Here is a 229,084-nt window from a genome sequence, read left to right on the forward strand (position 1 = left end):
TCGCGGAAGTCGAGCGCGCCGCCGCGGTGTGCGAGCCAGCGCATGATGACCTTGTTCGGCCCCAGCACCTGCTGGCGGTAGATGCCCAGGTTCTGGCGCTTCTTGTTCGGCCCTTTGGTGATCACGAGGCCCCAGGTAATCAGGGGCGCGACGTCGCCCGGCCAGCAATGCTGGATCGGCAGGCGGGCCAGGTCGACGTCGGCGCCTTCCCAGACGATTTCCTGGCACGGCGCGCCCTTTACTTCCTTGGGCGCCATGTCCCACACGGCCTTGACGAGCGAACCCAGGTCCATGATGTCCCGAAAACCCTTGGGCGGCTCGGGCTCCTTCAGGCGCGCCAGCACGTGGCCAATCTTGCGCAGCTCGCCGACGTCGTCCGCGCCCATGCCCAGCGCTACCCGCTGCGGCGTGCCGAACAGGTTGGCCAGCACGGGGATCGGATAGCGCTTGCCGGCGGCATCGACCGGGTTCTCGAACAGCAGCGCCGGCCCGCCGGCACGCAACGTCCGGTCGCACACCTCCGTCATTTCAAGATTCGGTGAAATAGGCGCGGATACGCGCTTGAAGTCACCGTTTTCTTGCAACTTAGCAATAAAATCCCGCAGATCAGAATAGTTCATTGAATTTTTAATTCTTTTTTACATCTTTTGAGGTGTGCTAACAATCGCCGGCAAGTGGTTGATTTGCCAAAGAATTGATGAGCTCCTGTACGTTCTTTAGATCTAAAAGTAATAGAACGCGTGAGTGCTAGTATTGACTTGATATAAACGAGCTTCTACAATCCGCCGTATCAAGTGAGGCAGGCCCGTCCAAGACGTGATTCTAGCCGGTCTCATTCTTTCACGGGGTCGGGGCCCCAGCGACATTTTAGGAGTGTTTTCACTGGGCGTCTGCCCAACCAACCCCGAGACAGTTGTTAGCTACTGGGCGCCTCCACTGCAGCGCGGCCCAGCTGAAGCAAGCAATGACGGCGTTCCTCGACCGCTACAGGCGGCGACGGACGGTTTTCTGATGCACGGCATGAGTTCGTTCGAACGCTGCGCTTCCAGCGCTGCGACGGGATGACTTTTTCCGCGACAAAGGAGAGACGATGATCCATCGCTTCATCGGCACGAGCGCAAGGCTCGTCCAACAGATGGCCAGCCGGCCAGTCACGTGGTCTTCCGTGATCAAAGCGGCACGTGGTGTTTTGACCACCGCACAACATACCTTGACCGTTTTCGGTCTTTCCGCAGTAGCAATGATTGCCCTGCTGTACAGCCGCCCCGATTTCGCAAAACGGGTGTCGGATTTCCTGAGCCCGCAACACGCCATGCCGGCGCAGGTTGCCACCGCCAATCCCGCGGTCCAGCTCGTCGCGGCGCGCGGCGCGGACGCCGTCGAGATCGCGAACGACGACAAGGCGGCGAACCGCCCCACCCGTCAGCAGAAGTACGTGACGGACTGGCTGTCGCGCCGCTACCGGGTGGCCGGCGACGCCGCCAACATGCTCGTCACGACCGCGTACAGCACGGCGCACGAGATCAAGCTGGATCCCCTGCTGATCCTGGCCGTGATGGCCATCGAATCGGGCCTGAATCCGTTCGCGGAAAGCCCGATGGGCGCGCAGGGCCTGATGCAGGTGATGTCCAAGGTCCACAGCGACAAGTTCGAGGAAGTCGGCGGCTCGCAGGCTGCCCTGAATCCGGTTGCCAACATTCGTGTCGGCGCCCTGATCCTGAAGGATTACGTGAAGCGCACGGGCTCCGTCGAAGGCGCCCTCAAGAGCTACGTCGGCGCCGCGGCAGCCGACGACGACTCCGGCTACGGCTCCAAGGTCCTGACCGAATACAAGCGCCTGAAACAGGTCGCGAGCGGCAAGAACGTACCGATCTACTTCCCGCCGGCACCGGCTGCGGCCCCGAGCACGACCCTGGCCCAGAAAGCGGCCAGCGCGCCGGCCAAGCCGGACACCGCGGCGCCCGATACGGCCCACGGCAGCACCCAGACCGGCGAGACCGTCGCCGGACTCTGAGCCACACCCTTACACTCCTTTCCTGGTCGAAAGCCACCGTCGGCGCCAGCTGCGGTGGCTTTCATTTATGGATTACCAGTCAATCGAGTCGACATGGACGGTGCCCGTCCACGCGGCCCCCGTCGTCAGGTTCAGCCCAAGGCGCTGCAGCGGCGTGACCGACGTCGCCGGCACCGTGATCGTGAACGTATTCCACGTGCCCGGCGTGAACGTCGTCGACGGATTCGAGAACCAGCCCCAGTTGTAGTCCATCAGATAGGGCTCGACCTTCGTGATCCGGCTGCCGGACGGGATGAAGACGTGGAAGGTGATCGTCGCGCCGGGCGGCACGATCACACCGCTCTGCTCCAGCGACGCCGACCCCGCCGCCGTGCCCGCGACGTTCACGGCGAGCGACCGCTGGCCCGCGTAGTGCCGGGCGGTCGACGTCGCGATGCCGCTGATCAGCGCACCGCTGGGGGTCCACAACTGGGTGTCGGTCTCGAAATGGAACTTCGTCGGGTCGGGGTTGGTGCCGGGCGTACGTGCGCTCGCTTCGGTCGAGAACCCGGATGCGCCTGCGCCGTTCACCGCCACCACGCGGTAATAATACGTCGTGCCGGGATTCAGGCCCGTGTCCGTGAACGTCGTGCCGGTGAGGCCGGTGACGGAAGGCGTCGCCGGTTCGCTGCCGGAGTTCGCCGTGCGATAGAGCTGGTAACTGGTGGCGCCGCGCACGGCATTCCACTGCACGGTCACCTGGTCGGCGGCGGCCGTGGCGACCACACCCGCGACCGCGTACGGTGCGCCGTTCGGCGGCGGCGGAACGGCGCCGTCGGTCAGCGCGGTGACCAGGGCCGGATCGGTGATGGCGCCCGTGTCATACACGAACGGGGCGTTCGGCGTGCTCCAGTAGAACGGGCTCAGACCGTGGGCGCGGGCGGATTCGCCTACATACTTGTTCCAGTAGAGATGGGACGCATTGTTCCAGACCTGTTCGTCGCCCGTCAGGCCCGGGGTGGCGGCCGCATGGAACTCGCCTATCATCACGGGCACGCCCTTGCTGGCGAACTGGTCCTTCAACTGCTGCATACCGGCGTCGATATTGCCTTCCTCGCCCCATGTGGCGTTGCGCGTCGGATCGCCTGCATAGTGGTAGGACTGGCCCCAGAACCAGATGGCTTTGCCCCACGACTGGTCGCCATGGATGATCGTGAACAGCGACGGCGTGTAGTTGTGGTATTCGACCATCAGCCGGCCGGGAGTCGAATCGGACGGCAAGTTGGTGAACCACGACGGGTCGCCCTGGCCCTGCAGCACGAGCCAGCGGCTGGTGTTCTTGCCGCCGGCGCCGCGCACCGCATCGACGAAGGTCTGGTAGTACTTCGCCACCGTCGCCATGTGCGCGGGCTTGTACACGTTCGGCTCGTTGGCGGCCGCGAACAGCAGGTGGTTGTCGTACCCCGCGAACGCGGTCGCGATCTGCGTCCACAGGTTGCGCATCTGCGCGTCGACGGCCGGATCGACCGTGTCGCCGATATGGTTCTCGAACCACCCGCCGTCCCAGTGATCATTGATGACCACATACATGCCGGCCGCGATGCTGTAGTCGACGGCCTGCTTGACCTTGGCCATGTAGGCGGGATCGATCTTGCCGGTGGCATCGGAATTCGTCACCCACGCGCACGGGATGCGCACGGCGTTGAAGCCGGCGTTGGCGGCGGCGGTGTACACGGCCTGGCTCGGGAATGCATAACCCCACATGGCTTCCAGCGAATTCCCGAGGTTGAAGCCGCGGGTAGGCATCGGCAGCGCCGTCGTGATCGGCGGCGGGGTCGTCGCCTGCACGTACACCGCGCCCGTGTAGAGCACCGTATCGCTGGACTTGTCCCGGACCGAGACCGTCTTCATGCCGTCCGCGACACCCGGCGTGCAGCGGAAGCGGACTTCGGTGGGCGTGATCGACAGCTTCGCCGGATGGGCGCAATCGGTGACGTCGAGCGCCAGCGCGGCGGGCAGGTTGGTGCCCAGGATCTGGAAATAAGCCGTCTGCCCCACGTGCAGCGTCGACAGCGTCGCGAAGCTTGGGTCGGTCGAGTTGACGGTGCCGACGGTGCCGGTCGCGCGCTTGCCGGCCTGGTCCTGGGACACGTGCGCGCCGCCGCCGGCGCTGACGGCCATGCTGGTGTCCCTGCCACTGCCGCCGCAGCCTGCCAGCAGGATGGCACCCGCCATCGCTGCAAGAACGAAATGTGTTTTCATGGTCTCCACTTCAATGTTGTTGGGTGAGTGACCATCATTGGCAGCCGCGGCCACGAACTCAATTTCGTTTTCCCGTAAGATCCCACGTAAAACCAGTGGATGTAAAAAAACCGCCCCGGTCTCCCGGGGCGGCTTTCTCACTACTATATATAGTGGGTAACGGATCAGCGTCGCGAATCCGCCGCCACCTCGTCCGGACGCAGCTCGCCGGCCAGGCGGTCGAGCACGCCGTTCACGTACTTGTGGCCATCGATACCGCCGAACGACTTGGCCAGTTCCACGGCTTCGTTGATCACGACGCGGTACGGGATCTCGATCTGGTTCTTCAGCTCGTACGCGCCGAGCAGCAGCACGGCGTGCTCGATCGGCGACACTTCCGCGATCGGGCGGTCGACGGTGGGTGCGATCACCTCGCGCAGCTCGACCGACTGGGCGATCGCGCCGTTCAGCAGTTCCGTGAAGTACTCGCCGTCGGCCTTGTCGAAGCCGTGCGCGGTGCGGATGTTGGTGACGACCGTGGAGGCCGGTTCATTGTTCAGCAGCCATTGATACAGCCCCTGCAGTGCGAACTCGCGCGCGCGGTGGCGCGGCGTGCGGTTCTTGATGGGATTGGCGTGCGATGTCTTGTCAGTCATGGTTGTACTCGATTTACTCTTCTTCGGCCTGCAGTTCTTCGAGGCCCAGCAGCAGGTTGGCCATCTCGACCGCGACGCGTGCCGCGTCGGTGCCCTTCTCGGCCATGCGGGCTTCCGCCTGCTCGTCGTTTTCCGTCGTCAGCACGGCGTTGGCGATCGGCATGCCGTAATCCAGGCCGATGCGGGTGATGCCGGCGCCCGACTCGTTCGACACGAGCTCGAAATGGTAGGTTTCACCGCGGATGACGGCGCCCAGCGCGATCAGCGAGTCGAATTGCTGCGTCTCGGCCATCTTTTGCAGGGCCAGCGGGATTTCCAGCGCGCCCGGGACGGTCACGTGCAGGATGTCCTCGTCGGCCACGCCCAGGTGCTTCAGTTCTGCCAGGCATGCCGACAGCAGGCCATGGCCGACATCGGCATTGAAACGTGCCTGCACGATACCGATGCGCAGGCCTTCACCTGCCAGATTGCTTTCAAAAGTTCCTACCGTCATGGCTATGCCTCTTGTTCTTTCGTTGATTAATAGTTCAATGGTACCGCGTTATGCAGACGCATTACGAGCTCACCTCGCATCCGGGCTTGGCCAGGTAGCCGGTGACTTCAAGGTCGAAACCGGCCATCGACGGCATCTTGCGCGGGTTGGCCAGCAGCTTCATCTTGCGCACGCCGAGCTGGCGCAGGATCTGCGCGCCGATACCGTAGGTGCGCAGGTCCAGGTTGGCCGCGCGGCCGACCGGGCGCGTCGGCTTGTCCTGGAACTGGGCGAACAGTTCGTCGGCCGTCTCGGCGCAGTCGAGCAGGACGATGACGCCCGCCTCCGCCCGCTGCACGGCCTGCATCGCGGCCGCGAGATTCCACGAGTGCGACGTCGAGGCGCTGTCCAGCAGGTCGAGGATCGACACCGGCTGGTGCACGCGCACGAGCGTCTCGCGGTCTTCCTGCGGGTTGCCGTGGACGAGCGCCAGGTGCGCCGAGCCGCTCGGCTTGTCGCGGAAGGCGACCAGCTTGAACTCGCCGTGCACGGTGGCCAGCGAACGCTCCGCCACGCGCTCGACGAGGGTCTCGTTCTGGCTGCGGTAATGGATCAGGTCGGCGATGGTGCCGATCTTGAGGTTGTGCTCCTGCGCGAATTCCAGCAGGTCCGGCAGGCGCGCCATCGTACCGTCTTCCTTGATGATCTCGCAGATCACGGACGCCGGGGTCAGGCCCGCCATTTCCGTGAGGTCGCAGCCCGCTTCCGTATGGCCGGCGCGCATCAGCACGCCGCCCTTGACGGCACGCAGCGGGAAGATGTGGCCCGGCTGGACGAGGTCTTCCGGCTTCGCGTCCTTCGCCACCGCCACCTGGATGGTGCGGGCGCGGTCGGCCGCCGAGATGCCCGTCGTGACGCCTTCCGCCGCCTCGATCGAGACGGTGAAGTTGGTCCCGAAGGACGTGCCGTTACGGGTCGTCATCATCGGCAGTTCGAGGCGGTCGCAGATCTCCTCGGACAGGGTCAGGCAGACGAGGCCGCGCGCGTGGCGGATCATGAAGTTGATCGCCTCGGGCGTGACGTGTTCGGCGGCGAGCACCAGGTCGCCTTCGTTCTCGCGGTCTTCCTCGTCGACCAAAATGACCATGCGCCCGGCGCGCAGTTCGTCAACGATTTCCTGGGTGGTGGAGATGGGCATGTGGATTCCTCGAGAGTACGGACCGGCTGGTGCGGAAATCCGCTATTTTAAAGGATTTGCCAGTCCTCGACCGTATCCCCGTCGGGGGGCCGCGCACTCTAGAGTCCCGCTACCACTGCTGCGGCATTGTTTCGTTGCATAATGACAACGACCCGCTTTGTTCGGCCTGCATTACATCATGCTCATTTACAAGTGTGGCCCAAGTCGGGCAAGGTAGAATGATTTTTTTCCGTGCCGAGGACGTCGTCGCATGCTCATCCGTATCGCCCGCATCACTTTTCTCGTCGCCGCCCTGCTCGTGCAGGGCGTGGCGCGGGGCGCGTCCCTCAAGCTCGACGATCCGCTGCCGGTCGGGGCCCAGGTCAAGGTCGGCAAGCTCGACAATGGCCTGACCTACTACATCCAGCGCAACCGCATGCCCGAGCACAAGCTGGAACTGCGCCTCGTCGTCAAGGCCGGCTCGATCCTCGAGGACGAGGACCAGCAGGGCCTGGCCCACTTCACCGAGCACATGGCCTTCAACGGCTCGCGCCATTTCAAGAAGCACGAGCTCGTCTCTTACCTGCAGTCGATCGGCGTGAAGTTCGGCGCCGACCTGAACGCCTACACGTCGTTCGACGAAACCGTCTACATCCTGCCCGTGCCGTCCGACCGCAAGGACGAACTCGACAAGGCCTTCCTCGTGCTGGAAGACTGGGCCCACGGCCTCACGCTGACGGACGCCGACATCGACAAGGAACGCGACATCGTCCTCGAGGAAGCCCGCCTCGGCAAGGGCGCCGGCGACCGCATGCAGAAAGTGCTGATGCCGAAGATCTACAACGGCTCGCGCTATGCCGACCGCCTGCCGATCGGCCAGGAAGACGTCATCCGCACCTTCAAGCCGGACACGCTGCGCCGCTTCTACAAGGACTGGTACCGCCCGGACCTGATGGCGGTCGTCGCCGTGGGCGACATCGATCCCGCCCAGGCCGAGAAATTGATCCGCCGTCATTTCGCCGGCCTGAAGAACCCCGTCCACGCGCGTCCGCGCGACTACGCGAAGATCCCGGCACGCACGGACAACGAGGCGCTCGTCGTCACCGACAAGGAAGCGGGCCCGGCATCGATCCTGATCCGCTACCCGCTGCAGCCGTTCCACGAGCGCGCCACCCTGCGCGGCTACCGCGAGCAACTGGTCGAAGCGCTGTTCGCGGGCATGCTGAACCAGCGCTTGCAGGAATTGTCGGCGCTGCCCTCCCCGCCGTTCATCGGCGCCAGCAGCGCCCTGTCGCGCCTGACGCCGCGCTACCGGTCGTACAACGCGATGGCCGCGCTCGGCATGAACGGCGCCACCGTCGCCATCGACGCGCTCGTGCAGGAAAACGAGCGCGCGCGCCGCTTCGGCTTCACGACGGCCGAACTCGAGCGCATGAAGAAGACGATGATGCGCACTTACGAGCGCGCCTGGAACGAGCGGGACAAGACGGATTCCGCCGTCCACGCGGCCGAATTGATGCGCAACTTCCTCGAAGGCGAATCGATTCCCGGCATCGATGCGGAGTACCGCTACGTGAAGGAACTGGCGCCCGGGATCACGCTCGCGGAGATCAATGCCTATGCCGCCAGGACCATCCCGGCCGACTCCGGCAAGCTCGTGATCTACACGGGCTCGACCAAGACGGAAGGCGACGCCCCGATTCCCACCGGCGAGCAATTGCTGGCGGCCGTCACCAACGCCGAGAAGCGCGACGTGAAGGCGCACGACGAAAAGGCCGTCGCCGCGCACCTGATGGACCGGCCGCCCGCGCCCGGCAAGATCGTCGACGAAAGCCGGGATGGGAGCCTTGGTCTCACCCGGTTGACCCTGTCGAACGGCGTCAAGGTGATCCTCAAGCCGACGACGTTCCGCAACGACCAGGTCCTGATGAGCGCCGCGCGCTTCGGCGGCCAGAGCCTGTTCGACGACAAGGACATGTTCAACGCCCGCTACGCCGACACGATCGTCGCCGCGATGGGCCTGAAGGATTTCTCGCCGCTCGACATGCGCAAGATCCTGGCCGGCAAGGCCGCCTCCGTGAGCGCGGGCCTGGGCAACAACACGGATGTCGTCGCGGGCACGGCGGGCGCCACCGACGTCGAGACGATGCTGCAGATGGTGTGGCTGAAATTCGCCGGCGTGCGCCGCGACGAAGACCTGTACAAATCGTTCATCGGCAAGCAGATGGAGTTGGCGCGCAACCGCCTGTCGCAGCCGGGCGCCCTGTTCGGCGACACCGTGCTGGCCACGCTGTACGACAATAACCCGCGTGCGCCGCGCGCCCTGCGCCCCGAGGACATCAACAAGATCGACCTCGACCGCGCAATCGCCATCTACCGCCAGCGCTTTTCCAGCGCCAAGGACCTGACGTTCATCTTCGTGGGCAGTTTCGACGTCGCCGCCATCAAGCCGCTGATCGCGACTTACCTCGGCAGCCTGCCCACGCCGGACATCCCGACCGCCTACCGCGACCTCGGCATCCGTCCCGTGACGGGCGTCGTCAAGCGCGAGATCAAGAGCGGCTCGGAAGACCGCAGCAACGTGTCGCTGACGTTCACTGGTCCCAGCGAGGTCACGGAACTGGAAGAACTGCGCCTGTCCGCGCTGGCGGAAGTGATGAACATCCGCATCATCGATATCCTGCGCGAAAAGTTGGGCCTCATCTACGGCGGCGGCATGGAAGCGTCGATGACGCGCATCCCGTACAGCCACTACACGATCGGCGTCCAGTTGCCGACGGGCCCGGACAACGTCGACAAGGTGCTGGCGGCGACGTTCGCGGAGATCGACCGCATGCGCAAGGAAGGCCCCACGCAGGAAGACCTGGACAAGGTCAAGACGAACTGGCAGCAGACCTACCGCAAATCGCTGCAGGAAAACGCGTACTGGCTGGCCGCCCTGCAGACCTCGCTGACGGAAGGTACCGATCCGGGCACCATCCTCACGTTCGACAAGGACATCCAGAACCTCACCGTGGACGACGTCAAGCGGGCCGCGCAGCGCTACCTGAACACGGAGAATTATGTGCAGGTGGTGCTGAATCCCGAGGCCAAGGCCACCGCGGCCCAGGCGCGGAACGACACCGAGAAGAAACCCGGCGAATCCTGATTACTTCAAGTACTTGTTGAACCACGCGATCTCGCGCGCCCGCAGGTCGCGCTGGTTCTCCGGCCTGCGGAACGCGTGTCCCTCGCCGTCATACACGAGCAACGTGGTCGGCACGCCCATCGCTTTCAGGCCGTGCCAGAATTCGAACGATTGCGCCGGCGGGCACTCGACGTCGCGCTCGCCCACGTAGATGAAGGTCGGCGTGCGCGCCGCCTTGATCGATGCGATCGGCGACGCGGCGCGGTAGACGGCGGGATCGTCGTACATCGTCGCGCCGAAGTACGGCACCATCCACTGGTCGATGCCGTTCTGGCCATAGTAGCTGATCCAGTTGGCGATGCCGGCGCCGGCCACGGCGGCCTTGAAGCGCGGGCTGTGCGTGACGCCCCACATCGTCATGAAGCCGCCGTAGGAATGCCCCATCAGCCCGAGGCGGTTGCCGTCGATGGGCGCGCGGGCGATGACCGCGTCGACGCCGGCCAGGATGTCGCGCCAGTCGCCGCCGCCGAAGTCGCGCCGGTTCGCGCGCGTAAACGCCGCGCCCTGGCCATAGCTGCCGCGCGGGTTCGGCATGAAGACGAAATACCCTTCCTTCACGAGGTCGCGCACGAGCGGGTTGCCGTTGTCGCCGGCCGCCACGTAGCGCGGCGACGCGGCCGCCGCCGGGCCGCCATGCACCTGCACGATCATCGGGTAGGTACGGCCCGCCTCGACGCTGCGCGGGCCCAACAGCCAGCCCTGCACGTCGAACCCGTCGTTGGTCCAGCCGATACTGCGCGCGGAGACCTGCGGCAGGAACCCATCGTTGTCGCGGGTGATGGGCACCAGTTCCGGCAGGCGTCCGGCGACGATGCGCGGCGCGTGCTCGAAGTCTTCCGTCACCGACGCGGCCACGCGGCCGTCCGCGCTGAACACGACCCGCCCGTCGCGTCCCGCCGAGAGGCCCACGGGGGCCTGCCACAGCATGCGCGCGCTACGCGCCGCGGGATCGATCGCGGCGATGCCGGCTTCGCTGCCGCCCAGCACGGACGCGAGCAACTCCTTGCCGCGCCACGTGATGCCGTTGAACGTGCCCTTGTAGTCCGGCGTGACGTCGACCGGTTCGCCGCCTTCCAGCGGCACGGTGTACACGTCGCCGCCGACGGAACCGAAGTCGCTCATCAGGCCACCGATGAAGGCGACCGTGCGCCCGTCCGGCGACACGTGCGGCATGTTCATCTGCATGTGCGGCGCGGCGATGACGCGCAGGCGGCCGCTCGCCGCGTCGACGTGGCCAAGCGTCGCGATCCACCAGTTGTTGTCGCCGTTCCCCTGCGCGCTCGTGACGACGAAGCCCTTGCCGTCCGGCGTCCAGTCGTATTCGTAGACGAACGTGTCGCCTGGCGACACGAGACGGTAGTCGCCACCCGCCGCCGGCACGATGGCGATGCGCTGCTCGTCCTCTTCCTGCGCGAGGCCGATCTCGCCGACCTGGCGCGCACCCGCCTCGACGGCGCCCGTCAGCTTTTTCGCGCCGACCGTCGCGAGGAAGGCGACCTGGCGGCCGTCCGGCGACCAGCGCACCGTGCCGGCGACGCCCCTGATCGTGGCCAGCGGCGTCATGCGCCCATCGCGCACGAGCACGACGCCGGCGGTACCTGCCCTCGGGTCGGCGACGATGGCGGCCAGTGTCTTCTGGTCCGGTGACCACGCGAGGGACTCCAGGCGGCATTGCGCGCAATCGGCCTTCTGCCACGTCGATGCGATGCGGCCGGTGGCCGTGTCGCGCACGACGATCCGCGGCCCCGTTCTCGCTTCCCCCTCCACCGCCTCCACCGCCGCGATGCGCTCGCCGCTTGCCGTCATCGCGAGCGTGCGGTAGGTGCGCATGCCGGCCGGATCGGCATGTGCCAACGCGGCCGCCGCCAGCAGCACGGTCAATGCCGCGCCGCGCGCGACGGTCTTGCCATCGAGGGAAAGGTGCCGGGTCATGTCTCGTCCTTGTTATCGTTGTGATGCCAACGTAAAGACGGACAGGCCGGCTACGCTGGCACGGAGGCCAGCAGGGAGTCTACGCCATCCGCTCAGGCCTTGGCGGCGCTGAGCATGCGTTCCACGTAGCGTGCGATGAGGTCGATCTCGAGATTGACCTTCTTGCCGGCACGCAGGTGCTTCAGCGTCGTGACGGCGATCGTGTGCGGAATCAGGTTGATCGAGAAGCGGCAGCACTGGCTGCCGGCCCCGTCGATGTCCTCGACGCTGTTGACCGTCAGCGACACGCCGTTCACGACGACGGAACCTTTATAGGCCAGGTACTTGCCCAGGTCGCGGGGCGCGTCGACGACGAGCTTCCACGACTCGCCCACCTGCTCGAAGCTGTGCACGTCGCCGAGGCCGTCGACGTGGCCCGAGACGAGGTGGCCGCCCAGGCGCTCGGCCAGGGTCAGCGCCTTTTCCAGGTTCACTTCGCCCGGCTGGTCGAGGCCCACGGTGCGATTGAGGCTCTCGCGCGAGACGTCGACGGCGAAGGCGCTGTCCGTCTTTTCGACGACGGTCATGCAGGCGCCGTTGATGGCGATCGAGTCGCCCAGCGCGACGTCGGCCAGCGGCAGGCCGCCCGCGTCGATGTCCAGGCGCACGCCGGCATCCGCGCCGTCCGCCAGCGGGGTAACCGATTTGATGCTGCCGACGGCAGCGACGATTCCGGTGAACATGATCTCTTCCTTTGTTTTGACAATATCGGTGCGGTATTACGCGTGGCGGCTCGGATCCTCGTCCCGCTTGAAACGCGCCAGGATGCGCAGGTCCGGCCCGACCTGGGCCACGGCGTGGAAATGCAGCGGCAGCTTGTCGGACAGGTGCGCAAGCGGCGGCAGCGCGAACATCCCCTGCCCCGGGCCGACGAGGCTGGGCGCCAGGTAGACGAGCAACTCGTCCACGCAGCCCTCGCGCACGAGCGACGCGTTCAGCTTGGAACCGGCCTCGACGTGCAGCTCGTTGATCTCGCGCCGTCCCAGCTCGCGCATCAGCGCCGGCAGGTCGACCTTGCCGGACGCATTCGGCAACATGAGGATCTCGTGTCCCAGCGCCTGCAGCGCCGCTTCCTTGTCCGCGTTCGGCACGGCGGCCACGATCCAGCACGGCTCGCCCTGCAGGATGCACGCGTCGAGGTCGATGTCGAGGCGGCTGTCGACGATCACGCGGCGCGGCTGCAGCGGCGTGTCGATGCCGCGCACCGTCAGCTGCGGGTTGTCGACCTTGATCGTGCCGATGCCGGTCAGGATCGCGCTCGCGCGCGCCCGCCACGCGTGGCCGTCCGCGCGCGCCTGGGGGCTCGTGATCCACTGGCTCTCGCCATTGTCCAGCGCCGTGACGCCATCCAGGCTGGCCGCCGTCTTCAGGCGCACCCACGGCCGCCCGTGGCGCATGCGCGTGAAGAAGCCGATGTTCAATTCATGGGCCGGTTCGGCCAGCAGGCCCGCGCTGACCTCGATCCCGGCCGCTTCCAGCTGCGCCAGGCCGCGCCCGGCGACGAGCGGATTCGGATCGACCATCGCCGCGACGACGCGGCCGAGCCCCGCCTGGATCAGCGCGTTCGAGCACGGCGGCGTGCGGCCGTAATGGCTGCACGGCTCCAGCGTGACGTAGGCGGTGGCGCCGCGCACGTCGTAGCCGCGCGCCTGGGCATCGCGCAGCGCCTGGATCTCGGCATGGGCCTGGCCGGCGGCCTGCGTGTGGCCGGCGCCGATGACGGTGCCGTCGCGCACGATCACGCAGCCGATGCGCGGGTTGGGCGCGGTGATGTACATGCCCTTCGCCGCCCATTCCAGGGCCAGCGCCATGCCGTCGGTATCGCTCTGTATCTGCACTCTCGTTTCCGGTCTCGCTACGTTGTGTTGCCAGGTTCGCACCGGCGGCGTCCCGCCGCCCGAAGGTTCACGCTGGCGGCGTCCCGCCGCCAAAGTTCATGGCGCCGGCGCGCCGTCGCAACCCGCATCGCGCGCCGGATCGCACACGCGCGCCCGGCCCAGCATGTTGATTTTAATACGGCGGATGTGCCCGCCATGAAACAGCGACACCGTTCCCCAGCGCGCCGCCGCGCTGTTACCGTCGGCGCAACTGCGTCCCGCGCCATTGTAGGCGATATAGTACGGCCGTGCGACATTCGTGAAAGCGAAGTCGATGGCAATGCCCGGCGCCAGCGGCCCGTGCTCCGCGATCAGCTCGCCCTCCCCCGGTTGGCCGCCGCCGTCGCGGTCTCGGTCAGGGTCACCGAGCACTTGCCAGCCCAGCCGCCAGTCGGCCCCGAGCGGATCGCGCGGCACTACCTTGACGCGCCGCCCGCGCGCGAGCGCCTGCGCCCGCGCGAGGTCGATCGCCCCGAACAGGTCGCCGGTGGCCGCCTTCAGCTGCTGCGTCCGCACGAGATCGCGCAGGTCGGGCACGGCGATGGCCAGCACGATCGCGGACGCGGCGAGGACGATGCACAGTTCGGGCAGCGTCACCCCGTCCGCCCGCCAGGCGCGCCTGGGAATGGATGTCATGGCCAACATCGCACCTCCGGGTGTTCCGCGCCCTGGTGCCCGGTACTGTCGAGCGTCAGCGCGCCGCAATCGGGATCGCGGAAGCGCATGTCGACGCGGACCGTGCCGGGACGGGCGCGGATCTCGACGCAGTCCCCGATCTCGCGGCCGGGACAGGCATGCGCGTCGAGCTCGTAGGCGCTGGCGGCCGCGCTCGAGCCCGACCACCACGCGAAGCCGTCCGCGCCGGGCTCGGTCGCCGAGAACTCGACATACGTTTGATGCTGGAGCCGGTAGCGCTCCTGGCGCTGCATGGCGTCGATCAGCGCCACCTGGCCCTCGACGCGCCTGACGCGCACGGTGTAGCCGGCGTAGGACGGGTACGCGAGCGCGCCGAGGATGCAGACGATGGTCAGGACGATCATCAGTTCGACGAGCGTGAATCCCGCGTCATGGCCGGGTACGGGCGTGCAGCTCGTCCCAGTTCGCGATCTCGCGCCAGCCGATCCGGCCGGCCGGAAGCCGGCGCTCCGGCGGCCGGGACGGCTGCCCATCGCCGTTGCCGCCGCCGCGTGCGTCCTCGTTGCCATTGTCATGTCCTTCATCATCGTCGTTTCCATGTCCGTGATCGCCACCGGTACCACCCGCCGGCGGCGGCACCCGGACCAGTGACTGCAATACGACCCGCGTCGACGTCCGGGTCCCGAAGCCGATGGCCGTGACGCGATAAAAGCTGCCCAGTTGCGCCGTCGCCCCCGCCGGCGCGATCCTTTCGATGACGTAGGCCGGCAGCCGCGCGGTCAAGCCCCCACGGCCGGTCGCCAGCACGGCGCCCGTGAACCGGCCATAGGGCACGAGCGCCGGGTTGCCGGCGTTCGCGAGGTCGAGCGCCTGCCACGCCGGCGGCGAACGCTCGCGGCACAGCCCAAGGTCGTCCGCGCCGCGGCCGCAGTCCTCCGCGAACGCGTGGCCGCCCGCGGGACCGAAGTGCGCGGTGCGCTCCGCCGGCACGCCGGCCGCGCCGGCAATGTCGTGCTCGGCGTCGCGCAGGGCCGCCTCGGCCGCCGCCTGCGCCACGTCGCGGTCGCGCTCGTTGCGCGCGGACGCCAGCAGGACGAATGCCCCGCGCGCGACGGCCACGCCGATCACCAGCGTCGCCAGCATCATGGCCAGCGCGCAGGCGAGGGCCAGTCCGCGTTCGCGTGCGGGCGCTCTCATGATGGCGGCGCCGGCACCGCGGCCGTGAACGTGAACAGCCGCCGCTCGCGCCGGCGCAGGTCCGGCGTCATGCGGGCCTCGTCGAGCGAGCTGCCGGGATCGTCAACGCCCGCCGCGGTCGCATACCCGGTGCCCAGCAGGTCGTAGCGCGCGCCGCCGGGTGTACGCGTGGGACGGTTGCCGTGCAGCAGCAGGCCGATGCGTAGGCCGACGACGCGTTTCCAGTGCGTCCGCCGGTTGAACTCGGCCGGAGGCAGGCCGGCGAAGCCGGCATCGAGCGCGTCGATCCCCGTCGCGTTCACATAGCGGTTGGGGGTGCCGTCCGGCGGGTCGTCCGTATCGACGCCGTACAGCACCTGGAAGCCGTCCACGCCGCTCGCCACCGCGTCCGCGCTCCAGTGCGCGGCGCCGCGGTATTTGCAGTGCAGCTCGGCCTCGCCTTCACCGTTGCGCGCCACGTAGAAGATGCTCCAGCCCTCCTCGCCCGCCGCGACCGGGAAGCCGGCGCAATCGACGGCGCTGGCGTCGCCGGGAAAGCGGACGGCCAGCACGTCGCTGCCGTTGACGGCGGCCGGCAGCGGATCGTCGATGCCGGCCGTGGCGCGGGACAAGGTGCGCGCATCCAGTCCCGCGAGGCGTGCCGGGGCATGGTCCGCCGCAGGGTCGGCCAGCATGTCGGGGTCGACGGCGCCGGCCTGGCGTATGGCGCGGCCGATGAGGTCGATGGCGAAGCGTCCGCCGTCCTCCACGCCGCCCGACTCGGCCTGGGCCGCGTACGCGCCGTTCGCGAGCACGAGCAGGCGTCCGGCCATCAGCACGATGCCGAGGCCGATCGTCAGCGCCACCATCAGTTCGACCAGCGTCAGGCCACGCTGATGGCGCAATGCGTTCATGGCGCCGCTCCCGCCAGCGGCATCATCAGCTTCGGCGCACCGGTCTCGCGATCGCCTTGCGCGCGCCAGCCGAGCTTGACGACAACGGGCGCGCCGTCCTCCTCCTCGCAGGTCCAGGGCAACACACCGGCCGCATCGGGCGAGCCCGCATCACGGCATACGCGCAGGCGTCCACCAGGGAAACCGGCAGCCACGGCCTCGGCCACTTCGAACACGTCGAAACGCGCCAGCTCGTCCGCGTCGCAGTCCGCGTCCGCATAGCACGGCGCCGGTGCGGTCGGCGCGCCGCCGCTGGCGTCGTAATCGAGATGGAGATACGGGTTGTCGGACTGCGCCAGCGCACGGGGATTGACGCGCATGCGCTCGGCCAGCGAGCGCGCCAGGCGGGTGCCGTCGGACAGGCGGGCCGCGTCGCGCGCCGAGCGCACCGCCAGCGTCTGCAGCGCGGCCGCGCCGGCGATGCCGAGCGCGACGACGAACAGGGCGACAAGCACTTCGACCAGCGTAAAGCCCGCGCGCACGCTCAGTGGCGAACCCGACAGCGACCGCATCGACGACCTCCAGCGTTGCGTTGAACAGAGCTGAGAAGGTAACAGTCGAGCTCCGGCAAGCCGTGTGACGACTCAACCGTGAGGAGGGAACTAAAAACCGGGAAAAGTGACGCGCTTATTTACTCGATTACTTACGCGGCTGGCCCACTTCCGCGATGGCTTCCTGGAACTCGGCCAGGTCTTCGAAGTTCTTGTAGACGGAGGCGAAGCGGATGTAGGCGATCTTGTCGAGACGCTTGAGTTCCTGCATCACGAGTTCGCCGACATGGCCCGTGTCGACCTCGCGCCGGCCGCTGGTGAGGAGTTTCTCTTCGATGGAGGCGACGGCGCGGTCGATGGCTTCGGCCGCCACCGGGCGCTTGCGCAGTGCGAGCATCAGGCTGCCGCGCAGCTTGGAGGATTCGTATTCGGTACGGCTGCCGTTCTTCTTGACGATGAACGGCATCGAGAGCTCGATCCGTTCGTACGTGGTGAACCGCTTGTCGCACGCGACGCAGCGGCGCCGGCGGCGGATGGCGTCGCCTTCCTCGGATACGCGGGTATCGAGGACCTGGGTGTCTTCATGCTGACAGAACGGACATTTCATGGGGCTTGTAGAGGGCGCCGCAAGGGCGCCCTCCCTATCGCATTACGCTTCGTAGACCGGGTACTTGTCGGTCAGTTGCTTGACTTCCGCCTTGACGCGCTCGATGGTCGCGGCGTCGTGCGGGTTGTCCAGCACGTCGGCGATCAGGTGGCCGACCTTGACGGCGTCTTCTTCCTTGAAGCCGCGGGTCGTGAAGGCCGGGCTGCCCAGGCGGATGCCCGACGTCACGAACGGCTTCTGCGGGTCGTTCGGGATGCCGTTCTTGTTGCAGGTCATGTGCGCCTGGCCCAGGATCGCTTCCGCTTCCTTGCCGGTCAGGCCTTTCGAACGCAGGTCGACGAGCATCACGTGGGATTCGGTACGGCCCGAGACGATGCGCAGGCCGCGGGAGATCAGCGTCTCGGCCAGTGCCTTGGCGTTCTTGACGACCTGCTGCTGGTAGGCCTTGAATTCCGGCGACAGCGCTTCCTTGAAGGCGACCGCCTTACCGGCGATCACGTGCATCAGCGGACCGCCCTGGATGCCCGGAAAGATCGCGGAGTTGATGGCCTTTTCGTGCTCGGCCTTCATCAGGATGATGCCGCCGCGCGGGCCGCGCAGCGACTTGTGCGTCGTCGACGTGACGAAGTCGGCGTGCGGGACCGGGTTCGGGTATTCGCCCGCGGCGATCAGGCCGGCGTAGTGGGCCATGTCGACCATGAAGTACGCGCCGACTTCCTTCGCCACGCGGGCGAAGCGTTCGAAGTCGATGCGCAGGGCGAAGGCGGAGGCGCCGGCGATGATCAGCTTCGGCTTGTGCTCGCGCGCCAGGCGTTCCATCTGCTCGTAATCGATGTCTTCCTGCTCGGTCAGGCCGTAGGAGATGACGTTGAACCACTTGCCCGACATGTTCAGCGCCATGCCGTGGGTCAGGTGGCCGCCTTCGGCCAGCGACATGCCCATGATGGTGTCGCCCGGCTTCAGCATCGCGAAGAACACGCCCTGGTTCGCCTGCGAACCCGAGTTCGGCTGGACGTTCGCGGCTTCGGCGCCGAACAGTTCCTTCACGCGGTCGATCGCCAGCTGCTCGGCGACGTCGACGTATTCGCAACCGCCGTAGTAGCGCTTGCCCGGATAGCCTTCGGCGTACTTGTTGGTCAGTTGCGATCCCTGGGCCTGCATCACGGCCGGCGACGTGTAGTTCTCGGATGCGATCAGCTCGATGTGGTCCTGCTGGCGCTTGTTTTCCTTCTGGATGGCATCAAACAGTTCCGGGTCAACCTTGGCGAGCGTGTGATCTTTTGCAAACATGAAAAAACTCCAATCGATAAGAGAACCAGGCAACGGTCAGCGCTGAACAGGCGGGAGCCGAAACACATGCGGGGCAGCCGCGATACCAACGCGTACCAGTCGGTGGCTGCCCAGGCGAACGGCAAGTTTGAAATCTCACGTTCCCCGGTGGGTGCCCACCTTCGCCACGCGCCGGCAGGCCGATCGCTCCTGATCGGACGGCAGCGCACGGTTTTCGCCAGTCACGTGAGATGTAAATGGAACCTCGGATTGTACGGGATTGTGCGGCTGCCAGGCAAGGAAACCGATGCCGACCTGTCAACCCGGCTTCCGGCGCTGCCCCGCGTGGTCATTTCAGCTACAATCGCACGGTTACCACCTGCCAGGCAAAAACCAAAATGATCGTTTTCATCACCGGCGCATCCGCCGGATTCGGCGCCGCCATGGCGCGCACTTTCGGCAAGAACGGCCACCAGGTGGTGCTGGCGGCGCGTCGCAAGGACCGTCTGGAGGCGTTGGCAAGGGAGTTGGGCGAATCCGCCCTGCCGATCGCGATGGACGTCACCGACAAGAATTCGATCGAGGAAGCGCTGTCGATGCTGCCGCAATCCTGGCGCCAGATCGACGTCCTGATCAACAATGCCGGCCTGGCCCTGAACACGAAGCCGGCGTACGAGGTGCCGCTGGAAGACTGGGAGACGATGATCGCCACGAACATCAAGGGCCTCGTCACGATGACGCACGCCCTGCTGCCGGCGATGGTCGAGCGCGGCAGTGGCCTGGTCATCAACATCGGCTCCGTGGCCGGCCGCACCCCGTATCCGGGCGGGAACGTGTACGGCGCCACCAAGGCCTTCGTCGAGCAGTTCACGCTGAACCTGCGCGCCGACCTCGCCGGCACCGGCGTGCGCGCGACGAACATCGCGCCAGGCCTGTGCGGCGGCACCGAGTTCTCGAACGTGCGCCTGCGCGACGATGCGGCCGCGGCCAAGGTCTACGAAGGCACCCAGCCGCTGACGGCCGAAGACATCGCCGAGACCGCCTACTGGGTCGCCACCCTGCCGCCGCACGTCAACATCAACCAGATCGAGATGATGCCGACCTGCCAGGGCTACGGCCCGCTCAACATCAAGCGCAACCTGGGCTGAGGCGCCAAGCACAAAAATCGGTCGACCGGCGAACGAATTGTTTTCGCTTTGTAACAGCGGCGCCGGTCAAAATGAAAAAGTGCTACAGTTGCTGGCTTGGCATGAGCCTCTCACATTCTCACGCCGGCCACTCATACCCAGGTATACGTACCCTGGCGCACATATAACGGGTATAAATGGCGTAAAATGTTTCCCATTTTCATTTATGGCAGCTGAAATGCCTTCAGTTTTCACCTGGACAGTTCGCGTCTATTACGAGGATACGGACGCCGGCGGCATCGTGTACTACGCCAATTACCTGAAGTTCTTCGAACGTGCGCGCACCGAATGGCTGCGTTCGCTCGGCATCGATCAGCAAACCCTGCGCGACGAGGACGGCGCGCTGTTCGTCGTGCGCAATGCCAGCGTCGACTATGTCGCGTCCGCGCGCCTGGACGATGAAGTGAAACTGACCCTGAACGTGGAAAAGCTCGGCCGCGCGTCCGTCGAGTTCGCCCAGCAGGCCTGGCGCGGCGATACGCTGCTCGCCAGCGCCGACGTGAAAGTCGGCTGCATCGATGCTGTCACGATGCGTCCGCGTTCCCTCCCCGACCTTGCCGCTGCTAAAATGCGTGCCGCCTGATCATCCATTTGACCAAATATATATCCAATGAACGCAGTCCAAGACCTCTCATTCATTGAACTGATCCGCCATGCCCACGTGCTGGTGCAGTTGCTGATGGCCCTGCTGTTCGCGATTTCCCTGATGAGCTGGACATATATTTTCCGCAAGCTGTTCGCGATCCGCGCGGCACGCCGCCAGACGGAACAGTTCGAACGCAGCTTCTGGGCCGGCGGCAACCTGCACACCCTGCACCAGAGCGCCAGCAGCCAGCGCGACCAGAGCGGTCCGCTGGCCCGCATCTTCGAAGCGGGCATGGGCGAGTTCATCAAGGGCAAGCAGGCGTCGCGCGACGCGCTCGACATGGGTGCCGTGCTGGATGGCGCCCGCCGTGCGATGCGCGCCGCGTTCCACCGCGAACTGGACCAGATGGACACGCACCTGAACTTCCTGGCGTCGGTCGGTTCGGTCTCGCCGTACATCGGCCTGCTCGGTACCGTGTGGGGCATCATGAACGCGTTCCGCGGCCTCGCGAACGTGCAGCAGGCCACGCTGGCCACGGTTGCACCGGGCATCGCCGAAGCGCTGATCGCCACCGCCATCGGCCTGTTCGCCGCCATTCCTGCCGTGGTCGCTTACAACCGCTTCACCCACGACATCGACCGCCTCGCGATCCGCTTCGAAAGCTTCGTCGAGGAATTCTCGAACATCCTGCAGCGCCAGTCGCGCTGATCGCCGTCACGAGGAACCGACATGGCCTTCAACAGCAGCCTGCGGGGCAGCCGTCGCAAGCTCAAGTCCGAGATCAACGTCGTGCCGTACATCGACGTGATGCTGGTGCTGCTCATCATCTTCATGGCGGTACCGCCGACGCAGAACCCCAGCGAGATCAAGCTGCCCAGCGCCGAGCGCTCGACGCAGCCGCCGGACGACTACATCCAGATCGCGATCAAGGAGAACGCCCAGCTGCAGATCGGCATCACGGGCAAGAATCCGCAGCCGCTGGAAGACGTATCGAGCCGGTCGACGCTCGTCACGCGCCTGCGCGACCTGCACGCCGAGCATCCGGATTATCCGGTCTTGATAGCTGGCGACCGCGACAGCAAATACGATGACGTCATCCAGCTGATTTCGGAAGCCAAGAAGATGGGTATCAACCGCGTCGGCCTGGCCACGAAGTGAAGACGAACTGATGTCAGCAACGAAGCAGACCAACATCGGCAACGGCGCGCCTTACAGCGTGCCGCCTGAACCGAACCGCTGGCCGGCCATCGGCCTGGCGGTGGGCGTGCACGCCATGTTGCTGGCGTTCCTGTGGATCGGCGTGAGCTGGCAGAACAATGCGCCCGTCGCCGTCGAGGCGGAAATCTGGGACGTGACGACGCAGACCGCCGCGCCGCCGCCCGCGCCTGCCCCGGCGCCCGAGCCGGAACCCGAACCCGAGACCCCGCCGCCGCAACCCGCGCCGAAAGCCGTGGAGCCGCCGCCCGTCGTCGAAAAACCGCAGCCGAAGGCGCCGGACATTGCCCTCGAGCGCGAAAAGAAACGCAAGGAAGAATTGAAGCGCAAGCAGATCGAGGAAGAGCGCGAACGCAAGCTGGAGGAACAGAAGCGCGCGGAAGAAAAGAAAGCGAAGGCGCTCGCCGAGAAAAAGGAACGCGAACTCGAAGAGAAGAAAGCCAAGGCCGACGCTGAAAAGAAAGAAGCCGAGCAGAAGAAAAAAGACGAAGCGGAAAAGAAAAAGAAAGAGGAAGCCGAGAAGAAGAAAAAGGCAGCCGCCGAACAGAAGAAACTGGAAGCCGCCCGCGCCGAGGAAATGCGCCGCATCACGGGCGCGGCCGGCAATCCGACCAGCACCGGCACGGCCGAGAAATCGACGGCGCCGCGCATCGACAAGGGCTACTCCGCGGCCATCACGGCCAAGGTGAAGGGCAATACGTCGTATGCGGGCAGCCTCGACGAACCGGGTAATCCGACGGCGACGTTCCGCGTCGAGCAGTTACCGACCGGCGAGATCATTTCGGTCAGGAAGATCAAGAGCAGCGGTGTGCCTTCATTCGACGATGCCGTCGAAAAAGGCATCACCAAATCGTCCCCACTGCCAAAGAAGAAAGATGGTACGGTAGAGCGTTCCCTCGTGATCGAGTTCCATATGAAGGATCTGCAGTGATCGCGTTCCGACCTTAACCATTGCTGAGAGAAACATGAAGAAACTACATACCCTGCTGTTTTCGGCCACCCTCCTGATGGGCGTGGCTGCACATGCCCAGCTGAAAGTCGAAATCGCCGGCGTGGGCAGCAACCAGATCCCGGTCGCAGTCGCGGCATTCGCCGACGAATCGGTGGCACCCGAACAGGTGTCCGCCATCATCCGCGCCGACCTCGAACGCAGCGGCGTGTTCAAGGTCATCGACGCGCGCCAGACCATTTCCGACACCGCCAACATCGACCTGGCCGCCTTCAAGGCCAGCGGTGCCGACGCGCTTGTCGTGGGCTCCGTGCAGCGTCTCGCGGACGGCCGCTTCCAGGTGCGTTATAAACTGCTCGACACCGTCAAGCAGTCGCAGCTGTCGCAACTGTCCGATGCCGTCACGGCGCGCAATACGCGCCTGGAAGGCCACCGCATCGCCGACGACGTCTACGAAAAACTGACCGGCGTGCGCGGCATCTTCTCGACCCGCATCACGTACGTGAAGCAGGACCCGGCCGCGCGCGACTACAAGCTCGTCGTGGCCGACGCGGACGGCGAAGGCGAGCAAGTCGCCGCGCACGGCCGCGAGCCGATCATCTCGCCGTCGTGGTCGCCGGACGGCACGAAGGTCGCGTACGTCTCGTTCGAACTGCGCAAGCCCGTGATCTACGTGCAGAACCTGGTGACGGGCCAGCGTACCGTCGTCGCCAACGAGAAAGGCAACAACTCCGCACCGGCCTGGTCGCCGGACGGCACGAAGCTGGCCCTCGCCCTGTCGAAGACCGGCAATACGCAAATCTGGATCGTGAACGCGGACGGCAGCGGCCTGCGCCGCGTATCGAACAGCAACGGCATCGACACCGAGCCGCAGTTCTCGCACGACGGCCAGTCGATTTACTTCACCAGCGACCGCAGCGGCGGTCCGCAAATCTACAAGATGAGCGTGAGCGGCGGGCAGGCAACCCGCGTCACGTTCAACGGCAACTACAATATCAGCCCTCGTGTATCCCCGGACGGCAAGACGCTGGCGTGGATTTCGCAACGCGATGGGGGTTTTTCCCTGTATGCGATGGACCTGGCTTCCGGTCAGGAACAACGCTTGGCCGATGGGGCCACCGAACCGAGTTTTTCGCCGAACGGCAAATACATCATGTATGCGACGAAGGGTGGCGGGCGTACCGCATTGGCCGTTGTGTCGGTCGACGGACGCGTCAAGCAGCGCCTGAGCACCCAAGCGGGAAACATTCGGGAGCCCAGCTGGGGCCCGTTTATGAAGTAAAAACTTTTGACCAGGAGAAAAACCATGCGTAATGTAAAAAGTGTAGCGTTCATCGTGGCTGCTGCCGCCCTGCTGTCGGCATGCTCGTCGACCAAGCTGCAGGAAGCCCCGAAAGTCGAAGAAAAGCCGGTCGCTCAGGCAACGCCGCCGGCCGAACCGGCACGTGAAATCAAGCCGGTCGAAACCGGCAGCGTCGATCCGCTGAACGACCCGAAAGGCGTTCTGGCGAACCGCAGCGTGTACTTCGACTTCGACAGCTACGTTGTCCGTGACGACGGCAAGCCGGTCGTCGAGAACCACTCGGCTTACCTGACCAAGAACAAGCAGCGCAAGGTCCTGATCCAGGGCAACACCGACGAGCGCGGCGGCACCGAATACAACCTGGCCCTGGGCCAGAAGCGCGCCGAAGCCGTGCGCAAGTCGATGGCTGCCCTGGGCGTGTCGGACAGCCAGATGGAAGCTGTTTCGCTGGGCAAGGAAAAGCCGAAGGCCACCGGCCACGACGAAGCTGCCTGGGCTGAAAACCGCCGCGCGGACATCGTCTACCAATAATCGGGACGCTGTCTTGCCTGCCTGAGAGCTGGCGCTCCCGGCAGATTTGACAGCGGGGCGGGATGCGGTGCAGACTGCATCCCGCCCCGTTTCCATTTGGATTCCCAAGTTTTCATAGGTCTAGAAAAGTCATGATGATCAAACCGTCCCAGTTCCGCCTCGCCGCCGTCGCCCTCGCCCTGACCGCCTGGCTGCCCCTGCAGGCGAACGCCGGCCTGCTCGACGACGATGAAGCCCGCAAGGCGATACTCGACCTGCGCGCCAAGGTCGATGCACTGGCACGCGACATCAACGCCCGCGTCGACACGAAGGCCGACAAATCGATCGGCGTCGACATGCTGAACCAGCACGAACAGACCATGCAGGAAATCTCGCGCCTGCGCGGACAGGTCGAAGTCCTCGCGAACGAGGTCGCCAACGCCCAGAAGAACCAGAAAGACCTGTACGCGGATCTCGACGCCCGCATCAAGAAACTCGAACCGCGCCAGGAAACGATCGACGGCCAGACCGCCGAAGTCCTGCCGAGCGAAAAGAGAACCTACGACGGCGCGATGGACCTGTTCAAATCGGGCGACTACAAGGCCGCCGCCGGCGCCCTGCAGGAATTCGTACGCCGCTTCCCCGACTCGGCCTATGCCGCCAACGCCCAGTACTGGCTCGGCAACGCCTATTACGCGCAGCGCGACTACAAGAACGCGATCGCCGCCCAGGAAGCCGTCGTCGCCAACTACGGCACGAGCGCGAAGGCCCCGGACGCCATGCTCAACATCGCCTCCAGCTATACGGAGCTGAAGGACAAGAAAAACGCCAAGAAGGCCCTGCAGCAGCTCGTGTCGAAGTTCCCGGACTCGGCGGCAGCGCAGGCAGCGAAGGACCGGCTGGCGGCGCTGAAGTAACCCGTTTGACACGACTGCAGTTACCCCATATAATCTTGCTTCTTTCGGGTCGTTAGCTCAGTTGGTAGAGCAGCGGACTTTTAATCCGTTGGTCGCTGGTTCGAGCCCAGCACGGCCTACCAGAATTCAGCAGTAGCAAAGCAAGGCGTTACGAGTGATCGTGACGCCTTTTTTGTTTTGCGCTCCGCTCATGCGGTCATCGCATGCAACGCCCCGATATCGTCCGGATCGCGTTTCAGTTTTTCGGCCGCCGCGCGGATCTTGCGGTAATAGATCCCGTTCCGCACGCCGCGATAATCCATGTACGCTTCCACGATCGGATCCGCCCGCTTCTCACGCCTGGCCCGGTCGATCAACGCCTGCAGATAGCGCGTACCCATCTGGATATTCGTCGCCTCGTCGATGAACGCCGGGCTCGCGTGAAATGCATCCGCTTCAGCATACAGCGCAGGCTCCGCGCAGCGCTGGGTGGCCGGCTTGCACAGGTTATCGAGCCGGAACAGTTCGCGGTTCGCCACCTTCAGCAACTGCATCAAACCGCGTGCGCTGCTGCCTGCGGGCTGGGCGCACGCGTCGAAGCGCGATTCCATGTAGATCTGGCAGACGATCAGTTCGTCCGGCAGGCAGGAGCGGTTGTTCTCGTGCACGAGCCGGCGGATCTCGCGCAAGCGGGCGAGGGGTTCGGTGCACACCATCTGGTCGGCCATGTCGTCACCTGTCTCGTTACGTCATGCGCTTCATGGTCTTACCCGTACCGCATGAGCAGTTTGCGCTCGCTCAGGCGGGGTGATCGATTGAACTCAAGTATCCTTTAGCCCTGCCCTCGATAATTGCCGTTTGGAATGCTCCCGTTCCGCCACCAAGGAATCCGACTGCCATGCCTCCCCTCGACCTTTCCGATACCCTCGTGGTCGGCATCTCCGCCACCGCCCTGTTCGACCTGGCAGAAGCCGACGCTATCTACAAAGCCAGATCCATCAAGAATCCCCAGGGTGCACTGGAGGAATACCGCGCCTACATGCTCGAGCGCGAGAACGAGCCGCTGCGCGACGGCACCGGCATGGCCCTCGTGCGCGCCCTGCTCGGCCTGAACCGCTATGCGCCGTCCGAATCGAAGCCGCTCGTCGAAGTCGTCGTCATGTCGCGCAACAGCCCGGAGACCGGTGTCCGCGTCTTCAACAACATTCGGTCGCGCGGCCTGCCGATTTCGCGCCATGCGTTCACCGGCGGCGAGTCCGTCGTCGATTACCTGGACGCCTTTGCCGTCGACCTGTTCCTGACGACGAATGTCGAAGACGCCCAGCGCGTGATCGATGCGCAGGCCTGCGCCGCCGCGATCCTGAAGCCGCCGCCGCACGCGGCCGAGGCGCCGCCGGAAGACCAGGTGCGCATCGCCTTCGACGGCGATGCCGTGCTGTTCGACGATTCCAGTGAACTGGTCTACAAGACCGAGGGCTTCGACCGCTTCCACACGATCGAGGACGAGAAGCAGAACGAACCGATGAAGGACGGTCCGTACGCGATCCTGCTGCGCCGGCTCGCGCGCCTGCAGGAACGGCTGCCGTTCGGCGCGGACGTGTCGCCGGTACGGATCGCGATCGTGACGGCGCGTAGCGCGCCGGCCGAGATGCGGGTCATCAATACCCTGCGCCACTGGGGCGTGTACGTGAACGAGATCTTCTTCCTCGGCGGCGTGCCGAAGTCGAAGGTCGTCAAGGCATTCCGCGCGCACCTGTTCTTCGACGACCAGGACCTGCACCTGGACCCGGCCGCGCGCCACGTTCCGTCCGGACGCGTGCCCTACCGCTCGGACTCGCCGCTGTTCACGCCGTTGCCGCTCGACCTGATCGCGGAACCGCCGGTACTGGTCGAAAAAGTGGAAGCCAGCTGACCGGGAGCCGCCGCTCCACGTACTTCAAACCGGGCGGCGGCCACCGCCCGGCCATCTTCTCCCACCAGCTTCACTTCATGCTCGCCCGGAAGCGGTGCCCACGTGGCACTCCGGTCGGCCGGGCCGGCATCCGCGCCATCGAGTTCCCAGCGCAGGCCCGCGCCGCCGTAGGCGCGCAGGCTCACGCGCTGCAGCGGTGCCGGGATGTCCGGATCGAGCGCGATGACACTGTCCGCGGCCGGATACACGATGCGCGGCACGCGCTTCGCCGGCGGCAGCATCTCGACCAGCGCGACTTCCGTGCCGCGCACGAACCATTCGCCGCGCTCGGGCTCCACGGCCGGCGCGAAGCGGACCGTCTGGCGCACGATGCCCGGCGGGGCGGCGGGCGGCCGGCTCGGGCGGTCACGGTGCAGGTAGTCCATCACGTCGCGCCACACGGGCGCCGCGCCCGACACGCCGGACACGTCCCACATCGAGCCGCCGTCGAAATTCCCGACCCACACGCCGACCGTGTAGCGGTCCGAAAAGCCCACGCACCAGTTGTCGCGCATGTCCTTGCTGGTGCCCGTCTTGACGGCGCTCCAGAATCCGGTGGCGAGTTCGTTGGAAAGGCCGAACGTCGTGCTGCGGGCCGCGCGGTCGGACAGGATGTCAGCCACGATGAAGCTGGCGCGCGCATCCAGCACGCGCCGTTTGCCGTCCTGCACGCCGCCGTTCGCGAGCGTGCGATAAGCGTGCGCGAGTTCCAGCAGGCTGACGTCGCCCGAGCCCAGCGCCAGCGACCAGCCGTAGAACTCCGGCGCCTCGGTCAGGCTCGTGATGCCCAGCAGCCGCAGGCGCTCGTGAAAGCGCTCCAGTCCCGTCAGCATCAGCGTGCGCACCGCGGGCACGTTCAGCGAGCCGGCAAGGCTCGTGCGCACCGACGCCGCATCGCGGTACTGGTGGTCGTAGTTCTGCGGCACATACAGGCCGCCGACGGTCGGGATGTCGACGGGCGTGTCGTCCAGCAGCGACGCCGCCGTCAACTGCCCCCGTTCCAGCGCCAGCTCGTATAAAAACGGTTTCAGCGTGGACCCGGCCTGGCGCAGCGCCGTCACGCCATCCACTTCGCCGACGCCGCCGTTCGCGACATACGCCAGCACGTCGCCGCTGGCGTTGTCGATCACGATCACGGCGCCGTCGCCGACGTTGCGTTCGGCCAGTTCGGCGAGGTGGCGGCGCAGCGCGGCGACGGCAAAGCGCTGCAAGCTTGCGTCGAGCGTGCTGCGCACGACGCTGCCCGAACTGGAGCCCACTGCGCCGCCGAGGCGGCGCACGAACTGCGGCGTCACACCCGTCGGCGCGGATACCGGCGCGGACGCGGTGCGCGCGAACGCCGCGTCGACTTCCCACTCGATGGCCGCGCAATCCGCGCGCGGTTCGAGCTCACCCGCGAGCTCGCGTGCGAGCGCGCAGGCGCGCCGGGCGACCGTCCGCGGCGGTGCCGTCGGTGCGCGCAACAGGCTCGCGAGGATCGCGGCCTCGCCCGCGTCCAGCCCGGACGGGGCCTTGCCGAACAGGTTGCGCGCGGCGGCGCCGATGCCCTGCAGTTCGCCGCGATAGCTGGCCAGGTTCAAATAGGCTTCGAGGATCTGGCGCTTGTTCCACCCGGCTTCCAGTTCGCGCGCGGCGAGCGCCTGGTCCCATTTGCGCGCCCACGTGCGGCCCTTCGACCGCGGGGCCAGCTTCGGATCGAGCAGACCCGCGAGCTGCATCGTGATCGTCGACGCGCCCCGCGTGCGCTGCTGGCCGCTGCTGAACAAATTGTCCCATGCAGCCTTGCCGATGGCCTGGAAGTCGATGCCGCCGTGCTCCATGAAGCGCTGGTCCTCGGCCTGCAGCACGGCGCGGCCGAGCGCGGGCGAGATGTCGTCCAGCGCCACCCAGCCGAGCCGCCGGCCCGCCATGTCCACACGCACCGTGGCGAGGGTCTCGCCGTGGCGGTCGAGCAGCGTCGTGTCGGACGAGCGCCAGGCTGCCTTCACTTCCTGCGGCGTCGGCACGGCGGCATGCACCGGCATCGCCAACAGCAGCAGAAGCCAGACCAGGGTCTTCATCACTGCACCGTCATCCCCGCGTTCGGCACTTCGCCGAACATCTCCGGCGCGTACATGGCTTCCACGCGCGTGGTGGGCAGCGCGAAGCGGCCCTCGTTGTTCAGCCGCACCGTGTACTCGACGGTGAAGCGGCCCTTCGGCACCCATTCGTAGTACGCGCGGTAGCCGGTGTGCAGGCGCTCCTCGAACGCCGGCCACGTCCAGCCGGTGCGGCGTTCGCCGGCCGTCGCGATCTGCGAATCGCGGCCCAGGCCCGAACCGAGCACGCTGGCGCCGGCCGGGATCGGATCGTCGACGACGACCCACGTCATGTCCGATTGCGCGTCAATGTCGAGGTGGACGCGGTAGACGTCGCCGCGCGACCACGTGCCCTTGACCTTCTGTTCAACCGGCGTGACGGTGCGCGCGATGCGGTAGCCGGACGACAGCGGCGCCTTCAGCGGCACGGCCGCCAGGCTCTGGACCGTCGCCCACGGCTTGCCGCTGCCCTGCTGGCGCATGGTCAAGGTGCCACGGCCCTGCGGCCAGGCCTGCAGCACGGTCGCCGGCACGGTGCCGGTCCAGCTGACGGGCTTCCCGTCTGCACCTGTGACGACGAGATTGGCGCTGCCCGTCACCGGCTCGCGCTCGTAGGTTTCGGAGAAGCGCTTGAGTGCGACGGTGCCCCAGGCGTTGGCCGTCGTCGTGTCCCAGTGGCCGTGCTGCTGGCGGCCGAGGGCGCCGCGCGCGAGGCGGCCGGCGTCGACCTTCCACGCCGGATCGTCCAGGGTCGCCAGCAGCAGGCGGTTGGCGTTGACGTCGACGGACGTCATGAGCCACCACCAGCCGTCCGCGCGCTCCGTCGAAAAGCCCATCGTCGTGCCCTGCAGGTTCAGGCGCGCGCGCAGGACCTGGCCGGCCTGCACGAGGCGCTGCTCGCGCTGCGGCAGTGCCGGCGTGCGTTTCAGGATCAAATACCAGTCGATGACGGCGGACGTGGGCCACAGATTCGGCCGCACCTCGATCGAGTCCAGCAGCGCCGGCTGAATCTGCGTGTCGCGCGACAGCGCTTCCAGCGCCGCCAGCTTGCGCACGGCCAGTTCACCCGTCGCGCGGCCGCTGCCGCGCACGATCTTCCCTTCGACGAACGCGGCGAGGCCCGCTTCCATGCGGCCGCGCAGCTCGTCCGGGATCGCATATCCGGCTTCGTGCGTCACGGACAGCACATAGGCCGTGAGCACGTCGCTGCCCTGGTCCATCGGCGCGAAATACTTGACGAGGCCATCGCCGTCCAGGTGCGACGGCAAGGTCGCGACGACCTTCTCCCACATCGCCTCGTCCTGCAGCGCCACTGCGCGCGACGTGCGCTGTTCGAAGCACGTGTACGGATACGCGGTCATGTAGTCGCGCACGCCCGGCAGGTCGCTGCCGAGGCGCGCCTGCAGGGTCGTGCGGATGCCGCCGCGTCCCGGCAGCGCGTCGGCCGGGCGCTCGACGGGCATCGTCTTCGTGCCGTCGATCTGCACGAGCGTCGCCTGCAGGGTGCGCACCGGCACGGCGACGTTCACCTGCTGCGTGGCGCGCATGCGGTCGCTCGCGCCCTCGCCTGCCGCCATGACGTCCCACTGCAGCTTCGTCGCGCCTGCCGGCACCGCGTAATCCCAGCCCGCTTCGCGCGATTCGCCCGGCGCGAGCACGACGTCCTGGCGCGGCAGCGCCTGCGCCTTGCCGCCGTCGGCCGCCACGCCGGCGTCCAGGCGGATGGCCAGCTGCCGTTCGGACGCGTTGCGCAGCGTGAACCCGGCGCGCAGGCGGTCGCCTTCGCGCACCTGCGGCGGCAGGCCGGAGACGAGCATCAGGTCCTGCGACGTGCGGATGTCCGTGCCGCCCGTGCCGAACCGGCCCGCGCCGCTGCTCGCCACGGCGACGACGCGGAACGACGTCAGCGAATCGTTCAGCGGCACGTCGACTTTCGCCTCGCCGTTCGCATCGAGGACGACCTTGCCCTTCCACAGCAGCAGCGTCTCGAACAGTTCGCGCCCGGCGCCGCGGCCGCCGCCCCCGCCGTGCGGGAACGCCTTGCGGCCGAAGTGGCGCTTGCCGACGACCTGCATCTGCGCCGTCGACGTCTCCACCTGCAGGCTGCGTTCGTGCATCATCGTCTCGAGCAGATTCCAGCTCGTGTTGGGCATCAGTTCCAGCAGGCCGGCATCGACGGCGGCCACGGTGACTTCCGTGCCGGCCGCCGGCCGCGTGCCGTCCGGGTCGCGCACACGGATGGTCACCTGCGCACGTTCGCGCACCTTGTACACCGGCTTGTCGGCCGCGACGTCGACCTTCAGTTCGTGCCCCTTCCAGCCCACGCGGATCGGCGCGATCCCGAGTTTATAGGCGGGCTTGCCCAAGTCGACGAGCGCCGTCGGCTGCACGCCCGCCACGCGCCCGCGCACGACGAGGGCCGACACGAACACGTTCGGCGCATAGCTCGCTTTCACGGGAATCGAGATCGTCTGGTCGCGGCCGGACAGGCGCCGCACGTACGTGTCGAGGATGCCCTCGCGCTCGACGGTCACGAGCACGGTCGCGCGGCGGAACGGGCTGCGCACCTGGAAGCGCGCCTGCTCGCCCGGCTCGTAGCGCTTCTGCGCCGGCAGCAGGTCGATGCGGTCGTGGTCCGCGTTCGCGAACCACTGTTCCTCATCGCCCGCCACGTAGACTTCGCGATGGGTGGCCGCCACGCGTTGCTGCGGATCGGTCGCTCGGGCGCGCAGGATCAGGTCACCGTCGACTGGCGCCTTCACGTCGCACACGAGCAGGCCGCGCGTGTCCGTCGTGCCGCTGCACGCCTCGCCGATGCGCTTGATCTCGGCGCTGTGCTCGTAGGCGTAAAAGCCGCCGACGAGACGGCGCCGGTGCGAATACGTCGCGCGCTTGAGCAGGTCGACCGTCACCGGCACGTTCGCCACCGGCTTGCCGGCGACGTCCAGCACGACGGTCTGGAATTTCAGCGCATCGCGGCGCAGCAGCCAGCCATCGGGCTTGATGCCGACGACGTACGCGGATGGCCACAGCGGCACGCGTGTGGAGACCGTCAAGGTCTCGCCGTTGGCGTCCTGGTACGACAATTCCGCCAGCAGGCTTTTCGGGCGCTCGATCGCCGGCAGCTTGTCGACGACGATGCGCGCGCCGCCCGCGCGGTCGAGCTGCAGGCTCTGCGTGCGCGCGACTTCCTGGCCGGGCGTGCCTTCCGATTCCGTCTCTTCCTCGCCCTCGCTACCTTGGTCGACGACGCCCTCACGCACATCGCCCGCACCCAGCGCGAACTCGTCGTAGTCGGCGAACTGCACGCCGGTATCCTGCACGACGCTGCGCAATTTCACCGGCGCGAGACCCGCCGGGCCGCCGGACAAATAGCTCACCTGCGCATCGAGCGTGACGGCCCGCGGCGCCACGGCGGGATGCTTCGGTCCCGCCAGTTGCGCCTTCATCGTCGGCACGCGGAATTGCTCGACACGGAAATCGCCCGCCACCTGGCCGCCGATCAGCACGTCGTACCCGCCGAGCTTCGCTTCTGCCGGGATCGCCCACTCGCCTTCGGCGCTGCCGTTCGCGTCCCAGCGCAGCGGGAATTCGACCTTTTCGCCGCTGCCCTGGTGGACAAGGAAGCCGCGCGCCGGCAGCGCGGTCTTGTCCGTGCCAAGTTCCTGCGCGCGCCAGTCGCGGAGCGCCGATGGCGCCGGATCCTTCGCGCGCACGAAGGCAAAACCCTGCTGCGTGCGGCGGCGCAGGTAGTGCTTCATGTGGACGGTTTCGCCGGCGCGCAAGAGTGTCCGGTCGAATACGGTGGCGACGATGCGGCTGTCCTCGTCGCGGCCGCCCGTGGGCAGGTTGAAACGCCATGCCTCGATGCCCTGCTGCCAGTCGGACAGGGTGAACGTGAAGTCGTCGCCGCGCGCGGCCGTCACGACGTAGTTGTCGCCTTCCTTGCAGCGCGCACGCGGGAGCGCCTGGCGGATGCGCGCGATGCCGGCGGCGTCGCTCGTGCCGGTCCACAGCAGCCGCGCGCCGCAGTCGCGCACTTCCACGCGGGCGCCCGCAACGGGCTGGCCCTTGTCGAGCGACGTCACCCACACGAGCGACGATTGCGCGCCGAGCTTGAAGTGCGCGGCGAGATTCGTGACCAGGGCCGCGCTGCGCACGTAGGCCCTGCGGCCTTTCGGATTCAGCGCGGCGCCCAGGCGCGGGCTTTCCAGTTCGACCGCGTAGAAGCCGGGCTGGCGCAGCGGGATGCCGATCACTTCGAACGCGCGCCGGCCGAGCGGTTTCGGGAGCGTGAAGCGCTGCAGCGCGTCCGGCCTGGCGCCCTTGAAGATCGACACCTTCAGCTGATCGCCTTCCGGCTGGCTGGGATTCAGCCCGCCATGCGGCCCCGCGACCTTGCGCAGCCACGTGAGCACGTCGGCCGTGCGGCTGGCGTCGAGGCGCATGGCGACGCCGTTCGTGTGCACGCGGCCGGCCAGGCGCGCCTCGACGTTGCGCACGGTGACGGGCAGCAGGCGGTCGCCGTTCGCCTCGATGATGCCGAACGGCGCGGCGAACTTGACGAGCGGCGGCTGCTCGCCCGTGCGCACGGCGAGCGGGAAGCGGCCCGCGTTGACGAGGGACCGGCCCGCATCGTCGCGCAGGTCGGCCGGCAGGTGCAGCGTGAATCTTGCCTGTTCCGGGAACGGCCCCGGCACGCTGGCCTGGTCCACGAACCCCGGCGTCTGCCCGCCTTCCTTGTCGATGCGCGCCGGCCAGCGCTTGCCGCCGGGCCCTTCCAGGTAGACCCTGGCCGCGTCGGCCGCGCGCACGGGCGCGCTGAATTCCACGCGCATCGGCTGGAACGGAATGCACTGGGACCGCGCGTTGACTTTCTCGCAGTTGAAGCGGGCCGTGAAATCGGCGCGCGTCTTGAACGAGAGCGTCTGGTCCTCGGCCGTCGCGATGCCGTTCGGCGCAGCCACGCCGGCGCCCCAGACGAGCGCCACGTCCGCATTCGACGGCAACGTGCGACGGCATTGCAGCACGACGATGCGGGCCAGGCGGCCGGCCTTGTCGTCGGCGCGCAGCTGCGCGTCCGGGTACGGTCCGATGTCTTCCTTGCCGCGGTCCTCGGCGACGATTTGCCGCACGAACCAGCGGGACGTAGCCAGCACCTGTGCGCGCTGCTCGCCCTGCACCAGGGTCACGCCGATCTTGTCGCTGGCGCCGTCCGCGCGGCACCACGCCTGTTTCAGGATGCTGTCGGCCGACGCGGGCGCGGACAGCGCGAGCACGAAGGCCTGTTTCTCGTCGATGCCGGACGCACCTTCGTGCGCCAGCGTCTCCAGCACGGCCGGGCCGCCCGAGGCAACCGTGAATGCCTGTGGCCCCGCCAGCGGCTGGCCGGCCAGGTCGCGCACGTTGGGTTTCAGCGTGAAACGGCAGCTCGTGGCACCCGGCAGGTCGCGTTCGAAGTCATAGCTCCACGTCTGCGCATCGACCCAGCGGCCGCTGCCCGGCACGGCGCACGCAACGTCGAACGGCGTCTCGGCGCGCAAATCGCCGAACGCGACCATCGGCTGCGAAAAACGTGCCACGGCCTGGCGCACGCGCCGCACCTGCCCTTCGGGAGAAAAACCGGAGACAGCGGTCTGCGCCCACGCGCCGGACCAGCAGCACAACAAGACGAAGCACAGCAGGCGGCGCAGGACGGCCATGGTTTCTCCCGGGAGATGGCGGACGGACGACGGCTGAGTGTTGCAAACTCGGCTTGCAGTGTCAACAACGTTTAACAATTGCAACGCATCGTGAGCGTCATGCAAACGTGCATGATTGGATATAGAATGCGGATCTTATATTTCCTGTACGCATATAAGACCATGAGTCTTCCCCTGATCCTGAACCTGGCCATCGCCCTGGCCGCGTGCGGCCTGCTGTACATCATGCAGCAACGCCACCTGTCTTTCACGAAACGCGTGTTCACGGGCCTCGGCCTGGGCATCGTCCTCGGCGCGGCGTTCCAGGCGTTCTACGGCAACGGTTCACCGGTTATTGCACAGACGAATGCGTACCTCGACATCGTCGGCACGGGCTATGTCAAGCTGCTGCAGATGATTATCATGCCGCTGATCATGGTCTCCATCATCCAGGCCATCCTCAAGCTGCGCGATGCGTCGTCGCTCGGCAAGATCAGTGCGCTGACGCTCGGCACGCTGATGGTCACGACGGCCATCGCCGCCTCGATCGGCATCCTGATGGCCAAGCTGTACGGCCTGTCCGCCGTCGGCCTGACGTCGAGCGCGGCCGAAGTCGCGCGCGGCCACTATCTAGAAGGCAAGCTGGCGACGGCGCAGGACGTGTCGCTGCCGACCATGATCCTGTCGTTCATTCCCGAGAATCCCTTCCTCGACATGACGGGCGCGCGCAAGACGTCGACGATTGCCGTCGTGCTGTTCTCGATCTTCATCGGTGTGTCCGCCACGGGCATTGCCGCCAAGAAGCCGGACGTATTCGAAAAGTTCAGCGAGTTCGTCCACATCGCCCACGTGATCGTGATGCGCATGGTGACGCTCGTGCTGCGCCTGACCCCGTTCGGCGTGTTCGCCCTGATCACGCAGGTGCTGGCGAGCTCCAGCGTGCAGGACATCCTGAAGCTGATCGGCTTCGTGGCGGCATCGTACAGCGCGCTGATCCTGATGTTCGGGGTGCACCTGCTGATCATCGCGGCCGTGGGCCTGAACCCGGGCCGCTACGTGAAGAAGATCTTCCCCGTGCTCGCCTTCGCTTTCACGTCGCGCACGTCGGCCGGTTCGATCCCGATGAGCGTGCAGACGCAGACCGCGCGCCTCGGCACGCCGGAAGGCATCGCCAACTTCGCCGCGTCGTTCGGCTCGATGATGGGCCAGAACGGCTGCGCCGGCATCTATCCGGCGATGCTCGCGGTCATGATCGCGCCCACCGTCGGCATCGATCCGTTCACGAGCAGCTTCCTGTTGCCCCTGGTCGGCATCGTCACCATCGGTTCCGTCGGCGTGGCCGGCGTGGGCGGCGGCGCCACGTTCGCCGCCCTCATCGTGCTGTCGGCGCTGAACCTGCCGGTCGCGCTGGCGGGCCTGCTGATTTCCATCGAGCCGCTGATCGACATGGGCCGTACCGCCCTCAACGTCAGCGGGTCCATCACGGCCGGCACGTTCGCCAGCCGCGTGCTCGGCCAGACCGACATGGCCGTGTTCGACAGCGACGCCGAGGTCAACCTCGACAGCGAGGAGCAAGTGGCGTAAAGGTGGTGCAAACCTTTCTCCTGTCCACGTAAGAGCCCGCCTACACGTCGTTTTGGCACACGTTTTCGTCCGGAATCGTGCGCGGAAATCCCGCCGAATCCGTCTATGATCGCGTCATGTCAAAATCACAAACGGTCGGATGATGGATCAAAAGTGGCCACAGGAAATCTGGCTCGTCAGGCACGGGCAAAGCGCCGGCAATGTCGCGCGCGATGCCGCCGAAGCGGCGGCGGGCCTGCTCATCGACATCGCCGGGCGCGACGTCGACGTGCCCCTGTCCGAGCTGGGCGTGCGCCAGTCGCAGGCCCTGTCGGGCTGGTTCGCCGCGCTGCCGCCCGGCAGCCAGCCGAACGTCGTGCTGCATTCGCCGTACGTGCGCGCCGCCGAGACCGCCAATATCCTGATGCAGCGCCTGAACCGCGACGAGTTGCTGGCCGTCCACGCCGACGAACGCCTGCGCGAAAAAGAGTTCGGCATCCTCGACCGCCTGACGGTGCGCGGTATTGCCGAGAAATATCCCGAGCTGCATGAGCAACGCCACCACGTCGGCAAGTTCTATTTCCGCCCGCCGGGTGGCGAGAGCTGGTGCGACGTCATCCTGCGCCTGCGCAGCGTCCTCGACACCATCACGCGCGAGTACCCGCGCGAGCGCGTGCTGATCGTCGCGCACCAGGTCATCGTCAATTGCTTCCGCTACCTGATCGAGCGGATGGACGAGGCCACGATCCTCGAGCAGGACCGCGCCGGCGACGTGCCGAACTGCTCCGTCACGTCGTACGCGTTCGATCCCACGCTGGGCAAGCGCGGCAAGCTGGCCGTCCGCCTGGTCAATTTCGTCGCCCCGCTCGAAGCCACCGGCACGCCGGTCACGGTCGCCAAAGACCAGCCCACCGCCGCCAAGGCCTGAGGTCCTTTCATGACGCTGCACACCCATGCCCGCCCGCGCGACGTCGATACGAGCCTGCTGCGCAGCTGGCCGCTGCCCGTGCCCTCGAACGACGCCGACAAGGAAGACCGCGGCCACGTGCTCGTCCTCGGCGGCTCGCGCGAGATGCCGGGCCCCGTGATCCTGGCCGCGACGGCAGCCCTGCGCGCCGGCGCCGGCAAGCTGACCATTGCCACCGGCCGCAGCGTGGCCCAGTTGGTAGCGCTCGCTATTCCGGAATCGCGCGTGCTGGGGCTGGCGGAAAACGATGCCGGCGGCTTTACGGTCGAAGCCGTGGCCGCGCTCGATCCGCTGGCGGACAAGATCAGCGCCATCCTCATCGGCCCCGGCATGCGGGACGAGGTCGCGACGGCCCGCCTCGTGCACGCGCTGCTGCCGCGTCTCGACGGCACCGACACGAACGTGTTGCTCGACGCCGAGGCGATGGGCGCGGTGTTGCATCCGCCCATGGGCAACCCACCCTTCCGCTTCAACGTGCCGGTCCTGTTGACGCCGCATGCGGGCGAGATGGCCCACCTGACGGGCATCGCGAAAGACGAGATCGGCGCGGCACCGGACCGCCATGCCATCGAAGCGGCCCAACACTGGAACGCCGTCGTCGCGCTGAAGGGCGCGCGCACCGTGATCGCGGCGCCGGGCGGCGAACGATGGCAGCACGAAGGCGGCAACGTCGGGCTCGCCACGTCCGGTTCGGGCGACGTGCTGGCCGGCATCATCGCGGGGCTCGCGGCGCGCGGCGCCACGCTCGCGCAGGCCGCCGCCTGGGGCGTCGCGCTGCACGCGCGCGCAGGCGAGCGCCTCGCCGAACGCTTCGGCAGACTGGGTTACCTGGCGCGGGAATTGTGCGACGTCATTCCCGCCCTGCTCGAACAGGCCGCCGGCGACAGCGCCGATGCGGCGTCACGACCTTCCGGCAGCTTCGCCGGGGGACAAAGGGTTGAACGATGACGGTTCGGCTCTTATCTAATCCGCATGTGTCGACGTTGCAGGCGGCACGGCGGAACAAGGGAAACTCTGGTTTCCCAAAGCAGAAGGCGTGCAATCCGACGAACCGGCCGGCACGCTGCCGGTCAAATGCTGACAGTCGGATTCGTACGCCACCGGGGCCGCGTATTGCGTCGGTTCCCTGATGGTTCACGCTTGGACCGCATGGTCCATCGGGAACCCTAAGCCCCGCCTCACTTCCAGTGCTCACCGGGAGACGGCGGTAAACGATAGACGTGAACGAGGAGTAAAACAAATGAAAGCTCTTAACAACGCATCGAAAATTCTGTTTGCTGCAGCCCTGATGGCCAGCCTGGCCGCTTGCAAGAAGAATGACACCACCAGCACGACCGGTACCGGCGACACGTCGGCCACCGCGCCGAGCAGCAGCTCCGGCACCAGCGGCACGACCGGCGCCACCGGCACGGGCACGACGGGTGACACCACCGGCACCGGGACCGGCGCGACCGGCACGATGGGCGGCGCAACCGGCGCGACCGGCACCACCGGCGACACCGGCACGGGCGCAACGGGCACCGGCACCACCGGTACGGGCGCAACCGGCACCACCGGTACCGGCGCAACGGGCACGACCGGCGGCACCGGCTCGTCGGGCACGTCGGGCACGTCGGGCACGACCGGCAGCGACACGTCGGGCACCGGCACCTCGGGCACCGGTACCTCAGGCCGCTGATCGCCGTGGCGCACCGGCCAAGGGTCGGGAACGGCCCTTGGCACCGGCATGCACTGGGCGCGGCGGATGCGGCCCTAGTGCATGCCGTGACACGATGAAAAAAAAAAGACCTGCGGGGCAGGTCTTCTTGGGCCTGCGCTTGCAGGCCCTTCTCATTGCATGCCGGCCGCAGCCGGCACCACACCGTTACGCCGTCGCCGGGCGGCCGCGGCCGGTAGCGAAGCGGCCGGCCTTCACGATCAGGCGGAAGACCAGGCGCACGAGCACCAGCGTGAGGATCGCTTCGACGAAGGTCATCACGAACGCCGGCAGCGCCGTGAAGCGGGCCGCGCGGCGGTGGAACTTGGCCACCATGCGGTCGCGGGCGATCTCGATGCTGTCGTAGAAGGTCGGGACGACCAGCAGGGTCAGCACGGTCGACGTGATCGTGCCGCCGATGATCGCGATGGCCAGCGGCTGGTAGAACTCGCCCGAGTCGCCCAGGGCCAGCGCCACCGGCAGCATGCCGGCGATCAGCGCGAACGTCGTCATCAGGATCGGACGCAGGCGGGCGCGGCCGGCGGCCATCAGCGCGTCTTCGCGGTCCATGCCTTCCGCCTCCCGGGTACGGGCGGCGTCCAGCAGCAGGATCGCGTTCTTCGCCACGAGACCCATCAACATGATGATGCCGATGAAGCTCATCAGGTTCAGCGTGCCGTTCGTGAGCAGCAGCGCGACGACGACGCCGATCAGCGACAGCGGCAGCGACAGCATCACGGCGAGCGGCGCCGTGAACGAGCCGAACTGCATCACCAGGATCAGGTACATGAGGCCGATACCCGAGACCAGCGCGATCGTCATCTGCGTGAACACTTCCTGCTGATCCTTGCTCTGGCCACCCAACGACAGGCCATAGCCCGGCGGGAAGTCCATCGATTTCGCCAGCTTGAGGGCGTCGTCCATGACTTCGCCATTCGAGCGGCCCTGGGCATTGGCCGACACGCGCACGACGCGCTTGCCGTCCTTGTGCTCGATCGCGGACGGGCCCTTGCCCATCGTGATCTTGGCGATCTGGTCCAGCGGCACCATCATGTTGCTGCCGGTGACGGCGATCGGCAGGCGCTCGATGTTCTCCAGGCCCACGCGGTCTTCCGGCGCGAGGCGCACGGCCACGTCGCGAGTCTCGCCCGTCGGGTCGACCCAGTCGCCGACCTCGATGCCGGCGAACGCGACGCGCAGCGCGGTGGCGGCGTCGCCGACCGAGATGCCCATCATGTTCGACAGGCCGCGGTCCAGCTCGATCTGCAGCTCGTCCTTCGGATCCTGCTGGGACAGCGTGACGTCCACGGCGCCCGGTACCTGGCGCAGCTTGTCCATGTACGCGTTGGTCAGATCCATCAGCTTGCGCGAATCCGAGCCGGTGAATTCGATCTGCACGGGCTTGCCGTTGCCGTTCAGGTCGTCCGTGACCGTGTACTCGGCACCGACGAGGCGCGCGATCTTGTCGCGCAACTCGACGGCGATCTCGGAGGCACTGCGCTTGCGTTCGCCGCGCTTGCCGATGTCGACGTAGATGCGGCCGCCGCCCGAGTTGATCGAGGCGTTCGTGTCCTTCGTCTCCGGCATCGTGCGCGCCAGCGTGGCCGCTTCTTCCATCTTCATGCGGGCATAGCCCACCGACGACGACGCCGGCGTACGCACTTCGATCAGCAGCTGGCCGCTGTCCTGCTTCGGCAGGAACGACGTGCCGCCGAACTTGCCCTGCAGGCCCAGCGCCGCGACGAGGCTGGCGACGGCGATGATGGCCATCCAGCGGCGGTGGTGCAGCGCCCAGGCGATCACATGGCCGTAGCGGTTGGCCTGGTGATCGAACCACGTGTTGAAGCGCGCGAGATATTTCTCGATACCCTTCTTGGGCGCATGGTGATGGCCCGGCGGGTCGCCCCAGTAGGCGGACAGCATCGGGTCGAGCGTGAACGAAATGAACAGCGACACGATCACGGAGCAGGCGACTGTGAGTGCGAACGGACGGAACCATTCGCCCGAGATGCCCGGCATGAAGGCGACGGGGATGAACACGGCCATGATCGAGAACGTCGTCGACGCGACGGCCATGCCGATCTCCGCGGTACCCTCGAGGGCGGCCGTGCGGCGGTCGGAACCGTTTTCCATGTGGCGGACGATGTTTTCCCGCACGACGATCGCATCGTCGATCAGCACGCCGATCGCGAGCGACAGGCCCAGCAGCGTCATGAAGTTCAGGGTGAAGCCGCACAGCCACACGGCGATGAACGCGGCCAGCACGGACGTCGGCAGCGACAGTGCGGTGATCAGCGTGGAACGCCACGAGTTCAGGAAAGCGTACACGACGAAGATCGTCAGCACGGCGCCGAACACGAGCGATTCGATGACGTTGTTCAGGCTGTCCTGCGCGTCTTCGCCGCCGTCGTACGAAATGTCCAGCTTGGTGCCGGCCGGCAATTCCTTGCGGATCTGCTCGATTTCGGCGCGCACCTTCTTGGCGATGCCGACGGTCGATCCTTCGCGCGACCGCACGATCTGGATACCGACGTTGGGCTTGCCGCTGCGCATCGACACGCTGTCGATGTCGGCGAAGCCGTCCTTGATCTCGGCCACCTGGTTCAGGCGCACGACGGTGTCGCCGTTGCGCTTGACGACCACCTGCGAGAAATCTTCCGGACGCTCGATGCGGCCGACGAGGCGGATGCCCTTCTCGTCCAGTTCGCTACGCACCTTGCCGACCGGCGCGTTCGTGTTCTGGCGCGACAGCGCATTCGTGACGTCGCTGACGGAGACATTGTATTCGCGCAGCTTTTCCGAATGGAGCAGCACGGACAGCTCACGGCGCAGCGAACCGTTCACCTGCACGTTGGCGACGCCGTCGATCGCACGGAAGCGGTCGGCCAGCTGGTCTTCGGCCAGGCGCGAGATCTCGGCATGGCTCTGCGTGCTCGACGACAGCGCCAGGTTCATGATCGGCTGGGCGGACGGGTCGACGCGGCGCAGCACCGGTTCGCGCATCTCGATCGGCAGCTTGTAGCGGACGGACGCGATGGCGTTGCGGACGTCGTCCGACGCCTCGATCAGGTTGCGCTTGAAGTCGAAACGCAGCACGATCGTCGCGCTGCCCTCGTTGGCGTACGCGTTCACCTCGGTCACGCCGGTGATGGCGAGCATCTGCTTCTCGAGGCGTTCGATGAGTTCGCGTTCGGACGTTTCCGGCGACGCGCCCGGATACGGGATCGTCACGACGATGATCGGAATCTCGACGTCCGGGTTCTGGTTCACGCGCAAGTGATTGAGCGCGAGCAGGCCCATGCACATCATGCCGATGATCAGCACGAGTGTCGCGATGGGCTTCTTGACACTGAAATTGGACAGGAACATGGTGGTTAATCCCGCTTATTTACCCTGGGGTGCGCTGTTGGTCGTACTGGCGGCGCTGGCCACGCGCGATGCGGCCGCCATCTCCACCTTCTGCCCGTCCTTCAGGGTCGAGCCCGGGTGGCGCAGCACGGTGTCGCCGGAGGCCAGGCCGTTCTTGATTTCGAAATTGCCGGTGCGCGGATCGCGCGAACCCACCGTCAGGTCGATCTTCGCCAGCTGGCCGCCCTTCACTTTCCAGGCATAGGTCTTGTCGCCGGCCTTGACCATCGCGGATTCCGGCAAGGTGATCGCATCGGACAGCACGGCGTCGATGCGGCCCTCGGCATACAGGCCGGCCACGCGCGGACGGGCCTCGTTCGTGAAGCCGACGAGCACCTCGACCTGGCGCGTGATGTCGTTCGCGGACGGGTCGATGCGCTTGACGACGCCGGTGAACTTTTGCTCGCCGTAACCGTTGACGCGGAAGAAGACCGGCTGGCCGACCTTGACGGCAGCGATCTTGTCGGCCGACACGCGGCCTTCGAAGCGCATGCTCGTCGGATCGATCACCTTCAGCAATTCCTTGCCGATGGCGGCCGTGTCGCCGGGGGAGACTTTACGGTCGGAGACGATGCCGTCGAACGGCGCGCGCACGACGGTGCGGGTCACCTGCTGCTGGGCAGCCACGAGGCGTGCCTTCGCGGCGGACAGCTCGCTCTGGGCACTGTTGCGGCGCACTTCGGCGTCGTCCAGCGCCTGGGCGGACGTCATGCCGGACGCGCGCAGCGTCTTCAGGCGCTCGAGGGCGCGGTTCGACTGGTCCAGGGCCTGGGAGGCGGCGCGCTGGGCTTCCTGGGCGGACATCAGGCTGTCGCGGATCGACGTCTCGTCCAGCTTGACGAGCACGTCGCCTTTCTTGACCGGGTCGCCGTTCTCTTTCAGTACCTGCAGCACGATGGCGGACACTTCCGCGCGCAGGTCGGCCTTGCGTTCCGGCTGGACCGAGCCCGTGATCACCGGGCCGTTCGCGAGCGCACTGCTCTGCACGGTCAGGACATCCTCGGGAGCGACGAGCAGCTGGACGGCCTTGCCATCCTTCTGCTTGGCATCCGCCTGCGCGTTAGCGGCGTCGGGCTTTGCAGGGTCCTTGTCATGTTTGCCGCACGCACTGAGTGCGGAAGCAATAGCAAGGAAGATTATAGTTTTGCGCAGCATTTCTTGGTTCCCCCGAGGATGGACTCGTTACCTGTAAAAATAAGAATATAAAAGGCCAGCGCGCAGTATCGAATAGGCGGTCTTGACCGTCAATTGACGTTTCGGCAAAGCGCGGTTTTGGTGGGATGAACTGCAGATAGGCGGGATGAAATGCGTTTGGCCGAGTATGAAATGCGCGACAAAACGGACAAGCGGCGGACAGGCGGCGGACAGGGCGGACGTCCGCCGCCTGGTGGCTGCTTACTGGACGAGCAGGCGATACACCAGGTTCCCCATCAGGATCCCGGTGACGATACCCCCGCCGATCTCGACGAGCGTATGCCCCATCCGCTCGCGCAAGGTCGTGTGGCCGGCTTGTCCCGCGGCCAGGCGGTTGATGGCGGCGGCCTGGCGGCCGACGTGCTGGCGCAGACTGTTGGCGTCGATCATCACGATGAAGCACAGGGTGACGGCCACGCCGAACGCCGGGTGGCCAATGCCCTCGCGCAGGGCGATCAGGGTTGCCATGCTGGTGACGGTGGCGCTGTGGTTGCTGGGAAAGCCGCCATTGCCGACCAGGTTGAACGCCCAGCGCCCCTGGCGCGCACTGTTGATGAGGAATTTGATCGGGCCGACCACGAGCCAGGTCAGCACCGGGGTGACCAGATAAGAGACATCCATGTGAAATCCATTCAAGGGGAAACGGGAGGCACGACGCCGGGCGGCATTATGGCAGATGCGATGTCACGTGAGCAATTCACGCTGTGGCGATCGATGCGCCCGCCAAAGCGGGAAACGGGTTAATATGCGCGGTGTGGTCATTCAGACAATGCGTATATAAGAACTGGAGAGGTACATGCAACATTTCAGGTTGTCGTTCGTCGTCACCGCCGTCCTGCTGGCGCTGGCCGGCTGGTGGGGCTTTTCCCACGGTGGCAGCGCCGGCCTCCTGCAAGCGCTGTGGATCGCGGCCGTGCTGGGCGTGCTCGAGATCTCGCTGTCGTTCGACAACGCGGTCGTCAACGCGTCCGTCCTGCGCAACTGGAACGCGTTCTGGCAAAAACTGTTCCTCACGGTCGGCATCGTCGTCGCCGTGTTCGGCATGCGCCTGCTGTTCCCCCTCCTCATCGTGTCGGTGGCGACGGGCCTGGGCCTGATCGACGTCTGGCACATGGCCGTCAACAACCCGGACGAGTACGCCCGCAACCTGACGTCGCGCCATGCCGAAGTGGCCGCGTTCGGCGGTGCATTCCTGTTGCTGGTCTTCCTCAACTTCCTGTTCGACGAGGAAAAGGAACTCCATTGGCTGGGCTGGATCGAAGAAAAGATCGGCAAGTACGGCTCGGAAGGCCTCGCCATCCTGCTCACCCTGCTCGCCGTGTTCGGCTGCATGAGCCTCGTGCCGCAGGAGCGCAAGCTGTCCACGCTCATCGCGGGCGTCGTCGGCGTGCTCGTGTACGTGGGCGTGAACTGGTTCTCCGGACTGCTGGAGGAAGAAGAATCCGACCCGGCCGTCGGCAAGCTGATTTCGCAGGGCAGTATCGGCGGCTTTTTATACCTGGAAGTGCTGGACGCGTCGTTCAGCTTCGACGGCGTGATCGGCGCATTTGCCATCACGAACGACGTCGTCGTGATCATGCTCGGCCTCGCCATCGGCGCCATGTTCGTGCGGTCGCTGACCGTGTTCCTCGTGCACAAGGGCACGCTGGAAGAATTCGTCTTCCTCGAGCACGGCGCGCACTACGCGATCGGCATCCTGGCCGTGATCATGTTCGCCAGCGTCGAGTACGAGATTCCCGAATGGTTCACCGGCCTGTCCGGCGTGGCCTTCATCCTGGTATCGCTGTGGTCGTCGATCCGCTACAAGAAGCGCGAGCAACTCGAGTCGGCGACCTGAAAACCCGTAGACATTAATAGAAAGGAAGCAAGATGGCGATCAGTTTGCAGAAAGGCGGCAACGTCAACCTGTCCAAGGAAGATCCGAACCTGAAAAAGGTCATCATCGGCCTCGGCTGGGATCCCCGCGCGACCGACGGCGCCACCTTCGACCTCGACGGCAGCGCCTTCCTGCTGCGCGGCGACGGCAAGGTGCGCGGCGATGCCGACTTCATCTTCTACAACAACCTGCAGTCCAGCGACGGCTCCGTCAAGCACACGGGCGACAACCGCACGGGCCAGGGCGAAGGCGACGACGAACGCCTCATGGTCGACCTCACGCGCGTGCCGCCCGAGGTGGAAAAGATCGCGTTCGCCGTCACCATCCATGAAGCGGACCAGCGCCGCCAGAGCTTCGGCCAGGTCGCCCGCGCCTTCATCCGCTGCCTGAACGCGGACGGCGAGCGCGAGATCGCCCGCTACGACCTGTCGGAAGACAGCTCGACGGAGACGGCGATGATCTTCGGCGAGCTGTACCGCTATGGCAGCGAGTGGAAATTCCGCGCCGTGGGCCAGGGCTATAACGGCGGCCTCGGGCCCCTCGCCCGTTCGTTCGGGGTGCAGGTCTAAGATTAGCCTAATTGACAATCCGGGCGCCCATGTCAGAATGGGCGCGCTTCGTCACGCCCTTGACCTTAATCTCGCACACGACCATGCCCAAGACCCTGCCGCGCCGCGCCATCGCCATCCTCGCCTCCGTCGTCATCGCCGCCGTGGCGCTGTTCGCCCTGTACACGTGGCTCGTGCTGAACTGGTCGTACTCGGAAGGCGAACGGGCTGGCTACCTGCAGAAACTGTCGCGCAAGGGCTGGCTGTGCAAGACCTGGGAAGGCGAGATCCTGCTGTCCAGCATGCCGGGCGCCATTCCCGAGCGCTTCAACTTCACCGTGCGCGACGAGAACGTCGTGCGCCAGCTGCAGGCGGCCATGGGGCAGCGCGTGCAGCTGACCTATTCGCAGCACGTCGGCGTTCCGAGCAGCTGCTTCGGCGAGACCGGGTACTTCGTCGACAAGGCCGTCGTCGGCGGGTCGAATCCGGTGGCCCCCAGCAATATGTGATGCGTTGTTGCGTCCATTTTGTTAAAGAAATGTTATACGCAAACATTTCTGTTGCGGGCCACAAGTCCCTGCCCTACACTCTCCTGAGAAAGCAATACGACAGGAGACAACATGCAACAAAACCCCATCCGTAAAATCGTCATCGTGGGGGGCGGCACGGCCGGCTGGATGGCCGCGGCACCGCTGGCCCAGCGCATGGGCCAGCGCTGCGAGATCGTGCTGGTGGAATCGCCGGACATCGGCACGATCGGGGTGGGCGAAGCGACCTTGCCGACGATCCGCTTCTATAACGCGGCCCTCCAGCTCGACCACGCCGACTTCATCAAGAAGACCCAGGCCAGCTTCAAGCTCGGCATCGAATTCAAGGACTGGGGCCACGTCGGCAACCGCTTCTTCCACGGCTTCGGCGACTTCGGCCCGCCCATCAACGGCATCCAGGCGCACCACTACTGGCTGCGCCTCGCGCGCACCTTCGATCACATGCCCGCGCTGGAAAACTGGTCGATGGCATCGGTCATGGCGCGCGAGAACAAGTTCACGATGCCGAACGACGCGCAGCCGGGCGCCACGGACGCCTATTCGTTCGGCTACCATTTCGACGCCGGCCTGTACGCCGCCTTCCTGCGCGATTACGCGATGGCGCGCGGCGCCAAGCGCGTCGAAGGCACGATCACCAGCGTCGACCAGCACCCGGAGACGGGCTTCGTCACGGCCGTGCGCCTGGCGGATGGCCGCACGCTCGACGGCGACCTGTTCATCGACTGCTCGGGCTTCCGCGGCCTGCTGATCGAAGGCGCGCTGAAGGCCGGCTACGACGACTGGAGCGAGCACCTGCCGTGCAACAGCGCCCTCGCCGTCCCGTGCGCGCGCGTCGAACCCCTGACGCCGTACACCCGTTCGACGGCCAAGGGCGCGGGCTGGCTGTGGCGCATCCCGCTGCAGCACCGCACCGGCAACGGCCACGTGTACAGCAACGCGTTCACGACCGACGAAACAGCACGCCAGGACCTGCTCGACGGCCTCGACGGGGCCGCGCTGGACGAGCCGCGCCAGCTGCGCTTCGTCACCGGCAAGCGCAAGAAATCGTGGGTCAAGAACGTCGTGGCGATGGGGCTGTCGGCCGGCTTCGTCGAACCGCTGGAATCGACCAGCATCAGCCTGATCGAAACGGCGATCGGCACCCTGATCGAACAGTTCCCGGACCGCGATTTCCGTCCCGAGCTGGCGGACGAATTCAACCGGATCATCGGCAGCCGCTACGAGTCGATCCGCGACTTCATCGTCATGCACTACAAGCTGACGAAGCGCGACGACACGGAATTCTGGCGCTATTGCGCGAACATGACGATCCCCGATTCGCTCGCGCACCAGATCGAACTGTTCCGCGAGACGGGCCGCGTCGCGATCCTCGACCGCGACAGTTTTCTCCTCCCCTCGTTCGTCGCGATGCTGGTCGGCCTCGGTGTCGAGCCGAAGCGCTACGATCCGTTCGTGGACGATGTCGACATGCGCCAGCTGCACGGGCACTTCGCGGGACTGCGTGACCTGATCGTGCAGACGGTGGCGAAGATGCCGGGGCACGGGGCGTATCTGGAGAAGAACGCGAAGGCCGGCTAGTACCGTCATTCCCGCGTACGCGGGAATCCATACTTAGGATCCGAAGACGCTCTACCAAATACGCTGCAGGGCCTTCGACTTACCGAATTCTGTAACTCAGCATGGGTTCCCGCTTTCGCGGGAACGACGCATTCGGGTTACTCGTGATCGCGGTCGGCCCGCTGCTTGGCCACCGCATCCGCGAGCCGCAGCGCCGCCTGCACTTTCGAGGGCTGCTGCGAGAACCGCCCCAGCACCTCGCGCGCGAGGTCTTCCGATTCGGCGCGCTGCTTGGCTTCGGCCTGGCGCGCCTCGATCTGCTCGCGCAGCGCGGCCAGTTCCGCCACCTGATCTTCCTGGCGCACGGATTCCAGCTCGACGAGGCGCTTCTTCGCCTCCGCCATTTCCTGCGTGGCGAGCGCCGTCTTGCGCTGCATTTCCGCCGCCAGCTGGGCGTTCGCGAGCAGCGCGCGCTGGGCGTCGCGCTTGTCGATCGCGGCCTGCGCCGCCGCCTGCTCGGCCGCCTCGCGCATCTTCGCCAGCTGCGCGCGCTCCTCTTCGGCGGCCGCGCGGGCTTCCGCCGCGGTCACCGCGGCGCGCTCGGACGCCATGCGTGCGGCGGCCGCTTCGTTGGCGCGCACGTCGGCGGCCGTCTGCTGCTGTTGCGACGACAGCTTTTGTTCCAGCAGCAGCAAGGCGTCGTGCGCGGCATCGGCGGCCGCGCGTTCGGCCGCCAGCAATTCTTCCGTCAACGCCTGCTGGCGGCGTTCGTGGGCGGCGCGGTCGGCCTGCGCCTGCGCCAGTTCGGCCGCGCGGGCGGCCTGCTCGCGCTGGGCGTCGGCGATCGCCTGCTCGTGGTCGGCCTGGCGCGCCGCCTGTTCCGTGATCGCGCGCTGGGCCTCGATTGCAGCCTGGCGCTCGGCGGCGGCGCGCTGCTCGTGCCCGGCCTGCGCGGCCAGCAGCGCCGCGTGTTCCTGTTCGGCAGCCACGCGGCGCGCGTCGAATTCGGCCTGCTGGGCCGCCAACGCTTCGCGCTGGGCCTGCAGCCGGGTGGCGTGCTCCCGTTCGGCCGCGGCGAAGCGCGCTTCCGTTTCGGCGCGCAGCGCGGCGATTTCGCGCTGCTGGGCTTCGAGCCGTTCGGCCAGTTGAATCGTTTGCTCCTGTTCCGCGGCGGCGCGGGCTTCGGCGGCGACGGCCAGCGCGCGTTCCGCCTCGATGCGTGCCTGCTGGCGCGCCAGCGCCTCCTGCTCCGCCTGCACGCGCGCCTGTTCGGCCTGTGCCAGCGCCTGCGCCTGCGCGGCGCGTTCCTCCGCCAGCCGCGCCGCTTCGCGCTCGTGTTCGACCCGCTCCGCCTCGGCCGCGCGTTCCGCCTCGGCTGCCGCGTTCTGCGCGGCGCGTGCGGCGGCGGCCGCTTCAGTCAAGGCTGCGCGCTCCTCGGCCAGCTGGCGCTCGCGCTGCTGGGTGTCCAGATCGCGCTGCGCCGCCTCCTGCGCGACGCGGTCGGCTTCCATCCGCAGGCGCGCCTGCTCGGTGGCTGCGCGCTCGGCGTCCAGGCGGGCCTGGCTTTGCTGGGACTCTTCCTCTTCCGCGGCGGCGCGGGCCATGGCCACGTCGCGCAGCTTGCGGTCCGCTTCGATGCGGGCTTCCGTCGCGGCCAGGATGCGGGCTTCGGCTTCGCGCCGCGCGGCGGCGGCATCGGCCGCCATCTGTTCCAGGCGTTCGCGGTGGATGGCCGCGTCGCGCAATTCCTTCTCCGTCTGCAGGCGCATGCGCAGCGATTGCGCGGCCGTCCGCTCCGATTCCACCTGGGCCAGCGCGATGGCTTCCCGTTCCTGTTCGATGTGCGCGAGGGCGCGGGCTTCCTCGATTGCGCGTGCCTCCGCGGACGCGCGCGCGAACGCGGACGCGAGCGCCACCTGGTCCGCGCGTTCGCGCTGCTGCGCCAGTTCCAGTGCCTCGGCTTCGGCCTGCGCCAGTTTCTCCGCGGTCTGGCGCGCGGCCCGCTCGGCCCGTTCGCGTTCGCGCGCGAGGATCGCCACACGGGCGTCGGCGCTGGCGCTGTGGTGCACTTCCTCGCGCGCCGCATGCACGGCCGCCACGCGTTCGGCCGCCTGCAGGCGCGCCTGTTCGGCGTGGATCGCGAGATCGTCGGCGTCACGCTGGGCGCGGGCGGCGATCTCGGTATCGATGCGCGCCTGTTCCGCCGCGCGCTTGCGGGCATCGTCCTCGGCGCGGGTGCGGGCTTCGGCCGCGATGCGGATCTGCGTGTCCGATTCGACGCGGGCGCGCAGTCCCGCCGTCTCCTGGCGGATCGCTTCCAGGCGCTCGGCGGCGGCCTTGGCGGCGGCACGCAGGGTTTCGATACGGTCGCGGTTCGCCTCGATCGCCTCTTCCGAAGCCTGCGCGTTCGCGAGGGCGGCAGCCGCCGCTTCGGCGTCGATCGCGGCGCGCTCCTCGGCCAGGCTGCGCGCACGCGCTTCCGCGTGGGCGCGGTTCTCCGCCGCCACCGCCGCCTTCGCTTCCGCCTCCACGCGCGCGATGCCTTCCTTGATCGCGCGCTGTTCCAGATGCTCGCGCTGTGGCTCGACCTGCGGCGCCACGTGGTCTTGCGCGGCGGGCATCAGGTCGATCGTGAAGTCGGCGTCGTCTTTCTGTGCGGATGGATCGGTGCGGTCGGCGTCGGTCATGGATGGCTCGTCAAGTGGCTTTTGCGGACCCGGGCGAGTCCGCACTTAATTATGCGACACGGTTCTGTTTCGTGTCACGCCGAGCTGAATCGTAAACCTCTGTCAATTCCAGCGTTAGACCGGGAACAACGGCGGTTCATCCATCAGCGCCACCTGCTCGCGCAATTCGAGGATGCGGTCTTGCCAGTACCGCTGGGTATTAAACCAGGGAAATGCCGCAGGGAACGCCGGATCGTCCCAGCGCATCGCCAGCCACGCCGAATAATGGATGAGCCGCAGCGTGCGCAGCGCCTCGACGAGGTACAGCTGGCGCGGATCGAATTCGCAGAAGTCTTCGTAGCCCGCCAGCACGTCGGCCAGCTGCCCCACCATCTCCTGGCGCTCGCCCGACAGCAGCATCCACAGGTCCTGCACGGCCGGGCCCATGCGGCTGTCGTCGAAGTCGACGAAGTGCGGACCGTCGCCCGTCCACAGCACGTTGCCCGCGTGGCAATCGCCGTGCAGGCGCAGCAGGGATAGTTGCCCGGCCCGGTCGTAGCAGCGCGCGACGCCGTCCAGGGCCTGGTCCAGCACGCTCGTATAAGCGGTCAGCAATTCGGGCGGGATGAAACCGTGGCCGATCAGCCAGGCGCGCGGCTCCCTGCCGAACGTGTCGAGGTCGAGCCGGGGCCGCTCCGCGAACGGCTTCACGGCGCCTACCGCGTGGATGCGGCCGATGAAGCGGCCGATCCATTCCAGCGTGGCCGGGTCGGACAGCTCCGGCGCGCGGCCGCCGCGGCTGGGGAAGACGGCGAAGCGGAAGCCGCCGTGCTCGTGCAGCGTGCGGCCGTCGAGGACGCAGGCCGGTACGACCGGGACTTCCTGGTCGGCCAGTTCCTGCACGAACGCGTGCTCTTCGAGGATGGCGGCATCGCTCCAGCGTCCGGGCCTGTAAAACTTCACGACGACGGGCTGGCCTTCTTCGCGGCCCACGCGGTACACACGGTTTTCGTAGCTGTTCAGCGCGAGCAGGCGGCCGTCGCCGCGCAGGCCCACACTGTCGACGGCATCGAGCACCATCGCCGGATCGAGACGCGAGAAGGGATGGCCGGAGGTGTTATCAGAGGGATTATCCATCCCGCCATTGTAAGGTTTTCGCCGGCCAGGAGGCGGAAGCGTTACACTGGCGCCTTCAACGCAAGGGAAACAGAAACAATGCAACTCGACCAGCCCCTCTCCGAAAAAGAATTCGACGACCTCGACAACTTCCTCCTGTCCGATCGCTGCTCCGACGACGCGATGACGATGGACACGCTGCACGGCTACCTGACCGCCATCGCGATCGGTCCGGAAACCATCATGCCGGCCGAATGGCTGCCGCGCGTGTGGGGCGAGGAAGGCGCCGTGCCCAAGTGGAAAAACCCGAAGGAAGAAGAACGCATCGTCAACCTGATCATGCGCTTCATGAACGAGGTGCTCGTCACCTTCGAGGTCGCGCCGAAGGAATTCGAGCCGCTGTACGTCGAGCACGACATCAACGGCGAGACGCTGATCGACGCCGAGGCGTGGTGCTGGGGTTTCTGGGAAGGCATGGAACTGCGTCCCGGCTCGTGGGAAGAAATCTGGGACTCGGAAGCGGGCCCGCTGATGCGCCCGATCTACCTGCTGGGCGCCGACGAGATCGACGAAAGCGAGCTGAAGGAAGTCGAGGACCCGAAGAAGGCACACAAGCTGGCGCTGGAGATCGAGGCCAACCTGCCGGGCATCCACCGCTTCTGGCTGCCGCGCCGCAAGGTCGCCGTCGAGACGGTGCGCCGCGACGAGCCCAAGGTCGGCCGCAACGACGACTGCCCGTGTGGCAGCGGCAAGAAATACAAAAAATGCTGCGGAGCCGATGACTAAGACCGGGGTCAGAGCCCGGTTTTAGGCAATTTCCCAAAATCGGGCTCTGACCCCGGTTTGTGCTGGCGCAATCAGGCCGCCTCCGCCAGGCGGCTTTCGAACAGCGCGGCCAGCAGGTCCGACTGGCTGACCACCCCCAGGAACACCGCCCGCTCGTCCACCACGGGAATGTGGTGCAACCCGCCGTTGCTCATCAGCGGCACGAGCGTGGCGATCGGTTCGTCCTTGCTGACGACCGCGACCTTCGTCGACATCAATTCCCCCACCGTCCCCGCCCGTTCCGGCCGCACGCCCAGCACGTGGGCGAACAGGCCGCGCAGGCGTTCGCCCACCGTCTGGTAATCGTCCAGGCCCGCATGGTGCAGGAAATCGCCCTGGCCGATGATGCCGGCCACGCGGTGCGACGCATCCAGCACCGGCAGCGCGTGCAGGTTGTGGTGGCGCAGCAGGCGCCACGCTTCGTCGAGCGGCATGGTCGGCGTGGCGGTCACGACGTCCTTCGACATGATCGCGCCGCAGTTCACCGTGCCGAAGCGGCGCGCGTAGGCGCGTTGCTCCGTCTGCAGCAGGATGTCTTCCAGGTCGTCGCGGCTGACGTCCAGCACCTGGCCGTAGCGGGCCAGCACGGCATCGAGGTCCTCGGCCGTAAAGCCCAGGCGCGCCATCGGGGCCGGATCGCGCGTCGCGTGCGCGGCCTGTTGCGCCGTGCGCAGCGCCGATTTCTGGTTGTGCGGATAGCGCCGGCCCGTCAGGTTGTTGAAGACGAGCGCCGCGAGCACGATCAGCGTGGAGTTCAGGCACACGGGCAGGAACGCGAACTCGAAGCCGGCCGCGTGGATGGCCGGGCCGCCGAGGACGGCCGTCAGCGCGACCGCGCCGCTGGGCGGGTGCAGGCAGCGCAGCAGGAACATCACGAAGATCGCGCAGGCACCCGCCAGCGGGGCCGCGAGGGCCGGGTTGGCGACGCTCTTGGCGCAAATGATGCCGATCAGCGCGGAAATCGTGTTCCCCCCGATCACCGACCACGGCTGGGCCAGCGGGCTGGCCGGCACGCAGAACAGCAGCACGGCCGATGCGCCCATCGGCGCGACGAGGGCCAGCGACCCGATGCCCGAGCCCCTGGTGAGCATGTCGCTGAGGATCGCCGTCACGAACAGTCCCACGAGGGCCCCTGCCACCGCGCGCATGCGTTCCCCGCGCGGCACTGTATTCGGTTGCGGTACGAACGAGCGCAACCATTCCAAACTGTGTTCCAGCATCATTCCTGTCGATTGTAAAAGAACGGCAACGCCGGGGCATCGCACGCTTTTGCTAAAAAAATGTATCACGTTATGATATATTATTTGGTTCCCGAAGCCAACGCCCCTTGCACAACAAGCCAGTGAAAGACGAATCTCCCCCGCTGTCCAAGACGGATTTCGCCGCATTGTCGGAATTCCGCTACCAGATGCGGCGCTACGAGCGCTTCTCCGAAAACGCCGTGCAGGCCGAGGGCATCACGCCGCTGCAATACCTGCTGCTCCTGCACATCAAGGGTTTTCCCGGACGCGAATGGGCCACCGTCGGCGATCTGGCCGAGCGCCTGCAGGCCAAGCAGCACGGCGTCGTCGCGCTCGTCACGCGCTGCGAGGCGGGCGAACTGGTCGTGCGCCGCACGAATGCCGAGGACCGGCGCCGTGTGGAAGTGCACCTGCTGCCCAAGGGCGAGGCGCTGTTGACGCGGCTGGCCGCCGTCCACCGCGCCGAGCTGCGCGCCCTGCAGGGCGTCTTTACTATTCCTAATCTTGCATAACAAAATGAAAACTGCCACGCACCCCTCCACGCCGCGGCGCGATTTTTCAGGCGACGCCAGCCTGATCCGCATCGCCGCCCTCGCCGCCGTCATCGGCGCGCTTAGCACGGTCGCCGCGCACGTCCTGCTGGCCATGATCCGCTTCTTCACGGACCTGTTCTTCTATGGGAAATTCTCGTTCGCCGAGCTGTCTCCCGCCGACAATACCCTGGGCCCGTGGGTCATCGGCATCCCCGTGATCGGCGGCCTGATCATCGGCCTGATCGCCCGCTACGGCACCGAGGCAATCCGCGGCCACGGCATTCCCGAAGCCATCGAGGCGATCCTGTTCAAGCGCAGCGCGATGTCGCCGAAGGTGGCCGTGCTGAAACCGGTGTCGTCGGGCATCGCGATCGGCAGCGGCGGCCCGTTCGGCGCGGAAGGGCCGATCATCATGACGGGCGGCGCGATCGGCTCGCTGATCGCCCAGCACTTCCACCTGACGGGCGGCGAGCGCAAATCGCTGCTCGTGGCCGGCGCCGTGGCCGGCATGACCGCCGTGTTCGGCACGCCGGTGGCCGCCGTGCTGATGGCCGTCGAGCTCCTGTTGTTCGAACTGCGTCCGCGCAGCCTGCTGCCGGTGGCGACCGCGTGCGCCGTGGCCGGCTTCCTGCGTCCGCTCGCGATCGGTTCCGGCGCGCTGTTCCCGGTCGCGACGGCTCCCGTCGCACCGATCGCCCTCCTCTCCTGCCTCGCGGCCGGCATCGCATGCGGCGCGCTCGCGTGGCTGATGTCGACGGCGCTGTACCGCGTCGAGGACGGCTTTCACCGCCTGCCGATCCACTGGATGTGGTGGCCGGCGCTGGGCGGTCTCGTCGTCGGCATCGGCGGCTACTTCGAGCCGCGCGCGCTGGGTGTCGGCTATGACGTCATCGGCGATCTGCTGCACAACCACATGGTGGCCAGTGCCATCGTCGGCCTGCTGGCGGTGAAACTGGTGATCTGGCTGATCGCGCTCGGTTCCGGCACGTCCGGCGGCGTGCTGGCCCCGCTGCTGATGCTCGGCGCGGGCCTCGGCGCCCTGCTGGGCCCGTACCTGCCGGGCGCCGAACCCGCGCTGTGGCCGCTCGTGTTCATGGCCGCCACGCTGGGCGGCATGATGCGCGCGCCCGTGATGGCCGTCGTGTTCGCGTTCGAGCTGACGCACGACGCCAACGCCCTGCTGCCGCTGCTGGCCGCCGCGGCCGGCGCCTACGGTTTCACGGTGCTGACGATGGGCCGCTCGATCCTGACGGAAAAGATCGCCCGCCGCGGCCACCACATCTACCGCGAATACGGTATCGACCCGCTCGAGCGCCACAGCGTGGCCGAGGTGATGAGCTCTGACGTCCACTACATCGATGCCGATGCCACGATCGGCGACGTCCTCGCCACGCAGTTCGGCCCGGGCCAGAAGCACCGCGGCTTTCCGGTCACGCGCGCCGGGCTCGTCGTTGGCATGGTCGAGCGCGACACCTTGAACGGCCACCCGCCGGCGCTGCGCGTCGGCGACCTGTTCGGCGCCAACCCGCCGCTCGTCGCCCTGCCCGGCGAAACGTGCCGCGCCGTGGCCACGCGCCTGGCCGTGCACGGCATCGAGCGCCTGCCGGTCGTCGCGCAGACGGGGCATGCGCAACTGCTGGGCGTCGTCAGCCGCAGCGACCTGATCAAGGCGAGTGCGACCTTGCACGACGAGGAACACGAGCGCCGCACGTTGCGCACCCTGCCGCTGGTGCGCCGTCCTTGAGATAAGGCAAGCAGGGTCCAGCGTGTTGCTGAACAATCATGTACGATAAGCAACGCGCGTTCGCGCGTTGTGTCACCTAGAGAGGATAAGAACATGATCAAAGCACTCAAGCACACCCTGCTCGCCGCCACCCTCGCCGCAGCCACCGTCGGCGCCCAGGCCGCCGCACCGATGGTCAAGACCCCGGCCCCCGGTTTCTTCCGCGTGATGCTGGGCGACGTCGAAATCACGCCGATCAGCGACGGCACCTTCGACTTGCCGATGGACCAGTTCATTCACCAGAAGCCGGAACTGACGCGCGCCGCCATCACGAAGAACTTCCTGAAGCTGCCCGTCGAGACCTCGGACAACGCCTTCCTGATCAACACCGGCAGCAAGCTGGTGCTGGTCGACACGGGCGCCGGCGCGCTGTTCGGCCCGACCGTCGGCAAGTTCGTCAACAACCTGAAGGCGGCAGGCTACCGCCCGGAGCAGATCGACGAAATCTACATCACCCACATGCACGGCGACCACGTCGGCGGCCTCGTCAACAATGGCCAGCGCGTGTTCCCGAACGCCGTCGTGCGCGCCGGCAAGGCCGATGCCGACTACTGGCTGAGCCAGGCGAACATGGACAAGGCCCCGGCCGACAAGAAGGATTTCTTCAAGGGTGCGATGGCGTCGATCAACCCGTACATCCAGGCCGGCAAGTTCAAGCCCATCGAGAAGGATGGCGAACTGGTCCCGGGCGTCTCCGCCCAGGCCGAGCATGGCCATACGCCCGGCCACACCGTGTACGCTGTCGAAAGCCGTGGCCAGAAGCTCGTGCTGATCGGCGACCTGATCCACCTGGCGTCCGTCCAGTTCGACAATCCGCAGGTGACGATCGCGTTCGACAGCGACGAGAAGGCGGCCGCAACGGCACGCAAGAAAGTGTTCGACGACGCGGCCAGGAACGGCTGGCTCGTGGGCGGCGCGCACCTGCAGTTCCCGGGTCTGGGTCATCTCCAGACGCAGGGCAAGGGATATCGCTGGGTGCCCGTCAACTACACCCAGATGCGCTGAACCGTCGTCCCTGCGAAGGCAGGGGCCCAAGTTTTACGTGCAGTGACCGCGCTCGCGAAGTGAGTCCCCGCCTGCGCGGGGACGATGTTGGTTAAGTTTCAATCCGCGCCAGCAGCGCGGCCAGCTCGTCCATGTCGACGGGCTTCACGAAGTGGTGATCAAAGCCCGCCTCGAACGCCGCGCGGCGGTCCTGTTCCTGGCCATATCCCGTGACGGCCACCAGCACGATGGCCCCCGTCTGTGCATCCGCGCGCAGGCGGCGGGCCAGTTCGTTGCCGTCCATGTCCGGTAAACCGATGTCCAGCAGCGCCACGTCCGGCCGCTGGTGCCGCGCCCGCTCCAGCGCGCGGTGCGAATCGTGTTCGACGTCGACCAGGTAGCCGCACGCTTCCAGCAGCATGCCCAGCGTGGCCGCCGCGTCGACGTTGTCGTCGACCACCAGCACGCGCAGCGGACGCCGCGTACCGTCCACTGTCCCGCCTGCGCCGGCACCGTCAGCGGCCGGCGCCAGGCGCGCCACCCCTTCCATCAGCGGCAGCGCCACCTCGAAGGTACTGCCCTGCCCCAGCCCCGGACTCGTGCAGGCGACGGTACCACCATGCAGCTCGACGAGGTTCTTGACGAGCGCCAGGCCGAGACCCAGCCCGCCCTGCGCGCGGTCGACCGAGCGCTCGCCCTGCGTGAACAGGTCGAACACGTGTCCCGTGAGCTCCGGTTCCATGCCGATGCCTTCGTCGTGCACCGTCAGCAGCAACCGGCCGCGCGCATCGTCGACCGTGGCCGCGACGTCGATGCGGCGGTCTTCCTGCGTGTACTTGGACGCGTTGTTCAGGAGGTTGGCGAGCACCTGCACGAGACGCGGCTTGTCGCCCAGCACCAGGGCATCCGGGTCGCCGATGCCGACGGCAAGGTGCTGGCGACGCGCCTCGAACATGGGGCGCACCTGCTCGATGGCCTCGTCGACGATGGCGCGGGCCGCCACGGGCGCGCGCGCGAGCGTGACGAGGCCGCGCGTGACGCGCGAGACGTCGAGCAGGTCGTCCACGAGACTCGTCATGTGGCGCACCTGGCGGCCGATGATGGCGCTGCTCTGGCGCACGCGGGCTTCGTCCAGGCGGCCGATGCGCAGCAGGTCGGCGGCCGCGCTGATCGGCGCCAGCGGATTGCGCAGTTCGTGCGCCAGCATTGCGAGGAATTCATCCTTGCGCCGGTCGGCGGCGCGCAGCTTGTCCTCGGCGGCCTTGCGCTCCGTGATGTCGCGGAAGAACGAGACGAGGCCGCCATCGGGCGTCGGATAGGCGCGTACTTCGCACCAGATCTCGACGCCGTCCGGCATGCGCTGGCGGTACTCGGCGGTACCGGCCACGCGGTCGCGCATCACGCGGCGGTACATGCGCCCCGCGTCGCTGTCGATCGCTTCCGGCCACACGTCCCAGTGGTTGCGGCCGATGAACCCGGCCGGATCCATGTGCGCGATGCGCAGCCCGGCGGGATTCATCTGCAGGACGGTCCAGTCGCGGTCGAGCAGCATGCAGCCTTCCGCGATCGTGTCGAGGATCGTGCGGCCGCGGTCGCGCTCCGCGCGCAGGGTGCCCTGCACGCGCGCCAGGTCGACGGCGGCCCGGATGCGCTCGGCCGTGCCGCGGGCCAGCGCCACCTCGGCGTCGGTCCACGGGTGCGGCCGGTCGAGGCCCAGCACCAGGAACGCCTGCAGCCGCCCGCTCTTGCGCAGCGGGACGGCGAGGCAGGCCTGGATGTCCAGCGCGAGATAGGTGCCCTGGCGCGCGGCCGCGCGCGGGTCGGTGCGCACGTCGGCCAGCCGCACGATCTCGCCGGCGCGGCCCGCGTGCGCGAGGCCGGGGCCGAAGGCGTCGATGGAAAACGCGTGCCCGGCCACGCTGGCGAGGCCGGGCCGGTGCCAGTCGCGCGCGACGGCCAGCGTATCGAGTGCCTCGTCGACTTCGCCGTACAGCACGCGCGCCATGCCCAGCTCCAGTCCCAGCAGCGTGCAGCCGGTGCGGATGGCTTCGTCGGCGGACGCCAGCGGGCGCAGCGCGTCGGCCACCGTCAGTTCGAACGCGGCGCGGCGCTCCGCCTGCACGCGGTTCGTCGTCTCGATGACGGTGCAATACAGGCCCGCCACGCGGCCGTGGCCGTCGTGCAGCGGCGAATACGAGAACGTGAACCATGTCTGCTCGCGGAATCCATGACGCTCCATTGTGAGCGGCAGGTCTTCGAAATACGCGGACTTGTTGGACAGCGCGCGATCGACGAGCGGCACGAGGTCGGGCCAGATCTCGGCCCAGACATGCTGGAACGGCGCGTCGAACGCGGCGGGGTGCTTGGCGCCGAGGATCGTGGCGTAGGCGTCGTTGTACAGGAAGCGCAGGTCCGCGCCCCAGGCGAGGAACATCGGGAACGCGGAGCTGACCGTCATCGACACGGCGGTCGCCAGTTCGGGCGGCCAGTCTTCCGGCGGCCCGAGCGGCGACGTGCTCCAGTCGTGCTCCTGCAGGAGACGCCGGACTTCGCTCTCTCCGCCGAGACCGGCAGTGGTACGCAGAATGTCAGCCATGGCCGATTCTCGCATACCTGGCGGCGGGGCCCATGCACGATTGCAACTTCGTGTCCGAGCCCACCCGAGGGATTTACAGTTTGATGAAATGCTCGCGGTAGTAGCGCAGCTCTTCGATCGACTCGATGATGTCGGCCAGTGCCGTGTGCTTCTGCGCCTTCTTGAAACCGGACGCCAGCTCCGGCTTCCAGCGGCGGCACAGTTCCTTCAAGGTGGACACGTCCAGGTTGCGGTAGTGGAAGAACGCTTCCAGCTTCGGCATGCCGCGCGCCATGAAGCGGCGGTCCTGGCAGATCGAGTTGCCGCACATCGGCGATTTATTGGCCGGCACCCACTGCCTCAGGAAGGCGATCAGCTGTTCCTCGGCCTGGGCTTCGTCGATGGTCGACGCCTTGACGCGGTCGATCAGGCCCGAGCGGCCGTGCGTGCCCTTGTTCCAGTTGTCCATCTTGTCCAGCGTCGCATCGCTCTGGTGGACGGCGATCACGGGGCCCTCGGCCAGCACGTTCAGGTTGGCGTCCGTGACGACGGCGGCCACTTCGATGATACGGTCGTTGTCCGGGTCCAGGCCGGTCATCTCCATGTCGATCCAGACGAGGTTGAATTCGTTCGGGCGCGGGGTGGATACTTCGGTGGGGTTGGCTTGTGACATAATTCTCTCTTCGCTTAAAAGCTTTTTAATCAGTCGGGGTCAGAGCATTAATTTGGCGAGGTCAGAGCACAATCGTGAAAACCGTGCTCTGACCCCGCAAGCCAAAATTCGTGCTCTGACCCCGAAAAACAGGATTTTCTCACAGGCATAGAATGCTTTCATCCGCGTTTTCGGTTTTGTTCGTCGTCTTTCTCCTGCTCACGCTCGGCCTGAGGTACTGGCTGGCGCGCCGCCACATCCGTCACGTGCTGGCGCACCGCGCGCAGGTGCCGGCCGAATTCGCCGCCAGGATTCCCCTGTCCGCCCACCAGAAGGCCGCCGACTACACGGTCGCCAAGACCCGCTTCGGGCTGTGGGCCGCGCTGTGGAACACGCTCGTGCTGACCGGTTTTACCCTGCTGGGCGGCCTGCAGGCGCTGTCGACGGCGCTTCTGCACGCGCTTGGCCCCGGTATGGTGCACCAGATTCTGCTGATCGTCGCGTTCGCCGTCGTCTCCGGTGCGCTCGACCTGCCGTTCTCGTACTACCGCCAGTTCGTTCTGGAAGAGCGCTTCGGCTTCAACAAAATGACGGTCGGGCTGTGGATCGCCGATGCCGTCAAGGGCGGCCTCGTCGGCGCCGTCATCGGCCTGCCGCTGCTGTGGGTCGTCCTCACCCTGATGGACAAGACGGGCGCCCTGTGGTGGCTGTACGCCTGGCTCGTGTGGAGCGGCTTCCAGCTGCTGATGATGGTGTTGTACCCGACCGTCATCGCGCCGATCTTCAACAAATTCACGCCGCTCACGGACGACAAGCTGAAGGAGCGCATCGAAGGCCTCATGACGCGCGTCGGCTTCGCGGCCAAGGGCCTGTTCGTGATGGACGGCAGCAAGCGCTCCGCGCACGGCAACGCTTATTTCTCCGGCTTCGGTTCGAATAAACGCATCGTGTTCTTCGACACCCTGCTGTCGCGCCTGGCCCCGGAAGAGATCGAGGCCGTGCTGGCGCACGAGCTGGGCCACTTCAAGCTGAAGCACATCATCAAGCGCATCGGCGTGCTGTTCGCACTGTCGCTCGCGTTCCTCGCCCTGCTCGGCTGGCTCAAGACGCAGGTGTGGTTCTACACGGGCCTGGGCGTGCTGCCGCTGCTGGGCCAGTCGAACGATGCGATGGCCCTGCTGCTGTTCTCCCTCGTGCTGCCCGTGTTCACGTTCCCGTTCTCGCCACTGACGTCGATCACGTCGCGCAAGCACGAATTCGAGGCGGACGCGTTCGCCGCGAGCCACAGCGATGCGCGCGACCTCGTGTCGGCCCTCGTCAAGATGTACGAGGACAATGCCTCCACGCTGACGCCGGACCCGATCCACTCCGCGTTCTACGATTCGCACCCGCCGGCCTCGGTGCGCATCCGTCACCTGCGCCTGGCGGGGGTCGCATGAGCCTGATCGACCGCCACTGCGTGCACGATGCGCCCGCGCTCGACGACGCGACGATCCAGTCCTTGTTGACCGAGGTGCCGGACTGGCGCATCGATGGTAACCGTCTTCAACGCGAATTCGTGTTCCGCGACTTCCACGAGACGATGGAATTCGTGAACGCCCTCGCCTTCATGATCCACCGCGAAGACCACCACCCGGACCTCACCGTCGGCTATCGCCGCTGCACGGCGTCGTGGACGACGCATTCGGCCGGCAACCGCCTGTCCGACAACGATTTCATCTGCGCAGCCAGGGCGGACGCGCTGTACACGGGACGGGCTGGCGCATGAGCAAGCATGAATTTACAGGGACGATCGTCGCCGCGCACGGCCGCCATTACCTCGCCGACGTCGACGGCGAATTCCTCCAGTGCGTCACGCGCGGGAAAAAGACCAACGTGGCGGTGGGCGACATCGTCCACCTGAAGCGCACGTCGAACGACCAGGCCGTGATCGAAAAGATCGCCGAGCGCACGACCTTGCTGTACCGCTCCGACCAGTACAAGAGCAAGCTGCTGGCGGCGAACATCACGCGCCTGTTCATCGTCATCGCGACGGAACCGGGCTTCGCCGACGACCTCGTGTCGCGCGCCCTCGTCGCCTGCGAGGCGGCCGGCGTGGACGCCCACCTCATCCTGAACAAGGTCGACCTCGAGCCCAACCTCGCCCGCGCGCGCGAACGCGCGAGCCTGTACACGCGCCTCGGCTACCCGCTGCACGAAGTGTCGGCGAAGACGCATCCCGACGACACGGTCGCGGCATTGACGCCGCTGCTGCAGGACCAGTCTTCCATCCTGATCGGCCAGTCCGGCATGGGCAAGTCGTCGATCGTGAACCTGCTCGTGCCGGACGCCGACATCGCCGTGCGCGAAATCTCGGAAGCGCTGGACACCGGCAAGCACACGACGACTTTTACGCGCCTGTACAAGTTGCCGGCCGGCGGCACCCTGATCGACTCCCCGGGCTTCCAGGAATTCGGCCTGTACCACCTGACGGAAGGCATGCTGGAACGGGCGTTCGTCGAGTTCAAGCCCTACCTGGGCGGCTGCAAGTACTACAACTGCCGCCACCTGGCGGAACCGCAGTGCGCGGTGCTGCAGGCGGTCGCGGACGGCAAGATCGCGAAGCTGCGCCACGAGCTGTACGCGCAGCTGCTGCACGAGTCCGCGCAGACGTTGTACTGACAACTTTTCCGCTTGGCTCCAAATGCAATTTCCCGGAAAGCAAGCAAAAACGCTTATAATCCAAGAGATTATCGTATCTCAGGCACAAAAATGGCTGGCACGACTCCCACCAACATCAAGCATTTCCTGCAGTTCTCCGACTTCACCCGCGACGAGTTCGAGTACCTGATCGAGCGCGCGACCGTCATCAAGCGCAAGTTCAAGAACTACGAGATCTACCACCCGCTCGTCGACCGCACGCTGGTCATGGTGTTCGAAAAGAATTCCACGCGCACGCGCCTGTCGTTCGAAGCGGGCATGCACCAACTGGGCGGCGCCGCGATCTACCTGAACACGCGCGACAGCCAGCTGGGCCGCGGCGAGCCCGTCGAGGACGCCGGCCAGGTCATGTCGCGCATGTGCGACATCATCATGGTCCGCACGTTTGGCCAGGACATCATCGAGCGCTTCGCGGCCAACTCGCGCGTGCCGGTCATCAACGGTCTCACGAACGAACACCATCCGTGCCAGGTGCTGGCCGACATCTTCACGTACTACGAGCACCGCGGCTCCATCGTCGGCAAGACGGTGGCGTGGATCGGCGACGCCAACAACATGCTGTATTCCTGGCTGCAGGCGGCGGAAGTGTTCGGCTTCCACCTGAACGTGTCCACGCCGAAGGGCTACGACATCGATCCGCAGCTGGTCTCCACGAAGAACTACACCTTCTTCGAGAACCCGTCCGACGCCTGCGCCGGCGCGCACCTCGTCAACACGGACGTGTGGACGAGCATGGGCTACGAAAAGGAAAACGCCGAGCGCCTGAAGGCATTCGACGGCTTCATCGTCGACGAAGCGAAGATGGCGCGCGCGAGCGGCGACGCGCTGTTCATGCACTGCCTGCCCGCGCACCGCGGCGAGGAAGTGTCGGCCGGCGTCATCGACGGTCCGCAATCCGTCGTCTGGGACGAGGCCGAGAACCGCCTGCACGTGCAGAAGGCGCTGATCGAATACCTGCTGCTGGGCCGCATCGAAGATAAATAATCGCACGACCACGACCATTGAGCCTGATCGTCGGCCCGCTGAGGGCCGGCTGACCATCATCCCCCTCCACATCTGACACCACTGGAATCTCCATGAGCGACATTAACAAAGTAGTCCTCGCCTACTCGGGCGGCCTCGATACCTCCGTCATCCTGAAATGGCTGCAGGATAACTACAAATGCGAAATCGTCACCTTCACCGCCGACCTGGGCCAGGGTGAAGAGCTGGAACCCGCGCGCGCCAAGGCGCTGAAGTTCGGCATCAAGCCGGAAAACATCTACATCGACGACGTGCGCGAAGAATTCGTGCGCGACTTCGTGTTCCCGATGTTCCGCGCCAACACCGTCTACGAAGGCGAATACCTGCTGGGCACGTCGATCGCGCGTCCGCTGATCGCCAAGCGCCTGATCGAAATCGCCAACGAAACCGGCGCCGACGCCGTGTCGCACGGCGCGACCGGCAAGGGCAACGACCAGGTGCGCTTCGAGCTGGGCGCGTACGCGCTGAAGCCGGACGTCAAGATCATCGCCCCGTGGCGCGAGTGGGACCTGCTGTCGCGTGAAAAGCTGCTGAAGTATGCGGAAGACGCCGGCATCGAGATCGACATGAAGCACAAGAACGGCGGCGCGCCGTACTCGATGGACGCCAACCTGCTGCACATCTCGTTCGAAGGCCGCCACCTGGAGAACCCGAGCGCGGAAGCCGAGGAATCGATGTGGCGCTGGACCGTGTCGCCGGAAGCGGCACCGGACCGGGCGGAATACCTGGACATCGAATTCCAGAACGGCGACATCGTGGCCCTGAACGGCAAGCAGCTGACCCCGGCCGCCGTGCTGACGGAACTGAACCGCCTGGGCGGCAAGCACGGCATCGGCCGCCTGGACCTGGTGGAAAACCGCTACGTCGGCATGAAGTCGCGCGGCTGCTACGAAACCCCGGGCGGCACGATCATGCTGAAGGCGCACCGCGCCATCGAATCGATCACGCTGGACCGCGAAGTGGCGCACCTGAAGGACGACCTGATGCCGCGCTATGCGTCGCTGATCTATAACGGCTACTGGTGGGCACCGGAACGCGTCGCGCTGCAGACGCTGATCGACCACACGCAAAAGAGCGTGAACGGCTGGGTGCGCGTCAAGCTGTACAAGGGCAACGTGATCGTCGTCGCGCGCGATTCGAAGACGGATTCGCTGTTCGACCAGACCATCGCCACGTTCGACGAAGACGGCGGCGCGTACAACCAGGCGGATGCGGGCGGTTTCATCAAGCTGAACGCGCTGCGCATGCGGATCGCGGCGAACGCGCGCAAGAAACGCGGCCAGTAATTTTTGAAGGTCGAGTAAAAGCCGCCGGTCTGCGAGGACCGGCGGCTTTTTCATGCACGTACCCTCAAGACCGTCGCCCCTGCGGAGGCAGGGGCCCAAGTTGCACGCGTTTCGGCAGCGCGTAAAAATTGGGTCCCCGCCTCCGCGGGGACGACGGCTGGGTAATAAAAAAAGCCGTCCTCCCGCTCACGCGAAAGGACGGCAAAGGGAGGCGCACCGCTTGATCCCCGCCCCACCCCGCATTGCCCCCACGGCTGCGGCGTACGGCGGAAGCGGCCAGCGCCGGCTCACAACTCAGAAATGGAAGTTGGCGCTCAAGCTCGCCCAGCGCGGCGCGCCCGGCGTGTAGCGGTAGCCGCTCTTGTTGATCGAGGCGACGTATTCCTTGTCGAACAGGTTGTAGACGTTCAGGCGCAGGTCCAGCCAGCGGTTGACCTGGTAGTCCGCGACGGCATCCGCCACCCAGTAGCTGTCCGCGTACGCCGGCGTGCCGACCGCGCCGTCCGTCCCGCGCAGCAGCTTGCCCTGGTAGCGCACGCCGCCGCCGAGCGTCAGGCCGTGCGGCAGTTTGTACGTCGTCCAGCTCGTGAAGGCCTGCTTCGGCGTGTACGACAGCGCGTTGGCGCCGCTCGCCGTGACGATCTTGCCCGCCTCGATGCTCGTGTCCATGTACGTGTAGCCCGCGTTGATCGACCAGGCGCGCGTGATCTCGCCCGTCACGGCCAGCTCGACGCCCTGCACGCGTTTCTTACCGGTCTGGTAGTACTTGAGGTCGACGGGATCCTGCTCGACCTCGTTCTTCACGTCCGTGCGGTACAGCGCCGCGTTCAGCCCGAGGCGGCGGTCGAACACTTCCCACTTGGCGCCCAGCTCCGTCGTCGTGCTGACCTGCGGGTCATAGATCGGGTTCGCCGCGCTGTTCGCATTGCCCGAGAGCGCCAGGTTCGAGCCCGGTGGGTTCTTCGAGCTGGCCCACAGCGCGTACACGCTGCTGTTCGCCGTCGGCTTGTACAGCGCGGACACCTTGCCGCTCACGAGGTTGTCCGACAGTTCGATATGCGTCGGCACGGGCGTGCCCACGGGGAGCGCCGGGGCCGACGTGGCCGTCGACAGCGCGATGGCGTCATACGTCGTATCGAAGTGGTCGAGACGGGCGGACGCGTTGAAGATCCATTGGTCGCCCAGCTTGATCGTATCGAGCAGATAGCCGGATTCCGTCGCGGATTCCCCCCGCGTGCGGGCGCCGCTCGGCTGCAGGTTCAGGCCCGCGATCGGCAGCGCCGGGTCGGGGTGGTACAGGTTCGCCGGCGCCAGCGTGCCGCCGCCCACGTAGCTGCGGTTCGACTGCTTCTCGCTCGACAGGTCCAGGCCCGCGACGAGCGTGTGGCGCAAGGTGCCCGTGTCGAAATCGGCCGTCAGCGTCGTCTGGTTGGCGAGCACCGTGTTTTCCTGGTCCTTGACCGTGCGGATCGTGCGCGCCAGCGACCACGTGGACGGGTCCGTGGCGCCCGGCGCGATGACGTTCGCCGCCGAACCCATGAAGGCGCTCAGCAGGTAGAACTGCTTCGTCTTGCCGTAGCGGCTCGTGTTCTTCAGGCGCATGCCATTGCGGAACTCGTGCTCGATGATGGCCGTCGCCATGTCGGCCGTCACCTTGTCGTAGTCGGACAGCGCGCCGTAGAAATTCTGCGGATCGACGGGCGCGGCGCCGGTGAGGAAAGGCCGCGTCGCGTCCGGGCTCCGGTAGCCCGGCAGGCCGATGGTCGGCACGCCGCCGTCCGGGCGGTTGTCCTGCTTCACGTGCAGGTAGTCGAGGTAGACGTGGGTCGGGCCGTGCAGCCCGAACGCGAGCGACGGCGCGATGGCCCAGCGCTTGTCGCGCACTTCGTCGCGTGCCGGATTGCCGGCGCGCTGGTCGAGGACGTTCAGGCGGAACGCGATGCCGGACTCGCGGTCGATGACGCGGTTGATGTCGGCGGTGCCGCGCACGCGGTCGGCGCTGCCCACCGTGAGGCTGGCGTCGCCGGCGTTCTTCAGCGTCGGCTGCTTCGTGTTCAGGTTGATGGAACCGGTGGGCGCGCCGCGGCCCGTGTCGGTGCCGGCCGGGCCTTTCAGCACGTCGATCTGCTCGATGTTGAAGACGTCGCGCGAGATCGAGCCGATATCGCGGATGCCGTCGACGAACAGGCTGCCGGACGTATCGAAGCCGCGCATGTAGACCGCGTCGCCCGTGTTCGTGCTGCCGTTCTCGCCGAGGAAGAACGTGCCCACGCCGGGCGTGTTGCGCAACGCCTCCGTCAGCGTGGTCGCGCCCTGCTGCTCGAACAGCTCCTTCTTGATGACGATGACGGTCTGCGGGGTGTCCACCAGCTTTTCCGTGTACTTGGCCGATTGTGCATGCTCGGCCTTGTAGTCGTTCTCGCGCGCCCCGTTGACGTGGACGCGGTGCGGGCGGCCGGCGCCGGCGTCCGCATCGGCGGCGGCGTCAAGATCGGGCGCCGCGTGGCCGGCGAGCGGCAGCACGAGCATGGCCAGCGCGGCGCCCGCGCGGCGCGGCGTGGAAGGAGACAGATGCTTACGGCTGGTGATCGAGGTTCTCATCGTGGTCGTTGAATGTTGTTTTTGAATGTTTGTCGGAACGCCACGAACTGTATCAAGTTTTAACGGATAAGTAAACGCGAATCATTCTCATTTGTGTTAACAATGCAGATTTCACTCTTTTCAGCGGGACGCCGGCGCGCTACCATCGCGTCTTCGTTTTCCGCCCACGAAGCGCGCATGAGCGACACCAGCGAGAACCCATGCCTGTCGTGCGGCGCCTGCTGCATGACCTACCGCGTGTCCTTCTACTGGGCCGACGCCGACGCGCGCGGCCTGCCGTCCGCGCTCACGGAACAGGTGAACGCGCATTTCTCGTGCATGGCCGGTACGAATGCGAAAGCGCCCCGGTGCGCCGCCCTGCGGGGCGAGCCCGACGGCAGGTACGCGTGCAGCGTGTACGAACAGCGGCCCGAGCCCTGCCGCGAAGTCCAGATCGGCGACGCCAAATGCCTGCAGGCACGCGCGCGCCACGCCCTGCCCGCCCTGGCCTGAACGGGCAATCCCCGGATTGGTGCACGCGGAGCCCCTTGCCTCCGGGCAGAAATGTTACATTCACCATGTCTTCACGCCATTTGGAGCGCGCATGTTTCACAACTTGAGCATCAGGAACAAACTGGTCGCCGGCTTCGGCGCGATCGTCGCGATCATCCTGAGCCTGCTCATCCTCGCCTATGACAATTTCGCACGGCTGTCCGATGCCAATCTGTGGAACCGCCACACCCTCGAGGTGCTGCGCGAACTCGACACCATCGCGACGTCGGTGCTGCAGATCCAGTCGTCCACGCGCGGCTACCTGTTGACGGGCAACGAGAACCTGGTGACGCCGATCCGCAACGAATACGCGACGGCGCGCGCGCACGTGAAGCGCGCGCAGGCGATCACCACCGACAACGCCCAGCAGCAGGACCGCCTGCGCCGCCTGGACACGCTGCTCGTCACGTGGATGGACCAGGTGGTCACCCCGCAGATCGAACGGCGCCGGACCGCCGGCGCGGCCGTGACGGCGCAGACCGAGGCCGGGGTACTGGCCGGCACGGGTTCCGTGGCCAGCGTGCGCGAGGTGCTGGACGACGTCGAAGCCGAGGAAAACCGCCTGCTGGTCCAGCGCCAGAAGGACACCGACGAACTGCGCCAGACCATGAAGACGCTGCTGACCGGGGGCGCCGTCATCTGCGTGGTGCTGGCGGTCCTCATTTCGACGCTGCTCGTGCGCGCCGTCTCGCGGCCGCTGCACAGCCTGATGAGTGCCGCCGGCCAGATCGCCGGCGGCGTGCACGGCGCCCGCGCCGAGGTGCTGTCGCGCGACGACCTGGGCCAGGTGGCACTGGAATTCAACCGCATGGCCCAGGCCATCGAAGACAGCCAGGCGAAGGAACTGGCGGCCACGAACGAACTGCGCGCCAAGGTCGACATGCTGCTGGACGTCGTCTCGCGCGCCGCCCGCGGCGACCTGACCGGCACCGTCACGATCGCCGGCAGCGACGCGATCGGCCGCCTGGGCGAAGGCCTGGGCACGATGCTGGGCAGCCTGCGCACCCTGGTCAGCAACGTGCAGCGCGCGGGCATCCAGGTGACCACGTCGGCCACGCAGATCGCCGCGTCCGCGCGCCAGCAGGAGGCGACCGGGATCGAGCAGGCGCAGACGAGCGTCGAGGTGCTGTCCACCACGCGCGAGATCTCGGCCAACACGTCGCAGCTGCTGCGCACGATGGAAGAAGCGGGCGAAGTCGCCGACTACACGACGGCCGCCACCGCGGAGGCGCAGGACAACCTGAAGCGCATGGACCAGTCGATGCAGCAGATGGTCGCGGCCACCGACGCCATCACCGCCAAGCTCGCGACCCTGTCGGAAAAGGCCAGCAACATCAACAGCGTGCTGACCACGATCACCAAGGTCGCGGACCAGACCAACATCCTGTCGCTGAACGCCGCGATCGAGGCCGAGAAGGCCGGCGAGGCGGGCCGCGGCTTCGCCGTCGTCGCCGCCGAGATCCGGCGCCTGGCCGACCAGACGTCCGTGTCCACGTGGGACATCGAGCAGATGCTGAAGGAGATGCAGTCCGCCGTGTCGGCCAGCGTCATGGGCATGGACAAGTTTACCGAGGACATCCGCCGCAGCGTGGGCGAGGCGCGCCATGTGGCCGAGCAGCTGTCCGGCATGACGGAGCAGGTGCGCAAGCTGGCGCCCCGCTTCGACCTCGTGCTGCAGGGGATGCAGTCGCAGGCCGTGGGCGCGTCGCAGATCACGGCGACGATGACGCAGCTGTCCGACGCCAGCCAGCAGACCGTCGACTCGCTGAAGGCGACGAGCGAGGCCGTGCACCAGTTGCAGTACGCCGCCACCGACCTGCAGCAGTCCGTCGCCACGTTCTCGGTCAATACTGCATGAAGGCGATGGTGTTCCACATCGGCCGCGAACGCTACGCCTTGCCGCTGGCGAGCGTGCTGCGCGTGCTGCCGGCGGCGCGCCTGAAGGCGCTGCCGGGCGCGCCGCATTTCGTGCCCGGCCTGCTGGACCTGCACGGCGCGGCGATCCCCGTGATCGACCTCTCGCGCCTGGCCGGCACGCCGCCGGACGCCGTGCGCTACGACACCCGCATCCTGCTCGTCGAGATCATTGCTGCCGGGCGCCGGCGCCGCCTGGGTTTGAAGGCCGAGCGCGTGATCGGCGTGGCGGCCCTCGACGGCGAACTGGCCGACGCGGGCGTCGCGAGCGCGCCGTGGCTCGGCCAGGTCGCGCCCGGCGCCGATGGCATGCTGCAGCTGCTCGCCCCGGACCGCCTGCTCGCGCCCGAGGTCGAGGCCCTGCTGTTCGGAGAGGGCCCGTGAATCTCACGCTGCGCCTGCGCGCCGCCACGGATCTCGACCTGGGCGTCGCCACGGTCGAACGGGCCGTGCGCGAGCGCATGCGCGCCGTGGGTGCCGGCATCGACTACGATCCGCAGCCGGGCACGCCCGAATTCGACGCGCTCGTCGATCTCGTCGTCGTGCCGGAGTCCTGGATCCTGCGCGACCCCGCCGTGTTCGAGACCGCGCTGCGCTTCGTGCAGACGCGCCTCCTGACGCGGCCCGGGCGGCAGGTCCGCGTGCTGTCGCTGCCCTGCGCCGGCGGCGAGGAACCGTATTCGCTCGCGATGCTGCTGGCGCACGCGGGCATCGAACCCGAACACTGCCGCATCGACGCGTTCGACCTGTCGCGCGCCGCGATCGCCCGCGCCCGCGCCGGCAGGTACACCCGCAACGCGTTCCGCGGCGACGACCAGGGCCTGCGCGCGCGCTTCTTCACGGAGGACGGCGACGAGCAGGTGATCGGCGCGGCACCGCGCGCCTACGTCGCCTTCGTCCAGGCGAACCTGTTCGACGTCGACCCGGCCGTCACGGGCACCTACGACCTCGTGTTCTGCCGCAACCTGCTGATCTACTTCGACCTGCCCACGCAGCAGCGGGCGGCCGCGCGCCTCGCCGCGCTGCTGGCCGACGACGGCCTGCTGCTGGCCGGTTATGCCGAGGCGCCCGCGCTGTGCCGCGCCGGCTTCGCGCCGCGCACGCCGCACGACACGTTCGCGTTGGGCAAGCATGGCCGGCGCGCGGCCGACGTCCTGCGCGCGCCGCCCGCCCCGCCGCGCGCCCGGCACCACGTCCGTCCGCGCCCCCGCCGCCACCGCCCCCGCGCGACCTGCTGGCCGAAGCGAAGGCCCACGCCGACGCCGGCCGGCTGGCGCACGCGGAAGACGCGTGCCGCGCGCTGCTCGCCGTGCGCGCGGACGATGCCGAAGCGTGGTTCCTGCTCGGGCTCACGGCCGAATGCACGGGCCGGCCGCAGGGTGCGCAAGACTGCTGGCGGCGCTGCGTCTACCTCGATCCCGACCACTACGAAGCCTTGTGCGGGCTGGCCCTGCTCGCCGAACAGCGTGGCGACCTCGCCCAGGGTACGAGCCTGCGCGAGCGCGCCGCGCGCGTGCATGCGCGGCGCGGGAGGCAGCACGCATGAAGCACCTGCCGGTCCGCGCGCGGGACGAGGAGGCCTGCTGGCGCCACATCGGCGTCGCGGGCGACCGCAGCTGCCCCGAGCTGGCAACCCATGTCCATTGCCGCAACTGCCCCGTGTACGCGGGCGCCGCCCAGCACAACCTGCAGCGTCCCGTCGACGCCGACTACCGCGATGCCTGGGCGCGCGAGCTGGCCCGCCCCGAACCGCCGCCGGCGCGCACGGACGCCGCCGCGCTGGCATTCCGCGTCGGCCGCGAGTGGCTGGCCGTGGCGATGGCCCTCGCCGTCGAAGTCGCCCCGCCGGCGCCCCCGCACCGCCTGCCGCACCGCAGCCGCGGCGCCCTGCTCGGCATCGTCAACGTCGGCGGCCGCCTGCTGCCGGCCGTGTCGCTCGCGCGCCTGCTGAACGTGGACACGGACGACGTCCCGCCGCCGCCGGGCCGCCACGCGTTCGCGCGCCTGCTCGTGCTGGCCCTCGGCCCGCACCGCTACGCGCTGCCGGTCGACGAAGTCCATGGCGTGGTGCGCCACGCGCAGGACGCCATGCGCCCGCCCGCCGCCAACGTCGGCCGCGCACCACCCGGCCTCGTCGCCGGCGTGATCGCCGCCGGCGCCATCGAAGCCGGCCTGCTCGACACGGCCCGCCTGCGCATCGAACTGGAGGCGCTGCTGCGATGAGCGCGGAGAATGAAGACCTGAGCGGCTACTCGATGCTGGACCTGTTCCGCATGGAGACGCGCGAGCAGATGCGCGTGCTGACGGAAGGCCTGCTGCTGCTCGAACAGGGCGCGGTCGACGCGGCCCGGCTGGAATCGATGATGCGCGCGGCGCATTCGGTCAAGGGCGCGGCCGCGATCGTCGGCCTGGAGCCGGCCGTGCGCCTCGCGCATGCGATGGAAGACGTGCTGGTCGCGGCGCAGGAAGGCCGGGCCCAGCTCGACGCGAGCGGCGTGGACGTGCTGCTGGGCGCCGTCGACGTGCTGCAGCAGCTGGCGGAAGCCGATGGCGCCAACGCCCCGCGCGGCAACCGTATCGCGGCCACGGTCGCGGCACTGGGCGCCCTGCACGGCCAGGGCAAGGCGGCACCCGCCGCCGCCCCGCCGCCGGCGCAGGTACCCACACCAGTGGCCCCGCCCTCCCCGCAAGCGGGCAGCGACGAGCTGCTCACGCTGGCCGGCCAGGCACGCCTGCACGCGGGCCAGCTGCGGCCGTGGATCGCCGGGCTGCAGCGCTACAAGCGCCACCAGCGCGCCGTCTACGAGGCGCTGGGCGACCTGCAGGACGCGATCCGCGCGACGGGCGACGCGCGCCTGGCCGAACTGGCGCAGCGCGTGGCCGACCGCGCCGCGCCGCTGCGCGACACCCTGCACCGCACGATCGAGGGCGCCGAGCATTACGAACGGCAGGCGCTGACCGTCTCCACGCGCCTCGCCGACGAGGTACTGGCGCTGCGCATGTGTCCTTTCGCGGAAGGCGTGCACGCGCTGCCGCGCATGGTGCGCGACCTCGCGCGGGGCCTCGGCAAGGACGTGCGCGTGGAAATCGCGGGCGCGGACACGCTCGTCGACCGCGCCGTGCTGGCGCGCATGGAAGGACCGCTGCACCAACTGCTGCGCAACGCCGTCGACCACGGCATGGAGCTGCCGGCCGAGCGCACGGCCGCCGGCAAGCCCGCCCACGGGACGATCCGCCTGGAAGCGCGCCACCGCGGCGGCATGCTGGCGCTGGCCGTCGCGGACGACGGCCGCGGCGTCGATCCGGAGCGCATCCGCGCGGCCGCCGTGCGCCGCCAGGTGGCCGCGCCCGCGTTCGCGGCCGCGCTGTCCCAGGCGGAGCTGATGGAATTCCTGTTCCTGCCCGGCTTTTCGCTGAAGGAGAGCGCGAATGAACTGTCCGGGCGCGGCGTGGGCCTGGACGTCGTGCGCGACGCCGTGCAAGGCCTGAACGGCACCGTGCGCGCGGAATCGGCGCCGGGCGCGGGCTTTACCACCGTGGTCACCCTGCCGCTCACGCAATCGATCGTGCGCGCCCTCGTCGTCGACGTCGCCGGCGAGGCTTACGCGCTGCCCATCGCGCGCGTCGAAGGCGTGCGCCGTGTGCCGGCCGGCGCCGTGCGTACCCTGCACGGCCGCCAGTACGTCGACGCGCCGGACGGCAGCGGACAGCTGGGCCTCGTCGCCGCCAGCCAGGTGCTGGAGCTGGGCGAAGCCGTGGCGGGAGTCGACCTCGTGCTGGTCGCGATCGGGACGGGGCGCGAGCGCTACGGCCTCGTCGTGGATGCCGTGCGCGGGGAACAGAGCCTGACCGTGCAGCCGCTCGAGCCGACGTTCGGCAAGCTGCGCGACATCGCGGCCGCCGCCCTGCTCGACGACGGCACGCCGGTGCTGATCCTCGACGTGCCCGACGTGCTGCACTCGATCGCGCGCCTGCTGGACGACGGCGCCGCGCTGCGCCTGGGATTCGCCGCGGAAGAGTCCCCGGCCGGCCGCGCCCGAAGGGTGCTCGTGGTGGACGATTCGCTCACGGTGCGCGAGATGCAGCGCAAGCTGCTGGCCGCGCGCGGCTACCACGTGGACGTGGCGCTGGATGGCCTGGACGGCTGGAACCAGTTGCGCGGGACCGACTACGACCTCGTGATCACGGACATCGACATGCCGCGCCTGGACGGCATCGGCCTCACGGAACGCATCCGGCGCGACCCGCGCCTGGCGCGCCTGCCGGTGATGATCGTGTCGTACAAGGACCGTCCGGAAGATCGCGCGCGCGGCCTGGAGGCCGGTGCCGATTATTATCTGGCCAAGGGCGCGTTCCACGACGCCACGTTGCTGGATGCCGTGCGCGACCTGGTCGGCGGCGCCCACGGAGACAGGACGCCATGAGGATAGGCATCGCCAACGACAGTGCCACCGCTTCCGAAGCACTGCGCCGCGCACTGGCGATCGGCGGCGAGCACCAGGTCGCGTGGGTGGCGCGCACGGGCGCCGACGCCGTGCGCCTGTGCCGCGACCTGCCGCCCGACCTCGTGCTGATGGACCTCGCCATGCCGGTGCTGGATGGCGTCGAGGCCACCCGCCGCATCATGCGCGAGGCGCCGTGCGCGATCCTCGTCGTCACGGCCGCGCCCCAGGACAACGTGGGCCAGGTGTTCCGCGCGCTGGGCGCCGGCGCCCTGGACGTGACGGCGACGCCCGTGCTGCTCGGCCGCCGGGGCGGCCCTGCTCGCGAAGATCCGCACCATGGCGAAGCTGATCGCGGGGGCGCCGGTGCCCATCGGCAGCGCGACCGCCCCGGCGCCGGCCGCGCCCTCCGGTTCACCGGTGGCGCGCCTGGTCGCCATCGGCGCCTCCACGGGCGGGCCGATCGCGCTGGCGCGGTTGCTGGCACGGTGGCGCCCGCCGGCGGACACGGCCGTCGTCGTCGTGCAGCACATCGATCCCGCCTTCGCCGGCCAGCTGGCGCGCTGGCTGGGCGAGCAGGCCGGCGTGCCCGTGCGCGCCATCGCGGGCGGCGAGCCGGTCGAAGGCGGCATCGCGCAGGTGGCGGCCAGCGACGACCACCTGCGCCTCACGCCCGAACGCCGCCTCGTCTACGATGCCCATCCGCGCGACGAGGTCTACCGGCCGTCGGTCGACGTGTTCTTCCACTCGGTGGCGCGGTACTGGAGCCGGAACGCCACCGGCGTCCTGCTCACCGGCATGGGTCGCGACGGCGCCGCGGGCCTGCTCGCCATGCGCCAGGCCGGCCAGGCGACGATCGCGCAGGACGAAGCCAGCTGCGCCGTGTATGGCATGCCGCGCGCGGCGGCCGAACTGGGCGCCGCGGAGAAAATTTTGCCGCTCAACAATATCCCTATCGCATTAGGGTAAAATGATGACCGACATTCATTTCAGTCCCGCCAACGATTCCCGATGTCCGCAGTCAGCCACTTCCAGGGCCGCGAACGAGACGACGCCGACTACAAGGTGCGCGTCCTGCTCGTCGACGACCAACTCATCATGATCGAAGCCGTCCGCCGCATGCTGGCGCGCCACGACGACATCGAATTCCAGTTCGTCACCGACGCGCGCGCGGCGCATGCGGCCGCGCTGCGGCACCGGCCGACCGTGATCTTGCAGGACCTCGTCATGCAGGGCGCCGACGGCTTCCAGCTGATCCGGGCGTACCAGGAAGACGAGGCGCTGCGCGACATTCCGGTGGTCGTGCTGTCCACGCGCGACGAAGCGAAGCTGAAGGCGCACGCGTTTGCCATCGGCGCGCACGACTACCTCGTCAAGCTGCCCGACCAGCTGGAACTGGTGGCCCGCATCCGCCACCATTCCGCCGGCTACATCAGCGGCCTGCAGCGCGACGCCGCCTACCGGTCCCTGAGCGCGAGCCAGGAGAACCTGGCACGCGTCAACGAGGAACTGCGCCGCCTGGCCGCGCTGGACGGCCTCACGGGCATCGCCAACCGCCGCCGTTTCGACGAAGCCGTCCACGTCGAATGGCAGCGCGGACGGCGCCAGCAATTGCCGCTGGCGCTGCTGCTGTGCGACGTCGATCATTTCAAGCTGTACAACGACCACCTGGGCCATCCGGCCGGCGACCTGTGCCTCAAGAAGGTGGCCGCCGTGCTGACCGGCCAGTTGAAGCGCCCGGCCGACCTGGCGGCGCGCTATGGCGGCGAGGAATTCGCGCTGCTGCTGCCGGACACCGACGTCGCCGGCGCGCTGCGCGTGGGCGAGGCATGCCGCGCGGGACTCCAACAGCTGGCGCTGCCGCATCCGGGGGCGCCGTGCGGGTATGTCACGATGTCGATGGGCGTGGCCTGCATCGTGCCGGGCGAGGACGACGGCCCGGACGACTTCATCGCGCGGGCCGATGCCGCGCTGTACGACGCCAAGCGCAGCGGCCGCAACCGGGTGTCCGCGGCCGGGTGAGCCTTACACCAGCACGGGTTCCGGCTCGAGCCGCACGCCGAAGCGCGCCTCGACGTCGGCCTGGATCGCGCGTGCCAGCGCCATGATCTCGTGCCCCGTCGCGTCGCCATTGTTGACCAGCACGAGCGCCTGCTTCGGATAGACGCCCGCGCGTCCCAGGTTTTTTCCCTTCCAGCCGCAACGGTCGATCAGCCAGCCCGCGGCCAGCTTTTCGCTGCCGTCCGGCTGGGCGTGGTGCACGAGGTCCGGCCACGTGGCCAGCAGGCGCACGCAGTGCTCGCGCGGCACGACCGGATTCTTGAAGAAGCTGCCCGCGTTGCCGATCTCGGCCGGATCGGGCAGCTTGCGGCGCCGGATCGCGATCACGGCATCCGCCACCGCGCGCGCGGTCGGCGCGGCGATGTCCCGCACCGCCTGCGCGAGTTCCGCATAACGCAGGTTCGGCGTCCACGCGCGCGGCAGTGCGAACGTCACGTCCAGCACGACGAGCGTGCTGCCTTCGGCGTGCTTGAACACGCTGTCGCGGTAGCCGAAGCGGCAGGCGGCCGCGTCCATGGTGCGGATCGAACCGTCCGCGAAGTCGAACACGGTCAGCGAGTGAAAACAGTCCTTGACCTCGGCACCGTACGCGCCGATGTTCTGGATCGGCGACGCGCCGACCGTGCCCGGGATCAGCGCCATGTTCTCCAGGCCGCCGAGGCCCTGCGCGATCGTCCATTCCACGAACGCATGCCAGTTCTCGCCCGCTTGCGCACGCACGAGGATGGCGTCGGCCGTCGCGCCGACGATCTCCCTGCCTTCCAGCCCCATGTGCAGCACGAGGGCATCGACCTCGTCGCGCGCGATCAGGAGGTTGCTGCCGCCGCCGAGCACGAGGCGCGGCAGCGCGGCCAGTTGCGCATCGGCGGCGATGGCCTGCAGCTGGGCCGGATCGGTCACGCGCAGGTAGCGCCGGGCGCGCGCGGGAATGCGGAACGTGTTGAAAGGGGCGAGGGAAACGTCGGTGGACAGGGGCAGGTCGGCTGGCATGGCTGGGGCGGGTAGTGTTTGGCGCATTATAGTGGTTACAATATCGCCATTCATTACTGTGCAAGGAAAAAACAAGATGCCATCGTTTGATGTGGTCTGCGAAGCAGACATGGTCGAAGTCAAGAACGCCGTCGAGCAATCCAACAAGGAAATCGGCACCCGCTTCGACTTCAAGGGCAGCTCGGCCAAGGTCGAGCAGAAGGAACGCGAGATCACCGTGTTCGGCGATTCCGACTTCCAGCTCGGCCAGGTGCGCGACGTGCTGTTGAACAAGATGACCAAGCGTAAGGTCGACGTGCGCTTCCTCGACGAAGGCAAGGTCGAGAAGATCGGCGGCGACAAGGTCAAGCAGGTCCTCAAGGTGCGCAACGGCATCGAGACGGAAGACGCGAAGAAGATCACCAAGCTCATCAAGGAAAGCAAGATGAAGTTGCAAGCCTCGATCCAGGGTGAAACCGTGCGCGTCACCGGCAAGGATCGCGATACGCTGCAGGAAGCGATCGCGCTGCTGCGCAAGGACGTGAAGGATCTGCCGCTGGAATTCAACAACTTCCGCGACTGAACGTTTCCTGCCCGCTCCGCACGACCGTGCGGCAAATGGAGCTCTCGACCCGTCCCCGCGTGGGGTAAAATGCGGGGCGTGCGAACACGCCGGTCGGCGGCGTTACCTATAACAACGAGTTGAATAGCAATGAAACGTGTTGATGATTTCCGCCTGCGTTTGGGCAACAAGGAATATGTGCCCATCATGATCGGCGGAATGGGCGTGGATATCTCTACGTCGGAGCTGGCCCTGGAAGCGGCCCGTCTGGGCGGTATCGGCCACATTTCCGATGCGATGGTGCCGGACGTGTCGGACCGCAAGTTCGACACCAGCTTCGTCAAGGAAAAGACCAAGCTGTACAAGTTCAACATCAACAACATGGACAAGTCCGTCGTCCAGTTCGACCTCGACCGCCTGGCCGAGGCGACGCGCCTGCACGTGGGCGCGACCATGGCGGCGAAGAAAGGCGATGGCCTGATCTTCGTGAACTGCATGGAAAAGCTGACGATGAACGCGCCGAAGGAAACCCTGCGCACCCGCCTGTCGGCGGCGCTGGACGCGGGCATCGACGGCATCACGATGTCGGCCGGCCTGCACCTGGGCTCGTTCGAACTCATCAAGGACCATCCGCGCTTCCGCGACGCCAAGCTGGGCATCATCGTCTCGTCCGTCCGCGCCCTGCAACTGTTCCTGCGCAAGGTGTCGCGCCTGAACCGGCTGCCCGACTACGTGATCGTGGAAGGCCCGCTGGCCGGCGGCCACCTGGGCTTCGGCATGGAAGACTGGAAAGACTACGACCTGCACACGATCATGGACGAGATCCATGCGTACCTGGCCGCCGAAAAACTCGATATCCCGCTGATCGCCGCCGGCGGCATCTTCACGGGCAGCGACGCCGTGTCGTTCCTCGAAAAGGGCGCGGGCGGCGTGCAGGTGGCGACCCGCTTCACTGTCACCCACGAATGCGGCCTGCCGGATTCCGTCAAGCAGGAATATTTCCGCGCCAGCGAAGAAGACATCATCGTCAACGGCGTCTCGCCGACGGGTTATCCGATGCGCATGCTGAAGCAGACGCCGGCGATCGGCTCGGGCATCCGTCCCGGCTGCGAATCGTATGGCTACCTGCTGGACGCGACGGGCAACTGCGCCTACATCAATTCGTACAACCGCGAGGTGCAGGCGAATCCGGGCCAGAAGAACATCCAGGTGTTCGACAAGACCTGTTTGTGCACCCACATGCGCAACTTCAATTGCTGGACCTGCGGCTCGACGACGTACCGCCTGAAGGACACGACGCACAAGCTGTCGGACGGCACCTACCAGATCCTGTCCGCCGAGCACGTGTTCAAGGATTACCTGTTCAGCGTGGACAACCAGGTCGCGCTGCCGCCGCGCCAGGAAGCGGCCGCCTGACCGCTACCATAATCGACGAAAGGCGTGCTGCGGCACGCCTTTTCTTTTGGCGGAACGGAAGTACGGCCAGGCGGTCCAACGGGTTCCATCGACACCGGGAGCCGGCATGCACGAATCCGAACCGCCCAGCCGGTGCGTCTTTCTCACCGACGAGACCGGCACCATCCAGGCCTGGAACGACGGCTCCGCCGCGGTGTTCGGTGTGGCGGCCGGGCAGGTTCTCGGCCGCCCTGTCACCACGTTGTTCACGCCGCCGGGACGCGATGCCTGGAGCGTCGGCTGGCGCGCCCTCACAGGCCATCCCGAAGGGGCCGAAGTCCACGTCGAGCTCATGTGCGCGCGGGGACGCGTATTCGAAGGCACGCTGACGCTGGCGCCGCTGGTCGACGGCGAAAGCCACTTGCGAGGGTGCGCCGTCGCCGTCGCCACGGGCCGCATGCGGGGCGGCACGGAAGCCGAACGGGTCGCACGCACGCCGCTGTCCGACATCGTGGATACCTTCCCCGGCACCTTTTACGTGCTCAACCGTGACGGCCGCTTCGTTCTCTGGAACCGCAACCTGGAAAAGGTCACGGAGATGACGCCGGACGAACTCGGTGCCACGCGCGCCCTCGACCTCATCGAACTGCCCCAGCGCGCGCCGCTGGCCAACGGCATCCGCGCCGCGTTCGACGACGGCGGCGAACTGAAGCTTGAGATCGACTTCGTGTCGCGCAGCGGCCGCGAGACGCCCGTGCTGCTGAACGGAACGAAGATCCGCTGCAACGGCGGCGAATACCTGTTTGGGACGGGCGTCGACCTGGCCGAACGACGCGCGCACGAACAGCAACTGCGCCTGCGCGAACGTGCCCTGCACGCGGCCAGCAACGGCATCCTGATCACCCGGCTGGACCACGGCCAGAGCTTCATCGAATACGTGAACCCGGCCTTCGAGCGCATCACAGGTTACGCGGCGGACGAAATCATCGGCACCGACCCGCGCTTCATGGCCGCACCCGGCATGGACCTGGCGGAGCGGGCCCAGCTGCGCGACGCGATCGCGGCGCGCACGGGCGCCAAGGTCGTGCTGCGCAACCTGCGCAAGAACGGCGAGCTGTTCTGGAACGACCTCTCCATCACGCCCGTGCAGGACGAGCACGGCGAAGTCACGCACTACATCGGCGTGCTCACCGACGTCACCGCGACCATGCTGCGCACGGCGCACCTGGAGCACGAGGTCAACCACGATCCGCTGACGGGCCTCGCCAACCGCAACCTGCTGTGGGATCGGCTGGAGCAGGCGCTGCATCTCGCGCAGCGCCACAAGTCGCTCGTGGCCACGGTGCTGATCGACCTCGACAACTTCAAGACCATCAACGATACGTTCGGCCACGAGGCGGGCGACGTCGTGCTGAAGGTCGTCGCGCGCCGCCTGCAGGCGTCCGTGCGCGACAGCGACACGGTGGCGCGCATGTCCGGCGACGAGTTCGTGCTGATCCTCGCCAACCAGCCGTCGCTGCGTTTTACCCTGCGCATGGTCGAACGGCTGCGCCAGAGCTTCGCGATCCCCGTTGCCTTCAACAACCGCGAGATCCCCGTCGGCGCCAGCGTGGGCGTGTCGCTGTACCCGCACGACGGCGGCACGGCGGCGGAGCTCGTGCGCGCGGCCGACCTCGCGATGTACCACGGCAAGGGCAGCGGCCGCAACGACGTCCATTTCTTCTCGGCCGACATGAAGTCGACCACGGAAGCGAAGCACCGCATCGAATTGGCGCTGCGCGACGCGCTCGACCACGACGAACTGTTCCTGCTGTACCAGCCCCGCGTGGCCGTCGCGACCCGGCGCGTCGCGGGCTTCGAGGCGCTGCTGCGCTGGCGCCACCCGGACCAGGGCGTGCTGTCCCCTGCCGGCTTCCTCGCCGAGGCCGAGGAAAGCGGCGTGATCGTGCCCATCGGCCAGCGCGTGCTCGACCAGGCCTGCGCCTTCGCGGCCCGGTTGCGTGCGGCCGGGTACGTGAACGTGCCCGTGACCGTCAACGTCTCGCACCGCGAATACAGCCAGCCGGGATTTCTCGCCGGCCTGTCCGACCGGCTGACGCGCCACCGCCTGCCGCCGCGCAGCCTGCAGCTCGACCTGCGCATCGATGCGCTGATCCGCAATCCGGCACTGGGCCAGGAACTGGCGGAACAACTGCATACGATGGGGGTCGACCTGTCCGTCGACGGGTTCGGGGCGGGCCTGTGCGACCTCGGCTATCTGCAGCAGCTGGCGGCCACCCAGGTCAAGCTGGCGCACACGACGGTCCAGACGCTGGACGGCGGCGGCCGGGCCGTGGCCAAGAGCCTGATCGACATCGGGCACAACCTGAACATGGAAGTGGTGGCCGAGGCCGTGGAAACACGGCCCCAGCTGGATTTCCTCACCTCGCATGGCTGCGACCACATCCAGGGCATCTGGATCAGCGAGCCCCTCGCGGCGGAGGCGGCGCAGCGCATGCTGGAGGAACAGCAGCCGGCGTGATCAGCCTTCGTTCGTGATCCGCCTGACCAGCGCGCCGAGCACGTCTTCCGCCATGTCGTTGGCCACCTGGCACGTCCCCGCATTCTCGTGCCCGCCACCACCGTACTCGAGCATCAACGCGCCGATATTCGTCTTCGACGTACGGTTGAGAATCGATTTGCCCGTCGCGAACACCGTATTCTGGTTCTTCAGGCCCCACAGCACGTGGATCGAGATATTCGTCTCGGGGAAGAGCGCATAGATGATGAACCGGTTGCCCGCATAGATCACGGGTTCCTCGCGCAGGTCGAGCACGACGAGGTTGCCGTGGACCTGCGCGCAGCGCCGGATCTGCTCCTTGCACAGCTCGCTGTGCTCGAAGTACAGCCGGGTACGCTCCTGCACGTCAGGCAGCTGCATGATCTGGGCGATCGTGTGGTTGCGGCAGTAATCGATCAGGTCCATCATCAGCTGGTAGTTCGAGATGCGGAAGTCGTGGAAGCGGCCCAGCCCCGTACGCGCATCCATCAGGAAATTCAGCAGGTTCCAGCCCTGCGGATCGAGCACTTCCTCGCGCGAGAAGCGCGCGGCGTCGGCCTTGTCGACGGCATCCATCATGTCGCGCCAGGCGGCCGGGAACGCGCGCGTGGCGCCGTAGTGGTCGTAGACGACTCTTGCGGCCGAGGGCGCCTTCGGGTCGATGACGTGATTGTCGCGCCGGCCCGTGTTGCGGATCGTTTCCGATAAGTGATGGTCGAATGCAAGGTGCGCGCCGGCAACGTACGGTAGATTCGTCGTGATATCGCGCGCACTGATCGCGATCTTGCCATCCTGCATGTCCTTCGGGTGGACGAACAGGATCTCGTCGATCAGGTCCAGGTGCTTGAGGAGGACGGCGCAGACGAGGCCGTCGAAATCGCTGCGGGTAACGAGGCGGTAACGCTTGGGAACGGCAGACATCGGCAAACCCCTTTCATGTCGAGAATGAAGCATGGGCTGGCGCAGCCAGGACGTCGTTCATCATACCGCGCAATATTGCTAATTAACAGTTTTTCCATACGTCATCACGGCGTCATCAACCTGTGCATTCCAGTGCCCGAAACGTGCAGGCTGTCGCAAAGGGATGGCCGGCGCTCATGCCAGCGGTTACACTCGCCGCACCTTCTGAAAAAGATAAGTTTCATGCAAACACGGCGTTCTACCCAGCAAACTTTCTCGAATACCCTGTCGGCACTGTACCAGGCCTTCGACGCGGTCGCGACGTGGGTGACGCAACTGTCGTGGTGGAAGTTCTTCCTGTTCGCCGCGCTCATGCTGGTCTCCGGCAAGATTCTGCAGGACGAATTGTTCTCCAGCAGCGAAGAAGAGATCACGCGCACGGAACACAGCGCACGCCGGCCCGAACCGACCGTCACGATCGACGACAGCGGCATCCACATCAATCCGGGCAAGAACAGCCGGCGCGGCACGATCACGATCAATCCGGAAATCGAGGCGGCCAAGGCGGAAGCGGCGGCCAAGGCCGCGGAAGCGGCACACGCGGCGGCCGAGGGCAAGACCGACGAGGCGCAGGCAAAGGCCGACGCCGCGGAACAGGCGGCCGACGAGGCGCAACACGCGGCCGACCCCGCCGCGCCCGCCGAGCCCGCGCCGCCGGCACCGCCGGCACCGCCCGCCCCGCCCAAGGCGCCGGTCACGAAGACCCTGCGCGGCGCCAACGGCGAAGAGGTCCACATCGACCTGCCGCCGCAAATCGGCGAAGAATTGTCCAACGCCATCGAAGCGGCCGTCGACGACGCGGCCGAAGCAAAGGCACGCAGCTATCACAAGCAGGCGTCGACGTGGTTCACGAGCTTCGTCTGGCTGCTGATCCTCGCCCTGTTCGGCACGAAGGCGCTGGTGGGCGGCAAGAAGCGCGCGGAGGCCGAGATGCAGTCGGCCACGGCCGCCGCCGAGCGCGAGTCGATGCAGCGCCAGCTGTCCGAAGCGAAGATGCAGGCCATGCAGGCCCAAGTGGAACCGCACTTCCTGTTCAATACGCTCGCTTCCGTCGAGCACCTAATCGAGACCAATCCGCCGCGCGCATCCGCCATGCAGCGGACACTCATCCAGTACCTGCGCGCCGTGCTGCCGCAGATGCGCGACAACAACCTCGTCACGAACCTGGGCCGCGAAGTCGACATGGTCAAGTCCTACCTCGACCTGCTCAAGATGCGTATGGAAGAACGCCTGACGGTCGAACTGAGCGTGCCGGACGGCCTGCGCAGCGCGGCGTTTCCCCCGATGATGCTGCAATCGATGGTCGAGAACGCGATCAAGCACGGCCTCGAATGCAAGCCCGAGGGCGGCCACCTGGCCGTCAGGGCGGAAGTGGTCGACAGCAAGCTGCGCGTGACGGTCGCGGACGACGGCGTCGGCTTCGGCGTCATGCCCAGCAAGGGCACCGGCCTGGGGCTGTCGAACATCCGCGAGCGTTTGAAATTGCTGCACGGCGAGGCGGGCCAGCTGCACATCGCGGCCAACAGCCCGACCGGGGTCATCGCCACCATCGAGGTCCCGTACCAGCTTGCACCGAAGTAAGCATTTCGGGTATTGCCTGTACCGACGATTCGTTGAATAATCGACACTCCTTCACTGCCTGCCCCCGACCATGCCTACCGCTATCATTGCCGACGACGAAAGACTGATGCGCGACCTGCTGCGCACCCGATTGTCCCAGGTGTGGCCGGATCTCGAGATCATCGGCGAAGCGAAGAACGGCGACGAGGCCGTGCAGCTCGTCGACGACCTGAAGCCCGACCTGACCTTCCTCGACATCCGCATGCCGGGCAAGACGGGCATGGAAGCGGCGCGCGACATCGGCGACGCCAGCCAGGTCGTGTTCGTCACCGCATACGACCAGTACGCCGTGGAAGCGTTCGAGCGGGGCGCCATCGACTACGTGCTGAAACCGCCCGAGCCCGAGCGCCTCAAGATCACCGTCGAACGCCTGAAGGAACGCCTGGCGACGCCCGCGCAGGCGGCCACCGCGTCCGTCAATGTCAGCGACACGGTGACCGCGATGCTGTCCCAGCTCGCCGAAAAGATCGCGGCGCCGAAGCCGAAATACCTGCAATGGATCCAGGCCAGCATCGGCCAGGACCTGCGCATGATCCCGGTCGAGGAAATCCTGTTTTTCCGTTCCGACGAAAAATATACCTGCGTTCAAACGGAGAAATTCGAGGCACTGATCCGCAAGCCGGTGCGCGACCTGGCCGAAGAACTCGATCCGTCGCTGTTCTGGCAGATCCACCGCGCCACGCTCGTGAACGTCAACGCCATCGAAGGCGTGACGCGCGACATCCGTGGCCGCCACTTGGTGCTGATCAAGGGCCGCTCGGAAAAACTGGAAGTCAGCCGCAGCTTCCTGCACCTCTTCAAGCAGATGTAAGTCAAGCCAGCAGTTTGCACGGCGGGTAAGGTAGATGCCAGATCCGCACAGCGGGTTGTTTTCTATCAAGCAAGTTGAATGAAACGCCCGCGCCGCCCCCGCGCTTCCGGCAGGACCGCAACCTGGCTTCTGGCCGGGTTCGCGGCCGGCTATTGGCTGGGCCGGCGCTTCCGACAGGAGCCCGACACCGTGCAGGCCAGCCGCCAGATCGTCAACCACGTCAGCGAAGCCATCATTTCCGCCGACCAGTCGAACACCATCGTCATGGCCAATCCGGCCGCGGCAGCCCTGTTCGGCACGAGCGTCGAGCAGATGGTAGGGAGTCCGCTGGGACGCTACATCGAGTCGCCGAACGCGGACGTCGACGAACCCGTGGACTATTTCCGCCCCGGCAGCGGCCGCGCGGGCCGCCGCGCCACCGACTACACGGTCATGGGCCTGCGCGGGGATGGCGAACGCTTCCCCATCGAGGGTTCCATTTCACGCACCAACGGCAACGCACCGTTCTACACGGTCGTCATGCGCGACGTGAGCGACCGCAGCCGCGTGCAGGAAAAACTCACGCGCTCGCACGACCAGCTGCGCCAGCTGTCCGCCGCGCTGCAGACCATCCGCGAGGAAGAGCGCACCCACATCGCGCGCGAACTGCACGACGACCTCGGCCAGCTGCTCGCATCGCTGCGCATGGACCTCACCCTGCTGCAACACGCCGACGGCACGCCCAGCGAAAGCCTGCGGCTGATGCGCGGCATGGAAGACAATCTGCTGACCGCGATCACGTCGCTGCGCCGCATCGCCACCAACCTGCGTCCGCGCGCGCTCGACGAAGGCGGCCTGTATTTCGCGCTGCAGGGCCTGCGCGACGATTTCATCGAACGCTACGCGATCCCCACCACGCTGCTGGCCGACGAGGCCGAGCTGCGCCTTGACGACACGGCCAGCACGGCCATCTTCCGCATCGTGCAGGAAGCGCTGACGAACATCGCCCGCCATGCGCAGGCCACCCGCGTCATGATGAATCTGTTCCGGCTGAACAGCGACCTGCTCATCACGATCCGCGACGATGGCCGCGGGATCCGTCCGGAAGACATGGAAAAGGCGGAATCCCTGGGCCTGATCGGCATGCGCGAACGGGTCTGGGCGATGAAGGGCGAGATCTCGATCGGCGCCGACGAGCCGCACGGCACCCGTATCGACATCGTGCTGCCGCTGCACGATCACCTCGTGTAATCCTGTTGTCACACATTGATGACAACAGAAGTGAAAGTAGGCGTGGTAATTTCGCAACATTTCACTGTGTCATCAAATCGACATATCGCTTCGATAAGATGCCTGCCAATCAAGCAATAGACCACATTGTTTGAATCGTCCGACATCTTATTGGAGAATCCTGAATGCAAGTCAAACGCCTGGCCGCAGCCGTGGTCGCCCTCACCCCCCTGTTCGCCGCCGCCCAGACCAACGTGACCCTGTACGGTGTCGTCGACGCCGCCATCGAGTCCGGCGACGCCGGCAATCCGGACGGCCGTCACACCAACGTCCAGTCGGGCAACCAGTCGGGCAGCCGCTTCGGCTTCCGCGGTTCGGAAGACCTGGGCAACGGCCTGAAGGCCATCTTCAACCTGGAAGCGGGCGTTGCCGTCGACACCGGCGCGCAGGATTCCTCCGGTCTGTTCCAGCGCCGCGCCGTCGTCGGCCTGGAAGGCGCCTTCGGTACCCTGACGCTGGGCCGCGAATACTCGCCGATCGCCGTCGTGGCCGGCGCCTCCGACGAATTCGGCCAGGGCTTCTACGGCACCAACCTGTCGGCCTTCGGTTCGGGCAAGGTAACCCGCCGCCTGGCCAACTCGGTCAACTACAAGAGCGCGTCGTTCAACGGCTTCGACCTGCTGGCCACGTATTCCGCCGGCGAAAAGACCACGGGTCCGTCGGGCGACCTGAAAGGCATCGGTGCCGAATACAAGATGGGCGGCCTGTACCTGGGCGCCGCCTACCACACGCTGAAGCGCGTTTCGTCGGGCAACGACAAGGAATACGGCGCGGGCGCCGCCTACACGTTCGCCGACGTCGGCGGCCTGGAGATCAAGGCCAACTACCTGTCGGCCGATCCGGACGGCGCGAACAACAAGTTCAAGCAGTACAACCTGGGTGCCGGCTACCCGTTCGGCCCGAGCAAGGTCTACGTGAACCTGCAGCAGAACAAGCTGGAAAACGGCGCCAAGGGCAATGCCTGGGCACTGGCCTACAGCTACTCAATGTCGAAGCGCACGAACCTGTACGCGTCGTACGCCAACATGAACAACAACGGCCTGGCCACCTTCGGCCTGAACTCGGGTTCGAACAACCTGACCCCAGCCGCGACGTCGCTGGGTGGCGATCCGTCGGTGTTCACCGTCGGCATGCGCCACTCGTTCTAAGTACGCCGTCATTCGCGTGGGCTCGGGGAGCCCACCCTACCGATGCGCGTAGGGTGGGCACCCCGTGCCCACGCGTCATTTCAGCCGGCAGGTCAACAGCCAGTAATACGTCAGGCGCTCGATGCGGATCTCGCGCACCTCGCCGCCCAGCCGCTTGCGCAGCGCGCTGTCGGCCGGATAATTCTTCGGCAACTCGAACCGCTCGCCGTCCGGCGCCGCGACGATTTCATACGTATTGCCTTGCGCATCCGTGCGCGCGATCGTCGTGCTGCTGCCCTCGACGTAGGCGTCGTCCAGCAGGATCAGGGAAACGTCGGAGCCGAGCCGCACGCGCAGCTGGGCCAGCAGCGCATCCTGCTCGTCGCGCTTCAGGTGCGACCACCAGAAACCGATGAACACGCGGGAAAACGTGCCCAGGTCCTCCGGCAGGTCCAGGCCATCCACCTTGCGGAACGCTACCTTGCCCTCCGGGAAGCGGCGGGTTGCAGCGCGGGCGATCATCTCGTCGAGGATATCGGTGGCCAGCACCTTGTCGGCGTTGGCGGCGATCACTTCCGTCCAGTAGCCGGTGCCGCAGGCCAGTTCCAGCACGGTCTGCCCGCGCACCAGTTGCGCGATGCGTTCGCGTACCTTCGATAAGTCATTGGCGCGTTCCGCCCGCGACAGCGCGGCGTCGGCCGCCTGCGTGCTGCTCGCGTAGTAACGCGCGACGGGGTCATTCTGTCGATTCATGGTATTAAAGCTCGTAATTTTCACTGGTGCCGCGCATGGCGGACTCGACCATCTTGCGGTTGAGCGTGGGGGCCAGCAGCTCGATGAACGTATAAATATAGCTGCGCAGATAGGCGCCCTGCTTGACGGCCACGCGCGACACATTCATGCCGAACAGGTGGCCCACGGGAATCGCGCGCAGGTTGCGGTCGCGTTCCTGGTCGAAGGCCATGCCGGCGATGATGCCGATACCCATGCCCAACTCCACGTACGTCTTGATGACGTCGGCGTCGATCGCTTCCAGCAGGACGTCCGGCTTGAGGTTGCGCAGTTCGAACGCATGGTCGATCTTGCTACGGCCCGCGAAGGCGGCGTCGTACGTGATCAGCGGGTAGCCCGCGATCTCTTCCAGCGAGATCGCCTTCGATTTCGTCAACGGGTGCTCGTGCGGCACGACGAGGACGTGTTCCCATTGATAACACGGCAAGGTGATCAGGCCGTCGACCGCGGCAATCGATTCGGTCGCGATGGCGAGGTCGGCCTGGTCGTTCTTGACCATGTCGGCGATCTGGCGCGGGTTGCCTTGCAATAAGGACAACCTGACTTTCGGGAAGCGCTGCATGAACGCCTGCACGACCTTGGGCAGCATGTAGCGCGCCTGCGTGTGCGTGGTGGCGATGGTGAAGCTGCCGCTGTCCTGGGCGGCGTATTCCTTGCCGATGCGCTTGAGGCTGTCGATCTCCTGCATGATCAGCTCGACCGATTGCAGGACGAGGCGGCCCGGTTCCGTCAGGCCGCGGATGCGCTTGCCGTGACGGGTGAAGATGTCGACCCCGAGCTCCTCTTCCAGCTCGATGATGGCTTTCGACACCCCGGGTTGCGACGTGAACAACGCCTTGGCGGCGTCGGTCAGGTTGTAGTTCTGGCGGACCGCTTCGCGCACGAAACGTAGTTGGTGTAGGTTCATTGCCCTTATCTTGTCAATCTGATGCCGCATTTTACAAGGATGCTTATACCGCAGGCTCATATAAGCAAATAAATTCTCCGTCGTTTGGAATATAGCTGGATTTTATTAATATTCGGGATAGTTTGGGTCAGGATTGGCCCGCCCCCTTAGGAATCTTGCCCATGTACCGTTACGACCAATACGACCATCTCATCGTACGTGAACGCATCGCCCAGTACCGCGACCAGGTACGGCGCCGTCTCGCCGACGAGCTGACCGAAGAAGAATTCCTGCCGCTGCGCTTGCAGAACGGCCTGTACATGCAGCGTCATGCCTACATGCTGCGCATCGCCGTGCCGTACGGCCTGCTGTCGACGGCGCAGATGCGCATGTTCGCCCACATCGCCCGCAAGTACGACCGCGGCTATGGCCACTTCACGACGCGCCAGAACATCCAGTTCAACTGGATCGAGCTGGAACAGACCCCGGACATCCTGACCGACCTGGCCTCGGTCGAAATGCACGCGATCCAGACGTCGGGCAATTGCATCCGTAACACGACGACGGACGAATTCGCCGGTGTCGCCGCCGACGAGATCGTCGATGCGCGCCCGTACGCGGAAATCATCCGCCAGTGGAGCACGTTCCACCCCGAGTTCATCGCCCTGCCCCGCAAGTTCAAGATCGCGATCAATGGCGCCGTGGAAGACCGCGCCGCGATCGCCGTCCACGACATCGGCCTCACCGCCGTGCGCAACGACGCCGGTGAAGTCGGCTTCAAGTTCATGGTTGGTGGCGGCCTGGGCCGTACGCCGATCCTCGGCAGCGTGATCAACGACTTCGTGCCCTGGCAGCACCTGCTGACGTACACGGAAGCAATCATGCGCGTGTACAACCAGTTCGGCCGCCGCGACAACAAGTACAAGGCCCGCATCAAGATTCTGGTAAAAGCCGTGGGCGCCGAGGAATTCGCGCGCATGGTCGAGGCGGAATTCGCCGACCTGAAGGATGGTCCGGAAACGCTGACCCGCGAGGAAGTCGAACGCGTGGCGCAATGGTTCAATCCGAAGCCCTACCTGACCCTGCCCAGCATCGATCCCCGTGCGGAGCATGCCGACAACAAGGCGTTCGCCAACTGGCTGCAGCGCAACGTCAAGCCGCACAAGGTGCCGGGCTATGCGTCCGTCGTGCTGTCGCTGAAGAAAACCGGCGTGCCGCCGGGCGACGCGACCGCCGAGCAGATGGATTTCGTGGCCGACCTGGCCGACAAGTACAGCTTCGGCGAACTGCGCGTGACGCACGAGCAGAACCTCGTGCTGGCCGACGTCGAGCAGGCCAAGCTGTTCGAGATCTGGCAGCAGGCGAAGGCCCGCGGCCTCGCGACGCCGAACATCGGCCTCTTGACCGACATGATCTCGTGCCCGGGCGGCGACTACTGCTCGCTGGCGAACGCGAAGTCGATCCCGATCGCGGCCGCCATCGCCGAGCGTTTCGACAACCTGGACTTCCAGCACGACATCGGCGACATCGAACTGAACATCTCGGGCTGCATCAACGCCTGCGGCCACCACCATGTGGGCCACATCGGCGTGCTGGGCGTGGACAAGGACGGTTCCGAGTGGTATCAGGTATCGATCGGTGGCGCACAGGGCAACGAGTCGGCCATCGGCAAGATCATCGGCCCGTCGTTCTCCGCACCGCAGATGCCGGAAGTCGTCGGCCGCCTGCTCGAGGTCTACGTGAAGAATCGCGTCGAGGGCGAACGCTTCGTCGACGTGGCGCAGCGCCTCGGTGTCGCGCCGTTCAAGGAACATGTGTATGCCACGCCGATCCCGGCCGGCGCATTGGTTGGGGAAGACGAATATGCCTAATTTCGAATTGCACTCGCACAAGCAGATCATCAAGCACCGCGAGGTGGTGGATGACGATTGGAGCGTCCTGAAACTCGTCGAAGACGGCACCCCGGAAACCGTTGAAGTCCCGGCCGGCAAGATCATCGTCCCGGTCAAGGTCTGGCTGGCGCAGCGCGAGCAGCTGCTGGGCCGTGCGGAGCGTCGGGAACTGGGCATCTGGTTCGCGTCGGACGAGCTGGCCACGACGGTCAAGGACGACCTCGACAAGTTCGCCGTCGTCGCCATCGACTTCCCGAAATTCAGCGACGGCCGCGGCTACTCGATCGCCTACAACCTGCGCAAGCGCCTGGGCTACCAGGGCGAGCTGCGCGCGATCGGCGACGTGCTGCGCGACCAGCTGTTCCAGATGTACCGCTGCGGCTTCAATGCCTATGCGACGCGCCAGGACCGCAACATCCATGACGCACTGAAAGGCCTGACGGTATTCTCGGAAACGTACCAGGCGGCGGTCGACAACCCGCTGCCGCTGTTCCGCCGCCACGAGCGCGGCGCGTTGCCCGAGCACAGCGACGTCGGCGCCGGCATCTGACGATCAAACAAGGAAACCCATGAGCGACCTGAACGCGCGGGTGAATGAAACCCGCGGCATCCTGGAGCGCATTGCGCGCGATTTTTCGCCTGCCGTGTTCGCTTCCAGCCTGGCGGCCGAGGACATGGTCCTCACCGACCTGATCTTGAAGGCCGGCCTGCCGATCACCATCTTCTCGCTGGAGACCGGCCGCCTGCACAAGGAAACCCTGGCCATGATCGACAAGGTCAAGGCCCACTACGGCTACGACATCGTCGTGATGCGTCCGAAGCAGGAACTGGTCGACGAGTACGTGAGCAAAAACGGCCTGAACGCGTTCTACGACAGCGTCGAGATGCGCAAGGGCTGCTGCTATGTGCGCAAGGTCGAGCCGCTGGGCCGCGCGCTCGCCGGCAACAAGGCATGGATCACGGGCCAGCGCCGCGCGCAGTCGACGACGCGCAGCGACCTGCCGGTGCAGGAAGACGATACGGCGCACGGCCTGGCCAAGTTCAATCCGCTGGCCGACTGGAGCGAAGAGGACGTGTGGGAATACATCCGCGCCAATAACGTGCCGTACAACGACCTGCACGACCGCGGCTACCCGTCGATCGGCTGCGAACCCTGCACCCGCGCGATCCAGCCGGGCGAGGACGTGCGCGCCGGCCGCTGGTGGTGGGAAAACGCCGACTCCAAGGAATGCGGATTGCACCTCGTGGACGGCAAGCTCATTCGAATCAAATCCGTAGCCCCGGCCTAATTGGCCAATCAAGACATCACAGGCTCAGCAAAATGACGACTTTTAGTGACACCCCGCTCGCCCTCAGCGACGTGAATGCGCGCCACCTGGACGCGCTCGAATCCGAAGCCATCCACATCCTGCGCGAAGTCGCGGCGGAATGCTCGAACCCTGCGCTGCTGTTCTCGGGCGGCAAGGACTCCGTCGTGCTGCTGCGCCTGGCCGAGAAGGCGTTCCGTCCGGGTAAATTCCCGTTCCCGCTCGTCCACATCGACACGGGCCACAACTTCGACGAAGTGATCGCCTTCCGCGACGCGCGCGTGGCCGAACTGGGCGAGCGCCTGATCGTCGGTTCCGTCGAGGACTCGATCAAGAAAGGTACCGTCCGCCTGCGCAACCCGCAGACGGATTCGCGCAACGCGGCCCAGGCCGTCACGCTGCTGGAAACGATCGCCGAATACGGCTTCGACGCCTGCATCGGCGGCGCCCGCCGCGACGAAGAAAAGGCGCGCGCGAAAGAGCGTATCTTCTCGTTCCGCGACGAATTCGGCCAGTGGGACCCGAAGGCCCAGCGTCCGGAACTGTGGGACCTGTATAACACCCGCGTCCACCCGGGCGAGAACATGCGCGTGTTCCCGATCTCGAACTGGACCGAGCTCGACGTCTGGCAATACATCGCCCGCGAAAAGCTGGCCCTGCCGCCGATCTATTTCGCGCACGAGCGCCAGGTGATCCCGCGTAACGGCCTGCTGGTGCCGCTGACGCCGCTGACGCCGGCCCGCGACGGCGAGGAAGTCGAGACCCGCGTCGTCCGTTTCCGCACCGTGGGCGACATCTCGTGCACGTGCCCGGTTGCATCGGATGCGTCGACCGTCGACGCCATCATCGCCGAAACGGCGATCACCCAGATCACCGAGCGCGGCGCGACCCGCATGGACGACCAGACGTCGGAAGCCTCGATGGAAAAGCGCAAGAAACAAGGATATTTCTGATGAACGCCCTGAACGACAACCTGAACCACGATAACGACCAGAGCGGCCAGGCCGGTCTGCTGCGCTTCATCACCGCCGGCTCCGTCGACGACGGCAAGAGCACGCTGATCGGCCGCCTGCTGTTCGACAGCAAGGGCATCTTCGCCGACCAGCTGGCCGCCGTGTCGCGCTCCAAGCACAAGCGCACCGTGGGCGACACGATCGACCTGTCGCTGCTGACGGACGGCCTGGAAGCCGAGCGCGAGCAAGGCATCACGATCGACGTCGCGTACCGTTATTTCGCCACGCCGAAGCGCAAGTTCATCATCGCCGACACGCCGGGCCACGAGCAGTACACCCGCAACATGGTGACGGGCGCGTCGACCGCGGACGCCGTCATCATCCTCGTCGACGTGTCCAAGGTGAAGCTCGGCGACGACGGCAGCGTCGAACTGCTCGTGCAGACGAAGCGCCACTCGACCATCGCCAAGCTGCTCCAGATCGAGCACGTGATCGTCGCCGTCAACAAGATGGACCTCGTGAACTACGACCGCACCGTGTACGACCGCATCGTCGCGGAATACACGAAGTTCGCGGACACGCTGGGCCTGAAGGACATCACGGCGATCCCGCTGTCGGCACTCGCGGGCGACAACGTCGTCGAGCGCGGCGACAACATGACCTGGTACGAAGGCCCGACCTTGATCGAACTGCTGGAAGGCCTGTCGGTCTACGACGAGACGCACGCCGCCCCGTTCCGCTTCCCGGTGCAGCTGGTCGCACGCCACAACGGCCACGAAGCGAACGACTTGCGCGGCTACATGGGGCGCATCGAGTCGGGCAAGGTTGCCGTGGGCGACAAGCTCGTCGTGCAGCCGTCCGGCCACAGCGCGACCGTGAAGGAAATCCTGACGTTCGACGGCCCGCTGCAGCAAGCGGTCGCCGGCCAGTCGGTCACCATCACGTTGAACGAGCACGTGGACATCTCGCGCGGCGACGTGCTGGCCCCGGCCGAGCAACCGGCCACCTTGCTGAAGCAGGTGAAAGCGGATGTGTGCTGGATGTCCGACGAGCCCCTGGACGTGCGCCGCAAGTACTGGATCAAGCATGGCACGCGCCAGACCATGGCCAAGGTGAAGGCGATCGATTCCGTCCTGGACGTCAACACGCAGACGCGTCGCGCCGTCGACAACCCGGCCGAAGGCCTGAAGCTGAACGACATCGCGCGGATCGAACTGACCGTGCAGCAGCCGCTGGCCGCCGACGCCTACGATGCGATCCGCGCAACGGGTGCCTTCATCCTCATCGATGAAGTTACCCATCAGACGGTCGCAGCGGGTATGATCCGTATTGACGCGTAACGAACGAAAGGGATCCATGGCGGCGTTGGGAAAAGTTTATCTGGTTGGAGCCGGTCCCGGCGCTGCTGATCTCATTACCGTTCGCGGGGCGCGCCTGCTCGGGGAGGCGGAGGTCGTGCTGTACGACGCCCTCGTCACTCCCGAGATGCTGGCCCTGTGCAGGCAGGCCGAGCTGATCCCGGTCGGCAAGCGCTCCGGCCAGCGCTCCACGGCGCAAACCGTCATCAATGAAAAACTCGTCGATGCCGCACAGCGCTACCAGCGCGTCGTGCGCCTGAAGGGCGGCGATCCGATGCTGTTCGGCCGCGCCGACGAAGAACTCCGCGCCCTCGAGGAAGCGGGCATCGAGGTCGAAGTCGTCCCCGGCATCACGACGGCCGTCGCCGCCGCCGCGGCCACGCTGCAGCCGCTGACCAAGCGCGGCGTCGCGCGCAGCGTCGCGTTCTTCACGTCCAGCACCGCGCCGGACGAACCCAATCACCCAGCCCTGCCCGAAACCGACACCCTCGTCCAGTACATGGGCGGCCGCGAAGCCGCGGCCACGGCGGAACGCCTGCTGGCCGAAGGCCGCCGGCCGGACCTGCCCGTCGTCGTCGTGGAAAACTGCAGCCGCGCGGACCAGCGCGTGCGCCGCCTGACACTGGCCGACCTGGCGCATGGGCTCGACGTGGCGCATGGGCCCGTGCTCGTCATGATCGGCGAGGCGATGGGGCAGCGGCCGCACCAGGCCATCTGAGACCTGCGTGTGGTGGGCGGCCTCCGCCCACCACACGTATGTGTCGCGGTAACGCTACCGCGCCCGCGCCTCCAGCTCGGCCTCGAGCCGCTGTGCGGCCGCATGCGTATCCACCGCGATGCGGTTCAGGCGCGCCAGCGCCGCCGCCAGCCGCGTCCCGCACTCTCCCCCGCATTCGCGCACATGCCAGACCGCGAGGTCGCAGCGCATGCGCGCCAGTTCCGCGCGCAGGCCGGCCAGCATGCGCCGTAATGCGCCATCCGCATCGGATGCCGGACCGCCTGGTGCTCCGGCGCCCGTCAGATGGTCCTGCATGCGGGCGATGCGCGCGTGCATGCGCTGCAGGCGGCCCGCGATGCGGTCGAGGCGGCGGGCGCAGCGCAGTTCCACCCATGCACGCGGCATGGGAGGCAACTGAGGCAGGACCGCGCGCAGGCGGGCGAACAGGGCGGTGAGCTTGGCGGACATCGAAGCAGTGTGGCGCTCCCCTCGCCGATCGCCATGATGCGCGACAAACTTACGTCGACTCAACCCCAGTGCAGGTAGTCGATGCCGTTCTGGATGCTGCCGATGACCTGCACCTGGTTTTCCGTGCTCTCGCTGAATCCGACGAGGACGTCGGCGCGCGACGTCGAATGCAGGGCATCCGTCCAGAACGCGTAGCCGGCGGCGTCCGGCGCGCGGTGCAGCACGTTCTGGTACAGGGCTTCCACGAATTGCGCGTCGCTCACGTGGGTGCCGTACAGCTTGCCGAACTCGGCGCTGCCGATGAAGCCGGAGGCGGCCTGCGCCAGCGACGTGCCCTTGTCCAGCGCATCGATCCAGAAGCCGAGGCCGGTCTTGTCCGGCGTGCGGCCCAGCGCGGCCTGGTACAGGCGGTACGCTTCGCCCGCATTGCCGTTCACGTCCAGCGCCACCATGCCGTCGCTGAACTGGAGGCGCTCGACGCCCGTCAGCGTCGCGTGGTTGCCGACGGCATCCTTCACGGACACGACACCGTTGTCCGCGACGACGGTCGCGCCGGCGCGCGCGGTCGTGTAGGCGAGCGTGTCGACGCCGGCGGTCCCCGTCACCTTGCTGTCGCCCGCCACGGCCTGCAGCACGTGGGCATTGCCGCTGAACGCGACGTTGGCCATCTTCAGCGCCCCCGAACCCGACAGGGTGCCGCCGGCCGGCGCCACGTAATCGATGCCGTTGCCGATGCTGGTGGCGACCTGGGCCTTGTTCTCGGCGCTCTCGCTGAAACCGGTGAGGACGTCCGCGCGCGACGTCGAATGCAGGGCGTCCGTCCAGAACGCATAGCCGGCGGCGTCGGGCGCGCGGTGCAGCACGTTCTGGTACAGGGCATCCACGAACTGCGCGTCGCTCACGTTGCTGCCGTACAGCTTGGCGAACTCGGCGCTGCCGATGAAACCGGAGGCGGCCTGCGCCAGCGGCGTGCCCTTGTCCAGCGCGTCGATCCAGAAGCCGAGGCCCGTCCTGTCCGGCGTGCGCGCAAACGCGGCCTGGTACAGGCGGTATGCCGCGCCCGCGCTGCCGTTCACGTCCAGCGCCACCACGCCGTCGTTGAACTGGATGCGCTCGACGCCCGCCAGCGTCGCGTGGTTGCCAACGGCGTCCGTCACGGACACCGCGCCGGCGGCGGCGACGATGGTCGCCCCGGCGCGCGCGGTCGTGTACACGAGCGTGTCGACGCCGGACGTCCCCGTCACCTTGCTCTCGCCCGCCACGGCCGCCAGCACGTGCGTACTGTTGGTCATGGCGACGCTGGCCACTTTCGACAGCGCCGCTGACGTACCGGCGGCCGGAGGACTCGCCACGGGCGCAGGTGCAGGTGCAGGTGCCGGTGCCGGCGCGGGCACATCCTGGACGCCGGCCGTGGGCACGCCCGCGGGTGCCGCGGCCTGGGCGACGCCCGGCAGCACGCGCATCTCGACACCGGCCGTGCCGGACGCACCCGTATCGATCCACGCGCCGGCAAAGCCGCCGCCGGCCAGCGCCGTCACGTCCGCGCTGGCCTGGTCGCCGCTGCGCAGCTGGCTGATGCCGAATTCCTGGCTGTCGATGGCGTTGCCGTCCCCGTCGAACCGGCGGCCGAAAATACCATTGCCGTCGCCGTCCGCGCCCTGCCACGCGACGAGGAAGGAACCGTCGGACAGGGCCGCGACGTCGGCATCGTCATGCCCGCCGCCCGATGCCACGTTGGCCTGCGTGACGGCGCCCACGGCATGGCCGGCGGCATCGAAGCGCTGGAAGAAGATGTCGCTGTTCGCGAAGCCCCACGGGTCGTTGACATAGCTGTCCCACGCGACGACGAAGCCGCCGCCCGCGAGCGCCGCCACGTGCGGCAGCGGCGCGGCCGTCGTCGTGCTGGCCGCGTAGCCGTCGCCGCTCGCGACGAACACGGACGCCGGTGCGCGGCTCAACGCGGCGTAGACGTTGCCGTCGTTGATCTCACCCCACGACACGACGTAGCCGCCATCCGCGAGCGCGGCCAGCGCCGGGCTGTAGGCCGAACCGAGGGCGTCGTAGACCTGCTGCGCGCCGGCGGGGGTGCCGTCCGCGGCGGCCTGCTGCACGTGCACGGTCGCGCCGCTGCGCCAACCGACGGCAAAGGAACCGTCGGCGAGCGTCGCCACGGCCGGCATGGCGGCATCGCCGGACGCCCCGGTGTCGAGCACGTGCCCGGCGCCCGCGCTGCCGCCGGCGTCGACGACGCGATACGCGATCTTGTTCGCGCCGCCGTCGTTCAGCGTGTACGCGACGACGAAGCGCCCGCCGGCCAGCGCGGCGACGGCCGGCTGGCCTTCGGCGCCGGCATCGCCATTCGGCGTGAGCGCGAACGCGGCGCCCAGCGGATTGCCCGCCGCGTCGCGCAGCTGCGCCCACAGGCCCGCGCCCTGGCCCTGCCAGACGGCGACGACGCCGCCGCCCGCCAGGGTGGCCAGCGCCGGGGCGGACGTCCACGCGTCCAGCGCGGCGCCGGCTTTCGATTCGTTGGCGAAGCCGGGCAGGCCGTCCGTCGCGCCGTCTTCCACCGCATACGTGAGGACCTGCGTGACGCCCGTGTTCGGGAGCGGGTTGCCGTTGGCGTCGACCTGGTAGCGGTCGTAGTAGTGCACGGTCACCGCGGCCGACAGGCCGCCGGCCGGCAACTGGCTCGCGTCGGCGACCACCAGCCGGGCAGCCGTGTCGACGGCGGAGTTGTAGCTGATGCCGAACAGGCCAGGTTGCGACTGGCTCTCGATCACCCAGCGGCCGCCCGTCAGGTCACCCGTGTCGATCCCGGCCACGACGTCGACGATGTCGCCCGCGTGCGCGGTCGTGAACACGATGCCGCCGCCGACGACGATGCCCACGGGCTGGCTGTCCGGGAACACGGTGTCCTCGGCCGTGACGACGCTGCCGTCCGCCAGCTTGTAGAGGACGCCGAACGTGTCCGGCGTCGTTCCGTCGCCGGCCAGGCGGTCCTGGAACCGCCACAGCGTGCCGGCCGTGGCCACGTACGCGCCCTGGCCGTCGACCGGCATCGTGTAGGCGAGCCACGTCCGGCCGTAGTCCTGGCTGTACTGCATGTCGCCGCGGGCGAATGCCTGGCCCAGGCTGCTGGCCGCGTCGAAGGCGACGGCGGTGACGGCGGAAGCCGGGGCGCCGGCATAGCTCCAGGCCGTGCTGGCCTGGCCCGGACGGACGTAGTGGGAGGTCGTGGGAGTGGTCATGGCGTCGGTATCGATGGCGGGTGGCTGGGAGCGTCGCTACCCCATTCGCATATGATTCCCTATGGAAAACTTAAATTCAATGAGGAAATTGCTTTTCGAGAGTAAAGACGCGCGTAAACCAACGGAACATGTCTACTGATGCAATCGAATTGCCAAGGACAGATTCAACGGTGACAACACAGATATCGAACCCGCCAGCTTGCCGAATCGGCCATGCCCGTGAGCAGTTATAATCTTTGGAGCAACAGTCTGGCATTCCCCCGCACCTGCTTCCCAGCGCCCTTTGCGGGCCGTCCTGTTCACGGCTTCACACGATTTACCGATACACCTGAAGGATCAACATGCGTTTTCTGAATCGCTGTACCGCATTCCTGCGGCACGAGCGCGCACCCGTGCTCATGTCGATGCTCGTCCCTGTCCTGTTCGGCCTGCTCTCCGTGTGGCTGGGCCAGGATGAAAACTGGGACCTGCGCAATTACCACTGGTACAACCCCTACGCCTTGTTCAACGACCGGCTGCACGTCGACATGGCGGCCGGGAATTGGCAAAGCTATTTCAATCCGGCGATCGACGTCCCCTATTACCTGCTGAACCAGTGGCTGCCGGGCCGGGCCGTCGGGTTCGTGATGGGGTTCGTCCATGGACTCAACTTCATCCTGCTGCTGACGCTCGCGCGCCTCATGCTGCCCCGGGACAAGGCCGACAACCGCCTGTGCATCCTGTTGGCCCTCGCGGGCATGTGCGGCCCCAGCTTCCTGTCGCAGGTCGGCAATACGATGGGCGACAACCTGAGCGCCCTGTTCATCCTGGCCTCGCTGTGCATCGTCATGCGCGGCTGGGACCGGTTGCAGGCCCTGTCGAACGGCGCCGTCGCCACGCTGCTGCTGGCGGGCCTCGTGATGGGACTGGGCGCCGGGCTGAAGCTCACCAACGCGTCGTATGCGCTCGCGCTGTGCGTCGCGCTGCTGGCGGTGCCCGCCACGTTCGGGCGCGGGATCGCGGCGGCGTTCACGTACGGGTGCGGCACGCTGGCCGGCGTCGCGATCGCGGCCGGGCCGTGGTGGTGGCGGATGTGGAAGACGTTCGGCAATCCGCTGTTCCCGCAATTTAACAGCATCTTCAAGAGCCCCCTGGCGCAGCAGGTCGCCGTCATGGACACCGACCACCTGCCGCACGGTGCGCTGGAAGCCCTGTTCTGGCCGTTCGTGTTCAGCCGCCAATTCGCCCGCGTCTCGGAACTGCCGTTCAAGCAGGCGATCGTGCCGCTGCTGTACGCACTGGCCCTCGCGTTCGTCGCGCGCTGGCTGTACGACACGGTGCGCGGCGGCGCGCCGGCCGAGCGCCTGGCGCCGCGTGCGCGCTTCCTGCTGCTGTTCGGGCTCGTCGGCTATCTCGTGTGGCTGAAGCTGTTCAGCATCTACCGCTACCTGGTGCCCATCGAATTGCTGGGACCGCTGATGGTGTGGGTGCTGGTCCCGCGCCTGACCGGGCCGCGCGTCGGCCCGTACCTGGCCGGCGCCATGCTGCTGTTCACGTCGCTCTACGTCTATCCGTTCATCACGTGGGGGCACGCCGGCTGGGCCGAAAAGAGTTTCAGCGCGCAGCTGCCGCCGATGGAACATCCGGAGTCGACGCTCGTCTTCACCGCGCACGGCGATCCGCCGATGGGTTGGGTCTCGACCTTCGTCCCGCGCGAGGTGCGCGTCATTTCGCTCGGCGCGGGCTTCCCCGAGTCGCCCGCCTACCTCGAACGGATCCAGTCCGTGATCGCGAGCCGCCCCGGTCCGCATTACGCGATGCTGGCCGCCGATCCCCGCGACCAGGTCGAGAAGGACGAGGCCGTGGTCAAGGCGGCCACGCAGAACCTGGCCCGCTATGGCTTGACGCTCGACGCCGCCGGTTGCAAGCGCTATCCGGCGGCGATCGGCACGACCCCGTCGCCGGTCCAGATGTGCCCGGTGACGGTCAACAAGTAAGACTCAGGCGGCGTCCGCCCCGGCACAGTAGGCGGCCATCGCCGCCAGCACGCCGGGGTCCTCGCCGACGGCGGGGACGGTGCGGAACGTCACCTGCGGATGGGTGGCGCGCAACTGCTCCAGCAGCAGCGGCAGGTCGCGCAGCAGGTGGCCGCCCTGCCCCAGGAACACGGGGACGATGGTGATGTCGCGCGCGCCGAGCGCCACCTGGGCGCCCACTTCGTCCGGCAGGCTCGGCGTCATCAGTTCGAGGAACGCCAGCGACACCGCGCAATCCGGGCGCTGCGCCGCGGTGAGGTCGCGCAGGCGCTGGAACGGCGCGGCCCAGGCGGCGGCACGGGCGCCGTGGGCGAACAATACGAGTGCTTTTTCCATCAGTGTCTCTCCACCCAGCGCAGGGCCCCGATCGCCAGCAGCAGGAACAGCAGGCTGGGCGCGGCGGCCGTCACGAAGGCCGGCCAGGTCGACAACATGCCCACGTGCGAAAACAACGAGTTAATCAACAGGAAGCTCACGCCGATCATGATGCCGATGAAGATCTTCAGGCTCACGCCGCCGCTGCGCGTGTGCAGGTAGCCGAACGGCAGCGCGAGCGCCATCAGCACGAAGATCGACAGCGGGTCGAACAGCTTCTTCCAGAATGCGATCTTGAAGCGCTCCGTCTCCTGGCGGTTCTCCGCCAGGTGGCGCGTGTACACGGCCAGCTCGTTCGCGGACATCCGCTCCGGATCGGAGCGCGACACCGACAGGATCTTGGGCGTGATCTCGGACACGAGGTCCAGGCTCGCGACCTTGCGCGTGGAGACGGACGCCGTGTCCTGGCCGTACGTGCTCTGGATGGTCTGGCCGGCAGGAATCGGCGTGCCCGGCGCGGGCAGTTCGCGGCTATTCGAAAACAGGGTCTCGGTGACGTCGATCAGGCGCCAGGTGCTGTTGCCGCTGAACGTGGCGCTGGCGGCCGTGATCAGGGAGCGCATGCGCATGCTGTTGTCGAACTCGTACAGGCGCAGGTCGATCAGTTTCCCGTCCGGGCGGATCTGGCGCGCGTTGAAGAAGCGCGATCCCGTCACGGGCCCCTTCACGCCGCCCGCATGGATCGTGTCCTTGGTCCACATGCCCGAGCGGAATTCGGCCGACACCGTCGCGCCCTTCGCGGACAGGCGCACGCGTTCCGCGATCGGCGCCGTGCGCGGCGTGATCAATTCGCCGAACAGGAACGTGACGACGACGAACAGCACGCCGATCTTCGCCAGCATGATGCCGGCCTGCTGCGTCGACATCGACGACGCCCGCATGATCGTGAATTCCGAACTCTGCGCGAACTGCGCCATCGTGTAGATGGTGCCGATCAGCGCGGCGACCGGCATCACCTCGTACACGTGGCCGGGCAGCAGGAGCAGCACGTACAGGATCGCGTGCTGCATCATGTAGCCGCCCTTGCCCACCGACGGCAGTTCCTGGGTCAGGTCCATGAAGGCGATGAGGCCCAGGAACGCCACGAGCACGAAGGCGACGGCCTGCGCGATGTTGACGAAGAAGTAGCGCTGCAGGATCTTCATTGCGCGCCCTCCTGCGTCACCGCACCGCCGCGCAGCAGGCGGCGCCGCTTGAAGGCGCCCAGCAGGGCGAGCGGATGCCACGGATGGTTGACGTTCAGGCGCCATGCGAACAGCCCGGCCACGACCACGAGCGCGAACAGGTGCAGCGGCCACCACGCCACGCCGAAGTTCATCTTGCCCTGCTTGACGCTGGCTTCGAACAGTTTCGACAGATTGCTGTACGTGAAAAAGATCAGCAGCGCGAGGATCAGGTTGGCGGAGCTGCCGGCGCGCGGATTGACGAAGCCGAGGGGGATCGCCAGCAGCATCAGCACGAGGCAGGAGATCGGTGCCGACACCCGGTACAGCAGTTCGGCGTTCGTGTAGCGGTTGTCCGGCAGCGCCAGCAGCGCCGGCGTGGACAAGGCGTCGGCCGGCGTCTCGGTGCCGATCACGGGCGCCTGGCTGGAGACGCGCATGCGGTAGCGCTCGAACTCCATCGACTGGAAATCGGCGCGTCCCGGCTGGCCCAGGTAGCGGCGGCCGTTCTTCAGCACGAGGTATTGCCCGCCCTTGCCGTCCGGCTCGATCACGCCTTCCTTGGCGACGACGATGGAATTGCCGTCGGCGTCGACGGAATTCACGAACACGTTCTGCACGACGGTCGCGCCGCTCGTGCTGCCTTCGACGAAGAACACGCGGTTCGTGGACGGCGATTCGCGGAACTGGCCGGGCGACACGCGCTTGAGGTCTTCGCGCTTTTCGAAACGCTCGACGAATTCCGCGCTCTTCATCTTGGCCCACGGCGTCGCGACGAACGACAGCGCGGCGACGATCGCCACCATGGGCAGGCCGAACACGAGCACCGGCGGCACCCACCGCATCAGCGACTGGCCGGACGCGAACCACACGACCATTTCCGAGTCGCGATAGCTGCGCGTCACGGTGGCGATGACCGCGATAAAGCTGGTAAGAATGATGATTGTTGGCAGATAATTCAGCACCGAAAAGCCGATCAGCGCCAGCACGTCGCCCGAGGCGACCTTGCCGCCGGCGGCCTTGCCGAGGATGGAGATCAGGGTCCAGGTGACGAAGATCGTAAACAGGACCGTGAAGGTGGCACCGGCCACGCTGGCCAATTCACGCTGTAGGGCGCGTTGGAAAATCATTCGATAGTTATAATTGCTGGTTGGAAGGAACCCCGGGAACCGTCACAAGCGGGCGCCATTTGGAAGGTTCCTCGGACAGCACGCGCGTCAAAAACTCGAAACGGAGAATCAAATGGACTTTAGCATAAAAGCATTCGACACAAAAAACACGCTGACCGCAGCCAAATCGGGCTGTGTGGCAGTCGCGGTGTTCGAAAACAAGAAACTGTCGGAGGCGGCGAAAGCCCTCGATCTGAACGGCGCGATCAGCGCCGCCGTCAAGTCGGGTGACATCTCCGGCAAGCCCGGCTCCACCCTGCTGCTGCGCGGCGTGGCCGGCGTGACCTCTGCCCGCGTGCTGCTGGTCGGCATGGGTGCCGACGAAGCCGTGAGCGAGAAAAGCTTTGCCGGTGCCGTGACCGCTGCCCTGAAAACCTTCGCTTCGCTGGGCGCGCAGGATGCCATTATCGCATTCCCGCTGGAGAATGTGAAAGCCCGCGACCTGAACTGGGCGCTGCGCAGCATCGTCATCGCCGCGAACGAAGCGGAATTCCGCACCGACGCGCAAAAGAGCAAGAAGGATCCGGCACCCACCGGCGTGCGCAAGCTCGCCATCGCCGTCCCGGCCGCGACGCCGCAGATCAAGGCCGTGCTGGCGCAGGCGCAGGCCGTCGCCAACGGCATGAACCTGACGAAGGAACTGGGCAACCTGTCGCCGAACGTGTGCACCCCGACCTATCTCGCGAACACGGCGAAGAAGCTGGCGGGCGACTACGGCTTCGACATCGAAGTCCTCGACCGCAAGCAGCTCGAAGCCCTCAAGATGGGCAGCTTCCTGTCCGTCACCCGCGGCAGCGAAGAGCCGCCGAAGTTCATCGTCCTGAAGCACAACGGCGGCAAGAAGAACGACGCGCCGGTGGTCCTCGTCGGCAAGGGCATCACGTTCGACACGGGCGGCATCTCGCTGAAGCCGGGCCCCAACATGGACGAGATGAAGTACGACATGTGCGGCGCCGGTTCGGTGCTGGGCACCTTCCGCGCCATCGGCGAGATGGGCCTGAAGCTGAACGTCGTCGGCATCGTGGCCGCGTGCGAGAACATGCCGTCGGGCCGCGCCACCAAGCCGGGCGACATCGTCACCGCGATGAACGGCACCACCATCGAGATCCTGAATACGGACGCCGAGGGCCGCCTGATCCTGTGCGACGCCCTGACCTACGCCGAGCGCTTCAAGCCGGCCGCCGTCGTCGACATCGCGACGCTGACCGGCGCCGTGATCGTCTCGCTGGGCCACCACACGTCGGGCGTGTTCACGCGCCACGACGACGCCCACGACGCGCTCGCCCAGGAACTGCTGGACGCCGGCAGGCAGGCGGGCGACCCGGCCTGGCGCCTGCCGATCGGCGAGCAGTACAACGAGCAGCTGAAGTCGAACTTCGCCGACCTGGCCAACATCGGCACGCCGGGCGGCGCATCGATCACGGCGGCCTGCTTCCTGGAGAACTTCACGCGCAACTACACGTGGGCGCACCTGGACATCGCCGGCACGGCATGGAAATCGGGCGCGGCCAAGGGTGCGACGGGCCGTCCGGTGCCGCTGCTCACCACGTTCCTGCTGAACCGCGTGTAAGCGTTTTTCCGCTCCATGCACAACGGACGCCCGCGGGCGTCCGTTTTTTATCCGGGCATCAGAACACGACGTTGCCGGGCGCCGACTCCCCCGCCGCCGCGCGCGGCACCGCGGGCCGCATCAGCACGGTCAGGGTGGACTGGTAGGCGACGCCGTTGCCGTCGTACGGATTGACGTAGCCGCCGGCCCCGGCGCTGACGATGATGTTGCCGATCAGCCGGTCGGTATCGAAGAACGAGGTGGCGTGCGCGTCGGCGACTTCGCGCGCGCTGCCGGCGCCGTCGCGCGCGCAGTCGATCGTCAGGGGACTCCTGCTGCGCTCGACCGTGACCCGTCCCGGCGCCACGACGAACCAGCGCCCCGCCGCGTTGGACAGCACGCAGCCCACGCCCGTCACCTCGCGGTGGCCGAGAATGGTGTGGACTTCCAGCTGCTGCGTCGGCGCCACGGCGGGCGCCGTCACGCAGCCGGCCGTGACGGTGCACAGCGCAAGCGCGCAGGCGGTACGGAAAAAAATCAGGGACATGTCTTCACCGGTCATGCATACAGAGCATACCCATCCGTTTACGGCGGCAATCGGGAAGACATGAGGCAAAGCGCATCCCGGGATTGCCGGGATGGCGGAGCTAAGCTGCGGCCGGCACCGGGTCGATGGGCGCGAAGCGCGGCATGCGCTTCCCGTCCACGTCGACCAGTCCGAAAAATGCATCCCGCGGGCGGACCCAGGTCTTGCCGTCCTGCCCGCGATACACGACCACGGCCGTGTGGTCTGCCTCGAGGACAGCCTCGCAGACCACGTCGTACACACCGCCCTTGTAGTGGCGGTAGCGCATCAGGCCTTTTCTTCGGCCGTGGCGCGACTCCTCTTCTTGAGGTTCTGGATGACCTTGACGATGCCTTCGATGCCGGCGTTGTCATCCAGTTCGCTGAACGCGTCCAGCACCTCGTTGAGGACGCGATTGCGCACGCTCGCCTCGTCGGCCTGCATCTTCTGCGGCTGGTTCTCGGACGGCGCGAATTTCTGCGGCGCTTCAGCCGCAGCCTTCTGTCCGTGTGCCAGCGCGGCCTGCCAGATCAGCCAGCGGCGTTGGGTTTCGTACACGAGGTACTCTTCCGGCTTGTCTTCACGACGCCGGACAATGTGGCCATCGCGTTGGGCCCATGCTTCAAATGCTTGGCGCATTGTTGTCCTTTACAAAGCTGTGTGCAAATCCTGCTCTCGGATCCGCGATCGTTACACACCTGCCTAAGCCGGCCGCTCGACCGACCACGGCAACCATCTGATCAATGCAACGAATTGCTATTGAATACTTGGTTCCAGAGCAATATGCCAATAGTACAACCAAAGTTGGCCTACTGCAATTTTTTTCTTTCGAGAAGGAGACAATACGTAAATGTCCCGTCTCTTGCTGTGATTGTTACATCTTGTCACAGTTCGGCGCAACTTTCCAGCGTCGTTACGATTTTTTACTCCACGGACAATAATTTTACGACATCTTTGTTGCAATCGAAACAAATAATGACGATCGTGTCATGGCGTCACAGGCCAACTTATGTTGCAAGAATGACTCAAAGACACGATACTGCCCAGATTGTGCCGGACGGTCCGGCCTCCGTACCAAGATAGCCCATGAAAATCGCAACCTGGAACGTGAACTCGCTGAAAGTGCGCCTGCCGCACCTGCTCCAGTGGCTCGCCGCCAACCCCGTCGACGTCCTCTGCATCCAGGAGACCAAGCTCACCGACGACAAATTCCCCGTCGCCGCGATCAACGAGGCCGGCTATGAAGTCGTGTTCAGCGGCCAGAAGACGTACAACGGCGTGGCGATCCTGTCGCGCCTCCCCATCGCCGACGTCGTGCGCAACAACCCGCATTACCAGGACGAGCAGCAGCGCCTGATCGCGGCCACCATCGGCGGCGTGCGTTTCATCTGCGCCTACGTGCCGAACGGCCAGGCCGTCGGCTCCGACAAATACGCCTACAAGATGGGCTGGCTGGCCGCGCTGCGCATCTGGGTCGGCGCAGAGCTCGAGATCCACGAACAGTTCGCGATCCTGGGCGACTACAACATCGCGCCCGAAGACCGCGACGTGCACGACCCGGCACTGTGGGCCGGCCAGATCCACTGCTCCGACCTCGAACGCGAGCAGCTGCGCGAACTGTGCGGCCTCGGTCTCGTCGACGCGTTCCGCCTGTTCGAACAGCCCGAAAAGCAGTACAGCTGGTGGGACTACCGCCAGATGGCGTTCCGCCGCAACCGCGGCCTGCGCATCGACCACATCCTGCTGTCGCAGGCGCTCGCGAAGCGCTGCGAAGCGTGCGTCATCGACCGCGAACCGCGCAAGTGGGAGCAGCCGTCCGATCACACGCCGGTGATCGCGACGCTCCTTTAATTCAGCAGGGCCGGCACGGCAGCGGCATCCACCGGCCGCGCGAACAGATAGCCCTGGGCATACTGGCACCCGTGCCGACGCAGCAGCGCCAGCTGCGCCTCGTTCTCGACGCCCTCGGCCACGACGGCCATGCCGAGGCTCCCCGCGAGCGCCATGATGGCCGCGACGATGGCCTGGTCCTCGCTGCTCGTCTCGAGGTCGCGCACGAAGGCACGATCGATCTTGATCTTGCGGACCGGGAAGCGCTTCAGGTACGCCAGGCTCGAATAGCCGGTGCCGAAGTCGTCGATCGACAGGCGGATGCCCATGCGGTAGATCTGGCCCAGCGTCTCCAGCGTCTGGCCGCCGTGCTGCATCAGCGCCGTCTCCGTGATCTCGAATTCCAGCAGGCCCGGCTCGATGCCGGTGTCGTCGACGATGGCGCGGATCGACTGGATCAGGCCTCGGTGCATGAACTGGCGCGCGGACAGGTTCACCGCGAGCGGCAGCGCCGGCAGCCCGGCCCGCTGCCAGGCCATCGCCTGTTCGCAGGCGCGCCGGAGCACCCATTCGCCGACCGGCACGATCAGGCCGTTCTCTTCCAGGATCGGGATGAAGTCGTCGGGCGCCACGAGGCCCTGCTCCGGATGGCGCCAGCGCAGCAGCACTTCCAGGCCGTGCACGCGGCCGTCCTGCACGCCCACGATCGGCTGGTAGAACAGCACGAACTCCTCGCGCAGCAGCGCGCCGCGCAGGCGCGTCTCCATCTCGAAATGGCGTGCGGCCGCCGCGTTCATCGGCTCCGCGTAATACTGGTAATTGTTGCGGCCCGCCGCCTTGGCGTAGTACATCGCGGCGTCGGCCTTGCGCATCAGGCCCGCCGCGTCATCGCCGTCGTCCGGGTACAGGCAGATGCCGATCGACGGCGAGATGTGCAGGCTGTGGCCTTCGAATTCGATGGGTGCCGCCAGCGCCGCGATGATCTTGTCGCCCACGAGGCCGCACTCCTCGGCCGCGCGCACATCCGGCACCAGCACGACGAATTCGTCGCCGCCCAGGCGCGCGACGGTGTCGCTGGCGCGCACGACGCGGCACAGGCGCTGCGCCACTTCCTTCAGCAGGTGGTCGCCCGCCAGGTGGCCGAGCGAGTCGTTGATGGTCTTGAAGCGGTCCAGGTCGATGAACAGCAGGGCCAGCTTCGTGCCGTCGCGCCGCGCCGCCAGCAGCGCGCGGTCCAGGCGGTCGGACAGCAGCGCGCGGTTCGGCAGGCCCGTGAGCGCGTCGTGATACGCCATGTGGTGCACGCGCGCCTCGGCCTGGCGCCGCTCGACGATCTCGGCCTGCAGCTCCGCCGTGCGTTCCTGCACGCGCACTTCGAGCTCGTCGCGCGCGCGGCGCAGCGCGTCCGCCGCCTCGCGCTGAGCGGTGACGTCGTCGATCAGCCAGACGCTGCGCCCGCCCCGGTCGGCCATGTCGAACGGGCGGCCCGACAGGCGCGCCCAGAAGCGCTTGCCGTCGCGCCGCACCAGTTCGTACTCGGCCATGTGCACGCGGCCCGCCTCGAAATCGCGCCGCGTCTGCTCGCGCGCGGCGATCCAGCCCGCGTCGTCGGGATACAGCTCGCGCACCGGCAGTCCCTCGATGCTGCCGCCCTGGTGGCCGAACAATTCTTCCATCTTGCGGTTGCAGTGCAAGGTCCGGCCCTTCTCGACGACGGCGATGCCCAGCACGGCGTTGTCGAGGATCGCCTGGTTTTCCAGCAGCGCGTTGCGCAGCGATTCCTCGGCCGCCTTCTGGCCGGTGCGGTCCTCGATCATCCAGATCATCGTGCCGGTGCCCAGTTCCTCGGGATTGACGGCGTAGCCGATCATGTTCACCCACATCCGCGTGCCGTCGCGGCGCACCATCGTCGTCTCGGTCTTGAACGAACCGCCCTGTCCCAGCACGCCATATGCGGTGCGGCCCATGGCGTCGAACGCGGCATCGTCGGTGTACAGCACGCGCGTCGAACGGCCCAGCACCTCGCCGGGGGCATAGCCGAACATCGAGCCGAAACAGTGGTTGTAGCGCGTGATGGTGCGGGCGCGCGTGAAGAAGATCCCGATCGTGGCATTGGTCATGATCGACTGGATCTCGGTGAGCGCCTGGCGCGCGTCCGTGACGTCTTCCACGATCCACACGGTGCCCGCCTCGCGCGCGCTCATGTCGACGGCCTTGGCGCGGATGCGGCACCAGATCGTGCTGCCGTCGCGCCGCCGCAGCGGCACCTCGCTCTTTTCGAACAGGCTGCCGGTCGTCAGCACGACGACGGCTTCGCCGATGAACGCGTCGTACTGGGCACGCGAGGCGAACACCTGCGCCGGGCTTTGGTTGATGAGTTCTTCCGGCGCATAGCCCAGCATCTCCGCCATGCGCGGATTGCACGACTTGACCAGGGCCGGCAAGGTGACGGCAATGCCGACGGGCGCATGCTCGACGACGGCCGCCTGTTCCAGCAGGCGCCCGCGCAGCGCGGCCTGGCCGTCGCCGAACGTGAGCACGTCGCCGAAGACGAAGGTGGCGCCCTCCGGGGACAGTGGCTTCGCGCGTACCTCGACGGGCCGTCCGGTGGTGCCATGTTCGATCAAACCGTCCCAGCGGCGTTCGCCGGACTGCGACAGGCGGATCTCGGCCGCCATCGCCGCCGCCGTACGCGGGCAGAACAGCGACACCAGCGGCCGCCCCACCACGTCGCCGCCGGCCAGTTCGACCAGCGCCGCGTTCGCGGCCCAGATGGTACCCTCACCGTCGCAGGCGCAGGCCGGCGCGGCAATCAATACCAATGCGTCGGCCACCAAGGCCGCTGTGCTCGTTCCCCGATCCATCCCTATGTCCAGTACGCCTGCCGACGCGGCGCCTTGTCGATTTTTAAATGGATGATAGCTGAAAATCAACGTAATTTAACGTTATGGAAAGATGAAATTCAGCGTGTGATGCGGCGCAGCAACGGTCTCAGAACGCGTCACCCGGCACGCGCACCCAACCTTCCATCAGCACGCGCGCGCTGCGGCTCATCACGGCCTTCGTGACGACCCAGTCGCCGTCCTCCTGGCGCGCCTCGGCGCCCACGCGCAAGGTGCCGGACGGATGGCCGAATCGCACCGCTTCGTGCGCCCTTCCGCCTGCGGCGAGGCTCACGAGCGTGCCCGGGATCGCGGCCGCCGTGCCGATGGCGACGGCCGCCGTGCCCATCATCGCATGGTGCAGCTTGCCCATCGACAGGGCGCGCACGAGCAGGTCGATGTCGCCCGCCCCGACCTGCTTCCCGCTCGACGCGACATAGGCCGCCGGCGGCGCGACGAAGGCGACCTTCGGCGTGTGCTGGCGGCGCGCGGCTTCCTCCACGTGCGCGATCAGGCCCATGCGCATGGCGCCGTAGGCACGGATCGTCTCGAACATGGCCAGCGCCTTCGGGTCGCCGTTGATCGCATCCTGCAGCTCCGTGCCCGTGTAGCCGATGTCGGCGGCGTTCACGAAGACGGTCGGGATGCCGGCGTTGATCAGCGTGGCCCGGAGTGTACCGACACCGGGCACCTCGAGGTCGTCGACGAGATTCCCGGTCGGGAACATCGCGCCGCCGCCCTCCCCTTCTTCGGCCGCCGGGTCCATGAATTCGAGTTGGACCTCGGCCGCCGGGAACGTGACGCCGTCGAGCTCGAAGTCGCCCGTCTCCTGCACCTGCCCGTCCGCGATGGGCACGTGGGCGACGATCGTCTTGCCGATGTTGGCCTGCCAGATGCGTACGACGACGGTCCCGTTGTCCGGGATGCGCGCGGGATCGATGAAGCCGTTGGCGATCGCGTACGGGCCGATCGCGGCCGACAGGTTGCCGCAGTTGCCGCTCCAGTCGACGAACGGCTTGTCGATCGCGACCTGGCCGAACAGGTAGTCCACGTCGTGGCCGGAACGGGTGCCCGGCGCGACGATCACGGTCTTGCTCGTGCTCGACGTGGCGCCGCCCATGCCGTCGATGTGCTTCGCGTACGGGTCGGGGCTGCCGACCACGCGCAGCAGGAATTTATCGCGCGCCTCGCCCGGGACTTGCGCCGCCTCCGGCAGGTCTTGCAGGCGGAAGAACACGCCTTTGCTGGTGCCGCCGCGCATGTAGACGGCGGGAACTTTGATTTGAGGTACGTGAGTCATATGTATTGTCCCTGACCCGTCGTCCCCGCGCAGGCGGGGACCCAAGTTCTGCATGCGCCGTCGAGACGCCTGCAAATTGGGCCCCTGCCTTCGCAGGGGCGACGGTTTTATGCTGCCACTTTGGAAGACGCGAGGAAGTCCTGCGCAAACCGCTGCAGCACCCCACCCGCCTCGTAGATCGACACTTCCTCGGCCGTATCGAGACGGCAGATCACCGGCACCTCGACCGCTTCGCCGCTGCGGCGATGGATGACCAGCGTGAGGGTCGCGCGCGGCGTGCGCTCGCCCACGACGTCGAACGTCTCCGTACCGTCGATCCCGAGGGTGAGGCGCGTGGTGCCCGGCTGGAATTCCAGCGGCAGCACGCCCATGCCGACGAGGTTCGTGCGGTGGATGCGTTCGAAGCCTTCGGCCACGATGGCTTCCACACCCGCCAGCCGCACGCCCTTGGCGGCCCAGTCGCGCGACGAGCCCTGGCCATAGTCGGCACCCGCGATCACGATCAGCGGCTGCTTGCGCTCCATGTACGTCTCGATCGCTTCCCACATGCGGGTTACGGTACCTTCCGGCTCGATGCGCGCGAGCGACCCGGCACGCGCGCTGCCGTCCGGGTTGCGCACCATCTCGTTCTTCAGCGTCGGGTTCGCGAACGTGGCGCGCTGCGCCGTCAGGTGGTCGCCGCGGTGCGTCGCGTACGAATTGAAGTCTTCTTCCGGCAGGCCCATCTTCGCGAGGTATTCGCCCGCGGCGCTGTCCGGCATGATCGCGTTCGACGGCGACAAATGGTCCGTCGTGATGTTGTCGCCCAGGACCGCCAGCGGACGCATGCCGGACAAGGTACGCGCGCCGGCGAGCGCGCCTTCCCAGTACGGCGGACGGCGGATGTAGGTGCTCATCGGGCGCCAGTCGTACAGCGGCGCCACGGCATCGTCGCCGCCTTCGCGGCGCGCGAACATGATGTCGTAGACCTTGCGGAACTGCTGCGGCTTCACCGATTGCTCGACGACGGCGTCGATCTCCGCATCGCTCGGCCAGATGTCCGCGAGGCGCACCGGATTGCCGTCGGCATCGACACCCAGCACGTCCTTCTCGATGTCGAAGCGGATCGTGCCCGCGATGGCGTACGCGACGACGAGCGCCGGCGACGCGAGGAACGCCTGCTTCGCATACGGGTGGATGCGGCCGTCGAAATTGCGGTTGCCCGACAGGACCGCGGTCGTGTACAGGTCGCGCTCGACGATCTCCCGCTGGATCGCCGGGTCCAGCGCACCGGACATGCCGTTGCAGGTGGTGCACGCGAAGGCGACCACGCCGAAGCCCAGTTTCTCCAGCTCCGGCAGCAGGCCCGCCTCTTCCAGGTACAGCGGCACGGCCTTGGAACCCGGCGCCAGCGACGTCTTCACCCACGGCTTGCGCGCGAGCCCGCGCGCGTTCGCGTTGCGCGCGATGAGACCCGCGGCCACCATGTTGCGCGGGTTGTTCGTGTTCGTGCAGCTCGTGATGGCGGCGATGATGACGGCGCCGTCCGGCATCTTGCCCGGCTCGTTCTCGACCGTGCCCGTGATGCCGTGCTGCGCCAGCTCCGACGTCGCCACGCGCTTGTGCGGGTTCGACGGACCGGCGATGTTGCGCACGACCGTCGACAAATCGAAATGGAGTGTCCGCTCGTACTGCGCATTCGCAAGCGTGTCCGCCCACAGGCCCGTTTCCTTCGCATACAGCTCGACCAGTTTCACGAGGTCGTCGTCGCGGCCGGTCAGCTTGAGGTACTTGATGGTCTGCTCGTCGATGGCGAACATCGCCGCCGTCGCGCCGTATTCCGGGGCCATGTTGGAGATCGTCGCACGGTCGCCCAGGGTGAGATTCGCGGCGCCCTCGCCATGGAACTCGAGGTAGGCCGAGACGACCTTCGACTTGCGCAGGAATTCCGTCAGCGCCAGCACGATGTCGGTCGCGGTGATTCCCGGTTGCGGCTTGCCGGTCAGCTCGACGCCGACGATATCCGGCAGGCGCATGTACGACGCGCGGCCCAGCATGACGCTCTCCGCTTCCAGGCCGCCGACGCCGATCGCGATGACGCCCAGCGCATCGACCATCGGCGTGTGCGAGTCCGTGCCGACGAGGGTGTCGGGGAATGCCACGCCATCCTTCACCTGCACGACGGGGCTCATGCGCTCCAGGTTGATCTGGTGGAGGATGCCGTTCCCCGGCGGGATCACGTCGACGTTCTCGAACGCCTTGCGGGTCCATTCGATGAAGTCGAAGCGGTCTTCGTTGCGGCGGTCCTCGATCGCGCGGTTCTTCGCGAACGCGTCCGGATCGAAGCCGCCGCATTCGACGGCGAGCGAGTGGTCGACGACGAGCTGCGTCGGCACGACCGGATTCACGAGGGCCGGATTGCCGCCCTCCTGCGCGATGGCGTCGCGCAGGCCGGCCAGGTCGACGAGCGCCGTCTGGCCGAGGATGTCGTGGCACACGACGCGCGCGGGGAACCACGGGAAATCGAGATCGCGCTTGCGCTCGATGATCTGCTTCAGCGACGGCACCAGCGCCATCGGTTCGCAGCGGCGCACGAGGTTTTCGGCCAGCACGCGCGAGGTGTACGGCAGGGTGTCCCAGGCGCCGGGCTGGATCTCCTCGACGGCGGCGCGCGCATCGAAGTAATGGAGATTGGTGCCGTGCAGGGGCTTGCGATATTGGCTGTTCATTTTGCGACTCCGTAGTCCGGGGCCCTTGCATTGTCTTCCCCGCGAAGGCGGGGATCCAATTTCAGTCCGCCGGTACGCGACGTAATTGGGTTCCCGCCTGCGCGGGAACGACGGTTTTGGGGCCGCATGTATGTTTACTTGCGCTCCGCCAGCGGCACGAAAGTCAGGTCTTCCGGACCGACATAGTTCGCGCTCGGGCGGATGATCTTGTTGTCGATGCGCTGCTCGATGATGTGCGCGGACCAGCCGGACGTGCGCGAGATGACGAACAGCGGCGTGAACATCGCGGTCGGCACGCCCATCATGTGGTACGAGACGGCCGAGAACCAGTCGAGGTTCGGGAACATCTTTTTCACTTCCCACATCACGGTTTCGAGGCGCTCGGCGATGTCGAACATCTTCATCGAGCCGGCGCTTTGCGACAGCGTGCGCGCCACTTCCTTGATCACCTTGTTGCGCGGGTCGGAGATCGTATAGACCGGGTGGCCGAAGCCGATGACGACTTCCTTGTTCGCCACGCGGTTGCGGATGTCCGCTTCCGCCTCGTCCGCGTTCTCGTAGCGCTTCTGGATGTCGAGCGCGACTTCGTTGGCGCCGCCGTGCTTCGGACCGCGCAGCGCGCCGATCGCGCCCGTGATCGCGGAATAGATGTCGGAACCGGTGCCGGCGATGACGCGGCCGGTGAACGTCGACGCGTTGAACTCGTGTTCCGCATACAGGATCAAGGAAGTGTGCATCGCCTTGACCCACTCGTCGGACGGCTTGAAGCCGTGCAGCAGGTGCAGGAAGTGGCCGCCGATCGAATCGTCATCGGTCTCCACGTCGATGCGCTTGCCGTTATGGCTGTAGTGGTACCAGTACAGCAGCATCGAGCCGAACGACGCCATCAGGCGGTCGGCGATGTCGCGCGCGCCGGCGCTGTTGTGGTCGTCCTTTTCCGGCAGCACGCAGCCCAGCACCGACGCGCCCGTGCGCATCACGTCCATCGGATGCGCGCCCGCCGGCAGCGCTTCCAGCGCGGCCTTCACGGCATGCGGCAGGCCGCGCAGCGATTTCAGTTTGGCCTTGTAGCCGCGCAGTTCGGCCTCGTTCGGCAGCTTGCCGTGCACGAGCAGGTAGGCGATTTCCTCGAATTCGCTGTTGCCCGCCACGTCCAGGATGTCGTAGCCGCGGTAGTGCAGGTCGTTGCCGGAGCGGCCCACGGAGCACAGCGCGGTATTGCCGGCAGCGACGCCGGACAGCGCGACGGATTTCTTCGGTTTGAAGGTGGGCGTATCGGTCTTCACGTCAGTCATTTCTTCGTCTCCTGTGTCGTTTTATTTTGTGCGAACAGCGCGTCGAGCTTCTGTTCGTAGCTGTGGTAATCGATGCGCTCGTACAGTTCGGCGCGGGTCTGCATGGTGTCGACGACGTTCTTCTGCGTGCCGTCGCGGCGGATGGCTTCGTAGACGTTTTCCGCGGCCTTGTTCATCGCGCGGAACGCGGACAGCGGGTACAGCACGATGTCGACGTCGGCGCCGCGCAGCTCGTCCACGCTGAACAGCGGCGTCGAACCGAATTCCGTGATGTTCGCGAGGATCGGCACCTTGACCGCCTTCTTGAATTGCGCGTACATCTCCAGGCTCGTGATGGCTTCCGGGAAGATCATGTCGGCGCCGGCCTCCACGCACGCGACCGCGCGCTCGACGGCTTTATCCAGGCCCTCGACGGCCAGCGCGTCCGTGCGCGCCATGATGACGAAGTTGTCGTCCGTGCGCGCGTCGACGGCGGCCTTCACGCGGTCGACCATCTCGCCCTGGCTGACGATCTCCTTGCCCGGACGGTGGCCGCAGCGCTTGGCGCCGACCTGGTCCTCGATGTGGCAGGCGCCCGCGCCGGCCTTGATCAGCGAGCGTACACTCCTGGCGACGTTGAAGGCGGACGCGCCGAAGCCCGTGTCGATGTCGACGAGCAGCGGCAGGTCGCACACGTCGGTGATGCGGCGCACGTCGATCAGCACGTCTTCGAGACCGGAGATGCCGAGGTCCGGCAGGCCCAGCGATCCGGCCGCGACACCGCCGCCCGACAGGTAGATCGCGCGGTAGCCGGCCCGCCTGGCCAGCAGCGCGTGGTTGGCGTTGATGGCGCCGATGACCTGCAGCGGATGTTCTTCCTGGACGGCCTGGCGGAATTTGGCGCCGGCGGATTGTTGGCTCATGTCTACCCTTTCATGATGCGATCTGTGATGGTGGCCCATGGGTTTGCAAGGACCGTGCCAACGGAGATTTCCAGGATATTCAAGGACTTGGGCACGCCGTCCCGCCAGTTCATGTTTCACGGCGTTTCAGAATGAAACATCGTTGACACGCTGGAGAAAATTGAACAGACTGCGCGCGACCCTATCCACAACGACAAGGACAACCATGTTCGAACGCTCATCCAGGCTGTGCGCCGCACTGCTGGCCGGCCTGTCCATCACCACGCTCGCCCATGGCGCCGGCCCGGACAGCCGCGCCGCCGCCGTGAAGATCATCGCCGACATGCGCCGCATCGTCACGCCGCAAGGCATCGAACAGACGCGGGCCGTACGCATCGGCGGGATCGACCAGTGGATCAGCGTGCGCGGCACGGACCGGCGCAATCCGGTGCTGCTGTTCCTGCACGGCGGCCCGGGCTATGTCGCGATGCCGACGAGCTGGTATTTCCAGCGCGGCTGGGAAGAGTATTTCACGGTCGTGCAATGGGACCAGCGCGGCGCCGGCAAGACGTATGCCGCCAACGATCCGGCGAAGGTCGCGCCCACGATGACGCGCGCGCAAATGCTGGCGGACGCCGAGGAGATGGTGGCGTTCCTGCGCAAGGAATTCGGCAAGGACCGCATCTTCGTGCTGGGCCATTCGTGGGGCTCGTCGCTGGGCATCCAGCTGGCGCAGCGCCATCCCGACTGGCTGCACGCGTACGTCGGCATCGGCCAGATCACGGACGGCATGGAGAGCGAACGCCGCGGCTGGCAGTACACGATGGATGCGGCGAAGCGCGAGGGCAACCGGCAGGCGATCCGCGAACTGGCATCGATCGCGCCGTACGCCGCGCCAGGCAAGCCGCTCGTGCTGAAGGATCTGTACCTGCAGCGCAAATGGCTCGCCCGCTACGGCGGTGCCGTGTACGGCCGGACCGGGTCCGACGCCGAATCCGCAGCCGCGAAGCTGGCGCCGGAATACACGGATGCGGACCTGAAGACCATGTGGGACGGCACGGAATTCTCGTCGAGCCGCATGCTGACGGACGTGCTCACGCAGGACTTCAGCGTCTACACGAAGTTCGACTGCCCCATCGTCATCTTCAACGGCCGGCACGACTACAACGTATCGGCATCGGCCACGGCGGAATGGTTCGACAAGGTGAAGGCGCCGGCCAAGCAGCTCGTGTGGTTCGAGGACTCGGCGCACGAGATCTTCAACGAGGAGCCGGGCAAGACGCTGGTCTCGCTCGTGAAGTATGCGCGGCCGTTCGCAGAGAAGGCCGGCGACGTGGCGCCGTAAACGCAACAACCCGCACGCGGGCGCGTGCGGGTTGCATGGATCCGGTTTCGATCAGTGTGCCGATGCGGTGGAGGCGCCGATACCGGTTTCCGAACGCACTTCCTGCGCTTCGAAACCAGCTTTGTCGATGGCGGCACGCTGGCTCTTGTCGGTGACCGAGAACAGCCACACGCCGACGAAGCCGACGGTCATCGAGAACAGCGCCGGCGACGTGTACGGGAAGATCTCGTGCGTATTGTGGAAGACGTCGACCCACACGGACTTCGACAGCAGCGTCAGGATGACGGCGGTTGCCAGGCCCAGGAAGCCGCCCACGGTCGCGCCGCGGGTGGTGCACTTGCTCCACAGGACGGACATGAACAGCACCGGGAAGTTGGCCGAGGCCGCGATCGCGAAGGCCAGCGAGACCATGAAGGCCACGTTGATCTTCTCGAACACGATACCCAGCAGCACGGCGGCAATGCCCAGGAAGACCGTCGTGATCCGCGACACGCGCAGTTCGCTGCCCGGGGCCGGCTGGCCCTTCTTGACCACGGTGGCGTACAGGTCGTGCGACACGGCCGAGGCGCCGGACAGCGTCAGGCCGGCCACGACGGCCAGGATCGTTGCGAACGCGACGGCCGAGATGAAGCCGAGGAACACGTCGCCGCCAACGGCGTTGGCAAGGTGCACGGCCGCCATGTTGTTACCGCCCAGCAGCTTGCCGGCAGCGTCCTTGAACGCCGGGTTCGTACCGACCAGCACGATCGCGCCGAAGCCGATGATGAAGGTCAGGATGTAGAAGTAGCCGATCCAGGTGGTTGCCCACAGCACCGATTTACGTGCCTCCTTGGCGCTCGGAACGGTGAAGAAACGCATCAGGATGTGCGGCAGGCCGGCCGTACCGAACATCAGCGCCATGCCGAACGAGATGCCGGAGATCGGATCCTTGATGAAGCCGCCCGGGCCCATGATCGCATCCTTCTTGCTGTGCACTTCGACGGCCTTGGCGAACAGCGCTTCCGGGCTGAAGTTGTACAGGGCCAGCACGGAGAACGCCATGAACGTGGCGCCGCCCAGCAGCATCACGGCCTTGATGATCTGCACCCAGGTCGTCGCGGTCATGCCGCCGAACAGCACGTAAACCATCATCAGCGCGCCCACGATCACGACGGCGATCCAGTAATCCAGGCCGAACAGCAGCTTGATCAGCTGGCCGGCACCGACCATCTGCGCGATCAGGTAGAACAGCACGGTGACGAGCGTGCCCGAGGCCGCGAACATGCGGACCGGCTTCTGCGCGAAGCGGTAGGCGGCCACGTCGGCGAACGTGAAGCGGCCCAGGTTGCGCAGGCGCTCGGCCATCAGGAACGTGATGACGGGCCAGCCGACGAGGAAGCCGATCGCATAGATCAGGCCGTCGAAGCCGTTCGCGAACACGGCGGCGGAAATGCCGAGGAACGATGCGGCCGACATGTAGTCGCCGGCGATCGCCAGGCCGTTCTGGAAGCCGGTGATGCCGCCGCCGGCCGTGTAGAAGTCGGATGCGGAACGGGTGCGCTTGGCGGCCCACTTCGTGATGAACAGGGTGAAGATCACGAACCCGACGAACATGATGATCGCGGTCCAGTTGGTGGGCTGTTTCTGTGCCTGGCCCAGGTCGGGCGCGGCGATGACGGCGCCGGTGGCGGCCAGCAGCGCCGCGGCGGCGGCGCTCTTCATGAGGGTCGTGTTCTTCATGCGCGCACCTTTTCCTTGCCCGAAGCGGCGTTACGCTGGATGGCGTCGGTCAGCGCGTCGAATTCGCTGTTGGCGCGGCGCACGTAGATGCCGGTGACCGCGACGGTGAACAGGATCACGAACAGACCCAGCGGCACGCCCCAGGACATGACGCCGGCGCCGATCTTCGAGGCCATGAACTCCTTGTCGAACGCGTTCAGCAGCGTGAAGCCGTAATACACGATCATCACGGCCCAGGTCAGCAACCAGCCGTAGCTGGAGCGCGATTTGACGAGCTTTTGGTAATTCGGGTCTGCTTTGACCCGCTGGACGATGTCATCTTCCACTTTTGTCTCCAATCTTCTAGTAATGCGCCGCTCAGGTTGACGGGCTGGTATCGATCCTAAGTGGGCCGCCTTACCCGATTCTTACGGCTCGCCGAAATGTTTGCGCCCAACTGTTTCAACATGAAACCGCATTGAAACATGCGTTGCACATTCATGTACACTTGCAACATGAGTTACCCGACCCATCCCGCGCCCGCGCCGGACCAGGGGCCCGGCAAGCCCGTCATCTGGACGGTCTCCGTGTCGCGCCTGTCCGACCTGTTCCGCCACATCACGCCCGAATATGACCACCTGGCCCAGATCGAACCGCTGCACCTGGGCTTCGACGAGGCCGCGCGCCACATCCGCGAACGCATGGCGACGGAACACTGCGACGTCGTCATCGCGGCCGGCTCCAATGCCGCCTACCTGAAAGGACGCGTGTCGGTGCCGGTCGTCGTCGCGACGGCGAGCGGCTTCGACGTCATGCAGGCCCTCGCGCGCGCGCGGCGCATGTCGGCGCGCATCGGCCTCGTCCACTACCAGCGTCCCGTGGCGGAGCTGGCCGAGTTCGCGGCCACGTTCGGCCTCGCCGTCGAACAGCGCACGTACGTCACGGAGGACGACGCGCGCGCCAGCATCGCCGAGCTGAAGTCGGCCGGGGTCGAGGTGATCGTGGGCGCCGGCCTGATCACCGACCTGGCCGAGGAAGCGGGCCTCAAGACGGTGTTCGTGTACTCGCTGGAATCGATCCGGCGCGCGTTCGACGACGCCCTCGAGATGGCGCGCCTGACCCGTCTCGAAAGCGGACGCGGACGGCGCGTGGCCGCCACCGACAGCCGGCGCGCGCGCCGCGGCCTGGCCGACCTGCGCGGCGACTCCCCCGCGATGGAACGGCTGCGCCAGACCGTCGTGCTGTACGCGCGCTCGCCGGCGACGGTGCTGATCCAGGGCGAGACGGGCAGCGGCAAGGAACTCGTCGCCCAGGCCATCCACCGCGAAAGTCCGCGGCGCGGCGCGAACCGGCCGTTCATCGCCGTCAACTGCGGCGCGATCGCCGAGTCGCTGCTGGAATCGGAACTGTTCGGCCACGAGGAAGGCGCGTTCACGGGCGCCCGCCGCGGCGGCCACGCGGGCCTGTTCGAGGCGGCGGACGGCGGCACCCTGTTCCTCGACGAGATCGGCGAAATGCCGCTCGCGCTGCAGACCCGATTGCTGCGCGTGCTCGAGGAGCGCGAAGTGATGCGCGTGGGCGGCACGCGGCCCGTGCCCATCGACGTGCGCGTGATCAGTGCGACCCATTGCGACCTGGAAGCGAGAGTCCGCGAGGGGCGCTTCCGCGCCGACCTGTTCTATCGGCTGGCCGTGCTGCGCCTTGCCCTGCCCCCGCTACGCGCCCGCCCCGAGGACGTCGCGCAACTGGCCGAGTGGGCACTGAAGAACGCCCTCGCCGCGCTGAGCGCCCGGCCGCATCCGAACCTGGCGGCCGAGATCGCGGCGTGCGCACCGGTGTTGCAGGCGTACGCCTGGCCGGGCAACGTGCGCGAACTGCGCAACCTGATGGAACGCCTGGCGCTGTTCCTCGCCGCCGAGCCGCTGCAGGCGCTGACGCCCGCATTTTTATTGTCGGTGGCGCCCGAGCTGGGCGCCGGCCCTGGCCTGTCGGCCATCGCCGCGCCGGCGTCCGCAGCCCCGGCGCAGGAAACCGTGGCCGACGTCCTGGCGCGCTTCAACGGCCAGCGCGACGCGGCCGCGCGCCACCTGGGCATCAGCCGGACCACCTTGTGGCGCAGGTTAAAAGCCGGCAGCTAATCAGCCTGGGGCCGCCTTAATGCGCCCCAACGCACACGCCAATCAAAAGCCGTAGTATTATTTTTTTAATACGGCCTGGCGCCCGATCGGTGCCAGCTTTTGCACGCGCCGCCCATGAAGCGGCGCACCGCCCGTCCGCACGGAGGCAATATGCAAGACTTGTCGCAAGCTGCACTGTTTTCGCTGATCGGCAACACCCCCATGGTGGAAGTCACCCGCATGGACACGGGCCCCTGCCGCCTGTTCCTCAAGCTCGAATCCCAGAACCCCGGCGGCTCCATCAAGGACCGCGTCGGCCGCGCCATGATCGAGGCGGCGGAACGCGACGGCCGCCTGCAGCCCGGCGGCACCGTCGTCGAGGCCACGGCCGGCAACACGGGCCTCGGCCTCGCGCTTGTCGCCCGGATCAAGGGCTACCGCGTCGTGCTCGTCGTGCCCGACAAGATGGCGTCCGAAAAGATCCTGCACCTGAAAGCCCTCGGCGCCGAGATCCACCTGACCCGCTCCGATGTCGGCAAGGGTCACCCCGAGTACTACCAGGATTACGCGGCGCGGCTCGCGCGCGAGATCCCCGGCGCCTGGTTCGCCGACCAGTTCAACAATCCCGCCAACCCGACCGCGCACGAAACCACCACGGCGCCCGAGATCTGGGACCAGATGCGCCACGAGCTGGATGCGATCGTCGTGGGCGTCGGTTCGTCCGGCACGTTGACGGGCCTGTCGCGCTTTTTCGCGCGCGTGCAGCCGGACCTGGAATTCGTGCTGGCCGATCCGCAGGGCTCGATCCTGGCCGACTACATCAGGACCGGCAAGGTCAGCGACGTCTCCGGCTCCTGGGCCGTCGAGGGCATCGGCGAAGACTTCATCCCGTCCATCGCCGACATGTCGCGCGTGAAGACGGCCTACTCCATCAGCGACGAGGAGAGCTTCAACACGGCGCGCGAACTGCTGCGCCAGGAAGGCATCCTGGCCGGTTCATCGACGGGCACCCTGCTCGCGGCCGCGCTGCGTTACTGCCGCGCGCAGACGACGCCCAAGCGCGTCGTGACCTTCGTCTGCGACACGGGCACGCGCTATCTGACCAAGGTGTACAGCGACGGCTGGATGGTCGACCAGGGCCTGCTGCACCGCCCCCGCATGGGCGACCTGCGCGACCTGATCGGCCGCCGCTTCGACGACGGCGAAGTCATCACCGTGTCCCCGACCGACACCCTGCTCACCGCCTTCAACCGCATGCGCAGCGCCGACCTCGCGCAGATGCCCGTCATCGACAAGGGCAAGCTCGTGGGCCTGATCGACGAGTCCGACCTGCTGCTGCACGTGACGGGTGACCGGGAACACTTCAAGGCGCCGGTCTCCGGCACGATGACGTCCGACCTGCAAACGCTGGCCCCAAGCGCCGGCATGCAACAGCTGCGCGACATCCTCGACCGCGGCCTGACGGCCGTCATCGTCGACGGCGACCGGTTCTACGGACTCATCACCCGCTTCGACCTTCTCAACCATCTGCGCAGGACTCTCACGTGAGCCATTCAGACGATACCCATCAACGCCACATCGCCACGCGCGTCATCCACGGCGGCCAGGCGCCCGACCCCACGACGGGCGCCGTGATGCCGCCCATTTACGCGACGTCGACCTTTGCCCAGGAAAGCCCGGGCGTGCACAAGGGCCTGGACTACGGCCGCTCGCACAACCCGACGCGCTGGGCGCTGGAGCGCTGCGTGGCCGACATCGAAAGCGGCGGCGCCGCCTACGCGTTCGCGTCCGGCCTCGCGGCCATCGCGGCCGTGCTCGAACTGCTGCCAGCCGGCTCGCACATCGTGGCCGGCGACGACATGTATGGCGGCACCTACCGGCTGTTCGAGCGCGTGCGCCGCGCGAGCGCCGGCCACGAGTTCACGTACGTCGACCTGACGGACCCGCTCGCGCTCGCGAACGCGCTGCGCCCGGAAACGAAGATGGTGTGGGTCGAGACGCCGACGAACCCGATGCTCAAGCTCGCCGACCTGCACGCGATCGCGCAGCTGTGCCGCGAGCGCGGCGTGATGACGGTGTGCGACAACACGTTCGCGAGCCCCATCAACCAGCGCCCGCTGGAACTTGGCATCGACATCGTCGTGCACTCGACGACGAAGTACATGAACGGCCACTCGGACGTCATCGGCGGCATTGCCGTCGTCGGCGGCCACGCGCACCAGCAGGCATGGCGCGAGCGCCTCGGCTTCATCCAGAATGCCGTCGGTGCGATCCAGGGCCCGTTCGACAGTTTTCTCGTCCTTCGCGGCATCAAGACGCTGGCCTTGCGCGTGGAACGCAGCAACAGCAACGCGCTCGACCTGGCACAGTGGCTGCAGGGCCAGGCCAGGGTGCGCCACGTCTACTACCCTGGCCTGACGTCGCACCCGCAGCATGAACTGGCGCGGCGCCAGATGCACGGCTACGGCGGCATCATCTCCATCGACCTCGACACGGACATCGCCGGCGCGCGCCGCTTCCTGGAGCAGTGCGAGATCTTCACGCTGGCCGAGAGCCTGGGCGGCGTCGAGAGCCTGATCGAGCATCCGGCCATCATGACGCATGCGACCATTCCGGCGGACCAGCGGGCCAGGTTGGGGATCGGCGACGGGTTGATCCGGCTATCCGTCGGCATCGAGCACGTGGAGGATCAGCGGGCTGATCTGGCGCGGGCGCTGGCCGCTATCTGAAAAACCGTCGCCCCCGCGCAGGCGGGGGCCCAATTTGCACGCTACTCGACAGCGCACGCAGGACTTGGGTCCCTGCCTTCGCAAGGACGACGTCGATACGTGTCGCGGGTTACTTAAGCGTACGCCGGTACTGGCAGCGCAAGACCCCGCTCGTCCTTGCTCTCCTCGACGAGCACCTGACGCACCCACTCATCCCCACGCACCCGGAACGTCGACACCACGTCCGTCAACTCCTCCGCCTGCGCCCGCATCGTGGCCGCCGCGGCCGCGGCCTGCTCGACCATCGACGCATTCTGCTGCGTCGCCTCGTCCATCTCGGCGATGACGCCGCGCACGCGCGCGATGCCAGCCGCCTGCTCGGAGCTGGCGCCGTCGATCGCATGCAGCAGATCGGCCACCTGCTGCACGCGGTCGAGGATCTCGCGCATCGTGTCGCCCGCCGCGCTGGCGATGCCGGCGCCGGACGCGATGGCGAGCGTCGACTCGCCGATCAGGTGCTTGATTTCTTTCGCCGCCGCCGCGGAATGCTGGGCCAGGTTACGGACTTCGCCCGCGACGACCGCAAAACCGCGGCCCTGCTCGCCCGCACGCGCCGCTTCGACGGCCGCGTTCAGCGCGAGGATATTCGTCTGGAACGCAATCCCGTCGATCATCGCCGTGATATCGCCGATGCGGGCGGCCGACTGGCGGATCGTCTCCATGCGCTCGACCATCTGCCCGACCGCGTCGGCACCGTCCTTCGCGACGCCTGACGCGGCCAGTGCGAGCTCGTTCGCATCGTGGGCATTCACGTGGTTCTGTTCGACGGCCTCGGTCAGGTCGGCCATCGCCTGCACGGTCGCATGCAGGCTGCGCGCCTGCGCTTCCGTGCGGTGCGACAGGTCGCTGTTGCCGGCCGCGATCTCGGCCGACGCGCCGTCGATCATGCGGGCGCTGTCCAGCACTTTCACGACGGTGGCCGACACGCCGTTCGTCATGTGGTTCAGTGCATCGAACAGGCGCCCGATCTCGTCGCCGCGCGCATGCTCGATGGTGGCCGACAGGTCGCCCGTCGCGACGCGCTCGGCCAGCACGACGGCATCCTGCAGCGGCGTCACGATGCTGCGCGTGAGCAGCCAGCCGGCGGCGCAGCCGACCAGCAGCGCGGCCAGGCCGAATGCGGGCAGCAGGACGCGGCTGAGGGCGAATGCCTGTGCGGACGTGGCCGCCAGCGCGTGCGCTGCGCGGGTCTGCCATGCGAGCAGCGCGTCGAGGGCTTGCGTGTAAGCGTCGAAGGTCGTGGTCAGCTCGCCGGACGCCAGTTGCTCGACCTCCTGCGTCTTGCCGAAGTCCTTCGCCTGGAACACCTGCTGGCGGACGCTCACGTAGGCAGCCTTGCGCTGTGCAACGGCGTCGATCAGGGCGCGCTCGTCCGGTACGGCCGGCAGCGCGCCCAGCTTCGCCTCGAGCGCCGCCGCGTTCTTTTCGCCCTGCTGGAGCATGGCCTGGAAGTAGTCGCCCGCCTCCAGGCTGTCGCTGCGAGCGATGGCCACGGCGCGCACACCGTTCAGCCGCGTGACGCCCAGCAGTTCGGCCGTCAGCTGCTGGCGGGCCAGCTTATTGTTGACGAGGTCGTTCGTGATGGCGTCGGCGGCGTGCATGCGCCACAGCGCGACGATGGAAATGATGACGATGGCAAGGGACACCACGGCAAAGGCGCCGATGATCTTGGTGCCGGTCTGGAGCTGCGGCAGTCGCATGGGATGGGCCTGAAATGAGGAATACCTCCCATCATAGACATGTTGTATGACAACAAAATGACGGCGATACCCGTGGCGGCCGTCGTGTGTTACAGGCTGGCCAGCTGCCTGAACCCGGCCGCGCGGCGGCGTGCCACGTCAACCGTGTCGCCGCCGGACAGCAGGAGATCGAAGCCGCCCGCCTCGTTCGGCGTCACCTGCTGCACGTGCTCCAGGTTGACGATGTGGCTGCGGCTCGCGCGAAAAAAGCATTGCGGGTCGAGCGCTTCTTCGAATTGCTTCAGGGACCGCAGAACCAGCGGCCGATGTGCGCCGACATGGACACGCGTGTAATTCCCTTCCGCGCTCAGGAAGCGCACGTCACGCAGGGCCACGAACCAGCACCGCTCGCCGTCACGGAGGAACAGCTTCCGGTCCATCTGCGACTGACGTGCCGGCTCTCGCCCCCGGCGCTGCGCATGGCGGTCCAGGGCCGAGGCCAGCCGCGCCGCCTGCACAGGCTTTTGCAGGTAGTCGAGCGCGTTCACTTCGAAGGCCTGCAGCGCGTAGCGGTCGTAGGCGGTAGTGAAGATCACGTCCGGCGCGGCATCCAGCGCCGCCAGCAGGTCGAAGCCGCTCCCGCCAGGCATCTGCACGTCGAGGAATACCAGGTCGGGCTTGAGCACCGTGATCTGGTGCAGGCCGTCGGCCGCATCCACCGCTTCGCCCACGATGTCGATGTCCGGGTGCGCCCGCAGCAGGCGCCGCAGCTCGGCCCTGGCCAGGCGCTCGTCGTCGACCAGCAGCACGCGCAGCCGCTCCGTCACGTAGCCTCCGGCAGCCGCACCGTGGCGCGCACCCAGCCGTCCTGCTCGCACAGGTCGAGGTTCGCGCCCGCCCCCAGTGCCAGCGCGAGTCGCTGCCGTGCATTGACCAGGCCTGTGCGGGTCGAGCCGGACAGCGCCTGGATCGTCCCTGCGTTCGCGACTTCGATGACCGCCACGCCATCGTCCTGGCGGCGCGCATGGATCCGGATGTCGCTGCCGTCCGGCCGGGCTTCGACGCCGTGCTTGACCGCGTTTTCGACGAGGGTCTGCAAGGCCATCGGCGGGATGCGCACCGTATCGAGTCCGGGTCCGACATCGATATACGCGCGCAGGCGCTGTTCGAAGCGGATCTGTTCGATGGCGAGGTAGGCGCGCACCACGTCGATCTCGTCCGCCAGTGGCACCGTGTCGTGCGCGCCGGCCTGCAGTGCGTGGCGCATCACGCTGGTCAGCTCATCGATCATGCGTGCGGCCGCGTCCCGGTCTTCGTAGACGAGGGCGCGCACGCTGTTCATGCTGTTGAAGAAGAAGTGGGGATTCACCTGCGCCTGCAGCGCGCGCAACTGGGCGTCCTTGGCGCCGACTTGCAGTCGCAGTGTCTCCGCCTCCAGCCGGTTCGCACGGCGCAAGGACAGGGCCGCGGTGTGGAACACGTTCCACATCAGGTGCAGGCACCACCACGAGGCCAGCGCGGCGGGTAGCCAGGACACGCCTCGCACGGGGCCGAACGGCCGGATGACGATGTAGCCGGCCAGTTGCGTCATGGTGTTCACGATGCCCAGCACCAGCACGCCGGCAAGCACGGCGCCCCATCCCATGCGCGCCCCGGCGGCCTGCCGGCGCTTCAGGATGCGGCGCCACGCATCGGACAGCAGGACGCCGCTGGCCGCGCCCCAGCAGCACACCAGCACATAGCGTCGGACGTCGTCGGGCGCCGCATAGCCGGGCACGGACGGCCGGTTGAGAACCTGCAGCACAAGCACCAGGCCCCAGCCGGCGCACTGGCACATCCAGTACCAGCTCAGGCGCGCAAGCAGGGAGGGGGCGGGCATCGGCGAGGCTGTCATCGCGAGAGATGTTCTTGTTGGGCGTTCAGTTCAGGAAGCGATCGATGCGATCATACATCCAGGCCGGGTCGTCGAGCATGATGAAGTGACGGGCGGTTTCGGCCAGCGCCACCTGCACGCCGGGCAGACGCATGTATTGGTTCCGATAGTTCTGCTCGAACATGGCCATGGGGCCGTAGGCCTTGTACGCGATCCAGCTGCCGAGCACCAGCGTGGGCGCACGGATGCGGCCAACCTGCTCGCGCATGTCGTCGCCCATCATGTCGGCCATCGTATTGACCACAGTGGTCCGGTCGGACTGGGCGCCCCAGGCCAGCACGCGCTTGACGTCTTCGGGACGGGAGACCATCGTGCGCACCGACATGTCGGTGGCGGCGCGTGCCGTGGCCGCATCCTGCGCCAGCATCATGCGGCGCATGCCCTCCCCCGCCTGCTTCACCTGCTCGGCCGTGACGCCCGGCGCCTGCGTGGCCGCGACGAGGCACGGCACGGCATCGACGATCACCAGCTTGCCCACCTCATCCGGATGATCGGCCGCCAGCTTCAGCGCCAGGAAGCCGCCCAGGCTGTGGCCGATCACGACCGGGCGGGCGAGACGATGCGCAGCGATGTAGTCGGCGAGCTGCTGTTCGGCGGCAGGCAGCAGCGCGCCGTCGATGGGCGGCACGCCCGCGAATCCGGCCAACGTCAGCTCATGGCATTGGAATTGCGCCTGGGAGGTCCCGCAATAATGGGCGACGGTGCCGTTCCAGACCTCGCCCGACGACGCCACGCCGGGAATCAGGATGATGGGCCGGCCTTGCGGATTGCCGCTGACGGCGACGCGGAACGCGGGGTGGACGTCGGCCGCCTGCGTGGTGGGAGATGCCAGCAGCAGGCTGGCGGTGGTCGCGGCGAGAGTGAGAAGTGTGCGCAGCATGGTTGACTCCGGTGGACGAAAATGCACCCATGCTAGGCAGCGGCCGCTGGTGGGGCAATGCCGACTGGACGAGCGGCGCGCACGCCGGACGAGCGGCGCCCGGCCAAATAAAAAGCCCGCACAAGGCGGGCTTTCGTGAAGCGATTCTGGAATCGCTTATTCGATCTCGACGGTCTCGACGGGCTCCGGCGGCGGCGGGACGTCGCCTTCCGGGAACTCGAGGAACACGTCGTCCTTCTCGTTCAGGTCGACCGTGACACGGCCACCGTTCACGAGACGGCCGAACAGCAGTTCGTCGGCCAGCGCCTTGCGGATCATGTCCTGGATCAGGCGCGACATCGGACGGGCACCCATCAGCGGGTCGAAACCTTTCTTCGCGAGGAACTTGCGCAGTTTCTCGGTGAAGACGGCTTCCACCTTCTTCTCGTGCAACTGCTCTTCCAGCTGCATCAGGAACTTGTCCACGACGCGCAGGATGATGTCCTCGTCCAGCGCGCGGAAGCTGATGATCGCATCCAGGCGGTTGCGGAACTCAGGCGTGAACATGCGCTTGATGTCGGCCATCTCGTCGCCCTGCGCCTTCGAATCCACGAAGCCCACCGAGCGCTTGGTCAGGCTTTCCGCACCTGCATTCGTGGTCATGATGATGATCACGTTGCGGAAGTCCGCCTTGCGGCCGTTGTTGTCGGTCAAGGTGCCATGGTCCATCACCTGCAGCAGGATGTTGAAGATGTCCGGATGGGCCTTCTCGATCTCGTCCAGCAGCAGCACCGCATGCGGCTTCTTGGTGATGGCCTCGGTCAGCAGGCCACCCTGGTCGAAGCCGACGTAGCCCGGCGGCGCACCGATCAGGCGCGACACGGCGTGGCGCTCCATGTACTCGGACATGTCGAAACGCACCAGCTCGATGCCGAGGATGAACGCCAGCTGCTTCGCGACTTCCGTCTTGCCGACGCCGGTCGGACCGGAGAACAGGAACGAACCGATCGGCTTGTCCTGCTTGCCGAGGCCGGCGCGGGCCATCTTGATCGCGGCCGACAACGCTTCGATGGCCGGGTCTTGCCCGAACACGACGTTGCGCAGGTCGCGGTCGATGGTCTGCAGCTTGCTGCGGTCGTCCTGGTTGACGGTCTGCGGAGGAATCCGCGCGATCTTCGCGATGATGTCCTCGATCTCGGTCTTGCCGATGGTCTTTTTCTGCTTCGACTTCGGCAGCACGCGCTGGGCCGCACCCGCTTCGTCGATCACGTCGATCGCCTTGTCCGGCAGGTGACGGTCATTGATGAAGCGAGCAGCGAGCTCGGCCGCGGTCGACAGCGCCGACGCCGAATACTTCACGCCGTGGTGCTCTTCGAAGCGCGACTTGAGGCCGCGCAGGATCTGCACAGTCTGCTCGACCGACGGTTCGTTCACGTCCACTTTCTGGAAGCGGCGGGACAGCGCATGATCCTTCTCGAACACGCCGCGGAATTCCGTGAACGTGGTCGCACCGATGCACTTCAGCTGGCCGTTCGCGAGGGCCGGCTTGAGCAGGTTCGATGCGTCGAGCGTGCCGCCCGATGCGGAACCGGCGCCGATGATCGTGTGGATCTCGTCGATGAACAGGATGCCGTTCGGCGTGTCCTTGAGCTGCTTCAACACCGCCTTCAGGCGCTGCTCGAAGTCGCCGCGGTACTTGGTGCCGGCCAGCAGTGCGCCCATGTCCAGCGAATACACGACGGCATTCTGCAGGATCTCGGGCACGTCTTCCTGGACGATGCGCCATGCCAGGCCTTCGGCGATCGCGGTCTTGCCGACGCCGGCCTCGCCCACGAGCAGCGGGTTGTTCTTGCGGCGGCGGCACAGGATCTGGATCACGCGATCCACTTCCTCTTCGCGCCCGATCAGCGGATCGATCCGGCCGTCGGCGGCAGCCTTGTTCAGGTTCGTGGTGAACTGATCCAGCGGGCTTTCCTTAGCCTGGCCTTCGACCTGCGCTTCTTCCACGCCTTCCGACGCCTTCTGGCTGTCGATCTGCTGGTCCTTGCGCACGCCGTGCGAGATGAAATTGACCACGTCGAGACGGGTCACGCCCTGCTGGTGCAGGTAGTAAACGGCATGCGAGTCCTTCTCGCCGAAGATCGCCACGAGCACATTCGCGCCGGTGACTTCCTTCTTGCCGTTCGACGCCGACTGGACGTGCATGATCGCGCGCTGGATCACGCGCTGGAAGCCCAGCGTCGGTTGGGTGTCGACTTCGCCGGTACCCGGCACGGTCGGAGTGTTATCGCCGATGAAATTCGTCAAGGTCTTACGCAGGTCTTCGATATTGACCGCGCACGCACGCAGGACTTCAGCGGCCGACGGGTTGTCGAGCAGCGCCAGCAGCAGGTGTTCGACCGTGATGAACTCGTGCCGAGCCTGCCGCGCTTCGACAAAGGCCATGTGTAGAGATACTTCCAGTTCCTGCGCAATCATACTTCCTCCATCACGCACTGCAGGGGATGACCTGCCTTGCGCGCATGCGTTAATACAAACTCCACTTTGGTACACGCTATATCTTTGGAAAACACGCCGCACACCCCTTTACCATGGCGGTGTACAGAAAGCATGATCTGCGTCGCCGTCTCGCGATCCTTGTTGAAGTACTCCTGGATGATGGCGACCACGAACTCCATCGGCGTGTAGTCGTCATTGAGCAACGCCACCTGATACAAGGGAGGTGGCTTGACTGTCTGCCGCTCCAGCAGCTGTTCGGTATCGTGCTTGGTTGCCATAGGGGTATTCTAAATTGCTTTCGATCTTCGTGTGTGCGGAAACTAACGCTCAAGGTAATCCCATTTGCTTTCCATCTTACGCGTTTTCCAGTTGCAGCGCAGATGGCGGTTCCATTGCGAAAATCAAGAGCTTGATTTTCAGCCACTATGTCATTTTTTACAACGCGTGTTCAAAACCGCTTGACTTACGAGATTCTTGCGCCAACAATGCAGTTATTGACATGTACTTATGTACTTGTTGATAAGAAGTGAGCAGGCTGAGGAGGGGGCAAGAAGCTTCTTGCTTTTATGGCTCGTGTGATTTGTTTTTAATCGAAGGTTATTTTATGGCAACAGGTACTGTTAAGTGGTTCAATGATTCCAAAGGTTTTGGCTTCATCACCCCTGATGACGGCGGCGAAGATTTGTTCGCGCACTTCTCCGCGATCAATATGAACGGTTTTAAGACCCTCAAAGAAGGTCAAAAAGTCCAATTCGAAGTCACGCAAGGCCCGAAAGGCAAGCAAGCTTCTAACATCGTCGGCGCGTAAGCACCCTCCGGAAGCAAAGAACCCCGCTTCGGCGGGGTTTTTTTTATGGTCCCGCCGCCACGCATCATCCCTCTCCTGCAAACAAAAAAGCCCCGTACACTTACGGGGCTTGATCTGCGTCAATAAGACCTCCCTTACATATTCTCGATCATCACGTCGCCGAAGCCCGAGCACGACACCTGGGTCGCGCCTTCCATCAGGCGCGCGAAGTCGTAGGTGACGCGCTTGGACGCGATCGCCTTCGCCATCGAGCTGATGATGAGGTCGGCCGCTTCCGTCCAGCCCATGTGGCGCAGCATCATCTCGGCCGACAGGATCAGCGAACCCGGGTTCACGTAATCCTTGCCCGCGTACTTGGGCGCCGTGCCGTGCGTCGCTTCGAACATCGCGACGGAGTCGGACATGTTCGCGCCCGGCGCGATGCCGATGCCGCCGACCTGGGCCGCCAGCGCGTCCGAGACATAGTCGCCGTTCAGGTTCAGGGTGGCGATCACGCTGTACTCGGCCGGACGCAGCAGGATCTGCTGCAGGAACGCATCCGCGATCGAATCCTTGACGACGATGTCCTTGCCCGTGCGCGGGTTCTTGAACTTGCACCACGGACCGCCGTCGATCAGCTCGGCACCGAACTCGCGTTGCGCCAGCGCATAGCCCCAGTCGCGGAAGCCGCCTTCCGTGTACTTCATGATATTGCCCTTGTGGACAATGGTGACGGACGGCTTGTCGTTGTCGATCGCGTACTGGAGTGCCTTGCGCACGAGGCGTTCCGTACCCTCGCGCGACACCGGCTTGATGCCGATCGCGGAGGTCTCCGGGAAGCGGATCTTGCGCACGCCCATCTCGCGGGTCAGGAATTCGATGACCTTCTTCGCCTCGGCCGACTCGGCGGCCCACTCGATGCCCGCATAGATGTCTTCCGAGTTCTCGCGGAAGATCACCATGTCCGTCTTGTGCGGCTCGCGCAGCGGCGACGGCACGCCGTTGAAGTAGCGCACGGGGCGCAGGCAGACGTACAGGTCGAGTTCCTGGCGCAGCGCCACGTTCAGCGAGCGGATGCCGCCGCCGACAGGCGTCGTCAGCGGGCCCTTGATCGACACGACGTACTCGCGCACACAGTCCAGCGTTTCGGTCGGCAGCCAGACGTCCGGGCCATACACCTGCGTCGACTTCTCGCCGGCAAACACTTCCATCCACGCGATCCTGCGCTGGCCGCCGTACGCCTTCGCGACGGCCGCGTCGACGACCTTCAGCATCACCGGGGTGATGTCGACGCCGGTGCCATCGCCTTCGATATAGGGAATGACCGGCTGGTCGGGGACGTTCAGCGAGAAGTCCGCGTTGACGGTAATCTTTTGACCATCGGTAGGTACTTTGATATGTTGATACATCATGTTCTCCGAAGTGGGCACGCGGCGGCGGCGGACCGCCAGGTCTGCGATCTCCATTAGAATAGTGGGCTGGCCGTCGTCTTGTCTAAGACGCAACACTGGCACAACATTATGCACCAGTATTGATCGCGACGGGCCAGAGGCTCGCTATTTTGCTCCAAAATCCATCCTTCATGTCCCTCATCCTGTTCAATAAACCCTTCCAGGTGCTGTGCCAGTTCTCGCGCGAGGACGAGCGCGAAACCCTCGCCGACTACCTCGACATCCCGAACATATATCCCGCCGGCCGGCTCGACGCCGACAGCGAAGGCCTGATGCTGCTGACGGACGACGGCCGCCTGCAGCACCAGATCGCCCATCCGGACCACAAGGAAGCGAAGACTTATCTAGTACAACTGGAGGGGATCGCCGACCGCGCCACCCTCGACCGCCTGCAGGCGCCGATCGACCTGGGCGACTTCATCACGAAGCCGTGCCGCGCCACGCTGATCGCGGAGCCGGAGTGGCTGTGGCCGCGTAACCCGCCCATCCGCGTGCGCCAGGACAAGCCGACCAGCTGGATCGCGATCACGCTCGAAGAGGGGAAAAACCGCCAGGTGCGCCGGATGACGGCCGCCGTCGGCCTGCCCACGTTGCGCCTCGTGCGCTCGAGCATCGGGCCGTTTTCGCTGGCGACGCATCCGCTGCTGCCGGGCGAGTGGATGGAAGTGCCGGCCGCTGCCGTGGGCGGGAAGCGGTGACACGCTTGAGGCAGATCAACCTTTCCAAACGTTAATGTAGGACGAGCAGAAAACTGTCAACCGGCAATTCCGAGGCACCGTTAAGGGGACAGATTCACCGTTGTGGATCACCTTCTTCTTTAAAGGAACCCGAAATGTCCAAACTGATCGCTGGCCTGGTTGCTTCCCTGTTCGCCGTTTCCGCTTTCGCCGCCCAGGCCCCGGCCGCAGCCGCAGCCGCCCCGGCCGCATCGGCCACCGCCGAGCAGCCCGCCGCTCCCGCGAAAAAAGTGAAGAAGCACCACAAGAAGGCCAAGAAGGCCGCCGCAGCCGACGCAGCCGCTCCGGCCGAACCGGCAGCCAAGTAAGCGAGCGCTCGACGCTCACCCAGGCAGCCTGCGGGCTGCCTTTTTGTTGTCAAAAACCGGGGTCAGAGCCCGGTTTTTGGCAACAGCCTTTAGTCAACAGAGAATTCGGGCAACAAAAAACCCGCCGGACTTGCGTCGGGCGGGTCGTTGTTATTGAGTCCCCCGGACTCAATAACTCCATGCGCAGCCGGGGCCGCGCGGGCGTTGCTGTCGGGTGTATTAAGCCGACAGGGCCTTGATGGCGGCAGCCAGGCGGCTCTTGTGGCGAGCGGCCTTGTTCTTGTGGATGATTTTCTTGTCAGCGATGCTGTCGATGGTCGACACGGACTGCTGGAAGATTTGCGAAGCAGCGGCCTTGTCGCCAGCCTGGATGGCCTTTTTGACGGCCTTGATTGCGGTACGCAGGGTCGAGCGCTGAGCCGAGTTGTGTGCGTTTTGCTTGACTGCTTGACGAGCGCGCTTGCGCGCCTGTGCGGTATTTGCCATGGAATTTCCTAATCGGGGTCAAGTTGCGTTTGCAAACATTCAAACCGGCCCATTCCAGTGCCTGCCAAACGAGTGTCTGCTAACAGAATTCAATACAGCCCTCGATTATAGCGAAGGTTTCAACGAAGGGCAAATCCTGGTTCGTTTTTGTGCAATAGCCCAGCTATAATCGCGGGCTATGAACCTACTCAAGACCCTGGCAGCCATCTCGAGCATGACGATGCTGTCCCGTATCACCGGCCTGTTGCGCGACTCCCTGTTTGCCCGCGCGTTCGGCGCCAGCGATTATACCGACGCCTTCAACATCGCCTTCCGCCTGCCCAACCTGCTGCGCCGCCTGTTCGGCGAAGGCGCGTTCTCGCAGGCGTTCGTGCCGATCCTGGCCGAGTACAAGAGCCAGAAAGGCGACGCCGCCACCCGCACCCTCGTCGACCACGTCGCCAATACGCTCGTGTGGGCGACGCTCGCGACGAGCCTCGTCGGCATCATCGGCGCGCCCGTCGTCCTGTACGTCATCGCCAGCGGCCTCGAAGGCCCCGCGTTCGACGCCGGCGTCGTCATGACCCGGCTGATGTTCCCGTACATCCTGTGCATGTCGTTCGTCGTGCTGGCCGGCGCCGTGCTGAATACCTGGCGCGAATTCAAGATTCCCGCGTTCACGCCCGTACTGTGGAACCTGTCGTCGATCTTCTTCTCGTTGTTCATGGTGAAGTATTTCGACGTGCCGATCTATTCGATGGCGGTGGCCGTGATGGTCGGCGGCGTGCTGCAGGTCGGTATCCAGGTCCCCGCGCTGAAGCGCATCGGCATGCTGCCGCGCCTGTCGATCAATCCGTTCGCCGGTCTGTCCGACCCGGGCGTGCGCCGCATCCTCAAGAAGATGGGCCCGGCCGTGTTCGCCGTGTCGGCCGCGCAGATCAGCCTCCTCATCAACACGAACATCGCGTCGCGCCTCGGCGCCGGCAGCGTCTCCGTGCTGCAGTACGCGGACCGCCTGATGGAGTTCCCGACCGGCATGCTGGGCGTCGCACTGGGCACGGTGCTGCTGCCCAGCCTGTCGAAGGCGAATGCCGACGGCGATCCCGTCGAATACTCCTCCCTGCTCGACTGGGGCCTGCGGTTGACGTTCCTGCTCGCGCTGCCGGCCGCCGTCGGCCTCGCGACCCTGGCCGAACCGCTGATCGCCACCTTGTTCAACTACGGCGCGTTCAACGCCCGCGCCGTCACGGCCGCCACGGCGCCGCTGATGGCCTATGCGGCCGGGCTGCTCGGCATCATCCTCGTCAAGATCCTGGCCCCGGCCTTCTATGCGCGCCAGGACATCCGCACGCCGGTCAAGATCGCCGTCGGCGTGCTCGTCGCCACGCAGTTGATGAACCTCGTGTTCGTACCGGTACTGGGCGTCGCCGGCCTCGCGCTGTCGATCGGTCTCGGTGCGTGCATCAACGCGAGCTTCCTGTTCACGGGCCTGCGCCGGCGCGCGATCTACGTGCCGCATGCGGGCTGGCTGCCGTTCTTTTTCAAAGTCGTCGTGGCAGTCGCGCTGATGGGCGCCGTGGCCTGGTTCAGCCAGGCGCAGCTCGACTGGGCCGCACTGCGTGCCCATCCCCTGCTGCGCGCGGGCGCCCTGTTCCTCATCATCGGCGCCTCCGCCGTCGTGTATTTCGCCGTGCTGCTGGCGCTGGGCTTCCGGCCGCGCCACTTCATGCGCCGCGCTAAGTAGCCGGGGTAGCCTGGCGGTTCTCCGCCTCAGGCTCTTTCTCTTCCTTGTCAGGAGGCGGTGCATCGGCACCCGGCGCATCGGCGCCCGGCGCATCCACGCCGGGCGCCGGTGGCGGCGGCGCGTCCCGCTCGGGAAACATCGACGGCTGCTGCGGCGTGCCCGCGGGCGGGTCCTGGAACAGCGACGGCTGGCCGGGCATCTGCGGCTTGCCCTGCGCGAGGACCTGCCCCTGCATCAGCGCCTGTCCGGTCGCCGCGAACTTCCAGTCCGACACGTGCTGCTTGTTCTCGAAACCGGAAAAGCGCTTGTCGAAATTCGCCACCTTCAGCGGCTTCGCCTTCGACAGGCTGTACACCGCCAGCACGCCGCGCCGGTCGCCGGGATTGGCCCACACGATACCCCACTCGGCCTTGCCCGTCAGCGGGTCGACGAAGATCTTGCGCAGATGCCGGCGCACGCCGGGAAAACGCGGATCCTTCAGCAGTTCCTGCAGCGACGGCGGCTGCGCCGGCTGGCCCTTCGGCGTCGCTTCGGCGTACGTGCGCAGCGCTTCGCCGAACGCGGCGCCGATGTCCAGCAGTTCTTCCTCGGCGGCCGCGCGCCGCAGCAGCGCGTCGACCTTCAGCGTGGCCGCGCCGACGAGGCCGATCACGGTCACGAGGATGATGAGGCCGAGGTAAGTAAAACCGCCCTCGCGCCGCGGCGTCCTACCATTCCGCATACGGCTTGCCGTTGCGGCCCGTGCCCGGCGCGCCGCTGTGGATGTCGTGGATGCCGCCCTTGTCGCCATCCTCGGGCGGGACGACCGTCCAGGCCGAATCGCTGTCCGCGATCGGATCGAACGGCAGCGCCGGCAGGTATTTTTTCTCGACGAGCTGCTGCAGCGAATCCGGGTAGCGCCCCGTGTCCTCGTAAAACTGGTCGATGACGGCACGCGTGTTGCGCAGGTTCTCGGCCAGGATGGTCTCCTTGGTGCTGTCGACCTTCGGGAAGAAACGCGGCGCCGCGAGCGTGAGCAGCAGCGCCACGATGCCCAGCACCACCAGCAGTTCGATCAGGGTAAAACCCCGTTGTCGTTCGAGGTTCATGTCTTCACCAGCGGTTGTAAGGGATGCCGTTCAGCCCGACCTTGCCCGAGGTCGAGTAGACGTCGTACACGTCGTCGCCCTCTTTCGGCTCGTCCGGCTCGCTGGCGTAGCTGCGCTTGCCCCACGTCTCCGCATCCTTCAGGTCGGGGTCGCCGTTGAACGGGTCACGCGGCAGGCGGCGCAGAAAATAAATCTTCGCCTTCTTCGGGCTGCGCTGGTCCGGCACGCCCTCGACCAGCACTTCCAGCTTCGGCGGATAACCGCTGGCGCCGGCCTGGCGGGCCACGCGACCTTCGTCGCCGGCCTTCTTGTAGGCGTCGAGGGCGGCGCGGATCTCGCGCAGCGCCACGCGCAATTCCTGTTCGTGGCGGCGCTGCAGCGCGATCTGCGCGGTTGGCACCACCAACGTGCCGAGCAGCGCCAGGATCGCGAGCGTGACGAGCAGCTCGATCAGGGTAAAGCCGCGCCGGCGCCGGGTGCTCATCGCACGCTTACTTCTGGTTCGGGAACGCGGCCTGCGACGCCGGCACGCGGTTGGCCGCCGGCTGCACAGGCTGCACTGGCGTCACCTCCGGCTGCGGCAGCGGCGTGATGTCGATCGCGGGCGCGGACGGCAGTTCCGACGGCGAGCTGGAGGCCGGCGCGGGCGGCAGCGTGCCGGTCCTGCCGACGCTGGTGGCCGGGACCATGCCGGTTTCGCCAATCACGGGCAACGGCGCCGGCGGCTGTGGTTGCGACTGCGCGGCGGGCGGCTGCACGGCGCCGGCGGGCGGCACCGGCGGGCGCGCGGGCGCAGCGGCCGGCGCCGCGCGCGCACCCTGCGCCGGAATCTGCACCGGCGTGCGCACGTTCGTGTCGGGACGGCGCCGGAAGCTGGCCTCCGTGCCGGCGCTGAATTCGGAGCTCGATGCCGGCGGGCGCTGCAGGGTGCGGATCAGGTGCGGCGTGATCGACAGCACGACCTCGGTCTTGTTGCGCGTGTCCTGCTGGCTGCCGAACAGGCGGCCCAGTATCGGCAGGTCGCCGATGCCCGGCAGCTTCGTGCTGCTGGAGCGGTCTTCGTTCTTGATCAGGCCCGCCAGCACCTGGTTCTCGCCATCCTTCAGCTGCAGCATCGTGGAGGCCGAGCGCGTGCCGATGCGGTATGCCGTCGTGCCGCCCTTCGTCGTGACCGTGTCGACCAGGTTGCTGACTTCCAGCGAGATACGGATGCCCACTTCGTTGTTCAGGTAGATCGTGGGCTCGACGTCCAGCTTCAGGCCCACGTCGACGTAGTTCACGGACTCGGACGCGAAGCCGCCCACGCCCGACGAGATGGTCGTCGTGATGGTCGGCAGCTTGTCGCCGATGACGACCTTGGCCTTTTCCTTGTTGCGCACGCGGATGCGCGGCGCGGCCAGCGTGTCGGAATCGCCGTCCGTCTTGCTGGCCGTGATCGAACCGGCGATCCCGGTCACGCCGATCGTCGTGCTGTCCAGGTGGTGCAGCTGGTCGATCGTGATCGCGCCGCCGGCCGCCGTCGTCAGCGGCGCGAACGCGAGGCTCGTGGGCCAGTCGATGCCCAGGTCGAGCAGGCGGTTGCGCTGCACTTCCAGCACCTCGACGTCCAGCATCACCTCGGCCTCCGGCACGTCCTGCAGCGCCACGAGCTGCGACGCCAGCTTCACGGCTTCCGGCGTGTCGCGCAGGATCACGAGGTTGAGCTTCTCGTCCACGACGACGTCCTTCGATTTCAGGATCGTCTTGAGCGTGTTGCCGATCGACTTCGCTTCCGCATTGGCCAGGTAGAAGGTCTTCACCGTCATCTCCTGGTATTCCTTCTGCTTGGCCGCGATGTTCGGGTAGATCAGGATCGTGTTGCCGTCCATGACCTGGCGCTCCAGCTGGTTCGTCATCAGGAGATAGTACACGGCCGCTTCCACCGTGCTGTTCTTCAGGAAGACCGACGCGCGCTGGTCCGTCTTGACGTCCTTATCGAACAGGAAGTTCAGGCCCGAGTGGCGCGCGATGACTTCGAAGATCTGCTTGATCGGCGCGTCGCGGAATTCCAGGTTGATGGGCGTGCGGAACGCGGCCGCCAGCGCCGCCTCGGGGGAATTCGCCGCGATCTTGTCGTTCACCTCGGCCAGCAATTGACGCGCCGGTTCGTGCGTCGGGCGCTCCGTCAGGATGGCGGTCAGCTTCGTTTTCGCCGTGTCGTAATCCTTGCGCTCCAGCGCGGCGCGCGCTTCTCCCATCAACACCCCGTGACGGCGGTCGGCATCCACCTGGCGCAGGCCGGCGCGGGCGCGGTCGTTGAGCGGATCGATCGCCAGCACGCGCCGGTAGTCAGCCACGGCCAGGTCGACCTTGCCGTCGGCCAGTTCACGGTCGGCCTGCGGCAGCAGGCGGTTCGTGGCGGCGTCGCGGACGCGCAGGTACGCGGACTTGTACTGGACGTTGGTCGGATCGGCGGCCAGCGCTTCCTGGTATTTGGTAAGCCCGGCCTCGACCTTGTCCTGGGCCACGAGCTCGTTGCCTTCGCGGTAGGCCATTTGGGCCGCGCAGCCGGACAGCAGGATGGCGAGCAGCGCCGGGAGCAGGCGCCGGGCCAGAGTTGGGCGAGCGATCAATCGAATACTCCAATATTAAGCTGTTGAACCTGGTTCAGCGGCAGGTAGGTCAGGGTCAGGACCGGCGGCGCGATGGACTCGACGCGGTACGTCCCGTCGATCACGGCGCCCTTCTCGCGCACGACGTACGTGCGGTCGCCGCGCGCCAGGTAGACTTCCCAGGCGCCGTCGCCGACGGACTTGCCGATGAAGGTGAACGGCAGCGGCGGCGCGGTGGGCGGCGGTGGCGGTGGCGCGGGTTGCGGCGGCGGAGGTGGCGGGGGTGGCGGCGTCCAGTCATGGCGCCCGAACGGACCGGCGCCGTTCTGCCCCTGGCCGAACGCGGCGTCGCCGTCCCCGATCAGCGTGTCGCGCGGCACCAGCGCGAGGATCTGCTGTCCCGCGGGCGCATCGCCGGCCTTGGCCGCCGGCACGACGGGCACCGGCGCCGGCACGGCCGTGCGCACGAGCGCCGCCTTCGCGACGGGACGCTCGACCGGTTCGGCGATGTCGCCTTGCGGCGCCCGGTCGCCGAACGCGGCCAGCAGCGCGGCGCCGACGAGGGCCAGCGCGAGGATCGCGTGGCGCGGCTTGATGTCGGCCTTCTTCATGACGGATCCGTCCCGTCGCGCAGGTACAAGGTCAGCTTCAGGCGCGCGTCCACCGTCGCGTCGCCGATGGCGTCGCGGTGGAAGGTGATCTCGTCCAGCGACGCGAACGGAATCGCGCGCAGCGCCGCCATCGCGAACTGCCAGATCGCCGCATAGCTGCCTTTCACCGGCAGGTTGACCTGGTACGTGTACACCTTCGCATTGCGGTCATAACCCGGCTTGTACTCGCCCTGGCGCAGCACGAGGCCCGACCTGGCCGCGAGGCCGAACAGCGTCTTGACCTGCTGCTCGGCGCTGCCGCGCACGCCCAGTGCGCCGTAGAAGGCGGCGAGGTTGTCCGGAGCCTGCGGGGGCACGGGTGCCGGCGCGGATGCAGGTGCGGTGGCCACCTGCGCGTTCTGTTTCGCCTGCGCGGCGCGTGCCTCCTGCGCCCGTTCCATCGCCCACACGACATGCAGCGTCCACGCCAGCGCGCCGGCCATCACGAACACGAGGATGCCGGCCGCCGCCACGAGCGGATTCGCGCGCAGCAGCACCAGGCGCAGGCGCAGCAGGGGCGACGTCAAGGTCGTCTTCATCGCGGGGACCTCCACTGGGCATCGATCTGGAAGCGGATCGGCCGGTTCGCGTCCTGTTCGTTGATCTCGTGGCGCGCCAGCAGGACGGTCGTGAACCACTCGACGCGCTGCAGCGCCTCGACGTAGGCGATCATGTCGTCGCTGGTCTTCGCTTCCGCCGTGATGCGCACGCTGCTCTTCCTGGCGTCCGGTTCCAGCGCCAGCAGCGCGATGGTGGCGGGCGTCGCCGCCTGGACCGCGTCGTGCAGGCCGCGCCACGGCAGGTTCAGCTGCTGCACGGACGCGTTCACGGCACCGGCCTGCGCGGGCGGCACCGTGCGCGCGGGCGCGGCGACGGGTGCGCGCGCGACCGCGCGTGCCTGCGCCTGCGCGACCTGCGCCGTCCGCTCCGCTTCCACGCGCTGCAGGCCGCGGTATTGCGCGACAGTGCTCGCGAGCGGCCCCGCCAGTGCCAGAGCGGCGATCAACAGGCTCCACGTCCCGCGCGGCGCGCGGTGCCACGTGCGCGCGAGGCTGGGCGGCGCGAAATCGATGCGGACCTTCTTCATGGCGCCCTCCCCGTCAGCGCGAGCCGGGCGCAATCGGGCCACAGCGGATCGGTTTCGTCCTCGAACAGCGTGCAGGCGAATTTCAGCCGGCCCGCGCTGCTCGCCCAGCCTTTCGGCGCCGGGCCGCAGATCTGCAGGCGCTCCGGCCGCGACAGGCCCACCCGCAGCGCCTCGCGCGCCACGTGGCCCTCGAGCCAGTCGCGGTCCGCGCCGGCCGGGATCGGCGCCGTGCGCACGGCCGCGAGCAGGTCGCCGTCGAACGCGGCAATACTCAACACGCCGCCGTGCACGACGCCGAACCACGCGCCCGCGCGGCGCACGCGGCGGTGCTGGTTCAGTGCGGCGACGAATTGCGGCACGATCTCGACCAGCCTGAAACGCTGGGAGATTGCTGCCGTCGTCAGTTGCTCGAGCAGGGACAGCGGCACCGCGGCCGCGAGGAACGGGCGCGCCGCGTCCCAGTCCGCGCTGATGCTCCAACCGGACACGCCGCCGCCGAACAGCGCCTGGTAGCGCAGCATGGCCGCCGCTTCGAGGTCGGCGAGGCGCGTCGCGCCTTCCGGTGGCGTCACCTGCCACAGACGCGCGAGGTCGTCGGCCAGCACCACCGTCACCGGCAGGCCGGCCACGTCATGCTCGCCCAGCAGCATGCCCAGCGCCGCGCCGAGCGACACCGGATCGGCGCCCGTCGCCGCCACCTGGCCGAGCAGGCGCGCGCGCTCGTGCGGCCAGATACTCGTGCGCACGAGCGCCAGGGCGTCGGGCGCGATGCCGATGCGCAGCGACTGGCCGAAGCTCGACTTGAAACCATTAAGCATGCAGCGTGACCCTCCGGATTTCCTCGATGGTGGTGGCCCCGCGTTTCACGAGATCCAGCGCCGCGAGGCGCAGGCTGCGCGTGCCGTTGGCGGCGGCGGCGGCCTTGATGCGGCGGATCGGCTGCTTGTCGACGATCAGTTCGCGGATCTCGTCGTTCAAGGTCAGGATCTCGGCGATCGAGCGGCGGCCTTTGTAGCCGGTGCCGCGGCAATCGCCGCACCCCAGGCCGTGCATGAACTGGTAATCGTGGACGTCGGCGCGCGTCAGGTGCGCGCACGCCAGTTCGTCGTCGGACGGCGTGTACTGGACCACGCAGCGCGGGCAGTTCATGCGGATCAGGCGCTGGGCCCAGATGCCGTTCAGCGCCGACACGAACGCGTACGGGTCGATGCCCATGTGCGTGAAGCGGCCGAACACGTCGAACACGTTGTTGGCGTGGACCGTCGTCAGCACGAGGTGGCCCGTCAGCGCCGACTGCACCGCGATCTCCGCCGTCTCGCGGTCGCGGATCTCGCCGACCATGATCTTGTCCGGATCGTGGCGCAGGATCGAGCGCAGGCCCTTCGCGAACGACAGGCCCTTCTTTTCGTTGACGGGAATCTGCAGGATGCCCGGCAGCTGGTATTCGACCGGGTCCTCGATCGTGATGATCTTTTCGCGGCCGTTGTGGATCTCGGTCAGCGCCGCGTACAAGGTGGTCGTCTTGCCGGAGCCCGTCGGCCCCGTCACGAGCAGCATGCCGTACGCCTCCTGCGCGAGCATGCGCAGCGTCGCCAGCGACGGCGCGTCGAAGCCCAGCGCTTCCAGCGTGAGCGAGCCGTACGCTTCGATCATCGCGCGCTTGTCGAGGATACGGATGACGGCATCCTCGCCGTGGATGCTGGGCATGATCGACACGCGCAGGTCGATCTCGCGCCCGGCCGATTCGACGCGAAAGCTGCCGTCCTGCGGGATGCGGCGCTCGGCGATGTCCAGCTCCGCCAGCACCTTCAAACGCGAGATGATGTGCTCCGCCAGTTCGATGCCGCCGACGGACGCCGCGTGATCGAGCACGCCGTCCACGCGGTACTTGACGGCGAGACCGCCCGCGGTGCTTTCCAGGTGGATGTCGGAGGCGCCCGCCTTCAAGGCGTCGTACAGGGTCGAGTTCACGAGCTTGACGGCGGGGCTCGCGGCTTCCGACACGGACGCGAACGACAGCACCGTCGCGCTCTTGCCGTCGCGGCGCCCCTCCCCGCTGTCGCCGACGAGCGTGTCGACGGCGCGCGCGGATTCCTCCTGCTTGCCGAGGTACGCCTGGATGTCCGATTGCAGCGCGAGGCGCAGGTGCAGCGGAGACGCCGCCGTCGCGCCGGCCTGCGCCTGCAGCCAGGTCTGCAGGTCGAGGTCGAACGGGTCCGCGATCACGCCCGTCAGGTGTTTCGCATCGTCGCGCAGCAGCACGCAGTGGCGTGCCAGCGCCTGCGCCAGCGGCAGCAGGTCGAACGCGGGCTGCTGGCCGAACATCTCCGGCGTTTCCATCGTGGCGAGGCCGAACGGCTCGGCGAGCAGGCGTACGATCTCGCGCGGCTCCAGGCCCGACAGGCCCTGCAGTTCTTCGACGAGCGAACGGCGCGATTGCCGGCTCTGGGCGCGCGCGCGCGCCAGCAATGCGGCATCCAGGATTGCTTCCGGCGCGTTCACGACATGTCTCCGGCGAGATCGAAAATAGGCATGTACAACAGCACGACGATGGCGCCGACGACGAGGCCGATCGCCGCCATCAGCAGGGGTTCGAAAGTACGGGTGAAACGGTCGATCCAGCGGCCGATCTCGCCGTCGTAGAACGCGGCCGAGCGCGTGAGCATCGTACCCATCGAGCCCGTGCGCTCGCCCACGCGCAGCATGCGCAGCGAGATCGGCGTCGTCAGGCCGTTCGCCTCGAACGCGTCGGACATCGGCCGTCCCGCCTCGATCGCGGCGCGCGCCGCTTTCAGGCCGCCGGCGATACCGGGCGATACCATGCCCTGCACGGTGTCGATCGCGTTCACGAGCGTGATGCCGCCTTCGTTCAGCATGCCCAGCGTGAGGTACAGGCGCGAGAGTTCATAGATGCGGGCGCGCTCGCCGATGCCGGGCAGCTTCGCCAGCAGGCGCGCGGCGCCGCCCTGTTTCAGCGCGCGCCGGATGGCCCACGCGGCCAGTGCGACGAATGCCGCGAAGCCGATGAAGAGCCCCGCCGCATGCCGGCCCGCGAACTGGCCCCAGTCCAGCATCAGGCGCGACATCCACGGCAGGTTGCGGCCCGCGCCCTGGTACACCTCGGCGAAGCGCGGCACCACGTACGACATCAGAAAAATGCTCACGCCGCCGCCCACGAGCAGCAGGATCGCGGGATAGATCGACGCGCTGACGACCTTGGCGCGCACGGTGTCGATGCGCTGCTGGTATTCGATATAGCGTTCGAGCGCGCGCGGCAGGTCGCTGGTCCCCTCGGCCGCGCGCACGATGCCCACGTACAGCGGCGGGAACAGCGCGGGCTGCGCGGCCATCACGGTGGACAGGCGCTTGCCTTCGCGCAGGCCGGCCAGCAGCCGTTCCAGCACGCTGCGCGTGGCGGGACTGGTTTCCTTTTCCAGCAGCGCTTCCAGGCCTTCGACGATGCCCAGGCCCGCCGTCAGCAGCGCGAGCAGCTCCTGGCTGAACAGCACGAGCGACAGCTTGCCGCCGCGCTGGCGGCGCAGCAGCGGCGCCTGCGCGGGTTCGATCGCGCTGACGAACAGCCCGCGCGCCTCGACCTGGCGGCGCGCGTCCGCCTCGTCGAGGGCGTCGACGAGCACGCTGGCGATGCGCATGTCGGGCGCAAGGGTGCGAACCGCGAACTGCATGGGAGCGACCGGCCGGAGCGTTATTGGGAGCTGATGTCGGCGTTCTCGCCTTCGCCGCCCGGCTGGCCGTCCTTGCCGAGCGAGAGTATTTCATACTCGCCCTTCGTGCCGGGCGCGCGGTACTGGTAGGCATGGCCCCACGGATCGAGCGGGACACCCTTCTTCAGGTACGGGCCGTTCCACTTGCCGGACGCCGTCGACGGCGCCGTGAGCAGCGCGGCCAGGCCCTCTTCCGTCGTCGGATAGCGGCCGACGTCGAGGCGGTACGTGTCCAGCGATTTTTCGAACGCTTCGATCTGGGCCTTGGCCACGGTGACCTCGGATTTGCCCAGTTGGGAGAAATATTTCGGGCCGACGTAAGCCGCCAGCAAACCGATGATAACGATAACTACCAAGAGTTCAAGCAGGGTAAAACCAGCCTGGCGGACCCGCGCGGCGGTGTCCTGGTTCTGCACACGATACATCCAACCGACTCCTCTATTGCTTTGGTGTAAAGCCTTGCATGAAGGCTACCATGGCCCCGTCATGGCGACAAATCATTTTCCTGCATCGATCGTCGGTCGAATTCGCAAACGGATTTCTTGTTCGCAAAATTTTAACCTTCTTCTGCTCGCCTGAACACTGTTGCGCAATTGTTCCCCCATCCTTAGGGTCAGGGACGACGGAATGCCTAGCATACCTCGTTATCTGTGTGAAATCCTTTATGTTTTTTCGTTAATGGGGGAAGGATTTGTGTCGTTTTCGCGCGAATTTTTCTTACCTTCATTTAAAGTTTCCGTGAGGATATTTCCTCATATCATCGCTTATCTTCGCTTATTTCCGCACGAAAATATTTCGAAATGATAATATTTGCACGAAATTAACAACAAAAATATTGAGCTACGGAAAAACTGCCGTTACAGTGACGCATCGATGAGTTTTGCGTTGCCTTGAATCATGAAAATCTCCGCTTTCCGTACCGCTATCGCCGTCACCCTCGCCGTCACCCTCGCCGCCTGTGGCAGTGGCGCCCAGATCGACCAGCCGGTCCAGACCGCCGCGATGACGGGCAGCGCCGCCCAGGTCGCCTCGGCCAACTCGCCCGCGCCGGATTGCGCGGCCGATGGCTGCAAGGGCCTGCGCATCATCGACGCGAACGCCGAAGCCTACCGCTACGAAGCCATGCGCCGCGCGGCGGCCGACGCACCGCAGTCCTGATCCTCCCCCAGCAGCCGTAGATCCATGCAGCGCGCCAGCGCGTGCGCCCGGTTGTTGACGCCGAGCGTGCGGTAGATCCGCTGCAAATGGTTCTTGACGGTCAGCGCGCTGATACCCAGCAGCCTCCCCATCTCGTCATTGCTCTTCCCCGCCCGCAGCCAGCCGATGATCTCGGTCTCGCGCGCGGAGAGCGCACGTGCCGGCGCCCCGTCCACGGCCGTCCGCGCCGCCGGCAGGCGCCCCAGCGCCAGGTGCAGGTGCGGCAGCAGCAATTCCAGGAAATACGCGTGACGCGCCGTCGGCCGCACCGCCAGGCCGAACAGCAGAAACACGCTGCCTCCGGCGCTCGTCGGCCCCGTGCCGTGCGCGAGCACGTTGTCGAACCCCAGCCGCAGGATCTCGCCGCCCAGGCCGTCCGGCGCCGCGCGCGCATCGATCGCCACCGCCAGCCGTCCACTCCGCGCGATGCGCAGCGCCAGATCCGTCAACGCCTGCCGCCCCTCCGGCGCCAGCACGGTGCCGTGCAGGCAGTCCACCCGTGTGAGGACACCGCCATGGCCGAATTGCAGGCACACGAGCACCCGGTGCGGCAGCAGCGCCTGCACCTGGCCCTGGGTCCACAGGAAGAACTGGTGCGGGCCGGCCACGCGCAGGCCGGATTCGATGGCGCACAGCAAGTATTCCTGCTCCTGGCGGCTGAGGATGACGACGGGGTCCACGGTCAGGCGACGAAGCGGTAGCCGGTGCCGCGCACCGTCTCGATATGCTCCTGGTGACCGCTCGGCTGCAGCGCGTGGCGCAGGCGGCCCACGTGGGCGTCGACCGTGCGCTCCTCCAGCACGGCGTGCCTGCCCCAGACCTTGTCCAGCAATTGCGAGCGCGTGTGCACCCGCTCCGGATGGTGCATGAGGAAGTTTAGTAAACGGAATTCGACGGGTCCCAGCGCGACGGGGCTCGCGCCGGCCACCACGCGCTGCGTGTACGGATCGAGGTGCAGGCCGGCCATCTGCACGGCATCGACGGACGCATGCGGCGCGCGCCGGCGCAGCACGGCCTGCATGCGGGCCAGCAGTTCGCGCGGGTTGAACGGTTTCGTCAGGTAGTCGTCGGCGCCGGCTTCCAGCGCGAGGATCTTGTCGTGCTCCCCTGCCCGCGCGGACACCATGATGATGGCGATCCCGCGCGTGCGCGCCTGCGCGTGCAGGCGCCGGATCAGCGCTTCGCCCGACTGGCCGGGCAGGTCCCACTCCAGCAGCAGCATGTCGGGGACGGCATCGTCGAGCAGCACGAGCGCCGACTCGGCGTCCGCGCACAGGCGCACGTCGTGGCCGGCACGGGTCAGGTTCAGTTCGAGCAGCTGGCGGACGGCCGGGTCGGGGTCCGCCACGAGGACATGTGCGCGCATATAAGATCCTTGTCTCGGCGACAACAGGATCGAATATGCACTAAGCAAAGTCCGATGAACAATATGATTTCTGTTGGAAATTCATATGTTTATCGAATAAATCGACGCTCCGTCGTTCCCGCGGAAGCGGGAACCCATGCCGGGCTGGCTTAACACGCTCAGCATGGATCCCCGCGTGCGCGGGGATGACGTTCAGGCCCGGCGCCGCTGCATCGCCCCCAGCAAGACGAGACCCGTCGCGACGATCAACCAATCCGCCGGCTCCGGCACCGGATTCACGGTCGCGACGCCGGGATCGACGGCAATCGCCGCCGGCTCCCCCGCCACCAGGCTGATCTGCGCCGCCTGGAACGACAGGTAGTCGCCCACGCTGTCCAGCAGGCTGACGGACAACCCGATGCTGCCGCCGTCCGTCGGCGCGCCGCCGAACGTCACGTCGAAGCCGAATTTGCCGCCGAGCGTGATCGACTGGAAGAACTCCGAGAACGCGTCGCTCGAGAACGTGTACGAACCGCCCGACTGCACCACGTTGTCGAGCGACGGCGTGCCCGTGAAAGCGCCGTCCAGGCCGCTGATCGTCGCGGTCAGCACCTCGCTCGTGGCGAACGGCAGGAAGTCGATCTGCATGTAGCCGTCGCCGCTCGTGCCCGTCGTGTCGAGGGCCACGTGGTAGACCGGGTTCGCGCTCGCGGCGCCGGCCAGCAGGGACAGCGCCAGCAGCGCGCGGGCGAAGAAGGTTTTCAGGTTCATCATGTGCGATCTCTCAATCAAAAGGTGCCGGAATACAGTTTGGACGTGAACGTGATGTTCGTCTTCGACGGGTTCGTGAACGTCAGCGCCACGGTCACGGTCGCGCCCGGTGCGAGGGTCGTGCCCGGCAGGGTCACGTAGGGCGCGCCATTGAAAGCGCCGCTCCTGTTGTCGAGCGTGACGCCGGCCGGCAGGCCCTGCAGCACGTATTGCAGCGGGCCGGACAGTGCAGCGCCGCTCGTGTTCGTGAACGTCACGTTGCCGCTGAATTTGCCGGTGACGCGGTTGTAGCCGAGCGTGCCCGGCACGATCTTCACGCTGGCCGTGACGTCGGCGTAGGCCGGCGCCAGGTTCAGGCTCACGACGACCGGATCGTGGTCGGACGCGCGGAACGGATTGTTCACGTACGGGTCATCGGCCGTGTCGCCCAGGTTGTAGTCGATCGCATCCGGCTCGTCCGCGTTGTTGTGCCACTCGGTCACGCCGGCCACCTGCGGGTCCAGGGCGCTGCTGGCCAGCGCATGGTCGAGGTAGCCGCTCTGGCCGTCGAACACGTACGAATACGGCATGCCGTTCGGCCGCACGAAGCGCTCCAGTTCGTTGACCATGCCGTTGTCCGTCAGGTACGCGATCGGGTCTTCATGGCCGTATGCGTTGAAGTCGCCCACGGCCAGCACGTCCGGGTCCCCCGCGGCCGCCACGACGGTCGGGATGAAGTCGGTGAACAAACGTTTGGCCTGCAGCACGCGGGTCGCGGTCCAGCAACCCTGGCCGTCGCCGCTGTCCGTGTCGCCGGCACCGGCGCCGCCGCAGCTGCCTTTCGACTTCAGGTGGTTGACGATCAGCGAGAACTTCGCGCCGTTCGCGTTGACCTTGAACGTCTGGGCCATCGGCGGACGGTTGTTGACGGCGTCGCCGTCGGACAGCGCGCCGCCCACCGGCGTCAGCACGGCCGGTTTGTAGATCATCGCCACGCGGATCGCGTCCGTGCCCGTCGCGGCCGGCTTCGCCACGTAGGCGTACGTCGGCGTCGGCGCGCCGATCGCCTGGTTCAGCGCGTCGACGAGGTAGCTCACCGTGATGTCGCCGTTGTTCTGGATTTCCATCAGGCCGACGGCATCCGCGTTCATCGCCTTCAGCTCATTGACGATCTTGTCGCGCTGGCGGTTGAACTCGGCGACATTGTCGGCGCCGCGGCAATTGCTCCTGGACGGTGCGGACGAGCCGATCGTGCAGCCCTGCCCCGTGCGGCCCCACGCGTCGGTGCCGTCCGTGAACGTCGTGAAGAAGTTCAGCACGTTGGCGCTGGCCACGCGGACATTGCCCGCGACGACGGTCGGCGCATCGTCGCGCGCGTTCGTGCGGCTGAACACGGGGGTCTCGGTCGGCTGCAGCTTGTACCAGCCCCCGCCACCGCCGATGGCGCCGAAGTCGAGCACACCGACGAGGTCCGTCACCGTGTCGCCCGCGCGCACGGTCTTGTCCGCCGCAAGATAAGGGATGTGCGGCGGCACGGTGAAGATGCCGTCGTCCAGGATCACCATGTTCTGCGCGTTGGCGGCGATCAGCGCGTTTGCCTCCGCCGTGCCGGCGCGGTAGCGGTTCGTCGGCGTCTCGCGGCGGCCGTTGGCCAGCACCAGCTCGCCGCGGTCGCCCAGGTAGCTGTTGCCGTTGACGGTCAGCGGATTCGTGAAGCGCACGAGCATGCCTTCGTAGTGGCTCAGCTCGGTCGGCAGGTCGATGTTGACGGGGACAATCGTGTTGCCGCTGCCGAGGACCGTGGCGGCGCTGACGTCCTTCAGTTCCGTGTACGAGCGCTTCGCACCGTTCGGCGTGAACTCCGTCACGGTGCCCGTCACGCGCACGAGGTCGCCTTCCTTGACGGCGGCTGCCGCGGTGGCCCCGAACACGAAGATCGCGTCGGACGTGTCCGGATCGCCGTCGCCCTGCGGGTCCTGGATGTAAAAGCCGCTGCCCAGTTTCTTCGTGACGACGCCGGACGTCGTCTGTACCGTGTTCACGTACGGGCTCGCCAGGCCGCTGCCCTGGATCTGCGGGATCTTGACGAGGCCGCTGACGGCGACGTTGACGGTGCAGCTCGCGCTCTGGCTCGCGTCGTTGGCGAACGTGATCTCGACCGGGTACGTGCCGGCCGGAAGGCTCGCGTCGACGACGAGGTTCGCGGTCGCCGTGCGGTTGTCCGTCGTGGCCGCCGTGAAGCCCGTCAGGCTGATGCCGGCCACGGCGCCCTTGCTGATGACGGCGCTGTTGACGAGGCTGTCGGCGTCGCTCGCCTGCAGCGGCGCGGTCGCGCCCTTGCCGACTTCGATGCCGACGCTGCCCGGGCACGCCAGCACGATCGGCTGCGGCAGCGGCGCGCCGCTGCACGACACGCGGTCGCTGGACGTGTTGCGCGGGGCCGCCGAACCGGTGACGAAGTCGTTGCTGTTGTCGTCGGAGTCCAGGCAGCCATTGTTCTTGCGCAGCACGGCCAGCGTGTTCGACGGCGCCGGCGTGGCGCCCGAGCCTTCGTAATAGCCGGCGGTGGTGCCGAAGCCGACGAGGTCGACGACGTTGTCGACGGGCTTGCCGCCGGCCAGGGCCGTCACCGAGTTGACGAGCGCAACCTTGCCGGCCGTCGCACTCATCGTGATGGTGCCGGTGGCATCCGGCGTCAGCGCGTCCGTGCCGCCGCTGCCCAGTGCCTCATGCACGAGGTAGTACTGGCCGGCCGCCAGCGTGACGCTGGCGGGCAGCTTCGTTACCTGCCAGCTCGTTCCCGTGGCCGATGCGTATTGCACGCTCCAGTTCGTCAGGGTGACGGCCGTGTCGCCCGTGTTCAGCAGCTCGATGTAATCGTTCTTGTAGGTGGCGCCTGAGTTGCCGCCGCCGCCGTAGACCTGGCTGATGACGACGCCGCCCGGCGCGGCGAACACGGGTGCCGCTAGGGCCGCCAGCAGCGCGGCCAGCACGGTCATGCGTCCTGGAGAATGCAAATGTGTCATGGGTTATCCTGGAAATGATTTGTCAATGCAACACTTAACAAATGTATATTAAATGCACAAATTGACAACATCATGACCACGGATTAGTCCGAACGGACCAATTCAGCGCTTGCGGTAAGGCGCGGCCAACGGCTCCCCGATGAACAGCCCCTGCGTGGGCCACGCGACGCTTTTCCAGTAGGCCTCGATTGCGCTATTGCCCTGCACATAGTGCTTGAGCAGCACCGCCGGATTCGGGAATTTCTGCCAGTGGTTGCAGGGCTCGCTGACGGTGCCATAGCTGGCGGTCGCGCCCGCTTCCAGCCAGCGCAGGCTGCTCATCTGCTCGCCGCCGAGCAGGTCGCCGCCCAGCGATGTCAGGTGATCGGCCAGCGCGCCGGGCAGGAAATGCAGCGTGTCCAGTTTGGCGACCTCGGCCATGCCCGTCTCGTAGACCATGACGTCCTGCGCGCCCTCCAGCACGTCGGCCTGCATCGTCTTCGTCGCCAGCTTGCGCGCGGCGATCCTGCCGGCCGGCGGGAAGAACTGGGCGCGGGAATTGCGCACCTTTTCCGACGTCGCCAGGAAGTAGGCGGTGGCCGGCACGATCCGGAAGCCCGCACCGGCGCCGCGGTCGATCAGGGCCTTCGCCTGCTCCACGGATTCCGTCGGCAGCAGCATCGAGATGCGGATGTTCAGGTCGGTGTACGGACGGGGGGAACTGGAATTGAAGTACGGGCTCGGCCGCCCCGGCAAACACGTCTTGATGCACTGGTCGGGATCGAACCCGAGGCTGTACGCGCCCGTGATCGAATTACACGCGACCTTGTACGGCGCGGTCCACACCATCAGCACCGCCTGCACCTCGGGCCGCAGGTGCGCGTCGATCTCTTCCTTCAGTTGCGCGAAGCGTTCCGGGCTGATCTCGTGCGGCTTGCCGGGTATGCGCACGTGCACGACATTGGCCGCCGGGATGCCGCGCCGCTTGCGGTAGTACTCGCCGACCTTGACGCTGTTCGGTTCGGCATCATTGATGACGATCGCCAGTTGATCCGGCTGGAGGTGGGAGGCGCTGACGAATTGGGCACGAGAAGGTGCCGCTAGTAAAACGGCGAGGAACAGGAAGAGGCAGAGTCTCGGGATCCGGGTCATGGGCAATGGCAACGTAATGAAAAACGGGAGCGCGAGGCTCCCGTTCATCATGCCACAGCTTGCAAAGCAAACAACTTAGGAATGGCTTAGCGTGCGCTTGCGCACCGTAACGCCCAGGATGCAGATGCCCGCCAGCAGCATCGCGACGTTCCCGGGCTCCGGCACCGGCGAAATCGCGAACACTTCCATTGCATTCAACTTGACGATCTCGCCGTGCAGGCTGCCGTCGATGATGCTGTAGCCTTCGTTTGCCGGATTTCCATAGCTCAGTTGCCACGACGTGGCCGCCGTCAACGCGTCGTTGACGTACAGGTCCGGTCCGGAACCGAAGATGGGACCGTAGCCGGCCTCGTTATAGGTCTGGCGCAAGCCCTGGCTCGGCAGCACGTAGTCCGTCAGGACCTGGCGGTACACGGCCGGCGTCGTCATGTTGAACAGGAAGGCCGTGCGCTGCCAGTCGCGCTGGGTCTCGTGCCAGCCTTCATCCGACGCCCAGCCCTGCGGGTTGTAGCCGCCCACGAGGTAGCTGGCGCCGGCGTCGTTCGTCACGTCGAACAGGGTGAAGGTCGCGCCCTTCCCGTCCGCGCCCGCGTGGAAGGCGTCCGACGTATCGCCGGGACGCAGGGTGTACACATTGCTGAGGTTGAATTCGCCGGCGCCGAGCCAGCGTTCGAGTTGGGCGTGGCTGTCCGCGTCCAGCAGAGCAGATCCGCCGATGATATCGCCTGCCGCCGCCGTGCCGCCGACGCCGGCGAGCGCGCATGCCGCGATGATCGTCTTCATCTTCATGATGTTCCCCCGATGGGTTTCGACGATGCATTGTATGCCGCATGCGTGCGGCCATACGCACTGTAGCGCTACGGAACTAAAGGAAAAGACGCGTCCGCACGAGAAATACGGACGCGGGGATGTGGGCTTACGCCCGCTTGTAGATGTCCTCGAAGCGGACGATGTCGTCCTCGCCCAGGTAGCTGCCGGACTGCACTTCGATCAGGTGCAGCGGCAGCTTGCCCGGGTTTTCCAGGCGGTGCGTCATGCCGATCGGGATGTACGTCGACTCGTTCTCGGACAGCAGGGTGACGTTGTCGCCGCACGTGACGCGGGCCGTGCCGGACACGACGATCCAGTGCTCGGCGCGGTGGTGGTGCATCTGCAGCGACAGCTTTTCGCCCGGCTTCACGCAGATGCGCTTGACCTGGAAGCGTTCGCCCGCGTCGATGCCTTCGTAATAGCCCCACGGACGGTACACCTTCGTGTGGTACAGGTGTTCCGTGCGCTCATTGCCCTTGAGGTGGTCGACGACGTTCTTCACGCGCTGGACCATGTCCTTGTGCGCGACGAGCACGGCATCGTTCGTCTCGACGACGACGAGGTCCTTCACGCCCACGACGGCCACGATGCGGCTCTCGGCGCGCACGAGCGTGTTGCTCGTGCTGTCGAGGTAGACGTCGCCGCGGATCGCATTGCCGTTGGCATCCTTGTCCTGCACGTCGGCCAGCGCCGACCAGGAACCGACGTCGCTCCAGCCGATGTCGGCCGCGACGACGACGCCGTCGCGCGTGTGTTCCATCACCGCGTAGTCGATCGAATCGGACGGGCTCGCGGCGAACGCGGCTTCGTCCAGGCGGCAGAAGTCCAGGTCGCGGTACGCCGACTGCACGGCGGCGCCGGCAGCCTCGGCGATCGCCGGCGCGTGCTTCCCGATCTCGGCCAGGAAGCGGTCGGCACGGAACATGAACATGCCGCTGTTCCAGTAAAAGCCGCCGTCGGCGACGAAGCCTTCGGCCGTGTTGCGGTCCGGCTTTTCGACGAAGCGCTCGATCTTGTAGCAATCGTCGCAGCCCGGCAGCGGTTCGCCGCGGCGGATGTAGCCATAGCCCGTTTCCGGGGCGCTCGGCACGATGCCGAACGTGGCCAGCGCGCCCTGCTCCACCTGGACCGCGGCACGTTCCACCGCGAGGCGGAACGCTTCGTTCTTTTCGATCACGTGGTCGGCCGGCAGCACGAGCATCACGGCGTCCGGATCCTGCGCTTTCAGGAAGGCGGCCGCGGCTGCCACGGCCGGGGCCGTGTTGCGGCCCGCCGGCTCGAGCAGGATGCCGTGCGGCGTGATGCCGACGCCGCGCAGCTGCTCGGCCACGAGGAAGCGGTGCTCATTGCCACAAACCACCAGCGGCGCCATCAACCCCGGCCAGCCGCGGACCCGCAGCGCGGTTTCCTGCAGCATCGTCTTGTCCGTCACCAGCGGCAGCAGCTGCTTGGGCATCACTGCCCGCGACAGCGGCCACAAACGGGTACCGGCACCGCCGGAGAGGATGACTGGGTAAATTTTCATGCGTTGGCTTTCTCTAATGTCTTGTCTGTTTCTTCGGCCTGCTCTTTGCGCCGGCTGCGGCGACGGTCGCGCGCGTTCAGCCACTCCGACGAGCTGTACTCGGAGGAATGCTTCATCTCCCCGGCACGGTCGATGCTGTAGTCTTTGAAAACGATCATTTCATGTAAAGTCACGTCGTTCAGCACGCGAGTGTACTCGAAAAGCACACTACGGACGACCTCGGCACCCTCGCAGATGTGGCTGCCATGGCCGATCCACGTGGGGCCGATGATCGTGGCGCCGGCCTCGATCTTGACGCCGGAACCGATGTAGACGGGGCCCTTGATCGTCGTGCCCCGCCAGTCGATGCTCGTGTTCAGGCCGGTCCACAGGCCCGGCTCGATCTGGATGCCCGGCACATCCATATGGTTGACCTCACCAGTCAGCACGTTCTGCAGCACTTCCCAGTAATCGCTCACGCTGCCGATGTCCAGCCAGTTGAACGGACGGCCCTGGGCATAGAACGGCATGCCCTTTTCGGCCAGCAGCGGGAACAGCTGGGAACCGATGTCGAACTCCACGCCCGACGGGATCAGGTCGATCACTTCCGGTTCGAAGATGTAGATGCCGGTGCTGATGAAGTTCGACAGCGCCTCTTCCTGCTTCGGCTTTTCCTGGAACTGGGTGATGCGGCCATTCTGGTCGGTCACGACGACGCCATAGCTCGACACCTTGTCCCACGGGACTTCCTTCGTGATGACGGACGCCACGGCGCCCTTGCGGCGATGCTCCGCCAGGGCAGCCTTGAGGTCCAGGTCGATCAGCGCGTCGCCGCACAGGACGATGGTCGTGTCGTCGAAGAAGCCGCCGAATTCCTGGATCTTCTTCATGCCGCCGGCCGAACCGATCGGCACGGCAACGACTTCGCCATCTTCCTTCGTGTAGCCTTCGAAGGAATAGCCGATCTGGACGCCGTACTGCTCGCCCTCGCCGAAGTATTCCTCGATCTTTTCGTGCAGGTGGCTGACGTTCACCATGATCTCGGTCACGCCGTGCTTGCGCAGGTGCTCGATCAGGTAGGCCATCACGGGCTTGCCCAGCACGGGGATCATCGGTTTCGGCAGGTCATAGGTCAACGGACGTACACGCGTACCTTTGCCTGCTGCAAGAATCATCGCTTTCATGGTTCGGTCCTCATACGTTTATTTTGGAGTAGTCTGGTAGCGCCAGGAATCAGCGCACATCTGAGCGATGTCACGCTGCGCGGTCCAACCGAGTTCCTCGCGCGCTTTCGTCGGGTCGGCGTAGCACTTGGCAATGTCGCCGGGGCGACGGTCAACGATCTGGTAGGCAATCGGTTTGCCGCATGCCTTCTCGAAGGCATGCACCATTTCCAGCACGCTATTGCCGTTGCCGGTGCCGAGGTTGTACGTGTGCAGGCCGGCACCCTGTGCCAGCTTGTCCAGGGTCTTGACGTGGCCGATGGCCAGGTCGACGACGTGGATGTAGTCGCGCATGCCGGTGCCGTCCGGCGTCGGGTAGTCGCCGCCGAACACGGACAGTTTTTCGCGCTGGCCGTTGGCGACCTGGGCGATGTACGGCACCAGGTTGTTGGGGATGCCGTTCGGCTCCTCGCCGATCAGGCCGCTTTCATGGGCGCCCACCGGGTTGAAATAGCGCAGCAGGGCGATGCGCCAGTCCGGCTCGGCCTTGAACACGTCGCGCAGGATGTCTTCGATCATCAGCTTGCTGCGGCCATACGGATTGGTGGCCGACAGCGGGAAGTCCTCCTTGATCGGCACCGAGGCCGGATCGCCGTACACGGTGGCCGACGACGAGAACACGAGCGTCTTGCAGCCGAACTTGGCCATCGTCTCGAACAGCGCGACGCTGCCGTAGACGTTGTTGTCGTAGTAGCGCAGCGGCTGCGCCACCGATTCGCCGACCGCCTTCAGGCCGGCGAAGTGGATCACGGCATCGATCTTGTGGGCACCGAACACGGCTTCCATGGCCGCGCGGTCGCGGATGTCGCCTTCGACGAAGACGAACGGCTTGCCGGTGATCTTTTGCACGCGGTCTTGCACGGAACGCACCGCGTTGTACAGGTTGTCGTACACGACCACGTCGTGGCCGGCGTTCTGCAGTTCCACGACGGTGTGCGAACCGATGTAACCCATGCCGCCAGTAACGAGAATCTTCATGAATGCTCTTCTTTCGTAAAAGTGTTGCTGCCGCCGTGCTCTTGCTGGAGCCGGCGCGCATCGTTATGTTGTCGGCGCGGAAAGAGTCCCCCGCGCCATCCCTGTCTGGTGTTTTGGTGTACTACAACCTCGTGGACGCTATCGTGCGCCCTTCAACTTCAACTCCTTGAGGAACAGCCAGATGAAGGCCATGTCCTCGATAAAATATCTACGGAACATACGGCGCGGCTCCTGCAGGAAACGGTAGAACCATTCCAGCCCGGATTTCTGCATCCAGAGCGGCGCGCGCTTCACGTGTCCGATCGCCACGTCGAAGGTACCACCGACGCCCATGGCGAACGGCACCTTCATCTCGGCCTGCCAGCGGCCGAGGAACTGCTCTTTTTTCGGCGAACTGATCGCCACGAACAACAGGTCGGGGCGCGCGGCGCGGATCTGTTCGACCACGTCCGCCTCTTCCGCCTCGCCCTTCCAGTAACCGTTGCGGTAGCCGGCCAGCACCAGGTTCGGATATCTGTGCCGGTACGTGGACGCCACCTTGCCCACCACGTCTTCCCTGGCGCCGAGCAGGAACACGCGCCAGCCCTTCTCGCCCGCGCGCCGCATCAGCGCCTCGAACAGGTCGCAGCCCGCGACCCGTTCCTTCAGCGGCCGGCCCAGCAGGCGCGACGCCCACACGACCGGCATGCCATCGACATTCACGAGCGCGCAATCGTTGATGATCCGGCGCAGTTCCGGATCGCGGCTGGCCTTGACCAGCTTGTCGACGTTGACCACCACGTGTTGATGGGGCCGTCCTGTATGGATGAACCCCTCGACCGTCTGCAATGTCTCTTCCATCGTCAGGTTGTCGATGGAGCACCCCATCAGCGTGATGCGCTCGTTCATGTCTACCTCATGATTAACTTTGCCCGCGGATTTCCTTCGTCAGGACGTCCACGATGCGTTCCGCCGCACGGCCGTCCCACAGATGCGGCCGGCGGCCCTGCTTGCCCTCGCCGCGCAGGATCTTGCGCGCCTCGAGGAGGATCGCGGCCGGGTCGGTGCCGGCCAGCACGTTCGAACCTTCGTCCACGGTCACGGGACGTTCCGTGTTCTCGCGGATCGTGACGCAGGGCACGCCCAGCGCCGTCGTTTCTTCCTGCAGGCCGCCGCTGTCCGTCAGCACGACGGCCGCGTCCTTCCACAGGTTCAGGAAGGCCATGTACGCCTGCGGGCCCGCCAGCGTGACGTTCGGGCCCAGGTCGATGCCGAATTTCTCGAGGTTCGCGCGGGTGCGCGGGTGCACGGGGAAGATCAGCGGCAGGTCGGCCGCGATCTCCTTCAGCGCGCCGGCGATGCGCGTGAACGTGGCCGCATCGTCGACGTTGCTCGGACGATGCAGGGTCACCACGCCGTAGCGCTGGCCTGCGCCGTTGCCCCCTTTTTTGCGTTCGGCCTTCCACTTGCTCGTCTCGAACGCGGACGTGTCCGCGCTGCTCAATTTCTCGGCCTGGTACAGCACGTTGTCGACCATCACGTGGCCGACGTAGTGGATCGCGCCGTCCTTCTTGCCTTCGCGGCGCAGGTGTTCCAGGGCGGCCGGTTCCGTGACGAAGAACCAGTCGGAGATGCTGTCGGTGACGAGGCGGTTGATTTCCTCCGGCATCGCCATGTCGCCGCTGCGCAGGCCGGCCTCGACGTGGGCGACCGGGATATTGAGTTTCTTGGCGACGATCGAGCACGCGAGCGTCGAGTTCACGTCGCCCACGACGAGCACGGCGTCCGGGCGCTCGCCCTGGCACAGCTCTTCGAAGCCGATCATGATCTTGGCCGTCTGCTGGGCGTGGCTGCCGCCGCCTGCCGCCATGAACACGTCCGGCTGCGGGATGCCCAGTTCTTCGAAGAACACGTCGTTCATCTCGCGGTCGTAGTGCTGCCCCGTGTGGATGATCTTGAACGCCGGCGCATCCGCGCGTGCCTGCAGCGCGCGCACGATCGGCGCGATTTTCATGAAGTTGGGGCGGGCACCTGCGACCAGATAGATGAGCATTTGAAACAATCCCTTTAGTTATGGAAATTATGGAAAAACGCTGTTAGAAAAACGTTATTGTAAACTTGCACTCGACCGGAACGGCGGACGATACGGTGCTGACCTTCAGAACGTCGCATGGCTGCCTGCTTTCATAGCAGCGCGAGTACCAGCCGAGCGGCGGATTTTCGTTGCCGCGCACCAGTTCCAGCTTCAGGTCCGCGCCGTGCGCATGCATCTGCAGCGCGAAGCGCTTGCCCCGCACGTGCAGGCCGGCGCTGTTCAGGCGCACGTCCAGGCCGGGCGCGAAATGCCAGAACAGCTCGACCTGGTGATGTTTCTTGGCGGCGATCTCGTCGCGCACCGTGAGGGTCGCGCTGGCCGCGTCGAACCGGACGCTGCGCATGTGCCGGACGGGATCGGCGAGGCGCTCGTAACCGTCGTGCGAACCGCGGAAATCGAATTCGTGCGGCGATTGCGGCATGCGCTCGATCGAGGCCCGCGCCTTTTTCAGCCACATGAAGCGTCCGCCCGAGACCGACTGGTCGAGCCCGTCGATCCGCACCGTGTTGTGCGCCGACGTGCCGCGGAAGTAATCGCGCCACTTCGGTTCCTGCCAGTACGAATACGTGCCGGGATCGACGAGGCACTCTTCGCCGCCGATGGACAGGGTCAGCGCCAGCGCGTCCGCGTGGCCGTGCGCGGCGATGCCGAGATAGCCCAGCGGGCCGCAATCGACCATGCCCTTGATTTCGCCAGGCTCGCCGAAGTGCGACCCGAACAGCAAATAACCCCCGTCCGGGAACGCCCAGCCCGTCTCCGATTCGTGCGGATCCGCTTCCGGCCGCTTGCCGGGCAAGGTATGCAACAGCCAGCGCACGCCGGGGTGCGTGGGCGGCATGCGGCGCAGCACAGCGTCGCCCAGCGCGAGCAATTGTTCGGCGCGGTCGTTGGCGGGAGAATCCAGCCGGAACACGATGCCGTCGTCCGCATCGCCGACCATCGGCACGTTGCCTTTCAGGTCGCGCACGGAGCGCAGGAAACGCAGCGCGCGCAGCAACGCGGTCCAGTAGGCGCGCGAGAACGGGTGGTCGCAGGCCTGGCCGACGAGGCCCGCCACGAACAGGAATTCGGAGGAAAAGATGTGGTACGCGAACGCCTGCTCGCGGTTCACGCCGTCGCGCGAGAACTGCGCCTGCGCTTCGTGCTCCAGTTCGCGCCGCGCCTGTTCCAGCCACGCGCCCGACGACTTCCAGCACGGCCAGATCGACGCGCCCACGTAGAGGCCGGCCAGTTCGCCGATCAAATGATTGTTCGCCGACGAATGGCGGGACAGGTGACGCGCGATCGCGCTGCAATGGGCGTGAATGCTGTCCAGCCAGTCGGCGCGCAGGCGCTGGCCCTCCTCGCCCGCGAACAGGCCGCTGCCCTCGCCGCCGATCATTTGCCACACGAGGCCCCAGTTGATGAGGCGGATGCCCAGTTCCAGCGAGCTCGTCCAGTTGGGGCCGACGAGCGGCGGGCACTGGTCGAGCCAGCTGCGCAGCTGCGTCTGCAGCGCGTGCAGCCAGGCGACGTCGTTCGTCACGGCCCACGCCTGCGCGAGGCGCACGAGGTGCAGGTGGCGGTTCAGTTCCCACACGTGCTTGATGTCGCCGACCTGTTCGCGGTTCGTGATCGTGATGTCGCCCGCGTAGATGCCCGGCCCCACGACGCCGGTGTCCGGATCGCGGTTCCACACGGGCGGCATGCCGACGTCGAACCGGCGGTTGGCGAACAGGACGACGTGGCCGGCGCAGATGCTGTCGGCGTCCGCCAGCAGCGCGTCGCGCTCGGCCTGGGACAGGGTCGGGGCACCGTGGACACTGAACGTGCGGGCCCGGGGCAGCGGCGGCGCGGCGCGGGCGCGCATGCGTTTCGCCACGCGCGTGACCGCCGCCTGCTGGATCCGATAGCCGACCTCGGCCACGGACATGCAGCGCAATCGGTTGACCAGCCAGACCATCCCTGTCGCTTCGCTCATCATCGTGTCCCCGCCAGTTCACGGTAGATAGCGGACAATTGCCCGCACACCACCTCGGTTGAGTATTGTTGTTCGATGGTTGCGCGCGCACGTTCGGCCAGCCGGTCGCGCAGGGCGGTATCGCCCAGGAGTCGTGCAAGCGCCCTGGCGAGCGCCCGTTCGTCGCGCGGCGGCACCAGCAGGCCGTTGTCGCCGTCGCGCAGGGTTTCGGGGATGCCGCCGACGTGCGTCGCCACGACGGCCTTGCGTGCCGCCATCGCTTCCAGCATCGACATCGGCAAGCCTTCCGCGTGGGAAGGCAGGCAGAACACGCTGGCCTTCGCCAGCTCGGCGTCGCGCGCCTCCGGGCCGACCCAGCCCAGCAGCTCGATGCGTTCGGCGATGCCCAGCTCGGCCGCGCGCCGGCGCAAGCCTTGCGCATCGCCTTCGCCGCCGAACACGAGACGCAGCGGCGTCGGACCGGACGCCTCGCGCACGATGCGGGCGCCCGCTTCCAGCAATTCATGCACGCCCTTCGCCGTTTCCAGCCGGCCGAGGAACAGGATGCGGCCGGGCACGACGGCGTCGCGGGATGGCAGCACCGGCAGCGGCACGGCATTCGGCACGACGGCCACGCGGGCGCGCGGCGCGAACGCGTGCACGAACTGGGCCCAGCCTTCGGACAGGGTGATCACGAGCGAGCTCGCTTCCAGCGTGTGGCGGATCCAGCGCCGCAGCAGCGTGCCCGACTCTTCGGTGGCAAAGGTGCGGAAGCCGCCACCGTGCAGGTGGAAAATGGTCTTGCAACCGGCCAGGCGCGCGATCAGCAGCACGACCGACTTGCGCAGGAAGCTCGCGTGCGACGCCGCGTGCACGTGGACGACGGCCGGATGCCGCACCAGGCAGGCGACGAGCGTCTGCCAGAACCCGGCCAGCGCGCCCTGCGCCTTCACCAGGGGCGAACCGTCGCGGTGGGTGGCCACGTAGCGCACCGATTCGCGCTCGAACAGGCCATGACGGCGCAGCACGGACACCACCGCCGCCACCCCGCCCCTGCCTTCGAGCGCGGTGCCGACCATCAGGACCCGTGGCGGGGCCTTCGTCCGCATCTGTGCTGGTCGTTCCAACGCTCAAGCCCTTATAAAATGGACAATATTTCGATAGTACATCATGATTTTCCCGCCGTGCGCACGCTTCAACTCTCGATCGCGATGAACTCGAACTTGCCGTTCGGCCCACGCGGAATCGCCGCCACCCGCTCGACGCGCACCTTCACGCCGGGCACGCGCAGCAGGAACTTGTCGGCCAGCGCCCGCTCGTCCGCATCGGAAAAACCGTCGGCCGTCACGACGCGCAGCACGAACTCGCCGTCGCCGCGGTACAGCACCTGCCCTTCGACGAGGTGCCGGTCGTGGCTCTGGAAAACGCGGTCGAGCCGGGCGATGATGCGGCCGTCCGGCAGGGTCACGATCTTTTCCTGGCGCCCGATCACGGCCTTGATCGTCGGGAACACCCGGCCGCACGGGCAAGGCGCGCCGTCCGGGATCACGGTGTCGCCCGTGCGGTAGCGCACGAGCGGCATCGCGGCATTGTTCAGCGACGTGCCGACCAGTTCGCAGGCACCACCCTCGGTCTCGAGCAGGGCGACGCCGGAATAATCCGTGAGCACGTGGTAACGGCCCTCTTCGCACGTGCCGATGGCGGCCACGCGCTCGGCCTGGCCGTACCAGTCGAACACGTTCACGCCGAACGCCTGCTCGACGGCCGCGCGCACACCTGGTTCCAGCGTCTCGGACGACGTCATCACGCCGCGCAACGCGCGTCCGCGATAGCTTCTACCGGCCGCGTTGAGCCACGCGGCCAGCGCCGCGATCGACGACGGGTACGCGTGGATCACGACGGGATCGAAGCGTTCCAGTTCGGCGATGTAGCGGCCGATCGTCTCGTTCGACAAATGGTACGAGGACATCATGAGCATATTGCCCACCCAGTCGCGGCACCAGTAGCGGCCGTCCGTGGGATGGTCGGGGCAGACGATGTCGCCGCGGATCCACGCGCGCGGCTGGCCCTTGCGCCAGCCGATCCATTGCAGCTGGCGGTGCACGAAACCCTCTTCGCGCACGAGGTTGCCGAGCGACTGCACGATGGTCAGCGGCGAGCCGGACGTGCCGCTCGTCTTGATGGTCGTGCGGACCCAGGAGCCGGGGCCGCGCGGGCGCACCAGTTGTTCCGGGTGCTGGCGCACGTCGGCCTTCGTCAGCATGGCGCTGCCGGGAGACAGCCGCGGCAGCGACGCGCCGTCGCCGTCCAGCGGCACGCCGACCTGGCGGGCGCGCCGCGCGACGTAGGCGGACAGCGACTCGCGCGAGCGTTCGTTCGCGACGAGGCCAGGATAGACGAACGCCCTGCCCCAGACGTTGCGGACCACTTCGCGCACGAGCGAACGCAGCGAGCACTTCAGCGAGTAGGTCCACATCGACATGGTTTAGGTCGACTCCGTCAGGATTTTCCTATAAATTTTTGCAACATTGTTACCGAGAATATCATACGTCCGATGGCTTGTAACGTACGGTGGCCCACGTAATGCGAACTCGGCAGCAAGCGTCGCGTCATTTAACAATTGCAGCACAGCATCAGCGAACGGCACCGGCTCCATCGTCACGCACAGGCCGGCACCGCTTTCGTCGATGACAAGTTTCTGGTCGGGAATATCGTTGGCGACGCTGGGGATGCCGAGCGCCAGGTATTCGACGAGCTTCGTGGGCGACGACACGTCGAACAGGGTGCCGCGCGGGATCGGCGACAGGCCCACCTCGGCCCGCACGGCATAGCCGAGCGCCGTGCGCTGCGGCAGCCAGCCCGTCAGCAACACATGGTCGTCGAGGCGGCGCCGCTTGATTTCGCGGCGCATCCACGCCATCTCGTCGTCGGAGGGGGCGTCGCCGGCGATCACGAGCAGCACGTCGGGTTTTTTCTCGCGCAACTTGTCCGCCACGTCGAGCAGGAAGTCGGACCGGCGCGAACGGGCGATGCGGCCCAGGTACAGCACGACGCGGCGGTTATCCAGGCGCGGATCGTCGACCGGGTCGACATTGGCGCGGTCGAACAACTGGGCGTCCACGCCCATCGGCACGGCCGTCATGGTCGACCGGTCGAAACCTTTCGCGGCGAGCCAGTCGGCCATCGCATCGCTCTGCACGAACACGTGGCGCGCGCCGGGCAACACGAAGCGGTAGATGGCCACGCGCGATGCCCACGCGCGCAGCGCATGCCCCATCCATGTCAAACCGCGGCCCGAGCGGCCGATATCGTCGCGCCGGACCTCGAAACCTTCGACGATGGGGAACGACATCCAGTAGAGGAACGGCACGCGCAGCAGCGCGGCCACGATGCGTCCCAGCACGCCGCTGGCGATCTTGTCGCGCACCTGGATGCAGTCGGGCCGGCCATGGCGCAGCGCGCGCACGAGGCCCAGCAGGTCCCACAGCGGCGCGCACACGCTGGCGAAGCGGCTGCGCAGCGAGCCGACGACGTGCATGCCGCCGGCCGGCCACGGCGACGCATCGCCGCTGCCGCCCTGCCCCACCAGCTCCGTCGCCACGCCGTAGCGGGGCATCTCGGTGCCGAACAGGGTGCGCACGTCGGCGCGGATGGGGGGCAATGGATCGCGGACGACAAAGAGGATGGAGCGCATGGATTCCTTGCCTTATGAACAACGCATGGAATCCGATTCTAGCTTACTCGTCACTGCGCACAATTGCGCGAGTCTTAAGGCATGCTGGTACGCGTGGCTGGAACTTGTCGAGCGTCCGTCATCGGTCGGAAACGGACGACCGCGGGACGCGTTTCTGTTCGCGGCGCAGTACGACATTCTGGACGATGCTGACACCGGACGATGCTACCCAGTACAGGCCCAGGCCGGCCGACATCTTCCACAGAAAGATGGCCGTGATGGCGATTTGCACCGCAACCATCACGGTCGACGGGGCGTTCGAGCCGGACGGCAGGTAGTACGCTGCGATGCCGGTGAGCACAAGCACGACAGCTGTCAGCACCGCGTCAAACGACGCCAGGTTCCTCATCCAGAGAAAGGATCCGCCTGCCGCGCTTGCGTTGCTGACCGTTTTGTAGAGCAAGCCGAAGACTGGCAACTGCACGAATGCGCCGAGGATGCTGGAGCGGTCGATCACGTGCGCGCCGTTCTGCCTGTACAGCTTTGAAACCGCGGCGAACATCGCCTGCGGATCGTGCTTCAGGCGTTCCCTGATCGCGTCGACCTGGGGCTGGAGGTCGCGGATTTTTCGTTGGTTGACGAGCATTTTGCGGGACAGGTGCAGCGTCAGAGGCAGCAGGGCCAACCGTACCGTAAGGGCGAGCAGCAAAATAGCCCATCCCATATTGCCCTCGAAGAGTGAAGCAAGCGCGGACATCAGCCCGTCAAGAAATTTATCCATATACGTCCTCAATAAGCCGAAACCAATAATCGTTCGAAATCTGGCCAGAATTATAAAGATCAAAACGATCCGTATTCTCAGGATTTCTGGGACGTTGAGTTCAGTTTTTCCGCAGCATGGCAGAGGTCGGAAAGAACGCGTGACACTGCGACGCGGGCCATGTTCCGTCGGCAGGCGGGCCGCGCCACGAGCGAGGAGTCGACGATGTGCCCGCCACGCAGGCCCAGGCCAGACATCGCTTGGACGCGTTCGATGCGGCGCTGGCGCTGGCCGGGATGCGCCCCCCGCGCATCGTTGGAGTGTCGGGTCGGTGACCCGTGGATATCAAGCCGCGCGGAGCGCGAGCAGGCGCGGCAGCAGCGCGGCGCTGGCCTCGCTGTCGATCTTGCGGCAGAAATGGGCGCGCGACGCGGCGATGCGCTCGAAGTCGCCTTCGTCGAGGATTTTCGGGTTGCGGGCGCCGTGTTCGGGCCACTGGACGTAGCGGAAGTTCTGGCCCAGCACGCGGGGCGCGAACGGCGAATTCATCACGAGGGTCTGGAAGAACATCTCGTCCGGACACGCGCAGCGGCGGAAGAAGCGCACGAGGCCGGGGTCGCGCGCGACGCGCGCGAGGATGTCCTGCACGCAGGCGCGCGACAGCGCCCACCACGACGAGCCGCCGTACGGCCGCATGCCGCCCGGCAGGCGGCGCACGATGCCCGTCGCGCGCATCGCGCGGTTCGCGATGCGGCAGGCGGTGCGCAGCAGGCGCGGGCCGTCGTCGCAGTAAAAATACTGGTAGCGGAAGCCGGCCGCCCACTGGCCCGGGCCGGTGCCGATGGCGACGGTGTCCAGCAGTTCCTGGTGGGCGTGGCGCGCGAGCGCTTCTTTCAGGCGCGCATTCGACAGCAACGGGAAGTCCTGGGCGGACAGGAAGACGACCTTGTCGAAATCGGGCACCTCGGCCACGATCTGTGCGAGGGCGTTGAGCACCGCCTGCACCTGGCTGAACGTGCCCCAGTGGACGTCGACGCGGTCGCGCACGAGCCGCGCGAACGGGTGCACGGCGGCCGGGTCGAGCGCGCACTTGCGGTCGAGGTTCACGACCACGCGAAACTCGTCGTCGCGCAGTTGCTCGACCAGCGCATTGAGCTGGTCCAGGTCCTTGTGTGCCTGGATCAGGAATACCTGTGTCGTCATCGCGCCGAGTCTAGCACGGCGCGTGACGACACCACGTGACGCCTGAGTTTGGAACGTCGATAAACCTGCTGCGCGTTGCAACGTCGTCCTGCGATGCTCGCTGTACTCGCGTACAGCTCCGCTTCTCAGACGCCATTGCTGCCGCTCGCGACGGTTTCTCGAGGTTCCAATTAGTTCAGGTTCACGGACTGCGTACCGACCGTCAGCGTGCGGGTCGTGCCCGACGTGGCGACCTTGGTGGTGGGACGCTTGCAGCCGACGTCGATCAGCACGAGGAACTCGGCCGCCGACTTGCCGTCGTTCTTCAGGTAGAACGCGCCGTGGTCTTCCGTCACGCCGGACTTGGGCGCCGGGCCGCTCCACTTGGCGAACGGCGCATTGCCGTTCAGGTCGCGCAGGCACACCGACTGGCCGCCCGCCGCGATCTTGACGCTCGACGGACTTTCGACCGTCATCGCCACCGGCGCGTGGAAGTTCCACTCGTACGTGTGGGCGACGACCGCCTGCATCCTGTCGCGCACGACCATCGCGTTCTGGCCGTGCAGGTACCAGATCTGGCGCTTGGCCATCGTCAACTGGCCGCCGTACGACGGGGTCGCGTCGCCTTCGGCGTAGTCGTAGGTCGACTGGGCCGAGAAGCCGGTGACGCGGCCGTTGCGCTGCAGCTGTTCGCGGTAGCCGGTGACCACCTGGCCCTTGCCGCCGTCGAACGTGACCGCGTTCTGCGACCTGGTCTGGTGGTACCAGTCGGTCCACAGCGGCGAACCATACCAGTCGTACCAGCCGGCCTTCACCAGCAGCGGCTGGCCGGCGACCGACAGCAGCAGGCCGTTCTGGTCGCCGTGGCTGTGGTTGAACGAGCCGTACGGGCTGGACTTGAAGTAGAACGACGTGCGGCCCGTCGAGCCGATGTCGCTGTGCATCGCCACCCAGCCGGTGCTCGGGTAGTAGGCCGAGTTCGACGGCGGGATCTTCAGCGCCGTGCCGGTCACCGGCATCGGATACGGCGCTTCGACCACGGACAGCGAATCCTCGAGGCCCGGCAGGTTCGCCACGTACCAGGCGGCGCGCGGCGACACCATGCGGTTGGCGAAGGCGCGGAACACGCGCGGGTCCGGCTTCGTCTCGGAACCGTCGCCGAAGGCGTGGACTTTCGAGCCCGGCGGCGTGAACTGCGTCGCGAAATCGAGGAAGCCCAAGGTCCACGGCTTGGCGTACAGGTTCACGCCGGTCGCCTGGACGATCGGGTCCCACAGCGCCGTCATATAGCCCGCCGCGTACTCGGCGTAGGCGGTGCCGTTGGCGTAGCCGCCTTCCGCGCCCGACCACGGCGACGGGGTGTTCACGTACGAGCGGAACGTGAAGTCGAACCACGTCTGCGCTTCCGGGATGTCGCCCAGCGCCAGGGTCGAGATCAGCGCCATGTAGATCATCAGCGTGTTGCCGTGCGAATCGAACGGGTACTGGTCGAGGCGGCCGTTGTCGCCTGCGATGTTGCCGTACATTTCCGTCACGCGCGTCTTGACGACGGCGAGCCACCTGGCCTTGCGGGTCGCGTCCAGGTCACCGGCCAGCAGGTCCATGCCCTTCAGCAGCGACAGCGCGATCTGGCGCGTGGCCTGGTCCTGGTTGGCGTAGCTGGTGGGGCCGGCCGGATTCAGCGCGGCCAGCTGGTCGCCGCGCTTGAGCGCTTCGGCCAGGTGGACCGGGTCCTTCTTCAGGCGCCACAGCACCGCGGCCGCTTCCAGCTGGCGCGACGATTCGTTGATGCGGTTGCGCACGTCGGTCTGCTGCGACGCCATCTGCGCCGTCAGCGGCGACGCGATCACGATCGGCCAGCGCGAATCCGACAGCTCGGGCAGCGCCGTCATCTGCAGCTTGACTTCGTTGATCAGGCGGCTGACGTACGGGTCCAGGTCGGCCTTCTTGGCCGAGCTCCACGTCGAATACGCGGTGAAGGACGGGGCCAGCGAACGGGGGCGCGCCTTGTTCAGGATGCGCGAACGCAGCGTGGCGTTGTCGGGCACTTCGAACACGGTCGACTTGCTCGTGATCGCGAATGCGCGCGGGGTCGACCATTCCGTCGAACCGGCCGCGCGCACGCGCCACGTGTAATTGCCCAGTGCCAGCGCCTTGGTCGGCAGGTACCAGTTGCGCTCGACCGTCGCCTTCACCGGCGAGCCGCCCGACGGGGTGATCTCGATCTCGTAGCTGGCCGGGCCGGCCGGATGACGCGCCCAGGCAAAACCCGGCGGGTTCTGTGCCTGCACGGCGCCATTGGCCGGCGCGGGCTGGACGACCAGGGGATCGGTGGATTGGGCCCAGTCGGCGCGCGCGCTGAACGACATCAACAGCGACGACAGTGCAGCGACGGCGACAACGCCCTTCCGGTGAAATTTCATGTGCTTGCTCCGAGAAATATTAACTGGACGACTAGAGGGTCAGCCCGTCGGCAGGAAGCCAGGGCCCGATTTGCTTGAAGCGCTCTGCTGATGCAAATGAGCGCTGTTCGATACGAGAAATAGTACCGCAAATAAATTTTCTCGAGGAAAAATTCCCTTAGAAATCAAAGATTTTTCTCGTATACCCCACAAATCGGACGACCCTGTAGACCCCTTATTAACGGTAATATTTCCAGGCAGCTAAAAGCCGTTTTTTTACAGAAAAGACTTTTTGAAAACTGTGCGGCTATTTCGGCAAAGTTTATGAATTCGCCATCGATTTAATCACTTCGACAATCATGTTATTTATCTGATCTGGAACAGACATTACGATTGCATTACCGGCACGCCGGCGTGCGCCTCGGCGCGCAGCGCGCGCATGCGCCTGGCGTAGCGCAGGCAATAGATGCCGAACGCGAGCGGCGCCTCCTTCAGGTAGCGGCGCCGGACCTGGAACTCTTCCTGGCGCGCCTTGATCTTGTTGGCGGACGAGACACTGCCCGCATGGTCGCGGAACACGGTCAAGGGCCGGGCTATCGTGGCCGGCCGCGCCACCTTGCCCAGGCGCAGCCACAGGTCGATGTCCATCGCGTATTTCAGCGTTTCGTCGAACGTGCCCACACGGCCGAACGCGCTGCGGCGGATGAAGACGGCCGGATGCGGCACCGACGCGCGGCCCGCCGCGAACGCGTGGTAGCTGAACGGCACCATGCGGTACGGCGGAATCAGCTGGCCATCCTTCAACACCTGCACGGTGCCGAACACCCAGTCCACGCGTTCGCTGGCGAAGCGCTCGGCGACGAGTTCCAGCACGTCGTCGCTGGCGTAGTAATCGTCCGAATGCAGGTGCGCCACGTACTCGCCGGTGGCCGCTTCGATGCCCTGGTTCATGGCGCGGCTGATGCCGCCGCCCACGTCGCGCAGCACGCGCTTGCGGCCCGGGTACGCCGCGATCATCTCCAGCGTGCCGTCGGTGGAACCGCCGTCGACGAAGATGTGCTCGACGTCCTGGCAGGTCTGCCGCTGGACGGACGCGAGGGTGTCGGCCAGGGTGGCGGCGCTGTTCCAGGTGCACGTGACGATCGAAAAGGTCGGTTTGTTCATGGCATCACTCGTGATAAAAGTCCAGGATCTGGGGGACGGCGTGGAACACGTCCATCGGGAAGGCATCGGGCAGCGGCACCGTCACCGGCGCACGGCCCAGGATGTGCGCCAGGCGCTCCACGAGCCGCGGCATGGTCTCGGCCAGTTGCAGCTGGCCGTCGTAATACTGGTACACGGCCAGCTCCGGCGTGCCGCCGCGTGCCAGCGCGAGACACTGCTTGCCGAGGGCCAGCGCTTCCAGCACGGTGGTGCCGCACGGCTCTTCCCACACGGACGGGATCACGAGCACGTGGCTGCGCGCCGACATGCGGATCACCTCGTCGTAGGGCAGCCAGCCGAGGAAGCGCACCTGCCCGTTCGCATGGCGGCGCTCCAGCTGGCCCCGCAGCGGACCGTCGCCGACGATGGTGACGCGCGCATGCTTCGGCAGCCAGCCCTGCACCTGCGCGAGGAATTCGCCGAAGCCCTTGCCGGCATCGATGCGGCCGACGAGCAGGACCTCCCCCGCCCTCACCTCGTCGGGCCGCGCCGCGCGCTCGCGCAGGTACGGGTAGCGGATGAAGTTGTGGATCACGCGCGCGCGCGACAGGTCCGCGTCCGGCACGGCGCGCAGGAATGCCTGGCGCAGGAAGTCGGACACGAAGATCGTCTTGTGGCGCGAGAACGCTTCCGCCGTCTCCGACCGGTAGCGGCGCACGGCCAGCCCCGACATCTCGCGCCGCACCGCGTTCGGCGCCGGGTGGATGCAGGCGGCGCAGTCGCGCGCGTCGAGCGTCGTGCACACGTGTTCCTGCCTGAAGCGCAAATGGATCACGCATTCGCTGCCCTGGTCGTGGCGCGTCTGCACGAAGTTGACGCTGCGCGGCACGTAGCGCCCCGCCATCGGCAAGTGGCCGTGGTAGTGCACGACGTCGTACTTGCCCGCCTCGCGCAAGAGCGCGCGCGCGATGCTGCGCGCAAACCATGGCCGCTTGACGGGATTGAAGAAGCCCAGCTGCGCCTCTTTCCACCCCGGCCGGGAAAAATCGAAGCCGGGCAGCACGCGCCCCTTGAAGCCGATCTCGGCCGCGCTGCCACCGTGGAACCGGTCGCTGCGTCCCATGATGTCGACCTCGTGCCCCAGCTCGAGCAGCGCGTTCGACAACGTCACGACATGCTTGCCCAGGCCGCCCACCTGCGTGCCCGGCAAGTCTTCCGACACCATCAAGACTTTCAAGCCGCTTTCCTCATCGATAACAACCCCTTCACCCGCGCCCATGCCAGGTTCTTGTCGTCGCGGTCGATCACGAACAGGCTGCCGTACGCGAGCAGCAGGCCCGCCGTCAGCAGCACGAGCAGGAGCAGGTCGACCGGGCCGCCGTCGAACAGGCGGTTGCCCGCGCTGGCGACGGCCGCGACGACGGCCACGCCCGCCACGCTGGGCAGATAGGCTTTACGGACGAGCTCGCCAAGCCGCGCGGGCACCGTGCGGCCGTGCACGGCGACGAGGAAGGCGCACGTCAGCAGCACCGACGCGATCAGATGGCCCCACGCGGCGCCATCGATGCCCCAGCCCGCGACGCCCACGTAGACGACCAGCAGGCCGAACAGGGCGCGCGCCAGCGCGAACATGCCGGAAAAGCGCGGATGGCCCATGCCGTCGTTCACCAGGGACGGCAGGCTCGTCAGCGAATCGACGAATTGCGACAGCGCCATCACGGCGAGCACGACCTGCCCGGCGCGGGCGAACTGCGGGTTCATCCAGTAGAACAGGATCTGGTACGAAAACACGGCGACGAGCACGAGCACGGACGCGTTGATGAACACGACGTAGCGGCTCGCCTTCAGGTACAACTGGTTCAAACGCTCGAGCTCGCCACGGGCCGCCAGCGCGCTCGCGGCCGGGAAGAACACGCCGGACAGGCGGTACGTGAGGCTGAGGATACGGTTCGCGAGCGTGGACGCGACGGTGAAGTAGGCGAGCCCCGTCACGCCGACCAGCGCGCCGATGATGAGCTTGTCGGCATATGCGTAGGACAAGGTCGCGAAGCGGCTCAGGAACGAGTACGCGGAAAAGCCCAGCAATTCCTTGCGGATCGCCGCGCCCGGCTTACGGTAGCGCAGGTCCGGCAGCAGGCGGCGGATGCTGCGCCACAGTACGGCGCAATTGATCGCGCTCATGATGACGCGCAGCAGGATTACTTCAAACAAGCCATAGCCCAGCATCAGCACGGCCACCGTCAACAGCGGCACGCCGGTGCCGAACAGCATTTCGATGCGGCTCGCGATGTCGTAGCGCATCAGCGCTTGGGGCACGCTTTGCAGATAGCTCTGCAACTGGCCGAGGAAGAAGCCGAGCGCGGCCAGTTGGAGTGTCGCGACCGCTTCGTGCTCCAGCGCCGCCGGTACGGAAAACACGCGGGTGACGAAGAAGTGCGCGCCGAAAAACAGGCCCAGCCCGCCGACGAGGCCCAGCAGCGAGTACACGGACAGGCCGAAGAACACGGTCTCGGCTATGCGTTCCTGATCCTTGTGGGCGTTGAATTCCGCGATGTATTTCACGGAGCCGGCCGTGACATTGATGTCGATGACGGCGAAATAGCCGACGATCGCCGTCACGAGCGAGTACACGCCATAGTTCGCATCGCCCAGCCCTTGCACGACGAGCGGCACGGTGCCCAGCGCCACCAGCGCGGGGATCACGGCGCCCAGCAGGTTCGAGAAGGCGTTGCGGACGAGGCTGAGGTTCATACGTGCGCCGGCACCAGGTTGACGTGGCGGCGCTTGCGGGACTCGACGGGCTGCACGGCCGGTTGCGCGCTGGCCACGGCCATCGCCACGTAAGGCAGCGCGAGGCAGATCGCCAGCATCTGCGTCGTGCGCACCTGCGGGAACGGCGTGCCGACGAGCAGGTCGGGCAGCATGAACGCAAGGCCCGCGGCGCCGGCCGTCGCCAGGCCCAGCAGGTCGGGCGGCAATGTGCGCAGCGCGTGGCGCGCGAGCCGGGTGAACGCCCAGATCGTGCCGCCCAGCAGGATCAGACCGGGCAGCCCGGCCTTCAGGGCGATGTGCAGCACGCCGCTGTGCAGGAACAGGCCGCCGTCCTGCCCCGCCTGCCACGAGATGTGCTGGTAGCCCGTGTAGCGCCCCCACGTGCCGATGCCGGTGAGCGGGTGCGAGATGAAATCGGCCAGCGCGAATTTCAATTCCAGCACCCGCTCGCTTTCGGCGCCGAAGCGCTTCGATTCCATGTCGTAGAACAGGCTCGAGAAGCCGCCGCCCGCGCCCTTGGTATGGCCCAGGCGCTTGAACGCCGCGTACAGCAGGCCGGCGCCGAGGACGGGCGCGCCGAGCGCCATCATGTGGATGCGGCGCTGCAGCGGGAAACGCATCATGATGATCAGGAAGGCCAGCACGAAGCCGATCCACGCGCTGCGGCGGTACGACAGCACGATGCACGCGGCCGTCGCGAGCAGGGTCGACCAGTCGATCGCGGTCCAGAACAGCGAGCGCCTGTTTTTCACCACCTGGAACAGGTTGACGGCGGCGATGGCGAACGCGATCGTGCACAGCAGGCTGTCGTTGATGTCGAAGAACGTCAGCTTGATCTTGATGGCGTTCATGTTCGCATACACGTTGTTCGGGTCGCCGCCGAGGAAGGCCCAGCGCGCAAGGCCGAACAGGGCGCGCCCGAGGCCCGCCAGCATGATGAAGCGCGACAGTTCGATCGCGTGCTCGCGGGTTCGGAACGCCAGCAGCATCAGCGAAACGAGCGGCGCCATCCAGATGATGTTGGAGAAGCCGGACGGGGCCAGCGCTTCCGCCAGGGTCACGTTGGAGAACAGCGCCACCGCGACGTGACCACCCAGCAGCAGGCTCCAGGCGAGGAACCACGGCCGCAGGTTGCACGGCGGGGCCGGATAGCGCTGGAAGCCGGCCGACACGCGCGCACAGCACCACGCCCCCGCCATGCACCACAGCAGCAGCGGGAAGAACAGGACCCCGGAGCCACGGCTGTAGATGCCTGGCGCGGCGGCGGCCGCCAGCGAACCGTAGCTCGTCGAATTCTTGAAGAAGAACACGGCGATGTACACGTACGCGAGGAAGCGCGGCCACACCATTCCGACGCCCATCCCGGCCACGGCCATGATGGCCAGCACCACGACGGCGATGAACGGCAGCGAGGTATAGAAGACCAGGAGGAAGTTCTGCATGTCCGGTCAGCCCTTGTTGGTGGCCGCGCCCAGCAGCTTGATGCGGTCGTGCGGGGACATGGCATCCAGCATCTGGTTCACGAAGCGGTCCTGCACGCGGTAGGCGCTGTGTTCGTCGGCCTCGATGGTCGACACCCGCACGAGCATGCCGTCGGGGATCTTGCCCGTCAGGCCGTACAGGAAGCGCTGGTATTTCTGGCCCAGGCCGGACATCACGGCCTTGTCTCCGACCGTCACCCAGTACGTGATCGGTTCGTTGCGCGCGTTCTGGCGCGCGACGAGGCGTTTCACGGGGACGCTGCCGTAGTGCGTGGCGAGCTCGGCCTTGTGATCCTGCACCATGTCGAAGCCCTGCGCCACGTAGCAGACCTCGGGCAGGTGCAGCTGCAGCTGCTTGCTCTGGTCGCCGCCGTATGCGATCGACAGCATCACGCGCTGCCCCCCATCGTTGACGTAGGTGCGCGCCAGGGTCTGGTCATACAGGGTGGCAATGAGTTCCTTCTGCGTCTCGTCGGGCGTGAGCGGCACGACGGTGTTGTCGACCGTCCAGTTGCCGAACCGTTTCGGGATCATCGCCTCGAGGTCGAACCGCTCCTGCACGGCGGCCACCTTCTGCTTCGGCGTGAGCGCCCCCGTCAGCGCGGACGTGCCCGCCATCGCCACGCCCAGGACCACGCTGGCCATGAATCTGCGGTTCATGCCACCTCCCTGCGCCGCGCCCACCATTGCAGCGCGGAGTCGATGGACAGGATCAGCACGAGCGCCGTGACGAACAGGACCATGCCGGCGAACCCGTGCAGGAAACCCTGCCCCGCCGCGTCGCCGAAGTAATACGTGATCAATGTGAGCACGACGACGCGGATGACGTTGGCGGAGAACGAGATCGGGACGATGAACAGGGCGAGGCCGATGTTGCGGAATGCGGACGGGTGGCGCATCAGGTTCAGGTAGAACAGGCCCAGCGCTTCCAGGGTCAGCAGGGTCTGCAGGCCGGCGCACGCGTCCGCCACGAGCAGCTGGTACTGGCCGATCTGCAGGATCACGCCGGAGCGGCTGATCGGGTAGCCGAACGCGAACAGCAGGTGCTCGGTGGCCCACGACACGGCCATCTTCATCGGCATCGTCACCGCGGCGACGAATTCGCTGGGCAGCGGCACCATGAACAGCATGAAGAAGAACGGGAACCACAGCACCCGGAGGGCGCGGCCGCCCCGCTTGACGAGCAGCACGGCCGCCATCACGAGGATGATCGCGACGATCTGCAGCATCAGGATGTTCTGCGACCGGCCCAGCAGGTGGGCGACCAGGCCGATAGCGAGGATGGGCCAGCCGGCCCAGCTGGCGCGCGGGGGTGTCGTCGCCTCGATCACGTCCGGCCATTTGCGGTAGATGAGCCACAGCGCGAGGCCGAAGATGATCGGCCCGTGGCCCTGCTCCTCGCCGACCCAGGCGCCGGTGAACAGGTCGTAGAACGTGGGGACGAACAGGATGGCCAGGCCCAGGAAGACCGGCCACCATTCGGGCAGGACGCCGCGCAGTGCACGCAGGTCCGGTGCATGCTGCCGCACGGTGCTGGCGCGTGCTCCGGTGTCCATGTCAGAACTCCATCACCACCGAGCCGAGGACTTCGCAACCGGCGTCGACGAGTTGCTCGGCGGCGCGGCCGATGTGCGAGATCCGCGTGTAGTTCTTGCGCGTGACGAGCAGCGCGCCGCCCGCGCGGCTCGCCACCGCGACGGAATCCATGCCGAGCTGGAATGGCGGCACGTCGTACAGCACGACGTCGTAGCGGCTTTCCAGCTGCGTGTTGAGGTTGCGGAAGCCTTCGCGCGCCAGCAGTTCGCCCGGGTTCGGCGGGAGCGTCCCGGCCGGCATGATCGACAGGTCGATGAACGCCGGCACCCGCGCGATCACGTCGAGGTCGGCGCGGCCCGCCAGCAGGTCGGACAGGCCCTGGCGCGGCTTGAGCGCGAACGCGTCCTGCTGGCGCGGGGCGCGCAGGTTCGCGTCCACGAGCAGGGTCTGCTCGCCCAGCTGGGAAAACACGATCGCCAGGTTCGACGCGAACAGCGCGGATCCGTCTTCCGGATCCACGCCGACGATGGCCAGCGCGCGGCGCCCGCGCGCGAACCAGCGCAGCATCAGCTGGCTGCGGATCGCGCGCAGCGATTCGACCTGCGGGCAGAACGGATCGTACGCGGCGAGCAGCTTCGGCGACAGGCCGGCCTGGCCCTTCTGCAGATACGGGTACGAGAACTGGCGCGCCAGCACCTGCTGGATGTCGTCCTCGCTGACCAGGCCCAGCCGCACGGCCGCTTCGCCGAAGCGGATGCCGGTCTCCTTTTGCATGCGCAGCACGCGTTCGGCGTCTTCAGGCTTGAGCTTGCCCGAGTCGAGCAGCAAGGCACCCATGCTGGTCTCGGGACCCAGACGTTCAAGCCCATGATCGGCGGGCAGCGTGTTGAAAATCGGAGAGTTCATGGTGGAATCCAGGATCAGTTAAGACGGAGCAGGCGGCGCGGCGTCATCAGCGAGCGGATGCCCCCCGTCCGTCCACGCGGCGACTTCCATTCGATCGTGCCCAGCACGGGGATGCCCAGCATGTCCTTGACGTCGCTGGCCGAACGCACCGGACGGTTCAGCAGTTCCAGCAGCAGCGCCAGGCCGACACCGAGGATCGTGCCCAGCAGGAACGCGATCAGCGTGTTCAGCAGCACGCGCGGGCCAGACGGCTGCGTCGGCGCCACGGCCGGGTTCAGCAGGGCGATATCGGATTGCTCGGACTGCGCCTCGATGCGCGTCTGCGAGAAGCGCTGCGACGCGGAATCGAACGCGCGCTGGGCGCTGTCGAGGTCTTTCAGCAGCACGCCCAGTTCGTCGCGGGCGCGATTCATTTCAAGTACCTTCGCCTTTTGCTCGGCGACCGCCTGGCGCAGTTCCGCCTCGCGCTGGCGCAGCACCTGGGCATTCGCGCCCACGCTGCGCGAGACGGTGCCCAGCGCGGCATTCAGTTCGGCCTGGACTTTGTCGAGCTCGGCCTTGGCGGCCTGGTATTGCGGGTGGTTCTTGCCGTAGCGCTGCGACGTGTCGGCGAACTTGCCGCGCGCCTGGGCGACGTTGGCACGCATCGTCTGGATCAGGGCGTTGTTGGCGACGTCCGGCGACGTCAGCGCGGAACCGGCGGCGCCCTGCCGCGCTGTGCCTTCCATCGCGGCCGTCTGCGCCGCCACCAGCTGCGCGGACAGGTCGTTCAGGCGCGCCAGTTCGACGTCGACGCGGTTGTTGTCGAGGCTGACGATGCCCTTCTCCTGCTGGTACTTGGACAGGCGGGCCTGCGCGGCCTCGACGTTGTCGCGCAACTGCTTGGTCTGTTCGTTGAAGTACGACGCCGTTTTCTTGGCCGGATCGGTCTTCAGCTGGACGGTGATCTTCTGGTACTCGTCGGCGAACGCATTCGCCACCGCGGCCGCGAACGCGGGGTCCGCGCCCTTGAAGCTGATCTCGACGACGGACGATTCGCGCGACGGGACGATCTCCAGTTTCTTCAGCAGCAGGTCGGCCAGCCAGTCGCGCACCGAACCCTTGCCCTCGGTTGCATCCTTGAACTGTTCGACGACGGCCGGGCTATTCGCCAGGTGCAGCGCGTCGACGACCCGCAGCGCCACGTTCTTGCTGCTGATGATGTCGATCTGCGTCGCCATATAGCCCGGCAGCAGTTGCCCCGGCATCGTCAGGCCGGTCAATGGATCCACGCCTTTGTAGTTCAACAGAACGGATGCCGTTGCCTTGTACGTCTTGGCCTGGATCAGGCTGAACCCGAGGGCCAGCGCGACCGTGACCAGCAGGGTCGTCAGGATGATCTTCTTCCGTGCAAGCAAGATCAGCAGGAATTGATGAACGTTCATGATGAACCTTTAAAACGGAGTGGAACAAAGAACCGGGCGCTACCCCTGCGTTAGAACCAGCTTTCCTTGACCGTGATGACGTCGTCGACCTGGACCAGGTCGTCGGCCTTCGCTTCGATCGTGTGCGCCGCGCCGTTCGCGTCGCGGCGCGTGATGCGCAGGCCGCGCTGCGTGCCGCGCTGGGTCAGGCCGCCGCCGGCCGACAGCGCCTGCTGGACGGTCATCGCGCGTTCCAGGCGGAACGGTCCCGGACGCTGCACTTCGCCCGTGATGTAGGCACGCGGCGCGCGCTCGACGAAGATGATGTCGCCGCCGGCGACTTCGTAATCGCGGTTCAGTTCACCCTTGCGCACCATGTCGACGACGTCGATGGTTTCGCGCGTGGTGACGCCGTTGCGGGTGCGCACGAGGCTGACCATGTCGCCGCCTTCCGGGCCGATGCCGCCGGCCAGCGCCAGCAGATCGAGCACCTTGCGCGGACCGTCGACCGGGTAGCGGCCCGGACGGTTGACCTGGCCCAGCACCGACACCTGCTGGCTCGCGAGCGTGGTGATCAGGAGGTTGACCTGGGCCTTCTTGAGGTAGCCGCCCTTTTCGAGCAGGCCGCCGATTTTCTTTTCCGCCTGTTGCGTCGTCAGGCCACCGACCTGCACTTCGCCCAGCAGCGGGAACGTCATGGTGCCGCCTTCCGAGACGCGCGTCTCGATTGCAAGGTCGGGGCTGCCGTAGACCGACGCCTTGACCACGTCGCCCGGGCCCAGCAGGATTTCCGCCGCACCGGCCATGCCCGCGCCGAGCATGAGGACTGCCGCAACCATCCAGTGTACGAGTCGTTTCATCTTCTTCACTCCTTATGGGTCGTCAATGTTGGGATTACTTCAGTCCGGCGACGCCGCGGTCCAGCGCTGCCTTGTCGGCGCCGGATGCGTTGTCGGCTGGTGCGTTGTCGGCCGCGGGCATGGCGGCGGGTGCCGCCGCGGCGGGATCGGCATTCGCCACTGCGCTCGCCGGCGCGGCCTTGGGATCGGGCACCATCGATTTGTTCAGGTACTCGATCTTTGCGGTGGAACGCAGGCGCTGCAGCTCGGCCGCGGCCAGTTCCTTGTTCTTGCGGTTCACGAGGAATTGCTCGATCTGGTTCGAGGCGACCTGCAGCGAGACCGGTGCATCCTTGACTTCGGCGACGGAAATGAACATCGCGCGCGGCCCTTCCTTGACGACAAACAGCTGCCCCTTGGGCATGCCCAGCAACTTCGAGGACAGCTGCGGCGGCACGTCGGCCGTCGAGCGCGTGACCTGGTTGCGGCCGTACTTGATCTTGTGCGTGTCCAGCCACACGGCGACCTCTTCCAGCGACTTGGCGCTGTCGGCCGCGCTGCGCACCTCGGGCGTCAGGTCGTTGGCGGAGATCACGAGTTCGTTCATGCTGAACTGCTTACGGTTGGAAAAGAATTCGGGATGCTTGTTGTAGTAGTCCTCGACTTCCGCCGGCGTCGGCTTCGCCACGTTGCCGACGCGCTTTTGCAGATAGGCCTGAGCGACGATCAGCGATTTGGCGCGGTCGATCGCCTGCATGACCTTGGGATCGCGGTCGAGGTTTTCCTTGGCGGCCGCTTCCTGCAGCAGCTGGCGGTCGATGAGAACCTGCAGCAACTGCTTGCTGGCGGCATCCTGCTGGGTGGCGGAGACGCCTGCGCGCTGCAGTTCCTCGTTGAGCTGGAGTACCGTAACCTCTTCCCCATTCACGCTCGCCAGCGCCTGGCCGGGTTTCTTTTCTTTCGCCTTGTCGCCGCACGCGCTCAAGGTTGCCGCAACCAGGATCAGCGCGGCGCACAGCACGCGCTTCGGAGTCGTAGGAAAGGATGTGTTCATGTTGGCAGCCACGTGGTTGTTGTTCAATGGGTTTCCTTGAGGATGGGGTGGAACTCTTGTTATAGCCTGCTCATTCTGGGAGCCGCACGACTCGGACTCTGTTCGTCAATTAACACTCTGCCGTACGGCTCCCGCCGCGATCGCTCAGGCGGCGGCCCGCTTTTCCTGGTCCGCCACCAGGTCGACGAAGGCCGCGTAAGCGCGCCGCAATCCTTCCGGCAACGGCGTGCGCGCCTGCCAGCCGAGGGATTTCAGCTTGGACACGTCGAGCAGCTTGCGCGGCGTGCCGTCCGGCTTGGTGGGATCGAACGCGATGCGGCCACGGTAGCCGACCGTCTCGCCGACGAGCCGCGCGAGGTCCGCGATCGTGACGTCCTCGCCCGTGCCCACGTTGATGTGCGAATGCATCGGGTCGGTGTACGACGCATACGTGGCATGGTCGAGGTTCATCACGTACACGCTCGCTTCCGCCATGTCGTCGACGTACAGGAATTCGCGCATCGGCTTGCCGCTGCCCCAGATCACGACTTCGGGCGCGCCGGCGAGCTTCGCTTCGTGGAAGCGCCGCATCAGCGCGGGGATCACGTGGCTGTTTTCCGGGTGATAGTTGTCGCCGGGACCGTACAGATTCGTCGGCATCACGCTGCGGTAATCCGTGCCGTACTGGCGGTTATAGCTTTCGCACAGTTTGATACCGGCAATCTTTGCCATCGCATACGGCTCGTTCGTCGGCTCCAGCATGCCGCTCATCAAGTACTCTTCCTTGATCGGCTGCTGGGCGAGGCGCGGGTAGATGCACGAGGAGCCCAGGAACAGCAGCTTGTTCACGCCATTGCGCCACGCTTCGTGCACGACGTTCGCCTGCACCATCATGTTGTCGTAGATGAAGTCGGCCGGATACGTGTTGTTCGCATGGATGCCGCCGACCTTGGCGGCGGCCAGGTAGACCTGGTCGATGCGCTCGTTGCGGAAGAACTCGCGGACCTGGGCCTGGTCGGTCAGTTCGAGTTCCGCGTGGCTGCGCGTGACGATGTTCGTGTGACCTTGCGCGCGCAACACGCGCACGATGGCCGAGCCGACCAGCCCGTTATGGCCGGCCACATAGATGCGGGGTTGTGTATTCAACGTTCACTCCAATGAAATTGCAACGTTGTAGCCATGCGAGGCGAGAAGCTTGTGGCGACGCGCCGTCTCGAGGTCGTGCGCCACCATCTCCTGCACCATCGCTTCGAAAGAGGTCCGCGGCTCCCAGCCCAGCCGGCGGCGCGCCTTGCCCGGGTCGCCGAGCAGCGTATCGACTTCCGTCGGACGGAAGTATTGCGGGTCGACGGCGACGATCGGCTGGCCCACCACGACGCCGGGCGCCTTGTCGCCATGGATGGCGGCGATCACGCCGCGTTCGTGCACGCCCTCGCCCTGCCACGCGATCTCGATGCCCAGCTCGCGTGCCGCAACTTCGACGAAGTGCCGCACGGAATACTGGCGGCCCGTCGCGATGACGTAATCCTCGGGCGTGTCCTGCTGCAGCATCAGCCATTGCATCTCGACATAGTCGCGCGCATGCCCCCAGTCGCGCAGCGCGTCGAGGTTGCCCAGGAACAGTTGCTGCTCCAGGCCTTGCGAGATGTTCGCGAGGCCGCGCGTGATCTTGCGCGTGACAAAGGTCTCGCCGCGGCGCGGAGACTCGTGGTTGAACAGGATGCCGTTGCACGCGTACATGCCATACGCCTCACGGTAATTCACCGTGATCCAGTAGGCGTACAGCTTCGCGACGGCATACGGGCTGCGCGGGTAGAACGGGGTCGTCTCGCGCTGCGGGGTTTCCTGGACGAGGCCGTACAGTTCCGACGTCGACGCCTGGTAGAAGCGCGTCGTCTTTTCCATGCCGAGGAAACGGATCGCTTCCAGCAGGCGCAGGGTGCCGAGGCCGTCGACGTCGGCCGTATATTCCGGCGATTCGAACGACACGGCCACGTGGCTCATCGCACCGAGGTTGTAGACTTCGTCCGGCCGGACTTCGCACAGGATGCGGTTGAGGTTCGACGTGTCGGACAGGTCGCCGTAATGCAGGTGGAAGTGATTGTCCTCGACGTGCGGATCCTGGTAGATGTGATCGATCCGCTCGGTATTGAAGAGCGAAGCGCGCCGCTTGATGCCATGCACTTCGTAACCCTTGGCCAGCAGCAGTTCCGCGAGATAGGAACCGTCCTGGCCGGTGACACCCGTGATCAACGCTTTCTTCATTGGCAGTTGTCCTGGCGAATGTTATGCAAAATCAATAAAAAATTGCAATCTCAGCAATTATTTTCACGCAGCCCATCGGGCGCCGCAAGCGCCGATCCGATTGAATCCGGCTCTTTAAGTCGAACCTAAGCGACCCCACATGTGCGGACTTTTAAGCGCGTTTCAAAACGCGCGGGTTTTAGAATGCGTTCTCGCGCGTGAGCACGACCTTCACTGTTTTAAGAACGATCCACAGGTCCAGCCACAGCGACCAGTTGCGCAGGTAATCGAGGTCGTACTGGATGCGCGCCTCCATCTTGTCCAGCGTGGCAGTTTCACCACGCAGCCCGTTGACCTGCGCCCAACCTGTGATGCCCGGTTTGACCTTATGGCGCAGCATGTATCCCTTGATCAGCTTGCGATATTGCTCGTTGTGCGCGACCGCGTGCGGACGCGGCCCGACGATGCTCATCCTGCCCTGCAGCACGTTGACGAACTGCGGCAACTCGTCGAGCGACGTGCGGCGCAGGAAGCGGCCGATGGGCGTCACGCGGTCGTCTTCCTTGCGCGCCTGCACGACGGCATCGCCGTTTTCCATCACCTTCATCGAACGGAATTTGTAGACGATGATCTCTTCGCCATACAGGCCGTAGCGGCGCTGGCGGAAGATCACGGGGCCAGGCGAACTCATCCTGACGACCGCGGCGACCACGAGCATCAGCGGCGCCAGCAGCAGCAGGATCAGGCTCGACAGCACGATGTCGGAACCGCGCTTGATGGTGCTGTTCAGGCCCATGAACGGGGTCTCGCAGATCGCGATCACGGGCATGCCGCCCACGTTGTCGAAGCGCGCCTGCATCAGGTCGAAGATGTAGACGTCCGGCAGGAAATAGACGGACGCGGTCGTGTCCTGCAACTCGTCGATGAGCTTGCGGATGCGCGGCTGCGCGGAGATCGGCTGGCTGATGAAGATCATCTTGATGCCGTTGTCGCGCACGTACTGCACCAGCTCGCTCGTCTTGCCCAGCATCGGATGCGGCAGCTCGGCCGGGTGCCGTTCGCCGTCGCGGTCGTCGAAGAAGCCGCGCACCTGCATGAACAGGTTCGGATGGCGGTCGCAGATGCCGGCGAATTTCAGGCCCACGTCGTTGACGCCGACCACGACGACCGAGCGCACTTCCTTGCTCTTGCCGGGCCGGTTCGCAATGCGTACGGCAATGTGGCTGCCCAGCAGGATGAGCGGCGTGGCGACGGCCCAGGCCAGCAGCACGCGCTCGTCGTAATAGTATTTGAGGCCGCTGGACGAGCCGAGGAACATCAGCACGGCGATCGTCACGCACCAGCCGAACACGGTGTCGCGCGCATAGGCCCACATGCGCCCGCTGCGCCACGTGCGGTACGGATCGACGTGCTGGTACACGGCCGACGAAATGAAGAAGGCCAGCACCATCAATACCAGCAGGTAGCCCGAGAACGGCTCATGGAACAGCACCGCCGACAGGTACAGCGTGCCCATGATGATCAGGGGGTCGAGTACGCGCTGGAAGAACGAGATCAGCGGTATGTCATTGACCGTCATAAAAGCATTCAAAACTGCGCATTGGCCGACAGCGACACGCTGTTCGACTTGAAGCTGCCCGTACCGAGCACGGGCGATCCGCTGCGCGCCTGGTGCGCCAGCCCCGCCGACACCTGGATGGTCGGCCGCGGCGTCCACGTCGCGGACAGGCTCTGCGTGCGGATGGAATCGCGGATGTCGCCCGCGCTTGCGAACGACGCGCGCGCGTTGTAGTTGCGCCGTTCGTAGACGGCGTCGGCATTCACCTTGATCTTGGCCGTCGCATCCCATTGCGCGCCGACGCTGGCGCCCTTGTTCAGCGTATAGCTCACGACCGTGCTTTCCAGCGGCGCGAAGTCGCGCCAGACGGCAGCCCGGTACGTCATCTTGCCGCGCGGCTGGTACGTGGCCTTGATCTTGCCGGCCACGCCGCTCGTCTTGCCCGTGCCGAACGACGGCTGGTCGCGCCGCGTGTAGCCGACCAGTGCATCGAACGTCGTGGAACCCGTCGCTATCCACAGTACGCGCGCTTTCAGTTCGTCCTGCGTGAAGTTGTCGTTGAGAAGATTCGGACCGACGGGGCGCGGATATGGATACTTGCCCTTGACCCGCCGTGCCACGAGGCCGACCGTGCTGCCGCTGCTGGGCAGGTAATCGAGTTCGACCTCGCTCGAATCTTCCGTGCGGTTGTTGTAGCGCTGGGCGAACAGCTCGTAGTCGTACTTGTCGCGCTGGAAGCCCGTGCGCACGCGCCAGGACGAGTGGAAGCGCCACGCGCCTTCCGCGAAGTGGCTGCGGCTGCGGCGCAGGTTGCGCTCGTTGCTCTGGAAATCGGTGTACGGCGCCAGCACTTGTTGATAGGTGGTGCCGACCTTGCCTTCGAGGTGGTTGCCGAGTTGCCAGAACCAGGTTGCCTGCAAGTCCTTGCCATCGTAATTCAGCTGTTTGAAGTGGTCGAAGTCGTACTTCGACAGCTTGGCCACGATGGAAATCCGCTGGCGGCTATAGGTCTTATCGAAGATCAATCCGCCCTCCCGCATCCACCACGAATCGGCCCGGGTGCCGTCGAACGCGGACTGGCCCTCCGGCACGCGCAGCAGGTTGTCGTCGTGGCCGTAGCCGACGCCGGCATATAGGTGGAGCGCATCGCTGGGACCGGCGCCGGCGGGCAGCGTGAACAGGGTGCAGAGCAACAGGGCAAGGGGACGCACGCGGAAATTCAGCATGATGGTTTGTCTTTTTCTTGAAGTTAATGGCGGACGGCTTACCAGTAAGACCAGCTGCCGGTCCGAACCACCCACACGCCCAGCAGGCCGTTGGTGACGGCATGTGCCAGGATCGGCGACCACAGGTTGCGGTGACGCATGTACAGCAGGCTGTAGGCCGCGCCCGCAACGATCCCCGCAAGCCAGAGGTTATGTTCGACACCGAACAGCACGACAGTGATGACGAAGCTTTTGATGGAGAGTTGAGAGGGCTCAACCGACTCGAAGTCGGGCGCGTCCACCCACCGCATCAGGAAAGAGCGCCAGAACAACTCTTCCATGACGGGCACGACGAGCGCGGCGCCGGCGATGCGGATCGCCACGAGCAGCCAGTCGACACGGCCGTCGACGCGCGGATCGAAGCCGGACGAGGAACCGAACACCATCCAGCCGGCGTCCAGGCTGATCCAAAGGACGAGCACGAGCACGCCCGTCGCCAGCGCGGTCAACGCGTGCAGCGGTGCGAGATGAAAGCGGGAAAGTTCTTTGTACTGGCGCCAGGACAGCGCCAGCAACAGGGCCACGAGGGCGATCTTGGCGGGGTACAACCAGCGCAGGGCGTCCTGCGGGACACCCAGGCGTTGCAGCACGTCGCCGATGACGATGAAGGCCAGGTAGGCGGCGAAGGGCAGGATGCGGAGCCAGGCCGCGCGGTTGAACATGGGAGCGTCGGCGGGGATGGCTGCCGTGGCGGGCACGGCGTAGCGGTCGTCATGCTCAGTCATGTCTCTCCGTCAGCGGGCGCCTGGCCCGCGCTCAGCGATGCGCTAACGCATGGGCTATTCTCCCCGCGAGCGCGCTTCGAGGCCTTCCCAACGCTCCAGGGCGTCGAGCAGAAGCTCCTCGATTTCCGCGTAACGCGCATTGATCCGGCGCGCGTCAGCGGGATTGGTCTTGTAGAAGTCGGGCGCATTCAGCTGTGCCGTGATGGCCGACTGCTCGTCTTCAAGGCTGGCGATAAGCTGCGGCAACTCCTCCAGCTCTCGCTGTTCCTTGTAGCTCAACTTTACCTTCTTGCCCGACGCGTTCTGTGCGTTGGATGACATATCCTGCGCTTTCGCCGGCGCGGCCTTTTGTGCTACCGCGGGCGCGGGCGCCGCTTTCACGCGCTCCCAGTCGCTGTAGCCGCCGACGTATTCGCGCCACGTCCCCTGCCCTTCGGAAACGATGACCTGGGTGACGACGTTGTCGAGGAACGTGCGGTCGTGGCTGACGAGAAACACGGTGCCCGAGTAATCCGTCAACAGTTCTTCGAGCAGTTCGAGCGTCTCGATGTCGAGGTCGTTGGTCGGTTCGTCGAGCACGAGGCAGTTGGCCGGCTTGGCGAACAGACGCGCCAGCAGCAGGCGGTTGCGCTCGCCGCCGGACAGCGATTTCACGGGCGAGCGAGCGCGCTCGGGCGCGAACAGGAAGTCGCCCAGGTAGCTCATCACGTGCTTGCGCTGGCCGTTGATCTCGACCCAGTCGCTGCCCGGCGCGATCGTGTCGGCCAGCGTCGCTTCTTCGTTCAGTTGCGCGCGCATCTGGTCGAAGTACGCGACGTTCAAACGCGTGCCCAGCTTGACGTTGCCGCTGTCCACCGTCTCTTCGCCAAGAATGATTTTCAGCAGCGTCGTCTTGCCCGCGCCGTTCGGCCCGATCAGGCCGACCTTGTCGCCACGCATGATCGTGCCGGTGAAGTCCTGCACGATCACCTTGTCGCCATACGACTTCGAAATGTTTTCCAGTTCCGCGACGATCTTGCCCGAGCGCTCGCCGGTCGCGACGTCGATGCGGACCTGGCCCTGCTGGTCGCGGCGCGCGGAACGCTGCAGGCGCAGGTCTTCCAGCCGGCGCACGCGGCCTTCGTTGCGGGTGCGGCGCGCTTCCACGCCCTTGCGGATCCACACTTCTTCCTGTGCAAGCACCTTGTCGAACTTGGCGTTCTCGACCTCTTCGATCGCGAGCAGTTCTTTCTTGCGTTCCTGGTACTTGCTGAAATTGCCGGGGAACGAGAGCAGGCGGCCGCGGTCCAGTTCGACGATGCGCGTGGCGACGTTGTCGAGGAAGCGGCGGTCGTGGGTGATGAACAGCACGGAGCCGCGGAATTCGCGCAGCAGGCCTTCCAGCCACTGGATCGACGTGAAGTCCAGGTGGTTCGTCGGTTCGTCCAGCAGCAGCACGTCGGGGCCGGACACGAGCGCGACAGCCAGCGCCACGCGCTTCTGCATACCGCCCGACAACGTGCCCATCTTCGCATCGCCCGCGAGGCCCAGGCGGCCCAGCGTGGTCTCGACGCGGTTGCCGAGGTTCCAGGCATCCGTCGCATCGAGTTTCACTTGCAGATCGTGCATGCGCTCCATGATCGCGTCATCGTTGCCGTGACCGAATTGCCCGGTCAGCGATTCGTACTCCGTCAGCATCGCCTGCTGGTCGCCCATGCCGGCGGCGACCGCGTCGAACACGGTCATCTCCGGATCGAACACGGGCTCCTGCTCGACGTACGCGATCTTGACGCTCTGCTGCATGACGAGCAGGCCGTCGTCCAGCTTCGAGCGGCCGGAAATGATTTTCAGCAGTGAGGATTTGCCGGTGCCGTTACGGCCGATGAGGCCGACGCGTTCGCCGGCTTCCAGCGAGAAATCGGCATGGTCGAGCAGCGCGACGTGGCCGAATGCCAGTTGCGCGGAAGAGAGGGAAATGACAGCCATGGTGTGAGCGGCCGCGACGCTTGTCGGCGCGGATATCGGTAAGAGTGTGAGAAAGCAGGCATTGTACCGAAGGGGGACGGCCTGATGCGGCTGGGGGATGGTGAAACTGGTGTCGCCAGCAGGAATCGAACCTGCATCTAAGTCTTAGGAGGACCTTGTACTATCCATTGTACTATGGCGACACTCTGCGTACTGCAGCCAGCTATTCTACAGGACGCGAGCTCCTCCCACAATGTTCGGCGCCGCCGGACGTCTATACGACCTCATCCGCACGTTTATCAGATTCGTAATTCGGCGTTATTCAAGGCAATAAAAATAACCCGATTAAAACCGCTTTTATTCAAATCTATTTCGCGCGAAAGAATTGTAACGATTGACCGTGCATGCTGGACGCATTTGCAAACTGCATGTTATATTTTTTCCCCGTCGCTTTAACAATCGACGTTCCTGAAAATGCATCGAAACGGTGCATTGCACCGTTTTGGTTCAATCCAAATCAAACGTTCATGAATCCGGTTCATCGGCCATAACCCGATGTAAATCGTTATATCGCCATGCGCAAAATAAACAAGCGCATTCTGACTGACAACCATCGTTCTTCCGTGAGATTCCCATGCATACGAATACCCTCAAGTACGATTTGCCGGCCGGCATAGTAGTGTTTCTTGTCGCCTTGCCCCTGTGTCTCGGTATTGCCCTCGCCTCCGGCGCGCCTTTGTTTTCAGGGATTATTTCCGGCATTATCGGCGGCATCGTCGTGGGTGCCATCAGCGGTTCCCATACGAGCGTCAGCGGCCCCGCGGCCGGGCTGGCGGCCGTCGTCCTCGCCTCGATCACGAAACTCGGCGCCTTCGAAATCCTGCTCGCGGCCATATTGATTGCCGGCGTAATGCAATTGGCCATGGGTGTCGCCCGTGGCGGCTTTATCGCCAATTACATTCCCTCGAACGTCATCAAGGGATTACTCGCCGCGATCGGCATTCTGCTGATTCTCAAACAGATTCCCCATGCGATCGGTTATGACGCCAATCCGGCCGATGATACGTCGTTCATCCAGGCCAATGGAGAAAACACGTTTTCCGCCATTGCGCATGCATTCAATTCGATCACGCCCGGCGCCATGATCATTGCGCTCCTGTCGATGCTGATCCTCGTGTATTGGGACAGGACGCCATTCAAGAACATCAAATTGCTGCCGGCGCCATTGTTCGTCGTGGCATTGGGTGTTGCACTGAATGTGACATTCGATCGTTTCTTTCCCGCACTGAGTATCGATCCGGAACATCTCGTCGATATTCCGCCCCTCGATATCGGTAACCTCGGTGCTTACCTGAATGTCCCGGATCTCGCCCATTTCACGAACCACGACGTCTGGATTGTCGGCTTCACGATCGCCATCGTCGCGTCGCTGGAAACGCTGCTGAACGTGGAAGCGGTCGACAAGCTCGATCCGCACAAGCGCGAAACGCCCACGAACCGCGAACTCGTCGCGCAGGGCGTCGGCAACATCTGCGCCGGCCTGCTGGGCGGCCTGCCCGTCACGTCCGTCATCGTGCGCAGCTCCGTCAACATCCAGAACGACAACCGGACCAAGGCCTCGACCATCCTCCACGGCGTGCTGCTGCTGGCCAGCGTGCTCGTGCTGGCGCCCATGCTGAACCTGATTCCGCTGGCCGCACTGGCCGCGATCCTCATCGTGACGGGCTACAAGCTGGCCAAGGTCTCGCTGTTCCGCGACATGTACAAGAAGGGCTGGTCGCAATTCGTGCCGTTCGCCGTCACCGTGGCCGCCATCGTGCTGACGGACCTGCTGACCGGCGTACTGATCGGCCTGGCCGCCAGCCTGTTCTACCTGATGCGCAGCCACTTCAAGAATCCGTTCTCGATGGAACAGTACCGCCTGCACATCGGCGAGGTCGTCAAGATGGAATTGCCGAACCAGGTGTCGTTCCTGAACAAGGCCACGATCAAGAGCGCGCTGTGGGAAATCCCGGAGAACGCGAACGTGCTGATCGACGCGGCCAACTCGGACTACATCGACCACGACGTGCTCGAAGTCATCAACGACTACCGCGTCGTCGCGGCGGAACGCAACGTCAAGCTGAACGTCGTGGGCCTGCGCGACAAGTACAGCCTGCACGATCCGATCCAGTTCGTCCCCGCCCTCGACAAGGACACGCAGACCAGGCTGGCTCCGGAAGACGTGCTGCAGTTGCTGCGCGACGGCAACGAGCGCTTCCGTGCCGGCCGCACGACGAAGAAATACTATCTGCACCAGGTGGAAGCGACGGCGGGCGGGCAGCATCCGATGGCCGTCGTCGTCAACTGCATCGATTCGCGCACGTCGCCGGAAATCATTTTCGATGCCGGCCTGGGCGACCTGCTGACGATCCGCATCGCGGGCAACGTGATCAGCCGCGAGATCATCGGCAGTTTGGAGATCGCCCATAAACTGGGCGCGAAACTGATCGTCGTGAAAGGCCACTCGAGTTGCGGCGCGATCGGCCTCGCGCTGCAGAACGAAGGCGCGCACAGCATGGGGGCGATCACGGGCAAGATCCGCAAGGCGGTCGACCAGTGCAAGTGCGGCGCCCATCATCCGCCCGAGGGCAAGGCAATGCTCGAGGCGGTCACGCGCCGCAACATCGAGAACTCGCTGGACGAGATCATCGCCGGCAGCGCCTTCCTGCGCGAGCGCATCGCGCGCGGCGAGATGGGACTCGTGGGCGCGTACCACGACATCGCCACGCGCACCGTGCACTTCGGGGAACTGGTCACGCTGGACGACGGCCGGAACGACCTGGCCGCCTGATGGCTGGTAACGCCAACATATCGCAAATATCACGCGTGGGCACGGCGTGCCCACACCCTACGCGGCTTCGGCCCCCGTCTCCGCATTCACCTCAGTACCCATACTCTGCGCCAGCATGCACCCGACCTTGTCCACCAGCGCGTTCATGGCAAAAGGCTTGGTCAGGATCTCCATCTGCGCGGGCAGCTTCTCGTTCTTCATGACCGTGCTTTCCGCATAGCCCGTCACCATCAGCACGGGCAGCTGCGGCCATTGCACGCGCACGTGGTCGGCCAGCTGGCGGCCGTTCATGCCGTTGGGCAGGCCGACGTCCGTGACGAGCATGTCCGGCCGCGTGTCCTTCAACAGGCGCAGGGCCTGCGGCGCATCGCAGGCGACGAGCACCGTGTAGCCCTGCAATTCGAGCACCTCGGTCATCACGGCGCGGATGTCCGCCTCGTCGTCGACGACCATCACGACACCCTTGCGCGTGCCCGCTTCCAGCGGCGGTTCGACGTCCGGGCCCGCGGCCGGCTGCGTCTCCACGAGGTGGCGCGGCAGCAGCAGGCGCACTTCGGTCCCCTGTCCCGGCCGCGATTCGATGCGCACGTTGCCGCCCGACTGGTGCGCGAAGCCGTACACCATCGACAGGCCCAGGCCGGTCCCCTGCCCCATCGGCTTCGTCGTGAAGAACGGGTCGAACGCGCGCGCGACGACGTCGGGCGCCATGCCGGCGCCGTTGTCGCGCACGCTCACCTGCACGTATTCACCAGGCCGCAGGTCGCCGTGGCGGCGCGCCTGGGCGGCGGTCAGCGTGACGTTCTCCGTCTCGATGACGAGCAGGCCGCCTTCCGGCATCGCGTCGCGCGCATTGTTCGCGAGGTTCAACAGCGCGCTTTCCAGCTGGTTCGGGTCGCACAGGGTGGTCCACAGCGCGGCCGCGAGACGCGTGCGCACGGCGATCGACGGGCCGGCCGCGCGCTCGATCAGGTCCGTCATCGACATCACGAGCGCGTTGACGCTGGTCGGCTTCGGATCGAGGGCCTGGCGGCGCGAGAACGCGAGCAGGCGGTGCGTCAGGGCGGCCGCGCGCTGGGTCACGCCGAGGGCCGCGTCGATGCGCGTCAGCAGGTCGCCGCTCTGGCCCATGCGCAGGCGCAGCTTCATCAGTTCCAGGTGGCCCGTGACGCCCGCCAGCATGTTGTTGAAATCGTGCGCGAGGCCGCCCGTGAGCTGGCCCACGGCTTCCATCTTCTGCGACTGGCGCAGCGCTTCCTCGGCCTGGCGCAGCGCGTCGGCCTGGTGTTTTTCCGCCGTGATGTCGCGCGCGACGCCGTACAGCAGCTCGCCTTCCGGGGAGATCGTCCACGACACCCAGCGGTACGAGCCGTCCTTGTGCAGCACGCGCGTCTCGTAGCCGACGAGCGGCGTGCCCTCGGCCAGGATCTGCATTTTCCGCAGCACGTCCGCGCGGTCGTCCGGGTACACCATGTCCATGAACGGGCGCGTGGTCGCTTCCTCGGCACTCCAGCCGAAGCACGCGGTGAACGCGGGGTTCACGGTAAGGAAGCGCCCCGTCGCCAGCGACGCCGCGGCCATCACGTCGGGCGAGATGCGCCACAGGCGTTCGCGGTCGCTCGCGTGCGACGCCACCTGGTGCGTCAGCGCCCCGTTCAGGCGGCGCAGGGACTCCAGCGCGCGCATCTTGTCCGTCGTCTCGACGGCCGTGCACAGGATGCCGCCGACGGTGCCGTCGTCGTCGCGCACGGGGCTGTACGAAAACGTGAACCAGGCCTGTTCCGGATAGCCGTGGCGCGCCATCGGCACGGGCATGTCTTCGTGGTGGCACGCTTCGCCCGCATAGGCTTTCGTCGCGATCGGCCCGATGGTGTCCCACACGTCCGGCCAGACCGTGCGGAACGGCCGGCCCAGCGCGGCCTTGTCGCCGAGCAACGGCATGCAGGCGTCGTTAGGAAAGCTGATCAGGTCGGCGCCCCAGCACAGCAAGGTGGGGAACCGGGAATTCAGCGCCAGGCTCAGTGCCGTGCGCAGTGCGGCGGGCCAGTCCTCGACGGGGCCAAGCGGCGTGATGTGCCAGTCATGGGCGGCGATATGCGCGGCCATCTGGCCGCCGCCGGTAAGGAAGGTCAAGCTGGGGGAAACCGTGGTCTTCATAGTCCTCGCTCATGCAATCCCTGGTCAAAGCTCCGTCCCAGCAGTCTGCGCTGCCGTGCAAAGTCGACTATTTTAATGACAAGCTCATGACAGACGGCGCGCGCTTGGCGCGGTCCGTACGGGGCAAAAAAGACGCCCGACAAGTTGCCGTTCTGCCTGGGAGGTGCTGCATGCCGGCCACGGCAAAGGATCAGTATGCCGGATTCCGCTGCCGTGTGGAGGGGTGATTTACAACATTTTCGACAACAATTTTTCGCGTTTTCCGGCAGGAATTTAACGTTGCGGGCGGGCGCGCAACCTTACATCGCCAGGTGCCGCGTGGCGTCGGTCTGGCGCAGCACGGCGCGGTGTGCGGCTTCCAGTTCGCGCGCCAGGGCGGCGCCGTCGGGGGCGGAGCGCAAGGCGTCGAAGCCGTTCGCGGCACCGTACAGGCCCAACGTGCGGCACCCTTCGCACAGGCGCGCGAGATGGGCGCGGGCGGCGTCGAGCTGGCTCGTGGCCAGCAGCGCGGCCAGGTCGGTGCCCGCGCTGACGAGCTGGCGCTGCAGGCCGCCGAGGTACAGCAGCAGGCGCGTGGCGTCGATGCCGAGGCGGCGCAGGGTGGCGTCGGGCTGCTCGTCGGGCGCACGCATCAGGGGTTGCAGGTGCTGCGCCACGCGCGCGGCGTCGAACGGCTTGACGATGTAGCCGGCGGCGCCCAGCGACAGCGCCTGCTCCATCGTCGCGCCGTCGGCCGCGGCCGAGACGAGGACGAACGGCAGGCCGGCGAAGCGGGCGTCCGCTTTCACGCGCGCCAGCAATTCCATGCCGGACAGGCGCGGCATGCGCAGGTCGCAGAACAGCAGCGCGGGGTTCGCGCCGGCATCCAGCTGCGCCCAGGCGTCTGCGCCATCCTCCGCTTCCAGCACGTCGAACACGCCGCTCGCGGTGCTGTCGATCATGTGCATCAGCATCATGCGCGACACCACGTCATCGTCGACTATCAAAACCTTCATCCCTGCCCCATTGTGTCGCAATTGTTAAATGGCAATTATACAGCTGTGAGACGCGCGCACGATTCAGGCAGTCGCGGCCTCGAAGCGGGCCAGCAGGTCCCACAGGCGCGGCAGGCCGGCGCGCACGGCGTCGAGCTGGCCCGCGTCCGCCAGGGCCTCGAGTTCGGCACACAGCGCGCGCAGCCCATCCTCGCCCAGGTAGCCGGCGCTGCCCTTCATGCCGTGCAGGACGCGTCCGGCGGTGTCGCGGTCGCCCGTCTCCAACGCCTTGTCCAGTTCGATGCGGCGGCGCGGCAGGTCGGCCAGGAAGGCGCCGCGCAGGCGGTCCTTCAGGTCGCTCGCGCGCCGGATCGGGGGCGGCGGCGCGGCGGGAGCATCGGCGTCGCCCGGCACGTCGAACATCGCGTCCAGCTCGGCCGTCGACGGCGCGCGCGCGGCCGGCTCCGGCATCGGTGCGAGTTCGATGCCGCGCTGCAGCTGGCGCTCGATGGCGCGCGTGAGGTGGTAATGCAGCTGCGAGTCGTCGATGGGCTTGGTGATGAAGGCATCCATGCCGCAGGCCAGGTAGCGCGTCCGGTCTTCCTCGCTGACGTTGGCGGTGAGCGCGACGATCATCAGGTGCTGGTCCAGCACGGGCGCTTCCAGCGGACCGCCGGCGCGGATCAGGCGCGTGGCCGAGGCGCCGTCCATCTCGGGCATGCGGCCGTCCATCAGGATCAGGTCGTAGCGCGTGCGCGCGCATGCCGCCACGGCCAGCACGCCGTTCTCGACGACGTCGACCTGGTGGCCCAGCTCCTCCAGCATCATGCGCACGATGATCTGGTTGGTCGGATAGTCTTCCGCGCACAGCACGCGCAAGCGGTGCGTGTGCGGCGCGCGCGGCTGGTCGACGACGGAGTGCGGCTGCACGCCGTCCGCCAGCGGCAGCACGAAGCTGAACGTGGAGCCCACGCCGGGCGTGCTGGCGACGCCGATCGTGCCGCCCATCAGTTCGACGAGCTGGCGGCAGATCGCCAGGCCCAGGCCAGTGCCGCCGTAGCGGCGCGTCGTCGTCGCGTCGGCCTGCTCGAATTTCTGGAACAGGCGCGGCAAGGCGTCCGGCGCGATGCCGATGCCCGTGTCTTCGACCGAAAAGCGGATCATGTTGCGGCCCGCGCGGTCGTGCTGGTCTTCCGGACGGCGCTCGACGCGCACGGTGATGGAACCGCTCTCGGTGAACTTGAAGGCGTTGCCGACGAGGTTCACGAGGATCTGGCGCAGCCGGGTCGGGTCGCCCACGACGAAGCGCGGCAGGTCCGGATCGAGGCGCACGGCGAAGCCCACGCTGTGCGCGCCGGCCTGCTCCTCGAATAGCGTGCCGACATGCGAAATCGATTCGTCGAGCGCGAAGTCGATGTTCTCGATGGTCAGCTTGCCCGCCTCGATCTTGGAAAAGTCGAGCAGGTCGTTGATGATCGCCAGCAGCGACTGGGCATTCGCCTGGCCGCGCAGGATCTGCTCGCGCGTGCAGTCGCGCAGCGCCGTGTCGCGCAGCGCGAAGCCCAGCATGCCGATCACGCCGGCCAGCGGCGTGCGCATCTCGTGGCTCATGTTGGCGAGGAATTCGGACTTCTGGCGCGTCGCGTCTTCCGCGCGCTGCTTGGCCTGGTACAGCCGTTCCTCGTTTTCCTGCAGCGCGCCGTTGGCGAGCGCCAGCTCGTTCGTGCGGCGCCGCACCTGCCGTTCCTGCTCGCGCAGTTCCTCGGTCTGGCGTTCCAGCAGGCGGTTCTGCTGCTCGATGCGTTCCGTACGCGCGCTGACCTGCTGTTCCAGCATGGCCTTCTGGCGGCGCAGGACGTCCACGCGAATCCGGTATGCGCCGTACCCGCAGCCGATCACCACCAGCGCACACAGGGTGCGGAACCACCAGGTCTTCCAGTACGGCGGCAGCACGGTCACTTCCAGCGTGGCGGCGGCATCGCTCCACACGCCGTCCTTGTTCGCCGCGCGCACCTGGAACGTGTAGCTGCCCGGATCGAGGTTCGTGTAGGTCGCGAAGCGCTTGCTGGCGTCGACGCCGATCCAGTCCTGGTCGAAGCCGACGAGGCGGTAGGCGAAGCGGTTGCGGCCCGGGGCGGCGAAGTGCAGCGCCGAGAACTCCAGCGAAAACACGGAGTCCTGCGGCGTGAGCGTGATGCCGGACAGGCGCTCGATGGGCCCCGGCAGCATGCCCGGCCGGACGTCCTGCCACGGCTGGCCGAAGATCTGCAGGCCCGTGATGACGGCGCGCGGCGCGATCAGGTTGTCGTGCAGCGCGCGCGGATTGAATGCGGTGATGCCGTTGTTGCCGCCGAAGTAGAGCGTGCCGTCGGCCACGCGCAGCGCGGAGGCGTCGAAGTACGCCCCTTCGATCGTGCCGTCGGTCGCGTTGTAGTTGCGCCAGGCGCCGCTGGTCGGGTCGAGCCGGTGCAGGCCGCTCGAGCTGGAGACCCAGATGAAGCCGTCGAGGTCTTCCTGCATCGCGGCCACGACGTCGTCCGCCATGCCGTCGCGCACCGTGTAGCGCTGGAAGCGCGGCGTGCCGTCGCTGCCGATCACCATGCGGTTCAGGCCCACGGCCGTGCCGACCCACAGGTCGCCGCGCCGGTCTTCCAGCAAGTAATGCACCTCGTCGTGCGACAGGCTCGTGGGATCGTCGGGATCGTGGCGGAAGTGGCGGAACTTGCCGGTGGCGCGGTCGAGCAGGTCCAGGCCGTCGAACGTGCCGACCCAGAACCGGCCGTGGCGGTCTTCCAGCATCGGCCGCACGATGTTGTCGGCCAGGCTCGCGGCCGCGGTCGGATCGTGCTGGTACGTCGTCTGCTTGCCGTCCGGGTCGATGCGGTGCAGGCCGCCGCGGCTCGCGGCCCACAAGGTGCCGTCGCGCGTGACGTGCACATTGCGCACGTAGTTGGCGTCGACATCGTCGGTGGACAGCGGACGCCGCGTGATGCGCCCGGTCTTCGGATCGAAGTGCGCGAGGCCGTTGCGCGTGCCGAGCCACACGGTGCCGTCGCGGCCGAGCGCCACCGACGTCGCCATCGCGTCGCCCGTCAGCCCCGCTTCGACAGGCGCGAGGCGCCATGCCTGGTCCGCGCCGGTCGCCGGATCGAACAGGTGCAGGCCGCCGTTCGTGGCGAGCCACAGCTTCCCGCCGCCGTCGCCGACGATGCCGCGCACCTTGTTGTCTTCCAGCGCGAGCGGCGTGTCGTCGCCGCGCACGATGCGCGCGAAGCCGCCGCTGCCCATGTCCGCGCGCGACACGCCGCCGTACCAGGTGCCGACCCAGAACGTGCCCACGCGGTCGCCGTACAGCGCCGTGACCTGGTTGTCGCCGAGGCTGTAGCTGTCGGTGATGCGGTGCGGATGGCGCTCGAAGCGGCCCAGCGCGGGCAGCCAGCGGTACAGGCCGCGGTCGTGCGAGCCGACCCAGACCTGGCGCTCGGCGTCCTCGTACAACACGCTGATCTCGCCCGGCGGCATGCCGTCGTCAAGCCCGAACGTGCGCACGTCGCCCTTCGGCCCGAGCGACAGGCGTTCCAGGCCGCCCATGCTGCCGACCCACAGGCCCTGGCCCGCGTCGACCATCAGCGTCTGCACGAAGTCGTACTTGCCGCCGCGCGGCGACGGGTGGTGGCGGAAGTGCATCCGCTCCGGGTCGAGGCTGTCGAGGCCCGCCGCGGTGCCGATCCACAGGCGGCCGTCGCGCCCGCGCGCGAGGGCCGTCAGCTTGTCCGACGCGAGGCTGTCCGGCACGCCCGGCACGTGGTGCCACGTGTCGAAGCGGCCCGTCGGGATGTCGAAGTGCTGCAGGCCGTCGGCCGTCGCGAGCCACAGGCCTTCCTTGCCGTCGTCGAGGATGGCGCGAATGTGGCGGTTGCCGTTGCCCCGCTTGGCCGGTTCGTCGGGCACGAAATGGCTGAACGTGCCGGTCTTCGGTTCGTAGCGATCGAGCCCGCCGTCCGTGCCGATCCACAGCCGGCCCTTGCGGTCGGCGTACAGCACGCGCACCCAGTTGTTGGCGAGCGTCTTCGGATCGCCGACGACGTTGCGGAAATTCGTGAAGCGGTAGCCGTCGTAGCGCGACAGGCCGGACTGGGTGCCGAACCACATGAAGCCGTCCGGGTCCTGGACGATGGACAGCACGGATTCCTGCGCGAGGCCGTCGTCCACCGACAGGTGCTCGAAGCGCAGGGTCGGGGTCGGCGCCGCGTGGGCGACAACGGCCCACAACAGCGCGAGGACCAGGAACAGGCATCGTTTCATGCTTCGAAAAACTCCAGTACGTCGCGGCGCCGGACATAGGTGTCGCGCTGGCCCAGCGCCATCAGTTCGCGCGTATAGCCGCCTTCGAACAGCAAATAGGACGCCAGCGAGGCGCCGCGCGCCTCGATCGCCCCGATCCCGCCCAGCAGCGTGCGCACGGGCCCCGGCAGGTTGACCGCGTGGCGCGCCGCGATGTCGTCCAGGCGTTCCGACGGCACGATCGCGAGCAGGTCGATGCGGCGCAGCGGCGTCTTCGCCAGCGCCTCCTCCGGCAGCATGGACAGCGTCTCGTTGACGCGCTGCAGGCGCTCGATATCCATCGCGAGGCCGTCCAGGAAGATCGACGACAGCGCGTGGCCGGCGATCTGCGCCAGGCTCGGATAGCGCACGTGCACCGGCAGGTGGTTCACGGTCTCGTTCATGCGCCCCGCCCCCACGACGAGCACGCGGCGCGCGCCCAGGTGGATCGCGGGCGCGATCGGCGCCAGCTGGCGCATCGAACCGTCGCCGCAGTATTCCAGGTGGCCGTCGAAGTACAACGGCACGGCCGGGAAGATGAACGGCAAGGCGCTCGACGCGAGCAGGTGCTCGACGCCGATCTGTCCCTGCAGGGCGAGGCGCTGGTGCCGCTTCCACGGTGCGATCTCGCGTTCGCTCTGGTAGAACGTGACGTGCTGGCCGCCGCTGTACGACGATGCGGTGACCGCGAGGGCGTCCAGGCAGCCGCTGGCCAGCGCCGCGTCCAGGCGCGGCAGGTCGAGCATGCGGTGCAGCAGGCCCACGAGCGGCGTGTTGTCGAGCAGCGACGTCGGCGGCGCCGCGTGCCACTGGCGCAGCATCCAGCCGAACGACAGCAGCGACAGCCAGCGCGCGCCGGAGCGCAGCACGCCCAGCGAATCGGCGCGGTAGACCTGCGTGACATCGATGCCCTCCCACACGTCCGCCAACTGGTCGACGGCGTCGCCGAAGTCGTCGGCGCGGCAGGCCAGGCCGGCCGCGTTGAGTGCGCCGGCGGACGTGCCGCAGATGATCTCGAACGGATTGCGCGCAGCGGGCCAACCCGCCTCCCCCAGGATGCGGGAGATCGCCTGCAGGACCCCCGCCTGGTAGGCCGCACGCGCGCCGCCACCGCTGAGGATCAAACCCGTTTTACATTCAATATCCACGGAGCAAGATTAGCAAACTCTGCCGATCTTGAGGGGAATAATTGTTTCTCAACCAACAATTAAAGCGACTTTTAGTCACCTTTTGCAACACCTTCCCTGCGCGGATCGGCACCGCCGAACCACAAGGGCACGCCGTGGATCTCCATGCGTGCAATGCCCTGCAGGCCGGACGTCTGCTCGAACACGCGCACGTCATGGCCGCGCGCTTGAAGGGCCTTCACCTCGGACAGCGGGAAGCGCCCGGCCTCCAGCTCGGTCGGGCCGTTGCGGCTGCCGAAGTTCGGCAGCGAGATCGCCTGCTGCATGTCGAGGCCCCAGTCGAGCGTGCCGACGAGGACCTTGGCCACGTAATTGATGATCAGCGGACCGCCCGGCGAACCGACCGCTTCGACGAATCTGCCCGTCTTCTTGTCGAACACGATCGTGGGGCTCATCGCGCTGCGCGGGCGCTTGCCCGGCTGCACGCGGTTGGCGATCGGCCCGTTCGCGTCGCGCGAATCGAACGAGAAATCGGTGAGCTGGTTGTTGAGGATGAAGCCGTCGACCATCTGGCGCGAGCCGAACGCGTCCTCGACGCTCGTCGTCATCGACAGGCCCGCGCCATACGAATCGACGGCGACGATGTGCGACGTCGAATGCGCCTCGATCGAATTGTCCAGGCCCCAGTGCCACGCCGTCTCCACGCCCGGCGGATGGCCGGCTTGCGCCTTGCCCATCGACCGCTGCTTGACGAGGCTCGCGCGCTGCGACAGATAGCCCTTGTCCAGCAGCGCGGGGATGCCGCGGCCCGGCAGCGGGACGAAATCCGTGTCGGCGGCGTAGCGGTCGCGATCCGCATACGCGAGGCGGCCCACTTCCGAGAACACGTGCACGGCGTCCGCGCCCGGGATGCCGTTCGCGGGCGCCAGCGCCTTCATGTCGCGCGTCTCGAACATGCCGAGCATCTGCGCGACGGCGATCCCGCCCGACGACGGCGGCGGCATGCCGCACACCGTGTACGCGCGGTAGTCGTTGCAGACCGGCTCGCGCAGCTTGGGCTGATACGCGGCGATGTCGGCCGCGGTCAGCAGGCCGGGATTGGTCGGGTGGCTCTTGACCTTCGCCTCGATGTCGCGCGCGATGCGCCCCGTATAAAACACCTCGGCGCCGCCGGCGGCCAGTTCGCGCAGGGTGCGCGCCAGCTCGGGATTCTTCAGCACGTGGCCGACGGGCCAGGGCTTGCCGTCCGGCGCATAGAAGTAGGCGCGCGCGGTCGGGTCCTTGCGCAGATAGCGGTCCTCGGCCAGCAGGCTGTTCAGGCGCGGGCTCACCGCGAAGCCTTGCTCGGACAGGCGGATCGCGGGCTGGAACAGCGTCTTCCACGCCAGCTTGCCGTGCTGGCGATGGGCCAGCGCCAGCATGCGCAGCACGCCCGGCGCACCCGTCGAACGGCCGCCCACGATGCCTTCGGCCCGCGACATCGGCGTACCGTCCGCATGCTGGAACAGATGCTCGTCCGCCTTCGACGGCGCCGTCTCGCGGCCGTCGAACGCCTGCACCTTCTTGCCGTCGTAATACATCAGGAACGCGCCGCCGCCGATGCCGGACGATTGCGGCTCGACGAGCGTGAGCACCAGCTGCGTCGCGATGGCGGCGTCGATCGCCGTGCCGCCCTGTTTCAGCATCTCGTAGCCCGCTTCGACGGCCAGCGGATTCGCCGCCGCCACCATGTACTTGCGGGCGGTCCAGCCGGCCTTCTCGGTATAGCCGCTGGCGGCCTCGGGGGACTGCTGCAGCGCCGAAGCATCCTGGGCGAATGCAGCGACGGGGTTCAGGGCGGCGGTCAACACACCGCCCAGAAGGAGAGCTATTAACTTCGGGGCGAGCAACTTCTTCGTCATACGATTTCTCCGGGAATACCAGAGGGCATCGTACCCGAAATCGCTCAAGGGCTCACTTCGGCTGCATGCGGATGGCGCCGTCCAGGCGGATCGTCTCGCCATTCAGCATGACGTTCTCGATGATGGTCTTCGCCAGGTGCGCGTACTCGCGCGGCATGCCGAGGCGCGGCGGGAACGGGACCATCTTGCCCAGCGAATCGCGCACTTCCTGCGGCATGCCCATCAGCATCGGCGTCTCGAAGATGCCCGGTGCGATCGTCATCACGCGGATGCCGCTGCGCGACAGGTCGCGCGCCATCGGCAAGGTCATGCCGGCCACACCCGCCTTCGATGCGCCGTATGCCGCCTGGCCGATCTGGCCGTCGAACGCGGCGACGGACGCCGTGTTGACGATCACGCCGCGCTCGCCGTGTTCCAGCCCCTCTTCCTTGCCCATCGCATCGGCCGCCAGGCGGCACATGTTGAAGGTGCCGACGAGGTTGATGTTGATGGCGCGCTGGAACGCGTCCAGCGGATGCGGGCCGTCCTTGCCGACCGTCTTGATGGCCGGCGCGACGCCGGCGCAGTTGACGAGGCCGCGCAGGCTGCCCAGTTCGAGCGCCGCCGCCACGACGGCCTGGCCGTCCGCTTCCGACGTCACGTCGCATTTCACGAACCGTGCCGCGGCGCCCATTTCGGCCGCCAGCGCCGCGCCGGCTTCCTGCTGCACGTCGGCCAGCACGACCTTGCCGCCCGCCTCGACGATGGTGCGCGCGGTGGCCGCGCCCAGGCCCGAGGCGCCGCCCGTCACGATGAACACGTTATTCTGGATTTGCATCTGTCTCCCTTTCGTTATCTTCCGCTTGTTTTCCGTTTACGTAAACGTCAATTAGCGGATTCTAGCGAGGGTTGGCCAAAACGTCAAAAACATGTGACGGTGGTCCCGTTCCGCGCACATGCGCGGCCCGTGCTGCTGACGCCGGCATTGCCGCCCGCGTTGAAGGTATTGCCGGCCCCATCCGTGCAAACGATGCCCTGGCAGCCGCGGATGACACTGGTGCTGGGCACGGTGGGCTGAGGCGCCGTTGCGGGAGGAGGAATCGGGACGGCGGCCGTCGCGGGCGGTGTCGCGCCGGACCGCAACGGCCGCGGCGCCATCGCCCCTTCTCCCTGCCACGCCGGATGGCGGCGTGCGGCGCGGCGGCGCAATTCCTCAATCTGCTTGTCGCTCGGTTTCTTCTCGGACTTCTCGGGCGGTGAGGCCTGGCGCGTCAACGTATCCGCTTCGTCGTGCACCTCGGCCGGGTCCTTGCGGACGGCGTCGGCGCCCTGCTGCGCGCGCGGATTCAGCACGGGGCCATAGCTCAGCGGCGCCGGCGGCGGCGTGCGCGCCGGCTTGGCCGTGGTCGCTTCATCGGCCACGGCGGCGTCGCGGTTGGCCTGCTCCGTACGCTGGACCTGGTTCTGCGCCTGCGCCATGCACGACCACGCCAGCAGCATGCATGCAGTCAGTACATATCGTTTCGATTCCATGATGGGTCGCTCCTCGCGTTCCATTATCGGCCGCACGGCGCCTTGCCGGCGCGCTGCTGTGCGTCGGATGTGTGTCAGGTGAGCGTCAGTTTCCTGCGCCACGCTGTCAAGCTGCCACGATGCATGTTTTTCAAACAAAAACGACACAGGAGACGACCATGCAGACCCTGCAGGAGATGTATCGCGCCAAACGCGGCAGTGCCTTCGATGCCCTCAACCACGTCCGTGACGGCGACATGATCGTCGTCCCGACCGGTGTCGGCGAACCGCCCACCCTGCTGCACGCGCTGTCGCAGGAATGCCGTGGCTTCCACGACGTCCAGGTGGCGCAGATCCTCGCGATGCGCAAATACGGCTACTTCGCGCCCGAATGCGGGCCGCACGTGCGCCACGCGGCGCTGTTCTTCGGCGGCGCGTCGCGCGCGGGCGGCCAGGGCGGCTGGTGCGACTTCATCCCGAATTATTTTTCCGAGATCCCGATGCTGATCGAACGGGGCCTGATGCCGTCCGACGTCGTGTTCGCGATGGCGTCGCCGATGAGCGCATCCGGCCACTTCGCCCTCAGTCTCGGCACGGATTACACGATGGCGGCCGCCGCCAAGGCGCGCGCCGTCGTGCTGGAAGTGAATCCGCACGTCCCGTTCACGCACGGCCAGTGCCACGTGCACATCTCGAAGGTGACGGCGCTGGTCGAAAGCGAAGACCCGATCATGGAAGTGGGCCTGCCCCACATCGGCCCCGTGCAGGAAGCGATCGGCCGTCTCGTGGCCGAGCACATCGAGGACGGTTCCACCCTGCAGATCGGCTACGGCGGCATTCCGGACGCCGTCGTCATGCAGTTGACGGACAAGCGCGACCTCGGCATCCACACGGAGATGATCGGCGACGGCATTTTACGACTCGTGGAAGCGGGCGCCGTCAACAACCGCCGCAAGACCCTGTTGCCGGGCAAGATGGTGGCGACGTTCGCGCTCGGCTCGCGCCGCCTGTACGAATTCATGCACCACAATCCGATGCTGGAGATGCATCCGTCGAACTTCACGAACGACCCGTACATCGCCGGGCAGAACGACAAGCTCGTGTCGATCAACGCCAGCCTGCAGGTCGACCTGCTCGGCCAGTGCGGCAGCGAAAGCATCGGGCACCTGCCCTATTCCGGCACGGGCGGCCAGGTCGATTTCGTGCGTGCCGCGAACCGTTCGCGCGGCGGCAAGTCGTTCATCGTGCTGCCGTCCACGGCGAAGGACGGCACAGTCTCGCGCATCGTGCCGACCCTGTCGCCCGGCACGCACGCCACCACCAGCAAGAACGACGTCAACTATGTCGTCACGGAATGGGGCGTGGCGCAATTGCGCGGCAAGTCGGCGAAGCAGCGCGCGCAGGCGCTGATCGGGATCGCGCATCCGGACTTCCGGCCGTGGCTGCGCGAGGAAGCGGACCGCATGTGCGTGTTCTGAAATGAAAAACGGGACCGCGCGGGTCCCGTTCGTGTGACCGGCGTTACCGGTCAGTTGGGCAGTTCGCCGATGGCGCCGCGGGCCTGCCCGGCGCCGAGCGCGCCGGCCATGCCGTAGACCAGCAGCGCACGCTGCAGTTCGGCGCGTTCGGCAACGTCGGCCTGCTGCATGCTGTCCTGGCGCGGTGCGTCGGTGGGCTCAAGGCCGAGGGCGTCGGTTACGCCCTTTCCTCGCAGATTGGTCGTCATGGTTTTCTCCATTTGGTTAGTAAGCTGGCGCGGCTTGTTCAATAAACAAAACCGCTGATGACGCTACTGTACCGCAACGGAGGCTAACTCGTCGCCATCTGTTTTGTTTTTACACCTATCTTCTTTCCGGGTGAAAATTTACTACACAATCCCCCATGCCGTGTCATGATGGCGCCTCGACGCGACCAGGAGACATGAATGAAACGAGTTGACGAGATCGGCAACGACGAACACGTGCGCGGCCCGGCGGATGCGGCGCTGACGGTGATCGAATATGCGGACTTCCAGTGCCCGTACAGCGCGCGCGCCCACTTCGCGCTGCGCGACCTGGACGAGCGGTTCGGCGGCATCCGCCTGGTCTACCGTCACCTGCCGCTGGCGCACCTGCACCCGCTCGCCGAGCTGGCGGCGGAAGCGGCCGAGGCCGCCGGCGGCCAGGACCGGTTCTGGGACATGCACGACGCGCTGTACGAACAGCAGCGCCAGGTGTTCGACAAGCAGGATCTCGCCGTGCTGGCGGAGAGCCTCGATCTCGACATCGAGCGCTTCCGCACCGAGGTCCTGGAACGCCGCCACCGCGCACGCGTGCAGGCGGATGCCGAACGCGCCCAGCACGACGGCGCGACCGGCACCCCGACCTTCTACATCAACGGCGTGCGCTACCGCGGCGATTCGGACCGCGCATCGCTGGAAAGTGCGCTCAGCGAGGCGCTCGGGCGCTGAACCGCTGCTTTCGAGGCTGCCCCTGCGGGTGCCTGCGCGGTCGCAGCGGGTTTGCCGTACAGCGCCTGCGGTTCCGTCACGGCCAGCCAGCCGCCGGCCGGCAGCAACGGGACAAGCAGCAGCGCCACGATGTTGATGATCTTGATGAGCGGATTCACGGCCGGCCCGGCCGTGTCCTTGTACGGATCGCCCACCGTGTCGCCCGTGACGGCCGCCTTGTGCGCATCGGAGCCCTTCCCGCCGTAGTGATTGTCCTCGATATATTTCTTGGCGTTGTCCCAGGCACCGCCACCCGTCGTCATCGAGATCGCGACGAAGAGTCCGGTCACGATCGTCCCCATCAGCATGCCGCCCAGCGCCGCGGGCCCCAGCAGCATGCCGACGAGGATCGGCACGATCACGGGCAGCAGGGACGGCAGCACCATTTCGCGGATCGCGGACGCCGTCAGCATGTCGACGGCCTTGTCGTATTCCGGCTTGCCGGCGCCCGTCATGATGCCGACGATGTCGCGGAACTGGCGCCGCACCTCGATCACGACGGCGCCCGCCGCCCGCCCCACCGCTTCCATCGCCAGCGCGCCGAACAGATAGGGCACGAGGCCGCCGATGAACAGGCCCACGATCACCATCGGATTCGACAGCTCGAACGCGATATGTGTGCCGTGCGCCTCCAGCGCATGCGTGTAGTCGGCGAACAGCACGAGGGCGGCCAGCCCCGCGGAGCCGATGGCGTACCCCTTGGTGACGGCCTTCGTCGTGTTGCCGACGGCGTCCAGCGGGTCGGTGACGGCGCGCACCTGGTCCGGCATGCCGCTCATCTCGGCGATGCCGCCGGCGTTGTCGGTGATCGGGCCGTAGGCATCCAGCGCGACGATGATGCCGGCCATCGACAGCATGGCGGTGGCCGCGATCGCGATGCCGTACAGGCCGCCCAGCTGGAACGCGACGAGGATGGCGATGCACACGACGAGCACGGGATACGCGGTGGACTTCATCGACACGCCCAGCCCCGCGATGATGTTGGTGCCGTGGCCCGTCGTCGACGCTTCCGCGATGTGCCGCACGGGGGCGAACTCCGTGGCCGTGTAGTACTCGGTGATGTAGACCATCAGGCCCGTGAGCGCGATGCCGACCGTGGCGCAGCCCAGCATGCGCCAGCGCATCGCGTCGTCCGGCCACACGAGCCACGTGACGACGGCGAACCCGATCAGCGACAGCGCGGCCGACCACCACAGCCCCGTGTACAGCGCGTACATGATCTTGTGGCCCGGATGGTTCTTCACGAGCGAGCAGCCGACGATGGACGCCAGGATGGAGATCCCGCCCAGCAGCAGCGGATACACGGTGCCGGTGCCGCCCATCCCGGGGATCACCAGCGCACCGAGCAGCATCGTGGCGATCAGGGTGACGACGTACGTTTCGAACAGGTCGGCCGCCATGCCGGCGCAATCGCCGACGTTGTCGCCCACGTTGTCGGCGATGACGGCGGGATTGCGCGGATCGTCCTCGGGAATGCCGGCCTCGACCTTGCCGACGAGGTCGGCGCCGACGTCCGCGCCCTTCGTAAAAATGCCGCCGCCCAGGCGCGCGAAAATCGAAATGAGCGACGCGCCGAATGCGAGGCCCACGAGCGGCTGGATGACCTCATGCTGCGTGAGGGCAGCGTCGGCGCGCAGCATCAGGATCCAATAGAACAGCGCCACACCCAGCAGGCCCAGCCCGACCACGAGCATGCCCGTGATGGCGCCGCCGCGGAAGGCGACGTTCAGCGCCTGGTCGAGCCCGGTCGCAGCCGCCTGCGCCGTGCGCACGTTGGCGCGGACGGACACGTTCATGCCGATGAAGCCGCAGGCCCCGGACAGCACCGCGCCGGCCAGAAAGCCGCCCGCGGTGGCCGCGCCGAGCAGGAAGTAGATGGCGATCAGCAGGACGACGCCCACGATGCCGATGGTGCGGTACTGGCGCGCCAGGTAGGCCGACGCCCCCTGCTGGATGGCCAGCGAGATTTCCTGCATGCGGCCGTTGCCGGGATCCTGGTGCAGGACCCAACTGCGCGACCACAATCCGTAGAATACCGCGATGACGCCGCACGCGACGGCGAAGATGAGCTGCGCGGATGCCATGTCGTCCCCCTCGTTCTTCGATCAAACCACCACAGAGTCGAAAGGCCGCGTGCGCTTAGTTGAGCTTCGTTGAGCTGATCTGCGGTACGGCCAACCTTGCTGCATTCGCCGCACAAGCGTGCGACAAAACTTTGATCTAAAAACCTGGACGGATGGCATTAGTCATCCGGAGCCAAAAAGAGCGGCTTGCGCCGCCCTGGCGCTCAGCCTTCGAGTGCCGCGAATGCGGCGTCGCGCACCTGTTCGACCGGGCCGACGCCCGAGATCTTGCGGTACTTCGGCGCGCCCGGCAGGCCCGATTCCGCCCACTTGTTGTAATAGCCGAGCAGGACTTCGGTCTGGTTGTGGTACACGGCCAGGCGTTTCTTGACCGTTTCTTCCGTGTCGTCGTCGCGCTGGACCAGCGGTTCGCCCGTCACGTCATCCTTGCCTTCGACCTTCGGCGGGTTGAACTTCACGTGGTAGACGCGGCCCGATGCCGGGTGGCTGCGGCGACCGCTCATGCGTTCGACGATCAGTTCGTCGGGCACGTCGATTTCCAGCACGTAGTCGATCTTCACACCGCTGTCCTTCATGGCGTCGGCCTGCGCGATCGTGCGCGGGAAGCCGTCGAACAGGTAGCCGTTGGCGCAGTCGGATTCCTTCAGGCGCTCCTTCACCAGGCCGATGATGATGTCGTCCGACACCAGCTGGCCCGCATCCATCACTTTTTTCGCAGCCAGGCCCAGCTCGGTGCCGGCCTTGATGGCCGCACGCAGCATGTCGCCGGTAGAGATTTGGGGGATGTTGTATTTTTCTTTGATGAAGTTCGCCTGGGTGCCTTTACCGGCGCCGGGGGCTCCTAACAAAATGAGACGCATGAAGGGATTCCTAAAGGTATTTAATAATTCTTGTAGAGGCGGTTATAGTCGGGAACAGATAACCGCATTGATGCATGTCTGACTAGCTGATACGAAACTTACCACAAAAGCAGCATCAAACGCCACTGACGGCGGCCGATCTCTCAGCCGTTTGACCTGGCGCAAGCAGCCTGAAGAGTAGTTTCTACGCGGATCAAGACGTGTAGAAAAGTCGCACGCGCTCCAGGTCGGCCGGCGTGTCGACGCCCGCATGGGGCGCCTCGGCCGTCACGTGCACGGCGATCGGCACGCCGTGCCAAAGCACGCGCAATTGTTCCAGGGCTTCGATGGATTCGAGCGGCGACGGTTCCAGCTGTGGGTAGCGTTGCAGGAACGCATTGCTGTACGCGTACAGGCCGATGTGGCGCAGGGGTACGTAACCAGCAGGCAGTTGCTCGCGGGTGGCAGCAAAGCCGTCGCGGTGCCAGGGGATCGTGGCCCGCGAGAAGTACAGCGCGCGCCCGAGCTTGTCCAGCACGACCTTCACCACGTTCGGGTTGAAGGCGTCGGCGACGTCGGAGAGCGGATGGGCGCAGGTGGCCATCGGCACGCTTGCTTCGATGCGCGCGGCGCAGGCGGCCAGCAGCGCGGGGTCGATCAGCGGTTCGTCGCCCTGCAGGTTGACGACGACGGCATCCGGCGCGAGGCCGAGCTGGTGCGCCACTTCCGCGATGCGGTCCGTGCCGGATGGGTGATCCGAACGCGTCATGCAGGCTTCCACGCCATGCGCGGCGCAGGCGGCGGCGATGTCGGCGTGGTCGGTGGCGACGATGATGCGGGACGCGCCCGATTGCTGCGCGCGTTCGGCCACGCGCACGACCATCGGCTTGCCGCCCAGGTCCGCGAGCGGCTTGTTCGGCAGCCGCGTCGACGCCAGGCGTGCCGGGATGATGACAACGAAACTCACGGGAATAGCCAATGCGTCAAAGCGCGGGCTCGACCTTGCGCGCCTCTTCGGCCCACATGATCGGAATGCCGTCGCGGATCGGATACGCGAGGCGGTCCGGGCGGCAGATCAGTTCCTGCGCTTTCTTGTCATATTCGAGCGGTCCCTTGCACAGCGGGCAGACCAGGATATCAAGCAGTCGGGCGTCCACGACATTTCTCCACGATTTGGGCAGCCAGCGCGGCATCGATCTGCGCGCCGACCGGCACGACCCACACGCGCGGGTCGTTGTTGATTGTTTCAAGTTGCCGACATTTTACTGCATCCTTCTCCGTCACCAGGATGACGTCGGCGTCGACGGCGCGGAACGGGTCGTCGAGGAAGTCGTGATGGTCGGGCAGCGGCAGCTCGGCGACGTCCAGGCCGGCGGCGCGCAGCAGCGCGAAAAAGCGCCCCGGATTGCCGATGCCGGCCGCCGCCAGCACACGTTTGCCCCGGAGGGCGGACAACGGCACGCGCTCGTCCGCATCCATCAGGCGCTCGGCATGGTCGCCCGCGAGGCGCATCTGCCAGGGATCGCCGCCCACCGCGGCGGCCAGCGCCGGCGTGATCTCAGGCGCGTTGACGACCGTGACATCGCGCCGGCGCGACGGCCGTTCGCGCAGCGGGCCGGCCGGCAGGGTCCAGCCGTTGCCGGTGCCGCGGCCGTCGAACAGGATGATTTCCACGTCGCGTGCGAGGGCGTAATGCTGCAGGCCGTCGTCGGTGATCAGCACGTCCACGTCGGGGTGCAGGTCCAGCAGATGGCGCCCCGCTTCCACGCGCTTGCGGCCGACGACGACCGGGCAGCCGGCACGAGCCGCGATCAGCAGGGGCTCGTCGCCGACATCCTGCGCACGCGACGCCGCCAGCACTTCACGGGGTGCCTCTTCGGCTCCGCCGTGGCCGCGCGAGATCACCCCGGGCCGCATACCGGCCGCGCGCAGTTGCTGCGCCAGCCAGATCGTCAGCGGGGTCTTGCCCGTGCCGCCGATGAAGATATTGCCGACGACGATGACGGGCACGGGCAGGCGTCCGGCCTTCAGCACGCCGGCGCGGTACAGGGCGACGCGCAGCGCGGTGAGCAGGCGGAACAGCAGGGACAGCGGCCACAGGGCCACGGCGAGGGGCCCGCGCCGGAGCCAGGCGCGGGTGAGTGTCGATTCGAGGGAAGATGCCATATGATGATCCGTCGTCCCCGCGAAGGCGGGGACCCAAGTTCTGCATGCGCTGTCGATACGCCGGCAAAATTAGGCCCCCGCCTGCGCGGGGGCGACGCTGCTTTCTGCTTACTTCTGCCCGCCCGTCTGCGCCGCAAACGTCAGCTTGTCGTACCCCGCCATGCGCGCCGCTTCCAGCACGTTGATGACCATCTGGTGCATCGCGAACTGGTCGGCGTTGACGATGATGACGGGATCCTTCACGGGCGCCGCCAGCGGCTGGCCGTTCGGGCCGGTGCTGGCCGCGCGTTTCAGGTCGTCGGCAAGGCTCGCCACGCCGTGGAACGCGACCGGCACGTTGTTCACCGTGTAATTACCCTTGGCATCGACCGTGACGTTGATCTCGAACGGCTTCTCGATCGCCTTCTCGGCATCGGCCGTCGGCAAGGTGATCTGCAGTTCGGTGAACTTGCTGTATGTGGTCGTCACCATCAGGAAGATCAGCACGACCAGCAGCACGTCGATGAACGGGATCAGGTTGATTTCCGGATCCTCGCGTTTGCGGCCGCGGCGGAAGTCGATCATTTGCGTGCACCGTGGACGACGTCGACGAATTTCACGGCCTGCAGTTCCATGTCGATGATGAAGCTGTCGACCAGCGCGCGGAAGTGGCGGTAGAACACGAGGGCCGGCATCGCGATCGCCAGGCCGAACCCCGTGTTGTACAGCGCCACCGAGATACCGTGCGCCAGCTGGGCGGGATTCGTGCCGCTCGCATTCTGCGCGCCGAAGATCTCGATCATGCCGACCACGGTGCCGAACAGGCCCATCAGTGGTGCCAGCGACGCGATCGTGCCGAGCGTCGTCAGGAAGCGTTCCAGCACGTGGGCGACGCCCCTGCCCGCTTCCTCGATCGATTCCTTCATCACGTCGCGCGGCGCGTCGACATTGCGCAGCGCGGCGGCCAGCACCGTGCCGAGCGGGGAATTCGTTTGCAGCTTGTCGACGATATCCGGAGTGACCTTGCCGCTGCGATAGACCTGGATGACTTCATCGAGCAGCTGGCGCGGCAGGATCTTTTCGCGGCGCAGGTAGATCAGGCGCTCGATGATCAGGGCCAGGGCAATGATCGAGGCGATCAGCAACAGCCAGATGGGCCAGCCGGCGGCTTGAAGAATGGCGAGCAAGGGAACTCCTGGATAAGTAAAAAACAATGAAACAAGTTAGTTGCGCAATGTAACGTGTTGCCCGGATTGCGGCAAGTAGAGTTCTGCACACTTTCTGTGGATAAAAGTGTGCGCAAGACCGTCCAGTGACGCTAAGTGGCTTGATTCTTAAGGGATATTTTTCCGTGCGTAAAAACTTGGCAGGGCCGGGTGCGTTTCCCGGAAGGAACTTGGCAGGCCTGCGAGGGTTCGTACGCATGTAGTTGCCCACAATTTCTGTGGATAAATTTGTGAGGAATCAGCTTTCTCAGTGGTAAGTATTTGATTTTACTCAGAGAAATTCCCGAGTCCAAAAAATAGGCACGGTTGTGCTTGACTACAGGTCTAGCTCTACCCTGCCGTTCTGCACATTTTTTGTGGACAAAATTGTGCGCAAGCGCACAAACCGAACCTTAAGCCTTTGATTCTTAAACAAAAAGAACTTTCGCTCGCTTTTTAAGCAGGTGCTTGTCCACATGCCACGACCGCCGACCGCAGGATTTTTCACACAAACTGTGGAAAAAGATGTGAGCAAGCGCATCGCTCGCTTGCTAACTATTTGATTTTTCTCATGATTCTTAGCCAAGCCCAATTTTTAGGCACCTTCGACTTGTGCACAGCAAACACGCTTCGACGGCCGGCCATTCCCGGCGCGCAGGCACGAGGTTATCGTCGCGTCCAGGCGCAACCGGTCTTCTTCACACATTTTGTGGAAAAGATTGTGAGCAAGATCCTTGATCGCAAACAAAGTCCTTGAATCTAAACAGTATTTTTGCCGTGCAGATTTTTTAAGCAGTGGAAAACCGGTCCCGCGACGCGCCGCGAAGGGCGGCTGTTCACATAAACTGTGGAAAACGATGTGAGCAAGGCCTCGGATAGCGCCCTAAGTGTTTGATTGCTTTGGGAAAATGTATCCAAGCTGAATATTTAAGCACCGCCGACTTGTCCACTTTCACACATAAACTGTGGATAAGATTGTGGCCAAGTATCCCAAGATGCACCCAAGCCATTGATCCGTAAGGTAATTTGGTTGCTGCATCGAAAGCAGGCAGCATCGTTTTACTATAAAAATCAGGTGTTTACAAAAACTACCTGTTGTTTTACAGCAGATGTGTCTTACACTTCGCGCAGCCATGTTTTTGTGGACAGTTCAAACGAGCCCAACCCTATGTTCCCCACCGAAGACGCCGATCCCGCCTACGCCACCCCGCCGGTACTGACCGTCACGGCCCTCAACCAGCAGGTGGCACGCCTGCTGGAGCGCACCTTTCCCCTCGTCTGGATCGGTGGCGAGATATCGAATTTCACGCGCGCGGCCAGCGGCCACTGGTATTTCACCTTGAAGGACGACGCGGCCCAGGTGCGCGCCGTCATGTTCCGCGGCCGTGCCCAGTACGCGGGCTTCACCCCGCGCGAAGGCGCCAAGGTCGAGGTGCGCGCCCTCGTCACGCTGTACGGCGCGCGCGGCGATTACCAGATCAACGTGGAGGCGATCCGCCGCGCGGGCGTGGGCGCGTTGTACGAAGCATTCATGCGCCTGAAGGAAAAGCTGGGGGCCGAGGGCCTGTTCGACGAAGGGCGCAAGCGTCCGCTGCCGCTGTTCGCGCGCACGGTGGGCATCGTCACGAGCCCGCAGGCGGCCGCGCTGCGCGACGTGCTGACGGCCCTCAGGCGGCGCGTGCCGCACGTGCGCATCGTGCTGTACCCGGCGCCCGTGCAGGGCCAGCTGGCCGCGCAGAAGATCGCGGAAGCCATCGCGATCGCGTCGCACCGGCGCGAAGTGGACGTGCTGATCGTGTGCCGCGGCGGCGGCTCGATCGAAGACCTGTGGAGCTTCAACGAGGAAGCGGTCGCACGCGCGATCGCGGCGTGCAGCATGCCCGTGATCTCGGGCGTGGGCCACGAGACGGATTTCACCATCGCCGACTTCGCCGCCGACCTGCGCGCCGCCACGCCGACGGCCGCCGCCGAGCTCGCCGCCACCGCGCGCGCGGACTGGGTCGCATCGCTGCAGGCGGACGCGGGCGACCTGCGCCGCGCGATGGACCGCGTCCTGTCCGACGCCAGCCAGGGCCTCGACAACCTGTCGCGCCGCCTGCTGAGCCCATCGAGCCAGATCCAGCACCAGCGCCTGAAACTTCTCGGCATGGCCAGCAGTCTCACGCATGCCGTCCGCGCGCCGGTGAACCGTCATGGTGTGCTGCTGGCGCAGCTGCAACAGCGCTGGGCTCGCCATCGCCCGGACTGGAGCGGCCTGCGCACGCGGCTGGAATCCGACCGGCGCCATCTCGTGGCCAGCGTCGGCAACCAGTTGCGCGCACGGCGCGAGGCATTGAACGCCCTGGCGGCGCAACTGGAACTGCTGAACCCGCAGCGAACGCTGGAGCGCGGCTATGCGATCGTCAGCAACGCGAAAGGTAAAGTCCTACATGCGCCGGGCCAGATCAAGCCGCGCGACGTGTTGCATATCCGCCTGGCGGAAGGCAGTGCCGAGGTCAGTGTCGCCGGCGTACAGGCCTTACTCGAATGACAATCTGGTGTATTCGCAAAGTCATATCTGCAACGTTTAGCTAACCGGTTTAGAATAAGCGCCCGAATTGCACCAAAACCAAGACCTCGAGAAACCGTAGCGAGCGGCAGCAGTGTTGGCCGAGAAGCGCAGCTGTACGTGATGTACAGCGAGCATCGCGGGCCAACAATGCAACGCGCAGTAGGTTTATCGAGGTCTTCCGTCAACTTACACTAAGGAACAAGACATGGAACATACCCTGCCCCCACTGCCGTACGCTAAGGACGCCCTGCAGCCGCACATCTCGGCCGAGACGCTGGAATACCACTACGGCAAGCACCATCAGGCTTACGTCACGAACCTGAACAACCTGATCAAGGGCACCGAGTTCGAAAACCTGTCGCTGGAAGAGATCATCAAGAAATCCCAAGGCGGCGTGTTCAACAACTCGGCCCAGGTGTGGAACCACACCTTCTTCTGGAACTGCATGACCCCGAACGGCGGCGGCGCCCCGACCGGCCCGGTCGCCGATGCGATCAACACCAAGTGGGGTTCGTTCGACAAGTTCAAGGAAGAATTCCAGAAGTCGGCCGTCGGCAACTTCGGTTCGGGCTGGACCTGGCTGGTCAAGAAAACGGACGGCACCGTCGACATCGTCAACACCTCGAACGCCGGCACCCCGCTGACCACCGAGAACGTGGCCCTGCTGACCTGCGACGTCTGGGAACACGCCTACTACATCGACTACCGCAACGCCCGTCCGAAGTTCGTCGAGGCATGGTGGAACGTCGTCAACTGGGACTTCGTGAACAAGAACTTCGCGTAATACGCGACACACTCTGGACCGGACGGCCCACTTTGCGGGCCGTTCGCATTTACGTATTGCCAGGAAGCGGGCAAAGCCAACGGCTTTGTTGCACAAATCGGCCCGCACGACGGCCAAGCGGTGCGTGGGCAGCCAGCTACAACTTCAAGCGCCTCGTCTTCTTGAACGAACGCGGCCTGGCGCCGTTCTAAAGCGGCAGTTGGGTGGCCCGCCGAATTGCCAGGATCGAGGTGCCTGGCGCTTTCAAAATCAGGCTGCCGAGGCGGCGCCGGATCGAGGTGGCCTTAATGGTTTCGACCGAAACTGTATAACTGAAGCTGCCTGACAGCCTTGCCACAAGTGGCGGTACGTATCTCTCCCTGGTCGTCCTTCAGTTCGGTCAGTTCTCCCGCAGCGCATCGGCGTATCTGTTCGCGGTAGGCGCCATATCCCTCATCTGCCAGCCGATGGCCGTTCATGGCGACTATCCGGAACTTGTCCGGCAGGCCGGAACAGGACTCGGGTGGCGCATCCAGGATATAGTCGGCGTTGATGGAATTAATTCCGAACCGTCCGTTGCAATGCCCCTCTAGCATTTGCCACAAGATAAATTTGGCATAAAATGCCGATTGTTCCGGCCTGCGCAATTCTGCGTCGTCACGTTTTCGCAGCACGGACCGCGCCTCGAAAAACCCGAGCGTTTCGTGCCAGGAGGCAGTGCCGCCTACCAGTTTTTCGAGCATCGAAATTTGCTCCAGTGCAGCGGGATCGGCCTCCTGACGTAACGCGACGAAGAACTCGTCCCAGCCATACGCCTCTCCTTTCTGGCGTGACAACAAGGCTTTCCAGATTGCGAGCATATCGGCCTGACCGACTTTCTTTTTTAAAGTGCTTGCAGCCAGATACTGGAGCATTTCTCCGCAGGCATAGGGGGTGGACCTTGTATTATTTCTTTCCTTATCCGCCAGCGTATCGCCGGTCACTGCCAAGCAACGCATGATCGCCGAATCCATGTTGGCGACGAATCCAGTGTCGTCGAGTTCGCCTGAGCGATGCATCAATGTGGCGGCGGCAGCTTCAGCCCCACCCTCAAGCAGCGACAGCGAACCATCACCCGGCTGGCCGGAACGGATCCGATCATTCACTAGATGAAACAGTTCGTGCAGGCCAAACCGGGTGGCCGCCGCTGCGAGGGCCGGATCTTCGTGCTGCCATTTCTCGCCAAAAAAATTCAAACGGACGAATTGATGAAGCGTGTCGCCACGCCAATACGCGCCGGGAGATCGGGGATCGGTGTAAGTCAGCAGGTACGACATTTTGCCGGGCAGCGCGGCAACCGACGACAGTGTCGCTACACCCTGGCGCAACTGTTTCGTCACCTCGGCTCTCAACCAGACCGGCAAAGCGCGATCCAGAATCATCGATGCCTTTCCTTGCTGTACAAGCATCGGCGAACCGACGATCAGATAACCTGGATGTTCGCCGGCGACGTCGCTTTGGTGGCCAATCTTGCCGACCGGGGCAAACGGCGAAAATCCGCGGTAATTGAATGTCATTTTACCGGGCTGGCTCTCTCCCAGCAGATATGCGGTATATATGGCTGCGGAACTGCCGTCTCCGAAAACGATAACTGGCGAGTAGGTGCGGTCGATCTGGCCGTCATATTGAAACGGTTGTAATAGCACTTGAAAACCAGTTCGCGCCTTTTCCATGAAAACGACGTTGCCGTTTTCGCTGAGTCGCGTACCAGCCGTGAGCATTTTCCATGTCAACTTGCGCACAGAACCCGCATCGGCAAGCCGGAAGCAATTTACCGGTTCGGAAAAGCGATAACTGGCCACCGCGCCTTCCGCGCTCTTGGTAATGACGATTTGAATATCCCTCGCAACTGGCCCCGGGTCACATGCCTCGGGCGCGACAGCATATGCATTGCCTGCGACGAGTGCAGCAAAGGCAATATCGATCCGCAAGAATTTACGTAATACGTGCTTGATGAAGTTGATTGTGCAAATCGTCATGGATTTAGAAGGAATGCTACTGATGCGCCAAGATGAAAAACGCGACTTGTTTTCCAAAATAAATATTTTACAAACGAGAGTCGAAGTGTAGATGTCATTGTTGCAATAAAAACTCTCCGAATATCACGGCGGTAAAAATTGCGGTCAGATTGTTTAAAAACGTTCACCAACTACCCGGGCCGACCAGGACGAGGACCGTGCCCTCACGCGCTAGGGAAGTGCTTATATGGACGCCTCCTGGAGTTCAAGTGATTTTTGACGCTGGTTGACAGTAAGGTCGCAGTCTTATATCCGGCCTGTCTGTGCAGGCTGGAGACCTGCTGGCCCTGATGGAATTCGCTGACGAGGTCCTCATCTGATTTACGAGCACTTGCGGCTCCAATTTCCCTACCAGGTTGTCCTCGTCCCGGTCCTACCTGTCCGCCATCATCTCTGATCGCTTGCGCTCCTTGAAGGTGAAAATGGTACTGCCAATGCGGACTCAAATTCCCCGATCACGCAGGTGCAGGGGCATTGAACCGTGTGCCGTGAGACAGGACTGCCCAAATCGTACGAGCCAGCTTGTTTGCCAGCGCTGCGACAACGACGCTGTATGGCCGGCGCTTGAGCAGGGCTTCAAGCCAAGGCGAGTGCCCACGTCGCGCTACGATCGCGCGAGCCCCATGCATGAGCAGGGTACGCAGATAGACATTGCCGCGCTTGCTTATCCCATGTTGTCGAACGCGTCCGCCTGTTCCAGTCTGTCGCGGTGCCAACCCGAGCCACGATGCGAATTCACGGCCGGATTTGAAAGTGGCGGGGTCGCCGATTGTCGCGACCGCGGCGGTCGCGGTGAACAAGCCGACGCCGGGGATCTCGATCAACCTCCTGCACTGCTCGGTCCTGCGCAGGGAGTCGGTCAATCGACGTTCGATCACTGCCATTTCCCGATCCAGGGATTGAACACGTGCCCACTGTTCCTGGAGGCTCACAACCAGCACTTCTGGCAGCCGCTCGGATGCCTCCGACAGAGCGTCGGCCCACGCCTTCGTCAGCGCGGGATACCCGGCCGGCAGCACGATGCCGAACTCATACAGGATGCCGCGTAACGCGTTGGTCTGCATGATGCGAAACTTCATCAGTTGCTCGCGCATGCGATGCAGGGCCAGGATGGTTTGTTGATGCTCAGTTTTCAGGGCCACGGTACGCGCCTCGGGCTGTTGGACAGCGGTCCAGATCGCCTTTGCATCAGCTGCGTCGGTTTTATTGCGCTGGACAAAGGGACGCACCGATTTCGGCGCCAACAGTTTGACTTGATGGCCGAGGACACTGAGCTTGCGCCCCCATTCATGGGCGCCGCCACAAGCCTCCATTGCGACGATAGCAGGTGCAAGCTGTGTGAAAAACGGGATAACCTCATTACGTTGCAGTTTCAAGCGCTTGACTTCGCCATTCGTATCAACAGAGTGGAGCTGGAACACGGTTTTGGCGATATCCATACCAATGACGAGCTGTTTCATGTCGAATCCCCCTGTCTGGTGAATGTCAGCTACTCTACTGCCTTCGACAATGCGTGCAAATCTCCTGCTCTGCCGGAGTCCGGGAGGAGGCGTCCATACCATCTGATTTAATCGCTGAGCTCCCCCGGCCGCCGGCGCAACTGGCACAATGACGCATCCCATCTTTCCAGCATTCCGATGAAGCAAACGAGTTTTTCCGACGCCGAGTTCGCAAGCAAGAAGAGACTGACGCGACGCGATCGTTTTCTGGCTGAGATCGAGTCCGTGACGCCATGGCCGGCGCTGGTGGCGGCGCTGCTGCCGTATTACCCCAAGGGCGAAGGTCGCGGTCGTCCGCCTGTGGGTCTGGAGCGAATGCTGCGCATGTACGTCGCGCAGCAATGCTTCGGCTTGTCGGACGAGGGCATCGAAGATGCGATCTACGACAGCCAGGCCATTCGCGGCTTTGTCGGCATCGACCTGACGCACGAGTCGGCGCCGGACGCGACGACCCTGCTCAAGTTCCGCCGTCTGCTCGAAAAGCATAACCTGACGCGCAGGATCTTCGATGAAATCAACGGGCATCTGGCTAGCAAGGGCTTGATGATGCGCGAGGGGACCATCGTCGACGCGACCTTGATCGCGGCGCCTCCCTCGACCAAGAACCGCGACGAAAAACGCGATCCGGAAATGCATCAGTCGAAGAAGGGCAAGAACTGGTTCTTCGGCATGAAGGCCCATATCGGCGTCGATGCCAAATCCGGCCTGACGCATACGCTCGTGACCACGGCGGGCAACGTGTCCGACGTCACGCAAGCCCACAATCTCCTTCATGGCGACGAAAAAATGGTGTTCGGTGACGCTGGATACCAAGGCGCCGACAAGCGCCCGGAGAACGCGGACAAGGCGGTCATCTGGCACATCGCGATGAAGCGCAGCGTGCGCAAGGCCATGAAGAAGAATCCGCTGGGCCGCGCCAAGGAAAAGCTGGAGAAGGCCAAGGCCAGCGTGCGCGCCAAAGTCGAGCATCCGTTTCACGTGCTGAAGAACCTGTTCAAGCATCGCAAGACGCGTTACCGAGGACTGGCGAAGAACACCGCGCAGTTGCATACCTTGTTCGCGTTCGCCAATCTGGTGCTGGCCGGCCGAACTTTTGGAAGCGCCCACGCCCGAACTCCGTCCTGAACCTGGAAACGTCCACCGTGGCGCGCCAAAACGCGTCTCGAGGCCCCGCACCAGACGCGAAAAATACCTGAATTCGACCACCTTGGCATCCGATGCTGGTTTGTCGTCTCGACTCGGGCGCAAAACCTATTTGTTCAGCACTTCCCTAGATGGGCTTCGACTTCCGCCAGGTGCCGCCGGCACTGCACCGGGATTTGTCGCGAAACTGTACGTTTTTGTCATGGCGACCCACCAAACATGCTCCAACCTTGCCCACTCTTATAAAATGTCGGGCTCAAGGAGAACATCATGTATCGCGTACTGTTGGTGGAAGACGATCCGCGCCTCGCGGAACTGGTGACGGAATACCTGTCCGGCTATGAATTCTCGGTCGACCTCGTCACGCGGGGCGACGCCGCGCTGGAACATTTCAAGACGGCCGCGCCCGACATCGTCGTGCTCGACCTCATGCTGCCCGGCATGGACGGCATGGTCGTGTGCCGCCAGATCCGGGACGTATCGGACGTGCCGATCCTGATCCTCACGGCGCGCGAAGATACCTATGATGAAGTCTCGGGCCTGGAACAGGGTGCGGACGACTTCGTCAACAAGCCCGTGCAGCCGCGCGTGCTGCTGGCGCGCCTGCGCGCCTTGCTGCGCCGTACGCAGACGAAGACGACGACGGATTCCCGCGTGCTCGAGTTCGGCGCGCTGCGCATCATGACGAGCGACCGCAGCGTCACGTGGCGCGGCCAGCCGTGCGTGCTCAGCAACACCGAATACAAGCTGCTGCTCGTGCTGGCCGAGGCCGCCGGGCGCGTGCTGTCGCGCGACGAACTGCTCAAGAAAATGCGCGGCATCGAATTCGACGGCCTCGACCGCAGCATCGACAACTGCATCTCCAAGCTGCGCCGCAAGTTCGACGACAACCTGTCCGAGAAGATCAAGACGGTTTGGGGCGAGGGTTATCTGTTCTCGCCCTCGGCCTGGAACTGATTCCTAGCGGCCGCCGGACACGTCGATGAATGTCCCGGTCGCATACGACGCCTCGTCCGACAGCAGCCACAGCACGGCAGCCGCCACCTCGTCCGCCGTGCCGCCCCGCGCCATCGGCACGGACGATTGCAGGCGCTGGATGCGCCCCGGCTCGCCGCCGCTGGCATGCATGTCCGTGTCGATCAGCCCCGGCCGCACGCCGTTCACGCGGATGCCCTCCTGCGCCACTTCCTTGGCCAACCCGATCGTCAGCGCATCCACGGCCGCCTTCGACGCGGCGTAATCGACGTACTCGTTGGCCGATCCGAGCACGGCCGCGCGCGACGACAGATTCACGATCGCCCCGCCGTTGCCGCCGTGCTTCGTGGACATGCGCCGCACGGCTTCGCGCGCGCACAGGAAGCTGCCCGTGACGTTGGTGGCGAGGATGCGGTTGATGCGGGCGGCGTCCATGTGTTCGACCCGCGCCTGGCGCGCGAGGATGCCGGCATTGTTGACGAGGGCGTCGAGCCGGCCGCAGCGCGCATCGATGGCCGCGAACAGGCGCGCCACGTCGCCTTCGTCTGCCACGTCGGCCGCCACCGCGAACGCGTGGCCGCCGGCCGCTTCGATGGCCTGTACGACGGCGTTTGCCGCCGCGTCGTTGTCCCGGTAATTCACGCAGACCGTGTAGCCGCGCCGTGCGGCCAGCAGCGCGCAGGCGGCGCCGATGCCGCGGCTGGCGCCCGTGATCAGGATTGTCTTGTCCATGCTCGTCCTCGTTGTATGCAACCGGACGAGCATACCAAGTTATTCGAAGATCGGGACGATCGCGAGCGGCGCATTGTAGGTGATGACCTGGGCCCGTCCGGGCGCCGTGGCGAAGCGCCAGGTCACGATGGGGAAGCCTTCGTCCGGATCGTCCGCGAAGGCGGCGCCGGACGTGACAGGCAACGCCTGCTCGCCGCCGTCCGCGTGGCGCAGGCGGGCGCCGGCCGTTTCGGCCGATCCCTTCCGTGGGAACACGAAGCGCACACCGGCACACTGGCGCGCGCGCTGCGACGCATCCACGTAGCGCACGAAGCCGAGCGCCTGGGCGCAGGCCGTGCGCAGGTCGGCGGCATCGTACTGGCCGTCGGCGCGCGGCGCGATCGTCACCTGCGGGCGCAGCACGAACGGCATGCCCTTGCGGTTCAGGACGAGGGCCGCGTTCTCGTCGTACGCCGCCTTCGTCAGCGGAAACACCGTGCGGCCGAGGGCGTCCAGCGGCAGGTTCAGCTGCGTCGTCTTGCCCGTCAGCGTGAGCTGGGCGCCCTCGCCCAGTCCGGCGTGGTCGCGCGACTGCACCTGCAGCTGGCTTTGCAGCAGGTTCTTCGGACCGCCGTATTTCTCGAACTGGACCATCGCCCGGTACGCATCCCGGTAGCTCACCCATTCGCCGGCCTGTGCCTCGCCCTGTGTCCCGGCCTGCGCGCCGGTCGATCCGACCGCGAGCAGCGCGACAAAGGCAGCGATGAGTTGGCGGGATGCGCGCATCATCAGAACCGGTAGGCGAAGGCGGTCGAAACCGTCAGGTTGGTGGACCGCTCGACGAGCGGGCTCTTGGCGGCATTGCCCAGCAGACCCTTGGCCTGCAGGTTCGACGTCAGCATCCACGAGGGCGACAGGGCCCAGTTCCAGCGCACGCCGACGTGCGCCTCCTGCAGGCCGCCGCCCGCCTCGTAATAGGAAAAGCGGCTACGCGACGCTTCTTCCCGCGAGATGCCGAAATACGTCTGGTTATAGTTGCGGTTGACGATGGACACGCCCGCCGACACCGACACGCGGTGCTGGCTGCCCAGCTCGAACGCGAGCCGCTGCACGCCCAGGTCCAGGCGCGCGCCGTCGTGGTCGTTGCCGGCGCCATACAGCACGCTGCTCGTCAGGCGCCATTGCGGCGTCAGGTAATAGTTCGCGAAGACGCCGCCCTGCAAGCGGGCGCCGATCTTGTCCATGCCCTCGAGGCGCGTGGCGACCATGTGGCGCTTGTCGATCGGATCCGGGACCGGGCCGATCAGGGTCGTACCCCATGAGCTGGCGCCGTCGACGGTCTGGCCGGTGCCGGACTCGTCACGGCCGGGCTGCACGGCGACCAGCGGGCCGTATTCGAACGTCGGGCTGTCCGTCAGGTGCATGCCGGCGCTCATGCCGGAAATAAAAAGGCCGTTGCTCCATTGAACCTGGAGCACCGGCAACGCTGATACCTTGCGGCTTCCCGTCCCGTCCCAGCGCGGCGCCGACTGCACGCCGAGGCCCACGTACATGTCGCGGCTGCCGTCGGGCATGGGGTTGGTCGCCGGCGTCTGGGCCCACGCCGTACCGCAGGCAGCGCCCAGCGCGAGGAAGAGAAGCTTGTTCATGTTCGGGGTTGAAAGATTCGGGAAGACAACATTCTACGTCCTTGTCTTCCTTCCTCCCATATCCTTTCCTGCTTTAATGCCTCGTTGCCACTTCAGTCGAAAATACCACCGGCAGATCGCTGCGCGGGATCACGGCCAGGTGCGCAGGGGTCGTCACGTGCATGGCGCACATGATGTCCGGTCCCGGCACCGAGCGCACCTCACGCACGAGGATCTTGTCGCCCGCGCGCAGGATGCCGTCGATGGCAGTCGAGTAGCAGCTGTTGGCGCCGCTGCCCATGAAGACGCCGACGACCATCTGCGACGCGAAATCGACGGCAGGCCTGGCGCGACCCGGCGCGTGTTCGTTCCACAGGCGGGTCCAGGCAGCCTCGTCCTTGACGACGACCGTGCGTTCGTCGTGGACGCCCGACAGGCTCGTCGCATCCGCGGTCTGGAAGAAGATGTCCGCAGCGGCCACCTTGTTGAACGCGACGTCGGCATCCACGCGATCCACGGCCACGACCTGCATCGGCTGGGTCACGACCGGCAGGCAGATGGCGACCGTGGTCACGTCGCGCTCGTCGATCTCGACTTCGAGCTTGCTGGCGCCCGCCGCCACGCGGCCGACGACCATGCTGCGGCAACCGCTGGCGTATTCGCCGGCGAACACGGCGAAGAGCATCTTGCGCGTGAAATCGACTTTCGGCTGGGCCGGGACCGAGGTGCGGCCGGCGGTGTGCTGGGCCCACAGCTTGTCCCAGGCCGCCTGGTCCTTGATGACGACGGTCTGCGGCGCCGTCACGCCCGAGAACGTGTCCTTCGCGACGGTTTCGAACGTGACCGTCGTGCCGGCCGCCGGCAGGAAGGCGAGTTGTTCGACCTTGTGGCCGCTGCCCAGGCCCAGGTCCGGCTGGTCGGCATTCTTGACGATCGTCTCGAACAGCGCGCGGGCGCTCTCGTCCTGGCAATAGGTCTTCGGTCCGGCGATCGTGTCGCCGTACGAGCACAGGCGGGCTTCCGGCTTGTTGCCGAACAGGACTTGCTCATAGGACGCGTCCGCGCAACGACCGGCATGGTCCCAGAACACTTGCTTGCCGTCGATGACGAACAAACGGTTCTTCGTCTCGCTGCAGGCGGCAGTGCGCGCCATCTCGACGAACGGGGCGGTGGCCAGGGCGGCCGGGTGCGGCTCGCCGACCGCGATTCCGGGGCTGGCTTGCTGGTCATGCATCGTGCTTCCTCCACCGCAGGCGGCCAGTGCCGCGCCGACGATCATGGCGCCCAGCGGCGTCATCACGCGTCCAAACATGCTCATACTCTCCCTCTCCTGGAAACGATGGCGCCGTGTGCCCGGCACGCATCCCGAATTAAAAAAGGGTCCGCCTTCTCTCGCGCATCGGGCGGACCCAAACGGAAAACCCTATGTCGTGAATCGTACGCAGTCCGGTCAAGAACTTCATCCGCGGACTGTCCAGCATTTGTCCTCAATTTGTAAGGGATGGTTTTTTCGATCATTGCTCCTATACAATTTCGAGATGTGTAAGACAAATTCAGCCCCAGACAGTGCCCACGACCGGAGGACGGCGGCGTGAATCGCCTGTTTTTCCGCTTCTTCGTGCTCGTGATGCTGTCGATCACGGCGGCGACGTTCGTCATCTATTTCGTCTTCGCCCGGCTGTTCGGCGATCCGCTGGACGACATCGCGCGGCGCCAGGCGTCGGCGCAGATCTTCCTGCTCGAACAATATGTCGACCGCGCGCCGGCCGACGAGTGGCTCGGCCGCCTGAACAAGGTGCGCGAAGTGTCGGAGGCCCATTTCGACCTGATCCCGCTGGACCAGGCGCGCGCCGCCCTGCCCGCCCGCCAGCATGAGGCGCTGGAGCGGGGCGACGTCGTGCTGGATCCGCAGCACAAGGCATTCTTCCGGCGCGTCGACCTGCAAGGCGACCGCTACATCGGCAGCAACGAGGAAGTGATTCGCGCGTACAACCTGCCGATCGACCTCGGCCAGGCGCTCGCGATGGAAGTGGTGCGCTACGTCGTCGTGGCGCTGGCGCTGCTCGTGCCGATCGCGCTGTGGTCGCGCTCGCACTGGCAGGCATTGCAGACGCTGTCGCGCGTCGCGGATGAATTCGGTGCCGGGCAGCTGTCCGCGCGGGCGCACCTGAAACCGGCGGACGCCGTGTTTCCGCTGGCCGAACGCATCAATGCAATGGCCGAGCGCATCCAGGGCTTGCTGGAAGCGCAGAAGAACCTGCTGCATTCCGTGTCACACGAACTCCGCACGCCGATCGCGCGGCTGGAATTCGCGCTGGAACTGCTGGCCGAGCGCGCGGGCGACCCCGCGCTGACCAAGCGCATCGCGGCGATGGAAGGCGACCTGACCGAGTTGAACGATCTCGTCAACGAACTGCTGTCGATGAGCAAGCTGGACAACGCGCAGGGTCCGCAGCGCGCCCTGTTCGAGCTGGAGCCGCTGCTGCGCGAATGCACGGACGGCCTGCATCCGCAGCCGCAGCGCCTGCACGTGGACCTGGGCGAGCGCCTGGGCAGCGTGGACGGCGACCGCCGCCTGCTCGGCCGCGCCATCGGCAACCTGCTGCGGAATGCGCAGAAGTACGCGGCGCACGAGGTCGCGCTGCGCGTGCGGCGCGACGATTGCCGCATCGAGATCGCCGTCGAGGACGACGGCCCCGGCATTCCCGAAGAAGAACGGGAACGCATCTTCGAGCCGTTCTACCGCCTCGACCGCAGCCGCGACCGCGCCACCGGCGGCTTCGGCCTCGGCCTGTCGATCGCGCACAAGGCGATCGCCCTGCATGGCGGCAACCTGAAAGTCGAGCAGTCGACCTTGGGCGGCGCCCGCTTCGTGATCAGCCTGCCGGACGGCGTGCTGTCGGCCTGATTACTTCGCCTGTGCGGCCTTGTCGACGAGCTTGTCCGCCACCTGCAGCGTCGCCTTGAACACGTCCGCGCGGTCGGCGCCTTCCATCTGGCGCGACAGCAGGCCGGGGTTCGTCAGGAAGCGGCCGCCGACGATGAGCGTGGGCGCGGACTCGACCTGGTAGTTGGCGGCGACCTTGTCGAGCTGGCGCAGGCGCGTCGTCACGCCGAACGAATTCCACGCGTCGAGGAAGGCCGCGCGGTCGATGCCGTTCTTCGCCGCCCAGTCGATGATGACGTCGTCTTTATTTAAACGGATATGGTCCGTGTGCACCGCCTTGAACACTTTCGCGTGCATGTCGCCCAGCCGGCCCAGTGCTTCGAGCGTCAGGAACAAATGCGCTTCCGGATCGGCCCGTCCTGTCGACGGGTAGTGGATGCGGCGCACCGTGATGCGGTCGCCTTCCTTCCTGACCCACTCCTCCAGTAACGGTTCCAGTGCATTGCACACCGGGCAGTGGTACATGAAGAATTCGATGACCTCGACCTTGGCGCCGTTCGCCTGCACGGGCTGCGAACGGGCGAGCGTGGCATAGTCGACGCCATTCTGCGGAACAGCGGGCGACGCATGGGCGAGAGACAGCGACAGGGACAGCAGCAGGCCGAGGCCGGCGGCACGCAGGAGCGGCATGGACAATCCTTCAGGTCGTGGAAAACCTGAAGGTTACCATTTCCTTAAGGAATTATCGACGTCCGGCCGGCGCCGGGCGTTCCGGCTTCACGTGGCGCATCGCGTAGAACAGGTGGTCCCACCAGTGCTCGCGCGAATGCACGGTCAGCAAGCATTGCCGGTCGATCTCGCCCTTGAACACGGGGTCCGCGCATTGATTCGTCACCAGCGCATTGCGCTGGTTTTCGGCGTTCACGAGCGCAATGGCGAGCCAGAATGCAAGACCTGCGAGCACGATCACG

Annotated in this window: 190 protein-coding genes, 2 tRNA genes, 2 pseudogenes and 1 riboswitch (2 of these 195 running past the window's edge); of the genes and pseudogenes, 71 read left to right on the top strand and 123 right to left on the bottom strand. The window is 66.2% G+C overall.

Annotated elements, in window-relative coordinates; genetic code table 11:
- Positions 1–620, bottom strand: partial view of a 4-hydroxy-3-polyprenylbenzoate decarboxylase gene (ubiD, locus tag ACEN9G_RS03410; protein WP_413339125.1) — the 5' portion only. It extends 880 nt beyond the left edge of the window; only the first 620 of its 1,500 coding nucleotides appear in the window; it begins with the start codon at positions 618–620; its stop codon lies off the left edge, out of view.
- A 620-nt stretch (positions 621–1,240) separates the two neighbouring features.
- On the opposite strand from ubiD, the gene ACEN9G_RS03415 reads away from it, so the two are divergent.
- Positions 1,241–2,014 (top strand): transglycosylase SLT domain-containing protein, encoded by a 774-nt coding sequence (locus tag ACEN9G_RS03415; RefSeq protein WP_413339123.1) that lies wholly within the window; start codon positions 1,241–1,243, stop codon positions 2,012–2,014.
- A 72-nt stretch (positions 2,015–2,086) separates the two neighbouring features.
- On the opposite strand, the gene ACEN9G_RS03420 is transcribed toward ACEN9G_RS03415, so the two are convergent.
- The 4 genes from ACEN9G_RS03420 to ribBA all read right to left on the bottom strand — a co-directional run bounded on the left by ACEN9G_RS03420 (position 2,087) and on the right by ribBA (position 6,560).
- Positions 2,087–4,255 (bottom strand): cellulase family glycosylhydrolase, encoded by a 2,169-nt coding sequence (locus ACEN9G_RS03420; protein WP_413339121.1) that lies wholly within the window; start codon positions 4,253–4,255, stop codon positions 2,087–2,089.
- Positions 4,256–4,419: 164 nt separating this feature from the next.
- Complete coding sequence (nusB, locus tag ACEN9G_RS03425; RefSeq protein ID WP_413339119.1) at positions 4,420–4,890, bottom strand: transcription antitermination factor NusB; 471 nt, start codon at positions 4,888–4,890, stop codon at positions 4,420–4,422.
- A 13-nt stretch (positions 4,891–4,903) separates the two neighbouring features.
- Positions 4,904–5,383 (bottom strand): 6,7-dimethyl-8-ribityllumazine synthase, encoded by a 480-nt coding sequence (ribH, locus tag ACEN9G_RS03430; RefSeq protein ID WP_056127338.1) that lies wholly within the window; start codon positions 5,381–5,383, stop codon positions 4,904–4,906.
- A 61-nt stretch (positions 5,384–5,444) separates the two neighbouring features.
- Positions 5,445–6,560: a bifunctional 3,4-dihydroxy-2-butanone-4-phosphate synthase/GTP cyclohydrolase II gene (gene ribBA, locus ACEN9G_RS03435; RefSeq protein WP_413339117.1), complete on the bottom strand. Its 1,116-nt coding sequence runs from the start codon at positions 6,558–6,560 to the stop codon at positions 5,445–5,447.
- A gap of 250 nt (positions 6,561–6,810) precedes the next feature.
- On the opposite strand from ribBA, the gene ACEN9G_RS03440 reads away from it, so the two are divergent.
- The gene (locus ACEN9G_RS03440; RefSeq protein WP_413339115.1) at positions 6,811–9,687 is read left to right on the top strand and encodes a M16 family metallopeptidase; all 2,877 of its coding nucleotides are present in this window, start codon (positions 6,811–6,813) and stop codon (positions 9,685–9,687) included.
- Here ACEN9G_RS03440 and ACEN9G_RS03445 read toward each other — a convergent pair whose 3' ends face one another.
- The 10 genes from ACEN9G_RS03445 to glyA all read right to left on the bottom strand — a co-directional run bounded on the left by ACEN9G_RS03445 (position 9,688) and on the right by glyA (position 18,727).
- On the bottom strand, positions 9,688–11,658 hold the full coding sequence (locus tag ACEN9G_RS03445; protein WP_413339113.1) for a S9 family peptidase: 1,971 nt from the start codon (positions 11,656–11,658) through the stop codon (positions 9,688–9,690). It lies immediately after the preceding gene.
- Positions 11,659–11,750: 92 nt separating this feature from the next.
- Entirely contained in the window at positions 11,751–12,380 is a 630-nt protein-coding gene (locus ACEN9G_RS03450) for a riboflavin synthase (RefSeq protein WP_413339111.1), read from the bottom strand.
- Between the two features lie 36 nt (positions 12,381–12,416).
- Positions 12,417–13,508 (bottom strand): bifunctional diaminohydroxyphosphoribosylaminopyrimidine deaminase/5-amino-6-(5-phosphoribosylamino)uracil reductase RibD, encoded by a 1,092-nt coding sequence (gene ribD / locus ACEN9G_RS03455; protein WP_413339128.1) that lies wholly within the window; start codon positions 13,506–13,508, stop codon positions 12,417–12,419.
- A gap of 123 nt (positions 13,509–13,631) precedes the next feature.
- A complete protein-coding gene (locus ACEN9G_RS03460) occupies positions 13,632–14,210 on the bottom strand; it encodes a GspH/FimT family pseudopilin (RefSeq protein ID WP_483127687.1) in 579 nt (192 codons plus the stop codon).
- On the bottom strand, positions 14,207–14,743 hold the full coding sequence (locus tag ACEN9G_RS03465) for a type IV pilin protein (RefSeq protein ID WP_413346339.1): 537 nt from the start codon (positions 14,741–14,743) through the stop codon (positions 14,207–14,209). The genes ACEN9G_RS03460 and ACEN9G_RS03465 overlap by 4 nt, the downstream gene beginning before the upstream one ends.
- On the bottom strand, positions 14,640–15,407 hold the full coding sequence (locus ACEN9G_RS03470; RefSeq protein ID WP_483127688.1) for a pilus assembly PilX family protein: 768 nt from the start codon (positions 15,405–15,407) through the stop codon (positions 14,640–14,642). Before ACEN9G_RS03470 ends, ACEN9G_RS03465 begins: the two co-directional genes overlap by 104 nt.
- Positions 15,404–16,300 (bottom strand): PilW family protein, encoded by an 897-nt coding sequence (locus ACEN9G_RS03475; RefSeq protein ID WP_483127689.1) that lies wholly within the window; start codon positions 16,298–16,300, stop codon positions 15,404–15,406. Before ACEN9G_RS03475 ends, ACEN9G_RS03470 begins: the two co-directional genes overlap by 4 nt.
- Positions 16,297–16,851, bottom strand: a complete 555-nt coding sequence (pilV, locus tag ACEN9G_RS03480) for a type IV pilus modification protein PilV (RefSeq protein ID WP_483127690.1) — start codon at positions 16,849–16,851, stop codon at positions 16,297–16,299. Before pilV ends, ACEN9G_RS03475 begins: the two co-directional genes overlap by 4 nt.
- A gap of 127 nt (positions 16,852–16,978) precedes the next feature.
- Entirely contained in the window at positions 16,979–17,437 is a 459-nt protein-coding gene (nrdR, locus tag ACEN9G_RS03485; protein ID WP_056127307.1) for a transcriptional regulator NrdR, read from the bottom strand.
- Between the two features lie 42 nt (positions 17,438–17,479).
- A complete protein-coding gene (gene glyA, locus ACEN9G_RS03490; protein ID WP_371772071.1) occupies positions 17,480–18,727 on the bottom strand; it encodes a serine hydroxymethyltransferase in 1,248 nt (415 codons plus the stop codon).
- A gap of 101 nt (positions 18,728–18,828) precedes the next feature.
- Positions 18,829–18,962, bottom strand: a riboswitch (ZMP/ZTP riboswitch).
- Between the two features lie 142 nt (positions 18,963–19,104).
- On the opposite strand from glyA, the gene ACEN9G_RS03495 reads away from it, so the two are divergent.
- The 9 genes from ACEN9G_RS03495 to ACEN9G_RS03535 all read left to right on the top strand — a co-directional run bounded on the left by ACEN9G_RS03495 (position 19,105) and on the right by ACEN9G_RS03535 (position 25,495).
- Positions 19,105–19,854 (top strand): SDR family oxidoreductase, encoded by a 750-nt coding sequence (locus tag ACEN9G_RS03495; RefSeq protein WP_413341180.1) that lies wholly within the window; start codon positions 19,105–19,107, stop codon positions 19,852–19,854.
- A 217-nt stretch (positions 19,855–20,071) separates the two neighbouring features.
- The gene (ybgC, locus tag ACEN9G_RS03500) at positions 20,072–20,476 is read left to right on the top strand and encodes a tol-pal system-associated acyl-CoA thioesterase (protein WP_413341182.1); all 405 of its coding nucleotides are present in this window, start codon (positions 20,072–20,074) and stop codon (positions 20,474–20,476) included.
- A 27-nt stretch (positions 20,477–20,503) separates the two neighbouring features.
- Positions 20,504–21,187 (top strand): protein TolQ, encoded by a 684-nt coding sequence (tolQ, locus tag ACEN9G_RS03505; RefSeq protein WP_036237603.1) that lies wholly within the window; start codon positions 20,504–20,506, stop codon positions 21,185–21,187.
- A gap of 21 nt (positions 21,188–21,208) precedes the next feature.
- Positions 21,209–21,637, top strand: a complete 429-nt coding sequence (locus ACEN9G_RS03510; RefSeq protein ID WP_056127297.1) for a biopolymer transporter ExbD — start codon at positions 21,209–21,211, stop codon at positions 21,635–21,637.
- A 10-nt stretch (positions 21,638–21,647) separates the two neighbouring features.
- A complete protein-coding gene (gene tolA / locus ACEN9G_RS03515) occupies positions 21,648–22,625 on the top strand; it encodes a cell envelope integrity protein TolA (RefSeq protein ID WP_413341184.1) in 978 nt (325 codons plus the stop codon).
- 34 nt (positions 22,626–22,659) lie between these two features.
- Positions 22,660–23,925 (top strand): Tol-Pal system beta propeller repeat protein TolB, encoded by a 1,266-nt coding sequence (gene tolB, locus ACEN9G_RS03520; RefSeq protein ID WP_413341186.1) that lies wholly within the window; start codon positions 22,660–22,662, stop codon positions 23,923–23,925.
- Positions 23,926–23,949: 24 nt separating this feature from the next.
- A complete protein-coding gene (pal, locus tag ACEN9G_RS03525; protein WP_371767975.1) occupies positions 23,950–24,477 on the top strand; it encodes a peptidoglycan-associated lipoprotein Pal in 528 nt (175 codons plus the stop codon).
- 134 nt (positions 24,478–24,611) lie between these two features.
- On the top strand, positions 24,612–25,373 hold the full coding sequence (ybgF, locus tag ACEN9G_RS03530) for a tol-pal system protein YbgF (protein ID WP_413341188.1): 762 nt from the start codon (positions 24,612–24,614) through the stop codon (positions 25,371–25,373).
- A gap of 46 nt (positions 25,374–25,419) precedes the next feature.
- Positions 25,420–25,495: transfer RNA gene (locus tag ACEN9G_RS03535), tRNA-Lys, on the top strand.
- A 66-nt stretch (positions 25,496–25,561) separates the two neighbouring features.
- On the opposite strand, the gene ACEN9G_RS03540 is transcribed toward ACEN9G_RS03535, so the two are convergent.
- Positions 25,562–26,080, bottom strand: a complete 519-nt coding sequence (locus ACEN9G_RS03540; RefSeq protein ID WP_413341190.1) for a lytic transglycosylase domain-containing protein — start codon at positions 26,078–26,080, stop codon at positions 25,562–25,564.
- A 170-nt stretch (positions 26,081–26,250) separates the two neighbouring features.
- Between ACEN9G_RS03540 and ACEN9G_RS03545 the strand changes: the two genes are divergently transcribed.
- Positions 26,251–27,264 carry a 5'-nucleotidase gene (locus ACEN9G_RS03545; protein WP_483127691.1) on the top strand — a complete coding sequence of 338 codons (1,014 nt, stop codon included), beginning with the start codon at positions 26,251–26,253 and terminating at the stop codon, positions 27,262–27,264.
- Here the strand turns inward: ACEN9G_RS03545 and pbpC are convergent.
- Together pbpC and ACEN9G_RS03555 are read right to left on the bottom strand one after the other, a co-directional pair.
- The gene (gene pbpC / locus ACEN9G_RS03550) at positions 27,174–29,363 is read right to left on the bottom strand and encodes a penicillin-binding protein 1C (RefSeq protein WP_483127692.1); all 2,190 of its coding nucleotides are present in this window, start codon (positions 29,361–29,363) and stop codon (positions 27,174–27,176) included. The two genes, ACEN9G_RS03545 and pbpC, sit on opposite strands and share 91 nt — an antisense overlap.
- Positions 29,363–35,083 carry an alpha-2-macroglobulin family protein gene (locus ACEN9G_RS03555; protein WP_483127693.1) on the bottom strand — a complete coding sequence of 1,907 codons (5,721 nt, stop codon included), beginning with the start codon at positions 35,081–35,083 and terminating at the stop codon, positions 29,363–29,365. Before ACEN9G_RS03555 ends, pbpC begins: the two co-directional genes overlap by 1 nt.
- Positions 35,084–35,245: 162 nt before the next feature.
- On the opposite strand from ACEN9G_RS03555, the gene ACEN9G_RS03560 reads away from it, so the two are divergent.
- The 4 genes from ACEN9G_RS03560 to ACEN9G_RS03575 all read left to right on the top strand — a co-directional run bounded on the left by ACEN9G_RS03560 (position 35,246) and on the right by ACEN9G_RS03575 (position 39,270).
- On the top strand, positions 35,246–36,646 hold the full coding sequence (locus ACEN9G_RS03560) for an L-cystine transporter (RefSeq protein ID WP_413344114.1): 1,401 nt from the start codon (positions 35,246–35,248) through the stop codon (positions 36,644–36,646).
- A gap of 142 nt (positions 36,647–36,788) precedes the next feature.
- Positions 36,789–37,553: a histidine phosphatase family protein gene (locus ACEN9G_RS03565; protein ID WP_413344115.1), complete on the top strand. Its 765-nt coding sequence runs from the start codon at positions 36,789–36,791 to the stop codon at positions 37,551–37,553.
- A gap of 9 nt (positions 37,554–37,562) precedes the next feature.
- Positions 37,563–38,540: an NAD(P)H-hydrate dehydratase gene (locus ACEN9G_RS03570; protein WP_483127694.1), complete on the top strand. Its 978-nt coding sequence runs from the start codon at positions 37,563–37,565 to the stop codon at positions 38,538–38,540.
- Between the two features lie 292 nt (positions 38,541–38,832).
- Positions 38,833–39,270, top strand: coding sequence for a hypothetical protein (locus tag ACEN9G_RS03575; protein WP_413387470.1), 438 nt, complete (start codon positions 38,833–38,835; stop codon positions 39,268–39,270).
- A gap of 186 nt (positions 39,271–39,456) precedes the next feature.
- Here the strand turns inward: ACEN9G_RS03575 and ACEN9G_RS03580 are convergent, their stop codons facing one another.
- The 3 genes from ACEN9G_RS03580 to ACEN9G_RS03590 form a co-directional block, all read right to left on the bottom strand.
- Entirely contained in the window at positions 39,457–42,657 is a 3,201-nt protein-coding gene (locus ACEN9G_RS03580) for an efflux RND transporter permease subunit (protein WP_413341369.1), read from the bottom strand.
- Positions 42,658–42,672: 15 nt separating this feature from the next.
- The gene (locus ACEN9G_RS03585) at positions 42,673–43,851 is read right to left on the bottom strand and encodes an efflux RND transporter periplasmic adaptor subunit (protein WP_413341370.1); all 1,179 of its coding nucleotides are present in this window, start codon (positions 43,849–43,851) and stop codon (positions 42,673–42,675) included.
- A 240-nt stretch (positions 43,852–44,091) separates the two neighbouring features.
- Positions 44,092–44,511: a divergent PAP2 family protein gene (locus ACEN9G_RS03590; protein WP_371761626.1), complete on the bottom strand. Its 420-nt coding sequence runs from the start codon at positions 44,509–44,511 to the stop codon at positions 44,092–44,094.
- Positions 44,512–44,686: 175 nt separating this feature from the next.
- Between ACEN9G_RS03590 and ACEN9G_RS03595 the strand changes: the two genes are divergently transcribed.
- The 4 genes from ACEN9G_RS03595 to ACEN9G_RS03610 all read left to right on the top strand — a co-directional run bounded on the left by ACEN9G_RS03595 (position 44,687) and on the right by ACEN9G_RS03610 (position 48,440).
- Positions 44,687–45,727, top strand: coding sequence for a DUF475 domain-containing protein (locus tag ACEN9G_RS03595; RefSeq protein WP_413341372.1), 1,041 nt, complete (start codon positions 44,687–44,689; stop codon positions 45,725–45,727).
- A 32-nt stretch (positions 45,728–45,759) separates the two neighbouring features.
- Positions 45,760–46,335, top strand: a complete 576-nt coding sequence (locus tag ACEN9G_RS03600; RefSeq protein ID WP_259452037.1) for a TerD family protein — start codon at positions 45,760–45,762, stop codon at positions 46,333–46,335.
- Positions 46,336–46,418: 83 nt separating this feature from the next.
- A complete protein-coding gene (locus ACEN9G_RS03605; RefSeq protein ID WP_413341374.1) occupies positions 46,419–46,823 on the top strand; it encodes a DUF8785 domain-containing protein in 405 nt (134 codons plus the stop codon).
- 111 nt (positions 46,824–46,934) lie between these two features.
- Positions 46,935–48,440 carry a tryptophan halogenase family protein gene (locus tag ACEN9G_RS03610; RefSeq protein WP_413341375.1) on the top strand — a complete coding sequence of 502 codons (1,506 nt, stop codon included), beginning with the start codon at positions 46,935–46,937 and terminating at the stop codon, positions 48,438–48,440.
- A 137-nt stretch (positions 48,441–48,577) separates the two neighbouring features.
- Here ACEN9G_RS03610 and ACEN9G_RS03615 read toward each other — a convergent pair whose 3' ends face one another.
- Positions 48,578–51,106 carry a coiled-coil domain-containing protein gene (locus ACEN9G_RS03615; RefSeq protein WP_483127695.1) on the bottom strand — a complete coding sequence of 843 codons (2,529 nt, stop codon included), beginning with the start codon at positions 51,104–51,106 and terminating at the stop codon, positions 48,578–48,580.
- Between the two features lie 114 nt (positions 51,107–51,220).
- Positions 51,221–52,222, bottom strand: coding sequence for a serine/threonine protein kinase (locus tag ACEN9G_RS03620; protein WP_413341991.1), 1,002 nt, complete (start codon positions 52,220–52,222; stop codon positions 51,221–51,223).
- A gap of 78 nt (positions 52,223–52,300) precedes the next feature.
- On the opposite strand from ACEN9G_RS03620, the gene ACEN9G_RS03625 reads away from it, so the two are divergent.
- Positions 52,301–52,987 (top strand): UPF0149 family protein, encoded by a 687-nt coding sequence (locus ACEN9G_RS03625; protein WP_413341989.1) that lies wholly within the window; start codon positions 52,301–52,303, stop codon positions 52,985–52,987.
- 71 nt (positions 52,988–53,058) lie between these two features.
- Here the strand turns inward: ACEN9G_RS03625 and ACEN9G_RS03630 are convergent, their stop codons facing one another.
- Entirely contained in the window at positions 53,059–54,174 is a 1,116-nt protein-coding gene (locus ACEN9G_RS03630; RefSeq protein ID WP_413341988.1) for an HPP family protein, read from the bottom strand.
- 260 nt (positions 54,175–54,434) lie between these two features.
- On the opposite strand from ACEN9G_RS03630, the gene ACEN9G_RS03635 reads away from it, so the two are divergent.
- The 3 genes from ACEN9G_RS03635 (at position 54,435) to ACEN9G_RS03645 (ending at position 57,588) form a co-directional block, all read left to right on the top strand.
- Positions 54,435–54,779 carry a MarR family winged helix-turn-helix transcriptional regulator gene (locus ACEN9G_RS03635; protein WP_156403887.1) on the top strand — a complete coding sequence of 115 codons (345 nt, stop codon included), beginning with the start codon at positions 54,435–54,437 and terminating at the stop codon, positions 54,777–54,779.
- 4 nt (positions 54,780–54,783) lie between these two features.
- Positions 54,784–56,544: a chloride channel protein gene (locus ACEN9G_RS03640; protein WP_413341986.1), complete on the top strand. Its 1,761-nt coding sequence runs from the start codon at positions 54,784–54,786 to the stop codon at positions 56,542–56,544.
- 93 nt (positions 56,545–56,637) lie between these two features.
- Positions 56,638–57,588: an MBL fold metallo-hydrolase gene (locus ACEN9G_RS03645; protein ID WP_413341984.1), complete on the top strand. Its 951-nt coding sequence runs from the start codon at positions 56,638–56,640 to the stop codon at positions 57,586–57,588.
- Between the two features lie 91 nt (positions 57,589–57,679).
- Here ACEN9G_RS03645 and ACEN9G_RS03650 read toward each other — a convergent pair whose 3' ends face one another.
- Both ACEN9G_RS03650 and orn read right to left on the bottom strand, forming a co-directional pair.
- Positions 57,680–60,163 carry a hybrid sensor histidine kinase/response regulator gene (locus ACEN9G_RS03650; protein WP_483127697.1) on the bottom strand — a complete coding sequence of 828 codons (2,484 nt, stop codon included), beginning with the start codon at positions 60,161–60,163 and terminating at the stop codon, positions 57,680–57,682.
- Between the two features lie 73 nt (positions 60,164–60,236).
- A complete protein-coding gene (gene orn, locus ACEN9G_RS03655) occupies positions 60,237–60,815 on the bottom strand; it encodes an oligoribonuclease (RefSeq protein ID WP_371771557.1) in 579 nt (192 codons plus the stop codon).
- A gap of 152 nt (positions 60,816–60,967) precedes the next feature.
- Between orn and ACEN9G_RS03660 the strand changes: the two genes are divergently transcribed.
- From ACEN9G_RS03660 to ACEN9G_RS03680, 5 genes are all read left to right on the top strand, one after another.
- Positions 60,968–62,233, top strand: coding sequence for a M48 family metallopeptidase (locus ACEN9G_RS03660; protein ID WP_413342947.1), 1,266 nt, complete (start codon positions 60,968–60,970; stop codon positions 62,231–62,233).
- Entirely contained in the window at positions 62,230–62,562 is a 333-nt protein-coding gene (locus ACEN9G_RS03665) for a 4a-hydroxytetrahydrobiopterin dehydratase (protein WP_413342949.1), read from the top strand. The genes ACEN9G_RS03660 and ACEN9G_RS03665 overlap by 4 nt, the downstream gene beginning before the upstream one ends.
- Positions 62,559–63,455: a ribosome small subunit-dependent GTPase A gene (gene rsgA, locus ACEN9G_RS03670; protein ID WP_413342951.1), complete on the top strand. Its 897-nt coding sequence runs from the start codon at positions 62,559–62,561 to the stop codon at positions 63,453–63,455. The genes ACEN9G_RS03665 and rsgA overlap by 4 nt, the downstream gene beginning before the upstream one ends.
- 90 nt (positions 63,456–63,545) lie before the next feature.
- The gene (gene argF / locus ACEN9G_RS03675; protein WP_413342953.1) at positions 63,546–64,478 is read left to right on the top strand and encodes an ornithine carbamoyltransferase; all 933 of its coding nucleotides are present in this window, start codon (positions 63,546–63,548) and stop codon (positions 64,476–64,478) included.
- A gap of 92 nt (positions 64,479–64,570) precedes the next feature.
- Positions 64,571–65,803, top strand: coding sequence for an argininosuccinate synthase (locus ACEN9G_RS03680; RefSeq protein ID WP_413342954.1), 1,233 nt, complete (start codon positions 64,571–64,573; stop codon positions 65,801–65,803).
- A 294-nt stretch (positions 65,804–66,097) separates the two neighbouring features.
- Here the strand turns inward: ACEN9G_RS03680 and ACEN9G_RS03685 are convergent, their stop codons facing one another.
- Positions 66,098–68,404 carry a catecholate siderophore receptor Fiu gene (locus ACEN9G_RS03685; protein WP_495605525.1) on the bottom strand — a complete coding sequence of 769 codons (2,307 nt, stop codon included), beginning with the start codon at positions 68,402–68,404 and terminating at the stop codon, positions 66,098–66,100.
- Between the two features lie 177 nt (positions 68,405–68,581).
- Here ACEN9G_RS03685 and ACEN9G_RS03690 point away from each other — a divergent pair, with 177 nt between their 5' ends.
- The 9 genes and pseudogenes from ACEN9G_RS03690 (at position 68,582) to ACEN9G_RS03730 (ending at position 77,313) form a co-directional block, all read left to right on the top strand.
- Positions 68,582–68,896 (top strand): YkgJ family cysteine cluster protein, encoded by a 315-nt coding sequence (locus tag ACEN9G_RS03690; protein ID WP_413345079.1) that lies wholly within the window; start codon positions 68,582–68,584, stop codon positions 68,894–68,896.
- A gap of 91 nt (positions 68,897–68,987) precedes the next feature.
- Complete coding sequence (locus ACEN9G_RS03695) at positions 68,988–70,793, top strand: methyl-accepting chemotaxis protein (RefSeq protein WP_413345081.1); 1,806 nt, start codon at positions 68,988–68,990, stop codon at positions 70,791–70,793.
- The gene (locus ACEN9G_RS03700) at positions 70,790–71,233 is read left to right on the top strand and encodes a chemotaxis protein CheW (RefSeq protein WP_483127699.1); all 444 of its coding nucleotides are present in this window, start codon (positions 70,790–70,792) and stop codon (positions 71,231–71,233) included. Before ACEN9G_RS03695 ends, ACEN9G_RS03700 begins: the two co-directional genes overlap by 4 nt.
- Positions 71,234–71,310: 77 nt before the next feature.
- Positions 71,311–71,856: pseudogene (locus ACEN9G_RS03705) on the top strand (CheR family methyltransferase); the annotation flags it as partial.
- 68 nt (positions 71,857–71,924) lie between these two features.
- Positions 71,925–72,395 carry a tetratricopeptide repeat protein gene (locus ACEN9G_RS03710; protein WP_495605548.1) on the top strand — a complete coding sequence of 157 codons (471 nt, stop codon included), beginning with the start codon at positions 71,925–71,927 and terminating at the stop codon, positions 72,393–72,395.
- Positions 72,392–73,072 carry a chemotaxis protein CheW gene (locus ACEN9G_RS03715; RefSeq protein ID WP_483127701.1) on the top strand — a complete coding sequence of 227 codons (681 nt, stop codon included), beginning with the start codon at positions 72,392–72,394 and terminating at the stop codon, positions 73,070–73,072. The genes ACEN9G_RS03710 and ACEN9G_RS03715 overlap by 4 nt, the downstream gene beginning before the upstream one ends.
- Complete coding sequence (locus ACEN9G_RS03720; protein ID WP_495605549.1) at positions 73,069–75,273, top strand: hybrid sensor histidine kinase/response regulator; 2,205 nt, start codon at positions 73,069–73,071, stop codon at positions 75,271–75,273. Before ACEN9G_RS03715 ends, ACEN9G_RS03720 begins: the two co-directional genes overlap by 4 nt.
- Positions 75,270–76,260, top strand: a pseudogene (gene cheB / locus ACEN9G_RS03725) (chemotaxis-specific protein-glutamate methyltransferase CheB). The gene ACEN9G_RS03720 and the pseudogene cheB overlap by 4 nt, the downstream one beginning before the upstream one ends.
- Before the next feature lie 42 nt (positions 76,261–76,302).
- A complete protein-coding gene (locus ACEN9G_RS03730) occupies positions 76,303–77,313 on the top strand; it encodes a diguanylate cyclase (protein ID WP_413345460.1) in 1,011 nt (336 codons plus the stop codon).
- Positions 77,314–77,316: 3 nt separating this feature from the next.
- Here the strand turns inward: ACEN9G_RS03730 and murB are convergent, their stop codons facing one another.
- Complete coding sequence (gene murB / locus ACEN9G_RS03735) at positions 77,317–78,342, bottom strand: UDP-N-acetylmuramate dehydrogenase (RefSeq protein WP_483127704.1); 1,026 nt, start codon at positions 78,340–78,342, stop codon at positions 77,317–77,319.
- Positions 78,343–78,418: 76 nt separating this feature from the next.
- Here murB and ACEN9G_RS03740 point away from each other — a divergent pair, with 76 nt between their 5' ends.
- The 3 genes from ACEN9G_RS03740 (at position 78,419) to ACEN9G_RS03750 (ending at position 82,799) form a co-directional block, all read left to right on the top strand.
- Positions 78,419–78,904, top strand: a complete 486-nt coding sequence (locus tag ACEN9G_RS03740) for a YajQ family cyclic di-GMP-binding protein (protein WP_413343151.1) — start codon at positions 78,419–78,421, stop codon at positions 78,902–78,904.
- Positions 78,905–79,033: 129 nt separating this feature from the next.
- Positions 79,034–80,299, top strand: a complete 1,266-nt coding sequence (locus ACEN9G_RS03745) for a nitronate monooxygenase (protein ID WP_413343153.1) — start codon at positions 79,034–79,036, stop codon at positions 80,297–80,299.
- 106 nt (positions 80,300–80,405) lie between these two features.
- Positions 80,406–82,799, top strand: coding sequence for a sensor domain-containing protein (locus tag ACEN9G_RS03750; protein ID WP_413343155.1), 2,394 nt, complete (start codon positions 80,406–80,408; stop codon positions 82,797–82,799).
- Here the strand turns inward: ACEN9G_RS03750 and ACEN9G_RS03755 are convergent, their stop codons facing one another.
- Entirely contained in the window at positions 82,800–83,738 is a 939-nt protein-coding gene (locus tag ACEN9G_RS03755; protein ID WP_413343157.1) for an exopolyphosphatase, read from the bottom strand. It lies immediately after the preceding gene.
- 222 nt (positions 83,739–83,960) lie between these two features.
- Between ACEN9G_RS03755 and ACEN9G_RS03760 the strand changes: the two genes are divergently transcribed.
- From ACEN9G_RS03760 to ACEN9G_RS03775, 4 genes are all read left to right on the top strand, one after another.
- Positions 83,961–85,358: a sensor histidine kinase gene (locus tag ACEN9G_RS03760; RefSeq protein ID WP_483127705.1), complete on the top strand. Its 1,398-nt coding sequence runs from the start codon at positions 83,961–83,963 to the stop codon at positions 85,356–85,358.
- 70 nt (positions 85,359–85,428) lie between these two features.
- The gene (locus ACEN9G_RS03765; protein ID WP_413340583.1) at positions 85,429–86,208 is read left to right on the top strand and encodes a LytR/AlgR family response regulator transcription factor; all 780 of its coding nucleotides are present in this window, start codon (positions 85,429–85,431) and stop codon (positions 86,206–86,208) included.
- A 78-nt stretch (positions 86,209–86,286) separates the two neighbouring features.
- Positions 86,287–87,438, top strand: a complete 1,152-nt coding sequence (locus ACEN9G_RS03770) for a PAS domain-containing sensor histidine kinase (RefSeq protein ID WP_413340581.1) — start codon at positions 86,287–86,289, stop codon at positions 87,436–87,438.
- A 164-nt stretch (positions 87,439–87,602) separates the two neighbouring features.
- Positions 87,603–88,625, top strand: a complete 1,023-nt coding sequence (locus ACEN9G_RS03775; protein ID WP_413340580.1) for a porin — start codon at positions 87,603–87,605, stop codon at positions 88,623–88,625.
- A gap of 75 nt (positions 88,626–88,700) precedes the next feature.
- Here ACEN9G_RS03775 and ACEN9G_RS03780 read toward each other — a convergent pair whose 3' ends face one another.
- The gene (locus tag ACEN9G_RS03780) at positions 88,701–89,357 is read right to left on the bottom strand and encodes a class I SAM-dependent methyltransferase (protein WP_413340578.1); all 657 of its coding nucleotides are present in this window, start codon (positions 89,355–89,357) and stop codon (positions 88,701–88,703) included.
- 4 nt (positions 89,358–89,361) lie between these two features.
- A complete protein-coding gene (locus tag ACEN9G_RS03785; protein WP_413340576.1) occupies positions 89,362–90,303 on the bottom strand; it encodes a CysB family HTH-type transcriptional regulator in 942 nt (313 codons plus the stop codon).
- 161 nt (positions 90,304–90,464) lie between these two features.
- Here ACEN9G_RS03785 and ACEN9G_RS03790 point away from each other — a divergent pair, with 161 nt between their 5' ends.
- Genes ACEN9G_RS03790 through cobA form a run of 6 tightly spaced genes read left to right on the top strand, consistent with a single transcriptional unit; the run spans position 90,465 to position 96,510 of the window.
- On the top strand, positions 90,465–92,153 hold the full coding sequence (locus ACEN9G_RS03790) for a nitrite/sulfite reductase (protein WP_413340575.1): 1,689 nt from the start codon (positions 90,465–90,467) through the stop codon (positions 92,151–92,153).
- Complete coding sequence (locus ACEN9G_RS03795; protein WP_413340572.1) at positions 92,146–92,724, top strand: DUF934 domain-containing protein; 579 nt, start codon at positions 92,146–92,148, stop codon at positions 92,722–92,724. The genes ACEN9G_RS03790 and ACEN9G_RS03795 overlap by 8 nt, the downstream gene beginning before the upstream one ends.
- A gap of 19 nt (positions 92,725–92,743) precedes the next feature.
- Complete coding sequence (locus ACEN9G_RS03800) at positions 92,744–93,463, top strand: phosphoadenylyl-sulfate reductase (RefSeq protein ID WP_495605526.1); 720 nt, start codon at positions 92,744–92,746, stop codon at positions 93,461–93,463.
- Positions 93,464–93,495: 32 nt separating this feature from the next.
- Positions 93,496–94,434, top strand: a complete 939-nt coding sequence (gene cysD, locus ACEN9G_RS03805) for a sulfate adenylyltransferase subunit CysD (protein WP_036237435.1) — start codon at positions 93,496–93,498, stop codon at positions 94,432–94,434.
- Positions 94,434–95,774, top strand: coding sequence for a sulfate adenylyltransferase subunit 1 (locus ACEN9G_RS03810; RefSeq protein WP_413340570.1), 1,341 nt, complete (start codon positions 94,434–94,436; stop codon positions 95,772–95,774). Before cysD ends, ACEN9G_RS03810 begins: the two co-directional genes overlap by 1 nt.
- Before the next feature lie 16 nt (positions 95,775–95,790).
- Positions 95,791–96,510 (top strand): uroporphyrinogen-III C-methyltransferase, encoded by a 720-nt coding sequence (gene cobA, locus ACEN9G_RS03815; RefSeq protein ID WP_483127706.1) that lies wholly within the window; start codon positions 95,791–95,793, stop codon positions 96,508–96,510.
- A 54-nt stretch (positions 96,511–96,564) separates the two neighbouring features.
- On the opposite strand, the gene ACEN9G_RS03820 is transcribed toward cobA, so the two are convergent.
- Positions 96,565–96,978 (bottom strand): hypothetical protein, encoded by a 414-nt coding sequence (locus ACEN9G_RS03820; RefSeq protein ID WP_483127707.1) that lies wholly within the window; start codon positions 96,976–96,978, stop codon positions 96,565–96,567.
- Between the two features lie 59 nt (positions 96,979–97,037).
- On the bottom strand, positions 97,038–100,229 hold the full coding sequence (locus ACEN9G_RS03825) for a DUF4214 domain-containing protein (protein ID WP_483127708.1): 3,192 nt from the start codon (positions 100,227–100,229) through the stop codon (positions 97,038–97,040).
- Positions 100,230–100,570: 341 nt separating this feature from the next.
- Here ACEN9G_RS03825 and ACEN9G_RS03830 point away from each other — a divergent pair, with 341 nt between their 5' ends.
- Positions 100,571–102,205: a hypothetical protein gene (locus ACEN9G_RS03830; RefSeq protein ID WP_413341075.1), complete on the top strand. Its 1,635-nt coding sequence runs from the start codon at positions 100,571–100,573 to the stop codon at positions 102,203–102,205.
- A gap of 3 nt (positions 102,206–102,208) precedes the next feature.
- Here the strand turns inward: ACEN9G_RS03830 and ACEN9G_RS03835 are convergent, their stop codons facing one another.
- From ACEN9G_RS03835 to lptF, 3 genes are read right to left on the bottom strand one after another with little or no spacing between them, the layout of a single operon-like run.
- A complete protein-coding gene (locus tag ACEN9G_RS03835) occupies positions 102,209–102,580 on the bottom strand; it encodes a sirohydrochlorin chelatase (protein WP_413341072.1) in 372 nt (123 codons plus the stop codon).
- The gene (lptG, locus tag ACEN9G_RS03840; protein WP_413341070.1) at positions 102,580–103,764 is read right to left on the bottom strand and encodes an LPS export ABC transporter permease LptG; all 1,185 of its coding nucleotides are present in this window, start codon (positions 103,762–103,764) and stop codon (positions 102,580–102,582) included. Before lptG ends, ACEN9G_RS03835 begins: the two co-directional genes overlap by 1 nt.
- Positions 103,761–104,912, bottom strand: a complete 1,152-nt coding sequence (gene lptF / locus ACEN9G_RS03845) for an LPS export ABC transporter permease LptF (RefSeq protein ID WP_413341069.1) — start codon at positions 104,910–104,912, stop codon at positions 103,761–103,763. Before lptF ends, lptG begins: the two co-directional genes overlap by 4 nt.
- A 112-nt stretch (positions 104,913–105,024) precedes the next feature.
- On the opposite strand from lptF, the gene ACEN9G_RS03850 reads away from it, so the two are divergent.
- Positions 105,025–106,521, top strand: coding sequence for a leucyl aminopeptidase (locus tag ACEN9G_RS03850; RefSeq protein WP_413341067.1), 1,497 nt, complete (start codon positions 105,025–105,027; stop codon positions 106,519–106,521).
- 58 nt (positions 106,522–106,579) lie between these two features.
- On the opposite strand, the gene ACEN9G_RS03855 is transcribed toward ACEN9G_RS03850, so the two are convergent.
- From ACEN9G_RS03855 to ACEN9G_RS03865, 3 genes are all read right to left on the bottom strand, one after another.
- Positions 106,580–107,047, bottom strand: coding sequence for a hypothetical protein (locus tag ACEN9G_RS03855; protein ID WP_413341065.1), 468 nt, complete (start codon positions 107,045–107,047; stop codon positions 106,580–106,582).
- Positions 107,048–107,147: 100 nt separating this feature from the next.
- Entirely contained in the window at positions 107,148–107,354 is a 207-nt protein-coding gene (locus ACEN9G_RS03860) for a DUF1653 domain-containing protein (protein WP_413341063.1), read from the bottom strand.
- The gene (locus ACEN9G_RS03865; protein ID WP_413341062.1) at positions 107,354–107,704 is read right to left on the bottom strand and encodes a phiTE_015 family protein; all 351 of its coding nucleotides are present in this window, start codon (positions 107,702–107,704) and stop codon (positions 107,354–107,356) included. Before ACEN9G_RS03865 ends, ACEN9G_RS03860 begins: the two co-directional genes overlap by 1 nt.
- A gap of 447 nt (positions 107,705–108,151) precedes the next feature.
- On the opposite strand from ACEN9G_RS03865, the gene xth reads away from it, so the two are divergent.
- Entirely contained in the window at positions 108,152–108,916 is a 765-nt protein-coding gene (gene xth, locus ACEN9G_RS03870) for an exodeoxyribonuclease III (RefSeq protein ID WP_413341060.1), read from the top strand.
- On the opposite strand, the gene ACEN9G_RS03875 is transcribed toward xth, so the two are convergent.
- From ACEN9G_RS03875 to prpB, 5 genes are all read right to left on the bottom strand, one after another.
- Positions 108,913–111,729: an EAL domain-containing protein gene (locus tag ACEN9G_RS03875; RefSeq protein ID WP_483127709.1), complete on the bottom strand. Its 2,817-nt coding sequence runs from the start codon at positions 111,727–111,729 to the stop codon at positions 108,913–108,915. The two genes, xth and ACEN9G_RS03875, sit on opposite strands and share 4 nt — an antisense overlap.
- A gap of 157 nt (positions 111,730–111,886) precedes the next feature.
- On the bottom strand, positions 111,887–113,077 hold the full coding sequence (prpF, locus tag ACEN9G_RS03880; protein WP_413340660.1) for a 2-methylaconitate cis-trans isomerase PrpF: 1,191 nt from the start codon (positions 113,075–113,077) through the stop codon (positions 111,887–111,889).
- A 107-nt stretch (positions 113,078–113,184) separates the two neighbouring features.
- Positions 113,185–115,785, bottom strand: coding sequence for a Fe/S-dependent 2-methylisocitrate dehydratase AcnD (acnD, locus tag ACEN9G_RS03885; RefSeq protein WP_413340662.1), 2,601 nt, complete (start codon positions 115,783–115,785; stop codon positions 113,185–113,187).
- A gap of 134 nt (positions 115,786–115,919) precedes the next feature.
- Complete coding sequence (gene prpC, locus ACEN9G_RS03890) at positions 115,920–117,080, bottom strand: bifunctional 2-methylcitrate synthase/citrate synthase (RefSeq protein ID WP_413340664.1); 1,161 nt, start codon at positions 117,078–117,080, stop codon at positions 115,920–115,922.
- Positions 117,077–117,982 carry a methylisocitrate lyase gene (gene prpB, locus ACEN9G_RS03895; protein ID WP_413340666.1) on the bottom strand — a complete coding sequence of 302 codons (906 nt, stop codon included), beginning with the start codon at positions 117,980–117,982 and terminating at the stop codon, positions 117,077–117,079. The genes prpC and prpB overlap by 4 nt, the downstream gene beginning before the upstream one ends.
- A 205-nt stretch (positions 117,983–118,187) precedes the next feature.
- Here prpB and ACEN9G_RS03900 point away from each other — a divergent pair, with 205 nt between their 5' ends.
- Positions 118,188–119,306: an alpha/beta fold hydrolase gene (locus ACEN9G_RS03900; protein ID WP_413340667.1), complete on the top strand. Its 1,119-nt coding sequence runs from the start codon at positions 118,188–118,190 to the stop codon at positions 119,304–119,306.
- Between the two features lie 51 nt (positions 119,307–119,357).
- On the opposite strand, the gene ACEN9G_RS03905 is transcribed toward ACEN9G_RS03900, so the two are convergent.
- Both ACEN9G_RS03905 and ACEN9G_RS03910 read right to left on the bottom strand, forming a co-directional pair.
- A complete protein-coding gene (locus tag ACEN9G_RS03905) occupies positions 119,358–121,025 on the bottom strand; it encodes a cation acetate symporter (RefSeq protein ID WP_413340669.1) in 1,668 nt (555 codons plus the stop codon).
- Positions 121,022–121,351, bottom strand: a complete 330-nt coding sequence (locus tag ACEN9G_RS03910; RefSeq protein WP_413340671.1) for a DUF485 domain-containing protein — start codon at positions 121,349–121,351, stop codon at positions 121,022–121,024. The genes ACEN9G_RS03905 and ACEN9G_RS03910 overlap by 4 nt, the downstream gene beginning before the upstream one ends.
- Before the next feature lie 168 nt (positions 121,352–121,519).
- On the opposite strand from ACEN9G_RS03910, the gene prpR reads away from it, so the two are divergent.
- From prpR to ACEN9G_RS03925, 3 genes are all read left to right on the top strand, one after another.
- Entirely contained in the window at positions 121,520–123,142 is a 1,623-nt protein-coding gene (gene prpR, locus ACEN9G_RS03915) for a propionate catabolism operon regulatory protein PrpR (protein WP_483127710.1), read from the top strand.
- A 150-nt stretch (positions 123,143–123,292) separates the two neighbouring features.
- The gene (locus tag ACEN9G_RS03920; protein WP_483127711.1) at positions 123,293–124,669 is read left to right on the top strand and encodes a pyridoxal-phosphate dependent enzyme; all 1,377 of its coding nucleotides are present in this window, start codon (positions 123,293–123,295) and stop codon (positions 124,667–124,669) included.
- On the top strand, positions 124,666–125,850 hold the full coding sequence (locus ACEN9G_RS03925; protein ID WP_413340301.1) for a trans-sulfuration enzyme family protein: 1,185 nt from the start codon (positions 124,666–124,668) through the stop codon (positions 125,848–125,850). Before ACEN9G_RS03920 ends, ACEN9G_RS03925 begins: the two co-directional genes overlap by 4 nt.
- Before the next feature lie 113 nt (positions 125,851–125,963).
- Here ACEN9G_RS03925 and ACEN9G_RS03930 read toward each other — a convergent pair whose 3' ends face one another.
- The 6 genes from ACEN9G_RS03930 to clpS form a co-directional block, all read right to left on the bottom strand.
- Complete coding sequence (locus ACEN9G_RS03930; protein WP_413340300.1) at positions 125,964–127,589, bottom strand: methyl-accepting chemotaxis protein; 1,626 nt, start codon at positions 127,587–127,589, stop codon at positions 125,964–125,966.
- An 89-nt stretch (positions 127,590–127,678) separates the two neighbouring features.
- Complete coding sequence (locus tag ACEN9G_RS03935; protein WP_413340304.1) at positions 127,679–128,383, bottom strand: LytR/AlgR family response regulator transcription factor; 705 nt, start codon at positions 128,381–128,383, stop codon at positions 127,679–127,681.
- An 8-nt stretch (positions 128,384–128,391) separates the two neighbouring features.
- Positions 128,392–129,447, bottom strand: coding sequence for a sensor histidine kinase (locus ACEN9G_RS03940; protein WP_413340298.1), 1,056 nt, complete (start codon positions 129,445–129,447; stop codon positions 128,392–128,394).
- A gap of 40 nt (positions 129,448–129,487) precedes the next feature.
- Positions 129,488–130,381 (bottom strand): alpha/beta fold hydrolase, encoded by an 894-nt coding sequence (locus ACEN9G_RS03945; RefSeq protein WP_413340297.1) that lies wholly within the window; start codon positions 130,379–130,381, stop codon positions 129,488–129,490.
- Positions 130,382–130,537: 156 nt separating this feature from the next.
- On the bottom strand, positions 130,538–132,838 hold the full coding sequence (gene clpA, locus ACEN9G_RS03950; RefSeq protein ID WP_056127106.1) for an ATP-dependent Clp protease ATP-binding subunit ClpA: 2,301 nt from the start codon (positions 132,836–132,838) through the stop codon (positions 130,538–130,540).
- Entirely contained in the window at positions 132,835–133,137 is a 303-nt protein-coding gene (gene clpS, locus ACEN9G_RS03955) for an ATP-dependent Clp protease adapter ClpS (protein ID WP_027864722.1), read from the bottom strand. The genes clpA and clpS overlap by 4 nt, the downstream gene beginning before the upstream one ends.
- Before the next feature lie 326 nt (positions 133,138–133,463).
- Between clpS and cspE the strand changes: the two genes are divergently transcribed.
- Positions 133,464–133,667 (top strand): transcription antiterminator/RNA stability regulator CspE, encoded by a 204-nt coding sequence (cspE, locus tag ACEN9G_RS03960; RefSeq protein ID WP_036165387.1) that lies wholly within the window; start codon positions 133,464–133,466, stop codon positions 133,665–133,667.
- Positions 133,668–133,801: 134 nt separating this feature from the next.
- On the opposite strand, the gene icd is transcribed toward cspE, so the two are convergent.
- Positions 133,802–135,055: an NADP-dependent isocitrate dehydrogenase gene (gene icd / locus ACEN9G_RS03965; RefSeq protein WP_413340294.1), complete on the bottom strand. Its 1,254-nt coding sequence runs from the start codon at positions 135,053–135,055 to the stop codon at positions 133,802–133,804.
- Between the two features lie 173 nt (positions 135,056–135,228).
- Between icd and ACEN9G_RS03970 the strand changes: the two genes are divergently transcribed.
- Positions 135,229–135,795: a pseudouridine synthase gene (locus ACEN9G_RS03970; protein WP_495605527.1), complete on the top strand. Its 567-nt coding sequence runs from the start codon at positions 135,229–135,231 to the stop codon at positions 135,793–135,795.
- A 134-nt stretch (positions 135,796–135,929) separates the two neighbouring features.
- Positions 135,930–136,142 (top strand): hypothetical protein, encoded by a 213-nt coding sequence (locus tag ACEN9G_RS03975; RefSeq protein ID WP_483127712.1) that lies wholly within the window; start codon positions 135,930–135,932, stop codon positions 136,140–136,142.
- A 219-nt stretch (positions 136,143–136,361) separates the two neighbouring features.
- Here the strand turns inward: ACEN9G_RS03975 and rpsT are convergent, their stop codons facing one another.
- Positions 136,362–136,628 (bottom strand): 30S ribosomal protein S20, encoded by a 267-nt coding sequence (rpsT, locus tag ACEN9G_RS03980; RefSeq protein WP_036237481.1) that lies wholly within the window; start codon positions 136,626–136,628, stop codon positions 136,362–136,364.
- A gap of 178 nt (positions 136,629–136,806) precedes the next feature.
- Between rpsT and murJ the strand changes: the two genes are divergently transcribed.
- Positions 136,807–138,351, top strand: a complete 1,545-nt coding sequence (gene murJ, locus ACEN9G_RS03985) for a murein biosynthesis integral membrane protein MurJ (protein WP_413345370.1) — start codon at positions 136,807–136,809, stop codon at positions 138,349–138,351.
- Here the strand turns inward: murJ and ACEN9G_RS03990 are convergent.
- From ACEN9G_RS03990 to gspG, 11 genes are read right to left on the bottom strand one after another with little or no spacing between them, the layout of a single operon-like run.
- Complete coding sequence (locus ACEN9G_RS03990) at positions 138,344–139,072, bottom strand: type II secretion system protein (protein ID WP_483127713.1); 729 nt, start codon at positions 139,070–139,072, stop codon at positions 138,344–138,346. The genes murJ and ACEN9G_RS03990 overlap by 8 nt on opposite strands.
- The gene (locus tag ACEN9G_RS03995; RefSeq protein ID WP_413346053.1) at positions 139,059–139,439 is read right to left on the bottom strand and encodes a type II secretion system protein; all 381 of its coding nucleotides are present in this window, start codon (positions 139,437–139,439) and stop codon (positions 139,059–139,061) included. Before ACEN9G_RS03995 ends, ACEN9G_RS03990 begins: the two co-directional genes overlap by 14 nt.
- Before the next feature lie 4 nt (positions 139,440–139,443).
- Complete coding sequence (locus ACEN9G_RS04000; RefSeq protein ID WP_413387405.1) at positions 139,444–139,923, bottom strand: type II secretion system protein; 480 nt, start codon at positions 139,921–139,923, stop codon at positions 139,444–139,446.
- A gap of 7 nt (positions 139,924–139,930) precedes the next feature.
- Positions 139,931–142,051: a secretin GspD/PilQ domain-containing protein gene (locus ACEN9G_RS04005; protein ID WP_483127714.1), complete on the bottom strand. Its 2,121-nt coding sequence runs from the start codon at positions 142,049–142,051 to the stop codon at positions 139,931–139,933.
- A complete protein-coding gene (locus tag ACEN9G_RS04010; RefSeq protein WP_483127715.1) occupies positions 142,048–142,641 on the bottom strand; it encodes a hypothetical protein in 594 nt (197 codons plus the stop codon). The genes ACEN9G_RS04005 and ACEN9G_RS04010 overlap by 4 nt, the downstream gene beginning before the upstream one ends.
- Positions 142,638–143,219, bottom strand: a complete 582-nt coding sequence (locus ACEN9G_RS04015; protein WP_413346367.1) for a hypothetical protein — start codon at positions 143,217–143,219, stop codon at positions 142,638–142,640. The genes ACEN9G_RS04010 and ACEN9G_RS04015 overlap by 4 nt, the downstream gene beginning before the upstream one ends.
- Positions 143,216–143,767, bottom strand: a complete 552-nt coding sequence (locus ACEN9G_RS04020; RefSeq protein ID WP_413387398.1) for a PilN domain-containing protein — start codon at positions 143,765–143,767, stop codon at positions 143,216–143,218. Before ACEN9G_RS04020 ends, ACEN9G_RS04015 begins: the two co-directional genes overlap by 4 nt.
- Positions 143,764–144,585, bottom strand: a complete 822-nt coding sequence (locus tag ACEN9G_RS04025) for a hypothetical protein (protein WP_413387397.1) — start codon at positions 144,583–144,585, stop codon at positions 143,764–143,766. The genes ACEN9G_RS04020 and ACEN9G_RS04025 overlap by 4 nt, the downstream gene beginning before the upstream one ends.
- Positions 144,578–146,269, bottom strand: a complete 1,692-nt coding sequence (locus tag ACEN9G_RS04030) for a GspE/PulE family protein (RefSeq protein ID WP_413343787.1) — start codon at positions 146,267–146,269, stop codon at positions 144,578–144,580. Before ACEN9G_RS04030 ends, ACEN9G_RS04025 begins: the two co-directional genes overlap by 8 nt.
- Positions 146,266–147,453, bottom strand: a complete 1,188-nt coding sequence (locus ACEN9G_RS04035; RefSeq protein ID WP_413343789.1) for a type II secretion system F family protein — start codon at positions 147,451–147,453, stop codon at positions 146,266–146,268. The genes ACEN9G_RS04030 and ACEN9G_RS04035 overlap by 4 nt, the downstream gene beginning before the upstream one ends.
- Before the next feature lie 20 nt (positions 147,454–147,473).
- Positions 147,474–147,917: a type II secretion system major pseudopilin GspG gene (gene gspG / locus ACEN9G_RS04040; RefSeq protein WP_371764717.1), complete on the bottom strand. Its 444-nt coding sequence runs from the start codon at positions 147,915–147,917 to the stop codon at positions 147,474–147,476.
- A 472-nt stretch (positions 147,918–148,389) separates the two neighbouring features.
- On the opposite strand from gspG, the gene ACEN9G_RS04045 reads away from it, so the two are divergent.
- Positions 148,390–148,650, top strand: coding sequence for a hypothetical protein (locus ACEN9G_RS04045; protein ID WP_413343791.1), 261 nt, complete (start codon positions 148,390–148,392; stop codon positions 148,648–148,650).
- Here ACEN9G_RS04045 and ACEN9G_RS04050 read toward each other — a convergent pair.
- The 35 genes from ACEN9G_RS04050 to ACEN9G_RS04220 all read right to left on the bottom strand — a co-directional run bounded on the left by ACEN9G_RS04050 (position 148,605) and on the right by ACEN9G_RS04220 (position 190,538).
- Positions 148,605–149,369 carry a LuxR C-terminal-related transcriptional regulator gene (locus tag ACEN9G_RS04050; protein ID WP_483127716.1) on the bottom strand — a complete coding sequence of 255 codons (765 nt, stop codon included), beginning with the start codon at positions 149,367–149,369 and terminating at the stop codon, positions 148,605–148,607. The two genes, ACEN9G_RS04045 and ACEN9G_RS04050, sit on opposite strands and share 46 nt — an antisense overlap.
- Before the next feature lie 2 nt (positions 149,370–149,371).
- Positions 149,372–150,055, bottom strand: coding sequence for a winged helix-turn-helix domain-containing protein (locus ACEN9G_RS04055; protein WP_413344154.1), 684 nt, complete (start codon positions 150,053–150,055; stop codon positions 149,372–149,374).
- Between the two features lie 192 nt (positions 150,056–150,247).
- A complete protein-coding gene (locus tag ACEN9G_RS04060; RefSeq protein ID WP_413344155.1) occupies positions 150,248–150,808 on the bottom strand; it encodes an NF038129 family PEP-CTERM protein in 561 nt (186 codons plus the stop codon).
- A 14-nt stretch (positions 150,809–150,822) separates the two neighbouring features.
- The gene (locus ACEN9G_RS04065) at positions 150,823–153,810 is read right to left on the bottom strand and encodes an ExeM/NucH family extracellular endonuclease (RefSeq protein WP_483127717.1); all 2,988 of its coding nucleotides are present in this window, start codon (positions 153,808–153,810) and stop codon (positions 150,823–150,825) included.
- 102 nt (positions 153,811–153,912) lie between these two features.
- Positions 153,913–154,941 (bottom strand): TIGR03790 family protein, encoded by a 1,029-nt coding sequence (locus ACEN9G_RS04070; protein WP_413337492.1) that lies wholly within the window; start codon positions 154,939–154,941, stop codon positions 153,913–153,915.
- 75 nt (positions 154,942–155,016) lie between these two features.
- Positions 155,017–155,730 (bottom strand): PEP_CTERM-anchored TLD domain-containing protein, encoded by a 714-nt coding sequence (locus ACEN9G_RS04075; RefSeq protein ID WP_413337491.1) that lies wholly within the window; start codon positions 155,728–155,730, stop codon positions 155,017–155,019.
- Between the two features lie 127 nt (positions 155,731–155,857).
- Complete coding sequence (locus ACEN9G_RS04080; protein WP_413337490.1) at positions 155,858–157,276, bottom strand: mannose-1-phosphate guanylyltransferase/mannose-6-phosphate isomerase; 1,419 nt, start codon at positions 157,274–157,276, stop codon at positions 155,858–155,860.
- Positions 157,273–158,439 (bottom strand): nucleotidyltransferase family protein, encoded by a 1,167-nt coding sequence (locus tag ACEN9G_RS04085; protein ID WP_413337489.1) that lies wholly within the window; start codon positions 158,437–158,439, stop codon positions 157,273–157,275. The genes ACEN9G_RS04080 and ACEN9G_RS04085 overlap by 4 nt, the downstream gene beginning before the upstream one ends.
- Positions 158,440–158,457: 18 nt before the next feature.
- On the bottom strand, positions 158,458–159,456 hold the full coding sequence (gene galE / locus ACEN9G_RS04090; RefSeq protein WP_413337488.1) for a UDP-glucose 4-epimerase GalE: 999 nt from the start codon (positions 159,454–159,456) through the stop codon (positions 158,458–158,460).
- 138 nt (positions 159,457–159,594) lie between these two features.
- Positions 159,595–160,344, bottom strand: a complete 750-nt coding sequence (locus tag ACEN9G_RS04095; RefSeq protein ID WP_413337487.1) for a WecB/TagA/CpsF family glycosyltransferase — start codon at positions 160,342–160,344, stop codon at positions 159,595–159,597.
- Positions 160,345–160,357: 13 nt separating this feature from the next.
- Positions 160,358–161,488 (bottom strand): non-hydrolyzing UDP-N-acetylglucosamine 2-epimerase, encoded by a 1,131-nt coding sequence (gene wecB, locus ACEN9G_RS04100; RefSeq protein ID WP_413337486.1) that lies wholly within the window; start codon positions 161,486–161,488, stop codon positions 160,358–160,360.
- Between the two features lie 43 nt (positions 161,489–161,531).
- Entirely contained in the window at positions 161,532–163,490 is a 1,959-nt protein-coding gene (locus ACEN9G_RS04105) for a heparinase II/III family protein (protein ID WP_483127718.1), read from the bottom strand.
- The gene (locus tag ACEN9G_RS04110; RefSeq protein WP_413345444.1) at positions 163,490–164,578 is read right to left on the bottom strand and encodes a glycosyltransferase family 4 protein; all 1,089 of its coding nucleotides are present in this window, start codon (positions 164,576–164,578) and stop codon (positions 163,490–163,492) included. Before ACEN9G_RS04110 ends, ACEN9G_RS04105 begins: the two co-directional genes overlap by 1 nt.
- Positions 164,579–164,664: 86 nt before the next feature.
- The gene (locus tag ACEN9G_RS04115) at positions 164,665–165,951 is read right to left on the bottom strand and encodes a phenylacetate--CoA ligase family protein (protein WP_483127719.1); all 1,287 of its coding nucleotides are present in this window, start codon (positions 165,949–165,951) and stop codon (positions 164,665–164,667) included.
- Positions 165,952–165,954: 3 nt separating this feature from the next.
- Positions 165,955–167,163, bottom strand: a complete 1,209-nt coding sequence (locus tag ACEN9G_RS04120) for a glycosyltransferase (protein ID WP_483127720.1) — start codon at positions 167,161–167,163, stop codon at positions 165,955–165,957.
- Between the two features lie 118 nt (positions 167,164–167,281).
- Complete coding sequence (locus ACEN9G_RS04125; protein ID WP_413337519.1) at positions 167,282–167,923, bottom strand: YidC/Oxa1 family membrane protein insertase; 642 nt, start codon at positions 167,921–167,923, stop codon at positions 167,282–167,284.
- Between the two features lie 324 nt (positions 167,924–168,247).
- A complete protein-coding gene (locus ACEN9G_RS04130; RefSeq protein ID WP_413337520.1) occupies positions 168,248–169,105 on the bottom strand; it encodes a beta-1,6-N-acetylglucosaminyltransferase in 858 nt (285 codons plus the stop codon).
- 170 nt (positions 169,106–169,275) lie between these two features.
- Positions 169,276–171,507 (bottom strand): heparinase II/III domain-containing protein, encoded by a 2,232-nt coding sequence (locus ACEN9G_RS04135; protein WP_413337521.1) that lies wholly within the window; start codon positions 171,505–171,507, stop codon positions 169,276–169,278.
- Positions 171,508–171,873: 366 nt separating this feature from the next.
- A complete protein-coding gene (locus ACEN9G_RS04140) occupies positions 171,874–172,650 on the bottom strand; it encodes a glycosyltransferase family 2 protein (protein WP_413337522.1) in 777 nt (258 codons plus the stop codon).
- Between the two features lie 4 nt (positions 172,651–172,654).
- The gene (locus ACEN9G_RS04145; protein ID WP_413337523.1) at positions 172,655–173,866 is read right to left on the bottom strand and encodes a glycosyltransferase family 4 protein; all 1,212 of its coding nucleotides are present in this window, start codon (positions 173,864–173,866) and stop codon (positions 172,655–172,657) included.
- The gene (locus ACEN9G_RS04150; RefSeq protein WP_413337524.1) at positions 173,863–175,380 is read right to left on the bottom strand and encodes an oligosaccharide flippase family protein; all 1,518 of its coding nucleotides are present in this window, start codon (positions 175,378–175,380) and stop codon (positions 173,863–173,865) included. Before ACEN9G_RS04150 ends, ACEN9G_RS04145 begins: the two co-directional genes overlap by 4 nt.
- Complete coding sequence (locus ACEN9G_RS04155) at positions 175,377–176,843, bottom strand: O-antigen ligase family protein (RefSeq protein ID WP_413337525.1); 1,467 nt, start codon at positions 176,841–176,843, stop codon at positions 175,377–175,379. Before ACEN9G_RS04155 ends, ACEN9G_RS04150 begins: the two co-directional genes overlap by 4 nt.
- A gap of 6 nt (positions 176,844–176,849) precedes the next feature.
- Positions 176,850–177,542, bottom strand: a complete 693-nt coding sequence (epsI, locus tag ACEN9G_RS04160; protein WP_413337526.1) for an exosortase-associated protein EpsI, B-type — start codon at positions 177,540–177,542, stop codon at positions 176,850–176,852.
- Positions 177,539–178,438 carry an exosortase B gene (xrtB, locus tag ACEN9G_RS04165; RefSeq protein WP_413337527.1) on the bottom strand — a complete coding sequence of 300 codons (900 nt, stop codon included), beginning with the start codon at positions 178,436–178,438 and terminating at the stop codon, positions 177,539–177,541. Before xrtB ends, epsI begins: the two co-directional genes overlap by 4 nt.
- A 1-nt stretch (position 178,439) precedes the next feature.
- The gene (gene epsG, locus ACEN9G_RS04170; RefSeq protein ID WP_413337528.1) at positions 178,440–179,324 is read right to left on the bottom strand and encodes a chain length determinant protein tyrosine kinase EpsG; all 885 of its coding nucleotides are present in this window, start codon (positions 179,322–179,324) and stop codon (positions 178,440–178,442) included.
- Between the two features lie 14 nt (positions 179,325–179,338).
- Positions 179,339–180,748 (bottom strand): chain length determinant protein EpsF, encoded by a 1,410-nt coding sequence (gene epsF / locus ACEN9G_RS04175; RefSeq protein ID WP_413337529.1) that lies wholly within the window; start codon positions 180,746–180,748, stop codon positions 179,339–179,341.
- Positions 180,749–180,798: 50 nt separating this feature from the next.
- Complete coding sequence (epsE, locus tag ACEN9G_RS04180) at positions 180,799–181,587, bottom strand: polysaccharide export protein EpsE (RefSeq protein ID WP_413337530.1); 789 nt, start codon at positions 181,585–181,587, stop codon at positions 180,799–180,801.
- A 34-nt stretch (positions 181,588–181,621) separates the two neighbouring features.
- Positions 181,622–182,620 carry an EpsD family peptidyl-prolyl cis-trans isomerase gene (locus ACEN9G_RS04185; RefSeq protein ID WP_483127721.1) on the bottom strand — a complete coding sequence of 333 codons (999 nt, stop codon included), beginning with the start codon at positions 182,618–182,620 and terminating at the stop codon, positions 181,622–181,624.
- Between the two features lie 144 nt (positions 182,621–182,764).
- A complete protein-coding gene (gene fcl / locus ACEN9G_RS04190) occupies positions 182,765–183,745 on the bottom strand; it encodes a GDP-L-fucose synthase (protein ID WP_413337532.1) in 981 nt (326 codons plus the stop codon).
- A 3-nt stretch (positions 183,746–183,748) separates the two neighbouring features.
- On the bottom strand, positions 183,749–184,864 hold the full coding sequence (gmd, locus tag ACEN9G_RS04195; protein ID WP_413337533.1) for a GDP-mannose 4,6-dehydratase: 1,116 nt from the start codon (positions 184,862–184,864) through the stop codon (positions 183,749–183,751).
- 178 nt (positions 184,865–185,042) lie between these two features.
- Positions 185,043–186,422, bottom strand: coding sequence for an undecaprenyl-phosphate glucose phosphotransferase (locus ACEN9G_RS04200; RefSeq protein ID WP_413337534.1), 1,380 nt, complete (start codon positions 186,420–186,422; stop codon positions 185,043–185,045).
- A gap of 8 nt (positions 186,423–186,430) precedes the next feature.
- Positions 186,431–187,627: an XrtB/PEP-CTERM-associated polysaccharide biosynthesis outer membrane protein EpsL gene (gene epsL, locus ACEN9G_RS04205; protein WP_413337535.1), complete on the bottom strand. Its 1,197-nt coding sequence runs from the start codon at positions 187,625–187,627 to the stop codon at positions 186,431–186,433.
- 38 nt (positions 187,628–187,665) lie between these two features.
- Positions 187,666–188,391 carry a CAAX prenyl protease-related protein gene (locus ACEN9G_RS04210; protein ID WP_413337536.1) on the bottom strand — a complete coding sequence of 242 codons (726 nt, stop codon included), beginning with the start codon at positions 188,389–188,391 and terminating at the stop codon, positions 187,666–187,668.
- Between the two features lie 54 nt (positions 188,392–188,445).
- Entirely contained in the window at positions 188,446–190,356 is a 1,911-nt protein-coding gene (locus ACEN9G_RS04215) for an ATP-binding cassette domain-containing protein (RefSeq protein ID WP_413337537.1), read from the bottom strand.
- Positions 190,357–190,463: 107 nt separating this feature from the next.
- Positions 190,464–190,538: transfer RNA gene (locus ACEN9G_RS04220), tRNA-Arg, on the bottom strand.
- A 431-nt stretch (positions 190,539–190,969) separates the two neighbouring features.
- On the opposite strand from ACEN9G_RS04220, the gene ACEN9G_RS04225 reads away from it, so the two are divergent.
- Positions 190,970–193,168, top strand: coding sequence for a bifunctional SulP family inorganic anion transporter/carbonic anhydrase (locus ACEN9G_RS04225; protein WP_413337538.1), 2,199 nt, complete (start codon positions 190,970–190,972; stop codon positions 193,166–193,168).
- Positions 193,169–193,225: 57 nt separating this feature from the next.
- Here ACEN9G_RS04225 and ACEN9G_RS04230 read toward each other — a convergent pair whose 3' ends face one another.
- The 7 genes from ACEN9G_RS04230 to ACEN9G_RS04260 all read right to left on the bottom strand — a co-directional run bounded on the left by ACEN9G_RS04230 (position 193,226) and on the right by ACEN9G_RS04260 (position 205,159).
- Positions 193,226–195,322 (bottom strand): hybrid sensor histidine kinase/response regulator, encoded by a 2,097-nt coding sequence (locus tag ACEN9G_RS04230; protein ID WP_483127722.1) that lies wholly within the window; start codon positions 195,320–195,322, stop codon positions 193,226–193,228.
- Positions 195,323–195,621: 299 nt separating this feature from the next.
- Positions 195,622–196,317 (bottom strand): response regulator transcription factor, encoded by a 696-nt coding sequence (locus ACEN9G_RS04235; RefSeq protein WP_483127723.1) that lies wholly within the window; start codon positions 196,315–196,317, stop codon positions 195,622–195,624.
- A gap of 63 nt (positions 196,318–196,380) precedes the next feature.
- The gene (locus ACEN9G_RS04240; RefSeq protein WP_483127724.1) at positions 196,381–200,601 is read right to left on the bottom strand and encodes a hybrid sensor histidine kinase/response regulator; all 4,221 of its coding nucleotides are present in this window, start codon (positions 200,599–200,601) and stop codon (positions 196,381–196,383) included.
- Complete coding sequence (locus ACEN9G_RS04245) at positions 200,598–201,743, bottom strand: patatin-like phospholipase family protein (protein WP_413338437.1); 1,146 nt, start codon at positions 201,741–201,743, stop codon at positions 200,598–200,600. Before ACEN9G_RS04245 ends, ACEN9G_RS04240 begins: the two co-directional genes overlap by 4 nt.
- A gap of 95 nt (positions 201,744–201,838) precedes the next feature.
- A complete protein-coding gene (ggt, locus tag ACEN9G_RS04250; RefSeq protein WP_413338439.1) occupies positions 201,839–203,647 on the bottom strand; it encodes a gamma-glutamyltransferase in 1,809 nt (602 codons plus the stop codon).
- 52 nt (positions 203,648–203,699) lie between these two features.
- Positions 203,700–204,464: a 3-hydroxyacyl-CoA dehydrogenase gene (locus tag ACEN9G_RS04255; RefSeq protein WP_413338441.1), complete on the bottom strand. Its 765-nt coding sequence runs from the start codon at positions 204,462–204,464 to the stop codon at positions 203,700–203,702.
- Positions 204,465–204,547: 83 nt separating this feature from the next.
- Positions 204,548–205,159 carry a hypothetical protein gene (locus tag ACEN9G_RS04260; protein WP_413338443.1) on the bottom strand — a complete coding sequence of 204 codons (612 nt, stop codon included), beginning with the start codon at positions 205,157–205,159 and terminating at the stop codon, positions 204,548–204,550.
- 158 nt (positions 205,160–205,317) lie between these two features.
- On the opposite strand from ACEN9G_RS04260, the gene ACEN9G_RS04265 reads away from it, so the two are divergent.
- A complete protein-coding gene (locus ACEN9G_RS04265) occupies positions 205,318–206,616 on the top strand; it encodes an acetyl-CoA hydrolase/transferase family protein (RefSeq protein ID WP_413338445.1) in 1,299 nt (432 codons plus the stop codon).
- A 50-nt stretch (positions 206,617–206,666) separates the two neighbouring features.
- Here the strand turns inward: ACEN9G_RS04265 and ACEN9G_RS04270 are convergent, their stop codons facing one another.
- Positions 206,667–206,864, bottom strand: a complete 198-nt coding sequence (locus ACEN9G_RS04270) for a hypothetical protein (protein WP_413338446.1) — start codon at positions 206,862–206,864, stop codon at positions 206,667–206,669.
- Positions 206,865–207,062: 198 nt separating this feature from the next.
- On the opposite strand from ACEN9G_RS04270, the gene ACEN9G_RS04275 reads away from it, so the two are divergent.
- Positions 207,063–207,587 carry a DsbA family protein gene (locus ACEN9G_RS04275; RefSeq protein ID WP_413338448.1) on the top strand — a complete coding sequence of 175 codons (525 nt, stop codon included), beginning with the start codon at positions 207,063–207,065 and terminating at the stop codon, positions 207,585–207,587.
- Here the strand turns inward: ACEN9G_RS04275 and ACEN9G_RS04280 are convergent.
- The 7 genes from ACEN9G_RS04280 to ACEN9G_RS04310 form a co-directional block, all read right to left on the bottom strand.
- On the bottom strand, positions 207,524–209,710 hold the full coding sequence (locus tag ACEN9G_RS04280) for a sodium-translocating pyrophosphatase (protein WP_413338450.1): 2,187 nt from the start codon (positions 209,708–209,710) through the stop codon (positions 207,524–207,526). The two genes, ACEN9G_RS04275 and ACEN9G_RS04280, sit on opposite strands and share 64 nt — an antisense overlap.
- 203 nt (positions 209,711–209,913) lie before the next feature.
- Complete coding sequence (adk, locus tag ACEN9G_RS04285) at positions 209,914–210,570, bottom strand: adenylate kinase (protein WP_160408333.1); 657 nt, start codon at positions 210,568–210,570, stop codon at positions 209,914–209,916.
- A gap of 193 nt (positions 210,571–210,763) precedes the next feature.
- Positions 210,764–211,516, bottom strand: coding sequence for a 3-deoxy-manno-octulosonate cytidylyltransferase (gene kdsB / locus ACEN9G_RS04290; protein ID WP_160408331.1), 753 nt, complete (start codon positions 211,514–211,516; stop codon positions 210,764–210,766).
- A 16-nt stretch (positions 211,517–211,532) separates the two neighbouring features.
- A complete protein-coding gene (locus tag ACEN9G_RS04295) occupies positions 211,533–211,706 on the bottom strand; it encodes a Trm112 family protein (RefSeq protein ID WP_081984107.1) in 174 nt (57 codons plus the stop codon).
- Positions 211,687–212,715, bottom strand: coding sequence for a tetraacyldisaccharide 4'-kinase (gene lpxK / locus ACEN9G_RS04300; protein WP_483127725.1), 1,029 nt, complete (start codon positions 212,713–212,715; stop codon positions 211,687–211,689). Before lpxK ends, ACEN9G_RS04295 begins: the two co-directional genes overlap by 20 nt.
- 108 nt (positions 212,716–212,823) lie before the next feature.
- On the bottom strand, positions 212,824–213,276 hold the full coding sequence (locus ACEN9G_RS04305; protein ID WP_056128306.1) for an ExbD/TolR family protein: 453 nt from the start codon (positions 213,274–213,276) through the stop codon (positions 212,824–212,826).
- Positions 213,276–213,881, bottom strand: a complete 606-nt coding sequence (locus tag ACEN9G_RS04310) for a MotA/TolQ/ExbB proton channel family protein (protein WP_056127000.1) — start codon at positions 213,879–213,881, stop codon at positions 213,276–213,278. The genes ACEN9G_RS04305 and ACEN9G_RS04310 overlap by 1 nt, the downstream gene beginning before the upstream one ends.
- A gap of 1,186 nt (positions 213,882–215,067) precedes the next feature.
- Here ACEN9G_RS04310 and xseA point away from each other — a divergent pair.
- Both xseA and ACEN9G_RS04320 read left to right on the top strand, forming a co-directional pair.
- The gene (gene xseA / locus ACEN9G_RS04315) at positions 215,068–216,429 is read left to right on the top strand and encodes an exodeoxyribonuclease VII large subunit (protein WP_483127726.1); all 1,362 of its coding nucleotides are present in this window, start codon (positions 215,068–215,070) and stop codon (positions 216,427–216,429) included.
- Between the two features lie 226 nt (positions 216,430–216,655).
- Positions 216,656–217,234 (top strand): superoxide dismutase, encoded by a 579-nt coding sequence (locus ACEN9G_RS04320; protein ID WP_413338455.1) that lies wholly within the window; start codon positions 216,656–216,658, stop codon positions 217,232–217,234.
- Positions 217,235–217,518: 284 nt separating this feature from the next.
- Here ACEN9G_RS04320 and ACEN9G_RS04325 read toward each other — a convergent pair whose 3' ends face one another.
- Entirely contained in the window at positions 217,519–219,288 is a 1,770-nt protein-coding gene (locus tag ACEN9G_RS04325; protein ID WP_483127727.1) for a hypothetical protein, read from the bottom strand.
- A 437-nt stretch (positions 219,289–219,725) separates the two neighbouring features.
- Positions 219,726–220,730, bottom strand: a complete 1,005-nt coding sequence (locus ACEN9G_RS04330) for an IS110 family RNA-guided transposase (RefSeq protein WP_413346122.1) — start codon at positions 220,728–220,730, stop codon at positions 219,726–219,728.
- 177 nt (positions 220,731–220,907) lie between these two features.
- Here ACEN9G_RS04330 and ACEN9G_RS04335 point away from each other — a divergent pair, with 177 nt between their 5' ends.
- Complete coding sequence (locus tag ACEN9G_RS04335; protein ID WP_413339684.1) at positions 220,908–221,894, top strand: IS5 family transposase; 987 nt, start codon at positions 220,908–220,910, stop codon at positions 221,892–221,894.
- Positions 221,895–222,182: 288 nt separating this feature from the next.
- Positions 222,183–222,869: a response regulator gene (locus ACEN9G_RS04340; protein ID WP_413339682.1), complete on the top strand. Its 687-nt coding sequence runs from the start codon at positions 222,183–222,185 to the stop codon at positions 222,867–222,869.
- Between the two features lie 3 nt (positions 222,870–222,872).
- Here ACEN9G_RS04340 and ACEN9G_RS04345 read toward each other — a convergent pair whose 3' ends face one another.
- The 4 genes from ACEN9G_RS04345 to ACEN9G_RS04360 all read right to left on the bottom strand — a co-directional run bounded on the left by ACEN9G_RS04345 (position 222,873) and on the right by ACEN9G_RS04360 (position 226,544).
- The gene (locus ACEN9G_RS04345; protein WP_413339680.1) at positions 222,873–223,619 is read right to left on the bottom strand and encodes an SDR family oxidoreductase; all 747 of its coding nucleotides are present in this window, start codon (positions 223,617–223,619) and stop codon (positions 222,873–222,875) included.
- Positions 223,620–223,658: 39 nt separating this feature from the next.
- A complete protein-coding gene (locus ACEN9G_RS04350) occupies positions 223,659–224,387 on the bottom strand; it encodes a hypothetical protein (RefSeq protein WP_483126422.1) in 729 nt (242 codons plus the stop codon).
- Positions 224,387–225,247 (bottom strand): MipA/OmpV family protein, encoded by an 861-nt coding sequence (locus tag ACEN9G_RS04355; protein WP_413339676.1) that lies wholly within the window; start codon positions 225,245–225,247, stop codon positions 224,387–224,389. Before ACEN9G_RS04355 ends, ACEN9G_RS04350 begins: the two co-directional genes overlap by 1 nt.
- Before the next feature lie 73 nt (positions 225,248–225,320).
- Positions 225,321–226,544: a hypothetical protein gene (locus tag ACEN9G_RS04360; RefSeq protein WP_413339674.1), complete on the bottom strand. Its 1,224-nt coding sequence runs from the start codon at positions 226,542–226,544 to the stop codon at positions 225,321–225,323.
- Between the two features lie 273 nt (positions 226,545–226,817).
- Between ACEN9G_RS04360 and ACEN9G_RS04365 the strand changes: the two genes are divergently transcribed.
- A complete protein-coding gene (locus ACEN9G_RS04365) occupies positions 226,818–228,134 on the top strand; it encodes an ATP-binding protein (RefSeq protein WP_413339672.1) in 1,317 nt (438 codons plus the stop codon).
- Here the strand turns inward: ACEN9G_RS04365 and ACEN9G_RS04370 are convergent, their stop codons facing one another.
- Together ACEN9G_RS04370 and ACEN9G_RS04375 are read right to left on the bottom strand one after the other, a co-directional pair.
- Positions 228,135–228,803, bottom strand: coding sequence for a thiol:disulfide interchange protein DsbA/DsbL (locus ACEN9G_RS04370; protein WP_413339670.1), 669 nt, complete (start codon positions 228,801–228,803; stop codon positions 228,135–228,137).
- 52 nt (positions 228,804–228,855) lie between these two features.
- On the bottom strand, positions 228,856–229,084 hold the 3' portion of the coding sequence (locus ACEN9G_RS04375) for a hypothetical protein (RefSeq protein WP_413339668.1). Its footprint extends 104 nt past the window's final position; 229 of the gene's 333 nt are visible here — the last part of the coding sequence; its start codon lies off the right edge, out of view — the gene reads right to left on this strand; the stop codon is at positions 228,856–228,858.

The organism is Massilia sp. Masssp94, assembly GCF_059491305.1.

What these genes read in the sequence shown, in the direction of transcription:
- ACEN9G_RS03415 (WP_413339123.1), top strand. Translation starts at nt 1,241, where the DNA reads ATGATTGCCCTGCTGTACAGCCGCCCCGATTTCGCAAAACGGGTGTCG.
- ACEN9G_RS03420 (WP_413339121.1), bottom strand. Translation starts at nt 4,255, where the DNA reads ATGAAAACACATTTCGTTCTTGCAGCGATGGCGGGTGCCATCCTGCTG.
- nusB (WP_413339119.1), bottom strand. Translation starts at nt 4,890, where the DNA reads ATGACTGACAAGACATCGCACGCCAATCCCATCAAGAACCGCACGCCG.
- ribH (WP_056127338.1), bottom strand. Translation starts at nt 5,383, where the DNA reads ATGACGGTAGGAACTTTTGAAAGCAATCTGGCAGGTGAAGGCCTGCGC.
- ribBA (WP_413339117.1), bottom strand. Translation starts at nt 6,560, where the DNA reads ATGCCCATCTCCACCACCCAGGAAATCGTTGACGAACTGCGCGCCGGG.
- ACEN9G_RS03440 (WP_413339115.1), top strand. Translation starts at nt 6,811, where the DNA reads ATGCTCATCCGTATCGCCCGCATCACTTTTCTCGTCGCCGCCCTGCTC.
- ACEN9G_RS03445 (WP_413339113.1), bottom strand. Translation starts at nt 11,658, where the DNA reads ATGACCCGGCACCTTTCCCTCGATGGCAAGACCGTCGCGCGCGGCGCG.
- ACEN9G_RS03450 (WP_413339111.1), bottom strand. Translation starts at nt 12,380, where the DNA reads ATGTTCACCGGAATCGTCGCTGCCGTCGGCAGCATCAAATCGGTTACC.
- ribD (WP_413339128.1), bottom strand. Translation starts at nt 13,508, where the DNA reads ATGGCGCTGGCCCTGGAATGGGCGGCGAAGGGCATGTACATCACCGCG.
- ACEN9G_RS03460 (WP_483127687.1), bottom strand. Translation starts at nt 14,210, where the DNA reads ATGACATCCATTCCCAGGCGCGCCTGGCGGGCGGACGGGGTGACGCTG.
- ACEN9G_RS03465 (WP_413346339.1), bottom strand. Translation starts at nt 14,743, where the DNA reads ATGGGCAGCCGTCCCGGCCGCCGGAGCGCCGGCTTCCGGCCGGCCGGA.
- ACEN9G_RS03470 (WP_483127688.1), bottom strand. Translation starts at nt 15,407, where the DNA reads ATGAGAGCGCCCGCACGCGAACGCGGACTGGCCCTCGCCTGCGCGCTG.
- ACEN9G_RS03475 (WP_483127689.1), bottom strand. Translation starts at nt 16,300, where the DNA reads ATGAACGCATTGCGCCATCAGCGTGGCCTGACGCTGGTCGAACTGATG.
- pilV (WP_483127690.1), bottom strand. Translation starts at nt 16,851, where the DNA reads ATGCGGTCGCTGTCGGGTTCGCCACTGAGCGTGCGCGCGGGCTTTACG.
- nrdR (WP_056127307.1), bottom strand. Translation starts at nt 17,437, where the DNA reads ATGAAATGTCCGTTCTGTCAGCATGAAGACACCCAGGTCCTCGATACC.
- glyA (WP_371772071.1), bottom strand. Translation starts at nt 18,727, where the DNA reads ATGTTTGCAAAAGATCACACGCTCGCCAAGGTTGACCCGGAACTGTTT.
- ACEN9G_RS03495 (WP_413341180.1), top strand. Translation starts at nt 19,105, where the DNA reads ATGATCGTTTTCATCACCGGCGCATCCGCCGGATTCGGCGCCGCCATG.
- ybgC (WP_413341182.1), top strand. Translation starts at nt 20,072, where the DNA reads ATGCCTTCAGTTTTCACCTGGACAGTTCGCGTCTATTACGAGGATACG.
- tolQ (WP_036237603.1), top strand. Translation starts at nt 20,504, where the DNA reads ATGAACGCAGTCCAAGACCTCTCATTCATTGAACTGATCCGCCATGCC.
- ACEN9G_RS03510 (WP_056127297.1), top strand. Translation starts at nt 21,209, where the DNA reads ATGGCCTTCAACAGCAGCCTGCGGGGCAGCCGTCGCAAGCTCAAGTCC.
- tolA (WP_413341184.1), top strand. Translation starts at nt 21,648, where the DNA reads ATGTCAGCAACGAAGCAGACCAACATCGGCAACGGCGCGCCTTACAGC.
- tolB (WP_413341186.1), top strand. Translation starts at nt 22,660, where the DNA reads ATGAAGAAACTACATACCCTGCTGTTTTCGGCCACCCTCCTGATGGGC.
- pal (WP_371767975.1), top strand. Translation starts at nt 23,950, where the DNA reads ATGCGTAATGTAAAAAGTGTAGCGTTCATCGTGGCTGCTGCCGCCCTG.
- ybgF (WP_413341188.1), top strand. Translation starts at nt 24,612, where the DNA reads ATGATCAAACCGTCCCAGTTCCGCCTCGCCGCCGTCGCCCTCGCCCTG.
- ACEN9G_RS03540 (WP_413341190.1), bottom strand. Translation starts at nt 26,080, where the DNA reads ATGGCCGACCAGATGGTGTGCACCGAACCCCTCGCCCGCTTGCGCGAG.
- ACEN9G_RS03545 (WP_483127691.1), top strand. Translation starts at nt 26,251, where the DNA reads ATGCCTCCCCTCGACCTTTCCGATACCCTCGTGGTCGGCATCTCCGCC.
- pbpC (WP_483127692.1), bottom strand. Translation starts at nt 29,363, where the DNA reads ATGAAGACCCTGGTCTGGCTTCTGCTGCTGTTGGCGATGCCGGTGCAT.
- ACEN9G_RS03555 (WP_483127693.1), bottom strand. Translation starts at nt 35,083, where the DNA reads ATGGCCGTCCTGCGCCGCCTGCTGTGCTTCGTCTTGTTGTGCTGCTGG.
- ACEN9G_RS03560 (WP_413344114.1), top strand. Translation starts at nt 35,246, where the DNA reads ATGAGTCTTCCCCTGATCCTGAACCTGGCCATCGCCCTGGCCGCGTGC.
- ACEN9G_RS03565 (WP_413344115.1), top strand. Translation starts at nt 36,789, where the DNA reads ATGGATCAAAAGTGGCCACAGGAAATCTGGCTCGTCAGGCACGGGCAA.
- ACEN9G_RS03570 (WP_483127694.1), top strand. Translation starts at nt 37,563, where the DNA reads ATGACGCTGCACACCCATGCCCGCCCGCGCGACGTCGATACGAGCCTG.
- ACEN9G_RS03575 (WP_413387470.1), top strand. Translation starts at nt 38,833, where the DNA reads ATGAAAGCTCTTAACAACGCATCGAAAATTCTGTTTGCTGCAGCCCTG.
- ACEN9G_RS03580 (WP_413341369.1), bottom strand. Translation starts at nt 42,657, where the DNA reads ATGTTCCTGTCCAATTTCAGTGTCAAGAAGCCCATCGCGACACTCGTG.
- ACEN9G_RS03585 (WP_413341370.1), bottom strand. Translation starts at nt 43,851, where the DNA reads ATGCTGCGCAAAACTATAATCTTCCTTGCTATTGCTTCCGCACTCAGT.
- ACEN9G_RS03590 (WP_371761626.1), bottom strand. Translation starts at nt 44,511, where the DNA reads ATGGATGTCTCTTATCTGGTCACCCCGGTGCTGACCTGGCTCGTGGTC.
- ACEN9G_RS03595 (WP_413341372.1), top strand. Translation starts at nt 44,687, where the DNA reads ATGCAACATTTCAGGTTGTCGTTCGTCGTCACCGCCGTCCTGCTGGCG.
- ACEN9G_RS03600 (WP_259452037.1), top strand. Translation starts at nt 45,760, where the DNA reads ATGGCGATCAGTTTGCAGAAAGGCGGCAACGTCAACCTGTCCAAGGAA.
- ACEN9G_RS03605 (WP_413341374.1), top strand. Translation starts at nt 46,419, where the DNA reads ATGCCCAAGACCCTGCCGCGCCGCGCCATCGCCATCCTCGCCTCCGTC.
- ACEN9G_RS03610 (WP_413341375.1), top strand. Translation starts at nt 46,935, where the DNA reads ATGCAACAAAACCCCATCCGTAAAATCGTCATCGTGGGGGGCGGCACG.
- ACEN9G_RS03615 (WP_483127695.1), bottom strand. Translation starts at nt 51,106, where the DNA reads ATGACCGACGCCGACCGCACCGATCCATCCGCACAGAAAGACGACGCC.
- ACEN9G_RS03620 (WP_413341991.1), bottom strand. Translation starts at nt 52,222, where the DNA reads ATGGATAATCCCTCTGATAACACCTCCGGCCATCCCTTCTCGCGTCTC.
- ACEN9G_RS03625 (WP_413341989.1), top strand. Translation starts at nt 52,301, where the DNA reads ATGCAACTCGACCAGCCCCTCTCCGAAAAAGAATTCGACGACCTCGAC.
- ACEN9G_RS03630 (WP_413341988.1), bottom strand. Translation starts at nt 54,174, where the DNA reads ATGCGCGCGGTGGCAGGGGCCCTCGTGGGACTGTTCGTGACGGCGATC.
- ACEN9G_RS03635 (WP_156403887.1), top strand. Translation starts at nt 54,435, where the DNA reads ATGCGGCGCTACGAGCGCTTCTCCGAAAACGCCGTGCAGGCCGAGGGC.
- ACEN9G_RS03640 (WP_413341986.1), top strand. Translation starts at nt 54,784, where the DNA reads ATGAAAACTGCCACGCACCCCTCCACGCCGCGGCGCGATTTTTCAGGC.
- ACEN9G_RS03645 (WP_413341984.1), top strand. Translation starts at nt 56,638, where the DNA reads ATGATCAAAGCACTCAAGCACACCCTGCTCGCCGCCACCCTCGCCGCA.
- ACEN9G_RS03650 (WP_483127697.1), bottom strand. Translation starts at nt 60,163, where the DNA reads ATGGCTGACATTCTGCGTACCACTGCCGGTCTCGGCGGAGAGAGCGAA.
- orn (WP_371771557.1), bottom strand. Translation starts at nt 60,815, where the DNA reads ATGTCACAAGCCAACCCCACCGAAGTATCCACCCCGCGCCCGAACGAA.
- ACEN9G_RS03660 (WP_413342947.1), top strand. Translation starts at nt 60,968, where the DNA reads ATGCTTTCATCCGCGTTTTCGGTTTTGTTCGTCGTCTTTCTCCTGCTC.
- ACEN9G_RS03665 (WP_413342949.1), top strand. Translation starts at nt 62,230, where the DNA reads ATGAGCCTGATCGACCGCCACTGCGTGCACGATGCGCCCGCGCTCGAC.
- rsgA (WP_413342951.1), top strand. Translation starts at nt 62,559, where the DNA reads ATGAGCAAGCATGAATTTACAGGGACGATCGTCGCCGCGCACGGCCGC.
- argF (WP_413342953.1), top strand. Translation starts at nt 63,546, where the DNA reads ATGGCTGGCACGACTCCCACCAACATCAAGCATTTCCTGCAGTTCTCC.
- ACEN9G_RS03680 (WP_413342954.1), top strand. Translation starts at nt 64,571, where the DNA reads ATGAGCGACATTAACAAAGTAGTCCTCGCCTACTCGGGCGGCCTCGAT.
- ACEN9G_RS03685 (WP_495605525.1), bottom strand. Translation starts at nt 68,404, where the DNA reads ATGAGAACCTCGATCACCAGCCGTAAGCATCTGTCTCCTTCCACGCCG.
- ACEN9G_RS03690 (WP_413345079.1), top strand. Translation starts at nt 68,582, where the DNA reads ATGAGCGACACCAGCGAGAACCCATGCCTGTCGTGCGGCGCCTGCTGC.
- ACEN9G_RS03695 (WP_413345081.1), top strand. Translation starts at nt 68,988, where the DNA reads ATGTTTCACAACTTGAGCATCAGGAACAAACTGGTCGCCGGCTTCGGC.
- ACEN9G_RS03700 (WP_483127699.1), top strand. Translation starts at nt 70,790, where the DNA reads ATGAAGGCGATGGTGTTCCACATCGGCCGCGAACGCTACGCCTTGCCG.
- ACEN9G_RS03715 (WP_483127701.1), top strand. Translation starts at nt 72,392, where the DNA reads ATGAAGCACCTGCCGGTCCGCGCGCGGGACGAGGAGGCCTGCTGGCGC.
- ACEN9G_RS03720 (WP_495605549.1), top strand. Translation starts at nt 73,069, where the DNA reads ATGAGCGCGGAGAATGAAGACCTGAGCGGCTACTCGATGCTGGACCTG.
- ACEN9G_RS03730 (WP_413345460.1), top strand. Translation starts at nt 76,303, where the DNA reads ATGTCCGCAGTCAGCCACTTCCAGGGCCGCGAACGAGACGACGCCGAC.
- murB (WP_483127704.1), bottom strand. Translation starts at nt 78,342, where the DNA reads ATGCCAGCCGACCTGCCCCTGTCCACCGACGTTTCCCTCGCCCCTTTC.
- ACEN9G_RS03740 (WP_413343151.1), top strand. Translation starts at nt 78,419, where the DNA reads ATGCCATCGTTTGATGTGGTCTGCGAAGCAGACATGGTCGAAGTCAAG.
- ACEN9G_RS03745 (WP_413343153.1), top strand. Translation starts at nt 79,034, where the DNA reads ATGAAACGTGTTGATGATTTCCGCCTGCGTTTGGGCAACAAGGAATAT.
- ACEN9G_RS03750 (WP_413343155.1), top strand. Translation starts at nt 80,406, where the DNA reads ATGCACGAATCCGAACCGCCCAGCCGGTGCGTCTTTCTCACCGACGAG.
- ACEN9G_RS03755 (WP_413343157.1), bottom strand. Translation starts at nt 83,738, where the DNA reads ATGTCTGCCGTTCCCAAGCGTTACCGCCTCGTTACCCGCAGCGATTTC.
- ACEN9G_RS03760 (WP_483127705.1), top strand. Translation starts at nt 83,961, where the DNA reads ATGCAAACACGGCGTTCTACCCAGCAAACTTTCTCGAATACCCTGTCG.
- ACEN9G_RS03765 (WP_413340583.1), top strand. Translation starts at nt 85,429, where the DNA reads ATGCCTACCGCTATCATTGCCGACGACGAAAGACTGATGCGCGACCTG.
- ACEN9G_RS03770 (WP_413340581.1), top strand. Translation starts at nt 86,287, where the DNA reads ATGAAACGCCCGCGCCGCCCCCGCGCTTCCGGCAGGACCGCAACCTGG.
- ACEN9G_RS03775 (WP_413340580.1), top strand. Translation starts at nt 87,603, where the DNA reads ATGCAAGTCAAACGCCTGGCCGCAGCCGTGGTCGCCCTCACCCCCCTG.
- ACEN9G_RS03780 (WP_413340578.1), bottom strand. Translation starts at nt 89,357, where the DNA reads ATGAATCGACAGAATGACCCCGTCGCGCGTTACTACGCGAGCAGCACG.
- ACEN9G_RS03785 (WP_413340576.1), bottom strand. Translation starts at nt 90,303, where the DNA reads ATGAACCTACACCAACTACGTTTCGTGCGCGAAGCGGTCCGCCAGAAC.
- ACEN9G_RS03790 (WP_413340575.1), top strand. Translation starts at nt 90,465, where the DNA reads ATGTACCGTTACGACCAATACGACCATCTCATCGTACGTGAACGCATC.
- ACEN9G_RS03795 (WP_413340572.1), top strand. Translation starts at nt 92,146, where the DNA reads ATGCCTAATTTCGAATTGCACTCGCACAAGCAGATCATCAAGCACCGC.
- ACEN9G_RS03800 (WP_495605526.1), top strand. Translation starts at nt 92,744, where the DNA reads ATGAGCGACCTGAACGCGCGGGTGAATGAAACCCGCGGCATCCTGGAG.
- cysD (WP_036237435.1), top strand. Translation starts at nt 93,496, where the DNA reads ATGACGACTTTTAGTGACACCCCGCTCGCCCTCAGCGACGTGAATGCG.
- ACEN9G_RS03810 (WP_413340570.1), top strand. Translation starts at nt 94,434, where the DNA reads ATGAACGCCCTGAACGACAACCTGAACCACGATAACGACCAGAGCGGC.
- cobA (WP_483127706.1), top strand. Translation starts at nt 95,791, where the DNA reads ATGGCGGCGTTGGGAAAAGTTTATCTGGTTGGAGCCGGTCCCGGCGCT.
- ACEN9G_RS03820 (WP_483127707.1), bottom strand. Translation starts at nt 96,978, where the DNA reads ATGTCCGCCAAGCTCACCGCCCTGTTCGCCCGCCTGCGCGCGGTCCTG.
- ACEN9G_RS03825 (WP_483127708.1), bottom strand. Translation starts at nt 100,229, where the DNA reads ATGACCACTCCCACGACCTCCCACTACGTCCGTCCGGGCCAGGCCAGC.
- ACEN9G_RS03830 (WP_413341075.1), top strand. Translation starts at nt 100,571, where the DNA reads ATGCGTTTTCTGAATCGCTGTACCGCATTCCTGCGGCACGAGCGCGCA.
- ACEN9G_RS03835 (WP_413341072.1), bottom strand. Translation starts at nt 102,580, where the DNA reads ATGGAAAAAGCACTCGTATTGTTCGCCCACGGCGCCCGTGCCGCCGCC.
- lptG (WP_413341070.1), bottom strand. Translation starts at nt 103,764, where the DNA reads ATGAAGATCCTGCAGCGCTACTTCTTCGTCAACATCGCGCAGGCCGTC.
- lptF (WP_413341069.1), bottom strand. Translation starts at nt 104,912, where the DNA reads ATGATTTTCCAACGCGCCCTACAGCGTGAATTGGCCAGCGTGGCCGGT.
- ACEN9G_RS03850 (WP_413341067.1), top strand. Translation starts at nt 105,025, where the DNA reads ATGGACTTTAGCATAAAAGCATTCGACACAAAAAACACGCTGACCGCA.
- ACEN9G_RS03855 (WP_413341065.1), bottom strand. Translation starts at nt 107,047, where the DNA reads ATGTCCCTGATTTTTTTCCGTACCGCCTGCGCGCTTGCGCTGTGCACC.
- ACEN9G_RS03860 (WP_413341063.1), bottom strand. Translation starts at nt 107,354, where the DNA reads ATGCGCTACCGCCACTACAAGGGCGGTGTGTACGACGTGGTCTGCGAG.
- ACEN9G_RS03865 (WP_413341062.1), bottom strand. Translation starts at nt 107,704, where the DNA reads ATGCGCCAAGCATTTGAAGCATGGGCCCAACGCGATGGCCACATTGTC.
- xth (WP_413341060.1), top strand. Translation starts at nt 108,152, where the DNA reads ATGAAAATCGCAACCTGGAACGTGAACTCGCTGAAAGTGCGCCTGCCG.
- prpF (WP_413340660.1), bottom strand. Translation starts at nt 113,077, where the DNA reads ATGACTCACGTACCTCAAATCAAAGTTCCCGCCGTCTACATGCGCGGC.
- acnD (WP_413340662.1), bottom strand. Translation starts at nt 115,785, where the DNA reads ATGAACAGCCAATATCGCAAGCCCCTGCACGGCACCAATCTCCATTAC.
- prpC (WP_413340664.1), bottom strand. Translation starts at nt 117,080, where the DNA reads ATGACTGACGTGAAGACCGATACGCCCACCTTCAAACCGAAGAAATCC.
- prpB (WP_413340666.1), bottom strand. Translation starts at nt 117,982, where the DNA reads ATGAGCCAACAATCCGCCGGCGCCAAATTCCGCCAGGCCGTCCAGGAA.
- ACEN9G_RS03900 (WP_413340667.1), top strand. Translation starts at nt 118,188, where the DNA reads ATGTTCGAACGCTCATCCAGGCTGTGCGCCGCACTGCTGGCCGGCCTG.
- ACEN9G_RS03905 (WP_413340669.1), bottom strand. Translation starts at nt 121,025, where the DNA reads ATGAAGAACACGACCCTCATGAAGAGCGCCGCCGCCGCGGCGCTGCTG.
- prpR (WP_483127710.1), top strand. Translation starts at nt 121,520, where the DNA reads ATGAGTTACCCGACCCATCCCGCGCCCGCGCCGGACCAGGGGCCCGGC.
- ACEN9G_RS03920 (WP_483127711.1), top strand. Translation starts at nt 123,293, where the DNA reads ATGCAAGACTTGTCGCAAGCTGCACTGTTTTCGCTGATCGGCAACACC.
- ACEN9G_RS03930 (WP_413340300.1), bottom strand. Translation starts at nt 127,589, where the DNA reads ATGCGACTGCCGCAGCTCCAGACCGGCACCAAGATCATCGGCGCCTTT.
- ACEN9G_RS03940 (WP_413340298.1), bottom strand. Translation starts at nt 129,447, where the DNA reads ATGCCCGCCCCCTCCCTGCTTGCGCGCCTGAGCTGGTACTGGATGTGC.
- ACEN9G_RS03945 (WP_413340297.1), bottom strand. Translation starts at nt 130,381, where the DNA reads ATGCTGCGCACACTTCTCACTCTCGCCGCGACCACCGCCAGCCTGCTG.
- clpA (WP_056127106.1), bottom strand. Translation starts at nt 132,838, where the DNA reads ATGATTGCGCAGGAACTGGAAGTATCTCTACACATGGCCTTTGTCGAA.
- clpS (WP_027864722.1), bottom strand. Translation starts at nt 133,137, where the DNA reads ATGGCAACCAAGCACGATACCGAACAGCTGCTGGAGCGGCAGACAGTC.
- cspE (WP_036165387.1), top strand. Translation starts at nt 133,464, where the DNA reads ATGGCAACAGGTACTGTTAAGTGGTTCAATGATTCCAAAGGTTTTGGC.
- icd (WP_413340294.1), bottom strand. Translation starts at nt 135,055, where the DNA reads ATGTATCAACATATCAAAGTACCTACCGATGGTCAAAAGATTACCGTC.
- ACEN9G_RS03970 (WP_495605527.1), top strand. Translation starts at nt 135,229, where the DNA reads ATGTCCCTCATCCTGTTCAATAAACCCTTCCAGGTGCTGTGCCAGTTC.
- ACEN9G_RS03975 (WP_483127712.1), top strand. Translation starts at nt 135,930, where the DNA reads ATGTCCAAACTGATCGCTGGCCTGGTTGCTTCCCTGTTCGCCGTTTCC.
- rpsT (WP_036237481.1), bottom strand. Translation starts at nt 136,628, where the DNA reads ATGGCAAATACCGCACAGGCGCGCAAGCGCGCTCGTCAAGCAGTCAAG.
- murJ (WP_413345370.1), top strand. Translation starts at nt 136,807, where the DNA reads ATGAACCTACTCAAGACCCTGGCAGCCATCTCGAGCATGACGATGCTG.
- ACEN9G_RS03990 (WP_483127713.1), bottom strand. Translation starts at nt 139,072, where the DNA reads ATGCGGAATGGTAGGACGCCGCGGCGCGAGGGCGGTTTTACTTACCTC.
- ACEN9G_RS03995 (WP_413346053.1), bottom strand. Translation starts at nt 139,439, where the DNA reads ATGAACCTCGAACGACAACGGGGTTTTACCCTGATCGAACTGCTGGTG.
- ACEN9G_RS04000 (WP_413387405.1), bottom strand. Translation starts at nt 139,923, where the DNA reads ATGAGCACCCGGCGCCGGCGCGGCTTTACCCTGATCGAGCTGCTCGTC.
- ACEN9G_RS04010 (WP_483127715.1), bottom strand. Translation starts at nt 142,641, where the DNA reads ATGAAGAAGGCCGACATCAAGCCGCGCCACGCGATCCTCGCGCTGGCC.
- ACEN9G_RS04015 (WP_413346367.1), bottom strand. Translation starts at nt 143,219, where the DNA reads ATGAAGACGACCTTGACGTCGCCCCTGCTGCGCCTGCGCCTGGTGCTG.
- ACEN9G_RS04020 (WP_413387398.1), bottom strand. Translation starts at nt 143,767, where the DNA reads ATGAAGAAGGTCCGCATCGATTTCGCGCCGCCCAGCCTCGCGCGCACG.
- ACEN9G_RS04025 (WP_413387397.1), bottom strand. Translation starts at nt 144,585, where the DNA reads ATGCTTAATGGTTTCAAGTCGAGCTTCGGCCAGTCGCTGCGCATCGGC.
- ACEN9G_RS04035 (WP_413343789.1), bottom strand. Translation starts at nt 147,453, where the DNA reads ATGCAGTTCGCGGTTCGCACCCTTGCGCCCGACATGCGCATCGCCAGC.
- gspG (WP_371764717.1), bottom strand. Translation starts at nt 147,917, where the DNA reads ATGTATCGTGTGCAGAACCAGGACACCGCCGCGCGGGTCCGCCAGGCT.
- ACEN9G_RS04045 (WP_413343791.1), top strand. Translation starts at nt 148,390, where the DNA reads ATGAAAATCTCCGCTTTCCGTACCGCTATCGCCGTCACCCTCGCCGTC.
- ACEN9G_RS04055 (WP_413344154.1), bottom strand. Translation starts at nt 150,055, where the DNA reads ATGCGCGCACATGTCCTCGTGGCGGACCCCGACCCGGCCGTCCGCCAG.
- ACEN9G_RS04060 (WP_413344155.1), bottom strand. Translation starts at nt 150,808, where the DNA reads ATGATGAACCTGAAAACCTTCTTCGCCCGCGCGCTGCTGGCGCTGTCC.
- ACEN9G_RS04065 (WP_483127717.1), bottom strand. Translation starts at nt 153,810, where the DNA reads ATGACACATTTGCATTCTCCAGGACGCATGACCGTGCTGGCCGCGCTG.
- ACEN9G_RS04070 (WP_413337492.1), bottom strand. Translation starts at nt 154,941, where the DNA reads ATGACCCGGATCCCGAGACTCTGCCTCTTCCTGTTCCTCGCCGTTTTA.
- ACEN9G_RS04075 (WP_413337491.1), bottom strand. Translation starts at nt 155,730, where the DNA reads ATGAAGATGAAGACGATCATCGCGGCATGCGCGCTCGCCGGCGTCGGC.
- ACEN9G_RS04080 (WP_413337490.1), bottom strand. Translation starts at nt 157,276, where the DNA reads ATGAAAATTTACCCAGTCATCCTCTCCGGCGGTGCCGGTACCCGTTTG.
- ACEN9G_RS04085 (WP_413337489.1), bottom strand. Translation starts at nt 158,439, where the DNA reads ATGAAAGCGATGATTCTTGCAGCAGGCAAAGGTACGCGTGTACGTCCG.
- galE (WP_413337488.1), bottom strand. Translation starts at nt 159,456, where the DNA reads ATGAAGATTCTCGTTACTGGCGGCATGGGTTACATCGGTTCGCACACC.
- ACEN9G_RS04095 (WP_413337487.1), bottom strand. Translation starts at nt 160,344, where the DNA reads ATGAACGAGCGCATCACGCTGATGGGGTGCTCCATCGACAACCTGACG.
- wecB (WP_413337486.1), bottom strand. Translation starts at nt 161,488, where the DNA reads ATGCTCATCTATCTGGTCGCAGGTGCCCGCCCCAACTTCATGAAAATC.
- ACEN9G_RS04105 (WP_483127718.1), bottom strand. Translation starts at nt 163,490, where the DNA reads ATGAGCGAAGCGACAGGGATGGTCTGGCTGGTCAACCGATTGCGCTGC.
- ACEN9G_RS04110 (WP_413345444.1), bottom strand. Translation starts at nt 164,578, where the DNA reads ATGCGGACGAAGGCCCCGCCACGGGTCCTGATGGTCGGCACCGCGCTC.
- ACEN9G_RS04115 (WP_483127719.1), bottom strand. Translation starts at nt 165,951, where the DNA reads ATGTCGATGTGGACCTACTCGCTGAAGTGCTCGCTGCGTTCGCTCGTG.
- ACEN9G_RS04120 (WP_483127720.1), bottom strand. Translation starts at nt 167,163, where the DNA reads ATGCGCTCCATCCTCTTTGTCGTCCGCGATCCATTGCCCCCCATCCGC.
- ACEN9G_RS04125 (WP_413337519.1), bottom strand. Translation starts at nt 167,923, where the DNA reads ATGGATAAATTTCTTGACGGGCTGATGTCCGCGCTTGCTTCACTCTTC.
- ACEN9G_RS04130 (WP_413337520.1), bottom strand. Translation starts at nt 169,105, where the DNA reads ATGACGACACAGGTATTCCTGATCCAGGCACACAAGGACCTGGACCAG.
- ACEN9G_RS04135 (WP_413337521.1), bottom strand. Translation starts at nt 171,507, where the DNA reads ATGAAATTTCACCGGAAGGGCGTTGTCGCCGTCGCTGCACTGTCGTCG.
- ACEN9G_RS04140 (WP_413337522.1), bottom strand. Translation starts at nt 172,650, where the DNA reads ATGAACAAACCGACCTTTTCGATCGTCACGTGCACCTGGAACAGCGCC.
- ACEN9G_RS04150 (WP_413337524.1), bottom strand. Translation starts at nt 175,380, where the DNA reads ATGAACCTCAGCCTCGTCCGCAACGCCTTCTCGAACCTGCTGGGCGCC.
- ACEN9G_RS04155 (WP_413337525.1), bottom strand. Translation starts at nt 176,843, where the DNA reads ATGCAGAACTTCCTCCTGGTCTTCTATACCTCGCTGCCGTTCATCGCC.
- epsI (WP_413337526.1), bottom strand. Translation starts at nt 177,542, where the DNA reads ATGAACCGCAGATTCATGGCCAGCGTGGTCCTGGGCGTGGCGATGGCG.
- xrtB (WP_413337527.1), bottom strand. Translation starts at nt 178,438, where the DNA reads ATGGACACCGGAGCACGCGCCAGCACCGTGCGGCAGCATGCACCGGAC.
- epsG (WP_413337528.1), bottom strand. Translation starts at nt 179,324, where the DNA reads ATGAACTCTCCGATTTTCAACACGCTGCCCGCCGATCATGGGCTTGAA.
- epsF (WP_413337529.1), bottom strand. Translation starts at nt 180,748, where the DNA reads ATGAACGTTCATCAATTCCTGCTGATCTTGCTTGCACGGAAGAAGATC.
- epsE (WP_413337530.1), bottom strand. Translation starts at nt 181,587, where the DNA reads ATGAAACGACTCGTACACTGGATGGTTGCGGCAGTCCTCATGCTCGGC.
- ACEN9G_RS04185 (WP_483127721.1), bottom strand. Translation starts at nt 182,620, where the DNA reads ATGAACACATCCTTTCCTACGACTCCGAAGCGCGTGCTGTGCGCCGCG.
- gmd (WP_413337533.1), bottom strand. Translation starts at nt 184,864, where the DNA reads ATGAAGAAAGCGTTGATCACGGGTGTCACCGGCCAGGACGGTTCCTAT.
- ACEN9G_RS04200 (WP_413337534.1), bottom strand. Translation starts at nt 186,422, where the DNA reads ATGACGGTCAATGACATACCGCTGATCTCGTTCTTCCAGCGCGTACTC.
- epsL (WP_413337535.1), bottom strand. Translation starts at nt 187,627, where the DNA reads ATGCTGAATTTCCGCGTGCGTCCCCTTGCCCTGTTGCTCTGCACCCTG.
- ACEN9G_RS04210 (WP_413337536.1), bottom strand. Translation starts at nt 188,391, where the DNA reads ATGACTGAGCATGACGACCGCTACGCCGTGCCCGCCACGGCAGCCATC.
- ACEN9G_RS04215 (WP_413337537.1), bottom strand. Translation starts at nt 190,356, where the DNA reads ATGGCTGTCATTTCCCTCTCTTCCGCGCAACTGGCATTCGGCCACGTC.
- ACEN9G_RS04225 (WP_413337538.1), top strand. Translation starts at nt 190,970, where the DNA reads ATGCATACGAATACCCTCAAGTACGATTTGCCGGCCGGCATAGTAGTG.
- ACEN9G_RS04230 (WP_483127722.1), bottom strand. Translation starts at nt 195,322, where the DNA reads ATGAAGACCACGGTTTCCCCCAGCTTGACCTTCCTTACCGGCGGCGGC.
- ACEN9G_RS04235 (WP_483127723.1), bottom strand. Translation starts at nt 196,317, where the DNA reads ATGAAGGTTTTGATAGTCGACGATGACGTGGTGTCGCGCATGATGCTG.
- ACEN9G_RS04240 (WP_483127724.1), bottom strand. Translation starts at nt 200,601, where the DNA reads ATGAAACGATGCCTGTTCCTGGTCCTCGCGCTGTTGTGGGCCGTTGTC.
- ggt (WP_413338439.1), bottom strand. Translation starts at nt 203,647, where the DNA reads ATGACGAAGAAGTTGCTCGCCCCGAAGTTAATAGCTCTCCTTCTGGGC.
- ACEN9G_RS04255 (WP_413338441.1), bottom strand. Translation starts at nt 204,464, where the DNA reads ATGCAAATCCAGAATAACGTGTTCATCGTGACGGGCGGCGCCTCGGGC.
- ACEN9G_RS04260 (WP_413338443.1), bottom strand. Translation starts at nt 205,159, where the DNA reads ATGGAATCGAAACGATATGTACTGACTGCATGCATGCTGCTGGCGTGG.
- ACEN9G_RS04265 (WP_413338445.1), top strand. Translation starts at nt 205,318, where the DNA reads ATGCAGACCCTGCAGGAGATGTATCGCGCCAAACGCGGCAGTGCCTTC.
- ACEN9G_RS04270 (WP_413338446.1), bottom strand. Translation starts at nt 206,864, where the DNA reads ATGACGACCAATCTGCGAGGAAAGGGCGTAACCGACGCCCTCGGCCTT.
- ACEN9G_RS04275 (WP_413338448.1), top strand. Translation starts at nt 207,063, where the DNA reads ATGAAACGAGTTGACGAGATCGGCAACGACGAACACGTGCGCGGCCCG.
- ACEN9G_RS04280 (WP_413338450.1), bottom strand. Translation starts at nt 209,710, where the DNA reads ATGGCATCCGCGCAGCTCATCTTCGCCGTCGCGTGCGGCGTCATCGCG.
- adk (WP_160408333.1), bottom strand. Translation starts at nt 210,570, where the DNA reads ATGCGTCTCATTTTGTTAGGAGCCCCCGGCGCCGGTAAAGGCACCCAG.
- lpxK (WP_483127725.1), bottom strand. Translation starts at nt 212,715, where the DNA reads ATGGCATCTTCCCTCGAATCGACACTCACCCGCGCCTGGCTCCGGCGC.
- xseA (WP_483127726.1), top strand. Translation starts at nt 215,068, where the DNA reads ATGTTCCCCACCGAAGACGCCGATCCCGCCTACGCCACCCCGCCGGTA.
- ACEN9G_RS04320 (WP_413338455.1), top strand. Translation starts at nt 216,656, where the DNA reads ATGGAACATACCCTGCCCCCACTGCCGTACGCTAAGGACGCCCTGCAG.
- ACEN9G_RS04330 (WP_413346122.1), bottom strand. Translation starts at nt 220,730, where the DNA reads ATGAAACAGCTCGTCATTGGTATGGATATCGCCAAAACCGTGTTCCAG.
- ACEN9G_RS04335 (WP_413339684.1), top strand. Translation starts at nt 220,908, where the DNA reads ATGAAGCAAACGAGTTTTTCCGACGCCGAGTTCGCAAGCAAGAAGAGA.
- ACEN9G_RS04340 (WP_413339682.1), top strand. Translation starts at nt 222,183, where the DNA reads ATGTATCGCGTACTGTTGGTGGAAGACGATCCGCGCCTCGCGGAACTG.
- ACEN9G_RS04345 (WP_413339680.1), bottom strand. Translation starts at nt 223,619, where the DNA reads ATGGACAAGACAATCCTGATCACGGGCGCCAGCCGCGGCATCGGCGCC.
- ACEN9G_RS04350 (WP_483126422.1), bottom strand. Translation starts at nt 224,387, where the DNA reads ATGATGCGCGCATCCCGCCAACTCATCGCTGCCTTTGTCGCGCTGCTC.
- ACEN9G_RS04355 (WP_413339676.1), bottom strand. Translation starts at nt 225,247, where the DNA reads ATGAACAAGCTTCTCTTCCTCGCGCTGGGCGCTGCCTGCGGTACGGCG.
- ACEN9G_RS04360 (WP_413339674.1), bottom strand. Translation starts at nt 226,544, where the DNA reads ATGAGCATGTTTGGACGCGTGATGACGCCGCTGGGCGCCATGATCGTC.
- ACEN9G_RS04370 (WP_413339670.1), bottom strand. Translation starts at nt 228,803, where the DNA reads ATGCCGCTCCTGCGTGCCGCCGGCCTCGGCCTGCTGCTGTCCCTGTCG.